The sequence below is a fragment of the Microbispora sp. H13382 genome (assembly GCF_014161445.1).
Taxonomy (GTDB): domain Bacteria; phylum Actinomycetota; class Actinomycetes; order Streptosporangiales; family Streptosporangiaceae; genus Microbispora.
In genome coordinates, this window is sequence record NZ_JABBXA010000001.1 from 173014 (window position 1) to 401224 (window position 228211).

The following is a 228211-nucleotide window of genomic DNA, read 5'->3' on the forward strand; positions in this document are numbered from 1 at the left end:
CCACGTCTCCCGGCCCAGCACGGTCGGGAAGCCGAGTCGCAGCCCGGCACGCGCCACGTCGGTGGTGGAGATGGGCGAGGGGCGTGGCGAGAACGGCCTCGGGCCGGGCGTGGGGGGCATGACCGCATCCTGCCGGACGAGCCCGCCCCCGGGGGTGGGAATGCGGCAAGGCGTCAGTCGAGGGACGGGGGAGCGGTGTAGCGGGTGGCGAGCGGGCCGAGCTGGTCGATGACCGTCCGTTTCCACGTGCCGTCCTCGAACATCCGGCGCAGCGCCTCCTCGACCTGGTCGCGCAGCGCGGGCGTCCCGGCGGCGATGCCGTACTCCTCGGTCGCCAGGGGTCTGCCGCTGAAGCGGAACCTGCCGGGATACTGCGCCGACAGCCCGGCGAGCACGGGGGCGTCGGCCACGATCGCGTCGGTCCGGCCGGAGGCCAGCAGCGGCGCGCAGGCCGCGGGCAGGTTCGCCTCGGCGAGGAAGAACTGCCGCCACCGGGTGCCGAACCTCTTCACGAGAGGCTCGGCCGATTCACGGGTGGCGCAGACGCGCTTGCGGGCGAGGTCGCGCGGGCGGCGGACGGACAGGTCGCCGGCCCGGACGAGGATGTCGGTGCTGGTCACCAGGTAGGGCCCGGCGACGTACCGGGAGCCCGCCGGGCCGGTGGCGCCGACGACGAGATCGGCCCGCGACGGGTCGATCGTGTAGACGACCTGGTCGTCGCGGTAGCCGAGCGCCCGCGCGACGTACTGTGCCACCTCGACGTCGAAGCCGCTGTAGCGGCCGTCGGGGAGCCGGGTGACCAGGCCCGGCTGCCCGGGGCGCACGCCGACCACCAGCGTGCCGTCGTTCCCGCATCCGCCGGCGAGGAACGCGGCCGCCAGGACGCCGACCACGGCACCGCCACGCCACACGCGCTCAATATCGAGGTCGGGCGCCTCCCGGTGCCAGCAGCGACACGGCAAAGATCCCTTTACCCGTGAGATGTGCTGGGTCAGCGCACGAGCGGGACCTCGCCGCCGGCCATCTCCGCGGCGGCCGGGTCGGCCGAGACCTTGCGGCTGCGCCTGCTGCGCCGTTCCAGCCAGGTGGCGAGGTAGCCCAGTGCCAGGTTGATCGCGATGTAGACCGCCGCGATCACGATGACCGAGGGGATCAGGTTGGCGTAGTTGGCCGGGACCACGCGGGCGCCCGCGTTCAGCAGGTCGGCGTACGCCACGACGAACCCGAGCGCGGTGTCCTTGAGCAGCACCACGAGCTGGCTGACGATCGCGGGCATCATCGCGGTGACCGCCTGCGGCAGCAGGATCAGCCGCATCACCTGGTTCTTGCGCAGGCCGATGGCGGATCCCGCCTCGGCCTGGCCGCGCGGCACGGCGAGGATGCCCGCGCGCACGATCTCGGCCAGGACCGACCCGTTGTAGACCGTCAGGCCGAAGACCACGGCCGCGAACTCGGTCACGACCAGCCCGGCCAGGCTCCCGCCGTACTGCGCGAAGAAGATGAGCATCAGCACCGGGACCGCGCGGAAGGCCTCGACGACCACCGCGGCCGGAACGCGCACCCAGCGGTGGTCCGAAAGGCGCGCGATGCCGAACACCGCCCCGAACAGCAGGGCGAGCACCGCGGCGACCGCGGCGGCGGTCAGCGTGTTGAGGAGCCCGGGCAGGATCAGCTCGGTCCAGGTGTCGGCCCGCAGGAACGGCTGCCACAGCTCGCCGTTCCACTGGCCCTTCTCGTCGAACTTCGTCCACACGAAGTACGCGACCAGCAGCAGGACGACGCCGAACGTCAGCGTCAGCGCGTTGTTGCGCAGCCGGGTCCGCGGGCCCGGGACGTCGTAGAGGACGGTGGCCCCGCGCTCCGTCATCGGACCACCGCCAGGCGCCGGGCCAGCCGGCCGGCCAGCAGGTTCATGGGAAGGGTCAGCACGACGAACCCGGCCGCGAAGCCGAGGAAGATGGGAATGATCGCGTCTCCGTGGGCGTCGAACAGGTTCTTCATCCGCAGCGCCGCCTCCATGACGCCGATCGCGGCCGCGACCGTCGTGTTCTTGACCAGCGCGTTCAGCAGGGTCCCGAGCGGGGCGATGACCGTGCGCACCGCCTGGGGGAGGATCACCAGGCGGAGCGTCTGCAGGAACGTCAGGCCGATCGCCCGCGCCGCCTCCGCCTGCCCGAGCGGCACGGTGTTGATCCCGGACCGCACGACCTCGCAGACGAAGGCGGACGTGTAGGCGGACAACCCGATGATCGACAGCCAGAAGCTGTTGAGCGACAGGTCGTCCCGGGAGAACTGAACGTTCATCACCGTGCCCAGGCCGAGGCCGCAGAACACGATGATCAACGTGAGGGGCGTGTTGCGCAGCACGCTGACGTACACCGCGCCCGCCCCTCGCAGCACCGGCAGCGGGCTGACGCGCATGGCCGCCAGCACGATCCCCCAGACCAGCGAGATGACCCCGCTGACCACCGTGAGCTTCACCGTCAGCCAGAACGCGCCGAGGATGACGGGAAGCTCGTCGACGACGGCCTCCACCGCCGGCCTCCTCTCAGTGCCGCTGCCGCGCCGTCCTAGTACCGCTCGACGGACGGCGGCGTGGTGAAGTACTTGCCGAACTCGCCGAGGTTGGCGTCGAGGGCCTTGCGCCAGCTGCCGTCGTTGAAGAACTTCTCGATGGCGTTGTTGATCGCGTCGCGGCCGGCCTTGTCGTCCATCTTGATGCCGATGCCGTACTTCTCCTCGCTGAACGGCTGGCCGATCAGCTTGAACTTGCCGGGGAACTGGGCGGCGAACCCGGCGAGGATCGTCGCGTCCGTGGAGATCGCGTCGACCTGCTTGTTCTCCAGCAACGGCAGGCAGGCGCCGTACCCCTGCTGCTGGGTGAGGTTCTTGGACTCCCACTCGGCCCCGAACTTCTCGGCGAGCCGCTTCGGCGACGACGAGCCCTGGGCGCCGCAGACCTTCTTGTCCTTGAGGGAGTCGACCCCGGTGATCGAGGTGTCGTCCGCGCGGACGAGGATGTCCTGCCCGGTGACCAGGTAGGGGCCGGCGAAGGAGATCTTCTTCTTGCGCTCGTCGGTGATGGAGTAGGTCGCGACGACCATGTCCACCTGGCCCTGCTGGATGAACGGCTCACGGTTGGCCGACTGGGCCTCCTTGAAGGTGATCCCGCTCTCCGGCACGCCGAGTTCCTTGGCGACGTACTTGGCCACGTCCACGTCGAACCCGCCGTAGCTGCCGTCGGGCTTCTTCAGCCCCCAGCCCGGCTGGTCGATCTTGATGCCGATGACGAGCTTCTTGTCGTTCTTCGCCTTGTCGGCGATCGAGTCCGCCCCGGAGTTGCCGCAGGCCGTCAGGCCGGTAGCCAGGGCGGCGAGCGCGAGCAGGCCGGCTCCGAATCGCATCCGTGTCACCTTTCGCTTTCGTGGAGCTTGTCGTGAGCGGGGATCAGTGGGTGAGGATCTTGGAAAGGAAGTCGCGGGCGCGCTCGGTGCTCGGCTGGGTGAAGAACTCCGAGGGCTCGCCCTCCTCGACGATCTGGCCGTCGGCCATGAAGACGACCCGGTTGGCCGCCCGGCGGGCGAAGCCCATCTCGTGGGTGACGACCATCATCGTCATGCCGTCGCGCGCCAGGCCGGTCATCACGTCGAGCACTTCCTGGACCATCTCCGGGTCGAGGGCCGAGGTGGGCTCGTCGAAAAGGATCATCTTGGGGTCCATCGCCAGCGCGCGGGCGATGGCCGCTCGCTGCTGCTGGCCTCCGGACAGCTGGGCGGGATACTTGTCGGCCTGCGAGGCGATGCCGACGCGTTCGAGCAGCTCCATGCCCCGCTGCTCGGCCTGCTGCCGGGAGACCTTCCGTACCCTGACCGGGCCGAGCGTGACGTTCTCCAGGATCGTCTTGTGGGAGAACAGATTGAAGGACTGGAACACCATTCCCACCTCGGACCGCAGGCGGGCGAGGGCCCGGCCCTCCGCGGGAAGCTCCTGACCGTCGAAGACGATGCTCCCGCCGTCGATGGTCTCCAGCCGGTTGATCACGCGGCACAAGGTCGACTTGCCGCTGCCGGACGGGCCGATGACGACGACCACCTCGCCCCGGCCCACGCTCAGGTCGATGTCCCTGAGCACGTGCAGCGGACCGAAATGCTTGTTGACTCCCTCCAGCCTGACAAGCGGGGCCCCACCACTGTTCTCCGTCATGGTCATCAAACGTACGGGTGTCAAGACGGCCAAGTCACTAACGCCCCGGTACCGAATCGGTCACATCCCGGCTGTTCAGGACCCCATCCCGACCGCCGGGTGCGGCCGGCCCATGCGGCCCGGGACGCGGTCCCGGTTGGCTCCTGCCGATCTTTCATCGCTTAGGAGCCCAGATGCTGAGAAATCCGGATCTGTTTCGTAAGACCGTCGCGGGAACCGCCATGCTGGCGTGGCCCGTCCTGCTGGGCCTGGCCTTCCTCACCTCGCCGCCGGGCACCGAGCACGATCCCGCCGTGTTCCGCGCGAGTCCCGTGCAGGTGCAGGCCAGCGCGCTGCTGTTCCAGTGGGCGACCGTCTGCCTGGTCCCGGTGATCCTCGGGCTCGCCCATCTGCTGCGCCGCCGGGCGCCGCGCACCGGCAACATCGGCGCGGCCGTCGGACTGACCGGCGCGGCCACCGCCACCTGCCTGTTCATGACCGACTTCTACGACCTGGCGCTGGCGCTCACCCTCCCGGACGACCAGGCCGCCCGGGTGACGGAGGTGGCCGGCGCGCTCGGCGGGTTCGTGTACGGCGTGCTCCTGCCCGGCTTCCTCCTCCACGTGGGCCTGCTGGTGCTGCTGACGGGCCTGGCGGCCGTGCGGCGGGCGCCGTGGTGGGTCCCGGTGGCGGCGCTCGCGGGCGTCTGCGGGCCGTTCCTCACGATGGGGCAGCCGCCGGCCGTCCAGGCCATCGGATCGCTGTTCCACCTCGCCGCGTTCGGCACGGTCGCCCTGAAGGTCCTGCGCATGCCCGTCGACGACTGGCGGGCCGCCTGAGCCGGGGAGTGTGCCTAGAGGCCCGACTCCCTGGCCAGCATGATCGCCTCGGCCCGGTCGGCCACGCGCAGCTTGGTGAAGATGCTGGACACGTGGTTGCGCACGGTCTTCTGGCTCAGCCCGAGCCGGGCCGCTATCTGGACGTTCGTCAGGTGGCCGGCGACCAGGGCCAGGATCTCCCGTTCACGCGGGGTGAGTTCGGGGAAGCTGGGCTCCGGCTTTCTGCCGAGGTCGGAGAAGTAGCCCATCAGCCGTCCGGCGAGGGCGGGGCCGAAGATCGCCTCGCCCTCGGCCACGGCCCGGATCGCCCGCACGAGTTCGGCCCGCCGCGCGCCCTTGAGCACGTACCCGCGCGCCCCCGCGCGCACCGCCGCGAAGACCGCGTCGTCGTCGTCCGCCATGCTGAGCACGAGGACCCGCACGTGCGGGTTGTCCCGGATGATCCGCTCGGTCGCCGCCACCCCGCCCATGCCCGGCATCGCGAGGTCCATCAGCACCACGTCGGGCTGCACGCGGGGGAGGAGCGCGAGGGCCTGCTCGCCGCTGGCCGCCTCGTCGGCGACCTCCACGTCCTCCACCGGCCGCAGGAGCGCGCGCAGCCCCGCCCGGAAGGCCGAGTGATCGTCAACCAGCAGCACGCGGATCGGCTCCATCGCCCGCCTCCCGTCGTCTCGTGTCCGGCGCCGCGTCCTGGGGTGCGCTCTGCAGGGGAAGGCGGGCCAGCACCCGCGTCCCGCCTCCGGGGCGCGGCCCGATCAGGCAGGTGCCGCCGAGTTCGGCCGCGCGTTCTCGCATCGACGCCGTGCCGACTCCGCTCCCACTGCCGTCCGTGAGCGGCTCGCCGCCCTCGTCGGCGACCTCCACTTCGAGCGCGCCGGGCGGGGCCCCGCCGGTCATGCCGAGCCGTACGCGCACCCGTCCGGCCCCGGCGTGGCGGCGCGCGTTCGCCAGCGCCTCGGCCGCGATCCGGTACGCCGCCACCTCCACCGCCGCGGGCAGCGCCGGGAGGGTCCCCTCGATCTCGACGTCGGCCTCGACGCCGGGCAGCCGGGCCGCGTGCGATCTGATCGCCCCGGCCAGGCCCAGCGTGTCGAGGGCCGGCGGCCGCAGCCCCTCCACCAGCGTCCGTACGTCGGCCATCGCCGTGTGCGCGTCCGTCATGATCTCTTCGAGCATCGCCAGGGCGTCCGGATCGCGCACCATGTCCTGCACGGCCTCCGCCCGCATGGTCAGCGCGGCCAGGGTCGGCCCGAGTCCGTCGTGCAGGTCGCGGCGCAGCCGCCGCCGCTCCTCCTCGCGCGCCGCCACCAGCCGTTCGCGCGAGCGCTGCAGGTCCGCCGACAGCCGTACGGCGTGCACGGCGATCCCCGTCTGGCGGGCGAGGTCGGCGAGAACGCGGCGGTCCCTCGCGCCGAGGCCGCTCTCGCCCGAACGCGGAGAAAGGACCAGGTCGCCCACCGGCTCGCCCCGGTGCACGAGCGGCAGCCGTACGGCGCCGGGGGAGGGCGCGCCGAAGGCGTGGGTCGGTCCGCCGGCGACCTCGACCGCGACGTGCGGCAGGCGCAGCGCCTCCGCCACCGACCGGGCCGCCGCCGCGAGTGCCGCGCCCGGCTCCGCCGCCTCTTCCAGGCGCCTGCCCAGCAGGGCCAGCGCCGCGTACGGATCGTCCCGCCTGCCGTACATCACGAGGTTGACGGCGCGTTGCAGCCGCTCGCGCAGCGGCGCGAAGACGAGGGCGACCACCCCGGCGGCGGCCACCGACACCGGCAGCCCGTCCGCCGCGCGGAACACGGCGCCGAGATAGGTGACCACGAGCATGTAGCCGCCGAACACGCACGCCGACGACAGGACGTAGACGAGCGTGCGGTTGATCACGAGGTCGATGTCGAACAGGCCGTGCCGCAGCACCGCGACCGCGGCGGCGGCCGGGAGCAGGCAGGCCGCGATCGTCCCCAGGACCTCCCAGAACGCGCTGGTGATGGGCCAGATGGAGCGCGGGTCGCCGTCGGTGAGCCCTGCGGCCACCCGCCCCGCGACGATCAGCCCGGCGAGCCCGGCGGCGTACGCGAGCCACTTGAGCTGGGCCCGTTCGTCGGCGCCTCCGCGCCGGGCCCGCCGTACGAGACCGGCCGCGCCCGCCACGAACAGGGCGCCCATGAGTCCGGTCATGAGCGGCTCGACGAACGGCGCGACGACGGCGAGCGCGGGCACCGCGAGGGGGTTGGGCAGCGGCGTGCCCCAGCCGAGCTGGTGGCTGGGGCCCGGCAGCAGGGCGCTCAGCGCGGCCGTCACGGCGGCGACCGCGGCGAGCCCCCACAGGACCGCGCGCCACCCGGGCGACGACGGCCGTCCCGACGGGAAGAACGCCGGAACGGCGGCGACGGAAAGGTTGGCCGGCACCCACAGCCACGTCTGCGGCCAGGCCATCGGGGTCGCGAACGGCAGCCCGGCCAGCGCGTAGTGCCCGGTCGCGTCCAGCGACGCGAAGCACAGGCCGCAGGCGGCCATCAGCCACCCGACGGCGTTGCCCGGACGTGCGGCGGTGATCAGGCCGCCGACCAGGGCGCAGACGACGACGTAGAGAAGGTGGCTCTGGGTGAACAGCCCGGCGCCGTTGCGGTGGCCGAGCACCAGGGCCGCGGCGACCAGGAGCAGGGTGAGCGCGCAGACCGCCCACGCAGTACGCCGCACCGCCCGCCTCCTTCACGCGCCTCCGGCGCGACCGCTGAGTCGGGCTCAGGCTAACGACCGAAATGCCCAGACGAACAGGACGATGTCCCAGGACGTCCGGTCCTCGCGGTACGTCACAATCTGGCGAGCGCCTCGGGATCGACGGTCACCTTGAACGGCTCGGCCACGGCGACCGCCTCGCCCGCCCCCACCCGGTGGGTCAGCTGGTACTGGCCCTCCTCGTCGAGCCGGTGGGTGAACATCACGGGGAGACGATCGGCGGCCTGCCCGCGGAAGGGGCGGGTCTCGACTCGCCAGAAACAGGGGATGCCTGCCTCGGCGTACTTGGCGGGCTTCACCACCCGATCGGTCATGGTGGTGGACCGCGAGACGATCTCCACGACCAGGCGCACCCACTCCGGCCGGACGACCGATGCGCCCTCGCGGATCGGCTGCCTGTCGACGACCATGACGTCCGGGATGACCCCCGGCCTGCCGTCGAGAAGCAACCCGGTGGCGGTGATCGCCACCAGATCCTCGGGGGCCGCATCCTGGAGGGCCGCGCGCAGGTTGTCGCCGATCCACTGGTGCATCGGGAGCGGTGCGGGGGACACGATGAGACTCCCGTCGATGAGCTCGTAGCGGCTGCCGTCGTCCGCCTGCGCGTTGAGCTCGAACCACTCCTCGACGCCGAGTTCGCCCGGGACGCGCCAGGGGCTCCTCGCCGCCCGCGCCTCGTGGGCCTGCATCGGCGCCTCCGTGGATCGTGCGGGCATCGCCATCGAGGCTCACCTCTCAGCAATTGGTCCGTTCTCAGTGTCGCATGCGTTCGTCGTCGTACCCTATCGTCACTCAGTGTGCTTGGTTGGATGCGTAATGCTTTCGGTGCGGGCGGGGGTGGGGAAGCGCCTACCCTTGTAGTGCGATGACTGCGACCACACAGACTGTGACGACACAGGGCGCCGAAGGCGCGACGACGACACAGGGCGCCGAGGGTGCGACCCGGACCTACGAGGTCCGGACCTACGGCTGCCAGATGAACGTGCACGACTCGGAGCGGCTGTCCGGGCTGCTGGAGGACGCGGGATACGTCCGCGCGGCCGACGGGGAGACGCCGGACGTCGTCGTGTTCAACACCTGCGCCGTGCGGGAGAACGCCGACAACCGGCTCTACGGCAACCTCGGGCATCTCAGGCCGATCAAGACGGCCCGCAAGGGCATGCAGATCGCGGTCGGCGGGTGCCTGGCGCAGAAGGACCAGGGCGAGATCGTCCGCCGGGCCCCCTGGGTGGACGTCGTCTTCGGCACCCACAACATCGGGTCGCTGCCGGTGCTGCTGGAGCGGGCCCGGATCGCCGAAGAGGCCCAGGTCGAGATCAAGGAATCCCTGGAGACCTTCCCCTCCACGCTGCCGAGCCGCCGCGAGTCGGCGTACGCCGCCTGGGTGGCGATCTCGGTCGGGTGCAACAACACCTGCACGTTCTGCATCGTGCCGTCGCTGCGCGGCAAGGAGAAGGACCGCCGCCCCGGCGACATCCTCAACGAGGTGCGCACGCTGGTCGACCAGGGCGTCCTGGAGGTCACCCTGTTGGGCCAGAACGTCAACACCTACGGCGTGGAGTTCGGCGACCGGCTGGCGTTCGGCAAGCTGCTGCGGGCCTGCGGCGACGTCGAGGGCCTGGAGCGGGTCCGCTTCACCTCGCCCCACCCGGCCGCCTTCACCGACGACGTGATCGCCGCCATGGCCGAGACGCCCAACGTGATGCACCAGCTGCACATGCCGCTGCAGTCCGGCTCCGACCGCGTCCTCAAGGCCATGCGCCGGTCGTACCGGTCCGAGCGCTACCTCGGGATCATCGAGCGCGTCCGCGCCGCCATGCCGGACGCCGCGATCTCCACCGACATCATCGTGGGCTTCCCCGGCGAGACCGAGGAGGACTTCCAGCAGACCCTCGACGTGGTGCGGCGGTCGCGCTTCGCCAACGCGTTCACGTTCCAGTACTCCATCCGCCCGGGCACCCCGGCCGCGACCATGGACGACCAGGTGCCCAAGGAAGTCGTCCAGGAGCGGTACGAGCGCCTGGTCGCCCTCCAGGAGGAGATCTCCTGGGAGGAGAACAAGAAGCAGGTCGGGCGCACCCTGGAGGTGCTGGTCGCCGAGGGCGAGGGCCGCAAGGACGACGCCACCCACCGTCTGTCCGGCCGCGCGGCCGACAACCGGCTCGTCCACCTCGCCGCCGCCGATGTCGCCGCCGGCGCCCGTCCCGGCGACATGGTCACCGTCGAGGTCACCTACGCCGCGCCGCACCACCTGGTGGCCGACAAGGTCCTGTCCGTACGGCGGACCCGCGCGGGGGACGCCTGGGAGGCCCGGCAGGCCGCCCCGCAGCGGGGCAACGCCGTCAGCCTGGGCATGCCCGGCATCGGCCGTCCCGCGCCGCTCCCCGCGGAGCCGCCCGCCTGCTCGGCCGTCTGAGCGCCGGCGAGGGCTCCGCCGGTCGTCAGGACAGGCGGCGCAGGACCTCGTAGCAGTAGTCGCGCCGCAGGTCGTCGAATCGCAGACAGGGATCATCGACCTGGGTCTGCGCGGCCCCGTCCGCCTCGGCGAAGGGCTGGGCCGTGTCATGCGCGCCAGCGTCCCGGGCCGCCGTGTCCTTGGGCACGGCGCCCTTGGCCGCCGTGTTCCCGGTGGCGGAGCCTCGTACGGCCGCTTTCGTGGCGTCCGGGGCGGCGATCCGGGCGGGTCGGGGCCGCTCCGCCTCCTTCGTCCCACCGCGGCCCGCCGTGCCCGCCGAGTCCGGCGACGGCGGCCGGGATCGGGACGAGGGGTCGGTCGCCCGGAGGTGGCGTCCGGGCGGACGCGGCCTCCGGCTCTCGTGCCCGGGCGGCGGCGCGTCGCGGTCACCCGCCGGCCGTTCCCGCTCCGGGACGTCTTCCGGCGTCTCCTCCCGGTGCTCCACCGCGCGTTCCGGTTCCGTCTCCGGCCGTCCGGACGGGGCGGCCGGTGGTGAGAAGAAGGGGCCGGCGGCGGGGAAGCCGGGCGCCGTACGAGCCGGCGTGACCGGGGAGCGCAGGCCGGCGGCCACCGGCCGGGCACCCGGGGGCGCGGGGTCCTGCCTGGACAGGACGGCCAGCACGACGCCGAGCCCGGCGATCGCGGTCACGCCGATCACGCCCGTCAGGGCGAGGACGGGATGACCGTCGCGCCGGTGCCGCGGAGTGGGGGAGTAATCCGGCAAGGTCGTGTTCTTCCGTGCGGCGGTCTGGAGTATCCGATTTCTCAGTCTGCCCGCCGCGTATGGATTCGCGTGGCGGTTCCGCCGATTTCCGGGGGTCCCAGATGCGCCACCTCGGCCATTGATTAGAGAAATGTCCGGCAGGAATCGGGCTCACATCACCCCAGGCAGCAGCGATTCGCGCGTGATGCCGGCCGTCCATGCGATGGTTTTCTCCGGGGGTTCCAATTATCGTATCGCTCGATTTTTCAGAATTTATCCGGAGTCGCGTCAGTGGGAATGGGATGGCAGACCGGATCGGGGTCGTCCGGTCACGGCGGCCCGTTTACCCCCGCCCGGGGACGGGTGAGGGCGGGGCCCGATCTTCGGGCACGATTTAGCATCGGCGGTGTGTCCGTTCGTGAACTGGTCGTCCTCGGCACTTCGAGCGCGGTGCCCACCCGTCATCGCAACCACAACGGCTACCTGCTGCGCTGGGACGGCGAGGGGTTCCTGTTCGATCCGGGGGAGGGCACGCAGCGGCAGATGCTGCACGCCGGCGTGAGCGCGCACGACGTCACCTGGATCTGCGTCACCCACTTCCACGGCGACCACTGCCTGGGGGTGCCCGGCGTGGTCCAGCGGATCGCCAGGGACAAGGTGAACCACGAGGTGCGGGCGGCCTACCCCGCGAGCGGCGAGGCGTACTGGCGCAGGCTGCGCAACGCGTCGGCCTTCGCCGACACCGACGTGATCACGCCCCGGCCGGTGTCCGGCGAGCTGGTCCGGTGGCCGTCGGGGCCCGTGACGCTGACCGCGCGGCCGCTGTCGCATCCCGTCCAGTCGTACGGCTACCGCGTGGACGAGCCGGGCGGGCGCCGCATGCTGCCCGGGGAACTGGCCAGGCGGGGCGTGCGCGGCCCGATGATCGGGGAGCTGCAGCGGCACGGCTCGCTGACGCTGCCGGACGGCTCGACGGTCACGCTGGACGAGTGCAGCGCCCCCAAGCCGGGACAGAGCGCCGCCTTCGTGATGGACACCCGGGTGTGCGACGGCGCGTTCGCCCTGGCCGACGGCGTCGACCTGCTGGTGATCGAGTCGACGTTCCTGTCGGACGAGAGCGCGATGGCCGCGCAGTACGGGCACCTGACGGCGGCCCAGGCGGGGCAGATCGCGGCGGCCTGCGGGGTGCGGCGGCTGGTGCTCACGCACTTCTCCGAGCGGTACACGACGGCGGACGAGCCGCGCTTCGTGGACGAGGTGCGCAAGTCCTACACGGGGGACGTCGTGACGGCGCGCGACCTCATGCGCGTCCCGGTGCCGAAACGAGCGGACTACCAGGTCCAGCGGGCCACGAAGTAGCCCACGCCGTACGGCGCGTCGTCGTACAGCAGCTCGGCGGCCGTCGGGGGCGCCTCCCGTGCCGCGCCGCCCAGCACCTGGAAGGCCGCCCGGCCCGCCGCCTGCAGCTCCCGTGCCAGGGCCGGGTCCAGCGCCAGCAGCCGTCCGGCGTCGCCGGACGCGAGCGCGCCGGCGAGCATCTCGTCGTAGGGCACGGCGCCGGGATGGATGTAACCCGGCGCCTTCTCGGTGCGCCTGGCCGAGCCGTCGCCCATGACCAGCAGCGCCACCCGCGGCGCCGATCCCGCGATCAGGCGGCCGGTGGCGGCGCACTCGTCCGGCGGCGCGTCGAAGCCGACCGCCTCGAACCGCAGGACGGGAAGCACGCGCGTCCCCTCCAGCAGCCAGCGGCCGATCGTGAGCGACAGGGGCAGGACGGCGTCCCCCGGCCCCACCCGCACGTCGGGGCCCCACGGGCGCAGCGTCCCGGCCGCATCCCCGGGGAAGGACGCGGTGACGTCCGCGCCGCCGGCCACGGCCAGCACGTCGGGGCGGGCGTCCAGGAGCGAGCCGACCGCCGCGGCGCAGGCCGCGCGCAGGGCGTCGAGCTCGGGTGCGGCGGCCCCGGCGACCTGCGGGACGAGCAGCGGAGGATGCGGGCAGACGGCAGCGGCGACCAGCACCCGCTCACCCTACCCCGGCCGATCACCCGCAGAATGGGACGCATGGACAGCAGCACGGTGGCGTTCGCGACCGTACCGACCAGGCTGGGCGACGTGCTCGCCGCCGTCACCGGGGACGGGGTCGCCGCGACGGACTTCCGGGACGGTCCCCTGATCAGGCAGCGCATCGCCGGCCGCCTCGGGATGACCCCCGCCGACGACCCCGCCCGTACGGCCGTCGTACGGGAGGAGCTGGCGGCGTACTTCCACGGCGAGCTGAAGGAGTTCCGCGTGCCGGTCGACTGGCGGCTCATGTCGCCGCTGCAGCGGCAGGTCCTCGGCACCTTGTTCGCCACCGTTCCGTACGGCGAGGTGGTGACGTACGGGGAGCTGGCGGCGCGCAGCGGCACGGGGGTCCCGGCGCGGGCCATCGGCTCGATCATGGGCGGCAACCCGATCCCGATCATCGTGCCGTGCCACCGGGTCGTCGCGAGCAACGGGCTCGGCGGCTTCAGCGGCGGCGACGGCGTGGAGTCCAAGCGGTGGCTGCTCACCCTCGAAGGTCACCTGCCGCCCACCCTCGACTGGGACATGTGACCTCCCCGCCGCTGGGACACTGGACGGTGTGGGGCAACTACCGGTGATCGCTGTCGTGGGCGCGACCGCGGCGGGCAAGTCCGACCTGGCCGTCGAGCTGGCGCTCCGGCTGGGCGGCGAAGTGATCAACACCGACTCCATGCAGCTCTACGAGGGCATGGACATCGGCACGGCCAAGCTCTCCGCAGGGGAGCGGCGCGGCGTCCCCCATCACCTGCTGGACATCTGGCCGGTGACGCGGACCGCCAGCGTGGCCGAGTATCAGCGGCTCGTCCGTCCCCTGATCGAGGACCTGCGCTCCCGCGGCCGGGTGCCCGTGCTGGCGGGCGGCTCCGGGCTCTACGTACGCGCCGCGATCGACGACCTGGAGTTCCCGGGGACCGATCCGGACGCGCGGGCCCGGCTGGAGAAGGAGCTCGCGGAGACCGGCCCGGCGCCTCTGTACGAACGGCTCAAGGGCCTCGACCCGGTGGCCGCGGAGAACATCCTGCCGAGCAACGGCCGCAGGATCGTCCGCGCGCTGGAGGTCATCGAGCTGTCCGGGCGGCCGTTCTCGGCCACGATGCCGTCGTACGACGCGGTCTACGACAGCGTGCAGATCGGCGTCGAGGTGCCGCGGCCGGTCCTGGACGAGCGGATCGAGCTGCGGGTCGGCCGCATGTGGGAGGCCGGGCTGGTGGACGAGGTGCGCGCGCTCGCCGCGCGGGGCCTCGCCGAGGGCAGGACCGCCAGCCGGGCCCTCGGGTACGCGCAGGTCCTGCGGTTCCTGAGCGGCGAGTGGACCGAGGAGCGGGCCCGGGAGGAGACGGTGCGCGCCACCCGCAGGTTCGCCAGGCGGCAGGAGTCGTGGTTCCGTCGCGACCCCCGGGTGGTGTGGCTGCCCTTCGACGCCCCCGACCTGGCCGACCGCGCGATCGGCGTGATCACGCGCGCCTCCTAGACTTCTCTCATGCGCTTTGTGAAGGGCCACGGCACCGAGAACGACTTCGTCATCCTGCCGGACGCCGACGCCACGCTGGACCTGTCCGCGCGGGACGTCGCGGTGCTGTGCGACCGGCGTGCGGGCATCGGCGCCGACGGGGTGCTGCGGGTCGTGCGGACCAAGCTCTGCCCGGAGGTGGCCGGGCAGGCCGGCGAGGCCGAGTGGTTCATGGACTACCGCAACGCGGACGGCGGCATTCCCGAGATGTGCGGCAACGGCGTCCGGGTCTTCGCCCGCTACCTCGTCGACGCGGGCCTGGCGGCGCCCGGCGAGTTCGCCGTCGCCACCCGCGGGGGCGTCAAGCGCGTACGGCTCGGCGCCTCGGGCGACGTGACCGTCGACATGGGCAGGCCGCTGGTGCTGGGGGACAGCCGCGCCGTCGTCGACGGGCGCGAGTGCCGCGGCGTGAACGTGAACATGGGCAACCCCCACCTGGCATGCGCGGTGGCGGAGCCGGTGGCCGGGTTCGACCTCGGCCGGGAGCCCGACTTCGACCGCGGGGTCTACCCGCAGGGCGTCAACGTCGAGATCTTCAACGCCGTGGGCGGCCACAAGGTGTCCATGCGGGTGCACGAGCGGGGCTCGGGGGAGACGCGCTCGTGCGGCACCGGCGCGGTCGCGACGGCCGTCGCCGCCGCCCACGCCGCCGGTGAGACCACCGGCACGTGGGAGGTCCGGATCCTCGGCGGCACGGTCACCGTCACGCTGGAGGAGGACACGAGCTACCTGTCCGGGCCCGCCGTCCTCGTCGCGTCGGGGGAGTGGCCCGCCGTCCTCTGATCGTTTCAGGGACTTGCAGAACCTTGTTCTGATCCGCCACCCTGAGTCTGGCTGCTGAACCTAGGAGGGCGCATGGATCCGCGTGACGCGGTGGTGGAGACGAAGGCGGCGATCGGGGCACTCGGCGGGGGCTTCATGATCTCGCGGGAGGTCAAGGCGCTGTGCGAAGGTCACGGCCTCGGCCCGCGGGAGATGTACTTCCGGGGCCGGTGCGGCGTCCTCGGCGAGGTGGACGCGGACGTCGTGCTCGCGGCCGTCGTCTTCTTCCAGGCCGCGCACGTCCGTGAGTCGTGGGAGGGCGGGCGCAAGCTCCCCGCCGAGGAGGCCGCCGCGCTTTACGCCGGGGCCTGTCACGACTGGGGGCGGCGCAGGCTCGCCGGGCTCGGCGACCCCGACCGGCTGGCGGAGCTGCTCGCCGCGGTCGCCGACGGCGTGGATCCGTTCTGCGCGCCGCTGTTCGCCGGATGGCGGGCCATGCCGCGGCCCGGCGGCGGGCCCGCCCTGGCCGCCCACCTGCTCCACGTCGTACGGGAACTGCGCGGCGGCCTGCACGCGACGGCCGTGGTCGCGCACGGTCTCGGCCCGCTGGAGGCCACCCTGGTCGGCGCGGACAACACCGGGACGCCACTCCCGTACGACAGGACCTCCGACGTCGCCCGCTTCCTCGCCTGGCCCGAGCCGTACCCGGAGCCGCCGGCGGAGGCGGCGGAGCGCAGGGCCGCGGCGGAGGAGCTGACCGACGACCTCGTCGCGCGCGCCTACGCGGCGCTCGGCCCGGCGGAGCTCACGGAGCTGTGCGCCCTGCTCCGGGAGGCCGCCCGGGTGGCTCTGGGGCGCTGACCGCGGGGCGACGGCCGCGTGCTGTTTGGGTCATGGTCGGCGACCTGGCAGACTGACTCCTCATGGACGTGGACATCTGGGCTTGGGTGGGTGGCACCCAGCGTGAACTGCACGAGGCGGGCAACACGGGACTGGCCATGGCGCTGGGTGACGTGCCCGCGCAGGCGCTGGAGGGCCGTTTCGCCCAGCTCGACGTCGTGGCGCCGGCGATCGCGCAGCACGCCGAGACGCTGGAGAAGCCGTGGCTGGAGTTCTTCGCGCGCTACTGGCACCTGATCGGGCGGGTGGGCGACCGGGCGATGGGCGCGGTCGCGCTCGACGACGCCGCCTCGCTGCTGGAGTTCGCCCAGCGTGACGACGTGCGCGAGTGCCCCGGCGCCCCCGGCGCCGTGGAGGTCCTGGCGATCGCGCAGGCCAACACCGACGGTCCCGGCTACGCCGAGGCCCGGCTGGCCGCCCTCGGCGCGGCCCTCGACGGCGTCGGCCCGGACTCTCTCGCCTTCTCCGGCCTGGCCACGCAGTACGTCGCGGCCCTGATCGACGCGGGCAAGGCGGCCGAGGGCGTCGCGTACGCCGAGGCGGCGGTCGAGCGCCTGCGCGGGGCCGGGCGCGAGGCGAGCTGGGAGCTGGGCGCCGCCTCCGCGCGGGCCCTGCTCGCCGCCGGGCGCCCGGACGACGCCCTGGCCGCGCTCGACGCCTCGACCGGCTTCAAGCCCGACGACCCGGTCGCGAAGGCCCGCCGCGAGGCCCTGCTCCGCTCGCAGGTGCTGGCCACCCTCGGCCGGATGCAGGAGGCCGTGGACGCGCTCCCCGACCTCGACGTGGTGGGCGACCACGCGCGCGAATGGGTGGAGTGGGCGCGCACCGTCCGCATGCTCTCCTCGGGCGGCTCGATCGCCAACACCTGGCAGCTCGGCCGCATCCTGCGGCAGTGGATGTCCTACTTCGAGAGCGTGGGCGGCCACCGGGCGCGGTTCGAGCTCGCGCTGACGGCCGGGCACCTGGCGGTCGCCCGGCAGGGCCTGTGGCAGGCCCGCCTGCTGGCCGACTACGCCGAGGCCGCGATCGCCACCCTCCGGGTCACCGAGGGACTGGCCGAGCGGGTGGCCGAGCTGCGCGTCGCCGCCGACGCCGCCAAGGAACTGCCGCCGCCCGGCCCCCGCGACGAGCTGGTGGCCTACTTCGACGCCGCCGACGGCCGCACGGCCGACCCCGAGCGGTGGGTGGGCTGGCTGTGGCCGCTGTCCGGCACCGACCTCGAGGCCACCCGGCGTCACACCACGACGCTCGGTTTCCTCGGCTACGCCCCGGTGGGCGCCGACACCTACTGGAAGACGATCGTCGAGGACGGCGACCCGGCCGCCGCGGGTGACGAGGACATCTCCTATCTCACCGGCCTGCTCATCGAGGCCGGGCAGGACGAGCGGGTGGAGACTCTGGCGGCCCGGCTGCCGGAGACCGGTTCGCACCTCGCGCTCGCCCGGCTGCACCGTGCGCGCGAGCGGTGGGAGCAGACGGCGGCCGAGGCCGAGCAGGCCGTCGCCCACGGCGGCGGGCTGGAGGCGCGCCGCCTGTGGTCGGGCGCGGTCCAGCAGCTCGGCGACAACGCCAAGGCGGCCGAGATCCTCAAGCCGCTGGTCGAGTCCGGCGAGGGCGAGGAGGAGGACGTCTGGCGGATCATCGTCCTGTCCACCGCCGTGGAGGACTGGGCGACCGTACGGGCGGCCGGCGCCAAGCTCGGCATGCCGATCGAGGCGGGCGAGGGCCCGATCGAGGAGGAGTGGCACCTGGTCCGGGTGATCCTCCCCGCCCCCGACGGCACCCAGCGGGAGGTGCTCGCCGTACGGACCGGCCCGGCCACCGCCCGCCTGGCGATCCCGCAGCCGCGCGGCATGGAGTACAACGCGGGCGACGTGGTCGTGATCGACCCCCGGCCGCTGGAGCCGATCCCGGAGGACGAGCAGGAGCGGGAGAGCTTCGTGATCCCGTTCGCCGGGGTGACGATGCTGCGACCGGGCGGCTACACGAGCTGGTTCTTCGACGGCGCGGCGCCGTCGGAGGACGAGTGGGCCGAGTTCAACGAGGTCCTCGCCGAGCGCGGCTGGCCGATGTGGGTCTACAGCGACGAGAACTACCGCGTCACCCACCCGGCCACCGGTGAGCAGCTCCCCGGCGTGTTCGGCTGGATCGCGATCCCGCCCACCGTGCGGCCGGCCGAGCTGGACGCCGTCCTCGACGACGTCACCGAGCAGTGGTCCCACCCGCTGGCGTGGCTCGACCTCGCCCGCGAGGTCGGCATCGAGGCCGAGCGGCACGAGCGGATCTCCAAGGAGTACGGCCTCTGACCGAGAGTTGAGGGGGCGGGCGTGATTCTGGACCGGTTCCGTCTTGACGGGAAAGTGGCCATCGTGACGGGGGCGTCGTCCGGGCTCGGCGTCGCCTTCGCCCGGGGCCTCGCCGAAGCGGGCGCCGACGTCGTGATCGGAGCCCGCCGCCCCGAAGGCCTGGAGCGGACCCGGCGGCTGGTCGAGGAGACCGGCCGCCGCTGCCTTGCGGTCCCGACCGACGTGTCGGTCCCCGAGGAGTGCCAGGCCCTCGTCGACGCGGCCATCGGCGAGTTCGGCCGCGTCGACGTGCTGGTCAACAACGCGGGCGTCGGCACGGCCGTGCCCGCCCTGCGGGAGACGCCCGGCGAGTTCCGCCGCGTGCTCGACGTCAACCTGAACGGCACCTACTGGATGGCCCAGGCCTGCGCCCGCGTCATGCCGCCGGGCTCGTCGATCGTCAACATCGGCAGCGTGCTCGGCGAGACCACGGCCGGGCTGCCGCAGGCGGCCTACAGCGCGTCGAAGGCCGCCGTCGCCGGGCTCACCCGCGACCTCGCCCAGCAGTGGACCTCGCGGCGGGGCATCCGGGTCAACTGCCTGGAACCGGGCTTCTTCGACTCCGAGATGACGGCGCAGTATCCCGACGGCTATCTCGACCGCATGCGGGAGCAGCGGGTCCTGATGAAGCGCTCGGGCGCCCCGGAGGAACTCGCCGCCGCCGTCGTCTTCCTCGCGTCCGACGCCGGTTCGTACGTCACCGGGGCGGTCGTTCCGGTGGACGGAGGAATCCTCGTCACCTGATCGCCGCCCGCCGAGCGGGTCGTCCTCACCCCGCGCCGCCGGGCCCTCACGGCCCGGTACGCCCATGGGGGAGAAAGATCACCGGACGATCACGATATGGAGATTAGGTGGCATTTTTCACCATAAGAAGGGCAGCAGGGCCCTAGCCTCAGACCTGTTGTCAAAAAACAGGATCCGTGTTGCGTCTTGCGCAACGCCTGTGCGTGTGCCCTGAGGAGTCGTTGGCCCCCCGCTCTTCATTCACGGCGTGCGAGCGGCAGCCCTCGCGCCGTGCTTTGGCGTTTCCGGGCGTCCACGCCGCCTCGCGGGCGAGCGCCAAGTGAGGGGAATCAGAGTGGGCACAGCCGCGATCGAGGTTCGCGGGCTCTGGAAGATCTTCGGTCCCAAGGCCGACCGGATCATCGGCAGCCCCGACGCCGACCTTGAACCCGCGGAGCTGCGGGCGAAGACGGGGTGCACCGCCGCCGTCAGGGACGTCGGCTTCGAGGTCCGGCCAGGCGAGGTCTTCGTCGTCATGGGCCTGTCCGGCAGCGGCAAGTCGACGCTGGTGCGCTGTCTCACCCGGCTCATCGAGCCGACGGCGGGCGAACTGCGCATCGACGGTCAGGACGTGCGCGCGATGTCGGCCAAGCAGCTGCGAGAGCTCCGCCGTCACCGGGTGAGCATGGTCTTCCAGCACTTCGGGCTGTTGCCGCACCGCAAGGTCGTGGACAACGTCGGTTACGGCCTGGAGATCCAGGGCGTCGGGAAGTCCGAGCGGCACGAGAAAGCCCGCCGCATCCTGTCGCTGGTGGGGCTGGAGGGCCATGAGGACTCCTATCCCGAGCAGTTGTCCGGCGGTATGCAGCAGCGGGTCGGGCTGGCCCGGGCGCTCGCCGTCGACCCCGAGGTGCTGCTGTTCGACGAGCCGTTCAGCGCGCTCGACCCGCTGATCCGCCGCGACATGCAGGCCGAGGTCATCCGGCTGCACCGCGAGGTCGGCAAGACCATGGTCTTCATCACCCACGACCTGTCCGAGGCGCTCAAGCTCGGGGAGCGCATCGCCATCATGCGGGCGGGCGCGATCGTGCAGGTGGGCACCCCCGAGGAGCTTGTCGGGGCGCCCGCCGACGACTACGTGGCCGACTTCGTGCGGGACGTCCCCAGGGCGCAGGTGCTGTCGCTGCGCTGGATCTGCCGCGCCCCCGGGCCGGACGAGCCGCTCGACGGTCCCGAACTCCCCGCCGACACCGTCATCCACGACGCGGTCCCGGCCGCGATGGCGTCCGACCGCCCCATCCGGGTCGTCGCCGACGGCGAACTGGTCGGCGTGGTGAGCCGGGTCGACATCCTCGGCGCGGTACGGCCCGCGAGCGAGCCCGTGGTGGTCGCCGCTCCCGCGAAGGCCCATGACGAGGAGCCCGACCCCGAGGAGCCGCCGGCGGAAGCCGGGGAGGCAGGGGAGGCGCAGGAGGCCGAGGAGGCGGACGCCGGCGAGCCCGTCGCTTCCGGCGAGCCCGTCGCTTCCGGCGGGCCCGCCGCCTCCGGCGAGGCGGCCGAGGCGGCCGAGGACGCCGCCGTCGAAGCCGTTCAGGAGGAGCAGCCGGCGCGGGGCGAGGGCGGCACGTCCGCCACCGCCGAGGCGAGGACGCGCGGGGGCGCGGCGGTCGCCCCCGCGGGCGCGCCCGGGGAGGCGTAGATGGTGAGCGCACCTGTGCAGGTGGCGCCGCCCGTGCAGGCCCCGGCGCCGGTCCGGCGCCGCCTGCCGCGATGGGTCGCGCCGGTCGCCGGAGTGGTCGCGGTGGTGGCCCTCTACGTGGCCTTCCGCGGCAAGGCCGTGCTGCCGCACGACGACGACGCCACGGTGTTCCACTGGCTCAACGACGCCCGTGACTGGGTCGACGCCAACCGCAACAGCAGCCCGATCTTCCTCTACGTCGTCAACTACCTGCGCCTGGGCGTGTCGGAGATCTACACGCTGATCCAGGGGGCCCTGGTCGCGCTGGGCTGGCCGGGGCTCATCGGCCTGGCCGCCGGTCTCGGCTGGCTCGCGGGCGGCTGGCGGATCGCGCTCGTGTCGCTCGCGGGCTTCGCCGGCGTCGGGGTGCTCGGATTCTGGGAGGCGAGCGTCGACACGCTCGCGCTGACGTTGTCCGCGGTGGTGCTGTCGCTGCTGTTCGGCATCCCCCTGGGGATCTGGACCGGCCGTTCGCCCCGCGTACGCCGGATCGTGACACCGGTGCTCGACGTCATGCAGATCATGCCGACGTTCTCGTACCTGTCGCCGATCGTGCTGCTGTTGCTCATCGGGCCGGCGTCCGCGACGTTCGCCACGATGATCTACGCGATGCCGCCGGCGATCCGGATCACGTCGCTGGCCATCCAGCGGGTCGCCGGCGTCACGGTGGAGGCGTCGGAGTCGCTCGGCGCGACCGGGTGGCAGACGCTGCGCAAGGTCCGCCTGCCCCTGGCGCTCAACACGATCATGCTGGGCGTCAACCAGACGATCGCCGCCGCGTTGTCGATGGTGCCGCTGGTCGCGCTGATCGCGGCCCCCGGACTCGGCGTGGACCTGCTCCGCGCCCTCGCCCGGGTCAACGTGGGCGCCGCGCTCATTCCGGGCGTCGCGATCGTGCTGCTCGCCATCGTGCTCGACCGGATGACGCGGGCGACCGCCCAGCGGCGCGACGGCGGCGGGCGGGCGCGGGTGGTCCGCTGGGCCGGCTTCGCCGTCCTGACCGCGGCCGGGCTGGTCCTGACCTCCGTGCTGGCGCAGGAGTTCCCCGAGCAGTGGCACGTGCAGCTCGTCCGGCCGATCAACGACGTGGTCGAGTGGATCGAGACGCACTGGTACACCTTCACCGGCTTCCTCAACGACTTCGTCGCGTACGGCCTGCTCAATCCGCTGCAGGACGTGCTGACCAGCGCGCCCTGGTGGCTGGTCACCGCGGCGGTGCTGGTGTTCGCCTGGCGGGTGAGCGGACCGGTGGCCGGTGTGATCGCCGCGGGCTGCCTCGCGGGCGTCGCCGCGCTGCAACTGTGGCAGCACGGCATGGAGACGCTGACCATCGTGCTGGTGGCCTCCGTCATCACGATCGCGGCGGGGCTCGCGCTCGGCGTGCTGGCCGCGCGGTCGCGGTGGTTCGCCGCCGGGCTGCGGCCGATCCTGGACGCGGCCCAGACGATGCCGTCGTTCTCCTACCTGCTGCCCGCCGTGGCCCTGTTCGGCAACGGCCGTTTCACCGCGATCATGGCCTCGTTCATCTACGCGGTGCCGGTGGTCGCGCGCCTGGTCGAGGACGGCCTGCGGGCGGTCCCCGCGACCGTCATGGAGGCGGCCAGGTCCGCCGGCTCCACCGATCGGCAGCTGCTGTGGAAGGTCCAGCTGCCGATGGCCCGCGGCTCGCTGCTGCTCGCGGCGAACCAGGGCATCGTCATGACGCTGGCGATGGTGGTGATCGGCGCGCTGGTAGGCGCTGGAGCTCTCGGATACGACGTCGTGGCCGGAATCGCGCAGCAGGAGGACTACGGCAAGGGCCTCGCGGCCGGCGTCGCCCTCGTCCTCCTGGGAGTCATGCTCGACCGGATCACGCAAGGCGCCAACGGGCGCCGCTCTCCCCACAAGAAGAGGAACGCATGAAGAAGTTACGCCTAATCGCAGGGGTTCTCGTTCTCGGCCTCAGTATGGCCGCCTGCGGAGGCGCCAAGGTCGAGGACGACTCGGCGGCGGCGCCGAGCGCGAGCGCCGCGGGCTCCGCGGGCGCGTCCGCGGCGGGCACGGTCAAGATCGCGATCAACGGCTGGGTCGGCTACGAGGCCAGCGCCGCCGTCGTGTCGCACCTGCTGGAGAAGGAGCTCGGCTACAAGGTCGAGAAGGTGACCCTCGCCGAGGAACCGTCCTGGCAGGGCATGGAGTCCGGTGACGTCGACGTCATCATCGAGAACTGGGGCCACCCGGACCTCAAGAAGAAGTACATCGAGGAGAAGCAGGTCGCCGTCGAGGCGGGCAGCACGGGCAACAAGGGCGTCATCGGCTGGTACGTGCCCGAGTGGATGGCGCAGAAGTACCCCGACATCACCGACTACAAGAACCTCAACAAGTACGCCGACCTGTTCAAGACGTCCGAGTCTGACGGCAAGGGCCAGATGCTCGACGGCGACCCGTCCTTCGTCACCAACGACGAGGCTCTGGTCAAGAACCTGAAGCTCGACTTCAAGGTCGTCTACGCCGGCAGCGAGGCCGCGCTGATCAAGGCCGCCAAGCAGGCGACCGAGCAGAAGAAGCCGCTGCTCATGTACTTCTACGAGCCGCAGTGGCTGTTCAACCAGGTCAAGCTGGTCAAGGTCAACCTCCCCGCGTACACGGAGGGCTGCGACAGCGACCCCAAGAAGGTCGACTGTGACTACCCGCCGTACGACCTCGACAAGATCGTGAGCAAGAAGTTCGCCGACACCGGCGGCAAGGCGTACGAGCTGATCAAGGCCTTCCAGTGGACGAACGACGACCAGAACGCGGTCGCCGACGACATCACCAACAACGGCATGTCCGCCGAGGACGCGGCCAAGAAGTGGGTGGAGGCCAACACCGCCAAGTGGCAGGCATGGATGCCCAAGTGATCTAGGTCGTGTCTGACAAATCATGGCCCTGCTGCGCGTGGCCCAGGCGGCGCCTCGCTGCGTTCTCGTCGTCGCCCATAGCTCCGCTATGGGCTCCTCCTCCGCCTTGCGATGCATCCACCTGGATCCCCGCTCGCGACGGGCAGCATCTGTCAGACACTCCCTAGTGCCGCGACCGTCGACGTTTGCCCGGAGCAAAGTTAGGCGGGAGGGGCACTGGGTCGTGTCCCGTGATCTTCACTGGCCTGCCGCGGCCGCCGCGGCGGGAGATCACGGGACACTCCCCGGGATCACTACCCCGCGCGCCCGGCCGGGCGCGAGCAGTCGTCGGCCGCGATCCCCGCGATCGCGGCCGATCACGCTTGTTGTGGAATACTCTGCCGGTGTCGCCGCGGCCCCGCCGCTCGCGTTCGCCGCCCGTACGACATCAGATGAGGCTAGATATGAGGATCCGTCTCCTTGCCGGCGTGCTGACGCTCGCGCTGGCCATGACCGCCTGCAGTGGCGGGAGTTCGGATGACGCCGCCGGAGCGGGCGCCGCCGGCGGCACGAAGACCGTGCGACTGGCGATCAACCCCTGGATCGGCTACGAGGCCAGCGCCGCTGTCGTCGCCTATCTCCTGGAGCAAGAGCTCGGGTACAAGGTCGAGAAGATCGAGAGCGGCGAGGCGGACTCCTGGAAGGGTTTCGAGAAGGGCACGGTCGACGTCGTCCTCGAGAACTGGAGCCACCCGGAGCTGAAGAAGGAGTTCATCGAGGACAAGAAGGTCGCGATCACCGCGGGGGAGAACGGCAACAAGGGCGTCATCGGCTGGTACGTCCCCGAGTGGATGGTCCAGAAATATCCGGACATCACGGACTGGCAGAACCTGACCAAGTACAAGGACCTGTTCAAGACCGACAAGAGCGACGGACTGGGCCAGTTCCTCGCCGGTGACAAGTCCTTCGTCACCAACGACGAGGCGCTCATCAGGAACCTGAAGCTGCCCTACAAGGTGGTCTACTCCGGCAGCGAGGACGCGCTGATCGCGGCGGCCCGCAAGGCCACCGAGAACGAGACGCCGCTGCTGATGTACTTCTACGAGCCCCAGTGGCTGTTCAACCAGCTCAAGCTCGTGAAGATCAGCCTTCCGCCGTACGCCATCGGGTGTGACAACAACGTCAAGACGGTCAAGTGCGACTATCCGCCGTACCTGCTCGACAAGATCGTCAGTGTGAAGTTCGCCAAGAGCGGCGGCAGCGCGTACGAGCTGATCAAGAACTTCGTCTGGACCAACGACGACCAGAACGCCGTGGCCTACGACATGGCGGTGAACAAGATGAGCGCGGAGAACGCCGCCCGCAAGTGGGTCGAGGCCAACAAGATCGTCTGGCAGGACTGGATCCCGGCCTGATCCGGGGACGCTGATCCACCGGGCCGGATCCCACCGGGCCGGATCCCACCGGGCCTGAGCGAGGGGCGTGGCGCGCACGGCGCGCCGCGCCCCTTGTCGTGGGGTTGAACTCTCGCGCCCGATGCCCTGGAGACCACCCGAAGTCGTAGCTGTGCCTTGTGCCGGGATCTATCGGGGAGATCACGAATCCCGCACTCCTGTGCGTGCCTCCTTTGCCACCTTTTTGCACTTTGCTATATCTGAGGGGAATATTTCATTACCTAGGGGTGGCAGTGGGCGGGCGTGGCATCCGGTTGATCGCCGGAATCTCCGTGGCGGTGGCCGTACTGGCAGGCTGTGGGCCGATGCCGGAACTCGACGACGCCCTCACGGGCCAGAGCGGCGGCGGGAAGAGCGACTCGGACACGGAGCAGCGAGGTGTCAACCCGCTCGACAACCCCGACGGCACCGGACCCGGCCTGAAGGCCATCACGTCGGACAAGGACCGGGCGGAGGCCCGCAAGCTGATCGACAAGGTGGCGACGAAGGGCCGGGGAGCGAAGACCGGATACGACCGCGACAAATTCGGCTACGCCTGGGCCGACAACGTGGACGACATCCCATGGGGCCGCAACGGCTGCGACACCCGCAACGACCTGCTGAAGCGGGACGGCCGGGACGTCAAGTATCGCAGCGGGTCGAACTGCGTCATCACCTCCATGACCCTGTACGACCCCTACACGGGCAAGACGATCGACTGGAGCAAGTCGAAGGCGGCGGAGGTCCAGATCGACCACGTCATGCCCCTGTCGTACGACTGGCAGATGGGCGCGTCGCGGTGGAGCGAGAGCAAGCGCAAGCAGATCGCCAACGACCCGCTCAACCTGATCCCCGTCGACGGCTCGACGAACGGCTCCAAGGGCGACTCGGGCCCGGCCACCTGGCTGCCGCCCCGCAGCGAGATCCGCTGCGCCTACGCCGTGCGCTTCGCCCAGGTCTCCCTCAAGTACGACCTGCCGGTGACCTCCGCCGACAAGGCGGCCATGTTGGAGCAGTGCAGGTGAGCCGGCCGGCTCACCGGTAGACGACCTTCCTGGCCGACCGGCCCGGGAAGACGACGACCAGGTGCTCCTCGGGGCCGGTGCCGTCCACCCCCCGGGCGTGGATCCGCACGCGGTACCGCCCGGGGCCCTTCACCGCCAGGTTGGGCAGGGGCCTGCCGGCCCCCTCACCGGCGCCCTCGGTCATCTGGGGCACCTCGAGGCGGCCGCCGCGGCTGACCACGCCGACCTCGGCCACCTGCTCCCAGCCCTTCAGCCGCAGCGGGGGAGCGGAGGCGAACGCCTTGACGGTCAGGCACATCGGCTGGTTCTCGCCGTAGGTCATCACGGCCATCGTGCCGCCTCCGGCGGCGACGAACCCGTCGTCGATCGCCGCGGAGAAGACGCCCTCGCCCTGCGCCGAGGTGTCCTCCGGGTCGTGGACGGCGTATCCACCGCCCTCGGACAGGAAGTACGCGGCCGTGCCCTGCCGCCCGGCCCGCAGCCGAGGCCAGGGATCCCGGCAGCGGGCGTTCTCCTCCGCGACGTAGCGGCCGGCGTCCGCGCGCACCTCGGACTCGGGGCGCAGAAAGTCGGGCTCGTCGGCGGCCACCGCCTCCGGGCAGAGGAACACCAGCACGTTCCTGTCGGCTCCCCACGAAGCGCGCTCGCTGCCGGCCTCCTCCAGGAGAGCGTGCTGCTCCGCCCCGTCCCCGGCCGCGCAGAGCCTTCTGCCGTAGGCCAGGACGTGCTGGTCGGAAAGGGTTTCGGGGAACATCGGCGGCAGCCCGTCCATCGTGCTGCGCGCATGGCAGAGGAACGCCTTCTCCCTGTCCTCCGGCCTGGTGTCGCCGTAACGGCGGTACGAGCCGGTCCATTCGAAGCAGTCCTCGCCCCAGCCCGTGAAGGTGAACCTCGGGGCGGCCTCGGGCCGTACCAGCACGAGCAGAGGCAGGATCACGGCCGCCGCCGGGATCGGCCTGGGCAGGCGAAGCGGGCGCGCCGCCCGTGGCGCGGCGAGTTCGTGGGCGGAGCGGGCGAGCCACACCGCGAGCATCACGTCGTCGCCCTCGTCCAGCAGCAGCGTCAGGGGCCAGGCGGCGGACGAGGCCACCCACTCGAGGCCCGCGCCCGCCAACGGGAGGGCCAGTGTCAACGCCAGGTTCAGCCAGCCGGCCGCGAGGGTCGCCCTGCTCCACCGGCCGTCGCGGTGCTGGCCGATGAGGATCGATGTCTGCCAGATCGGGGCGGCCGCGCTGAGCAGCATGATGCCGATCTTCAGCGACGGCGTGGCCGGGAACAGCCACGGCTCACCCGGGAACAGCGACGGTCCGTCCGACGACATGACGGCGATGGTGAGCGGCAGGAGCCAGTTCTCCGCCAGGGCCGCCGAGGCCGCCAGCGCGGCGGCGACGGCGCAGAGCCGGACCCACCGGCCGGAGAGGACCAGCGCGAACAGCACCTGCATCGGGCCCCACAGGGCCAGCTCGACGGAGTCCTCGAGGAACCCGGGGAGCAGGTCGGCCGGCAACCGGAGGACCACGGCGTGGGCGACGGCCAGGTAGAGCAGACGCCGCAGCCAGACCGCCCTCCGGTCGCCGTGCGGGCCCGCCTGCCGGGGCAGGGCGAGCACCTGACGCAGCATCCAGGTCTTGAGCGCGAGGATCGCGAGGAGAACCGGCACCGCGACCGCGACGGTGTGCCCGTCCACCAGGACGTCCGCGCGGAACTCGTCGAGCGGACACCACAGGACGGCCAGCCACAGGGGCCCGACGTCCCAGGTGACGAGGGCGGCCACGGCGGCGACGCCGGCGACTCCGAGATAAAGCCTCGGCACCCACAGCTCCGGACGAAGCCGCACCACGTCACGCCCTTCCCTGCGACAGGAAGGATGATCTTAGGGGACCGCGCCGACAGACCGCGCCGACCCACCGGCCCGACGTATCGGGCCGACGAAGGGGCCCGAGGTACCGGGCTGGCGTACCGGGCCGGCGTACCGGGCCGTCAGACCGGGCCGCCCGCTTCGGACGGCCCGGCGACCCGGCGTGACCGGCCGGGCACGGGCACCGGCCGGTGCCTCAGCCGCAGCCGGCGTGGGGGTCGTCCACCTCGGGCGCGGTGTCGTCGGCCGTGACCTCCAGCTGGGCGGTCGAGGCCACCAGGCTGCCGGCGGGCGCCTTCGCCTCCTTCTCGTCCACCACGATGCCGCGCTCCCCGAGGAGCTCGTACGTGGACGGGTCGAAGATGATCTCCTCCCGCACCCCGCCGGAGACCCGGCCGACGCCGATGCCGGACCGTCCCGCGGCGTCCTCGATGTTCTCGGCCACCGTGACCCCGGGGATCGTGGCGGCGGCCTTGAACAGCGCCGCGCGCTGCGCCGCCGGCACGTACGTCTCCCGCAGCAGGTCGCCGACGGCAGTCCACGCCCCCGTGTCGGGTGGATTGTCGCCGCGCGGCCGGTCGTACAGGTAGGCGCGCATCTTCTCCGGGTCGGCGGGCAGCTTCTTCAGGGTGGTGTAGGCGGTGTCCCGCACGCTGTCACAGGCGGGGAGCCGCATCCACTCGGTGCCCTTCTCCCTGTACGCCTCCGGCGGGATCGGCCAGCCGGGGTAGGCGCGGGGCTCCAGATAGTCGATCTTCAGCGCGCCGTCCCTCGTGCCGTCGGCCGACAGCCAGATAGTCCGCTTCGTCCGGTAGAGGTAGCGCGATTCCTTCTCGCCCTCGCCGACCACAGTGGACTCGTACATGGTCTGGGAACTCACCTTGACGAACTGGTCGTCGCGCGGCGACAGGTCGGTCACCGCGCGGGCCGCCCTGCCCAGCACCTCCTCGGCCGACATGGCCGACACCTTCGGCAGCCTCACGACCCCCGGGCTCACCGTCGCCGGCCGGGTCTCCGGTCCCGTCAGGACGATGGTGACGGCCGCGACCCCCGCCGCGGCGAGCAGCGCCGTCCCGCCCGCGAGGAGCACGTACGGACGCGGGCGCGGGCGGGCGGGACGTCCCCCGGGGTCGGCCAGTCGCCGCCGTACGGCCGCCTTGGCCGCCAGGGAGTAGGGCGCGACGTCGGGCCGTTCCCGCGCCACCAGGTCGATCTCGTCGGTCATGAGCCGTTCTCCTCGGGAAGGTCGAGATGGCGGCGCAGCTTCGCGCGCACCCGGTGCAGGCGCGAGCGGACCGTGCCGATGGGGATCTTCAGGGCCTCGGCCGCCTCCTCGTAGGAGAGGTCGGCCCAGGCGACCAGCAGGAGCAGGTCGCGCTCGGCGGCCGACAGCCTGGCCAGCGCGGCGGCGAGGGCGGGCCGCAGGGCGGCGGCGCTCGCCCGCTCCGCTCCGCGCTCCTCCTCGTGGAAGCCTCGCTCGCCGGCGTCGCGCGGCGCGCGGGCGAGCGCCCGCAGGCGCCGGACCTCCGAGCGGCGGTGCCCGGAGATGAGGTTGCCGGCGATGCCGTACAGCCAGGGACGGGCGTCCGGCCGGGACGTGTCGTACCGGTGCCGCTTGCGGAACGCCACGAGGAACGTCTCCGCCGTCACGTCGTCGGCGTGCTCGGGGCCGAGACGGCGGCCGGCGTAGGCGTGGATCTCGTCCGCGTGCCGGTCGAAGACGCCGGCGAACCGCTCGGGCGCGGTCAGCGACGCTTCGATCAGCCCGGCGTCGCTCGGCTCGGCGCCATCCGGCCCGGCGCCATCCGGCCCGGTGTCGTATGGCCCGGTGTCGTATGGCCCGGTGCCGTGCGGCCGGGTGCCGACGGCGCCGGCGCGGCCTGCGCCGGTGCGGGTCCCGAAGCCTGAGTCCGTGCCGTCGCGGGAGCCGCCGGGCTCGCGACCCGGGGCGACCGTGGGGAAGCGCGTGTCGCCGGAGACCGTCCTCACCACCCGATTTGTCCGTTCATAGGGGTTATCCTTCCGCGGGCGCCGTCGCGCCCTTCACCCCTACTCCGCCGGACGGCCCGGGCCGGTTCCGTGGTTCGCCGGAGCGACGTCAGCCGGAGGGCGTACCGCCGGGCCGCCTGGTCTGTCCGTCCGCCCGCCGCGCGACGAGCGCCCCCTCGACAGGGGACGCCACGGGGGACGCCGCGGAGACCGGCTGGTCGAAGATGTCGATGTCGACCTCCTCGCCGCCGACCGTCAGCGTCTCCCAGGCTCCGCTCACCAGCAGGGTACGCAGCGTCTCGCTCCGCAGTTCGTGCAGGTGCCGGAGGAGGGTCGCGTCGTCGGGCATGCCGGGGACGCGTGGTGACAGGCGGTCGCGGATCTGCCGCAGGCGCTCCAACAGGGCGTCGATGTCCGCGTCCCGGTCCGAACCGGCGCGGCCCTCCTCGATGCCCTGGACGATCGTGTCCTTGATCGCCCGGGTGACCCCCTGCTCGTCGGTGGTCACCATCGCGTTCCACGCGCGGCTCTTGTGTCGATACTGCAGCATCGACATCGCCGCCTCGTGCCGTACGAAGTCGGCGTCCCGCAGCGGCCTGCCGCGCCAGTTGCGGTTGAGTGACCGGGCCAGCGAGATGGCCGACGCCAGCCCGCTGTTGAGGCCCCGCCCAGGCCAGAAGTGGATCGCGTTGGCCGCGTCCCCCAGGAGGAACCCGTACGTTCCCGGGGTGGTCGAGGTGGGGGAGTACAACCGGGCGGTGAACCGCGGCCGCTGCACCATGTCCAGCCGGAAGGCGGTGACCGCGCTCACGTCGCCGTCGGCGACGCCGAAGAGCGCGAGCCCTTCCTTCGCCCGCCTCCACAGTGCCGAACCCCTGATCAGGGCGGGCAGGAACAGCGTGTGGTGGGTCGAGCAGTGGAAGTCCCCGTCCTCGGTGCGCTCCATCAGGCAGGGACTGGAGGCGACGCACTCCTCGAACACGTGCCGGACGGGGTCGATGCCGACGACCTCCGCGGCCTCGTCGTCGGTGAGCCGCATGTTCAGGAAGCCCTCGCCGCGCAGGGAGTTCAGGAGGAACCGGTTCTGCGCCACGGTCAGCAGCACGATCGCCGGGTCCGGCAGGCCGGACTTCACCCGCAGCCCCAGCACCACGTCCTGCAGGTGCCGGCCGTCGAGCGAGAAGATCGAGTCGTCGGCCCGGCCGAACCTGTCGGTGAAGTGCTCGCGGGTCCGCGAGCGCCCTCCCTCGCAGATGGCGAGCACGTGCTCCTTGGCCACGGCGTCCTGGCGCTCCGCGGGGTCGAATATCTCGGGCACCAGGCGGATGCGGGCGGACCTCTCGTTCGCCATCTCCAGCAGGGTGTCCTCGATGTGGGCGATCCGGATGTTCCGCGGGCGGTAGTCGCGGATCGAGTCCGGACCGGCCGGCCACATCTCGCTGTAGGACCCCTCGGCGAACAGCCGCGACTGGACGTCCTCCGGGAGGTTCAGATACTGGCGGCTCTGCACCGTCACGACCTGCTGCCGCCGGTTGTTGCCCTGCGTGGCGTTCTTCCACACGATCCGCGGCCCGTCCTCGGTCCAGCGGCCGTCGTAGATCGTGATGGCGACCCGGTGCCCCATGAGGTGTTCGAGGAGCAGGGCGAAGGCCAGCCCGACGGGCCCGCCGCCGGAGATGGTGACGTGCAGGACCTGCTCCGGTTCGACGTCCGGATACGACTCACGGAACCGTCGCATCAGGGAGGTGTCCATCACCGTCTCGGCGTCGTCGAACGCCTCGAAGCGGAACGTCTCCCCTCCGATGGCGATCGTGTCGCCGGGCCGGAGCACATGCGTGGTGACACGCCTGCCGTTGACCAGCGTCCCGTTGCTGCTGCCCCGGTCGAGCAGCACGTAGCCCTCGGCCTCGCGGCGCACCTCCGCGTGGAAGCGCGAGGCCCTCTCGCTGGTGATCACCACACTGTTGTCGCCTCTGCGGCCGAAGGTGATCGGCTTGTCGTCGATCGGGAAACGCTGACCGGCAAGGGGACCTTCATGCCCGACGATCGCAGGTGGCATCGGTCCGCCCCCTTTCCCTCGAAACCGCCAATGTGATCATTAATCGTGACACGCTTCCCGTCTGCTGCAAAGCGTCCCAGTCAGGACCGGCAATCACCCCTGCGCGGGCGAGGCGGGCGTCGTCGCGCCCTGCGCCCTACTCCGCCGGACCCGCCGGGCCGGTTCCACCCGATGTGCTCACCCGGTGATGAGGAATCCGTTGTGGTCGCGGGCCACCCCGCCGGCGCGGGCCGCGATCGCGAGGGCGGCCCGCCGGGCGGCGGCGGGGACCTCCGTGCCGTAGCCGCCGTCCGCGGACAGCTCGTAGGTCACGTCGTCGGCGTCCCACTCGTTGACGAAGACCTCGATCGGGCTCTCGGCGCTGGTCAGCAGCGTCGTGCCGCCGTCGGTCACCGTCGTGACGGCGAGGCCGGGCACGTCGTCCGCGAGCAGGCCGATCACCTCGTCCACCGGGATGAGCCGCCCGCCGGTGACCTCGGCCAGGTCCTCCGGAGGCTCCTGGCATTCCGGGTGCTCCCGGCCGCCGAGCCGCTCGGCCAGGCCCCGCACGAGCAGGCTCGGCCGCGCGAAGTCGCCGCCCGCCTCGCTGTCGATGTTGCGGGCGAAGAACGCGGCACCCCAGCCCGCAGGAAGCCCCGCCCTGGCCGCCAGCTCCGGGGTCAGCTCGATCGGCCCGCGCAGCTCGACGTTCTCGCCGATCTTGAACCCGCGCCAGTAGGGCCCGGCCTCCGGATCGTGCAGCCGCACGGTCTCCAGCACGGTCGTGAGGTCGGGAACGTACGGCAGCAGCAGCGTCGGCCCCTTGCGCAGCCGCCGGGCCAGGAAGAAATCGGAAATAACACCCATGCGGCCACTGTCCCGTCCGGCACTTGGGATCCGCTTGGACCGCGCTGCCCAAAACGTGCTGCTCAAACTGCCCTGCCCGGACTGCGCGTCTGGATCCGAGGTGCTACCGGGCGGCCGAGCCGCGCACCTGGAGGGACGCCAGCAGGGCCGTGCTGGCCTGCGTGATCTCCTCGACCGCGCGGTCGAACGCCTCGGCGTTGTGGGCCGCCGGGGCGCGGAAACCGGAGATCTTGCGGACGTACTGCAGGGCCGCCGCCCGGATGTCCTCCTCGGTCACCTCGTCGGTGAACGGCGGGCGCAGGGTCTTGATGCTTCGGCACATGTGCCCATACTGTCCCGTCCGCGCCGGGAACGGGGCTCAGGAACGGAAGACGGCGGCGCCGAAGTCCTCCGCCACCTTGCGCAGCATCGCGGCGAGCTCCTCGCGGTCGATCGCGTCGATGCGCTCGGCCGGTCCGGACACCGACATCGCCGCGAAGGTCCGCCCGCCGTCGTGGACGGGCACCGCCATGCAGTGCACGCCGTTCTCCTCCTCGCCCAGGTCGAGCGCGTACCCCCGGGCGCGCACCCGGTCGAGCTCCTCCAGCAGGTCCCCGACCTCGGTGATCGTCCGGTCCGTACGGCGGGGCAGCCCGGTGCGCCGGAACACCGCCGCCGCGTCGTCCCGGTCGGCCAGCAGGGCCTTGCCGACGGCCGTGCTGTGCGGCAGCACGCGACGGCCGACCTCGGCGAACATCCGCAGCCTGCGCGGCGAGGGCACCTGGGCCACGTAGACCACGAAGTCGCCCTCCAGCACGGCGAGGTTGGCCGTCTCGCCGGACAGCTCGACCATTCTCGCGAGGTACGGCTCGGCCCACACCGCGAGCATCCGCTCGGCGACGCCGCCGACGCGCACCAGCGCGCCGCCGAGCGCGTAGCGCCGATCGGACTCCTGCCGGACGTACCCGCGGGCCAGCAGCGTCTGTAACAGCCGGTGGATCGTCCCGTACGGCAGGCCGGTCCTGGCGGCGATCTCCGACAGGCCGGCCTGGCCGCCGTGCTCGGACAGTGCTTCGAGCACGTCCAGCGCCCGGTCGACGCTCTGCACGCTCACCGCGTCCTCCTCCTCCGCATCGGGGACCGTCCAAGGATGCCCGGTTCGAGGCCGCGCAGCGAGGCGTCGAGCACCTCGGCCGTGTGCGCGACCCGGATCTCCCCCTTGCCCGCCCTCCGTACGGCGGCCGCGATCTGCATGGTGCATCCCGGGTTGGCCGACACCAGCACGTCGGCGCCGGCGGCGAGCACCCGTTCGGCTTTGCGGTCGCCGAGCTGCCGGGCCGCCTCGGGCCGGAAGAGGTTGTAGGTGCCCGCGGACCCGCAGCAGATCGCGGACTCCTCGAGCTCCCTCAGCTCCAGCCCCGGGATCGCGCGCAGCAGTTCGCGCGGCTGGGCGCGCACGCCCTGGGCGTGTGCCAGGTGACAGGCGTCGTGGTAGGCGACCGTGACCGGCAGTGGGCGGCGCTCGGCGACGGGACCCAGCTCGGCCAGGAACTCCGCCAGGTCGCGGGTCCGCAGCGCCTCGGCGCGGGCCGCCCAGCCGGGCTCGTCCGCCAGCACCTCGGCGTAGTCCTTCATGCTCGACCCGCAGCCCGCCGCGTTCACCACCACCGCGTCCACGCCGGCCCGCTCGAAGGCGGCGATCGTGCGGCGGGCGAACCTCCGCGCCTCGGCCTCCCGGCCCGCGTGCAGCGACAGCGCCCCGCAGCAGCCCTGCCGGGGCGGGATCACCACGTCGCAGCCCTCCAGCGCGAGCACCCGGGCCGTCGCCGCGTTGACCTGCGGGAAGAACTCACCCTGCACGCAGCCGGTGAGCAGCCCGACCCTCGTCCTGCGCCGCCGCCTCGCCCGCACCAGCGGCGGTAGCCGTACGGGCCGGGGGACGCCGGGGGCCAGTTCGGCCATCGCGCCGAGCGAGGGGTTCACCCGCTCCAGGAGCGGCTGGAGACGCCTGCTCAGCCGCATCGGCAGCCGCATCGCCCGAAGCCTGCGCCGGTAGGGGAACAACGCGAACACCAGGGCCCGGATCGCGCGCTCGTCCGGGCGGCGCACGTGCTCGCGCTCGACGACCGCACGGGTCTGCTCGATCAGCCGGTCGTACCGCACGCCGGAGGGGCACGCGGTGACGCACGCCATACAGCCCAGGCAGGCGTCGAAGTGACCGGCCATCGCGTCGGTGACAGGGGTGCCCTCGACGTGCTGCCCCATCAGGTGGATGCGCCCGCGCGGGGAGTCCATCTCCTCGCCCCACAGCACGTACGTCGGGCAGGTGGGCAGGCAGAACCCGCAGTGCACGCAGTCTCTGATCAGCTCGGGGTCCACGTCAGATGCCTCCCACGAAGCGGCCGGGGGACAGCCGGCGACCGGGGTCGAACCGCTCCTTGACCCGGCGCATCAGCGACAGCGCGCCGACACGCCCCCACCGGTCGAGGCGGCGCGCGGCCTCCGGGGGCGCGGCGAGCACGACCACGCGCGCCTGTTCGCCGAGGCCGGCGCGGAGCTGGGAGGTGAACCCGGCGACCAGCGCCGGTTCAGTGTCCGGCGGCAGGGCGATGTGCAGCACCTGTGCGGCGAGCGAGCCTCGAAGTACCGCCCGGAAGCCCGTGACCTGGGCCGCCTGCAAGAAGCCGAGGAAAGTCTCGGCCAGCCGGGAGGAGGCGTTCCTGACCTCCAGCAGGATCTGTCCGGCGTGCGGGGCCGCGGGCTTCGCACCGGGCGGCTCGGCGGCCCGCCCCGGCGGCTCGGGCAGGCGTCCCCACCACGGCGGCGGCTCCTCTGTCACCTCCGCCGTCTCGCCCATCAGTTCGCCCATCAGCCCGCACAGTGCTTTGGCCCGCTCGGCCGCGGCGGCGCCCTCGACCAGGACCGCGACTGTGCAGGGCCCCTTCACGTCGGGCCAGTCGATCTCCACGGCGCTCGGCTCCAGCTGCGACTCGGTCACCGCGGGGACCGCCGCCGCCAGAGATGCGGCCAGGTCCGTGGTGAGGGTCTCGAAGGTGAGGCCGTCCTCGTTCGTCCAGGTCCCGTCCGTCTCGGTCACCGGACGCTCGACGGTCGCCGTCACCCAGGCGCGGGCGGCGGGCAGCGGATGGAGGCGGAACGTCGCGTCCGCGATGATCCCGAGCGTGCCGTACGAGCCGGTGAACAGCTTGCCGAGGTCGTATCCGGCGACGTTCTTGACGACCTTCCCGCCCGACCTGGCGATCGTGCCGTCGGCGAGCACGACCGTGACGCCGATGAGCAGGTCGCGGGCCGTGCCGTACCGGAACCTGCGCGGCCCGGCGATCCCGGTGGCGAGCAGCCCGCCGACCGTGGTGCCGGGCACGGGCACGTCGAGCGCGAGCTCCTGGTTCTCCCCGGCGAGGGCGTCGGCCAGCGCCTCCAGGGTCACCCCGGCCTGCGCCCGCACGACCAGGTCGCCCGCAGTGTGCTCCAGCACCCGGTTCATGCGGGACAGGTCCACGAGCACGTCGCAGCGTTCGGGCCGGGCGCCCCAGTGCAGCTTGGTCCGGCCGCCGGTCGCGACGGCGGCCAGGTCGTGCGCGGCGCACGCCCGCATGACGGCCGCGATCTCCTCGGCCGACCCGGGCAGCGCCACCAGGCGCGGGCGCACGCCCGCGACCTCGTCGCCCGCCGCGCGGATTTCCACGCCCGTCGCGGCCAGCGCGTTCTCGGCGACGTCCATCAGAACTGCTCCGCCAGGCCGGCCTCCACCAGCGGGTGCGCGCCCCTGCGCACTCCCGGCGCCTCCCCGCACAGGCGCGGGGTGGGGAAGACCTTGCCGGGGTTGGCCAGCCCCCGGGGATCGAACGCGCACCGCACGAGTTGCATGGTGTCGAGGTCGTCCTCGGTGAACATCCGGGGCATGTAGCGGGCCTTGTCCACGCCGACGCCGTGCTCCCCGGTGATCGACCCGCCGTGCTCGACGCACAGGTCGAGGATGCGTCCGCTGACGGCCTCGGCGCGCTCGGGCTCGCCGGGTACGGAGTCGTCGAACAGCACGAGGGGGTGGAGGTTGCCGTCGCCGGCGTGGAAGACGTTGGCCACCCGGATCCCGTACTCCTCCTGCAGCCGGTCGATCCCCGCGAGCACGCGCGGCAGCGCGGTCCGCGGCACCACGCCGTCCTGCACGATGTACGCCGGGCTGATCCGGCCCACGGCGGCGAACGCCGACTTGCGGCCCTTCCAGATGGCCGCCCGCTCCTCGGCGGAGGCGGCCACCCGGATCTCGAAGGCGCCGTTGTCACGGCAGAGCCGTTCCACGGCGGCGAACTGGTGCTCCACCTCCGCGCGCGGCCCGTCCAGCTCCACCACCAGCACGGCTCCCGCTCCGGCGGGATAGCGGCAGTGGACGGCGGCCTCGGCCGCCTCGATCGCCAGCGCGTCCATCATCTCGATCGCGGCAGGGACCACGCCCGCCGCGATGATCGCCGACACCGCGCGGCCGCCGGCCTCGATGCCCGTGAAGGCGGCGAGCAGGGTCGTGACCGCCTCGGGCGCCCGCGACAGCCGTACGGTGATCCTGGTGGCGATGCCGAGCGTGCCCTCCGAGCCGATGAACGCGCCGAGCAGGTCATAGCCGGGGTCGTCGGCGGACAGCTCCACGATCTCCCCGTCCGGTGTCACGATCTCGGCGGCCAGGACGTGGTTGACCGTGAAGCCGTACTTGAGGCAGTGCGCGCCGCCCGAGTTCTCCGCCACGTTGCCGCCGATCGAGCAGACCTGCTGGCTGGAGGGGTCGGGGGCGTAGTAGTACCCCCGGTCGCGGACCGCCTCGGTGATCGCCAGGTTCGTCACGCCCGGCTCCACCACGGCCCGGCGGTTCGGGATGTCGATCTCGACGATCCGCCGCATGCGGGAGGTGACGATCAGTACGCCATCCGTGCGGGGCAGGGCGCCGCCGGACAGGCCGGTGCCCGACCCCCGGGCGACGAAGGGCACGCCGTGCTCGCCGCACAGCCGCACCACCGCGGCGACCTGCTCGGCCGTCCCGGGCAGCACGACCACGCCGGGGGTCGCCCGGTGATGGGTCAGCCCGTCGCACTCGTAGGTGCGCAGCCGTACGGGGTCGGTGATGACGGCGTCCGGCGGGAGCACGGCGGCAAGGCGCTCCGTCAGCCGTTCGAGCTCGGGCATCGGCCTCCCTTCATCTGCTCACGGCATGCGCGCGTACGCGGGAAGCGTGAGGAACTCCGCGAAGTCGTCGTCAAGGGCGACCTCCTTGAACAGGGCCGTGGCCTGTGCGTAGAGCTTCTCGTCGTAGCCCGGCTCGGCGGCGATGCGGGCCAGCTCCTCCTCGATGATCCGCTCGACGAGCTCCCGTGTCACCACCGCGCCGGTGTCGGCCAGCGTGATGTCGTTGTGGATCCACTGCCAAACCTGGGAGCGGGAGATCTCGGCCGTCGCCGCGTCCTCCATCAGGTTGTGGATCGCCGCGGCGCCGTTGCCGCCCATCCAGGCCGCCAGGTAGCGCAGGCCGACGTCCACGTTGTTGCGCAGCCCGGCCTCGGTGATCTCGCCGGGGGTCTTGGACACCGCGAGCAGGTCCTCGGCCGTGACGCGGACGTCCTCGCGCAGCCGGTCGAGCTGGTTGGGCCGGTCGCCGAGCACGCCGTCGAAGACCTCGCGGCAGATCGGCACGAGGTCGGGGTGCGCCACCCAGGAGCCGTCGAAGCCGTCGCCGGACTCGCGGGTCTTGTCGGCCCGCACCTTCTCCAGCGCGACCTTGTTGACCTCGGGGTCGCGGCGGGAGGGGATGAAGGCCGCCATGCCGCCGATCGCGTGCGCGCCGCGCTTGTGGCAGGTGCGCACCAGCAGCTCGGTGTAGGCCCGCATGAACGGCGCGGTCATCGTCACCGCGTTGCGCTCGGGCAGCAGGAACTCCCGCCCCCGGGTGCGGAACTTCTTGATGACGCTGAACAGGTAGTCCCAGCGGCCGGCGTTGAGGCCCGCGGAGTGTTCCCGCAGCTCGTAGAGGATCTCCTCCATCTCGAACGCGGCGGGGTAGGTCTCGATCAGCACGGTCGCCCGGATCGTCCCGCGCGGGACGCCGAGCAGCTCCTGCGCGCGGACGAACACGTCGTTCCAGAGCCGCGCCTCCAGGTGCGACTCCATCTTCGGCAGGTAGTAGTACGGCCCGCGGCCCTTGTCGATCTGCCGCCGCGCGCAGTGGAAGAAGTAGAGCCCGAAGTCGAGCAGCGACCCGGACATCTCGGAGCCGTCCACCAGGATGTGCTTGTCCGGCAGGTGCCAGCCGCGCGGGCGGACCACGATCGTGGCCAGCTCCTCGTCCGGCCGCAGCGCGTACGTCTTGCCGCCGGACTCGAAGTCGATCGTACGGTCGAGGGCGTCACGCAGATTGAGCTGCCCGTTGACCGTGTTCTCCCAGGTCGGGGAGTTGGCGTCCTCGAAGTCCGCCAGCCAGACCTTGGCGCCGGAGTTGAGGGCGTTGATCGTCATCTTGCGGTCCACCGGACCGGTGATCTCGACTCTGCGGTCCTCCAGCCCCGGCGCGGGCGGGGCGACCCGCCACTCGGACTCGCGGACGTGAGCGGTCTCGGGGAGGAAGTCGAGCATGCCGCCCGCGGACAGCTCCTCCTGCCGCGCCCGCCGGGCGGCGAGCAGTTCCCTGCGCCTGGGGTCGAACTCGCGCTGCAAGGTGGCCACGAAGCCGAGGGCCTCGGGAGTGAGGATCTCGTCGAACCGGTCCAGCAGGGGGCCCTTGATCTCGACGCCTTCCGCCATTTTCCACCTTCCGGAAAAATAGTTCCTAATCGTGGAACTGACGCTACTTCAGAGGATGTCCGGGGGTCAACGCGGGGGCGGCTCGTCGGGGACGGCTCAGGGGATGCTGAGGGACTTCCCCGATGGGAGACGGCGTACGCATCCCCGAGGATCGAGGACATGAGATACAAGACGTTGGCGGTCGCGGGGGCCGTCCTGGGGATGAGCCTCGCCGTCGCCGCCTGCGACGTACGGCTCGACTTCGACGGGCAGCAGGCCGTGCAGTCCTACGACGTGACGGACAAGGTGACCGTCATCGACACCCGCACGGGGTCGGGCGACGTCGTGGTGAACGAGAGCGACAGGTCCGGCGTCCACGTCACCGAGACCCTGCACTGGCGTGGGGACAAGCCCGCGGACGGCCACGCCGTCGCCGGGGACACGCTCACGCTCGCCTACAAATGCCACAACTGCTCGGTGGACTACAAGGTGGAGGTGCCGCGCGGTCTCACCGTGAAGATCGACACCGGCTCGGGGGACATCACGCTGCGGAACCTGAGCGGGCAGGTCAACGCCTCCACCGGGTCGGGCGACGTCGACGCGCGCGGGCTCGCCGCCACCCAGGTGGGCACCCGCACGGGGTCGGGGGACATCACGCTCCGGTTCACCGTCGTACCCGACCAGGTGCAGGCGGTGACAGGGTCGGGCGACGGCCGGCTCTGGGTGCCGGACGGCGCCTACAACATCGACGCGTCGACCGGGAGCGGCGACCGCAGGATCGAGGTGGCGGACGACGACTCGGCGCCGCACGCGATCACGATCAGGACCGGATCGGGCGACGCCGAGGTGCACAAGCTGTGATTCCCGGGGCTACCGGGGTCGTCTTCGGTGGTCCGGCTCACGGGCGGGAGCGGCCCCGGGCCGGGGAGCGCCTCAGGCGAGCACGGGCTGGTTGGAACGGAAGACGCCGGCGGGGTCGCGGCGGCGCTTGATCTCGCGCAGCCGGGCCAGGGTGTCCGCGTCGAACGCGGAGGCGGCCTTCTCGTCCCCGTGCAGATAGGTGAAGGGCTTGCGGCCGGTCGTGTGCGGCGCCATCGCCCTGGCGATCTCCGCCAGTCTCGCGGCGACCGCCCGGCCGCCCTCCGGCGACATGACCGGCCCGATCATGCCCAGCAGGTACGGCTCCGCGACGGGTGCGGCCGCACCGCCGCCGGCGACGGGCCCGCTCAGCGCGCCGCCCAGATGGCGCACCTGCACCGTGGCCAGCGGAGCGATGCCGCCCACGGCCGCGAGCAGGTCGCCGGCCACGTCCTCGCCGAGCCCCGTCAGCAGCTCGCCGCGCCCCGCGCCGGGCACCGGCTGCGTCGGCTCGGCGCAGATGCCGCCCAGGGCGTCCGGCGCCATCGGGGCGCGGGTGTCGAGGATCACGCCGGGGGTGTCCCCGAACCGCCGCAGCAGGCCGCGTCCCTCCTCCTCGCCGCCCAGGAACGTCGAGTCCACCGCGACCGCGGCGAGACCGCGCAGCGGCTCGGGGACCTGGGGCACCGGGGGGAACTTCACCATCGTGAACCAGGCGGTCAGCTCCACGGGCGCGGCGCCGGTGACCTCCCGGAAGGCGGCGAGCACCTCGGGCGCCCGCTCCGCGGGCCACAGCATGCGCCCGCCGTACAGCAGGGGCGCCGGGTGCAGGTCCAGCTCCATCGCCGTCACCAGGGCGAAGTCGCCTCCGCCGCCGCGCAGCGCCCAGAACAGGTCCGGGTCGGAGTCCGCCGTCACCCGGGCCTCCACGCCGTCGGCGCCCACCACCTCGAAGGCCCGTACGGCGCCGGCCGCCCAGCCGTGCCTGCGGGCGAACCAGCCGAGCCCGCCGCCGAGCGTGTAGCCGGTGACGCTGACGACGGGGGAGCTGCCGGGCAGTCCGGTCAGCCCGTGCTTGCCGGCCGCGGTCAGCAGCTCGCCCCACTGCACGCCGGCCTCGACGCGGGCGGTCCGCCGCTCCGGCCGCACCTCGACGCCGCGAAGCCGCCCGGTGCGCACCAGGATCGTCCCGTCGAGGCGGGCCGACGCGCCGTGCCCGCTCGGCTGCGCGGCCACGGCGAGACCGGCGAGCCTCGCGTATCGGACCACGGCGGCCGCGTCCGCCGCGTCCTCGATCTCCACGACCGCCCGCACGCGCTGGTCCACCGCCCGGTTCCAGGGCAGCCGGGCCGCCTCGAAGGCGTCGTCGCCGGGCACGAGCACCCGTCCGCGCACCGTACGCCGCAGATCGGTTTCCAAGGTCGACACGATTTCCTCCCGCTTCACGCTCACTGATCGCTCCACATCCTGGTGCGGGCGGTTTGCGGTGGATTAGTAATCGACTAGGAGTCCGCTAGTCGTGCGGCCGACAAGCCGGGCAATACTCTCAAGCCGGGCAATACGCTACGGATCGAAATCCCCGCGTCCAGAGGAACCATGGAATTCCGCCTGTTCGGCCCGCTCGAGGTCATCGACCCGGCCGGTCGCGTCATAGATCTCGGCACGCCGAAGCAGCGAGCGGTGCTGGCCATGCTCGCCCTGGAGCCCGGACGGGTCGTCTCGCTCGACCGCCTCATCGACGAGCTGTGGTCGGGCGAGGCGCCCTCCAGCGCCACCGGCACCCTGCAGGCCTACATCTCCCAGCTCCGCCGGGCGCTGGAGCCGGGGAGGCCGCCGCGCACGCCGCCGAAGGTCCTGCTCACCCGCGAGCCGGGGTATCTGCTCGCCGTCGCCCCCGGCCAGGTGGACCTGGTCCGCTTCGCCGCGCTGGCCGAGGACGGCCGCCGGTCGCTCGCCCGCGGCGAGCCCGCCGCGGCGGCCGATCTGCTGCGCCGCGCCCTGGAGACATGGCGGGGCGAACCGCTCGCCGAGTTCGCCGCGTACGAGTTCGCGCAGCCGGTCGTGGCGCGGCTGACGGAGCTGCGGGCCTCGGCCACCGAGGACTGGTTCGAGGCCCGGCTGGCCACCGGCGAGGGCGGCTCGTGCGTACCCGGCCTGGAGAGCGCGGTGGCCGGGCAGCCGTACCGGGAACGGTCGTGGGCGCTGCTCGTCCGGGCGCTCTACCGCGCGGGACGGCAGGCCGACGCGCTGGCCGCGCTGCGCAGGGTGCGCACGCTGCTCGCCGACGAGCTGGGCCTGGAGCCCGGCCCCGAGCTGCGGCGGCTGGAGCAGGCGGTGCTCGGCCAGGCGCCGGGCCTGGAGACGCCGCCGGCCGCCGCGGAGCACGGCACGGACGGCGTCCCCGGCGCCCCGGTCGTCCCGGACGGCCGGACCGTGCCGGACGCCGCCGGGGATGCGCCTGCCGCGCCTGCGGAGGCCGGGCGGACGTTCCACGCCGGCGGCCTGATCGCCAGGCGCGAGCAGCTCCAGCGGGCCGCCGAGCGCCTCGCGTGGGCGCGGCGCGGGCGAGGTGGAGTGCTGCTCGTGTCCGGCGAGGCGGGCATCGGGAAGACCAGCCTCGCCGAGGCCGTCGCCGACGAGGCGTCCGCGCTGGGGATGGCGGTCGCCTGGGGCCGGTGCGCCGAGGACACGGGCGCGCCCGCCTTCTGGCCGTGGCTCCAGGTGCTGCGCGACCTCGCGCCGCCGGAGACCGGGCCGTACGGGACCGCGTCGTACGTAGGCGGGCCGGGCGGCGGACAGGACGTGGCCCGGGCGCTCGCGGCCCTGTCGGGGGTCGCGGAGCCGGAGACCGCGGACGCGGCACGTGGGCTTTCGGGACAGGGGCCTTCGGGACACGGGCTTTCGGGACACGGGCTTTCGGGACACGGGCTTTCGGGACACGGGCTTTCGGGACACAGCGCGGCGCTGTTCGCGCTGCACGAACGGGTGACGGGCGCGCTGGTCGCGGCCGGACCGGCGCTCGTCGTGCTGGACGACCTGCACTGGGCGGACGCCGCGTCGCTGCGGCTGCTGGCCTTCGCGGCCGGGGCGCTGCACCGCGCGCCGGTGCTGGTGCTGGCCACGATGCGGCCGGAGCCGGGAGGCGAGCCCGACCAGCTCCGCGAGACCTCGGCCGCGCTCGCCCGCGAACGCGGCGCGGAGCGCCTCACGCTGCCGCCGTTCACCCGGGAGGACGTGGCCGCCTACCTGGCCGGGCGCGACCTGCCGGACGCGCGGCTCGCCGCGGTGCTCTTCGAGCGGACCGGCGGCAACCCCTTCTATCTGGGCGAGCTCGTCAGGCTGCTGGACAGCGAACACCGTCTCGACGCGGCCTCCGCGGGGGTGCCCGAGGGCGTGCGCGAGGTGATCGGCCGCCGGGTGGCCCGCCTGCCCGAGGAGACCCGCGCGCTGCTCGGCGCGGCGGCCGTCCTCGGCCGCGAGGTGAGCCTCGACGTGCTGGAGGCCGCCTGCGGCACCCCGGCGGAGGAGGTCATGGCGCTGCTCGAACCGGCCGTGGCCACCGGGCTGCTGGCCGAGGTCCCGGACGGCTTCGACTATCGGTTCTCCCACGCCCTCGTCCGCGACGCCCTCTACACCGATCTCGGCCGGGTGCGCCGGGCCCGGCTGCACCTGCGCACCGGCGAGGCCCTGGAGACGCTCGCGGGCGTCGAGCCGTCGGTCCTCGCCCACCACTTCGGGATGGCGGCCAGGGCGGGCGGCGCGGCCAAGGCCGTGGAGTACGCGGTGCGCGCCGCCCGTCAGGCCGCCGCCCAGTGCGCGTACGACGAGGCGGTCGACTGGTGGGGCAGGGCCCTGACCGCGCTCGGCCCGGCCGACGCGGCCCGGCGCTGCGCCCTGCTCGTGGGCCACGGCGAGGCGCTGCGGACCGTGGGCGACGTCGACCGGGCCAGGTCGGTGCTGGAGGAGGCCATCGCCCTGGCCGCCCGGATCGGGGAGCGGGCCACGCTGATCGAGGCCTTCACCGTGTTCGGCGGGCTGTCGGTGTGGAACTGGCGCCACTACGGAGTGGTGGACGAGGAGATGGTCGCGCTGCTCGAAGGGCTGCTGGCCGAACCGGCCGGCGACGCGGAGCGGGCCACCCTGCTCGGCACCCTCGGGCTCGAGCTGTACTACTCGCCGCGCCGTGCGGAGGGGGAGCGGCTGGCGGCCGAGGGCGTGCGGCTGGCCCGCCGCGCCGGCGACCCCCGGCTGCTGGCCCGCTCCCTCAACAACTACCTCGTGGCCGCATGGGTGCCGGAGCGCGAGGAGGAACGCCGCCACGCCGTCGAGGAGATGCTCGCCCTCCCCCTGGATGCGTCCGCCGAGGCCGTCGCCCGGATCTTCCGCATGGCCAACCTGCTCAGGGCGGGCGAGCTGGACGAATGGGACCGTGACCTCGCCCGCTGCCGGCGCCTGGTGGAGCTGATCAGGCGCCCCGAGCTGACCGGCATGGCGGGCATCGCCGAGGCCGCCGGCCGTACGATCCGGGGCGACTGGGCCGAGGCCGAGCGGCTCGCCGCGGAGTTCACCGCGCTGATCGAGGACTTCAGCATGTGGGGGCTCGACTATCCCGGCCTGATCACCCTGTACACCTGCAGGCGGGGCCAGGGCCGGGTGGCGGAGCTGGCCGACCGGCTCGTGTCCCGCGCCCACGACGCCGACATGGTCCCGCTGCGGCCCGTCGCCGTGCTCGCCGCCCTCGACGTCGGCGACACGGCTCTCGCCCGCAGGCTCGTCGACCGGTGGGGCACCCGGGTCCCCCCGGACTGGACCGCCGAGTTCCTCACCGTCGTGTGGGGTTACGTCGCCGCCCGGCTCGGCACGCCCGATCCCGCCGCCCTGCTCCGGACGCTCACGCCGTATGCGGAGCGACTCGTGGTGAGCGGCATGGGCGGCGCCGGATGGGGGTCGACGCACCTGGTCCTGGCCGAGCTGGCAGCCGCGACCGGCGAGCGCGGCCTCGCCCTGCGCCACGCGCGCCGGGCCCACGAGACCCACCTGCGCCTGGGGCTGGACCACTGGGCGGGGGAGAGCGCGCGCCTCCTCGCCAAACCGGAGTGAGCCGGACCGGAGTGAGCCGGGCGGGACGGATGAGCCGCCGTCACCCGAGGACGGGGTAGTTTCCGAGGATCACGCCATGCGGGTCACGGCGGCGCTTGACCTCGCGCAGGCGGGCCAGGACCTCGGCCGGGAAGGCGGACGCCGCGGGCTCCCCGTGGCCGAGGAAGGTGAGGGGCTTGCGGCCGGTCGAGACCCCCGCCACCGCGTCCGCGACGGCCGACTGCCGCCGCCGGATCGCCTCCTCCATGCCGGGCGCCACGAGCACGCCGAGCGTGCTCAGCAGGTAGGGCTCCGCGATGTGCCCGCAGGCTCCGCCCTTCTCGTCGACCTGGGCGAGCGCCCCGCCGAGGTGGCGGATCTGCACGTAGGCGAGTGGCGCGATGGTGCCGGGCCCGGCGGCGGCCAGCATCGCCGCCGCGTCGGCGTCGCCGAGCCCGGTGATCAGCTCGGAACGCAGCAGTGCGGGCGTCGGGTCGGTCGGCTCCGCGCAGATGTCCGCCAGGTTCGCCACCGGCATCCGGCCGCGCGTGTCGAAGACAGGCTCGGGAATCCGGTCGAACCGGTGCAGCAGGGCCCGCGCCTCGTCCGGGTCGCCCAGGTAGGTGACGTCGATCGTCACGGCCGACAGGCCGCGCAGCGGCTCGGGCAGTTCGGGCAGCGGCGGGAACTGCAACAGGTGGAACCAGACCGTCAGCTCCTCGGGCGCCACGGCCGTGGTGGCGCGGAAGGCGGCCAGCACCTCCGCCGCACGCTCGGCCGGCCACAGGATCCGCCCGCCGTACAGCACCGGCGCCGGGTGCAGGTCGAACTCCATCGCGGTCACCACCGCGAAGTCGCCCCCGCCGCCGCGCAGCGCCCAGAACAACTCGGGGTCGCTGCCGGCCGTGACGGTCGTCTGCTCGCCTGAGGCGTCCACGACCTCGAACGCGCGCACGCTGTCGGCGGCGAAGCCGTACCTGCGCCCGAACCAGCTCAGGCCCCCGCCCAGCGTGAATCCGGTGGCGCTGACGACCCCCGTGCTGCCCGCCAGAGGCGCCAGCCCGTGCTCACCCGCCGCCGTGAGCACATCGCTCCACGGGACGCCGGCCTCCACCCGGGCCACCCGTTCCGCTGGCCGTACGGTCAGGCCGCGCATCGCACCCGTGCGCAGCAGGATCGCGTCGTCGAAGGCCGCCGGGGCGTGCCCGTTCGGCTGGGTGGCGACGCGCAGCCCGGCGAGGCCCGCGTAGCCGACCACGGCCGCGACGTCGTGCGCGTCCCGCGCCTCGACGACCGCCGCGACCCGCTGGTCGACGGCCATGTCCCAGGGGCGCCTGCTCTCGTCGAAGCCCTCGTCGCCGCGCACCAGTACCCGGCCGCGCACCACCCGGCGTAGATCGGCGCCGAGCGCCTTGATCGGGTCCATCTCTTCCCTCCACATCGTGGGTTCTCCTGCGCGACCACCGTGGAACACGGGGATCGGAGCGCGTATGAGCGCGGCTTGGAGACCGTTCAAGTCGCGCCCAAGTGGACCGTTCCGGTGGGGGTCGTCCCGGCTCTACGCTTGCCGCAGCGATAAGAGGGGTTTTGGTCATGAACACGCTGTCCTTCCGGCTGCTCGGCCCTTTCGAGGTCACCGGCGGCGACGGCCGCGTCATCGACCTCGGCCCGCGCAAGCAGCGCGCGGTGCTCGCCGTCCTCGCCCTGGCGCCCGGCAGGATCGTCTCCCTCGACCGGCTGATCGACGAGCTGTGGGCGGACGAGCCGCCCTCCAGCGCCACCGCGACGCTGCAGTCGTACGTCTCCAACCTCCGCAAGGCGCTTGAGCCCGGACGCCGGCCGCGCACGCCCCCCGCTGTCCTGCTCACGCGCGAGCCCGGCTACCTGCTGTCCGTCGCGCCCGGCCAGGTCGACCTCGTACGCTTCGTCTCCTGGGTGGAGGACGGCCGCAGGGCGCTCGCCCGGCGCGAGTACGCCGCGGCGCGCGGGTTGATCGACCGGGCGCTGGAGACGTGGCGGGGCGAGCCGCTCGCCGAGTTCGCGGCCTACGAGTTCGCCCAGCCCGTCATCGCCCGTCTGACCGAGCTGCGGGCGGTGGCGGTCGAGGACCGGTTCGAGGCCAGGCTCGCCACGGGTGACGGGCCCTCGTGCGTGGCCGACCTGGAGCGGCTGGTCGAGGCGTACCCGTACCGCGAACGGCTGTGGAGCCTGCTCGTCCTCTCCCTCTACCGGTCGGGCAGGCAGACCGACGCGCTCGGTGCGCTGCGCCGGGTGCGCGCCCTGCTCGCCGAGGAGATGGGCCTGCAGCCCGGCCCCGAACTGCGGCGGCTGGAGCAGGCCGTGCTGGAGCAGTCGCCGTCCCTGGACGCGCCCTTCGAAGCGCCTGTCGTCGCGCGGGAGGCCGTCGTCCCACCGGCGGAGGAGAGGTCCCTCCCGGCGCCCGAGCCGCCGCCGTCCGCGGCCCCCGTCGCGCGCAGGCACGAGCTCGCCCGCGTCGCCGAACGGCTCGGCGGCGTACGGCGGGGCCGCGGCGGCGTGCTGCTGGTGACCGGCGAGCCGGGGATCGGCAAGACCAGGCTGGCCCAGCTCGCCGCGGAGGAGGCGGAGGCGCGCGGCGTCGCCGTCGTCTGGGGCCGCTGCGTGGAGGCCGAGGCGGCGCCGCCGTTCTGGCCCTGGCTGCAGGCGCTGCGCGAGCTGGGGGAGCGGGGCCGGGCGGCGGCGCGGCTCCTCGCGGGCGAGGGCGGTGCCGCCGCCGATCCGGAGGCCGCGCTCTTCGAGCTGTACGAGGGCGTGCTGGCCGCGCTCGCCCGGTCAGGCACGCCGACTCTGGTGGTGCTGGACGACCTCCACGCGGCGGACGCCGCCTCGCTGCGGCTGCTCGCCTTCCTCGCGGCCGAGCTGCACCGCAGGCCCGTCCTGGTGCTGGCCACCGTACGGCCGGAGCCGGGCAGGGAGCCCGAGCGGCTGCGCGACACCCTCGCCGCCCTCACCCGTGAGCCCGGCACCGAGCGCCTCACCCTCGCGCCGTTCACCGCGGAGGAGGTCGGCGCGTTCCTGCGGCGGCACGACCTGACCGACCCGGCGCTCGCCGAGGTGCTCTATCGGCGCACCGGGGGAAACCCCTTCTACCTCGGCGAGCTGCTGCGGCTGCTGGGCAGCGAGCACCGGCTCGACGCCGCGTCGCTGGGTGTTCCCGAAGGTGTCATGGAGGTCATCGAGCGGAGGGTCGCGCGGCTGCCCGACCCCACGAGGGACCTGCTGCGCCGCGCCGCCGTCCTGGGCCGCGACGTCAGCCTCGACGTTCTGGAGGCGCTCACGGAGACCCATGCCGAGGAGGTGATGTCGCTGCTGGAACCCGCCGTCGCCGTCGGCGTCCTCGCCGAGGCGCCGGGAGGCTTCGACTACCGCTTCTCGCACGCGCTAGTGCGTGACGCGCTCTACGCCGGGCTCGGCCGCCTGGAGAAGGCAAGGCTCCACCTGGGCGTGGCGGAGGCCCTGGAGTCCCTGCCGACGGCGCCGCCCGGCGGCGACGGAGCGGCGCGCCTGCCCGTCCTCGCCCACCACTTCGCCATGGCAGCGCGGGTCGGGGGAGCGGACAAGGCCGTCGCCTACGCCGCCAGGGCGGCCAGGCAGGCGACCGCGCAGCGCGCGTACGACGAGGCGGTCGAGCTGTGGGACAAGGCGCTGCTCGCCCTCGGCAGGCGCGACCCGGCCAGGCGGTGCCGCCTGCTGATCGAACTGGGCCGGTCGCTGCGCGTCACCGGGGACGCCGTGCGGGCACAGGCGGCACTCGAGGAGGCCATCGCGCTGGCGGAGGACACGGGCGACCGGACGGCCCTGGTGGAGGCCCTGGCGGTGTTCGGCACTCTCAGCGTCTGGAACTGGCGGTCGTACGGAGTGGTCGACGACCACACGGTCGCCCTCATCGAGAACCTGCTGGCGGGCCCGCTGGACGACGCCCACCGGGCGGCACTGCTCGGCACTCTCGGCATCGAGCTCAACTACGGGCCTCGCCGGGCGGAAGGCGAGGCGATGGTGGTGGAGGCCGTGGAGATCGCCCGGAGGATAGGCGACCCCGCCCTGCTCCTCCAGGTGCTCAACAACTACATGATCGCGTCCTGGGTACCGGAGCGGGAGAACGAGCGCCGCCGCGCCGCCGAGGAGATGCTCGCGGTGCCCGAGCTTCCCGCCGCGGCTGAGATCGTGGGCCGGGTACGCCGGATGTCGTGCCTGTTCAGGGCGGGGGAGCTGGCCGAATGGGACCGGGATCTGGCCCGCGCGGAGCATCTGCTGCAGGAGGTCAGAAGCTCTGAGCTGACGGCCATGGTGCGCATCGCCCAGGCCGCGCGGCTGACCCTGGAGGGCCGCTGGGACGAGGTCGAAGACCTCGTCGGCGAGCTCGGCGAAATCTTCGGCGACAGCAGCATGTGGGGCCTGGGCGTCGTGCGGCCGACGATGCTCTACACCTGCCGGCGGGGACAGGGCAGGGTCGCCGAAATCCTCGAGGAGGTCATCACGACGGCGTCGCAGCCGCGGAACGACCCGCTACGTCCCATAGCCGTGCTCGCGGCGCTCGACGTGGGCGATCGCGAGCTGGCCGAAAGCCTGATCGCCCGATGGGGCACGACGATCCCCGACGACTGGTCGGGGGAGTTCGTCGCCGTCATCTGGTCGTACGTGGCGGCTCAGCTCGGCGTCCCCGATCCCTCGCGCCTGTACGACATGCTGGCGCCGTACGGGGACCGGCTGGCCCTGCACGGCCATGGCACGGCCGGCTGGGGCTCCATCCACCAGGCGCTGGCGATGCTGTCGGTGGCGATGGGCGACCGGGAACGGGCCCTCGACCACGCCCGCCGGGCCCACGAGATCCATCTCCGCCTGGGGCTGGACCACTGGGCGGGGCAGAGCGCGCGACTCCTGGCCGAACTGCGCGTATAAGGGGGTGCGTACGTCCCGGGGTCGTGTCACCATCGACGGAAGGCATCCGGAGGCCGGGAAGGCATCGGGGTGTCCGACTGTTCTGTCTAGTAGAGATGACATATATGCGAAACGAGCCCGAAGACCTTGCCATGGGCGATTACGAACTGGAAGAGCGCCAGGCGCTCCGCCGCGTAGCGGGTCTGTCGACAGAGCTCGAAGACATCACCGAAGTCGAATACCGGCAGCTCCGTCTGGAGCGTGTCGTCCTGGTGGGCGTCTGGGCGGGCGGCACCGCGCTGGACGCGGAGAACTCGCTGCAGGAGCTGAAGCTCCTGGCCGAGACCGCCGGTTCCCAGGTGCTGGAGGGTCTGATCCAGCGCCGTGACCGGCCCGACCCCGCCACCTACATCGGATCGGGCAAGGCGGTCGAGCTGCGCGACATCGTGGCCGCCAGCGGCGCCGACACCGTGATCTGCGACGGCGAGCTGACCCCCGGCCAGCTTCGCCAGCTCGAAGAGGTCGTGAAGGTCAAGGTCATCGACCGGACCGCGCTGATCCTCGACATCTTCGCGCAGCACGCCAAGAGCCGCGAGGGCAAGGCGCAGGTCGAGCTGGCGCAGCTGCAGTACCTGCTGCCGCGCCTGCGAGGCTGGGGTGGCAACCTGTCGCGCCAGGTCGGCGGTCGCGCCGCGGGCGGCGTCGGCATCGGCGGCCGCGGCCCCGGTGAGACCAAGATCGAGCTGGACCGGCGGCGGATCCGCGAGCGGATGGCCAAGCTGCGGCGGCAGATCAAGGAGATGTCGACCGCCCGGCAGACCATGCGCCACCGCCGGCAGGCCCGCGAGGTGCCCGCCGTGGCGATCGCCGGATACACCAACGCCGGCAAGTCGTCGCTGCTCAACCGGCTGACCGGCGCGGGGGTGCTCGTCGAGGACGCGTTGTTCGCGACCCTCGATCCCACCGTGCGCAGGGCGCGCACGCCCGAGGGCCGCCTGTTCACGCTGGCCGACACGGTCGGTTTCGTACGGCACCTGCCCCACCAGCTCGTCGAGGCGTTCCGCTCGACGCTGGAGGAGGTGGCCGACGCCGACCTGATCCTCCACGTGGTGGACGGGTCGCACCCCGACCCCGAGTCGCAGATCGCGGCCGTCCGCGAGGTGCTGGCCGAGATCGAGGGCGCGCGGGACATCCCGGAGATCGTGGTCGTCAACAAGGCCGACGCCGCCGACCCGGTGGTGCTGACCCGGCTGACGATGAAGGAACGGCACAGCATGGTCGTCTCCGCCCGCACCGGGGCCGGGATCGGCGAGCTGATGGCGATGATCGAGCGTGAACTTCCCCGCCTCGACCACGAGGTCAGGATGCTGGTGCCGTACGACAGGGGCGACCTGATCGCGCGGGCGCACAGCGAGGGCGAGGTCCTGTCGCTCGAGCACACCGGTGACGGCACGATCCTGCACGCCCGGGTCTTCGCCGGCCTGTACGCGGAGCTGGACCGGGTGGCGAAGCCCGTCGAGACCGTCTGAACCGTCTGACGCCTGCCAGCGGCGGGTCACCTTCCGCGTGTCGGTGGCCCGCCAAGGGTTGCCCTTGCTACGATAAGGAAAGCCTAATGGGACCTTATTGTGTGGGTAACAACATGACTCCAGGCAGTGCGGTCACCCTTTCCAAGGCGTTCGCGGCCATCGGATCGGCGTCGTCGATCCCGATCTCGCCGCAGCGTGTGAGACGACTGATGCGCGGCGATGCGCATGATACTGGCGCGCGTTTCTGTCGCTAACCCTGTACATCCGGCCCACCTGTGAAATAACGTAACTGAACTGAATCGCCCGGGTTCGAGATCCCGGCGGTAGGGTCATCGCACAACATCGGTGCGCGATGAGGCAGGAGACCCCCCAATGACGTCCGGACGCGCAGCGGACCCGGCGGGCCAGGCGCCCGCAGGCGGGGGCCGTTCGCCGTCCACGGATGTTTCGCAGGTGGTCGCATGACCGTTCGCCTTCTCACCAACATCGGCCGGCTCTGGACCGGGCACGATGTGTGCAGCAACGCCGCGATCCTGGTGCACAACGACCGCATCGCGTGGGTCGGCCGCGCCGCCGACCTCCCCCAGAGCGTTCCCGGGGTCGTGGACGACATCGTCGACGTCGACCATGTGGAGAACCTCGGCGGAGCGCTCGTCACGCCCGGCCTCATCGACGCGCACACCCATCCCGTGTACGCGGGCAACCGGTACGCCGAGATGGCGATGCGCTCCGGCGGCTCCAGTTCCTCGGCCATCGCGGCGGCGGGCGGCGGCATCGGCTCGACCGTCACCGTGACCCGCGGCACCGACCCCTGGACCCTGTGCAACGGTGTGCGGGAGCGGCTGCGCGAGTGGCTGCTCGGCGGCACGACGACCGTCGAGGCCAAGACCGGCTACCACCTGACCCGCGACGGCGAGCTGGCCGACGTGCGGCTGCTGCGCGAGCTCGAGAAAGAGCCGATGATGCCGCGGGTCCACGTCACGTTCCTGGCCGCCCACGTGGTGCCGCCGGAATACTTCGGCCGCCAGCGCGACTACGTCGAGGCCGTGGCCTCCTGGTGCGCGGACGCCGCCGGCGCCGGGGCCGACAGCGTGGACGTCTACTGCGACGACGGCCACTTCACCGCGGAGGAGGCCCGCTGGGTGCTGGCCTCCGGCCGCAACGTCGGCCTGCTGCCGCGCATCCACGCGGGCGCCTACAACCGGCGCGGCGCCGTGCAGCTCGCGGCCGAGATGGGCTGCGCCTCCGCCGACCTGCTCCACCACGCCTCGGACGAGGACATCGCGATGATGGCGAGGTACGGCGTGCCCGCCGTCGTCTGCCCCGGCGCCGCGCTCCAGGTGGGCCACCTCCCGCCGGTGCGCCGGATGCTGGCGCAGGGCGTCCCGGTCGCGCTCGGCAGCGACCACAACCCCGGCCACTGCGGCATCACCTCGATGTCCCTGGTCATCAGCCTGGCGGTGGCGGCGTTCGGCATGAGCGTCGGAGACGCCCTGCGGGCCGCGACTCTCGGCGGCGCCCAGGTCCTCGGCGCTCCCGACCGCGGCATCCTCGCGCCCGGCCGTCTCGCCGACATCGTCCAGTGGGACGCCGACCACGAGGGTGCGTTCGCCTGGTCGTTCGGCCTCAAGCCGCGTCGTGTGTGGCGGGGTGGAGTCCCCGTCCAGTGACGCCCCCGCTCGGCCCTCGCCGGGCCTTCCGGCCGCGGCGGTCGTAGATCCGCGCCGCGCGCCGTTTCCGCGAGGCCGCGGCACGCGGTTCATGCGACGTTTCGGCGCGTGCCAGGCGATGTCCGAGTTCACGAAGAGGTTGCCGGGCGATCAGTGCTGGGTAATCTCGCGGTATGTCACCATCTGTCGCTGTCGTCACCGATTCCACGGCGTACCTCGGTGCCGAGGCGACCGGCAGGTGGAACATCACCGTCGTACCGGTTCAGGTGCTCCTGGGGGATCGCGAGATCGACGACGTGACCCCGTTCGACGCCGGTCTTCTCACGCACGCGCTCAAGGACCGCTCGCCCATCGTCACCTCGCGCCCGGCCCCCGAGCGCTTCGCGGACGCCTATCGGCGGGCCGCGGCGAACGGCGCCTCCGCGATCGTGTCCGTACACCTGTCCGGCGCGCTGTCCGGCACCGCGGACTCCGCGCGTCTCGCCGCGGGTGAGTCCTCCGTTCCGGTCGAGGTCGTCGACAGCGGATCGGTGGCCATGGGGCTCGGCTTCGCCGTGCTGGCCGCCGCGCGGGCGGCCACGGCGGGAGCCCCGGCCGCCGAGGTGGCCGCCGTGGCCCGGCGGCGGGCCGCTGCCACCAGCACCTTCTTCTACGTCGAGACGCTCGACTACCTCCGTCGCGGCGGCCGCATCGGCCGGGTGACCAACCTCCTGGGGTCGGCGCTGTCGATCAAACCGCTGCTGCGCATGGCGGACGGCGAGATCGGCGTGCTGGAGAAGGTGCGCACCGCGAGCCGCGCCCTCGCCCGCCTGGAGGACCTGGCCGTCGAGGCAGCCGGGGACCGGCCGGTCGACGTGGCCGTGCAGCATCTGATGGCGGCCGAGCGGGCCGAGGCGCTCACGAAGGAGCTGACGGCGCGGCTGCCCAGGCTCGTACGGCTGTGGGTGGCCGAGATCGGACCGGTCCTCGGCGCCCACGTCGGCCCCGGCATGCTCGGGGTCACCGTCGCCCCCGTGGACTGAGCCCCTCGATACCGGCGGTGCGTCCGTACACCGGCTATGGACCTACGGCCGAGACGGGTGAGGGCGCATTGAGTTCGACGAACGTGTCGGGCACTGCTCGGCATGTCCGAGTCCTGGGATGCGCGGATAGGAGATTTCGAAGAAATCGAGGTGGCTACCCCGGTCACGAATGCCGCAACCCGTAAACCCGTTTGTCGCGCTATTGACGCATGCAGTATCAAAGATATTGCTGCCATGCCGCGGAAGGATGCACAGAATTTGCCCAGGGATGGGCGACTGAGGCGATACCCACAACTAGCGTCGGCAGTTGGCGGACGTATGGAGCTGTTCGGAAAGCGCTCTCGAGCCGAAACGTCAGGTCCGTACGCCGGAAAAAGTGGAGCGCAACCCGGAGGTGACTCCGATGTTCAGAAAGACTCTCGCGGCTTGCGCGTTAGCGGCTTCGGCTTGCATCCCAGCGACGGTACAAGCCGCGCCCGCCCACGCGTCCCTGGTCGTACAGCAGGGCGGCGACGGTCAGCAGCAACAGCAGCAGGACGACGGTCAGCAGCAACAGCAGCAGGGCGGCGACGGTCAGCAGCAACAGCAGCAACAGCAGCAACAGCAGCAGCAACAGCAGCAACAGCAGCAGCAACAGCAGCAGCAACAGCAGCAGCAGCAGCAACAGCAGCAACAGCAGCAGGGTGGCGGTCAGCAGCAACAACAGCAGGGGTGAGAACTGAACCATCTGCCTCACAAGAAAGGAACTCTTGTGGGGCATTTCCTTTGTGCCGGCAGTCCGGCCGTAGATTGAGATCTCGCTTCCAGGCAGGCGTAGAGACGCGTACGGCCACTGTTGTGCTGACGATTGAGAATCGAGCGGTGGCCGCGGACAAGCCCGGGCCCGGATCGGTCGTCACCGGCGGAATGTCGTTCACGAGCCGTGATCAGGATCTACGGCTGGGGTGTTGGCCGCACAGCCCGCACGGAATCCCCACGCCTCGCGGCAATAAGGGCTGATCCTGATCAATCCCGGCAAACCAGATATACCCGATGAGCCGCCCAGGCGCCCATGGCCGACCTGGCCTGACCTACCTCCATGCGCCTCACGCTGTTTCCACAGAATCCCGTTCGGGACCGGCCGGGGTCACGGTGTGTGCCTACCGTGCTTGACGTGCGAAGCAAGGAGTCTCGCGGTGCCGTACGCGGCGTCGTCGCCGGCGAGTCCCGCCTGCGCGGGCTGCTGCGTCCGTTCGACCCGGTTCCCCCGTCCGCCCGCCTGCGGTCGGCGCCGTCCCCGCCCGGGCCGCCGCCCTCGTTCGGCGCTCCCCACCCCGTCCGTACGGAGACCCGCGTGCCGGGCCGTCAGCCTGAGGAGGCTGAGGACGGCCTTGACCACGGGGAGCTTTCCGGCCTGGCCGAGGAGGTCGCGGATCGGTGGGAGGCACGCGCGGGCGGGCCGGAGACCTCCGCGCGCGACCTGCGAACGTTCGGACGGGAGGCTCTCGGCCGGGCCCTGCCACGGCTCGACCCGGGCATGCCCGGGCTACGGGTGCTGGTGGCCGCCGGGCTGCTCGCCGCGATCGTCACCGGGATCCTGGTCTGGCGGTCGAGGCCGGTGGCCGAGCCGATCGCCCCGCCGCTCCCGGCCGCCGCGGTTCAGGACCTCCGCCCCGCCGCCGACTCCGCGGGCGGCCCCGGGGCTGCGCCGGGTCCGGCGTCCCACGCGCCGGACCCCGCCAACGCTGCCGGGCCGGGCGCGAGGGCCTACGTTCCGGGATCCGGCGGCACCGCGGCCCCATCCGGCGCATCGGCTCAGGTCGTGGTGTACGTGACGGGCAAGGTCCGCGACCCGGGGGTGTACGTTCTCGCGTCCGGCTCGCGGGTCGCGGACGCGATCGAGGCCGCAGGAGGTCTCCGGAAGGGCGCGAAGCCCGGCGGAATCAACCTGGCCCGCCGCGTGGTGGACGGTGAACAGATCGTCGCCGGAAGCGCGGTGACGGCCGGGATGGATCCCGCCTCGGGTGCTCCGGGCACGGCGCCGGGGACACCGGGAGCCGGGGTGGTGAACCTCAACACCGCCACAGCCGAGCAGTTGGACGCGCTGCCCGGGATCGGCGGCGTGATCGCGCAGCGGATCGTCGACTACCGGGACGCCCACGGGGGTTTCCAGAGCGTCGACCAGTTGAAGGAGGTTCCCGGCATCGGAGACAGGAAGTTCGCCGAGATGCGCGACAAGGTCTCCGTGTGATCGCCGTCGACCGGCACGACGGCCATCACGAGAGCGGGCAGGTCGAGCCGGCCGCCGGAACCGGCCGGCTTCGACGGCGGCGCGCATGGGAACGCCCGGCTCCGATGCCGTTCCGGACAGAGCGAGTGCGGGGGACGGGATGAGGGCGGGGAGCCCAGGCCCCGCGGGTTACGACGGGCTGGGGCATGAGCCGGGGGGTGATGCGCCGGGGCGCGAGGAACAGTGGCGCGAGGAACAGCGGCGCGAGGAGCAGCGGCGCGGTAGGACGGGGCCCGGCCCGGCGGCGCTGGCCGCTCCAGCGGCGGCTGCGTGGCTCACCGCTCTCGTAGTGCTGGGCTGCCCCGCCGTCGCCGGGGCCGCCGTGGCGCTGGCCGCCGCCGTGGCGGGCGTCGTCACGTGGGCGACAGCGCGGCGGCCGCCGAATCCCGACGTCGAGAGGGGCCGTGGCGTCGAGCGGGGCACCGACGTCGAGCATGGCTGTGGTGCCGAGCGGGGTGGGGACGTCGAGCGGGGTGGGGAGGGGACCGGCGAGTCGGGCTCGCGTGCCGAAGGGGGACGTGCCGGCGAGTTCGCCGGCCCCGCGGGAGCGCCGGGGGCCGTCGCCAGGATCGCGATGGCGGTGCTCGCGGCCGTGGCCGTGACGGCCGCGGTCACGGCGTTCACGGTTCTCAAGGTGACGACCGGCCCCGTGCCGGACCTGGCCGGCCGGGGCGCCACGGTGACCGCCGAGGCGGAGATCAGCGACGACCCGCGCATCCGGCCGCACCAGGGCGGGGTGGCCCGGCGGGAGACGGCGGTCGTCCGGGCCCGGTTGCTGCTGGTGTCGGCCGCCCGGGAGCGATACGCCGTGGACGTGCCCGTCGTGCTGCTCGGTCCCGCAGAAGGATGGCGTTCACTGCTGCCCAGCCAGCGGGTCCGGGTGCGCGGGCGGTTGAGTCCGGCTGAGCAGGGTGAGCCGGTCGCGGCGGTGATGCTCGTCCGGGGGGCACCCGAGCCGATCAGCGCGCCCTCGGCCGTGCAGCGTGCCGCCGGAGCGCTGCGCGCGGGTCTGCGCGAGGCGGCCGGCGTGCTGCCGGACGACCAGCGCGGGCTGTTGCCCGGCCTGGTCGTCGGCGACGTGTCGCGCCTGGACGAGGAGGTGCGGCTCGACCTGGCGACGGCGGGGCTCGGCCATCTCACCGCCGTCTCCGGCACCAATCTGGCCATAGTGGCGGGCGCGGTGCTGGTGCTCGGCCGTTTCGCCGGCCTGCCCCTGGTCCTCCGGGCCGCCGTCGCGGTCGTCGCGATGGTCGCGTTCTCGGTCGTGGCGAGACCGTCGCCGAGCGTGCTGCGCGCTCTCGTCATGGGAACGGTCGCCGCCGTGGCCCTCGGCACGGGGCGCACCCGGGACGGCGTCGCCGCCCTGTCGGCGACCGTGCTCGGACTGGTGGTGTTCGATCCTGGGCTGGCCCGGCAGTGGGGCTTCGCGCTGTCGGTGTTCGCGACCGGCGGCATCCTGGTGCTCGCGCCCCGGTGGCGTGACCGCCTCGCGGCGCGCCGGGTGCCCCGCCTGCTCGCCGAGGCCCTGGCCGTGACCGCCGCGGCGCAGGCGGCGGTCACGCCCCTGCTGGTGCTGATGTCCGGGCGCCTCGACCTGGCCGCGATCCCGGCCAACCTGCTCGCGGAGCCCGCGGTGGCGCCCGCGACCGTGCTGGGGTTCGGGGCCGCCGTGATCGCCCCGGTGAGCATGGACCTGGCCTGGCTACTGGTGCGTCCCGCGGGGTGGGCCGTCGGCTGGATCATCGCGGTGGCACAGCGAGCCGCGGACCTTCCGTTCGCCTCGGCGGAGTGGTTCGGGGGAGCGGCGGGCCTCGCCGCGCTCGCGGCGGCGGCCGTCGCGGGCTGGCTCATCCTGCGGGGCCGTGCCCGCAGGCGCCTGGTGGCGGCGCTCGTGGCGGGAGCGTTGCTCGCCGCCCTCGTGGCGGTGCCGGTGGTGTCGCCCTGGCCACCGCCCGGGTGGCTACTGGTCGTCTGCGACGTCGGCCAGGGGGACGCCCTGGTGCTGGCGGCGGGCCCCGGCCGGGCGGTGGTGGTCGACGCCGGTCCGCAGCCGGGCCCCACCGACCGGTGTCTGCGTGCTCTCGGAGTGCGGCAGGTGCCGCTCGTCGTCCTCACTCACCCCCACCTCGACCACGTCGGCGGACTGCCGGGGGTGCTGCGCCGCCGCGCGGTCGGGGCGGTGGTCGTGAGCCCGGGTCGCGTGCCGGAGGGCGAGGCCGGCCGCGTCTCCGGGCGACTCAGGGCGGCCCACATCCCGGAATGGCAGGCCGTCCCGGGGATGCGGTGGCGGTTCGGGCCGAGCGAGATCACCGTCCTCGCTCCCGAGGCCGGTGCGCAGACGCCGGGCAGGGGCGAGGGGTCGACGGCCAACAACGCCAGCGTCGTGCTGCTGGTCCGCTGGTCCGGAGGGCCCGACGCGCAGGGAGCAGGCGGAGCACGGGAAGCACCCCTGGGCGCGGCCCTGCTCGCCGGAGACCTGGAGACGGAGGCGCAGGAGGCCCTGGTGCGGCGCGGCCTGCCACGGGTCGAGGTGCTGAAGGTTCCCCACCACGGGTCGCCCAGACAGGCGCCGGCCTTCCTCGCCGCCACGGGCGCGCGGGCCGCACTGATCAGCGTCGGCGCGGTCAACGACTACGGGCATCCCGCTCCGCTGACGCTGCGGCGCCTGCACTGGCTCGGCATGCGGCCCTACCGCACGGACCTGTCGGGGGACATAGCCGTCGTCGCCGCCCGCAACCGCCTCGCCGTGGTCGTACGGGGCAGATGAGCGCGGGCCGGGTGAGGGAGTGGGGCAGGCCTGCGAGCCGGCTCTCGGCCTGCGCCGCCGGCTCGCGACGGCGCCCGAACGTTGTGGGTCGCACTTGCGCGCGGGATTCGCCCAGTACGCAGGTGGCCGTCGCCGCGTGCCGGGCGGGCGGATGTGCCGTGGGCGGGTGAGCGTGGCATGCTGCGTGACATGGCGAACCCAGCACCCGTGACCCTGGTCGTCGGCGACGAGGAGTTCCTGGCCGATCGTGCCGTGGGCTCCATCGTGGCGGCGGTCCGCGCCGAGAACCCGGGGGCCGAGCTGCACGACCTTCAGGGAAGCAAAGTGCAGCCGGGAGACCTGGTCGGACTCGCCTCCCCCTCGTTGTTCGGTGACCGGTCGGTCATCGTGATCCGCGGGGCGCAGGACCTCACGAAGGACGTCATCACCGAGGTCGTCAAATACGCCGCCCACCCGGCCGACGACACCGTGCTCGTGCTGGCCCACCCAGGCGGCGTCAAGGGGAAGGCCCTGGTGGACGGGGTGAAGAAGGCGGGTGCCGACGTCGTCACGGTGGCCAAGCCGACCAAGGCGGGAGAGCGGCTCGACTTCATCAAGGCCGAGGTCCGCAGGGAGGGCCGCTCGATCTCGCCGGCCGCCGCCCAGGCGCTGCTCGACGCCGTGGGCAGCGATCTGCGCGAGCTGGCGGCCGCCTGCGGCCAGCTCGCCTTCGACACCGAGGGCAAGAACATCGACGAGGCGGCGGTCGCGAAGTACTACCGGGGACGCGCCGAGGTCAGCGGCTTCACGATCGCCGATCTGGCGATCGAAGGCCGGTTGGGTGAGGCGCTGGAACAGGTCCGGTGGGCCCTCGCCACGGGCGTGGCGCCGGTGCTGATCGTCAGTGCGCTGGCGGGGGGCCTGCGCTCGCTGGCCAAGGTGGGCGGGGCGCCCCGCAACCTGCGCGGCGGCCAGCTCGCGAGCCATGTGGGCATGCCGCCCTGGAAGATCGACCGGGTCAAGCGTCAGCTCGGCGGCTGGGGGCCGGAGGGAATCTCCGCCGCCCTGCAGGCCGTGGCCACCACCGACGAGCAGGTCAAGGGTGGCGGCACCGACCCGGCGTACGCGCTGGAGAAGGCGATCCACACGATCGTGGCCAGTCGCAACACCCGCTGAACCGCTCAGCGAGCGGTGGCGTGCGCGCCGGGGGGATTCGCCCAGGCCACCTCCGACGCGACCGTGCTGTTCAAGACCAACGTCACGTTCGACGAGTCAGCGGCCGGGGACCCGCGACACGTTCATCCCTGAGCGCGGCGTGAGCGCCGCACGGGGTGGTCTCTCCGGATCTGGCTCGGCTGTGGGCCGCGGCTCCCGCTGTACGGCTCGCTTCAGGGTCGGGCGGGGTGCTCCACGTGCAGCAGCATCCGCTTGAGCAGCGCTGCGAGGGCGTCCTGGTCGTCCGGCGGCAGCACGCCCACCATCTCGTCCTCGACCTCGCCGCGCAGGTCCATCGCCCTGAGCCAGAGCGCGCGGCCCTCGCTCGTCAACTCCACATCCACCCGGCGGCGGTCCTCCGCGCTGCGGATGCGCCGGACGAGCCCGGCCTTCTCAAGGGTGTCCAGGCGGCCCGTCATGCCGGCGGGGGAGACCCGCAACTCGGCGGCGAGCTCCGTCGGGGTGGCCCGGCCGCCTTCTCCCCGGGCACCGAGCCAGTGAAGGGTCTCGTACTCGAAGTCCTGCAGGCCCACCGCGGCCAGCGCGGTGTCCTTCGCCTGAGCCAGGTGCTTCACCAGGAACTGCATCCGGGTGACGATCGCCTCCACGCGTTCGTCGAAGGGCGCCTTCCCCCGCCAGCGCGCGATGTGCCGGTCCACCGAGTCGTCCATCAGGCAATCATACGCCGGAGAAAAATACGTTAACGAAAGCTTCGCTGGCGAAATACCTTCCCTCCCATGATTGCACGTCTGGTCGCGGGGCGGACGGTCGCGGCGCTCGCCACCGCCCTCATTCCCACCGGCCTCACCCTCGCCGTCATCAGGGTGACCGGCTCCGCCCTCGATCTCGGCGTCGTCCTCGCCGCCGAGATGCTGCCCATGCTCCTGCTGCTTCCCGTCGGCGGAGTCATGGCGGACCGCTTCGCGCCGAGGCGGGTGATCCTCGTGGCCGATCTGGTCCGCTGCGCCGCCCAGGTGGCGCTGGGGGCACTGCTCCTCCTCGGCCATCCGGGCGTCCCGGTGATGGCGGGTCTCGCGGCGCTCACCGGAGCCGCGGTGGCCTTCGGCGTTCCGGCCGTGTCACCGCTGGTCGCCGGGGTGGTTCCGGCCGAGCGCCGGCTGCGGGTCAACGCCCACATCGGAGTCGCGAGCGGCCTCGCCCAGATCACCGGCCCCGCGCTCGCCGGAGGTCTGACGCTGTGGCTCGGGCCGGGCTGGTCCTTCCTGCTCACCGGGGTCCTGTTCGCCGGGTCCGCGGTCACGCTGGGCGGCCTGGTCACGGCTCCGCGCCCGGTGACCCGTCGCGACCGCTTCCTGGGCGAGCTGAGGGAAGGATGGCGGGAGGCGCGGCGGCACCGCTGGTTCCTGGTCAGCGTGGCCGGGCACGGCGTCTGGCATCTCGGGGCGGGCGTGCTGCTGACCCTCGGCCCGGTGATCGCCGTACGCAGCCTGGGCGGTGAGGCCGTCTGGGTGGTCGTCGCGCAGGCGGGAACCGCGGCGACCCTGCTCGGCGTCTTCGTGGCGCCCAGGTTGCCGATCCGGCGGCCCCTCGCCGTGGCGGCGGTCGGGGCGGCGGTCTACGCGTGCCCGCTCGTCGCCTTCGCTCTCCCCGCGCCGACCCCGATCGTCATCGCCGCGTACGTCGTGGCGATGGCGGGGGTGGGGATGCTGACGCCTTTGTGGGAGACGGTGGTGCAGCAGCGGGTGGAGCCGCACGCGCTCGGCAGGGTGGACTCGTTCGACGTGCTCATCTCCTACGCGGCGCGGCCGCTCGGGCTCGCCGCCGCCGCGCCGCTCGCCGCCTGGGCCGGAGCCGCGGCTCCGCTGCTCGTGTCGGCTGCTCTGGTGGCCGCGGTCAACCTGGCGGTGCTCGCCCTGCCCGAGGTCAGGCGGCGTACGACGGAGGAGACCACGCCGGTGCCGGTCTGACCGGTGACGCGGCCACGACGACGGCGGGCCCGACGACGGCGGGCACGCGAAAACGCCGCATCTCCCGTGAAAGGAGATGCGGCGTACGCCAGGCGTGAGTTACTTGGCGGCCTGCAGGGTGGCGGCGCGCTTGGCGATCGCCGACTTCCGGTTGGCAGCCTGGTTCTTGTGAATGACGCCCTTGCTGACGGCCTTGTCGAGCTGCCGGGACGCGGCCTTGAGCGCGACGAGGGCGTCGTCGACGTTGCCCTGGTCGGCGGCCTCGCGGAACTTGCGGACCGCGGTCTTCAGGGACGACTTGACGGCCTTGTTACGCAGCCGGTGCTTCTCGTTCTGCCGGTTGCGCTTGATCTGGGACTTGATGTTCGCCACGAAGAAAGCCTCAGTGTTAAGTCTTGGTCGGATGGGGCGCGCGGGCTCGTGAGAGGGCGCGCCACACGCAGTTGGACAGGATACCAACAGCCCGGGCCGCCGCTCAAATTCACGACGACAGGACCGCCCCCGCTCATGCTATCGCGGCGCGGCCGCCGCGGTCCGCACATCGGCCTGCCCGCCCGACGACTCCACCGACCCACCGGGGCCGCCGCGCACCCACGCGCTCTCGTACTCCTTCCAGTCCTGCTCCGTGGCCGCGAAGTCGACGTACAGGGCCAGGCCGAACTCGGTGCGCGGACCGTGGTCGCTGAGCGCGAGCCGCGCGCCCTCGGCGGCGGCCTGGACGCTCTCGGCCCGGTCGCCGTACCAGACGCCGTGGTCGTGGTACGCCGGAGCCCCGATGAGCAGGGTCTTGTCCTCGGGCACCAGGTCGAGGGCGAGCGTGGTCTGCCGTGCGACGTAGCCGCCGTAGAGAGAGTTCAGCGGCGTCCACGAGTCGTACGTCATGATCGCCACCTGGTCGGTGAGGCCCACCACCTGGCGGAAGTAGTCCGGCGTCCAGTACTTGTCGTGGCCGATCGCCAGGGCGGTGGGGGCGCGCAGGCCGGGCAGCGGCTCGATCTGCTGCGTGGCGACCGACAGCGGCCGGGCGCCGATGGCCGCCCGCGTCTCCCGCAGCACGCTGAGGAACGGCCCGTCCCCGTCGTCGACCGGCTCGAAGTCGTAGTGGATCCCGTCGAACCCGACGGCGACCAGGTCCCGGGCGCCCGCCACGACCCTGGCCCGGGTCGCCGTGTCGGCCAGGCTCAGGTGGGGCTTGCCGTTGTCGTTGACCGTCTGGCCGAGCCAGGCCGACACCCGGACTCCGGGCACGTTCGCCCGCCACCATTTCAGGAAATTTCTGGCATTGGGGTAGCGAACGGGTGGCAAGGTCCCGTCGTACTCGTACGGCCCGCTGTGGACGTACACGTCCCTGATGCCGCTGGCGCGCAGCCGTACGGCGAGGGCCCGCACGTCGGCCTCGGTGCGGCGGCCGTCCACCCACGCGTGGCCCATCCACAGGGCGTCGTGGCCGGTCGTCCTGGCCCAGCCGGCGGGCGTTCCGGCGAACTGGAGGCGCAGCGCGGCGGCGCCGGCCAGCCCGAGCGCGAGCGGAACGGCCACGACGACGGCGGCTAATCGCAGAACTCGTCTGGTGGTCAAGGCAAGCATCCGGACATGCCACCATGGAGGGTGGCTGGTCCGCCAGCCTCGGGAGGGCCCGCCGCGCGTGACGAGGGCGGCCCGATCGACCAGCAGTCATCCAATTTGTCGAAACGGACCCCGGTGCGCATCCAGCCTGGCCAGACCGACCCCGCGTTGATCCGCAACTTCTGCATCATCGCGCACATCGACCATGGCAAGTCGACCCTCGCCGACCGCATGCTGCAGATCACCGGCGTGGTGGACGACAGGTCGATGCGTGCGCAGTATCTCGACCGCATGGACATCGAGCGGGAGCGGGGCATCACCATCAAGTCGCAGGCCGTGCGGCTTCCGTGGAACGGCCACGTCCTCAACATGATCGACACGCCGGGCCACGTGGACTTCACCTACGAGGTGTCCCGGTCCCTCGAGGCGTGCGAGGGCGCGATCCTGCTCGTGGACGCCGCCCAGGGCATCGAGGCGCAGACGCTGGCCAACCTCTACCTGGCCATGAACGCCGACCTCCACATCATCCCGGTCCTCAACAAGATCGACCTGCCCGCGGCGCAGCCGGACAAGTACGCCGAGGAGATCGCGGGCCTGATCGGCTGCGACCCCGGCGACGTGCTGCGCGTGTCCGGCAAGACCGGCGTCGGCGTCAAGGAGCTGCTCGACCACGTCGTGGAGCACATCCCGGCGCCCGTCGGCAACGCCGACGTCCCCGCCCGGGCGCTGATCTTCGACTCCGTGTACGACACCTACCGGGGCGTCGTGACGTACGTCAGGGTGGTGGACGGGCACCTGTCCAAGCGCGAGCGCGTGCTGATGATGTCCACGGGCGCCCAGCACGAACTGCTGGAGATCGGCGTCATCTCGCCGGAGCCCATGCCGTCCGACCGGGGGCTCGGCGTCGGCGAGGTGGGCTACCTGATCACCGGTGTGAAGGACGTGCGCCAGAGCCGGGTCGGTGACACGGTCACCAACGCGCTCAAGCCCGCCGCGGAGGCCCTGGGCGGATACGAGCACCCCAAGCCGATGGTCTACTCCGGGCTCTATCCGATCGACGGCGACGACTACCCCGAGCTGCGCGAGGCCCTCGACAAGCTCCGGCTGAACGACGCCGCCCTCGTGTACGAGCCGGAGACCTCGGCGGCCCTCGGCTTCGGCTTCCGCTGCGGCTTCCTCGGCCTGCTGCACATGGAGATCGTCCGTGAGCGGCTGGAGCGCGAGTTCAACCTTTCGCTGATCTCGACCTCGCCGAACGTCATCTACCAGGTGATCATGGAGGACGGCAGCGAGCACGTCGTCACCAACCCGTCGGAGTTCCCGGCCGGCAAGATCGGCCAGATCTTCGAGCCGATGGTGAAGGCCACGGTGCTCGCACCGTCCGAGTTCATCGGCGCGATCATGGAGCTGTGCCAGGGCCGCCGCGGGCAGCTCCAGGGCATGGACTACCTCTCGGAGGACCGGGTCGAGATCCGCTACACGCTCCCGCTCGGCGAGATCATCTTCGACTTCTTCGACCAGCTCAAGTCGAAGACCCGCGGGTACGCCTCGCTCGACTACGAGCCGTCCGGGGAGCAGGAGGCCGACCTGGTCAAGGTGGACATCCTGCTGCAGGGCGAGACCGTGGACGCGTTCAGCGCGATCGTCCACCGCGACAAGGCGTACGCCTACGGGGTGGAGATGGCCAAGAAGCTCAAGGAGCTCATCCCGAGGCAGCAGTTCGAGGTGCCCATCCAGGCCGCGATCGGCGCCCGTGTCATCGCTCGCGAGAACATCCGCGCCATCCGTAAGGACGTCCTCGCCAAGTGCTACGGCGGTGACATCAGCCGTAAGCGCAAGCTGCTGGAGAAGCAGAAGGAAGGCAAGAAGCGGATGAAGATGGTCGGCCGGGTGGAGGTCCCCCAGGAGGCCTTCGTCGCCGCCCTCTCCTCCGAGGCGCCGGACAAGAACAAGAAGTAGCTCTGTCCGAATTGACCACAACTTAATAGGATCGCAGGGAAACATGACCATCCGTTAACGTTTGGGCATGTACATCCTCTCTGTGAACGTGGGCCGGGCCGTCGACGCCGAGTGGGCCGGAGAACTTCGGCGCACCGCCATCGACAAGCGGAAGGCCGAGGGCCGCGTGGCCGTACGCGACAACGGCCTGGAGGGCGACGAGCGCGCCGACGTGGCCAACCACGGTCACCCCGACCAGGCGGTGTACGCGTACGCGCGGGAGGACTACGACTGGTGGGAGCCCCGTATGGGCCGGGACCTGCGTGACGGCCAGTTCGGGGAGAACCTCACGACGTCCGGGGCCGACGTGAGCGGCGCCGTCCTCGGCGAGCGGTGGCGGGTGGGCACGGCCGTCCTGGAGGTCACCTACCCCCGCATCCCGTGCGTGGTGTTCCGCAACTGGCTGGACGAGCGCGGCTGGGTGAAGCGCTTCACCGAGGCCGGCCGTCCCGGGGCGTACTTCCGGGTGGTCGAGCGGGGCGAGCTCGGCGCGGGCGACGAGATCGAGGTGCTCGACCGGCCCTCGGACGGGGTGACGATCGCCGAGGCGTTCCGGGCCTACCACGGCGGCAGAGACCTGATGCTGCGGATCCTCGCCGTTCCCGGCCGCAGCGACAAGTGGGACAGGGTCGCCGAGCGCGTCCTCGGCAGCCGCACCGGCGTGGTCGCGTCCTGATCACGGAGCGCCCGCACGGTAAGGGCGGTGGCCGAAAAGGTCTCTGATGATTGGTGGCCCTGCCGCCCCCTCCCGGAACGGCGCCGCCTGCCCGTGGGAACCGGTTTGGCCGGAAGCCGGGCCACGAGGATGATCGAGGAGTGTCGCGGGACTCCTTGGAACAGGCGCGTCGGCTGTGGGCGGCCCTGGCCCGTGTCACGGTCGCGTTTCCCCCGTCGGGCGGCGTGACCGTCGTCGTCTCGCCGGAGTCGTGGTTGTGTCCGCCCGGATGGGCGGGCGTGGTCGAATTGGACGGGGCCGTCCTGGCGACCGTGCCGGAAGCCGGGTTGGCCGGGCGGCTGCACGATGCCCTGCTCGGCGCGCTCGACACAGACATCGACCTGTCCCGGCTCCCCGGCCGCCTGAGCGTTCACGACGTCCTGGGCCCGGCGACGCTGGCGTACCTGGACGCCGCCGACTTCGCCCCGTCCCATCGCGACACCGTCGTCGAGCGGCTGCCGCCGGGACATCGGGATGTCCGCTCACTGGTGGCCTCGGTGGACGCCCGGGATGCCGACGAAAGCGGCATGGAGGAGGTCGCCTCGGCGGTTCGGGTGCTGCGGGAGGGCCGTGACGTGCTCGCCGCCGCCGGGTATCGCCCTTGGCTGGACACGGCGGCCCATCTGTCCGTCCTGGTCGCCGCGGCGCACCGTGGTCGTGGCCTGGCCCGCCTGGTGGCCTCGGCGGCGGTGGCGGACGCATTGGCCGAGGGGCTGCTGCCCCAGTGGAGAGCACGCCCCGAGCCGTCACGGCGAGTGGCCCGAGCGCTGGGCTTCCGGGAACTCGGCTCGCAGATCAGCCTCCTCCTGAAGCCCTGACAGCGGCCCAGGGCCCGGGATAGTCACGGCGCCGATTTCCCGCGAGGGTTCACGCTCCCCGCCTCCATTGGCACCACCGCGCCGCGCGAATGCGACCAGCCTGCGCACACACACTTGTGGTCGCTGTGAAGACGATTGGAATCAGCTGTCAGCGGAGGATGGAGTAGAGGCGGTGGTGAGGGAGGCTTTGGCGACGCCTGCCGCCAAAGGACCAGTAATGACGTGCACCGATCTTTCTCAGCTCCGGCCGTGGGCCTTCCCCAGGGGTATAAGGCGCACATCCCCGCAGGACTGTACGAGCGACGGCGAATGCCCGTCACTGAAGAAGAAGGTGCTACCAAGTTGTACCGCTACGCTGCACGGAATTCGCACCAGGCCGTGCTCCTGACGACCCGGCGGCTGGCCCTGACCACGCTTGTGATCACGGTGGCGGGGATTTCCGCCGCGCAGCCGTCGAACGCCCGCGTCGCCGCCCACCACGTGGTGCTCGAAGCATCTCACCACCCCGGCCCCGGCGGAGGCGGAGGTCAGGTGATCAGAGGGGGACGAGCCGGCGGCGGCCAGAACCGATCCGGCATGGGTAGGCACAACCAGAGCGTCACCGGCACTGTCGCTCCCACCTTCGTCCAGGGAGCGTCACAGCAGGCATTCACGAACGATGGTTCGTTCGACGTGCAGAACGGCGTCTGCTGGAGGCAACCAAACATCTGTGCCGTCGGGCAGAACATGCCAGTCCGCCATAGGTCATGACGGGGTGAACTCCCACCGCTCCCGCCCCGGTAGCCGAGCGTGTGCGAGTTCCACAGCACCGCTACGACGGGGGAGGGGAGCCGTATGGGGTCCCCTCCCGGGGGGTGGGGTGTCAGCGGAGGATGGAGTAGAGGGCGGTGGTGAGGGAGGCTTTGGCGTCGTCCTGGTCGATGGACCAGAGCATGGAGCCGCCGAGGCCCTTCAGCCGGATGTAGGCGGCCTTCTCCACCATGACGGCGGGGTCGTCGTAGGACCAGAACTCGTTGCCGTCGTAGAGCCACAGGGTGCCGGTGAGCAGGTCGCGGTAGCGCTTGCCGGGCTTGTTGACGAGGTTCTTGTAGTCCTCGTTGCCGGCGGCCCAGGTGCCGGGGGCGGGGCCGGCGGCGGTGGCGTACAGGCCGTTGCCGCGGGTGGTCACGCCGGTCCAGCCCTGGCCGTAGGCGGGGACGCCGATGACGATCTTGCGTGCGGGGGCGCCGCGGCCGATGTAGTCGCGTACGGTCTGGTCGACGCTGAACTTCACCTCGTTGGGGTCGCGGCGGTCGGTGAGCAGGTTGGCCTGGTGGCCGGTGCGGTTCTCCCAGGTCCCGTGCAGGTCGTAGCCCTGGACGGTGGCGAAGTCGAGCTGGTCGAACACCTTGCGGACCTCGAAGCCGGCGTCGATCTTGGCGGCGGCGGCGGGGAGGAAGGCGGTGAGCTCGGCCCGCCGGTCGTACGCCTTCATCTGGCGGCGCAGTTCGGTCAGGAACAGGGTGAAGTTCTGCTTGTCCTCGGGGCGGATGACGTTGCCGTCGTTGCCGGCCGAGCCGGGCCACTCCCAGTCGAGGTCGATGCCGTCGAAGACGCCGGCGGCGGCGCCGGCGGGCAGGCCGGGCAGGTCGCCCTTGAGCCACAGGCCGACGCAGGAGGCGGCGAGCTTGGCGCGGGCTTCGGGGGTGAGGACGGCGTCGGAGAAGTACTTCGAGCCGGTCCAGCCGCCGAGGGAGATGAGGACCTTGAGGCCGGGGTGGCGGGCCTTGAGCTTCTTGAGCTGGCCGAGGTTGCCCTTGAGCGGCTGGTCGTCGGTGTCGGCGACGCCGTCGACGCTCTGCTCGGCGGGCACGGGGCGCTGCCAGTCGGCCCAGGGGTCGGCGGAGTAGCAGGTGCCCTCCGGGCCGACGAACCCGAAGGCGTAGTTGAGGTGGGTCAGCTTCCCGGCGGCGCCACTGGCGTCCACGTCCTTCACGTGGAAGTTCCGCCCCTAGTACCGACCTTAGCGCAACATATTTCCGTAGGAATGTCGGCCTAGGGCTTAGCGATCACCATCCAGCTTGATTTCCCGCCTGACGTGCTCCGATGCCGTCACGCCGCCGTATCTCGCACCGTCAGCACTTACCGCCAAGCCCGAAGACAACGACGGACGACCATGTATCGGCGAGGACTTTCTCTACAAGGTCAAGGCGAGCCGCCTACGGCGGCCCGCAGTGCGCCGGGCGGCCAGCGGGCCGGGCATGCGGCTCTCCGGCCGGTCCCGGCCCGCGCCGCCCCCGCGCTCACCCCGATATCGCGGAAGCACCACAAATTAGACATAACGCACATATGGTGAGTGGCCTCGTAACGGCCGTCGCTTGACGCCGACAAGCACGCGGTTGGATTGTAGGCTTGTCCGATACGCATCGGGCGTGAGCAAGGACGGGATGTATCGATGACTGGCTTGAACAACGAAGAACTCATCGGGCTCGCGGAGTGGCTTGAGCAACTACGAACAGAGTTAGGAACTGCATCGGTCGCAGGGAAGGATCAAGACATTCGATTTGAGCTTGGACCGATAGATCTGGAAGTCGAGGTGACGGCGACTCAAGAGCGAGGAGGGAAGGGTGGAATAAAGCTGTGGGTCTTGAATGGCGATGCTTCAAAGAAGAGAACTTCCGGGACGACGCAACGGATAAAAATTTCCCTCACTCCACGGCAGGCGGACGGAGCGAGTCTGCAGGTGTCCGATAGAGTAACCGGCACAATGCCCGAGTAATGCAAAGTAGTCCAGGGTAAGCATGACGCAGCATCACTTGGGGAAAATCGAACTAGCCCAAGTTGCAGAAATAATAGTGGTCGGCGCTCGCGCTGACGCCGCCGCTAGTCGAGCGCCTTACGACTATGGTTCCGGTTATCGGATAAGCGAAAATCTGGTTATCACGGCGCGGCACGTCATTACAGGGGCACCTGCTGGTGCGTATGTAAAAGTACGATTTGGCTATTCCAGTAAGAGTCAGGAAATACTCGAAGCGCAAGTGGCTTGGGTGGCGCAAGCGCCAGAGGTTGATTTAGCAATCCTCAGAATCATCTGGCGCGATGCCCCAACGCCCTTCGTGCAGCCGATTTTTGGCCACATAGAGAGTGAGCCGGCACGAGTAGTTCCGTTTGAAGCTGCGGGGTTTCCCTCTACCCACACCATTGCTCGGTCTGAACGAACGATACGAGACGGCAAATACCTGACAGGATCTATTCGTACTCCAACCAACCCCAAAGCGGGCTATCTGGAGCTCAACCCGGACGGCGGCTCAATCGCGCATGGAGAGGCCTGGAGGGGGTTTTCTGGAGCTCCTGTTTTTGTTTTTGGTTCTCTTGCAGGGGTCGTGGTTGAAGCTGGCAACCAAGATACTACTCTGAGATGTATCCGGGTCGCGGCAGTCCTAGGCGAACATGTATCGTCCATAGGCGACTTTCGTGAATCAACCCCTAGCATCGCCGATTTACATGGACTCCTAGCGGGCGACAAGCTTCATCGAGGATTGATACCTGCACGCCGGCGGCCTATTTACGCTGACTATATAGACGATATCGCTACAGCAACGCCGTCTTTCCGTGACCGTGAAGCAGAGATACTCAGTCTCCAGCGGTTCATTAGGTCGGATCAGTTTTACCAATGGTGGATTGCAGGCCCGTGGACTGGAAAAACTACTTTGGCTGCCCACCTAGCCACACATCCGCCAAACGATACTGATATCGTCTCCTTTTTCGTGTCTCGGGTGCGGAGCCAGCAAACCCGGCAATACTTCGAGAGTGTATGCGATCAGTTATCGGCCCTCCTGGGAAGAGACGCTCCGCCCTCTTCTGGTCCCGCAGAATTCATAAGCCTTTGGAATGAGGCCGGTAGGCTGGCCGAGAAGTTGCAGCGGCATCTAGTGTTGCTGGTAGACGGATTAGACGAAAACGACGACCCTACGCCAATTGCCGCTCACCTTCCTAGCGTGCCTCTTCCGCGCTGTCATGTTGTTGTGTTCAGCAGAGAGGGGCCTCCTCTCTCTGAAAGAGTTCCCCTTTCTCATCCACTACGCGCCCTAAGTGCATCTGGTGACATAGCTATTCTAAGCCCGAGTCCATATGCAGAGCGCCTTCGTGATCTGGCACACCAAGAGATTCGTGACCTGCTCCTGACCAGCGACGAAACTTTCGTGCAACAGCTACTAGGGCTACTTGCGGCAGCTAGCCCTCTCACACTAGGTGAGATCCTGACGCTACTTGAGCTGGATGCAGGAGATGAGCGAAGGATAGGGCCTCCTATGTCCCCTATCTCAATCGAGCGAATAATTACAAGCAAAGCAGGGCGAGTACTCCGCCCTGTAATGACTGCCGCGGGAATGGCCTATGCATTCGCACACGCCGAGTTGCAACAAGTCACAATCGATAATCTCGGACAGCGAACGATCAATCACTACGTGAACCTCGTGCATGCTTGGGCGGACGAGTACGAACGCAGGGGATGGCCGATAGATACTCCTGTCTATCTGATCAATTTCTACCCGACTCTCCTCACTGCTCACCGGGACATCGAAAGACTGTCACGACTTGCAACGGAGTCTAGGTTGGAGCTCCTGAAGCAAAGAACGGGACATGACGGATTCGGTGTTCAGGAGCTGAACTATGCTTTCGAGCTGATGGTAGAACGATCCGACACGGACATCGAGAAAGCATGTACGTTAGCTATCCAGCGGCAACGGCTAATTGACCGTACGGCTCAGTATCCTCCTTCCGTCGTTATAGCGTCCGCTGTTTTGCAGCAATGGCCACGGGCTCTCCACTTCACGCGTACTATGCATGGAGCCTTGGAGAAGCTTCATACTCTGCGAGGCCTGTTTGAAGTCGCTAGCCGGCAGGGGAAGGATAGGGATTTCATTCAGAGTTTATATAATGACGTCTACAAAACATTCAGCCTACCTGATGACATGGAGGAAGTAGACGATTATTGGCTTGGACTAGCCGAGATAAGCGCAGAGGCGGGATATGTGGATCGGGCCCTAAGCAGCGCTCGGAAAATCGGGAATAGACGTGAGCAACTTATCCTCCTGTATGCCCTAGTGGGGGAATTTGCAAAATCAAATGAGCAAACTGCTGCCGAGGAAGCTTTTGCACAAGCGATGCGTTTGGATCAGGGCAGCGACCAAGGTGTAGCACGAGCTGATGCTCTAGTCGCACTCGCCAGCATGTACAGCAGGGCGGGCGACCGACTGCGATGCCTCGACGTACTAAAGCAATCGATTATTCTGGCGCTTGGGTTTGAAGACCACCTTAGGGACTGGGCATTGAATGGCATCGCTAGGAGGGCTTTGGATTGCCAGGCCCCTGAGGTGGCGGTAGATGCAGCGACAAAAATTAATAATGGTAATGCCCGGATGGAAGTGCTTCATCTACTAAACAGAACGAAGCACTTCGACCACGCATTGCGATTGGCGAGGACCTTTAAGGATGCAGCATCGCATGTTAAAGCCCTGTGCGACGTCGCTTTATCTTTGCTGCAAGCCGGCCAAGTTGAGCGAGGAGTTGAGCATTTTCGTACCGCAGAAGCCAGGTGCCGGAAAGTAAAAAATGCTAAAGACCGAGCGGTCCTCCTTGCATCGGTAGGCGCTGTTGCGGCAGAGGGGGGCGAGGAGGAGTTATCTGAACGGCTGCACTATGAGTCTTTGTCGATAGCTGACACCGAGACGAATAGGTCCAGAAGAAAGGAAAGCTACACACTGATAGCGCGTGAATTCGCCCTTAGTGGGCTGTATGACCTGGCCGAGAAAACAGCAAACAAACTCGGGGAGTCGCAAGATCTAGTTACTCTACTATGCTTCGTTGCCAAGTGTGCGTACGAAGATGGGAGAAACCTCATTGGACAGCGGCTTATCCAGAGAAGCTTAGGTGTGGCAAGAGAGCTGCAGGGTGAATATCTTTACCAATTCAGGGATTCTCCAGACATTGCAGCAGACATCGCAAAATTGAACATAGTAAAAACTTGCGTGCTTGCAGGAAGCATGCAAGAAGCAGAGCCAATCTTGGAAGAGATTTCTCATGTGGGGATAAAAGGAAACGCCTATCAGCTTCTGGCTTTTGTTGCTGAGCGACTCGGAGAAAGCGCGCGTGCCGAGAGGTTCGCTACTGAGGCCGATGACTTGTGGCTGGATCTTGATTCGGCATACGGCCTGTCTCTCTCGGATCTGACAGATGACACTTGGTGGACTTATCCTACGCTGGATGGTCTTCTAGACTTTAATCATGAAATCAGCGTGCTTGCTAGCAGTATCGCAGAAGGTGGTGATCCATGGGAAGCGGACCCCGAATATTTATACCATGTAAACCGAATGTTTGCACGTATCGCCAACGAGTATGGGAAAGCGCGAGCATTTGAGTTGGCCCGCGAAGCGCTAGGTCAGATAGATGATTGGTTCTGGTCTAGTGCAGTTGATGAGCTTTTTATCATCATGGCGAAGGCGGGCGAGTTTATCAAGGCTCTGCGTTTGCTTCGGGATGTTCGGACAGCTTTTGATTTGGAAGATAAGGCAGAAGGGTTGGCGGTTCTGGCTTGGGCGAGCGCAGAAAATAAGCTGCCGAAGGCGGCGCATGCCATACTTGAGCGCGCAGAGAGTAGCGTACTTGAAAGCTTTGGCAGGACTAGCAGGGGCCCCATTTTTTCGGATGAAGGTTCAGGCTGGATTGATTCGAACGAAGTCTTGGCTATCTTTGAGGAATGTTATATGTCGGGGCCTCGGCGTGTCGTCGTGGCTCGACCGCTCCATTCTGACCCACAGCGCTATGCCGAGCTTACCGAGCAAGCAGAATGGCTATCTTCAACGTTGTTGGGAGAAGGTGCTCTTGACGCTGCCTTGATGCGGATCGCAATTTTAGCAGCGGATCTAGGTGAACTCGACGCTGCTGAAGAGATTGCTTCGCAGATAGTTGATTCTGAAATTTTGGGTAACGTTCTTATTGATATCGCTTATGCGGCTGCATCGCAGCAAGACGACGAAAGAATCGAACGTATTTCGTCTTGGGTCAAGGAGTTTGATGATCGACCTCATGCTATCGTTCGTTTGATAGCGAGGGTTGCGGAGGGATTCCGCTTTGAACTTGCAGAGTCTCTAATCTCGTCTATTGAAGCGGCTGATATACAAGCCTGTGGACTGGCATGCATTGGCCTCGTGAAGAGCCGTGTAGGGCAGCTAGATGAGTCTGTAGAGCTTTTTAGGCGAGGAGAGTTGCTTGCGGAGAGTCTTGCCTCGACGAGCCGGCCTAGGCTTATACGCTTGCTGGTCCTCGGTGCGAGGTTTATAGGCGAGGACGTTGCGCGGGCAATTCTGGTGCGAGCACTTGCTCAAGGGTTGAGCATGACGTACATCGACTGTGCATTCGAGTTAGATTCGAGTATTGCCCTGTCTCTCGGGGAGAAATTTGGTGAGGGCCTAAGCTGGATTTCTGTTGACCCATCCGCCGCTTAGCTCCGCGGGCAAATACTTATTGCTTCCACTTGTGCCTCGCCCCCGCTGCTCGATTGTTCGTGGCCCTTGGTCGGTGTCAACGCCGTCTGTGCGGGTTGGGGGCGGGTTGCGGTGTACGTCGTTGGTGGACGGACACGCGAAGACGGCATTGACACCTCGGTCGGGCCACTGATGTCGGCAGCTATCGGGGGCGGGGGAGAAGTGGTGCGGGGCGTAGAAACAGGTGCGGCCCCGCCCGAGTGAGGGGGGCCGCGTGAGTGCTGGACCGTTTATCGCATCTCGCCGAGCAGCAGGGCATGCCACACCCTGCGGGCCTCCTCGACCGGCCAGCGGTGTGTTTCCTGGACCTTTGGTGTCGGTTCGGCCTGGGTGGTCTTGCGGATGAACGCCTGCCCGCCGGACTGGAGCAGTTCGTAGACGACGGCCCGGCAGCCGCAGGTCCAAGCGAGAGCTCGCACGCGCCCGACCCCCTCGAACGGCTTATGCCAGACGAGTTCTACGTGATCTTTCCGGCGCATCTCCCAGTGCGGGCTCAGGCACTCGTCCGGGTCCAGGAGGGTGGCCGCCATCACAGCCGCCGCCTTACTGTGCCCCGCCGTTGGCCCAGCCGACGATCCATCGGACGGCGGACTGTGGCTGGTCGACCGAGGGCAGCGGAACGACGGTCCCGGACTTCGGTAGCTTGATCAGGAAGCGGCGCGGCTTGTTCTCCTGGTCGATGGTGACCGTCGCAACCTGTCCGCCGAAGCCGTAGACGTCCAGCTCCGCGCCCGCCTTCTCCTGCACCGGGAACCCGGTCATCCGCAGGGTGATGTGGCTGATGAAGCGCGTCCGGACCCCTTGGGATCGGAGTAAGTCGCCGAGGGCGGCCAGGATGCCCGCCTGTTGGTTGGCGGTCCGGTTGCCGTTTGTGATCTGGCGCATGTCTCTCCCGTCTGTCTCGCTGACGGGTTGAGCGTACGCCAACCTTCCTACTGCTTCCTAGTCCCTCTTATAGGTACCTCTAGGTACCTGTGGTAACGACATGGAACGCTTTCGTTCCTACTCTTGAGCCCGTGATCGAGTTCCGGCCTGACCAGCTCAAATGGGAAGCCGTCCTCGAAGAGATACGACGGCGTATCCGGACGGGCGAATACCAGGTGGGCCACCCCATCCCTGGTGAACCTCGCATGGCCGAAGAGTTCGGCATCGCCAAGGGCACCGCACGCCGCGTCATCAACGAACTGCTCAAAGCCGGAGACGTCTACACCGTGCTCGGCAAGGGCACCTTCGTCGCCGACCCCGAGACCGGCGGCCCGCCCAGGAGAGACACCGAAGACGAGTGAAGGCCCCCGAACGAATCCGGGGGCCTTCTGCCTTCTATCGGTTGTCAGCGAGACGACGGAAGGCGCACCAAGCGTAGAGCCCACGGGCCGAGGGCAGTAGCTTTCCACCGTGGCGCCGCCGGCCCAACCGCTTCGCGGCCCTTCGGGTGCCTACGGCATTGCGCCGGCCGCACCACTCCCGCACCCACGCCCGGCAAGGTCACGCTGGCTCTCCCCGTTCGCGGGCGATTCGGCGGGCGGTGGCGATGCGTTGCCGGATCAGCTCGGCCCACAGGTGTTCGCCGTGCCGGTAGCCGCTTCCAGCGAAGCGCCACTGGCCGACCGTCACCGTCTCCCGCTCATCACGAGGAGGCAGGCCCCGCCGTTCCCGAGCCCGCTCGGCCTGGTGATCCGCGCGAATCTGACGCAGCGCGCCGAGCGTGGTCGAGTAATGGCGGCTCTTGGTGGAGAAGTGGCCCCGATAGCCGAGCATGTGCGCCCACTGCCTCAGCGGGATCAGCCGGTAGGCCGGATCGTTCGCCAGGGCGAAGCACGTGTAGATCATGCGCCGGGCATGCTCGGTGACCTCTAGGCGCGCGACGTCGGCCATCTCCCGGATCGGCCGGTCCACGGTCCCGGCTGACTCGGCCCCCTTCGTCGCGTACTTCGCGATGTAGGCCGCCACCCGCTGATCCGCGATGCCCTCAAGCGAGGCCGCGACGTAGATGGGGTCTACGTCGAGTTGCGTTCCCCACCGGCCGACGAACGACGGGGCATCGTCCGGCACGGGAACCGAGACCGCAGCCGCGGTTTCCCGAATGGCGGCCTGGAGCACGGGCACGGTCGCCCAGTCCGGCGGACGATCGGACGGCCCGTCCGGACCGTCGAGGCGGATCACCGCATGGAAGTGGACCAGGCCCCGCGCCTGATACTCGGCCACCTTGGCGTACGACAGCCGCAGCCGCCGTCGAAGCGCGGCCCGTGAGACGCCGAGGTGCCGGGCGAAGGCCGCCGGTAGCGCCTGAGTGAAGCGCCGCCACAGCTCCCCGGCATGGGCGTTCCACAGCACCGCGCCCCGGTAGTCGTAGCAGTCCACACAGATCGGCTGCCCGACCCGTGGGTCATCGTCGGCATGCCGGACCCCGCAGCCTTCCGGCCTGCCGTGCTCACACACCGGGTTGTCCCGCCGAGGACGGCACGGCAACACCTTGTCACCCTTCATCCGGCGCGCGTGGACCGCGCCGAACGAGGGGGCCGTGAACGTGGCGAACACGCGGGGATGCGCGCTCACGTCCTCGGGAACGCCCTTGCCGCCGCGCAGGCCGGACAGGATCAGGTGATAGGTGTCGTCCCGGTAGACCTCCGAGCAGGCCGGGCACCGCGACGCACGACGGTTGCCGCACGCGGTCAGCAGGTAGCCCGTCGGCTCGTCGGCCGTCCGGTAGACGTCCAGCACCTCCAACCCGGCATCGAAAGTGATCCGGCGTCCCTGAAGCCGGATCGGCTGGGCACAGCCGCCCGTCGCGCGCACCATCTCCTGCCACCGGGCGAAGTCCGGCATGGCGGCGCGTTGGGCGGCGGCCAGAACATCGGGGGAGAGGGGAGGGAGTTCGCTCACGCGGCATCCCTCCCGCTGTCGGAGGCGGTGTCGTGCGCGTCGCCGACGTACTCGGCACCCTGGATGGCGGCGAGCCGCCGCCACTTGTTGACGCCCCACCGGGGCGAGCGTTCGAGCTGCCGCTTGCACCACTCCTCAGCCAGCGCAGCCATTGGACCCAGTTCCTCGGGTACCAGCGGAGACCTCCTTTCCTCGTAGGAAGCCCCCTCGCGCGAACCCGGGAAAGACAAAGCACCAGCGCAGAGCAGACCGAAGGCAGGTCTGTAGTGCGGTGGTGCTTTCAGCGAGGCGATATGTGGAGTGTTTATGCGACGGTGAACCGGTGAGCACGTCCAGGGGGCCTACCGCTGGGCCGGGTCCCTCCAGCGGAACGGCTTGTGTGTTTTGTTGTTTGCCCGGTGGTTCCCCTGTGCTCGAATTTGTCGCGGCCGGTAGCTCGCTGTTGTGAATGTCTTTCCGCCCTGTCGCGGACGGAGCCCTTGCCCTTTCAGATGTACCACCCGGAGAACGTATTTAGCCAGGTCAGCGTTCCGCGCATGGCCCTTTTCGTGACCGGCCACCGTTGTTTGCTGGCGTTCACTGGCGTCCATTGGCGTTCGCTGACGTATGTCTGCGTAGGGAGCAGGGGAAGGCAGATGTCACGCCGAGGTAAGGGTGTCAGTCTTCCCGCCAGATGGGTTCGAGCGCGTTCGGGTCGAAGTTGCCCCACGACCCCATGCCCTTGCCCACGGGGTGAACGATCACCGCGTGGAACGCCTCCATGACCATCGCGCGCTTGGTGCCCATGGAGAGGCCGCCCTGGTCCTCGGGCAGATACCAGCGCCGCCGTATGTCGGCCCCGTCAACGATGCGCCGAGCCCGCTTGCGCTCCTTGGCCGCCGTGTACGCCTGGCCCTCCCGCCGCAACTCGTTGATCCGCTGCTCAAGCGACGGGACGAGCATGAAGAACAGCTCGTTGCTGATCGTGCGCGCGTTCCACTGCCGGGTGAGTTCGGCGAGCTGTTCCTTCTTGTCTTTCAGCTCTTGCTCACCGGCCCACGGGACGTCCTCCGTGTCCGCGTCGGGGGACTCGTCGAGCTTCGCCAGGACCAGCTCGGATATGAACACGTCCACCCTGTCACCGCGCCGCCCGACGCCCCCGCATCCGCCGTCGCTCGGGGCAGGACAGACGTAGAGGTGAACTCCTCCCCGTGCCGGCCGAACCCGTAGGGGCGCGTTGCAGATGCCGGTCCCATCAGCCTTGGGCTTGCCGCACCGGAGGATGCCCGACAGGAGATAGCGGTGCTCCCGCTGATCGAAGCGCATGCCCAGGGCCGCGTACTGATCGGCCTTCTCCCGTGAGGTGCGCTCGAAGGCGGCCCGCACGGCAAGCAATTCATCGGGTGTGATCAGGGCTTCCCACTTGCCCATCACCGGGTCGCCGTCCGCGTCGCGGACCAGCTCACCGTTGATCTCGCGCCACCCGCAGAGCCGGGGACTGGACAGGGTGGCCCGCAGGGAACGGCGTGACCACTCGTTCCCCCGCGTGGTACGCACCCCGAGCTGCTGCCACTTCATCACGATCGCGCGCAGGGAGCCCCCGGCGATGATGGCGTCTACCGCCTCGCGCAGCAGCGGCCCCTCTTCGGGATGAATGGTGACGCGATCGGCCAGCCAGCCGAACGGACGAGGGCCGCCCACCGGTACGCCCTGCTCGGCCCGCGCCCGGTGAGAGCGACGCATACGCCGCTGCATCTTCCGGACTTCCATCTTCGAGATCACGGCCCCGAACAGGCCCATGCTCTCGGTGTCCTCGCTGTAGAGGTCCTTCGGCCCGCGCGCGTCGGCGAAGACCCGCCCGTCTCGATAGGTGAAGGCTTCCACGAAGCGCTCGTAGTCGCCGGGACGGCGTGCCAGCCGGTCCTCAGCGACGATCACCACACCTTCTATAAGTGTCCCGTCCGCGAGGCGTCCGGCCCGGAGCGCCTTGACCATCGCCTCGAAGGCGTCGCGTACGACGTTGGCCTTGGCGGCGGACTTGTCGTTGTCGGTGAACTCGTGGACGATCGTCCAGCCGAGCCGCCCGGCCGTCTGTCGGTTGACCTTGTGCTGATCCTGTACGCCGTGCTCGTCTCCCCGTCCGTCCGACGAGATGCGCGCGTACGAGACGACAGGGACAACCTCTGGCATGGGGGCCTCCTCGAAGTTTGCACTCCAAGGAAGGTTCTAACCATAGATGCCCCACTGGATGAAGTAGGCCACCCGCTTGTAGCGGTCTCCGCCGCCGGTGGTGGCCTGGGCCGCTGACGGCGCGAGCCCGGCCGCCAGGGTGGCGGCGACCGCCGCGGCGAGGGTCCTTCTCATGAGCACGCCGGCCTCCGAGCGCTTTTTATAGGAAAGTTTCCTGTAAATTGTCGCGATCGTAGACCCCGGTGATCAGGGCGTCAATGGCAGCGCCCGGGTGACGGCGGAGGGGAGACCGGGCTGGAGGCCGGCGCCGCGCGGCGCGACCGCGCCGCCACGGCGGCATCCGCACCCCCGTCCGGGCGCTGCCGGGCGAGCGGTGACGGATCAAGGATGCATGAGAAGCAGCGGGTCGCAGGTGTCGGTTCCGACCAGATGGGGGTTGTTCGGGTCCATCAAAGCCTTCTCGCTGTTGATGATGTAAAAGCCTCCGGCGGCCCGGGGTATCACGATCAGCGTTTGATACTGCATGAGCGCCTGAGCCTTGGCGGTGGTTCCTCCATGTCCAAGAGCGTGCTTCAGCATGGTCCTGAGCATGGCGAAGAGATTGTCGTGGTGGAATCCCGGCCAGATGAGCACTCGGTAGGTGTGCGGGATGATCCCGAGATTCTGACTGAGACCCCGGATCGACACGCGCGAGTCCGCCCAGTGCGCCACGGTTCTGGCGGCCAGGTTGTCCTGGGCGGCGAGGTCGTGCTGGGACTCCAATCGCGCCCGTGCCATATGAATGTGCAGCTGGTTGAAACCTCTGGCCTGCTTCGAGTTGATGCCCAATCCCACCGGGGTGGGAACCACAGTGGGAGGCTTGGTGGCATAGTAGTTCGCGGCGCTCCAATAATTCGGTGCACTGCTGCCGCAGATCCAGGAACACTCGATGCCACTGATCCGCTGCGTGGGGACGAGAATGTAGTTGACGTACTTCTTCTTGCTCTTGGTGCCGCCCATCACCACGTAGTCGGCATGGTTCTGGCGGCAGGTGTTGTTGCTGTGACACTTCTGGCTGAGCCGCCAGAGGGAGTCGGAGTCCTTGGGGCTTCCGCACTCCTTGGGATTAGGCCCTTTGGCGAGTGCCGATGAAGGCGCGGCCAGCGCGTGCTCGGCACCGGAAAGAATGCCCACTGCCAGCATGCTGGTGCCCGCCAGGCCGGAGAACTGGATGAACCGGCGTCGCGTCAGCTCGCTCGCCTCGTCGTTCGCCCGGTCGCTGTCACGCATGATTACCCCCGATAACCCGCACCCTGAAGCCGCCTGTCGCGATCCGTGCTTGCACTGAGGCTCCGGTCGTCTGTGAGACCGGATTCAAAGATCGGCGCACTCGGCCGGGTTGATCCCCTTTCTGGCGGGCCGGTAAAAGCCGCTGGCGCAGCCTTGAATTTCTCCAGGAAAGATCGAAACATTGCCCCCGGGTGCTTCGGGAATCGCCGGATGTTCCGCTCCCGGGCGTGCACGGCGACTGACCTCGAGAAGGCGGTGATTTGTCATGGCGTTGCGCGGCGGCCGGGCGGACCCGCGTTAGAATAATCCGGCACGACAAATAATGCGATATTTGGGCGAGTGCGACAAAGGCGGATAGGGTGGCAATTCCCTGGTAGGGATCAGTCTGAGATCCGGGTGACCGGGGGCGTCGAGGGCAGGGCGCGAGTGGCGGCAGACTGGAGAGCGTGCCTTCTGTGCTTCCCGACGGCGATCCCGTCCCCGCGAGCGGCGAGCTGCCGTCCGGGGCCCTGGACGGGCTCGGCTCCCGTCCGTTCGGCTTCTACGTGCACGTGCCGTTCTGCGCGACGCGCTGCGGCTACTGCGACTTCAACACCTACACGGCGGCGGAGCTGGGCCCCGGCGCCGCGCAGCGCGACTACGCCGCCACCGCGGTCGAGGAGATACGGCTGGCCCGGCGTGTGCTGGGGGACGCCGCACCGGCCGTGGAGACCGTGTTCTTCGGCGGCGGCACGCCGACGCTGCTGCCCGCCGCCGATCTCGTCCGGATCCTCGACGCGATCGGTGCGGAGTTCGGCCTGCGGCCCGGCGCCGAGGTGACGACCGAGGCCAACCCCGAGTCCGTGGACCAGACCTACCTGAAGGAGCTGCGGGCGGGCGGGTTCACCCGGGTCAGCTTCGGCATGCAGAGCGCGGGTGAGCACGTCCTCGCCGTCCTCGACCGGCGGCACACCCCCGGGCGCCCCGCCGAGGCCGTGCGGGAGGCCCGGGAGGCGGGGTTCGAGCACGTCAACCTCGACCTGATCTACGGCACACCGGGGGAGAGCGACGACGACTGGCGGGCCTCGCTGGAGGCCGCGCTCGCCGCCGGGCCCGACCACGTCTCGGCGTACTCCCTGATCGTCGAGGACGGCACCCGGCTCGCCGCCCGGATCCGGCGCGGAGAGCTGCCGATGCCGGACGACGACGTGGCGGCCGACCGCTACCTGATCGCCGAGGAGATGCTGACGGCCGCCGGCCTGAGCTGGTACGAGGTCTCCAACTGGGCCACCGGCGACGAGGCCCGCTGCCGGCACAACCTGCTCTACTGGACCGGCGGGGACTGGTGGGGGGCCGGGCCGGGCGCGCACAGCCACGTCGGCGGCACCCGCTGGTGGAACGTCAAGCACCCCGTCGCGTACGCCGCACGCCTGGCGGAAGGGGCCTCGCCCGCGCACGCCCGCGAAGTGCTGTCGGCGGAGGACAGGGCCGTCGAACGGGTCATGCTGGAGCTGCGCCTCGCCACGGGCCTCGCGCTCGCGGACATCGCCCCCGAGGGGCGCACGGCGTGCGCGCGGGCCCTGGCGGACGGGCTGCTGGAGGTGGAGGCGTTCAAGGCGGGCCGGGCCGTGCTCACGCTGCGCGGCAGGCTGCTCGCCGACGCCGTCGTGCGGGACCTGACTCCCTAGTCGGCGGCCGTGACGAAGTCGATCAGTTCTTCCACGCGGCCGAGCAGCTCGGGCTCCAGGTCGGCGTAGGTCGTGACCCGGCCCAGGATGTGCCGCCATGCCTCCTGGGGGTCCATCCGCCAGCCGAGAGCCGCGATCACGCCCTCCTTCCACGGCACGCCGCGCGGCACGTCCGGCCACGCGGGGATGCCGAGCGCCCGCGGCTTGACCGCCTGCCAGATGTCCACGAACGGATGCCCGACGACGAGCACGTCGTCCCCGGACACCCGGGCGGCGATGCGGCTCTCCTTCGAGCCGGGCACCAGGTGGTCCACGAGCACGCCCAGCCGCCGGCCCGGCTCGGGGGCGAACTCCTCGACGATGGCGGGGAGGTCGTCGACGCCCTCCAGGTATTCGACGACGACGCCCTCCACCCGCAGGTCGTGCCCCCAGATCTTCTCGACCAGGGCGGCGTCGTGGACGCCTTCGACGTAGATGCGGCTCCCCCTGGCCACCTGCGCGCGCAGTCCCTCGACCGCGATCGACCCCGAGGCGCTCCGCAGCGGCCCCTTCGGGCCGGCCTGGGGGCGCACCAGCGTGACCGGTTCGCCGTCGAGGAGGAACCCCGCGGGGGTCAGCGGGAACACCCGTCGCCGGCCGAACCGGTCCTCCAGCGTCACCGCCTCCTTGTCGCAGGCCACCACGGCGCCGCAGAAGCGGCCCTCGGCGTCCTCGACCACGAGGTCGGGCTCGGCCGGGATCTCGGGGATCAGCCCCCGCCGTGGCCCTCGCCAGTCTCCGGAAAGCACGTCCCGCCCGTACATGCGGGGAACGCTAGCAAATCACGCCATGCGACGGCGGGCCCCGGAACGGCGCACCAGCACGACGATCGTCACGATCACCGCGGCCAGGAAGCCGACGGTGGGCAGCGCCAGCAGCGCGAGCGCACCGCCCACCAGCCTGCCGATGTCGCCGGTGAGCTGCTTGCCGACGCCGAACCTCACCCCGTCGCCGTCGCAGGCGACCTGGTAGGTGCCCGTCTGCGGGACGCCGGCCTCGAACAGCAGCTCCCAGGTGGTGCCGTTCAGCGTGACGGTCTGGGAGGCGGCCGGCCGGGTCAGCCGCACCCGCGGGTCGGTGCCGTCGCCGAGCCGGCAGCTGACGTCGGTGGGCTGGTCGACCGCCGCGTAGATCGCGGGCTTGTCCGCGGGGTCGAGCGCGACGCTCACCGACTGCCCGCCGGAGAAGGTCGTGGTGGGCGCGACGTCGCCGATCGTCGAGAACAGGCCGCCGGCGAACCCGCCGACCCCCGCCACCAGCAGGACGAGGAAGAGCGCCCAGGAGAGGAAGACCCACAGCAGGCGGGGCCGGATCGGCCGGGAGCCGCCGTACGGTGGGGGAACGGGGTGCGGCATCCACAGGGTCGCGCCGGGCGGCGCGGCGGGCGCGGGGCGGGGGACCCGCATGGTGACGTCGGCCGGAGCGGGGTTCTGATTCTCGTACATAAGGTGAAGAGTCGACCATGCCACTTGCCGTCGATTTGCAGCCCGCTTGTCCTGGTGCCCTCCGCGTTATCGCACCACGTGGGGTGGTAGCCGTACACTTGGCACTCGGGAACACAGAGTGCCAGAGTCGGTGTTTCCAGGCACAGGGAGGTGACACATTGCTCGACGACCGCAAGCTCGCCGTTCTGCGCGCCATCGTCGAGGACTACGTGTCCACCAACGAGCCGGTGGGGTCGAAGGCCCTGGCGGACAGGCACAACCTCGGCGTCTCCCCGGCGACGATCCGCAACGACATGGCGGCGCTGGAGGAGCAGGGATACATCACCCAGCCGCACACAAGCGCCGGCAGGGTGCCCACCGACAAGGGCTACCGCCTGTTCGTCGACCGGTTGTCCCAGATCAAGCCGCTGTCGGGGGCCGAGCGCAGGGCCATCGAGACCTTCCTCGCGGGGGCGGTGGACCTCGACGAGATCGTCATGCGCACGGTGCGGCTGCTCGCGCAGCTCACCCGGCAGGTCGCGGTGGTCCAGTACCCCTCGCTGACGAGGTCGTCGGTCCAGCATGTGGAGATCGTTCCGCTCGCCGAACGGCGGGTCATGCTGGTGCTGATCACCAACACGGGGCGGGTCGAGCAACGGGTGGTCGACCTGCCCGAGGCCATCGCCGACGACCGCATCGCCAACCTGCGCGCCGTGCTCAACGCGTGCCTGGACGGGTGCGGGCTGTCCCAGGTGCCGGAGACCGTGGCCGACGTGCCCGAGCGGCTGCCCCCGGAGGACAGGCCTGCGGCGGCCACGATCCTGTCCGTGCTGCTCGAGACGCTCGTGGAGCGGCACGAGGAGAAAATCGCTTTCGCCGGTACGGCCAACCTCGCCGCCGCGGATTTCAGCGTCGGTCTGCGCGGCGTGCTGGAGGCGCTGGAGGAACAGGTCGTCCTCATCCGCCTGCTGGGCGAGACCGGCGGGCTGTCTGACATCACCGTCCGAATCGGATCCGAGAACCCCTACAGCGGGCTGCGCGGCACCTCTATCGTGGCCGCCGGATACGGTTCGGGCGACAGGGAACTGGCCCGGCTCGGAGTGCTGGGCCCGACACGAATGGACTATCCGGTGACGATGGGTGCGGTACGCGCGGTGGCGCGGTACGTCGGCCAGATCCTGGCGGGGTCATAAGTGTCCAACGACTACTACGCGACCCTTGGCGTACGGCGGGACGCCAGCCAGGAAGAGATCAAGAAGGCGTACCGCCGCCTGGCCCGTGAGCTGCACCCGGACGTCAATCCCGATCCGGAGACCCAGGAGCGGTTCAAGGAGATCAACCAGGCGTACGAGGTGCTGTCCGACGCGGGCAAGCGCCGCATGTACGACATGGGCGCCGACCCGTTCGGCGGCGGCGCGGGGGCCGGGGCCGGCGGCTTCGGGGCGGGCTTCCCGTTCAGCGATATCATGGACGCCTTCTTCGGCTCGGCGGGCGCGGCGCGGGGTCCCCGCTCGCGTGCCCGGCGGGGCCGCAACGCCACGATCCGGGTCGAGCTCGACCTGTCGGAGGCGGCCTTCGGGACGACCCGCGAGATCATGGTCGACACGGCCGTGGTCTGCGACGTCTGCCAGGGCTCCGGGGCGGCGGCGGGCACCCACCCCGACACCTGCGACATGTGTCACGGGCGCGGCGAGGTCTCGCAGGTGACCCGCTCGTTCCTCGGCCAGGTCATGACCTCCCGCCCCTGCCCCCAGTGCGGCGGGTTCGGCAGCGTCATCCGGCATCCCTGCATGGAGTGCTCGGGCGAGGGCCGGGTCAGGACCCGGCGCACGATCAAGGTCAGGATCCCGGCCGGCGTCGAGGACGGCACGCACATCCAGCTCGCCGGCGAGGGCGAGGTCGGTCCCGGCGGCGGTCCTCCCGGCGACCTGTTCCTGGAGATCGTCGAGCGGCCGCACGAGATCTTCGAGCGGCGCGGCGACGACCTGCACTGCACGGTCCACATCCCGATGACCGCCGCCGCGCTCGGCACCTCGATCACGATCGAGACCCTCGACGGACCCGAGGAGATCGACGTGCGGCCGGGCACCCAGGCCGGCCAGGTCATCCCGCTGTACGGCAAGGGCGTCCAGCGGCTCAACGAGACCGGCAGGGGCGACCTGCTGATCCACGTGAACGTCGAGACGCCGACCAAGCTCGAACCGCAGCAGGAGGAACTGCTGCGCGAGCTGGCGAAGCTGCGCGGGGAGGAGCGGCCGCCCGGCAAGTTCTCCCCGGGTCAGCAGGGCTTCTTCTCCCGCCTGCGGGACGCCTTCAACGGCCGCTGAGCTGATCGCATGAGCGAGCGGAGCGAGCGAGTCGACCGGCACAGGGTGTTTCGCTCATGCGACTTCGAGCCGCCGGGCGAGGAGGCGGCATGAGTGTTCCTGTGTTCCTGTCGGACGCGGCCGGCCGGACGGCGGACACCATCGTCCTGGACGGACCGGAGGGCCGGCACGCCGCCGCCGTACGCCGCCTGCGCCCGGGGGAGCGGATCGACCTGACCGACGGCGCGGGGCGGGTGGCCGAGTGCACGGTCACGGCGGCGGGCAAGGACTCGCTGACCGCCGAGGTGCGGCGCCGGTTCGAGGTCCCGCCGCCCCGGCCGAGGCTGGTGGTCGTGCAGGGCCTGCCCAAGGGCGACCGGGGCGAGCTCGCGGTCGAGATGATGACCGAGGCCGGGGTCGACGTGATCGTCCCGTGGGCCGCCGCCCGCTGCGTCACCCAGTGGAAGGGCGACCGGGCCGCCAAGTCCCTCGCCCGCTGGCGCGCCACGGCTCGCGAGGCGGCCAAGCAGGCCCGTCGCTTCCACCTGCCCGAGGTCACCGAGCAGGCCACGACCGCGCAGGTCCGCTCGCTCGCCTCGGCGGCGGCGCTCGCGGTCGTGCTGCACGAGGAGGCCGCCGAGTCGCTGAGCCGCCTGCCGCTGCCGGAGCAGCCGGGCGACATCGTGATGATCGTCGGCCCGGAGGGCGGCGTCGCCGAGGAGGAGATCGCCGCGTTCCGGGAGGCGGGAGCCGTACCGGCCCTGCTGGGGCCCACGGTGCTGCGCACCTCGACGGCGGGTGTGGCGGCGGCGGCCGTCCTGCTGTCCCGCTGCGGCCGCTGGTGACGGCTGCCCGCGGCGGCGGGCCGGTCAGGGAGTGGGCGTCTCGCTCGCCGAGTCGAGCGTGGCCGTCTCCGTCGGCGCCGGGCTCGGAGCCGACGACGGGACGGACGTCATGGGCGGAGCCGTCGAGGGGCGGGCCGAGACCGTGGGCGCGACCGTGGGCGGCTGCGTCACCGGCGCCGGTGAGCACGACGGAGGCAGGGTCGCGTCGGGCTCGACGACGCCTTCCTGCGTCGTGGGCGTGACGCAGGGGTCGGACGGCGACGGCGACGGCCTGGTGGTCGCGCCCGTCTTGTGCGTCGGGGGCGGGCTCGGCCGCCCGTGCGACGGGCTCGGCGTGACGGGCACGATCACGAGCGGCTGTGAGGGCTCCGGGTTGGGCGGCCGGTTCACCGACGAGGTGTCCGTCCTGTCCTCGCGCTCGCCGCCGGCGGGGGAGATGCCCGTCGACTGCGCCACCTGGTCGCGCAGGCCTGGGACGACCGCCACGACCACGCCCGCCACGAGCACGGCCCCGGCGACGGCCGCTCCGACGCGCCACCACAGCATGTTCCGCAGGCCGCGCAGGCCGCGCTGGTCGATCCGCCCGCGGATGATCTCGAGTCCATCGGGAGACGGCACGACCGCGTCCGCCTCCGCGCGCAGGGCACGGCGGAGCAACTCGCCGTACTCGTCGTCGGGCGGGAAGGTCATGAGAACTGCTCCAGTGCCATCCGTAGTGCGGCCATGCCGCGGGCCGTGTGACTCTTCACCGCGCCCTTGCTGATCCCCATCGCGTGCGCGATCTCGGCCTCCGACAGGTCGCCGTAGTATCGCAGCACCAGCGCCTCGCGCTGGCGGGTCGGTAAGCCGCGCAGCGCCTCGATGACGGCCGAACGCTCGAGTTCACCGATCGCGCCGTTCTCCGCGCTCGGCGCGTCCGGCAGGCCCTTGGGCGCGTACTTCTCGACGACCGCGCGGTGCCGCAGCACGGAACGCGATCGGTTCACGACCGATTGGCGAAGGTAGGCCAGTGCCTTGTCGGTGTCCCTCAGCCTGCGCCAGGCGCCGTGGATGGCGACGAACGCGTCCTGAACGACCTCTTCCGCGCTGGACACATCACGCACCAGCAGCACGGCGAGACGCACCAATGACCGATAGTGAGCGCTGTAGAGCGCCGTCACGGCCATGTCGGCATCCCACCCGACGGGCACCGTCCCCAACGACCTGTCGGCCACGAGGGTCTCGGTGGTCACATCGATAGGACGCTCGTCATCCCCGGGGGGTTTACGTTCTTCCGAATCATGAGGGGGCATGGCCCAGCGGTGTCCTCGCCCGACACTAGGGGGGTTTTCTGGTGCAGTCTCGCACACTCACATTAGCTGGGGGGATCTTTGCGGTCGACAACTAACGCGACGGCTAGGCTTTCGCGCGTGAGTGACTGCCTCTTCTGCAAGATCGTGGCCAAGGAGGTCCCGGCGGACATCGTTCTGGAGGCCGGGCGGGCGCTGGCCTTCCGCGACATCAACCCGCAGGCTCCCACGCACGTCCTCGTCGTGCCCAAGGCCCATCACGAGAACGCCGCCGTGCTCGCGGCGGCCGATGACGGCCTGGCCGACGACCTGCTCAAGACCTGCCACGCGGTCGCCGTGCAGGAGGGCGTGGCCGAGGCCGGCTACCGCATCGTGTTCAACACGGGACCCGGCGCGGGGCAGACCGTCTTCCACGTCCACGCGCATGTAATCGGCGGCCGGAGCCTCACCTGGCCTCCCGGCTGAGCTCCGATCCTGTGAGGAATCCTCGCGGATGGGGCGACAACGTGGCGAGGTGCCACTCTGGGCGACGCGACGGGGCGAAGATTGGGGGGAGGGCACTAACATGGGAGGGAACTAGGGAGGCGATCAGGGCCGCAAGGGCCGCCCATGTCCGAGTCACAGCAAATCAGCAAGACCCAGGCCAAGGTAGTCATCCCCGAGGGGCAGCCGATGGTCAGCCTCCTCGGGTCGGGTGACGAGCTGCTGCGGGTCATCGAGGGCGCCTTCAGCGCCGACATCCACGTGCGGGGCAACGAGATCACGATCACCGGCAGTCCGGAGGAGAGCGGCGTCGTCGTGCGCCTCTTCGAGGAGCTGGTGGAGCTGGTCGGCTCGGGTGCCGAGCTGTCCCCCGACGCGGTCGAGCGCAGCATCCACATGCTGCGGCAGGCCACCGACCGTCCGGCCGAGGTCCTGTCCCTGGACATCCTGTCCGCGCGGGGCCGTACCATCCGCCCGAAGACGGTCAACCAGAAGCGGTACGTCGACGCGATCGACAGGCACACCATCGTCTTCGGCATCGGGCCCGCCGGCACCGGCAAGACGTACCTGGCGATGGCGAAGGCCGTGAAGGCCCTGCAGAACAAGCGGGTCAACCGGATCATCCTCACCCGCCCCGCCGTCGAGGCGGGGGAGCGGCTCGGCTTCCTGCCCGGCACGCTCTACGAGAAGATCGACCCGTACCTGCGGCCGCTGTACGACGCGCTGCACGACATGCTCGACCCCGACTCGATCCCCCGGCTGATGTCGGCCGGGACGATCGAGGTCGCGCCGCTCGCCTACATGCGGGGCCGGACCCTCAACGACGCCTTCATCATCCTGGACGAGGCGCAGAACACCTCGCCCGAGCAGATGAAGATGTTCCTGACCCGGCTCGGCTTCAATTCGAAGATCGTGGTCACCGGCGACGTCACGCAGATCGACCTGCCGGGCGGCCAGGACAGCGGCCTGAAGGTCGTCCAGCACATCCTCGAGGGCATCGAGGACATCCATTTCAGCAGGCTGACCAGCGCCGACGTCGTACGGCACAAGCTGGTGAGCGACATCGTCGACGCCTACGGCCGTTACGACGCCGCGATGGCCTCGGAGCCGCGCGCGATCAACAAGCGGCCGCGGAACAACCGGCGGTGAGCACCGGCATGACGGGTGAGGAGACCCCGTGAGCATCGAGGTGGCCAACGAGTCCGGCGTCGAGGTCGACGAGTCGGCTCTGGTCGAGCTGGCCGGGCACGTCCTGGGCCGGATGGGGATCAACCCGCTGGCCGAGCTGTCGATCCTGGTGATCGACGAGGCGGCGATGGCCGAGCTGCACGAGCAGTGGATGGGGGAGCCCGGCCCGACCGACGTGCTGGCCTTCCCCATGGACGAGCTGCGGCCCAACTCCGGCGGCAGGGACGAGGACGACGCCCCCGACCCGGCGCTGCTCGGAGACGTGGTGCTGTGCCCCCAGGTGGCGGCCAAGCAGGCCGCCGAGGCCGGGCACGGCGCGCAGGACGAGCTGGAGCTGTTGTGCACGCACGGCATCCTGCACCTGCTCGGCTACGACCACGCCGAGCCCGAGGAGCACGCCGAGATGTTCGGGCTGCAGGACGAGATACTCGGCGCCTGGCGGGAGGTGCGGCGTAAGCCGTGACCAACGGCTGGCTACTCTCCGCCGTCTTCCTGATCGTGGCCGGCGGCCTGCTGGCGAGCGCGGAGACGGCGCTGACCCGCATCTCCAGGGTGCGCGCGGAGGAGTTCGTCAAGGAGGGCCGGCGCGGCGGGGTGCGACTGCAGGCGATCGTCGCCGATCCGCCGCGCTACCTCAACCTGGTGCTCCTGCTACGCCTGAGCTGTGAGCTCGTCGCCACGGTCATCACGACGCTGCTGTTCATCGACTGGCTGGGCGACCGCGGACAGGCGTACGCCGGGGCGGCCGTGGTCATGATCCTGGTGAGCTACGTCATCGTCGGGGTCATGCCGCGTACGCTCGGCCGCCAGCACGCCGAGCCGGTCGCGCTGGCGAGTGCGCCCATCGTGTACGGGCTGACCCGGATCTTCGGCCCACTGCCCGAGCTGCTGATCCTGCTGGGCAACGCGCTCACTCCCGGCAAGGGCTTCCGCGAGGGCCCGTTCACCTCCGAGGCCGAGCTGCGCGACCTCGTCGACCTGGCCGAGCAGCGCAGGGTCATCGAGCCCGACGAGCGGGAGATGATCCACTCGGTCTTCGAGCTGGGCGACACGCTGGTGCGCGAGGTGATGGTGCCGCGCACCGACATGGTGTTCATCGAGCGCGGCAAGACGCTCAACCAGGCGCTCTCGCTCGCCCTGCGCAGCGGGTTCTCCCGCGTCCCGGTGGCCGGGGAGAACGAGGACGACGTGGTGGGCATCGCCTATCTCAAGGACATCGTCCGCCGCATCCAGGACACCGGCGACGGCGGCGTCCGCGTGGACGAGCTGATGCGTCCCGCGACGTACGTGCCGGAGAGCAAGCCGATCGACGAGCTGCTGCGCGAGATGCAGGCGCGGCAGATCCACCTCGCCATCGTCATCGACGAGTACGGCGGCACCGCCGGCCTCGTCACCATCGAGGACGTCATCGAGGAGATCGTCGGCGAGATCGCCGACGAGTACGACCAGGAGGCCCCGCGGGTCGAGTGGCTGGACGACGGGGCGGTGCGGGTGACCGCGCGGCTTCCGGTCGACGAGCTCGGCGAGCTGTTCGGCACCGAGATCGAGGTCGAGGACGTCGACACGGTCGGCGGCCTGCTGGCGCACGCCCTGGGCCGGGTGCCGATCGCGGGCTCGGAGGCGGTCGTCGGGGGCCTGCGCCTGACGGCCGAGAACCTGGCGGGACGCCGCAACCGGATCAGCACCGTCGTCGTGCGCCGCGAGGAGCCCGCGACGGGCGACGAGGTCGTGGCGGCCGACGCCGGCCACGAGTGACGACGCGCCGTCCGGCCTCTGCAAGCGTCCTTCAAGCGTGCTGCAAGTGCGCTGAGCCACTGTTGTCCCAGGCGCTCAGAAGGGGTTCGGGGCGCCTCATTGGGGAGTCCGGCGCGCCGGGAGGGGTTCGCGGCGCACCGGAGCCTCCCTTGGGGGATCCGTACATCGACGCGGGGCTTTCACCCGGCTCAGGGTGAGGGCCCCGTTTCGATTACGCAATGTGATTACCCGTACGCGGCAGGGGGAAGGAAACCTCCGGCAAAGCGGGGAGGCGGGTATGCGGATCGTCCACGCGGCCGTCGCGGGCTGCCTGGTCCTGGCCACCGGCGGCTGCGGCACGGGCGAGGTCACCTACGCCGCCGTCCGGCCCCCCGGAAAGACGGGCGACGCGAGCGGTGTGCGGGCCCTGCTCGGCAGGATGGACGCCCTTCCCGACACGTTCTTCAGCCACGCGCGGGCGCCGTGGCGCCCGCCGTTCCGACCCCGAGCCCGCGCCTGCCGTCTGCTGTTCGACGCGGCCGCGGGCAGGCTCCCGCGCGAGGGGCTCAGCGGCACGGCCGCCGCCACCTACCAGGGCGCGCACGCCGGCGAGCTCGCCGGGGTCGGCGTCGCCGTCTACGACGGCGACGAGGCGGCCGGGCATCTCGCCGCGCTCCGCGACGCCCTCGCCCACTGCGCGACGGCCGACGCCGGCACGCCGTACGACCGCCTGGCGGCCACGCGGACTCCGCCGGCCGGAATCGGCGGCGCGGACGCGGCCGCCCGTGCCCTCGCCGGCCGGGTCGGCGGCTACCCCTACCGCATGCACCTGGTCGTCGCCCGCTCCGGCCACACGCTGATCGCGCTCGTGCACGCGGGCCTGACCCCGCCCGACCCGGCCCGTACGGCCGAACTGACACGGCTGCTCGTCCGCGAGGTCGGTACGCTTGACGCGTGACAGAGACGCTGGGCCCCGAGGACAACAAGATCATTACGCTGGCCAGGTCGACGCGGGCGCGCGGCGGCGCTCCCGAGGGCGCCGCGGTGCGCGACGAGACCGGCCGGACGTACGCCGCGACCACGGTGGAGTTGCCCTCGCTCCGGCTATCGGCCCTGCAGGCGGCCGTGGCCATGGCCGTGTCCAGCGGGGCGAAGTCCCTGGAGGCGGCCGCGGTGGTCACCGAGGCCGACGACCCGGCGGAGCCGGACCTGGCCGTCATCGAGGACATGGGGAACGGCACGCTCTTCCTGGCCGCTCCGGACGGCTCGCTGAAGGGCCGGTACATCTGACGATGAACGCCGAACCGAGCGGTTTCCGGGCGGGCTTCGCCTGCTTCGTCGGCAGGCCCAACGTCGGCAAGTCGACGCTGATGAACGCCTTGGTCGGCACCAAGGTGGCGATCACCTCGTCCAAGCCGCAGACGACGCGCCGGGCCATCCGCGGCATCGTCCACCGGCCGGACGCCCAGTTGGTGATCGTGGACACCCCCGGCTTCCACCGTCCCCGCACGCTCCTGGGGGAGCGGCTCGACAGCCTGGTGCTGTCCACGCTCACCGAGGTCGACGTCATCGGGTTCTGCGTCCCGGCCAACGAGCCGATCGGCAAGGGCGACCGGTTCATCGTCGAAAAGCTCGCGGCCGTCAAGAAGACCCCGGTGGTGGCGGTCGTCACCAAGTGTGACCTGGCCACCCGCGAGCAGATCGCGCACCAGCTTCTGGCGGTGTCCGCGCTGGCCGAGTTCGCGGAGATCGTCCCGGTGTCCGCGCAGGGGGGCGAACAGCTCGAGGTCCTCGCCGACGTGCTCGTCAAGCGGCTGCCTGAATCGCCCCCGCTGTACGCCGGCGGGGAGCTGACCGACGAGCCGGAACAGGTGCTGGTCGCCGAGCTGATCCGGGAGGCCGCGCTTGAGGGTGTGCGGGACGAGCTGCCCCACTCGATCGCGGTGGTCGTGGAGGAGATGACTCCCCGGGAGGGCCGTGACGACCTCCTCGACGTGTACGCCCACATGTTCGTCGAGCGGCCCTCGCAGAAGGCGATCGTGATCGGCCCGGGCGGCGCGAGGCTCAAGGACGTGGGCACCCGCGCCCGGCAGCAGATCGAGGCGCTCCTCGGCACCCGGATCTACCTCGATCTGCGGGTGAAGGTCGCCAAGGAGTGGCAGCGCGACCCCAAGCAGCTGCGGCGGCTCGGCTTCTACGACTGACGGGTCACCGGCGGCGCAGCAGCGCGGCGGCGGCCAGGACGGCCAGCGCGACCGAGGCCAGCAGGCCGGCGAACCAGCCGTACTGGATCGTGGGGTGCACCCGCAGCAGCCCGGAGACCTGGAAGTCGAGCCGGCCCACGAGGTCGCGCGGGTCGGCGAGGAACATGGCCAGCGCGAAGGCGGCCACCGCGCCGGGCAGGATCGCCAGCCCGGTGAACAGCCAGTTTCGCGCCGCGCCGAGCACGCCGAGCAGCATGGCCGTGACCCCGGCGCCCAGCACGACCCAGCCGGAGCCCGCGTCCACGCCGCGCACGGCGTGCGTGAGCGACGCGTCGAGGATGCCGAACTCGGCGGTGAGGCCGGCCCACGGGAGCAGCGCGGTCACGGCCAGCGTGAACCCCGCGACGAACACGCCGGCGGCCCGCAGGACGCCGGCCACGCTGGTGCCTCGCCGCGGCCTGCCGGGGTGCTGCGTGGGTTCCGACACGATCACCAGGCTACGGCGCGGGGCGGCAGGTTTCAGCCCCGGCCACCGTCGGCCGGCGTGGTGAAGGGGCGCGCCGGCGGTCGGACGGGGTGTGCGGCGGCGAGTGGCCCGGCCGGTGGAACGGGGTGCGCGGCGGCGAATGCGCCGGACGCCGCGACGGTCTGGGCGGCGGCGGGTTGCCCGGGCGGTGAGGCAGCCCGTGCGGCGGCCCGTGCGGCGGCCGGCGGCCCGGGTGGCGGGGCGCCCGCGGCCTCCTCGCCGCGCCGCAGCCGTTTCCTCAGCTGGACGGCGTCCGCGCCGAGCGCGCAGACCTGCACGCCGGGGCCGGCCAGGGGCAGGGCCGCCCAGCCGTCCCCCAGGACGGCCCGCCGCTCCCGCTCGGCGTCCGGCTCGGCGTCCAGTTCGGCGGGCGGAGCCCAGGCGGGGCCCGCGAGGAGGGTCGAGCCGACACACCGGGCGTCCCCGTAGACGGCCGGGCTGCCGTCCACGGCATCCTCGCCGATCAGGAGATCCTGGCGGAGCAGAGGCCGCCCGGCCACGGTCGCGTCGAACCGCGCGTGGCCGCGTCCCGGCCGTTCGCCGTGCCGCCCGAACACGATCTCCTCCCGCCAGAAGACCGTGGCGTCCTCGGCGAGCGAGAGCCGTACGACGAGGTGGTGGGCGCATCCGGCGGCGAGGACGGTCGGCTCGGGGGAGAAACGCAGGGCGGCGCCCGCCCCGACCCGGGCCCGTACGACCATGACCGAGGGGGTGTCCGCGAGGCCGGGCAGCACCAGCGTGGCGGCCACCGAGCGGACCTCCAGCGAGGTGCCGGGGGCGACGTCCACGGCGAGGTCGAAGCGGTCCCCGCGCAGCGGGCCCGCGCCCGTCGAGACGAGGTGCACCCGCCGGGGCCCGGTCTGCCGCAGCGTCAGCGGCGGGTCGGAGCGGAGCGTCTCCAGCCGGGTCCTGCCTCCGCCCGCGGCCTCGGTGCGGATCACCGCTCGCGCGGTCACGGCGCCGGATGCCATGTCAGGGCGCCGTGGCCGGGTGGGGGCCAGCGTGGGAGCCGCCGTGGGAGCCACTGTGGGCGGTGTGGTGGTGCGGTTCCCCGTGCTCGCGTCGCCAGGCGTCGACCATGGTCACCACCCACTCCGCGACGGTGTGCGCGGACCTGTCCTCCCTGATCGAGGTGAACAACACCGGTTTGCCGTCCCGTACGGCCGCCGCGTCGCGGGACATCACGGTCAGATCGGCGCCGACCATCGGCGCGAGGTCGGTCTTGTTGACCACGAGCAGGTCGGCCGAGGTCACCCCCGGCCCGCCCTTGCGCGGCACCTTGTCGCCGCCCGACACGTCGAGCACGAAGATCTGCCGGTCGGCCAGGCCCCGGCTGAAGGTGGCGGTGAGGTTGTCGCCGCCGCTCTCGACGATGACGAGGTCGAGCGGCCCGAATCGCTCTTCCAGCGTCTCGACGGCGTCCAGGTTGGCCGCGATGTCGTCGCGGATGGCGGTGTGCGGGCAGCAGCCGGTCTGCACGGCGAGGATGCGGCCGGGGTCGACGACCCCCGCGCGGCGCAGGAAGTCGGCGTCCTCGGTGGTGTAGATGTCGTTGGTCACGACCCCGAGCCGCAGGGTCGGCCCGAGACTGCGGCACAACGCCGCCACCAGGGCGGTCTTGCCGCTGCCGACCGGCCCGCCGATGCCCAGGCGGAGCGCCCGCCCGTGCGGTTCGGCCGGGTCGTGGAGGTCGTCGTGGTGAGCGCCCATGGGGAACCTCGTCTTTCTCGTGCGATGCCGGGTGGGAGGTCAGGAGACGAAGAGCTTGGCCGGGTTGGTCAGGTGTCCCTCCGCCAGGAGGTCGAGCGCGGGCGCGCCGTGCCCGGGCAGCGCCCGCCACGCCGCCCGCCATCCCGCGTGCCGTCCCGTGCCGCGCTCGTCCGGCTCCTCGCCGGGCTCTTCGCCGGGCTCCTCGTACGGCTCCTCGTACGGCTCCTCGTCGAGCGGGACGGCGCCCGCGAGCGACGTACAGGCGGCGTGGGCCGTCTCGTCGAGCGCGGGCGCGAGGTCGGCGAGCAGGCGATGGACGGCGACCGGGTCGAGGCCGAGGAGCCGCACCGCGGCCGTGGCCGGGCCGGTGACCGTGGCGTAGGCGGCGGCCAGCGCGGCCTGGAGGGGCTCGCAGCCCGCGGAGGCCGCGACCGCGCCGAGCGCGACCGGATGGTGCGGGCCCTCAGGCACCGCTCGCGCGAGCATGTCCAACGCGGCCGCGGGCCACATCCGGCGGGCCGTGCGCAGCAGGAGCCGCCCCTGGGTGCGCGAGGCCTCCCGCTGGGCGGGTGAGGCGGTCCGGGCGTCGGCCTCGGCGTCCAACCGCCGCCACAGCGCAGCCGGCTCGCCCATGGCACCGGCACCGGTATCGGCACCGCCGCCGGCCGCGGCTCCGGGGGCCGATCGCGCGGCGGTCCCGGAGCCGGTCTCGGAGTCGGTTACCAGGACGACCTCGGAGACCGCCAGCTCGCACGCGGCGGCGGCGAGCGCGGCGGTGACGAGGCCGGAGGTGGCGAGCCTGCCGCGCAGGAACCGCGCCAGGTCGCCGGTGCCGGTGACGGCGCCCCGCCGTACGGCCTCCTCCACGCCGCCCGAGTGGGCGTGCCCGCCCGCCGGCAGCCGGGAGTCGGCCAGCAGCAGCAGCGCCGCGTCCCCCTTCACGGCGGACATCAGAAGAGGAAGTAGCGCTGCGCCATAGGCAGCGACTCGGCCGGGGCGGGTTCGATCAGCTCGCCGTCCACGCGTACGGCGAAGGTGTCGGGATCCACCCGGATGTCCGGCAGGGCGTCGTTGAGCGGCATCGCGTGCTTGCGCCGGGCGCGGACGTCGGCCACCGGGACCAGCCGCCTGCCGACGGCGAGACGGCCGGCCAGGCCGTCCTCCAGCGCGAGCGGCGCCACGAAGTGCAGCGAGGTCGCGGCGGCGGTGACCGGGGCCGCGCCGAACATGGGGCGGGGGAGCACGGGCTGCGGCGTCGGGATCGACGCGTTCGCGTCGCCCATCTGGGCGTACGCGATGACGCCGCCCTTGACGACGAGGTCGGGCTTGACCCCGAAGAAGGCCGGGCTCCACAGCACGAGGTCGGCGAGCTTGCCGGGCTCCACCGACCCGATCTCCGCGTCCAGCCCGTGGGCGATCGCCGGGTTGATCGTGTACTTCGCCACGTACCGGCGGGCGCGGAGGTTGTCGGCGGGGCCGTCGCCCGGCAGCGGCCCGCGGCGCCGCTTCATCACGTGCGCCGTCTGCCACGTACGAATGATCGTCTCACCGACCCGGCCCATGGCCTGGGAGTCCGAGCCGATCATCGAGATCGCGCCCATGTCGTGCAGGACGTCCTCGGCCGCCATCGTCGTCGGCCGGATCCGCGACTCGGCGAAGGCCAGGTCCTCCGGGATGGCGGGGTTGAGGTGGTGGCACACCATGAGCATGTCCAGGTGCTCGTGGTGCGTGTTGACCGTGTGCGGCCTGGTCGGGTTCGTGGACGAGGGCAGCACGTTGGCGTGGGAGGCCACGGTGATGATGTCCGGGGCGTGGCCGCCTCCGGCGCCCTCGGTGTGGTAGGCGTGGATGGCCCGCCCGCCGATGGCCCGTAGGGTCGACTCCACGAAGCCGGCCTCGTTGAGCGTGTCGGTGTGGATGGCGACCTGCACCCCGGTGGCGTCGCAGACCCGCAGGCAGGCGTCGATGACGGCGGGGGTGGCGCCCCAGTCCTCGTGCAGCTTGAAGCCCGACGCCCCGGCCCTCAGTTGTTCGAGCAGCCCCTCCTTGCTGACCGTGTTGCCCTTGCCGAGCAGGGCCACATTCAACGGGTAGGAGTCCAGGGACTCCAGCATCCGGCCGAGATACCAGGTCCCGGTCACGGTGGTGGCCTTCGTGCCCTCGGCGGGTCCTGTGCCGCCGCCGACGACCGTGGTCACGCCCGAGGCGAGCGCCTCGTCGAGGATCTGCGGGCAGATCAGGTGGACGTGGGTGTCGACCGCGCCCGCGGTGACGATCTTGCCGTTGGCCGCGAGGATCTCGGTGGACGGGCCGATGACGAGCTCCGGGTGGACGCCGTCCATCGTGTCGGGGTTGCCGGCCTTGCCGATCGCGGTGATCCGGCCGTCGCGGACGCCGATGTCGGCCTTGACGATCCCCCAGTGGTCGAGGATCACCGCGCCGGTGATGACCAGGTCGGCCGCGCCCTCCGCCCTCGTGGTGCGCGCCTGCCCCATCGACTCGCGGATGACCTTGCCGCCGCCGAACACCGCCTCGTCGCCCGCCCCGGCGGGTCCCATCGACAGGTCCTCGGTCACCTCGACGTACAGGTCGGTGTCGGCCAGGCGCACCCGGTCGCCCGCGGTGGGGCCGTACAGCGCGGCGTAGTGGGCCCGCTCGACGCTAGACATCGGTCCTCCCGTCGAGGGGACCGGCCCACTCGGGGCGCAGTCCGGGTACGACGCGGTTCCCCGCGAGCGGGACCAGCGTGACGTCGCGCTCCACCCCGGGCTCGAACCTGGTCGCGGTGCCCGCCGGGATGTCGAGGCGGGTGCCCCAGGCCGCCTCCCGGTCGAACTCCAGGCCGGGGTTGGCCGCGGCGAAGTGGTAGTGCGACCCGACCTGCACCGGCCGGTCGGCGGTGTTGACGACTCTCAGGGTGATCCGCTCCCTGCCGGGGTTCAGCGGCACGTCGCCGTCGCCGCACAGGATCTCGCCCGGCACGCCCTCGCCCGTCATGTGATCGGGTTGTGGACGGTGACGAGCTTGGTGCCGTCGGGGAAGGTCGCCTCGATCTGGACGGACTCCAGCATCTCGGGCACGCCCTCCATGACGTCCTCGCGCCGCAGGACCTTGCGGCCGGCGTCCATCAGGTCGGCGACGCTGCGGCCGTCGCGGGCGCCCTCCAGGAGGAAGGACGCGATGAGGGCCGTCGCCTCCGGATGGTTGAGGCGAAGGCCGCGCTCCCTGCGCTCGCGGGCCACGCCCGCGGCGACGTGGATGAGGAGCCGTTCCTGTTCGTGTGGAGTGAGCCGCATGGCGGGACGATAGGTACCCGCGGTTTCCCCCGCGTTACCCACTGATTTCGTATGCGTATCCGGACGGCGGTGAGCCTTCGCTAATGACTTGTTAACGCCCGGGATTTCGGCGGGAAATACCGCGCGCCCACCTTGACGGCAGACGGATCGGCGCGGGGGCCGTAGCGGCAAGGAGAGGCAATTGCGGAACTCATTATGGCGTGCCGGAGCGGTGTTCGCTCTCGCGGCCGCGACGCTCGCGGCGTGCGGCGGGCAGTCCTCAACAAGCGGTACATCTGCCTCATCTGGGGGTTCTGACACCATAAAAGTCGGCATCCTGCACTCCCTCAGCGGCACGATGGCCATCAGCGAGGTCACGGTCAGGGACGCCGAGCTGCTCGCGATCGAGGAGGTCAACGCGGCCGGCGGCGTGCTGGGCAAGAAGCTGGAGCCCGTCGTGGAGGACGGCGCCTCCGACTGGCCGACGTTCGCGGAGAAGGCCACCAAGCTCATCGCGCAGGACAAGGTCGCGACCGTCTTCGGCGGCTGGACGTCGGCGAGCCGCAAGGCGATGCTCCCGGTCTTCGAGAAGCGCAAGGCGCTGCTGTGGTATCCGGTCCAGTACGAGGGCCTGGAAAGCTCGCCGTACATCTTCTACACGGGCGCGACGACCAACCAGCAGATCGTCCCCGGGCTCGACTATCTGAAGGAGAAGGGCAAGAAAAAGCTCTTCCTCGTCGGCAGCGACTACGTCTTCCCGAGAACCGCGAACAAAATCATCAAGGCGTACGCCGCGGCGAACGGGATGGAGGTCCTCGGCGAGGAGTACACCCCGCTCGGGCACACCGAGTACAGCACGCTGGTCAACAAGATCGTCGAGGCGAAGCCGGACGCGGTCTTCAACACCCTGAACGGCGACAGCAACGTCGCGTTCTTCAAGCAGCTCAAGAGCACCGGGATCAGCGCCGACCAGATGCCGGTCATGTCGGTGTCCGTGGCCGAGGAGGAGGTCAGGGGCATCGGGGTCGACAACGTCGCCGGGCACCTCGTGGCCTGGAACTACTACCAGACGACCGACACCCCGGCGAACGAGAAGTTCGTCGCCGCGTTCAAGGCGAAGTACGGCGCCGACAAGGTGACCTCCGACCCGATGGAGGCCGGATACAACGCCGTCCACCTGTGGGCCGAGGCCGTCAAGAAGGCCGGGAGCACCGACGTGGAGGCCGTCAAGAAGGCCGCCGGCGGGGTGTCCCTGGACCGCCCAGAGGGCAAGGTCACCATCGACGGCGACAACCAGCACGTCTACAAGACCGCGCGCATCGGGGTCGTCCAGCCGGACGGCCAGATCAAGGAGGTCTGGAACTCCGGCGAGCCGATCAAGCCCGACCCCTACCTCAGGACGTACCCCTGGGCCGGCGGCCTGGTCTGACGGGCCGACATGGAGGGAATGGTCAACCAGCTGCCGATCGGGCTGTCGATCGGAGCGGTCCTGCTGCTCATCGCCCTCGGGCTGACGTTCACCTTCGGGCAGATGGGCGTGATCAACATGGCTCACGGCGAGTTCATCATGGCGGGGGCCTACACGGCCTACCTGCTCCAGGGCGTGGGCTTCCTGGTCGCCCTCCCGGCCGCCTTCGTGGTGGCCGGGGTCATGGGCCTGATCCTGGAGCGCACGCTGATCCGGCGCTTCTACGGCCGCCCACTGGACACGCTGCTGCTCACCTGGGGCGTCAGCCTCATGCTCCAGCAACTGGCCCGTGACCTGTTCGGGGCGCCCAACGTGCAGGTCGCCTCGCCCGCCTGGCTGCGCGGCGGCGCCGGGATCCTGCCGTACAACCGGCTGTTCATCCTGGCGCTCGCCGCGGCGTCGGTGCTCGCGATCTGGGCGTACATGAACCGGACCGGGCAGGGGCGGCGCATGCGGGCGGTGATGCAGAACAGGAGGCTCGCGGCCACGAGCGGTATCGACACCGGAAGGGTCGACCAGCGGACGTTCTTCATCGGCTCCGGCCTCGCCGGGGTCGCGGGGGTCGCGCTCACGCTGATCGGGCCGGTCGGCCCGGCGCTCGGGACGTACTACATCGTGGACGCGTTCCTCGTGGTCGTCGCGGGCGGCCTGGGACAGCTCCGCGGCGCGGTGCTGGCCGCGATCGGCCTCGGCCTGCTGAACTCCTACGCCGAGTTCTGGAGCGACGCCAGCCTCGCCAAGGTCGTGGTCCTCGTGGCGATCATCGGCTTCCTGCAGATCCGGCCGCAGGGGCTGTTCTTCGTCCGATCGCGGGCGCTCACATGACCGCCCTCACGGTCTCGCGCCGGGTCCTGACCGGCCGGTGGCAGGGCCCCGCTGCCTTCACGGCGGTGGCGGTGCTCGCCCTGGTGGTGGCGCCGCTGCTGCTGGAGCCGTTCCGCCTCGGCCTGCTGGCCAAGTATCTCTGCTACGCGATCGTGGCACTGGGCATCGGCCTCGCCTGGGGGCAGGGCGGCATGCTCACGCTCGGGCAGGGGGTGTTCTTCGGCCTCGGCGGCTACGCGATGGGCATGTATCTCAAGCTCAACGACGCCGCCGGGGACCTGCCCGACTTCATGGTCTGGAGCGGGGTGGAGAAGCTGCCGGCGCTGTGGAAGCCGTTCGGCAACCCGGTCTTCGCGCTGGCCATGGTCGTCGTGCTGCCGGTCGCGGTCGCGCTGCTGCTCGGCGCGCTGGTGTTCCGCCAGCGCGTACGAGGGGCGTACTTCGCGATCCTCACCCAGGCGCTGGCGGCGGCGCTGGTGATCCTGCTGGTCGGGCAGCAGGGGCTGACCGGCGGCACGAACGGCCTGACCAACTTCTTCGACTTCTTCGGCCGCGACGTGGCGGCCGACGAGACCCAGCGGGGCCTCTACCTGCTGGTGGCGGCCGTGCTCGGGGCGCTCTACCTGGGCGCCAGGCAACTCGTCCGCAGCCGGTTCGGACGGCTGCTGCTCGCGGTCAGGGACGGCGAGGACCGGGTGCGCTTCCTCGGGTACGACCCCGCCACGGTGAAGACGCTGACCTTCGCCGTCTCGGCCGGCATGGCCGGCATCGCGGGGGCGCTGTTCGTGCCCGTGGTCGGCATCATCTCGCCGGCCCTTCTCGGGGTCGTGCCCTCGCTCGAACTCGTCGTAGCGGTGGCCGTCGGCGGCCGGTTCGCGCTGGCCGGCGCGGTGCTCGGCGCGGTCGTTATGGGGTACGCGCGGACGTACTTCAGCGAGGAGCTCCCGGACGCCTGGCTGTATCTGCAGGGCGCCCTGTTCGTGCTCGTCATGACGCTGGCGCCCAAGGGCATCGCGGGCCTGGCCGCCGCTCTCGTACGGAGAAGGGAGGCGAGGGCGTGACCGAGCCCCTCTTGGACATCCGCGGGCTGCAAGTCGCCTTCGGAGGCTTCCGGGCACTCGACGGCGTGGACCTGACCGTCGGCCGGGGCGAGCTGCGCTTCCTGATCGGGCCGAACGGCGCGGGGAAGACCACCCTCATCGACGTGATCACGGGCCTGACGAAGCCGACCGCGGGCACCGTGCGGTTCGAGGGGCAGGACCTCGCGGGCCGCAGGGAACACGAGATCGTCCGGCTCGGCGTGGGCCGGACCTTCCAGACCTCGGTGGTCTTCGAGGAGCTCACCGTGCTGGAGAACCTGGATCTCGCCGCGTCGTTCCGCCGCCCCCTGTGGTCGCTGCTGCGCCGCAGGCGCGGGGTGTCGGAGGAGGTCGCGGCGGCGCTGGAGACGACCGGCCTGGCCGGGCTGGCGGACAGCAGGGCCGGGGTGCTGTCCCACGGGCAGCGGCAGTGGCTGGAGATCGGCATGCTGATCGTCCAGCGGCCCCGGCTGCTGCTGCTCGACGAGCCGGTCGCCGGCATGTCCTCCGGCGAGCGCGAGCGCACCGGCGAGCTGCTCACCGAGGTCGCCCGCGACCACACCGTGGTCGTGGTGGAGCACGACATGGACTTCCTGCGCCGTTACGCCTCCCAGGTCACCGTCCTGCACGAGGGCAGGGTGCTGACGGAGGGCTCGGTGGAGCAGGTGCGGGCCGACCCGCGCGTGCAGGAGATCTACTTGGGACGGGCGCGGGAGGGTGCCGAGGATGCTGTCCGTTGAGGGACTGGAATCGGGGTACGGCCGGGCCCGGGTGCTCTTCGGCGTCTCGCTGGAGGTGCCCGCCGGAAGCCTCGTCTGCGTGATGGGCCGCAACGGGGTCGGCAAGACGACCCTGCTCGACACCGTCATGGGCGTGCTCCCGGCGACCGGCGGGACGGTGACGTTCGAGGGCAGGGACGTCACCCGGCTGCGCCCCGACCAGCGCGTACGGCTCGGCATGGGCTACGTGCCGCAGGGGCACGAGACCTTTCCCCAGCTCACCGTGATGGACAACCTCCTGGTCACGCTGGAGGCGTCCGCGCACCGTGAGCACGCGGAGCTGGAGGAGGCCCTGGAGGTCTTCCCCCGGCTCAAGCCGCTGCTGAAACGGCCGGCGGGGTTCCTGTCCGGCGGCCAGCAGCAGCAGCTCGCGATCGCCCGCGCCCTGGTCACCCGGCCGAGGCTGCTGATCCTGGACGAGCCGACCGAGGGCATCCAGCCGTCGATCATCCTGGAGATCGAGGAGGCCGTCGAACGCCTGCACGCGACCGGTCTCGCGATCCTGCTGGTGGAGCAGTATCTGGACCTCGCGCTGCGGCTGGCCGACGGGTTCGTGATCCTCGACGCCGGACGGGTGGTCAGGTCCGGCCCCGCACGGGAGCTCCAGGACGAGGAGGTTCACCGCCTGTTGTCCGTCTGAGGGCCTGTCGCCGGTCCCGGTCCCGCGCTTACGCTGGAGGGGAGGAAGCGATCGCACGTGTGAACGCCTTCGGCCGCGCCGGAGGCTCCGCACCGCCCGTGCGGTGGGGGCCGGTCCGGACCCGGCATTGCGCACGGCCCGACCGCTTCCTCCACTGTCTCCGGCGTCGCCCCCCGAGCCGGGGCAGGATGGGCGGATGGGTGAGGAACGGATCGGCCGGACGGGGCAGTCCGGCGCCGAACTGCTGGCCGCGGCCCGTTCCGGCGACGGCGACGCCTTCGGGCGCCTGGTCGGGCCGTTGCGGGACGAGCTGCGCGCGTACTGCTACCGCATGCTGGGATCGGTTCACGACGCGGAGGACGTCGTCCAGGACACGCTGGACCGGGCCTGGCGCGCTCTGCCGCGGTTCGAGGACGACGAAGGGGACCGCGGATCCGTGCGGCCCTGGCTGTACGCGATCGCCACGAACAGGGCGCTGACGCTCATCGAGCGGCGTGGGCGGCGCGAGCTGCCCGCCGACCTGAGCCCGGGAGGCGTACCGCCGGTCGAGGCGGCGTGGGTCGAGCCGTTCCCGGACCGGCTGATGAGCTGGACGGCGGAGCTGGGCCCGGAGGCCCGCGTCGTGGCGCGGGAGAGCGTGGAGCTGGCCTTCGTCGCCGCGCTGCAGCACCTGCCGGCTCGGCAGCGGGCCGTGCTGCTGCTGCGCGACGTCCTCGGCTACGGCGCCGGCGAGGTCGCCGGCCTGCTGGAGACGACCGTCGCCGCGGTCAACAGCGCGCTGCAGCGGGCCCGCGGCACGCTCGGACGCCTGGTCCCGCCCACCACCCAGCAGCGGACTCTCGGCCTGCTCGGCGAACCGGCGTGGCGGGAGACGGCCCGGCGCTACGCCGCCGCCTGGGAGGCCGCGGATGTGGACGCCATCGTGGCGATGCTGACCGAGGACGCGAAGTACTCTATGCCGCCGCTGACGGCCTGGTATCAGGGGCACGACGCCATCCGCGGCTTCCTGCGGAAGACGGCGCGCGAATGGCGCTGGCGTCTCCTGCCGGCGCGGGTGAACGGGCAGGTCGCGTTCGGCACCTACCTGTGGGACGACGACCGCGGCGTCTACACCGCCGCCAGCCTGGACCTGCTCGCGCTGCGCGGACAGCGGATCGCCGAGGTGGTCTCGTTCCTGGAGGCCCACCTGCCGGCGTTCGGCCTGCCGGCGGAACTGACGCGGGCGGATGTGGCGGCTGACCGATGAGTTCGCCGGTCGCCGAGGGTTGTAGGCGGTGACAGCGGACGACCCGGAAGGACCGAGCGAGAATGACCGACGACCACGAGCGGATCCGCGACCTGATCGAGCGCTGGGCCGAGGCGGTCCACCGCGGCGACATCGAGGGGGTGGTCGCCGACCACGCCGGCGACATCGTGATGTTCGACGTGCCGCCGCCGTACGAGGGCGTACGCGGCCTGGACGCCTACCGCGAGACGTGGCCGCCCTTCTTCGCCTGGCAGGCGCATGGTGCCTGCTTCGAGATCGAGTCGCTGGACGTGACCGCGGGGCAGGACGTCGCGTTCGCCCACGCCCTGGTGCGCTGCGGCGGCCCGGAAGAGCTCGCGGCGAACCCGCGGACGCGCCTGCGGCTGACACTCGGCCTGCGCAGGCAGGACGGCCGATGGGTGGTCGCCCATGAGCACCACTCGTTCCCGTACGTCGACCCGGACGCCGGCTCCGGGGCGGCCGAGGAGTCCGGGGTGGCCGAGGAGTCCGGGGTGGCCGAGGAGTTCGGGGTGGCCGAGGAGGAGGTGCGCGAACTGCACCACCGGTGGTTCGCCTGCACCGCCGCCGGGGACCTGGAGGGCCTCATGGCCGGCATCGCCGCCGACGTCGTCTCCTACGAGCACGACGGGCCGCTGCGGCACCGCGGCGTCGAGGCGGTGCGCGAGGTCTGCGCGCGCGGCCTCGACGCCGCCGGGGACGGCGTGAGCTGGGATGTCCCCGATCTGAGGATCCTGGTCAGGCAGGACCTGGCCGTCGCGTGGGGGCTCAACCGCATCCGGGTCGAGCAGGCGGGCGGCGAGAGCGCCGAGACGTGGTCACGCGGAACCCGCGTGTTCGAGCGGAGAGACGGCACGTGGGCGATGATCCACCAGCATCTCTCCTCCCCGCACGATCCGGACACCGGCGAGGCCAGGACCGACCTGCGCCCGTAGTCAGATGTCGAGCTGCCACTGGTACCAGGTGTCGAAGACCTCGAAGCCCATCGCCTCGTTGATCGCCAGCATGTGCGGGTTCGCCACCGAATTCCAGGTGATCACACGCTCGACGGACGGCTCGCAGGCGCGGAACCAGGTGATGCCGGCGAGCTTCAGCACCAGGCCGAGCCGCCGGCCGCGGTGCGGGGCGAGGACCGTGGTCGCGCCCTGGCGGGCCCAGCCCTCCGGCCGCTCGGCGTCCACCACCAGCTGGGTGAACCCCGCGGGCTCCCCGCCGGCCGTGTGCCGGGCGATCACCGTGTAGGTCCGCAGGCCCGCCCGTGTGAGCATCTCCTCGCGTGCGCGCACGCGGTCGGCGGTCCACCGCTGGTCCTCCATCGCGAGGTCGCCCAGCGGCTCGTCGTTCATGCCCTCCGCCAGGCGGGCCATGTCGCCGAGCAGGTCGTCGGGGGTCGGCCCGGCCCACCGTTCGAGTGAGTAGCCGGTGGCGTGCCGTACGGCCCGCGCTCGGAGGAGTTCGAGGCCGGACCAGTCGGCCGTGCGCAGGTCGAGCACCAGCCGGGTCTCGGTGGAGGCCGGGGAGAACCCGCGGGCCTTGGCGAACGCCGTGCCCGGCCCGTCCGCCGGCGCCTCGGCGATCAGCACGCGTCTGCCCTCGTCGCGCGCCCGGCCGATCGCGTGGTCGAGCAGCATGCCGCCCACGCCCTCGCGCCGTCGCCGTGGATGCGTCATCAGCCGGAGCAGGGCGAGGTGGGTGTTGTCGTCCTGCGGGAGGTGGAGGATGTGGCCGCCGGCGACCCGGTCGCCGTCGCACGCCGCCCACGCCTCGGCACGCTCGCCGCCCGACCCGCTCCGGACGCTCGCCGCGAAGTGCCGCCACGACATCGCGGGACCCGGATCGTCGCAGGCCCGGGACACGGCGTACAGACCGGCCAGGGGGGAGTGGCCCGCGGGGCCGTCGGGGTCGTCTTCCTCCTGCGCCGCGGGGACGACGCGCATCATGTGCATGCCGACAAGAATTCCGCACACCCTGTCAGGGACGCGACTCGTTTTCACATCGTGGAACCGCGGTGGTGAGGGGTCTACTGCATGTAGTTCTCGACCTCGTCGGCCGGGCGGGGGGAGGCGTAGTCGGGGTCCTCGCCCACGTCGCGCCGGGCGCGGCGCTGGCGCAGGAGGTCCCAGCAGCGGTCGAGCTGCTCTTCCAGCGAGGAGATCCTGTCGTGCTCCTCCTCGGAGGTCAGCTCGCCCGCGACCAGCCGTTCACGCAGCGAGTGCTCCTCGTCGACCAGCTCGCTGATCTGCTTGAGGATGTCGTTGTCCTTCATGCGGCCTCCTTCGCATCACGGCTCACCCTAACCCGGTGCTCCGTCTCGGAATGTGATCGGGTGTCTCTTCCGCTGGAGGGCGTCTGCTAGTCTGCTTGGCATGCTGCGCGGTCTCCTTCTTATCCGCCGCGGCGAGGGCCTGTAAGAGGCCGGCTCCCTCGCCGCGGTGCGAGAGTCATGCGCGTCGGCCGCCCTGGTTTTTTCCAACGGCGCCCCTTTTCCGATGACGACGGCAACGTCGTGCCCGGGGCTCGCCGTGCGCCCGACGAGGAGCAATCATGAATGAGCAGCAGCCGAGCCCGATGCCGTTCCATCGCTACACGCCGTTCGAGCCCGTACGGCTGGCCGACCGCACCTGGCCCGACAAGGTCATCACCAAGGCGCCCCGCTGGTGCGCGGTGGACCTGCGCGACGGCAACCAGGCGCTGATCGACCCGATGGACTCCGACCGCAAGCTGAAGATGTTCGACCAGCTGGTCCGGATGGGCTACAAGGAGATCGAGGTCGGCTTCCCCGCCGCGTCGCAGACGGACTACGACTTCGTCCGCCAGATCATCGAAGAGGAGCGCATCCCCTCCGACGTGGTCATCCAGGTGCTGACGCAGGCCAGGCCCGAGCTGATCGAGCGGACCTTCGAGTCGCTGCGCGGCGCGCGCCAGGCGATCGTCCACCTGTACAACTCCACCTCCACCCTCCAGCGCCGGGTCGTCTTCGGCCAGGACACGGACGGCATCACCGCCATCGCCGTCGAGGGCGCCAAGCTGTGCAAGAAGCTGGCGGCCGAGATGGAGGGCACGGAGATCTACTTCCAGTACTCGCCCGAGTCCTTCACCGGCACCGAGCTGGAGTACGCCGTCGAGGTCTGCAACGCCGTCAACGACGTGTGGCAGCCCACCCCCGACCGCAAGGTGATCGTCAACCTGCCGGCGACGGTCGAGATGGCCACCCCCAACGTGTACGCCGACCAGATCGAGTGGATGCACCGCAACCTGGCGTACCGGGACTCGATCGTGCTGTCCCTGCACCCGCACAACGACCGGGGCACCGCCGTCGCCGCCGCCGAGCTGGGCTACATGGCCGGCGCCGACCGCATCGAGGGCTGCCTGTTCGGCAACGGCGAGCGGACCGGCAACGTCTGCCTGGTGACGCTGGGCATGAACCTGTTCTCCCAGGGCATCGACCCCGAGATCGACTTCTCGGACATGGACGAGATCCGGCGCGTGGTCGAGCACTGCAACCAGTTGCCCGTGCACCCCCGCCACCCGTGGGGCGGCGAGCTGGTCTACACGGCCTTCTCCGGCTCCCACCAGGACGCCATCAAGAAGGGCCTCGAGCACCTGGAGCGCGACGCGGCCGCCGCCGGCGTGCCGGTCGACGAGTTCACCTGGGCCGTGCCGTACCTGCCGATCGACCCCAAGGACATCGGCCGCACGTATGAGGCCGTGATCCGCGTCAACAGCCAGTCGGGCAAGGGCGGGGTCGCCTACATCATGAAGGCCGACCACCAGCTCGACCTGCCGCGCCGCCTGCAGATCGAGTTCTCCCGCGTCATCCAGGCCCGTACGGACGCCGAGGGCGGCGAGGTCACCGCGGCCGAGATCTGGGAGCGGTTCTCCGACGAGTACCTGCCCAACCCGGCGAGCCCCTGGGGGCGGCTGGGCCTGCTGGCCCATCGGCACACCTCCGCCGTGGACGACAAGGACGCGATCAGCGCCGACGTGCGGGTCGACGGCCAGATCCGGGAGATCGAGGGCGTCGGCAACGGCCCCATCTCGGCCTTCTGCGACGCGCTGGAGAACATCGGGGTGCCGGTGCGGGTCCTCGACTACACCGAGCACGCGATGAGCGCGGGCGCCGACGCCAAGGCCGCGTCGTACGTGGAGTGCGAGATCGGCGGGCCGGAGGGCACGCAGGTCCTGTGGGGCGTCGGCATCGACGCGAACACGACGACCGCCTCGCTCAAGGCCATCATCTCCGCCGTCAACCGCGCCACCGGCCACTGACGTCCCCCCGATTCTCGCGGTGACACGGCATGACCTGCGCCGTCACTGCTCATGACCTTGCCCAAAATCGCAAGCGTATGTCCTGACCGGCCCATAAGGCGGTCGTGATCACGCGAAAGGCGGCAACCGGGAGATCCCCGACTGCCGCCTTTCGCATGTCTCATGATCGACGGCGACGTCGAGATTCACAGTCGCGGGCACAATGGATCATGCAACGACACATGCCCCCTCCTTTATGGGTTAGGACGTCCTGCGCATGAGGCGATTGATTGCAGTTTTCGGCGCGACTGCTGTGACCTGCGCTCTACCGGCCCCCGCCCCGGCGGCTCCTGTCCGCCCAGTTCACCGTCAAGGTAGTCGAGTGGGGAGACGTCCAGCTGGGTTCGCGCTCGCGGCTGATCAACCACACGGCCAACACCTTTCAGTACGACTTCAAACGCGCGGGGTCGATCCAGCTCGGGCGCAAGGGAGTCGTCGCGTCCGACCTGAGCAGGCACCTGCGGTTCGAGCGTGACGACTCCGCGGCCCTCGTGAAGAAGGACGCCGCCGACGGTGATCCCGTGGCCAGGAGCCTCCTGATCCAGACCCGGCCGCACCGTTCCGTGAGCGTGAACGGCAAGCTCTACACCACCGGACCCCTGTACGCGCCCGCGTTGCCGAAGGGGAAGACCTGGGCCCTGCGCGGTGCGATCCCGAACGGCGGCGCCTTCACCGATCAGGTCGTCGACGTCTTCGAGCCCCAGACGCTGAAAAAGCTGCTGTCCGACACCTATTTCAGAAAGCGCTCCGGTTTCAAGGACAGCACCGGCCGGATCCACGAGAACACGATGCTCTACAAGGGGAAGATCACCTTCGCCGACCTGTACGCCGTCTCGCCTACCTTCCGGGCGCTTCTCGGGCGGAAGCCCGACGCCACCCTCGCTCCCGCCCTCGTGTGGTGGTGGCTTTGGACCGACAAGGACGGCACGCCCATGATGGTCGACTCCATCTGGGACACCTGGATCAAGGGCGGGGCTGGCCGGCCTCATGCCAGGGGAGCGGCGAGAACCGAGTACCTCGCCTGGCGACCCCACGTGACTGTCAAGCCGCCCAGGTCGTCCCTGGTGGCCAAGGTCGAGGGCCCGGCCGACGGGCTGCCCGAAATCGACGACGTGGGCGAGGCCATCCGGGACCGGCGGGATTAGTCGCGGAGGCTCCGGTCCGGCTCTCGTTCGTCACGAACCGGTTCGTCGCCGGGGAACCGCACAAGGCGGCCTTCCCGCCACCGCATCCGGCGCGAGCAGGGCCGGGCTCGCATAAGGCCGGATTTCGCGTCACGAGTTGCGGGATCAGGTCCATGCCAGCCTCAGCGGATCCCAAGCTCCCGAGGTGACTTCTCTGGACAGAACGGGATCGACCAGAGCCTTGGCCACGAGCAGCGCCTCGCCGAGCGATCGTTCGGCGATCCAGGGAAAATCGGCGACCACGGTGGCGTATCCGACCGCCCACATCGCTTCATCCGGCGCGTGGAGCTCGGCCCCGTGAAGCAGTTCGCGACGGTGTGCCTCCGAGGTGAAGGCTCTGCGGAGCGCCAAGGCCTGTAAAGATCGCGACCTCGCTATGAGAACCAGGTCGACAAGGTCGCGAAAGCGGGTGCTCGGTCTGCCGTCGCGGACTTCCAGCATTGCCATGACCTTGTCGGCGACGGTGTCGACCAGCGGATAAAGCCGGTACGGCGGCCGGACCAGTCCCGGGATGTCGAGCGAAAGAGCAGGCGGTGAAACTTCTGGGCGGCCCGTGATGAGGCCGCCGGTTACCAGATCTACCCCGAATCTCTCGAAGCGGCGCGGGCCCAGCCAGGCTTCCACACCCACTCGTATGCCCGCGACTCCCTGGATGAGGGATCGCGGCCGGTCGAAGCGGAAGGTGAAGTAATCGCCCAGGTCGGCTTCGGCGGTGGTGCACAGCGCCGCGAAACCCGCCTCAGGCGAACCGGCGCGGGCCACGACGTCGACGTCGGCAGAGTGCCGGGCTGAAGAGAGGCGGGCGAGCAGGGCCACGCCGCCCTTGAGGATCCAACAGTCCTCATCGCCGGCGAAGAGGCGGGCGAGTAAGCGGTCATACGCGAACTGACGGCGACGTTGGCTCGTCGAATACGGCGAATCGCCCGAGGTTTTCTTGAGGCGGTCCGTGATGGCGGCACCGAAAGCCTGGGGGGAGGTGTAGGGGAACGTGTCGCCGGTGGACTGCATGTGGCTACGGATGTCCTTATCGATGGGTCAGATGCTGCAGGAACTCCTGACCGGTCGCGTCGGGCAGTCCGTAGCCCGCGGCATAGGGCGCCAGAGCCGTGGCGAGGTCACTGGGCTGGGTCAGGTTCCGTTCCAGCATGTCCGCCACCACAAGGCCCAGATGACCTCCATCCAGACGGATGGCTGCCAGGTCTGTCGCCGTCCGTCGCGGTGTGGTCACGAGGAGTCCGTCGACCCATTCGACATCATCGACCGCGAGCCGCGCATGGCGAATGGCCACATCCTGTCGCCGGGTCCGAAAGCGACGCGGCGGGGGGACGATGAATTCCCACCGCAGGGGATTGAGATGTCCCACCTCGTATACAAGAGCTGCACTGGTGTGGGAGACGACTCCGTGAGGGAGTCCTCGCTGGTCCATCTGTAGTTCGGGGGCTAGCTGGAGCCATGCGGCCCGTAGTTCCTCCAGCCCGGGGCGCGGAGCGCCGGCCACCCGGTAGACGCCGTGAGCCACGTGTTCGAGAGCCCGGGCCTGGACCAAGCGGCTGAGGTCGCGGCGATGTGCGCCATGACGTGTGGCCTGCCGAGCGGTGACCAGACCATGCTGAGCCTCCGCGAGGGGCGAAAGGATGCTCATCGCACCGGCGAGACCCATGGCACGACTGTCTCATAACTGAGACGTTCGTGCCAAGGCTCCTAACGGCGACCGCAGGCGAACCCTGGTGGCCCGGTTCGATGAGCGCCCGGAGCTCTTGGCCATGGCAGTGAGTCATTCGCGAGCTGATATGTTTTACGAGTAAAACATATGTGAAAGAACGGGGGATCATGAGGCCGGCGATGCGAGGGCGGCTGCCGTTGCGGGGGGTGTTCAGAGTCGGCCGACTGGGGGACGTCTGGCACAAGCAGGCGCTCAGCGCGGTCGTCGCGCTCGCCGTGCCGGACGCGGTCCTCCTCCTGCTGGACCGTCTGGACCTGGCCGTGTACACCTCCGCCGGCGCCTTGTGCGCCCTCTACGCGCACGGCCTGCCGTACCGGGTCAGGGCGCGCACCCTGCTCGGCGTTGTGGCGGGCATGGTCGCAAGCGTGGGCGTCGCGCTCACCGCGGCCGGTCTCACCCGGTCGGCCCCCGTCCTGGTCGTCGTGGCGGCGCTGCTCGCCGCCGCGCACAAGGTGGCGTGCGACGCCGCCCGGATCGGCCCGCCGGGCAACCTGATCTTCACGTTCATCGGCGCGACCTGCACGTTCCTGCCGCAGCGGCTCGGGGACATCCCCTTCCACCTCGCGCTCGTCGCGGCGGCGGCGGCGCTCGCCTGGCTCGTCTGCATGGCTCCCGCGCTCGTCCGTCCCGAGGGGCCCCAGCGCACGGCCGTGGCCCGGGCGCTGGAGGCCGCCGTGCGGCTCGCCCACGCGGAGGGGCCGGCGGCCGCCCGCGCGCGGCACGACGCGGCGGCGGCGGTCAACGCGGCCTGGCACACGCTGCTTCCGTCGCCCGAGGGGCGGGGCAGGCGCGCGCTCGAACGTCTCCTGGCCCGGGTGGAGGCGTCCCTCCCGGCCGTGCCCCGCGACGAGGCGGGCCTGTTCACGGGCTGGGCCGCGGACCTGCGCCGCAACCGCCCGGTGCCGGAGGTGAGCCTCGGCGAGACGGGGGCCGCCGGGCTCGCCGGCATCGCGCTGGAACGGGCGGCGCCGGCCGGGCCGGGCCTGCTGCGCATGTTCCACCCCGGCTCCCCGCTGTTCCCGATCGGTGTGCGCGTCGCCGTCGGGTCCGCCCTCGCCGGGCTGGTCTCGCTGGCCGCAGGGGTCGGTCACCCCTACTGGGCGGTGGTCACGGCCGCGTCGGTCTTCCAGGCCAACGCCACGCTGTCCTGGCAGCGGGCCCTGCAGCGCGCCCTCGGAAACGTGGTCGGCCTGCTCGTCTTCACGGCGCTGCTGCCGGTCAGCCGTACGGGCGCGCTCGCCCTGGTCCTGCTCACGCTTGCCCTCCAGTTCTGCACGGAGGCGCTGATGACCCGCAACTACTGGCTGGGCACGGTGTGCGTGACGCCGATGGCCCTCCTGCTCACCGAACTGCCCGGATACCAGCCCGCGTGGCCGCTGGTCCGCGACCGCTGGCTGGACACGGCCGTGGGCGTCGCGGCGGGACTGCTCGGCTGTCTGCTGGTGACCAACCGCCGCAGCGCCGGGCGGATCGACGCGGCGCTGCGGCGTGTGGCCGCCGCCCAGGCGGCGGCCCGGCGCCTCCTCGCCCGTGGTCCGGGTGAGCCGGGGGAGACGGCGCGGGTGAGGGGCATGCTCGTCGACGCTCTGGTGGAGCTGCGCCGGGCCGCCGACGTCGCCGCCGGCGAGTGGTGGCAGCGCGCGTTGCCGGAGGAGCAGGTCGCCCGGGCCGAGCAGGAGGGGCACCGCCTGCTGGCGAGGCTGGCCGTACGGGATCGGGATAGAGTCGGCTGCGAACGGACCCAGGGCTGAGGAATCGGGGCGTGGAGGACATCGCCGGCGAGGCGCCCGAGAGCGTCGCAGAGGACGTCGTCGCGCAGGTGATGCGCCAGTGGCGGCGTGTCCACCCCGAGCTGGACACCGCCCCGATCGCCGTGATCGGCCGCCTCACCCGGTGTGTCCTGCTGCTGCAGCAGGCCGGCGACGCGCCCCTTCGGGAGTACGGACTCACCCGGCCGGAGTTCGACGTCCTCGCCGCGCTGCGGCGGCTGGACCGGGAGCTCACCCCGAGCCGGATCGCCAGGGAGACCTTCGCCTCGGGCGCGGCCGTCACCAAGCGGCTGCGGGCCCTGGAGGAGCGCGGCCTCGTGCGCCGCCGCCCCGACGACCGCGACCGGCGGGTCTCCCACCTCGCGCTCACCGACGAGGGCCGTGCGCTCACCGACCGGCTGCTGCCCCGGCAGCTCGGATACGAGAGCGATCTGCTGGCAGCGCTGGGCGCCGACCGGCAGCGGGAGCTCGGAGACCTCCTCGGCGAGCTGCTCCTCCTCCTGGAGGGACGCCTCGGCGCCCGTCAGTTCTGACTTCGCCGTGAGAAGATCTCCCCCTGCGCGTCGGCGTAACCTCCGACGCCGGCGAGCGTCCGGCTGCCGGGGGCCGCCTACTCGGGAAGGCCGAGCAACCGGCCGAGGCAGGTCACGTTGTGGTCGAACAGTTCGGCGCGGTGGGTGATGGTGTTGTTGAACTGGCCGAAGAGCTCGAAGCTGACCATTCCGAACAGGCCTGTCCACGCGGCGATCGCCCGCGTGACCACGTCGTCGGGCACGCCCGGCATCAGCGACCGTACGACCTCGGCGTCCTCCGCCAGGACCGCGGGCGGTGGCGGGCAGATCGGGGGAGGGACGAGCCTGCCCGCCCGGTGGGCGTCGGTGACGATCCGCCCGTACACGGCCGTGTCGCGTACCGCAGGCGCGACGGTGTCCTGCGGAGCGGCGTAGCCCGGCACGGGCGAGCCGTACAGAAGGGCGTACTCGTGGGGATGGGCCAGGGCCCACTCGCGTACGGCGCGGCAGACGGCGAGCCAGCGCCCGGTGAAGTCGCCGGCCGCGCAGGCGGCGTCGGCGCGCTCGACGGCCTCTCCGAGGGCGTTGTACCCGTCGATGATCAGCGCGGTGAGCAGGTCGTCACGGCTGGGGAAGTAGCGGTAGATCGCCGAGGAGACCATCCCCATCTCGCGAGCCACCGCCCGCAGGGACAGACCCGGGGCCCCAGCGGTCGCCAGATGGCGCCGGGCGATGTCCGTGATCTCCTTGATCAGTTCCGCTCTCACCCGCTCGCGCGCGGTACGGCTCGCGTTCATGCGACCAGGTTATCAGAGCACCTGTGTGATTAGAGAGCACCGCTCTTGACGTAAGCCACCCTATTGAGAGAGCATTGCTCTCGTAACGGAGCGACGAACGCTAGGGGTGTCCATGTCAGCCGGGATCAAGGGACTGATCGCCGCAACGATGTTCTTCCTGGAGCTGGGGGTGCTGATCTCGCTGGCCTACTGGGGGTTCACCCGCGAGGCGAACATCATGGTCAAGATCTTGTTGGGGCTCGGCACACCCGCCGTGTTCGCGACGCTCTGGGGGTTGTTCATGGCGGGCGGCAAGGCGCCGCACCAGTTGCACGGGCTCGCCCGGGCCGCCTTCGAGGTCGTGTGGTTCGGGGCGGGGGCGGCCGCGCTGGCGGCCTCCGGGCTCGTCACCGCCGGTGTCGTGTTCGCGGCCGTGTACGTCGTGGACGGCGTGCTGCGGCTGCTGACGGATCAAGTGTGAAGGAGAAGTGATGGGCAGGCATGTGATCGTCGGAGCGGGGCAGGTCGGCGGCGGGCTCGCCGAGACGCTGGCGGAGCGGGGGCACGAGGTGACCCTCGTCACCCGCTCGGGCTCGGGCCCGAAGCGTCCGGGAATCTCGCCGGTCGCGGCGGACGCGGCCGACGCCGACGCCATGCGGCGGCTCACCGAGGGGGCCGGCGCGCTCTACAACTGCGCCAACCCGCGCTATCACCGGTGGCCCCTGGACTGGCCGCCGATCGCGGCCGCGCTGCTGGCCGCCGCGGAGTCGTCCGGAGCCGTCCTGGTCACGCTGGGCAACCTGTACGGGTACGGGCCGGTGGACGGGCCGATGACCGAAGACCTGCCGCTCGCCGCGACGGGTACGAAGGGCAGGGTCCGGGCGCGGATGTGGGAGGAGATGCGGGCCGCCCACGAGGCGGGAAGGGTGCGGGTGACCGAGGTGCGAGGCTCGGACTACTACGGGCCGCGGTCGTCCGACCAGTCCTACCTGGGGCCGCGGCTCCTGGAGCCGCTGTTCGCGGGCAAGACCGCCACCGTCGTCAGCGACCCCGACATTCCGCACAGCTGGACGTACCTGCCGGACGTGGTGCGGTCGCTGGCGGCGGCCGCAGAGGAGGAGCGCGCCTGGGGCCGGCCCTGGCACATCCCGACCGCGCCGCCCTTCACCTTGCGGCATTTCGCCGAGACGGTGTGCGAGGCGGCCGGTCTCCCGGCGCCGCGCCTGCGGCGGCTGCCGGCGTGGATGCTGAAGGCGGGGGGTCTCGCGTCGCCGTTCCTGCGCGAGCTGGGGGAGACCCGTTACCAGTTCGACCGGCCGTACGTGCTCGACTCCTCCGCCTCCCAGGCGGTTCTCGGGTTCACGCCGACGCCGATCGAGGCCGGGGTGAAGGAGACGGTGGCGTGGTGGCGGGGGCGCTGAGAGGCGCCGGAGGGACGGCGATAGTCTCCCGGGCATGAGAGTCGGGATCATCGGCCTGGGAGACATCGCGGAGAAGGCGTACCTGCCGGTGCTGGCGGCGACGCCGGACATCGAGCCGCTGCTGTGCACCCGCGACCGCACGGCTCTCGACCGGCTCGGCGACGCGTACCGGATCGGCGCGCGCTTCACCTCCCCGGACGGCCTCGTCGAGGCCGGGATCGACGCGGCCTTCGTGCACGCCGCCACCACCGCGCACGTCCCGATCGTGACCACGCTGCTGGAGGCGGGCGTGCACGTCTACGTCGACAAGCCGCTCGCCTACGACGCCGCCGCCTCCGCCGGGCTCGTCCGGCTGGCCGCCGAGCGGAACAAATCGCTGATGGTCGGCTTCAACCGCAGGCACGCCCCCGCGTACGCGGCCCTGCGCGACCTGCCGCGCGACGTGGTCGTGATGCAGAAGAACCGGCGGGACCTGCCCGGCGACCCGCGCGCCGTGGTCTTCGACGACTTCATCCACGTGGCCGACACGCTGCGCTTCCTCGCCCCCGGGCCGATCACCGGCACCTCGGTCAGGACCAGGGTGCGGGAGGGCCTGCTCGAACACGTCGTGCTCACGCTCGGCGGCGACGGCTTCACCGCCGTCGGCGTGATGAGCCGCACCAGCGGCGCGGCCGAGGAGATCTGCGAGGTCATGGGCGACGGCGGGAAGCGGCGCGTGGTCAACCTCGGCGACGTGGTCGACTACGCCGGGGGCGAGACCGTCACGAGGCGGGGGGACTGGGTCCCGGCGACCCGGCAGCGCGGCATCGAGCAGATCTGCCGGGAGTTCCTCGCCGCGGTGCGGGAGGGGCGGATCCTCGCGGCGGACGACGCCCTGCTGACCCACCGGCTGTGTGAGGAGATCGTACGGGCCGCTGGGGACGCCTCCGGTGCGGACACCATTGTTACGGGCACCGCCGCTGAGGACACCGCCACCATGGACCCCGCCACGATGGACGCCGCCACGACGGCCTGACCGCCTCCCGGAAGCCGCATTTTCCCGGGAGGCGGTCGTCATCGCCGTCTTTCAGGGCCGTCAGGGGTAGAGGCCACGCATGCGGTGGGCCTCGGCCACCCGCCCCACGCCGATCGCGTGGGCGGCCTGGCGGAGCGTGAGGTCGCGCTCCACGGCCAGATCCGCGACCGCCCGGTAGGCGTTCTCCATCAGGTCGCGGAGCTTCACCTCGACCTCGCCCGCGCTCCAGGAGTACGCCTGGGTGTTCTGCACCCACTCCAGGTAGGACACGATGACCCCGCCGGCGTTGGCCAGGATGTCGGGGACCACCGTGACCCCGTTGCCCGCCATGATTAGGTCGGCCTCGGGCGTGGTGGGCCCGTTGGCGCCCTCCACGACCAGGCGGGCCCGTACGCGCGGGGCGTTGTCCGCCGTGATCACGCCTTCGAGCGCGGCGGGGACCAGCACGTCCACGTCGAGTTCGAGCAGGTCGCCGTGGGAGAGCGCGTCGGCGTCGCGGTAGCCGTGCACCGAGCCGGTCTCGGCCGCGTGGGCGCGCAACGCGGCGACGTCGAGCCCGGAGGGCCTGACGACCGCGCCGCCCGCGTCGGAGACGGCCACGACACGGCAGCCGGCGTCGGCGAGGTACTGCGCGGCGAGCGCGCCCACCTTCCCGAAGCCCTGCACCGCCACGGTCGCGCCCTCGGGGGAGCGCGCCCCACTCATCTCGGCCAGCGCCTGCAGCGCGGCGATCTGCACCCCGCGCGAGGTCGCGCCCGCACGGCCCAGCGAGCCGCCGAGAGCCGTGGGCTTGCCGGTCACCACGCCCGGGACCGAGTAGCCCGCGTTCGCGCTGTAGGTGTCCATGATCCAGGCCATGGTCTGCTCGTCGGTGCCCACGTCGGGCGCGGGGATGTCCTTCTCCGGGCCGATGAGCGGCAGGATCTCGTTGACGTAGCGCCGGGTGACGCGTTCGAGTTCGCGGGTGGTCAGCGTGGCCGGGTCCACCGCGACGCCGCCCTTCGCCCCGCCGTACGGTATGCCGACGAGCGCGCACTTCCACGTCATCCACATGGCGAGTGCGGTGACCTCGGCGAGGTCGGTGGCGGGGTGGAAACGGATGCCGCCCTTGGCCGGGCCGCGCGACAGGTTGTGCTGCACGCGGTGGCCCTGCACCACCTCCAGGCGGCCGTCCTCGCGCCGTACGGGCACGGAGACCGTCAGCGAGCGGCGGGGCGTGGCGAGCATGCGGTGCATGCCGTCGTCGAGGCCGAGGAAGCGGGACGCCTCGGCGAGCTGGAACCGGGCGGCGGCGAGGGCGTGATCGCCGGGGGTGGGCCGGGGGCCGGAAGACGCGGTCTGCGGATCGGGGATCGGGGACCGAACCCCCGACGCCGTTGTCGGGAAGTCCGTGATGGTCATTCTGTTGTTCTCCTGTCGGAAGAGAGGCCGTCCCCCCGGACCCCGGGGCCGTCGACGTTGACGACCGCGTACGACGGGCCTGGAGGAGCGACATCTGGATCAAACCGCGAGCCGTGGTGACCGCGATATAGGCCAATAAGGAGATCGACGGGCGAGATTTCGCCGTTCTGGTGAACTTGGGACCCGGTTTGCGCACCTTTTGCGATAGACGGGGTTTGCCAGTAGACAAGGTGGGTGCCGGAACTTGTGCTGGGCCCGCTGTTGCGTCACGTGGACGCGGCCGTCGCGACCGTCTGGGTGGAGACCTCGGAGCCGTGTACCGTCCGCGTGCGGGCCGGCGACGCCTGCTCGCAGGAGCGCACCTTCACGGTGCACGGTCACCACTACGCCCTGCTCGACGTCGGCATCGACGGGCCGGTGGCCTACGAGGTGGAGCTCGATGACCGGCGGGTGTGGCCGGAAGAGGGCCTGCCGCCGAGCGTGATCCGCCCGCTCACCCGCCTCGACCGGCTGATCTTCGGCTCCTGCCGCACGAGCGTCCCGCACGAGGAGCCGTACGTGCGCACGCACGGCCCGGACGTCCTGCGGGCGTACGGCCTGCGCGTGATGGAGTCGCCGGACGAGCGGCCCGACCTGATCCTGCTGCTGGGCGACCAGGTGTACGCCGACGAGCTCACCCCGGATATGAAGGAGTTCATCGCCGGGCGCAGGGACGACGGCCCGCAGGAGGTCGTCGACTTCGAGGAGTACGCCGAGCTGTACCGCCAGGCGTGGTCCGATCCTCCGGTCCGCTGGCTGATGGCCACGGTCCCCACCCTGATGATCTTCGACGACCACGACGTCAGGGACGACTGGAACACCTCGGCGGCATGGCGTGAGCAGATGGCCGAGGTGGCCTGGTGGGACCGGCGCATCGTCTCGGCGCTCGGCTCGTACTACGTCTACCAGCACCTGGGGAACCTGCCCCCGGACGAGCGGGCGGCCGATCCCGTGCTCGCCGCGCTCAAGGCCGGCGGCGGCGACGAGGCGCTCGACGCCTTCGCCCGGCGGGCCGACCGTGAGCCCGACTCGGTGCGCTGGAGCTACCACCGGGACCTGGGCGACGCCCGGCTGATCGTGCTGGACAGCCGCAGCGCCCGGGTGCTGGAGCCGGGACACCGGCGGATGCTCGACCCCGAGGAGTGGGACTGGTTCGACAAGCACGCCACGGGCGACTTCGGACACCTGCTCGTCGGGTCCTCGCTGCCGATCCTGCTGCCCGCGGGCATCCACCACGTCGAGAGCTGGAACGAGGCGGTCTGCGACGGCATCTGGGGCCGCCGGGCGGCGCGGTGGGGCGAGCGGCTGCGGCAGTTTCTCGACCTGGAGCACTGGGGGGCCTTCCGCCGGTCGTTCGAGGAACTCGCGCGGGTGGTGCTGGAGGTCGCCTCGGGCCGCCGGGGCAGGCCGCCCGCGAGCGTCCTGCTCCTGTCGGGCGACGTCCACTACTCCTACATGGCGTCCGTACGGCGCCGGGGCGGCGGGCGCGTCCATCAGATCGTCTGCTCGCCGATCCGCAACCCGCTGAGCCGCACGCTGCGCTTCGCCAACATCGTGGCGTCGTTCGGGCTGGCGGGCGTGCTCGGCGGGGTGCTGGCCAGGGCGGGCGGCCTTCCCCGGACGCCGGTGCGATGGCAGATCAGCAAGGGACCCTGGTTCCCCAACATGATGACCGCCGTCGACCTGGCGCCCGGAGAGGCCAGGGTGACGTGGTTCACCGACACCGGCGACCACGACACGGTGCTGATCAGGCCCGAGCCTCCCGCAGCACCGCGCTGAGCTGGTCCATCGCCCACTCCAGGTCCTCGCGGGAGACGACGAGCGGCGGCGCGAGGCGGATCGTCGAGCCGTGCGTGTCCTTGACGAGCACGCCGCGGCGCATGAGCGCCTCGCTGATCTGCCGGCCCGTGCCGAGCGAGGGGTCGATGTCGACGCCCGCCCACAGCCCGCGCCCACGCACCGCCACCACACCGGGGCCGAGATCGGCCAGCCGCGCGTGCAGGAACGCGCCCAGCTCGCGGGCCCTGGCCTGATACTCGCCGGTCTTCAGCAGCCCGATGACCGCGTCGCCGACGGCGCACGCCAGCGGGTTGCCGCCGAAGGTGGAGCCGTGCTGGCCGGGCCCGATCACGCCCAGGACGTCGGTGTTCGCGACGACCGCGGAGACCGGGACCACGCCGCCGCCGAGGGCCTTGCCCAGGACGTACAGGTCCGGGACGACCCGCTCGTGGTCGCAGGCGAACGTATCGCCGGTGCGGCCGAGGCCCGACTGGATCTCGTCGGCCACGAACAGCACGTTGTTGTCGGTGCAGATCTCCCGGACCGCGGCCAGGTAGCCGTCCGGCGGGACCAGCACGCCGGCCTCGCCCTGGATCGGTTCGAGCAGCACGGCCACGGTGTTCTCGTCGATCGCCTCCCTGACCGCCTCCACGGAGCCGTACTTGACGATCCGGAAGCCGGGGGAGAAGGGGCCGAACCCGTCGCGCGACTCGGGGTCGGTGGAGAAGCCCACGATCGTCGTCGTACGGCCGTGGAAGTTGTCCTCCATCACGACGATGTTGGCCTGACCGGGGGCGACGCCCTTGACCTCGTACCCCCACTTGCGGGCCACCTTGATCGCGGTCTCGACGGCCTCCGCGCCGGTGTTCATCGGCAGGACCATGTCCTTGCCGCACAGCTCGGAAAGGCCGGTCACGAACGCCGCGAACCGGTCGTGGTAGAACGCCCTGCTGGTCAGCGTCAGCCGGTCGAGCTGCTCGCGCGCCGCCGCGAGGATCTCGGGGTTGCCGTGGCCGAAGTTCAGCGAGGAGTAGCCGGCCAGGCAGTCGAGATACCGCTTGCCCTCGACGTCGGTGACCCAGGCGCCCTCGGCGGAGCTGATCACGACGGGCAGCGGGTGGTAGTTGTGCGCACTGTGGCTCTCGCTGAGCCTGATCAGCTCCTCGGTCTTCATCGGATCTCCCTGCTCGGCCGGATCTCGAGGGTGCAGCACTTGGGACCGCCGCCGGACTTGCGCAGCTCGCTGAGGTCGACCGGGACGACCTCGAAGCCGCGGCGCTTGAGTTCCAGGATCAACCCGGTCGCCTCGGCGTTGACGACGACGTTGCGGCCGTCGCTCACCGCGTTGAGGCCCAGCACCTCCGCGTCCGCGGACGTGGCGATGACGGCGTCGGGGAACAGCCGCCGCAGCACCTTTCTGCTGCCCTCGCTGAACGCCTCTGGATAGTACGCGACGTTGCGGCCGTCCAGCGAAAACAGGGCGGTGTCGAGGTGGTAGAACCTCGGGTCGACCAGGCGCAGCGTGACGACCGGCCGGCCGAGGAACTCCTGGGCCTCCATGTGCGCCGCCACGTCGGTGCGGAAGCCCGTCCCGGCCAGGATCATCTCGTCGAGCGTCAGGTAGTCGCCCTCGCCCTCGTTGGTGAAGGACGCCTCCAGTGTCTCGTATCCCCGCTCGCTGAACCACCGCAGGTAGGCGGGGCCCTCGGCCGCTCGCTGCGGGTGGGCGAACCTGGCGCCGTAGACCCGTCCGTCGACCACGAGCGCGCCGTTGGCGGCGAACACCATGTCCGGCAGGCCCTCGATCGGGTCGATCAGGCTGACGGTGTGGCCCAGGCTCTCGTACGCCTGCCGGAGGCTGTCCCACTGCCGCAGCGCCCGTGCGGTGTCGGTCTCCTTCTCCGGGCGCATCCATGGGTTGATGGAATACGAGACCGTGAAGAACTCGGGCCGGCACATCAGGAAATGCCGGACCGTACCCGTGTGACCACTGTCCGTGGCCTCGGTGGCTGGCGCGAGCGTCATCGTCGACTCCAAGCGGGAAACCGGTGAACGGGACTTCAGCGTAGGAATCCGGAGACGACAATCCAATGCGCCCGCGTTGCGGTCACATGTGGATCGGTTGCGTCCTTCACCCGTTTTGCGGCGATCCGTTAATCAGCCGGGACAGCACGATCGAGCTCTTGGTGCGCACCACGAACGGCTCGGCCGCCAGGCGTTCGATCACCCGCTCGACGTGCCGTACGTCGGTCGCGCGGATGTGCAGCAACGCGTCCGCCTCGCCGGTGACCGTGCAGGCCGAGACGACCTCCGGGTGCCGGGACACGGCCATGCCGATCTCCGTGGGGGAGGTCTTGCCCCGGCAGTACAGCTCGACGTACGCCTCGGTGGTCCAGCCGAGGGCCGACGGCTCCACCCGGGCGCTGAACCCGGTGATCGCGCCACTGGCGACGAGCCGGTCGACCCGCCTCTTCACGGCCGGAGCCGACAGCCCCACTTGAGTGCCTATCTCGGCGTACGTCGCTCGGGCGTCCTCGACGAGGGCCCGGATGATGGCGCGATCGAGCTCGTCCAACTTCACGTGGACCTGTATACAGCCGCCGCGTCCGGCATGCCCCCGCGCCCGGCGTGCCACCCCCGTCCGCGGCAGCGACGACATGCGCGAGGTGATCACAGGTACGGATTGTCGGTGGCGGTTGAGAGGATCGTCGCCATGACCGAACTCACCTCCGCGATCACCGGTTACTGGGACGCCGCCGCCGACGCGTTCGACGACGAGCCCGACCACGGCCTGCGGGCTGATCACACGCATGCCGCCTGGGAGCGCCTGCTGCGCGCGTGGGCGCCTTCCCGCCCGGCCGACATCCTGGACGTCGGCTGCGGCACCGGCTCGCTGTCGGCGTTGCTGGCCGCGGCCGGGCATCGCGTCACCGGTGTCGACCTGTCACCACGGATGGTGGAGCGGGCCCGGGCCAAGCTCGCGGACGCCGGGCTCACCGGGCGTTTCCTGGTCGGCGACGCCGCCGTCCCGCCCGTGGGCGGCGAACGGTTCGACATGCTGCTCTGCCGGCACCTGATCTGGACCCTGCCCGATCCCCATGCCGCGCTGCGCGGTTGGGTCGCCCGGCTTCGCCCGAACGGCCGGCTGGTGCTGATCGAGGGACGCTGGGGTGAGGCCGGGCAGGCCGGACAGCCCTATGTGACGGGAGCCGAATCGCTGCCCTGGGGCTTCGGCGTCACCGCCGCCGACCTGGCCGACGCGGTGCGGCCGCTCGTCGCCGACGTGCGTATCGAACCGCTCAGCGACGATCCCGACCTGTGGGGGCGCCCGGTGAGCGATGAACGCTACGCGCTCATCGCCCATCTCTAGCCGGCGGGCCGCCCGGGTCCGGCGGCGTTCTGTGCCTTGGGGCGGGCGCTTCGGTCAGGCGGCGGCGCGCTTGAGGATGTCCTCGTACACGCTCGGATCGTCGTAGGAGACGACGGGCCAGCCGATGCCGTACCCGCCGGCCCAGCCGACCTCGATTCCGGGGTTGGCGTGGTCGGTGCCGTCCGGCAGGAACAGGTGCGGGCTGCAGTTCACCCCGTCGGCCGCCGCGACGGCGGCCTGCCCGGACAGCGTCGCGCGTGCCCGGCCGTCGTCGAGCGCGGCCGCCAGCGCGGCCACGTCCACCACCCCGGTGGACGCGGCGGCGTCCAGGATGACCTTGCGGTGGCTGATGCACCGCGACTCGGCCCAAAAGGCCCTCCGCAGCGCCAGGTCGAGCTGCTCCGAGGCGGTGAGCCCCTGCTCCTTGGCCGCCTGGACGGCCTCCAGCGCGGGCAATGTGGTGGACGGGTACAGCCAGTCCTTCGCCTGCCACAGCTGCCACCCCGCGCCGGGCTCGAGCGAGGCCATCCGGGCCACCTCGCTGTCGGTACCCGGCCGGGGGCTGGGTGCCTCGTTGAGCAGTTCCAGAGGGAAGGCGTGATGGTCGAACCGGACCCGGCCGGTCAGCCCGAGCCGTTCCCGGGTCAGGTGGAGCCGGTGCACCGCGATGTGCGCGAAGGAGCACCAGATGTCGGAGAAGATGATGATGGTGCCGGGCTCCGGGGACGGTGTCGTCGTCATCGGCGTTCTCCTTGCGTCGTCTCTTGTCCCACGACGGTTCGTGCGAACCGAGGATGTGCCGGGGCGCCGGGCGGACCAGATCGTCCGGCGCGGTGTCGGATCTTGCCGGGGCGGCCAGGTCGGCCAGGTCGTCCGCGCGGTGACTTCGCTCAGGTGAGCTGGACGAGCACCGAGCCGGCGATGAGCAGGACGAGACCGGCCAGGCGCGGCGCGGTGAGCGGGCGGCGGGGCAGCCGCAGGAGGCCGTGGTTGTCGATCACGGCCGAGGCGGCCTGCTGCCCGGTCACGGTCAGGGCGACGGTGGTGGCGGCGCCGATCGCGGGGATGAGCGTGAAGGTCGCGGTGACATAGGCCGCGGCGCAGGCGCCGCCGAGCCAGCCCCACCAGGGCATCGTGCGCAGCCCGGCGAGTCGCGGCCGGGGGGTGCGGTGCGTCGCCAGCAGGACGATCAGCACCACGGCGATGGTGATCGTGGCCGCGACGAAGCTGATCATCGCGGTCGTCACCGGCTCGTGGATGTCCTTGCGCAGTGCGGCGTTGACCGCTCCCTGCACGGGCAGGACGGCGCCGGCGACGATGCCCAGCAGGATCCAGCCGCCCTGGCCGAGGCCGCCCGCCCGGCGCACGCCCGGGATGGCCGGGGCGGTGAGGGTCGTGGTCCCCGCCCCGCCGGCGGGGCCGCCCGGGGCCCCGGGCGCCGGTCCCGAGGCGGACGGCGCCGGGCGCTGCCCACGGATGATCACGGTGATGCCGGCCAGGACCGCGAGCGCGCCGAGTGCGATGCCGAGGCTCGGCGGCTTGCGGGCGACGCCGAGCAGGCCGAACAGGTCCAGCCCCAGCGACGCGAACATCTGGCCGGTCACGAACAGCCCGGCCGCCGCCAGAGCGCCGAGGCGGGGGAAGAGCAGGATCCCGCTGGTGATGTAGAGCGGGCTTGCGAGCCCGCCGAGCAGGTGCCAGACCGGCACATCGGGCACGAGGCGGATCGCCCCGATGGCGCCGGCCGCGACCGCGAGGAGCACCAGCAGGGCGGTCGCCACGCTCAACTGCAGGGTCGAGGCGCCGTACGGCGTGCCGACGGCCTTGTTGAGCTGGAGATTCACCGAGGCCTGCACGGCCAGCAGGCAGCCGGCCAGCAGCGCCGAGGCGAGGAACAGGGCATGCATGGCAGTCCCCCAGGAATAAGTGGACGTGCTGTCCGGATGAGACTAGGCGAGAACCGGACATGGTGTCCATATGGCTGGCGCGAGGGGCTAGCATGTCCTCATGGCCAACGGGTTGCCGGATTCCGGCGGGAACCGGGCGAACGGCCGCGCCCCGTCGGAGGGGGCAGTCCCGGTCGGCGCCGACCGGGAACTGCCCGTGCTGGACCTCGAACCGGGCCGGCCCGCTCCGGTGCGGGAACGGGCGGACGCCGCGCGCAACCGCATGCGCGTGCTGAAGGCGGCGGAGAAGCTTTTCGCGGAGACAGACGCCCGGCACGTCACGATGGACGAGATCGCCAAGGCGGCGGGCGTGGGCCGGGCCACGCTCTACCGGCGCTATCCGGACCCCGCGTCGATCGCGACGGCCCTGCTCGACGAGCACGAACGGCAGGTGCAGGAGCACATCCTGAGCGGTCCGCCGCCGCTCGGCCCGGGGGCCTCACCGGCCGACCGGCTCGCCGCCTTCCACGTCGCCATGACCGATCTGCTGGAGCGTCACCTGCACCTCGTCCTCGGAGCCGAGACCGGGAGCGCGCGGTTCGGCACCGGCGCCTACCGCTTCTGGCGCCTACATGTGCGGATGCTGCTGACCGAGGCGGGGGTGCCGGACCCCGACGCGATGACGGACGCCGTGCTGGCGCCGCTCGCGCCCGAGGTCTACCAGTTCCAGCGGCACACCCTGGGCCTGTCGCAGGCCCGTGTCACCGAGGCGCTGGTGTGGAGCGCCCGCCGCCTGGCGGGACACGACCCAGGTCGTGCCTGACGAATCAAGCCCTGCCGCGCGTGGCCCGGGCGCGGTCGGCCACCAGGCGTGACCAGCCGGGCGAGACCATCACGTCACTGATCCGATCCGGCCTGTCCGCGCGGATGGGCGACGGAAGGGCGGCGAGGCGGGAAGCGAGGCCGACGGCGACTCGTCTCACCGGGTGCAGTAGTCGCCGATCCCGTGCTCCAGCAGGTCGAAGGCGCGCTCGGCGTGGTTCCTGATGTCGGCCCTGATCAGCGCCGGGTCCTCCCCGGCCATCTGCCGCATCGCGAAGTGACGGGTCAGCGCGTGGACGACGGCGCAGATCTGCGCCGCCACCAGCCAGGGGGTCAGGTCGTCGGGCTCGGCGTCGGCGTCCTCCGCGAGCGTCCGGGCGAGCCGCTCCTCCCGGTTGACGTCCAGCATGCGCACGCGTGACTGCAGGGACACGCTCTCCCGCACCCGCTGCGTGAACAGGTCCAGGCCCTCGCTCATCCCGTAACGCCAGTCGCCCGCGTCGAGGGCCTCGAAGAAGTCGCGCCGCACCGCTTCGACCGCCGTCTCGCCCGCGCGGCGCTCGCGCACGGCGCGGGCCAGCAGGTCCTCGGTCTCCTCGCCACGGTCGAGGAACAGGTCCTCCTTCGTGCGGAAGTAGTTGAAGACGGTGTTGACCGACACGTCGGCGGCCCTGGCCACCTCGGCCACCGTGACGTTGTCGAAGCCCCGTTGCAGGAACAGCCCCATCGCGATGTCCGCGATGCGCTGCCGGGTCTCCCGCTTCTTCCGCTCCCGCAGGCCCTCTTCCATGCCTCGATTGTAAGGGCGGATGCAAACTTTAAGCGACACCAAATTTGGTGCTACTCTACCCGGCATGATTCATGCCAGAGGGCTCACCAAGACGTTCGGGCCGGTCGAGGCCGTCCGGGGGATCGATCTCGACGTCTCCGCGGGGGAGATCGTCGGTTTCCTCGGACCGAACGGCGCGGGCAAGACCACCACGCTGCGGATGCTGACCACGCTGCTGCGCCCGACGTCCGGCACCGCCACGGTCGCGGGCGCCGACCTGTTCGCCGACCCCGCGGGCGTGCGCCGCCGCATCGGCTACGTCGCCCAGGGCGGCGCGTTCGCCCCGTTCTCGCCGGTGGGGGAGGAGCTCGTGCTCCAGGCCCGCCTGTACGGCCTGACCAGGGAGGAGGCCCGCGAGCGGGTGACCGCCCTGCTCGCCGGGCTCGACCTGCCCGGGGTCGAGGAGCGTACGACGGTCACGATGTCGGGCGGCCAGAAGCGCCGGCTGGACATCGCGATGGGCCTGCTCCACCGGCCCGAGCTGCTCTTCCTCGACGAGCCCACGACGGGGCTCGACCCGCAGAGCCGCGCCAACCTGTGGGACCACGTGCGGCGGCTGCGCGAGCGGGACGGCCTGACGGTCTTCCTCACGACCCACTATCTGGAGGAGGCCGACGCGCTCTGCGACCGCGTTCTGATCATCGACCACGGCCGGATCGTCGCCGGGGGCACGCCGGACGAGCTGAAGTCCGAGCACGGCGCGCGGACCCTCGACGACGTCTTCCTCGCCGTCACCGGCCGCGAGCCGCGCGAGGGGGCCGCCGCGTGACCGCCCTCGCCGCCCTGACCGGGCACTACCTGCGCGCATCCTTCGGCAACAGGTTCAGCCTGGTCTTCGGGGCCATCCAGCCGTTCCTCTACCTCGTGTTGTTCGGCCCGCTGTTCGACCGCAGCGGCGTTGGCTCGTGGGCCGTCCTCGTGCCCGGCCTGCTGGTGCAGCTGGGGCTGACGAGCGCGGGCATGGCCGGCTTCACCATCGTCTTCGACCAACGGTTCGGCGTGCTCGAACGGCTGCGGGTCACCCCGGTGAGCCGGGTGACGCTCCTGCTCGGCCGGGTGCTCAGGGACAGCGTGGTGCTGCTGATCCAGGCCGTGCTGATCGTCGTGGCGGCCTGGGCGCTGGGGCTGCGGGCGCCGCTGGCGGGGGTGCTCGCCGCCCTGCTGCTGATCACCGTGCTGTCCGTCGGCATGGCGTCGCTGTCGTACGCGGCGGCGCTCACCATGCGGCAGGAGCTGTTCGCGCCCGTGATGTCCACCGTGGTCATCCCGCTGATGCTGCTGTCGGGCGCGCTGCTGCCGATGTCGCTCGCCCCGGCCTGGCTGGACGTGGTGTCGCGGCTCACGCCGTTCCGGTACGCGGTCGAGGGGCTGCGCGCGCTGTTCGCCGGTTCCTACGCGTCGTCCGCCCTGTTGTGGGGGGTCGTCGTGTCCCTGGTGTTCGCCATCGTGGGCGTCGCTTTGGGCACCAGTCGTTTTCAACGAGAAAACGCCTGATCAGGGCCAGGAAAAGGCATTCGAACTTCATACCGGTTTGCGGGCGCCGCCGGGCACTGAGACGGTCACAATGGGGGGCGTGGCGGACGTCAACTTCACCCTCGTCCAGCTGCGTTACTTCGTAACCGCGGCCGAGCTCGGCAGCATGACCGCGGCCAGCAGAGAACTCATGGTGGCGCAGTCGGCGATCTCGGCCGCCATCGCCCAGGTGGAGCGGGAGCTGGGGGTCCAGCTCCTGATCCGCCACCATGCCCGCGGCCTGTCACTGACCCGCGCCGGCGAGCGCTTCCTCGTCGAGGCCCGGGAGTTCCTGTCCCACGCCGCGGCGCTCGCCCAGTCGGCCCGCGGCCTGGCGGGGTCGCTGACCGGTGAGCTCGCCGTCGGCTGCCTGACCACGCTCGCGCCGTTCTACCTGTCCCGGTTGCTGCGCGAATTCGCCGGGCGGTATCCGGGAGTGCGGGTCAGCGTCGCGGAGGGCGAGATCTCCACCATGGAGTCGGCCCTGCTCGACGGGCGGTGCGAGGTCGCTCTCGTCTACGCCATCGACCTCGCCCTCGACCTCGACATCCGGACGCTCACCCGGGCCAGGCCGTACGCGCTGCTGCCGCCGGAGCACCCGCTGGCCCGGGCGGAGGCGGTGTCGCTGGCGGAGCTGGCGGCCGAGCCGATGATCCTGCTGGACCTGCCGCGCAGCCGCGACTACTTCCGGACCATCTATCCCACCGAGCCGCGCGTGCGGTTCCGCACGTCGAGTTACGAGACGGCGCGCTCGCTGGTGGCGGGCGGGCACGGCTACTCGATACTCAACCAGCGGGCAGAAAGCGACCAGACCTACGACGGCGGCCGGGTCGCGTGCGTCCCGATCAGCGACGACGTGCCCACGCTCGACGTCGTGCTCGCCTCGGTGCGCGGCGTGCGGCCCACCGCGCGGGCGGTCGCCTTCGCCGAGACCTGCCAGGCGTTCTTCTCCGGCGGGTAGGTCACCCGAGGTCGGCGAGCAGCCCCTCCAGGAACGCGCCGGTGTGCGTGGCCGGCCTGGCGTCCACGCACACCGCGTTCAGCACCTGCGTGTACGCCTCTGTGTCCTCGGCCTTGTCCAGGTAGAGGGCGCTGGTGAGCTGTTCCAGGTAGACGACGTCGGGCAGTTCGGGCGCGTCGAAGCGCAGGATCGTGAAAGGCCCCCCGCACGCGGCGTGCCCGCCGTGGTCGAACGGCACGATCTGCAGCGTGATGTTCGGCTGCCTCGTCACCTCGATGAGGTGCTCCAGCTGGGCCCGCATGACCTTCCGGCCGCCGATCGGACGGCGCAGCGCGCCCTCGTCCATCACGGCCCACAGGGTCGCCGCATCGGGGCCCGTCAGCCGCTCCTGCCGGCGCATCCGCAGGTCGACGTGCCGGTCGACGTCGTCGGCCGACCGCCCCATGGTGCCGCGCAGGACGAGGGCCCGCGCGTACTCGGGCGTCTGCAGCAGCCCGGGGACGTACTGCAGCTCGTAGCAGCGGATGACGGACGCCGCCTCCTCCAGTCCGACGTAGAACTCGAACCAGCCCGGCAGCACGTCGCTGTACTTGTGCCACCAGCCGGGGATGTTCGCCTGTCGCGCCAGGTCGAGCAGCACGGCCCGGTCGTCGGGGTCGGTCATGCCGTACAGGGTGAGCAGGTCGGCGACGTCCCGCTCCTTGAAGCCGACCCGGCCGAGCTCGAGCCTGCTGATCTTGGCGTGCGACGCGCGGATGGCGCGGGCCGCCTTCTCGGGGGTGATGCCGCTCTCCCGGCGCAGCCGCCTGAGCTGGGCCCCCAGCAGCAGCCGCAGGGCCGTCGGGCCGCCGCGGGCGATCCCGGCCGGTGCGGGGGCGATGCTGCCCGCCTGTCCGTTCACGTGGGCTCCATACGCTCCGGAAGAATTCCTGGTAAAGCAATCGGATTGATCATCCTACCGGAGCGGGGTGAGGTCGTCTTTTCTGGGAACTTCGACAGAAAGTCGGGGGCCTACGACATTTGCACGTGCATGCGTGCTTGCATCCGCAAGGCACAGGGCAAGATACACGACGGCAGGGAAATTCACATCATGTAGTGAGTGAGACCTGAGGGATCGGCGATGACTGCAGACCTGGCGGGCCCGGGAGCCGCGACGGCGCCTACGTGGTTGACCTCGACGTTCGAGCGAGACGACATCGCCGGCTTGTCCCTGCCTCCGTCGGCGGCGTGCACCTTCCACGGGCGCACCACGTCCGCCGCCGCCGCGCGGGACTTCACCGCCAGGACGCTGTGCGGGTGGGGAGTGCCCGATCTCGTGCCGGACGCGCAGATTGTGGTGTCGGAGTTGGTGACCAACGCGCTGCGGCACGCTCCCGGCGATCCCGCCGACGCCCCGCCGATCCGGCTGAGGCTGGTGAAGCACCGGTTTCATATCGGCTGCGGAGTGAGCGACGCCAGCGCCCGAGTGCCCGCGGTCTCGCCCTGGAACGACCTGTCGGAGTCGGGCCGCGGGCTGCACCTGGTCGAGGCGCTGACGGCGGCGTGGGGGTGGGTCCTCACCCGTGGCGGCGGCAAGGTGGTGTGGGCGCTGTTCGACGCCTCGCCGGCCTCCTGACCGATCGATCCGCCCCGGAAAGCGGTCGGGCCGCACCGGCACCGCATGCCGGCGCGGCCCGCCAATCGCGAGGGGACGCCCCCGTCTGGGGAGGGGACGCGGTGGTCAGCCCTGCTCGGCCTCGCCGGTGACCTGCTCGGCGGCCTCCTCGGGCGACTGCTCCAGGTCCTGGTCGGCCTGGGCCTGCGCGGAGGCCTTGTCCAGCCGGACCCAGCTCGTGACGCTCTCGACCGCGAACAGCACGAGCAGGTACGCCGTGAGGACGGCCGCCACGGGGGTCAGCCAGCCGGCGGCGGCGGCCACGCCCAGGATCAGCAGGCGGACCTCCCAGCCCAGTCCGGCCTGGTACAGCCAGGCGGGGGGCCAGATGCCCTGCCGGGTGCGGTAGACGGTGTCGTACGTGTGGTAGCCGACCACGTAGAGGAGCACGAACAGCAGCCACTTGGGCGTGCCCTCGGCCAGCCCGAGCAGGATGATCGTCGCGAACTCGGCCGCCCGCAGCAGCGGGGGAGTGAGCCAGTCGAAGCGGCCCAGGTGGTCGCGTCCCGCGGTGGGCAGGACCAGCACGAGCAGCACGGCGACGGGCGCGAGCAGGATCGGGCCGTCGGTGAGGGCGCCGGCGACGGCCAGCGCCACGATCGCGAGCAGCGCCACCACGGTCGCGGGCACGGGCGGCAGCAACCGGCCCAGGGCGCCCTTCAGCGCGGTGGCGAGCGGGCCGTCGTCGCGGTAGGCGAGCAGGCGCGCGGTCTGGACGCGGCGGCGCTCCTCGTCCGGGTCAGAGAGCGGCGTGGTGGCCTGCGGCTGAGTGATCATGCGAGCGACCTCAGGAGACGTCCGGTGAGGGTGTAGGTGGCCGCGACGCCGCCCCAGACGATCAGCGTGAGGAACGTCACCCGGGGGTCGAAGAACGCGGCGGTGATCGCGATCGCGGCGAAGCGCTCGCCGATGGGGAACACGATCATCTTGCGGGCCCAGTGGACCGGGCGGAACCTGCCGGCGTTGGTCCAGAGCTTCAACAGCCCGCGCACGCCGGTGTTCCGGCTCGCCCTGCGCTGCTCCAGCGCCTCGCGCAGCGGACGGTCGTCGGCGATCGTCAGGTCCAGCGTGGGCAGCGGCACGGGCGCCTTGCGCCGGTTGGCCGCGCCGAACGAGAAGTCCAGCAGGTGCTTGACCGACTGGAGGGCCAGCGCGACCAGCGCCAGCGTCCAGATGCCCTCGCCGTCGCCGAACTGCCCGGACACCGTCGCGCCGACCGCGAGGCCGACGAAGACGGCGTACTCCTTGAACCGGTCGAAGGTGGCGTCCAGCCAGGCGCCGAGCACGCCGAACTTGCGCGCGTAGCGGGCGACCTGGCCGTCCACGCAGTCGAAGACGAACGCGAAGTAGATGAGCACCGCCCCGGCCACCGCCCCCCAGCGGGTGCCGGTGGCGAACGCGCCGGCCGACAGCAGGCCGAGAGCGATCGAGATCAGCGTCACCTGGTTGGGCGTGAGTCCCCTGCGGGCCGCCCAGCGGGCGATGAAACGGGAGTAGGTGCTGACGAAGAACGTGGTGAAGAAGCCGTCGGCGCCCTTCACGGCGTTGTCCAGCCGGGCCCGGTCCTCGTCGAAGCCCGCCATCTCCGTCAGCGCCTCGTCGGCCTCGGCCTGGCTGCGGATGCGGCGGAAGAACAGGTCGCGCCGGCCGCGCCGGCCCACCGACACGCCGCGCCGGACGAGGCCGAGCACGAGGAGCTCGGTCACGTCGTCCTCGGGGCCGAACAGGTGAGCCATGTCCGCGAGCTCGCGGGCGACCTCGGCGAGGGTCTGCAGGTGCCGCTGGTGGAGGTGCAGTGGCCCGAGCAGCGCCGCGTTCGGCCGGGTCACCGCGTGGTAGGCGGTGCCGACCGAGATGATCCGGCTGCGGCCGATGCGGGTGCGCTGGGGCAGCCCCTCGAGGACGCCCTGGCCGATCTCGGGCTCCGCCTCCTCGATGGGCACGAGTTCGGGCTGCTCGTCGCCGTCCTGCTCGTCGCGCTGCTCGCGGAGGACCAGCGCGATGGCGCCGCGCTTGGCCTTGGTGAGCTGGTAGAGCAGCTCGTCGTGCACCAGCGAGCCGGCCGGCAGGATCAGCAGGTTCTCCTCGGCGCCCTCGACCGCGTCCGCCAGCGCGCGCAGGTCACCGGCGACATCCGGGCTCTCCACCACCCGGCCGTACGGCCTGCGGTAGGCGGCGGCGTCCCCCGGCCGGGCGATCGTCGTCGGCTCGGGGTCCATGACGGCGGTCTGTGCGAGCAGCCTGTCGTACGCGGAGGGGGCCCCGGGCAGCGATTTGAGCGTGATGTCCGCGGGCAGGGCGGGCTGACCGCCGGGCGGCGGGGGACTGATCGGGCCGGGCGGGGCGCCCAGCAGGACCACGCGGGTCATGGCAACCTTTCACGCATCGGGGGGAGATCAGGCCCTCAGGCTTGACCGGCGCGGGGAAGTCCGCCGGAAGCCAAAGCTTAGTGACCTTTCGGTTGAGCCGATGCATCCCAGGTTTACCGTACGGCCCACGGATGTACAGGTTGTGGAGGGTTCGTCCCCGAGCATCGTCGCCGGATCATTACCGAATTTTCACCATTCGTGCGCCCCGGAGGGCCGGATGTCCGTGCAGCGGGGCGGACGCCCGCGCGCGCCCATACGATGGCGGGGTGAGTCTCTACCGGGACGAGGGCGTCGTGCTGCGCACCCAGAAGCTGGGTGAGGCCGACCGCATCATCACCATCCTCACCCGGCGCACCGGCAAGGTCCGCGGCGTGGCCAAGGGCGTGCGCAGGACCATGTCGCGCTTCGGCGCGCGGCTGGAGCCGTTCTCCCACGTCGACCTGCAACTCCACAGCGGCAGGTCGCTCGACGTGATCACCCAGGTGGAGACCCTGCACCCGTACGGCGAGGCGATCGTGGCCGACTACACCCGGTACACCGCGGGGACCGCGATGCTGGAGACGGCCGACCGGCTGACGGTGGGGGAGAAGGAGCCGGCGCTGCGCCAGTTCCTGCTGCTGGTCGGCGGTCTGCGCACGCTCGCCGAGGGCGGCCACGAGGCCCGGCTGGTGCTCGACGCGTTCTTCCTGCGCTCGCTGGCCGTGGCGGGTTACGCCCCCGCGCTGTCGGAGTGCGCGCGGTGCGGCGCGGAGGCCGTGCGCGCCTTCGCGATCGTCGCCGGCGGCGTGGTGTGCGGCGCCTGCCGCCCGGCCGGCGCCGCGGTGCCCGCCGCGGAGACGATCGCGCTGATGATCGCCCTGCTGCGCGGCGACTGGGCCACCGCCGACGCCTCCGAGCCCCGGCACCGCACCGAGTGCAGCGGCCTGGTCGCCGCGTACCTGCAGTGGCACCTGGAGCACGGCATCCGCTCGCTGCGGCACGTCGAACGCGAGTGGCCGGGCCAGGCGGAACCTGCACCGGATCCACACGTCTTCCGCGTCTGAGGACGGGTCCGGACGCAATACCCTCGGAACATGGTCCGTCCTCCTACTCCGCACCCGTCCGGGGCCACCGCGCCCGCCATCCCGCGCGCCCTGCTGCCGCGACATGTGGCGATCGTCATGGACGGCAACGGCCGCTGGGCCAAGGCGCGCGGGCTGCCCAGGACCGAGGGACACAAGATGGGCGAGGCGTCGCTGTTCGACGTCATCGAGGGCGCCATCGAGCTCGGCGTCCCCTACCTGTCGGCGTACGCCTTCTCCACCGAGAACTGGAAGCGCTCGCCCGACGAGGTGCGCTTCCTCATGGGGTTCAACCGCGACGTGATCCGCAGGCGGCGCGACCAGCTGCACGCGATGGGCGTGCGGGTCCGCTGGGCCGGGCGTCCCGGGCGGCTGTGGAAGAGCGTGATCAAGGAGCTCGAGGACGCCGAGCGGATGACGGTCGGCAACAGCACGCTGACCCTGCAGTTCTGCGTGAACTACGGCGGCCGCGCGGAGATCGTGGACGCGGCGGTGAAGCTCGCCCGCGACATCGCCGCCGGCCGGGTCAAGGCCGACAAGGTCTCGGAGAAGACCTTCGCCCGCTACCTGGACGAGCCGGAGATCCCCGACGTGGACCTGTTCCTGCGCTCGTCCGGCGAGCAGCGCACCTCCAACTTCCTGCTCTGGCAGTCCGCGTACGCCGAGATGGTCTTCCTCAACCAGCTGTGGCCCGACTTCGACCGCCGGGACCTGTGGCAGGCGTGCGAGATCTACGCCAAGCGCGACCGCAGGTACGGCGGCGCGGTGCCCAACGCCGTCCCCGGCGAGGCGTCCTGACTCAGGAGGCGTCGCGGCGACGGGCGCGGTACGCCGCGACGTGCATGCGGTTCCCGCAGGTGCGGCTGTCGCAGTAGACCCGGGAGCGGTTCCGCGACTCGTCCACGAAGACGTGCGCGCAGTCGGGGGCGGCGCACGTGCGCAGGCGGTCCCGCTCGTTCTCCACGAGCACGTGGGCGAGCGCGACGCCGCAGTCGGCGGCCAGGTGCTCGGCGACCGACGCGTCCGGCGCGAAGTAGTGGACGTGGAGGGAATGACCGTCGTGCTCGGTGAGGCTCGGCGTGATGCTGGTGCGCCGCAGCAGCGTGTTGAGCAGGCCGACCGCCGTCGGCTGGTCCGGCGCGGTGAACACGGCGTGGAACTCCTCGCGCAGGTCCCGGACCTCGGCGAGGTCGCGCCGGGTCAGCGCCCCGACTCCGCTGACCTCCCGCCTGCGGACGAACTCCTCCAGGTCGCCGACCTCGGCCAGCCCGTCGCGTTCGCCGGTGCCGGTGTTGATGAGGTCCACCACCGTCGCCAGCGAATACACCATGTCATGGCTGAACGGCACGCCATCTCCCTCATGTCGCGGCGCAGGCAGCGTACCTCCCGGCGGGCCCGCGCGGGGCGGGGTCAGCCCTTTCGGGCCGCTTCTCCCGACGACTCCCCACAGGACTCCGCACACGAGGAGCAGGTGCCGAAGACCTCGACGGTGTGCGTGACGTCGATGAAACCGTGCTCGGCCCCGACGACCTCGGCCCAGCGTTCCACGTCCGGCCCGGCGACCTCGATCGTACGACCGCACGCCCGGCACACCAGGTGGTGGTGATGCGTGTCGGTCTGGCAGGCCCGGTAGACCGACTCGCCCTCGTCGGTGCGCAGCACGTCGACCCGGCCGGCGTCGGAGAGCGACTGGAGCGCCCGGTACACGGTCGTCAGGCCGATCTTCGAGCCGACCGCGCGCATCTCGGCGAACACGTCCTGCGCGCTGCGGAACCCCCGGCTCTGCCGGAGGATCTCGTGGACGGCGTCACGGCTCTTCGTCATCAGGACTCCTGTGTACGGCTTCGCCCTACGACCTATCAGGTTAGGCCGGTTCGCGTCAGATCAGTCCGAAACGGGTGGCGGCGAGGAGAATCAGGAACGTCCCGACCGCCACCCGCAGCAACCGGCCCACCGGGCGCAGCGACGGCCACGACAGGTAGGCCAGCCAGGCGATGAACGCGAGCACCGGCAGCACGGCCACGCCGCCCCGCCAGTCGGGCACCACCAGTCCGGCGATCAGCAGCGCCACCATCACCAGCGGGGCCAGCCATCGGGGCTGCTGGAACAGGAAGACCAACGGCGCGGCGCTCCTGCGCTCGACCGCCGCGCGCAGCCCGATCGCGCCGGGCGTGAAGAACTGCTCGCCCTGCGGCAGCGGCCGGCGCGGCCGGGGGGACGCCGCGTTCGCCCGGGCGGGGGGCTTCCTCGCCAGAGGATGCGCCGGCACCTGACGGCGCGGCGGTTCGGTTTCGCTTCCCACGCGTTCGAGCCTAGTGCCGATCCCTGCGGGCAGTGCCCCGTCGTGTCGTCCGCTGTGCCCTTTCCGCCCGCGTCGCCCCCTCCCGGCGGGGCGTACGGGAGGGGTGGCATGCTGGGCGGCATGCTCGCCGTGATCCGTTACTCGGTGCCGGGCGCCCGCGCCGACGAGTTCGCCGCCCAGGCGCGCGCCATCCTCGACCTGCTGGCCGCGCAGCCGGGATACCTGCGCGGGCAGATCGGCAGGTCGGTGGACGAGCCGGCTCTGTGGGCCGTGGTCACCGAGTGGGAGGGCGCGGGCTACTACCGGCGCGCCCTGTCGGCGGCACGAATGGTCATGTATCCGCTGATGACCCTTATGATCAACGAGCCCGGGGCCTTCGAAGGCGTCTACGCGCTCCCGGGCGAGGGGGCGAACGCGGGCACCCCGGGCAAGGCTTGAGCGCGGGGGCGCCGGATTCCCCTAAGCTTGTGCCCAGATCCGGGCAGGTGGCCGGACGTCCCGCCGCCGGCAGGCGGCCAGCAGGCCCGCCCGCCTCAGCGATCAGCGCACCGCTGACCCCGATCTCAACGCCGACACCCAGCCGGATGGAGTTCCACTGATGGCACGTCGCACCGACGTCTTGGAAACGATCGTCAGCCTCGCCAAACGCCGCGGGCTCGTCTTCCCGTCGAGCGAGATCTACGGAGGCCTGCGGGCGTCCTGGGATTACGGCCCCCTCGGTGTCGAGCTCAAGAACAACGTGAAGCGCGAGTGGTGGAAGGCCATGGTGCAGGGCCGCGACGACGTCGTCGGCCTCGACTCCTGCGTCATCCTCGCCCGCGAGGTCTGGCAGGCCAGCGGCCACGTCGACACCTTCAGCGACCCGCTCACCGAGTGCCAGTCGTGCCACAAGCGCTACCGCGCCGACCACCTGATCGAGGCCTACGAGGCCAAGCACGGCGGCGAGCCGGCGGGCGGCCTGGCCGACATCACCTGCCCCAACTGCGGCAACAAGGGCGCCTTCACCCAGCCGAAGCAGTTCAGCGGCCTGCTGAAGACCTTCCTCGGCCCGGTGGAGGACGAGTCCGGCCTCGCGTACCTGCGGCCGGAGACCGCCCAGGGCATCTTCATCAACTACCTGAACGTCCAGCAGTCGGCCCGCAGGAAGATCCCGTTCGGCATCGGCCAGATCGGCAAGTCGTTCCGCAACGAGATCACCCCGGGCAACTTCATCTTCCGCACCCGCGAGTTCGAGCAGATGGAGATGGAGTTCTTCGTCAAGCCGGGCACCGACGAGGAGTGGCACCAGTACTGGATCGACGAGCGCCTGCGCTGGTACGTCGACCTCGGCATCAACAAGGACAACCTCCGGCTCTACGAGCACCCGAAGGAGAAGCTGTCCCACTACTCGAAGCGGACCGTGGACATCGAGTACCGCTTCAACTTCGCCGGCGGCGAGTGGGGTGAGCTGGAGGGCATCGCCAACCGCACCGACTTCGACCTCACCGCGCACGGCAAGGCGTCCGGCACCGACCTGTCGTTCTTCGAGCAGGAGTCGGGCGAGCGCTACGTGCCGTACGTCATCGAGCCGGCGGCCGGTGTGGACCGCGCGACGCTGACCTTCCTCGTCGACGCCTACACCGTCGACCAGGCGCCCAATGCCAAGGGCGTGATGGAGGAGCGGACCGTGATGCGCCTCGACCACCGCCTGGCCCCGGTCAAGGTCGCGGTGCTGCCGCTGTCGCGCAACGCCGACCTGTCGCCGAAGGCCCGCGACCTCGCGGCGCGGCTGCGCCGCCGGTGGAACGTGGACTTCGACGACGCGGGCGCCATCGGCCGCCGCTACCGCCGCCAGGACGAGATCGGCACGCCGTTCGCGATCACGGTCGACTTCGACACCCTGGAGGACCAGGCCGTGACGATCCGCGAGCGGGACTCCATGGCCCAGCAGCGGGTCGCGCTCGACCAGGTCGAGTCGTACCTGCGCCAGCACCTCAACGACTAGGTCACCGCGACAAGGCGCCTGTCCGGAAATTTCCGGACAGGCGCCTTCCGGGTTCAGGAAGGCGCTCGGCCAGAAGAAGCCGAACGTCTGCCCACAGCACGGTCCTCGGCAGGATCGTGCTGTGGGCAGGCGTGGTCGATCAGCGGTGACGTGGGTGCTGCCGGCCCGGTACAGGGCGGCCGGTCAGCTCCGGTCGATGTATCAGTTACCGCAGTAGCTGCCGAGCGCGTTGCGCGCGCACGCGCGGACCGCGTAGTGCCGCTGCTGATCGGTGTTCCAGTTCATGACGAGGTTGCTGCTGCTGGAGTTGTAGAACGGTCCGCACTGCTTCCAGCCGCCGTTCGCCTGCACCTGCTCCGTGGTGGGGAACATGGGCAGGCTGCTGGGCATCCCCTGCAGGCTACGGTCGACCCAGACGGTGTACCCCGAATCGCTCGGCGAGATCTGGGCGTAGCTGTAGTTGAAGGCACCGCCGTTCATCAGCTTGACGAAGCGTGCGTTTCCCAGGTAGATGTCGGCGCCGCCGACCTCCGTGGTCACCGGTCCGGTACCGGGCCCGGCGCGATGAGAATGACGTGGCCATCGGGGGAATCAGTTGGGATCGACCCAGAAGGCGTCGCGGTCCAGCAGCCGATCGCGGGTGACGAGTGCTCCGAACTTCCCTCCCGCGCCCGAGTTGTCCGTGTCGAGGACCATGTCCGTGCTGTAGGCGCCGCCGCTCGTCCAGGCGCCCTCCCAGGTGCGCGCCACGGGGTATTCGTCGCATGTCAGCCCAGGTGGACGGGGCAGCGAGTCGGGGCAGGCCGTGTCCCGGTTCCTCCTGACCTTGGCCGGGTCGGCAAGCCGGTGATGGGGGGTGGTGTCGGGGGCTCCCGGAAGCCCACTGGCCTGCGCACGCTTGATGTGCGCCCTGACCGTCGGGTAGGCGGACAGCCCGTCGAGCGTGGGGATGAAACTCGGGATGACGCAGCCGGCGCCGCCGAGAATCCTGTCGCAGCGGATGTCCGGCGAAGGGTACGGACCCTTTTCCGGCGGAAAGACATTGATCATCTCCGTGTCCCCGCCCGGATGCGTCAGCTGCAGCTCGTACGTGGTGTTGACGGTGCGTATCCCGTCGAAGGGCACGTTCACGAGATGCGGGACGGACGGGGTCAGGTAGCGGGTGGAGTTCTCGGGCAGTGCGATCGGAGGGCCGAAGTCGCCGGCCGTACAGCCGTAGGAACAACTGACCGCCAGGCGGAAGCTGAGCGCGTCGTCCGGGACCAGTTCTCCCTCGGAGTAGAAGCGGACGATCGCGAAGACGTCGGTGAGTTCCAGGCTGTCGTTGAACATGCCGATGAAATGCAGGTAGTTGATCATGGTGCGGCCGAGCAGGGCCCTCGTGGTGGTGTCGTAGACGCTGACGGACGCATAGTTGATCAGGCAGGCGGCGAATCGCCTGGTCTTCCACGCGCTCTTCGACTGATCGTCCGGGGGGTCGATGCACCAGGAGGGCAGCGGGGTGGCGGGTCGTCGGCGGCGCTCGTCGAACTCAGGACCGATCTGCCCGGCGGTTGTGTCACCGGCGCGACGCACAGCACCTTCCTCTTGCCTTGACGGGCGAGTGAAGGGAGGCGATCACGGATGTGATCGCAGCCGTTCTCCGTGATCGCCCTGGTGGCGGCGTGCGCGACAGCGTCCCGTGCGGAGGCCGTCATCAGCGCACAAAACAATAGAAGCGGCACTGTCAGAAGCGTGATTTTTCGCATGCGAAGAGTGCTCACGGCGTCCCGTAAGGCAGGAGGGGGGTGGAGGGGAGCGAGGGTTCCGTGAGGAGGTGAATCCGATCCGGGAATAAGGGCAGGCGACAAAGCATCCGAGACGTGGGTATAGGCCATGTATACGCACTGGTAGAGCCACTAGGACGCGGTCATCCGGGCTCTGGTCGCAGTGGGGCGGGAGTACGGGCACGCGCTCGCCCACTGCCAGCAGGCTTCGACCTGGCTTCGGGAGGCCGGGGATCGCGACGGGAATCAGCCACCTGAGACAGCCTGGGCCACGTCCACCATCGGCTCGGAGGGACTACGACCAAGCCGAGACCTGCTGCCGGCGCGCTCAGTCGCAGCGCGTTCCCTTGGCCGGAACCTTCCCCTCCAGCAGGAACGCGTCGACCTTGTCGTCGATGCACCTGCTCTGGCCGTACGCGCCGTGGCCCTCGCCGTTCAGCGTCAGCAGCACGCCGGTGCGCAGCTGTTCGGCCAGCCGCGGCGCCCACTGGTACGGCGTGGCCGGGTCGTTCGTCACGCCGACGACGAGGATGGGGCCGGACCCGGTGGCGTCGACGTGCCTGGCGGCGTCGTCCCCGGGCACCGGCCATAGGCTGCACGACCCCGCGCTGATGGCGGTCGACGCGAAGATCGGGGTCTTCTTCTCCAGCCGCCGGGCCAGCTCCTCGGCCTGGGCGACCGAGGGCCGGTCGGTGCTGTCGACGCACAGCACCGACGGCAGCGAGAACTGCAGGGTGGAGTAAGTGCCGTCCGGCTGCCGCCCGGCGTACTGGTCGGCCAGCGCGAGCAGGCCGTCGAGCCTGCCCTTCCGGCCCTCGTCCAGGGCCTCGGTCAGCAGCGGCCAGGTGAGCTTGCTGTAGAGCGCCTGGGTGATGCCCGCCCGGGCCACGTCCTCGGTGACCGTGCGCGAGCCCACCTTCCCCGGCGTGCGGGACAGGGTGTCGAGGAGCTTCAGCACGGTGGCGTTCGCGGCGGCGGGGTCGGCGCCCAGCGGGCAGCTCGTCCGCGTCTTGGCGCAGTCGGCCAGATAGTCCTCGTACGCCTTCTGGAAGCCGAGGGCCTGTGTCTTGGCCATCTCGAGCATGCCGATCGAGGGGTCGACGGCGGAGTCGAGCACCATCCGCCCCACCTTCTTCGGGAACTGCGTGGCGTACACCGCGCCGAGGTGGGTGCCGTAGGAGAAGCCGAAGTAGTTGAGGCGCGGGTCGCCGAGGGCCGCCCGCAGCGTCTCCATGTCGCGTGCCGCGTTGACGGTGCCGACGTAGGGCAGGATCCAGCCCGCGTTGCGCTCGCACCCCTGCGCGAATCCGGTGACGAGCTTGGTCTCGGTCGAGGCGTTCTCGCTGGGCTCCCTGCTCACGTACTGGTCCATCTGCGGGCCGCTGAGACAGCGGATGCCGCTGCTGCGTTCCACGCCGCGCGGATCGAAGCTGACGAGGTCGTAGCGGCTGTTCAACGTGGAGAACGCGTGGGCCGCGTTCATGAGCGTCGTGACGCCCGAGCCGCCGGGACCCCCGAAATTGAAAACCAGGGAGCCGATCCGCCGGCCCTGGTCGGTGGCCCGCAGCCGGACCAGGGCGATACCGATCTTCTTGCCCTCGGGCTTGGCGTAGTCGAGCGGCACCTGGAGCGTGGCGCACTCGAAGCCGGAGGAGGAGGCGGTCTCCTCGCACGCCTTCCACGGCAGGGAGGGCGTGGCCGAGGCGTACTCCTCGGGCGTGACCCTCGCGCCCCCGCAGCCGGCGGTCGCCGCCATCGCACAGAGCCCGGCCACGGTCACCGCCATGACCCGCCAGATCCTTCGCGCCGACACCCCTCGCGACACTGAAACCCCTCGTCTTCGACTGCGTTCGGAGGGTGCCTCGTTTATATCGCAGACCGTCGCGCCCGTATGGCCGACGCACCGGAACTCACCGGAACTCACCGGAACGCCGCCTTACCGGACATTGGTCTAAACCATTTCCCCTCCGGTGGGGCGGGGCCTCCGCGGCGCACATGACGATGAATTGGTTTATACCAGTGTGCGCCCTCCGGAAAAATGGCCGATCTTTGATTGGATTAGACCTCTGCTAGCCCTTCTACCTGCTTAGACGTCATATGTGGTGGAGGGTGATGTTTGGTGCTGCTTTTCCTAGGTACAGTCCGGTTGCGGGCCGCGTCCGCGGTTTCTTTGAAGTCGGCGAAGGAGCGTCACATGCCCAAGTATGTTTACGACTTCACCGAGGGCAACAAGGACCTCAAAGACCTCCTCGGTGGTAAGGGCGCCAATCTGGCGGAAATGACCAACATCGGCCTCCCCGTGCCTCCCGGCTTCACGATCACCACCGAGGCGTGCCGCCACTACCTCCGGCACGGCGGCGTGCCCGACGGGCTGGAGGGGGAGATCGGCGAGCACCTCGCCGCGCTGGAGGCGCGCATGGGCAAGCGCCTCGGCCAGGCCGACGACCCGCTGCTGGTCAGCGTGAGGTCGGGGGCCAAGTTCTCGATGCCCGGCATGATGGAGACGGTCCTCAACATCGGCCTCAACGACGACTCGGTCCTCGGGCTGGCCAAGCAGTCGGGCAACGACCGCTTCGCGTGGGACTCCTACCGCCGGCTCATTCAGATGTTCGGCAAGACCGTCCTGGGCATCGACGACGAGCTGTTCGAGGACGCGATGGACGACCTCAAGGGCGAGCGGGAGGACACCGACCTCGACGCCGCCGACCTCCAGCGGCTGGTCGAGACCTTCAAGGGCATCGTCCGCGAGCGTACGGGCCGCGACTTCCCCGCCGACCCCCGTGAGCAGATGGACCTCGCCGTCGGGGCGGTCTTCGACTCCTGGAACGCCCCGCGCGCGATCCTCTACCGCCGCCAGGAGCGCATCCCCGCCGATCTCGGCACGGCCGTCAACGTCGTCGCCATGGTGTTCGGCAACATGGGCCCGGACTCCGGCACGGGGGTCGCCTTCACCCGTGACCCCGGCTCGGGACGCCAGGGCGTCTACGGCGACTACCTGCGCAACGCCCAGGGCGAGGACGTCGTCGCCGGCATCCGCAACACCGTCCCCCTACAGGAGCTGGAGACCGTCAACCCCGCGGCCTACCGCGAGCTCCTCGACATCATGGCGACGCTGGAGCGGCACTACCGCGACCTGTGCGACATCGAGTTCACGATCGAGCGCGGCAAGCTGTGGATGCTGCAGACCCGCGTCGGCAAGCGCACGGCCGAGGCCGCCTTCTGCATCGCCACCCAGCTCGTGGACGAGGGCCTCATCGACATGGACGAGGCGGTCATCCGGGTCACGGGCGACCAGCTCGCCCAGCTCATGTTCCCCCGCTTCGCCGCGACGGCGGGCAACCGCAGGCTGACCACCGGCATGAACGCCTCGCCCGGCGCCGCCGCGGGCAAGGCCGTCTTCAGCTCCGAGCGGGCCGTCGAGCTGGCCGGGCGGGGCGAGGCGGTCATCCTCGTGCGGCGGGAGACCAACCCCGACGACCTCGCCGGGATGATCGCGGCCCAGGGTGTGCTCACCTCAAGGGGCGGCAAGACCTCCCACGCCGCCGTGGTGGCCCGCGGCATGGGCAAGACCTGCGTGTGCGGGGCCGAGGAGCTGGACGTCGACACGCACGCCCGCCGCTTCACCGCGCCCGGCGGGATCGTCGTGAACGAGGGCGACGTGATCTCGATCGACGGCGGCACCGGCGCCGTCTACCTCGGCGAGGTCCCCGTCACCGCCTCGCCGGTCGCCGAGTACTTCGAGGGCGAGCCGGCCGGGGACGAGCTGGTCCGGGCCGTCGACCGGATCATGACCCACGCGGACTCCGTCCGCCGGCTCGCCGTACGGGCCAACGCCGACACCCCCGAGGACGCCGCCCGCGCCCGCCGCTACGGCGCCCAGGGCATCGGGCTGTGCCGTACGGAGCACATGTTCCTGGGGGAGCGGCGGCGGCTCGTGGAGGACCTGATCCTGGCCGCGACGCCCAAGGAGCGGCAGGTCGCGCTGGACGCGCTGGAACCGCTGCAGACCGGCGACTTCATCGGCATCCTCACGGCCATGCGCGGGCTGCCGGTGACGATCCGGCTGATCGACCCGCCGCTGCACGAGTTCCTGCCCGACCTCACCGACCTGGCCGTGAAGGTGGCCCTCAGGGGGGACGAGGCGGACGACCGGGACCGCAGGCTTCTCGAGGCGGTCAAGCGGTTGCACGAGCAGAACCCGATGCTGGGCCTGCGCGGTGTACGGCTCGGCCTGACGATCCCCGGCCTGTTCGCGATGCAGGTGCGGGCCATCGCCGCCGCGGCCCGGCAGGTCGAGGGCGCCCGGGCGGAGATCATGATCCCACTGGTCGGCGCGGTGCAGGAGCTGGAGATCGTACGGGAGGAGGCGGAGCGGATCCTCGCCGAGGCGGGCGTGGAGGCGGCGATCGGCACGATGATCGAGGTGCCGAGGGCGGCGCTGACGGCCGGCCAGATCGCCGAGGCCGCCGAGTTCTTCTCGTTCGGCACCAACGACCTCACCCAGATGACCTGGGGCTTCTCCCGCGACGACGTGGAGAGCGGGTTCTTCGCCAGATACCTCGACCTGGGCGTCTTCGGAGTCTCACCGTTCGAGTCGATCGACCGCGAGGGCGTCGGTCGCCTGATGCGGCTCGCGGCCGAGGAGGGCAGGCGGAGCCGGCCGGGCCTCAAGATCGGCATCTGCGGCGAGCACGGCGGCGACCCCGACTCGGTCCGCTTCTGCCACGAGATCGGCCTCGACTACGTCTCCTGCTCGCCATTCCGTATCCCGGTGGCGCGGCTCGAGGCGGGCCGCGCCGCGCTGACCTGCGCGGAGTCCGACACGCGATGAGTTGAAATTCCACAGAACATCCGGACTTGTTGTGGAATGACAAGGTCGGAGTGGGGGTGGTTCACCGGGTCGCGCGACACGGCCCGGTGACCGTTGAAGCCGCCCGCCTGAGTGATCACTCTACGTACCTACCGCAAGGAAGGACGTGGAGTGAGAAGACGTCGCCGTCCGCCGGCGCTCGCGATCGCCGCGGCGCTGCTGTGCACCCTCCCCACGCTGCTCGCAGCCGCCCCCGTGTCGTCGGCCGTCCCGCCCGCGGCCACGCTGACGGGCCCGCCGGCCGCCGCCGGGGAGGCCCCCGCGGGGCGGGCGGACCAGGAGCCGTCGACGTCGAGGCAGTACCAGGTGGACGGCCCGGCCACCGTCGCGCAGCGCAGCGCGGTGGCCCGCACGGGGGCCGCGATCGACGAGGTGCACGGCCGGAGCCTGGTCGTCACCGCGACGCTCCAGGAGGCCGACGCCATCCGGCGGCTCGGGTTCAGGCTCACCGAGCTGGAACCCCCGGCTGAGCCCGGCGGCCCGCAGACCTTCGACTTCCCCTCGGGGGACTCCGGCTACCACAACTACGCCGAGCTCAGCACGCTGGTGGACCAGGTCGTCGCCGCCCATCCCACGATCGCCCGCAGGTTCAGCTACGGCCGCTCCTACGAGGGCCGCGACCTGATGGGCATCAAGATCAGCGACAACGTGGCCGCCGACGAGAACGAGCCGGAGGTGCTGTTCACCGCCCACCAGCACGCGCGCGAGCATCTGACCGTCGAGATGGCGATCTACCTGCTGCGCCTGTTCACCGACGGCTACGGCGGCGACGCCCAGATCACCGACCTGGTGAACACGCGGGAGATCTGGATCCTGCCCGACCTCAACCCCGACGGCGGCGAGTACGACGTCGCCACCGGTTCCTACCGGTCCTGGCGCAAGAACCGCCAGCCCAACGCCGGCACCTCCAGCGTCGGCACCGACCTCAACCGCAACTGGGGCTACAGGTGGGGCTGCTGCGGCGGCTCCTCGGGCACCCCGTCGAGCGAGACCTACCGCGGAGCGGCCGCCGAGTCGGCCCCGGAGGTCAAGGCGGCGGCCGACTTCGTACGCGGCCGGGTGGTCGGCGGCGTCCAGCAGATCAAGGCCGCCATCGACTGGCACACCTACAGCGAACTCGTCCTGTGGCCGTACGGGTACACGACGGCCGACACCGGCCCGGGCATGACGCAGGACGACAGGGACGCGCACGCCGCCCTCGGCCGCAGCATGGCGGCCACCAACGGGTACACCGCCGAGCAGGCGAGCGACCTCTACATCACCGACGGCTCGATCGACGACTGGATGTGGGGCACCTACAAGATCTTCACGTACACGTTCGAGATGTATCCCAAGGGGAGCAACCCCGGCTTCTACCCGCCCGACGAGACGATCGACCGGGAGACCTCGCGCAACCGGGCGGCCGCGCTGCTGCTCGTCCAGAACGCCGACTGCGTCTACCGGGTCATCGGCAAGGAGTCCGCGTACTGCGGCACGGGCACGCCGCCCGCCGTCGTCTACTCCGACACCTTCGAGACCGCGACCGGCTGGACGGCGAACGCGGCGGGCACCGACACGGCCACCTCGGGCGCGTGGGAGCGCGCCGACCCCGCCGCGACCTCCTCCAGCGGGGCCAAGCAGCTCGGCACCACGGTCAGCGGGAGCTACGACCTGGTCACGGGCGCCGCCGCCGGGACGAGCGCGGGGGACGGCGACGTCGACGGGGGAGTGACCACGATCACGTCGCCGCCGATCACGCTGCCGGCCTCGGGGACGCTCACGCTGTCGCTGTCCTGGTACCTCGCCCACGGGTCCAACTCCTCCGCGGCCGACTACTTCCGGGTGAAGGTGATCGGCGGCACGACGAGCACGGTCTTCGAGCAGCTCGGCGCGGCCACCGACAGGGACGGCGCGTGGAGCGTCGCCACCGCGTCGCTGACCGGGTTCGCCGGTCAGACCGTGCGCATCCAGTTCGAGGCGGCCGACCTGGCGACCGCCAGCCTCGTGGAGGCCGGCGTCGACGACGTCCGGATCACCAAGAACTAGACCCACTCCCAGCGGATGCCGCGTACGCCGGGCCGGGCGCCGGTGTCCACCAGGTGGGCGGTTCCGAACGCGTCGACGCGCAGCTCGCCGGCGTCGCGGGGCGGCGCCGACGCGTCCGGCGACCAGGTGTGGAAACACCGCACAGGCAGCCGCCCGCCCGTGAACCGCACCTGCACCAGATGCTGCTCGACCGGGTCCCGCAGGCGCCGGTCGTACCGGTCGGCCGAGGCGATGGCGGTGACGTACTCCACGACGTGGGTCTCGCCGGGGGCGAGCGGGTGCGGGAAGATCAGCTCGGTCAGGAGCCCCGTGCCGTCGACGCCGCCGCGGCCGGGCCGGCACCACTCGGTGCGCAGCAGCCGGGTGCCCGGCGGATGGGCGACCACGTACCGGTCCACGCCCGGCGCGGCGGCCCGCAGCACGACGCGGGCGTTCACCCGGTGCCGCCGGCCGGTGCTCACCACCACCTGCTCGTGGTGGCTGAGCACGGTGAGCGTCTCCGGCCGCCGTCCTCGCGGGCGGGGCGGCCCGAGCAGGCCGATCAGGGCGTATTCGGGCAGGGACAAGATGACCTCGAGCTCCCGGACCGCCGCCAGGGAGGCGGCGCGTTCGGGCCGGGACCGGCCGCGCTGCCAATAGCTGAGGCTGGACAGGCTGACCTCGAATCCCCGCTCGCGCAGCCGTGAGTGCAGGCGGTCGAGGCTCAGGCCCCGCGCGCGGATGGCGGCCCGCAGGGCGCGCTCGAAGGGCCCGGACCGGAGGACCTCCGCGAGCTCGTCGTCCACCACCAGGGCTCCTCCCCGGAAGCGCCAGGGCGGGAAAAGCCGAGTATCACTCGCGACCGCTTACCCGGCAAGAGGGCAATCTCCCATCGGACTACCGGATCTGTCGTGAAACCCGACCTTCGCGGGTACGCTCCATTCCCCGCCGCCACGGGGCTTGCCACAGGGAAGGAGGACGCATGGCCCGCTATGACGAGCACGACCAGGCGCGGTGGGTGCCGGAGCCGCCGGGCAACCCCGAGCGGAGCGCGTTCGAGCGGGACCGGGCACGCGTGCTCCACAGCGCCTCGCTGCGCAGGCTCGCCGCCAAGACGCAGGTGGTGGCCCCCGCCGACTGCACCGGCCTGCACAGCCCCCGTACGCGGCTGACCCACTCGCTGGAATGCGCGCAGATCGGCCGGGAGATGGGCAAGGTCCTCGGCTGCGACCCCGACCTGGTGGAGACCGCCTGCCTCGCCCACGACCTCGGCCACCCCCCGTTCGGCCACAACGGGGAGGCCGCCCTCGACGAACTGGCGGCGCCGTGCGGCGGGTTCCAGGGCAACGCGCAGAACCTGCGCCTGCTGACCCGGCTGGAGGCCAAGGTCATCACCGAGGACGGCCGCAGCGCCGGGCTCAACCTCACCCGGGCGACGCTCGACTCGGTGTGCAAGTATCCCTGGGCCGGGTCGTCCTGCCGCGTTCCCGGCGTCCCGCTTGCCGGGGAGGGCCAGCCGTACTGCGTCTACCCCGACGACCTGGCGGTCTTCCGGTGGGTGCGGGAGGGCGCGCCCGACTACGCGGTCGGCTTCGAGGCGCAGGTCATGGACTGGGCCGACGACGTGGCGTACTCGGTGCACGACCTGGAGGACGCGCTGACGTGCGGCCACGTCACGATGGCGGCGCTGCGCGACCCGGAGGAGCGGCTGGATGTGTGCCGCCTGACGAGGCAGTGGTACGCGCCCGACGCCGGCCTGGAGGAGCTGGCGGAGACCTTCACGCGGCTGATCACCGAGCCGCTGTGGCCCGCCGCCTTCGACGCCGGGCTCGCCGACCTCGCCGCGCTCAAGCGGCTCACCAGCGCGCTCATCGGCCGGCTGTGCCGCTCCGCGCAGGACGCCACGCGCGAGGCGTACGGCTGCCGCCCGGCGCCCGCCGGCCGGAGCGCCCCGGGACGGTACGACGCGGACCTGGTGGTGCCGAGGACCACCCGGCTGGAGTGCGCGCTGCTCAAGGGCGTGACGGCTCACTACGTGATGTCGAGGGAGGACCACCACGCCGTCCAGGCCCGGCAGCGGGAGATCATCGCCGAGCTGGGCGACCTCATCCTCCGGGGCGCCCCGGCGACCCTGGAGCCCGCCCTGCGGCCGCAGTTCGAGCAGGCCGCCGACGACGCGGGACGGCTGCGCGCGGTGGTCGACCAGATCGCCTCGCTCACCGACGCCTCCGCCATGGGCTGGCACCGGCGCCTGTCCGCGGCCACGCGCCGCCGCCTCAAGGCCGGCTGACCGCGCCCGCGCGTCTCAGAGCGGGATGACCACCGTGTCGTTGTCGTTGTCGTTCTTCTTCTTGGGCGGCTTGGTCTCGTCCGGGGTGGGCGTCGTGGGCTGCTTCGACGAGTTGGACGAGTTGGACGAGCCGGAGCACAGTTGCGTGCAGGGCGGGGTGGGGCCCAGCCGCTTGCGCAGCGTCAGCATCGCCTTGCGCGGGGAGACCGTCCGGTTGCCGTCGTCCCAGGCGTCCAGGTACGGCCACGGCGGCACCACGCCCCGGCGGACCCACCAGTACTGCGGCTCGACCGGCCAGGAGATGGCGAAGTAGAGGTTGCTCGCGGTGTCGCGGGCGTTGCCCGTGTTGCCCACGCGGCCGAGCAGTTGCCCGGCCTTGACCTTGGTGCCCGGTGTGACGTCCTCCTCGACGGAGTCGAGGTGGCCTCCGAGGTACAGCACGCCGTCCTCGCCCTTGACCGTGACGAACCGGCCCTCCCGGTCGGTGCCGCGGTCGGTGGAGGGCGTCCAGAGGTTCCTGACGTTGACCTCCTGGACCACTCCGTCGACCGGCGACACGAACGCGCAGCCCTTCTTCGCCCAGATGGTGGTCTTGGGCAGCACGAGCAGCTTGCGGGAGTACGACACCTTGCAGCCCTTGATGGGGAAGGCGTACGTGTAGGGGGACATCTTCGGCGGCGGGACCCGCACCGGCTCGTCCCCGGGCGGGGGCACGACGTGACCGGGCTGGGAGTCGTCGGTGGCGGCCGTGATGCCGTTTCCGGGCGGCGGCGTGGGCGGCAGTGTGCTCACTCCCGCGACCCCGGCGGGCGCGCCGCAGGACGCCGCGACGAACGCGGCGCCGGCGAGGGCGGCCAGTCTCCCCGATCGCATGATCTCCACCTGGTCGACGTTATCGAACCTTTCCTTTGTAACGGACCAAGCCGTACATCACGACCTGTTCCGGAAAGTCGTGACATGTCCTCGATGTCGGCGGCGGGGCGTCCGGGCTGTCGGGGGCAGGCTCTAGACTCGCCAGCGTGGCAGGGCGAAGCGGTCGGATCAGTGACGAGGACATCGCGCTCGTGCGGGAGCGCTCGCCGATCGCCGACGTCGTCGGCGAGCACATCCAGCTCCGCAACGCGGGCGGGGGCAACCTGAAGGGGCTGTGCCCGTTCCACGACGAGAAGTCGCCCTCCTTCAACGTCACCCCGGCCCGGGGCTACTACTACTGCTTCGGCTGCGCCGAGGGCGGCGACGTCATCACGTTCGTCCGCAAGATCGAGAACCTGACGTTCACCGAGGCGGTCGAGCGGCTCGCCCAGCGCGCCGGCATCCAGCTCCGCTACGAGCAGGGCGGCTACGTGCCGGGGCGCGAGCAGGGCGAGCGGCTGCGGCTGATCGAGGCGCACCGCGCCGCCGCCGAGTTCTACGCCGAGCGGCTGTCCGGCCCCGAGGCGGCGCCCGGGCGGCGCTTCCTGTCCGAGCGCGGCTTCGAGCGGGCCGACGCCGAGCACTTCGGGGTCGGCTACGCGCCCAACGAGTGGGAGGCGCTGTCGCGGCACCTGATGGCCCGCGGGTTCACCTCCCAGGAACTGATCAAGGGCGGCCTGGCCCGCGAGGGCAGGCGCGGCCCCGTCGACCGGTTCCGCGGCCGGCTCGTCTGGCCGATCCGCGACATCACCGGAGACGTCATCGGGTTCGGCGCGCGCAAGCTGCTCGACTCCGACGACGGCCCCAAGTACCTGAACACCCCCGAGAGCCCGATCTACCACAAGAGCTCGGTGCTGTACGGCGTGGACCTCGCCAAGCGGGAGATCGCCAAGCGGTCCCAGGCCGTCATCGTGGAGGGCTACACCGACGTCATGGCCTGCCATCTGGCCGGCGTGCCGACCGCGGTGGCCACCTGCGGCACCTCCTTCGGCGAAGACCACATCAAGGTCCTGCGCCGGCTGCTGCTCGACCAGGCCGAGTTCCGGGGCGAGGTGATCTTCACCTTCGACGGCGACTCGGCGGGGCAGAAGGCCGCCCTGCGCGCGTTCCAGGACGAGCAGAAGTTCGTCACGCAGACCTTCGTCGCCGTGCAGCCCGACGGCCTCGACCCCTGCGATCTGCGGGTCAAGCAGGGCGACGCCGCCGTGCGCGACCTGATCGCCAGCCGCGAGCCGCTGTTCGCCTTCGCGATCCGCAGCACCCTGTCCCGCTACGACCTCAACACCAACGAGGGCCGCCTGGCCGCGCTCGACGCCGCCGCGCCCGTCGTGGCCTCGATCAAGGACCCGGGGCTGCGCAAGACCTACGTGGTGGACCTCGACCGCTGGATCGGCTTCATGGACGAGGGCTTCGTCATCCAGCGCGTCCAGCAGGTCGTGGGGCGGACGCAGGACGGCGCGCACGCTCCCGGGCGCAGGCAGGCCGGCCGTACGGCGGCGCCGGAACGGCCCGCGCCCGTGCGGCAGGAGCCCCTGGACCCCGCCGTCCGTCTGGAGGCGGAGGCGCTCAAGCTCGCCGTGCAGCGGCCCGCGCTGCTCGGGCCGGAGTTCGACGCGCTCGGCGCGGCGACGTTCACCCTGCCCGAGCACGTCGCCCTGTACGAGGTCGTCACGGCGGCGGGGGGCACCGTCGCCGGAGGACCGGGTGGGCGCGAGTGGGTCGACCGGCTGCTGGAGCAGGCCGACGCCGCGGCGCCGGGTGCGACCGGCCTCGACCTGAGGTCGCTCGTCACCCGGTTCGCGGTCGAGGCCGTGCGCGCCGACGTCAACGTCGAGGAGCGGTACGGCGCGGCCGTCCTGGCGAAGATTCAGGAGGTCGCGGTGGGCCGGGCGGTCGCCCAGGTGAAGTCGCGGCTGCAGCGGCTCAACCCGGTCGAGGAGCAGCAGGAGTACAACCGGCTGTTCGGCGAACTCGTGGCGCTGGAACAGCAGCGACGGGTGTTGCGAGAACGCGCGAGTGGGGCCTGAATAAACGTCCCTTTCCAGTTCTCACAGCAGTCAAACATATATTTTGATCTCGATTCGGTATTGACTTCCGCCTTACCTTGGGTGACAAAAATAGGCCTGCCATTTAGTGGTGCCTTTCCTGCACACTGTGTTGCGTGGGTGCATCGGTGCTGCCAAGCAGGCCGCCATCGGTAGACCAGGTGGCGGACCTCGTCGCGAAGGGAAGGGAACGCGGGAGCGTCACGGTTGAAGACGTGGCCGCCGCGCTCGACCGATCCGAGTTGCCCGCCGACGCGCTGGAGCGCGTCGTGCGGATGCTCGCCGAGAACGGAGTTGAGGTCCTCGAGCCGCAAGGCGACGAGGAACCCGGCAAGCCGGACGAGGAGGATATCGGCAAACGCGCTCCGACCAGCGACCTGGTCAGGATCTACCTCCGGGAGATCGGCAGGGTTCCGCTGCTCACCGCCGAAGAGGAGGTGGAGCTGGCCAAGGCCATCGAAGCGGGCCTGTTCGCGGAGGACAAGCTCTGCGAGAGCCCCGCCGCCAGGTTCGCCCAGCCGGAGCTGGAGGACCTGGTCTGGGAGGGCGTCCGCGCCAAGCAGCGGCTCATCGAGGCCAATCTCAGGCTCGTGGTCTCCATCGCCAAGCGCTATGTGGGCCGCGGAATGCTGTTCCTGGATCTCATTCAGGAGGGCAATCTCGGTCTCATCCGTGCGGTCGAGAAATTCGACTACACCAAGGGATACAAGTTCTCGACCTACGCCACGTGGTGGATTCGCCAGGCGATCACCCGGGCGATCGCCGACCAGGCGAGAACGATCCGGATTCCCGTGCACATGGTCGAGACGATCAATAAATTGGTCCGGGTGCAGCGGCAGCTCCACCAGGATCTCGGCAGGGAGCCCGCGCCCGAGGAGATCGCCGCCGAGATGGACCTGCCCATCGACCGCGTGGTGGAGATCCAGCGCATCGCGCAGGAGCCGGTCTCGCTCCAGGCGCCGATCGGCGAGGAGGACTCCGACCTCGGCGACTTCATCGAGGACGCCGACGCGGTGGTGCCGATGGAGGCCGCGGCCTTCATCATGCTGCAGGACCAGCTCGACGACATCCTGGCCACGCTGTCGGAGCGCGAGCAGCGGATCATCCAGCTCCGGTTCGGCCTCTCCGACGGCCACCCCCGCACATTGGAGGAGGTCGGCCGGGAGTTCGGCGTGACGCGTGAGCGCATCCGCCAGATCGAGTCCAAGACGCTGGCCAAGCTGCGCCACCCCACCCGGGCCCAGACGCTACGGGACTACCTGGACTGACGCTCCCCGATCGGCGCGGACGAGCGCCTCCCGGCTCACGGGAGGCGCTCGTCCGCGTCCTGGGCCGACGGCGCGACGCGGGGTCCATGGAGCGACGCGGGGTCATGGAGCGATCCATGTGCGAGCCGCGCCGAGGGGTGCCACCATCGCCGGGCGATCGGAAAGGTGGATGACATGAGTGAGCCCGCGGTCCGGCCGAACGAGACGACGGTGCCGTTGATGCCGTGCGCGTCGCCGGAGGAGACCCTGGCGTTCTACGAGGCGCTGGGGTTCGAGGCGACCTACAAACAAAGCAGGCCCTATGTCTATCTGGCGCTGCGGTGGAGCGGATTCGATCTGCACTTCGGCCCGGCGCCCAAGGGCCTGGACCCGGCCCGGGAGGAGTCCGGAGGCTGCCTGGTCATGGTCGACGCCGTGGCGCCGTACCACGCGGAGTTCGTCGCGGCGATGCGCCGGGTCTACGGGAAGGTGCTGAGCTCCGGCCTGCCGCGGATCACCCGCTACCGGCCCGGCGCGTCCCGGTTCACGCTGATGGATCCGTCCGGGAACTCGATCATATTCATCCAGCGCGACGAGCCGGCCGAGGTGGAGTACGGCGGCTCGAAGAAGCTGACGGGCCTGGCCAGGGCGCTCGACAACGCCCGGATACTGCGCGAGTTCAAGAACGACGACCTGCAGGCCTTCCGTGCGCTCAAGTCCGCGGTGCGCAGGCACGGCGCGGACGCCTCGCCGGTCGAGCGGGCCATCGCCCTGTGTCACCTCGTCGACCTGGCCACGGTCCTCGGTGAGCCTGCCGATCCCTGGCTCACCGATCTGCGTGGTCTGGAGCTCACCGCCGACGACAGGCGGCGAATCGAGTCGGAACTCGGGCATCTCGCCGGACTTCAGGACTGGCTCCCCTGAGCGCGACGCGGCTCCCCGCCCGGGTTCCGCGGCTCCCGCGCTCGGAGCCCGTACGACAGGAGGGACGGGGCCGCCGGATAGCCTCGGGGGTGTTAACGGTCGTCGTACGCTGGCGGTGCCTCTTGACTCCTCCCAAGCCCTCGCTGTCCCGCCTGTTCGGCTCCCGGCTCCCCCGTGAGGTCCGTACGGCTCTCGCGCTGGAGAGCGGCGAGCACCCGATCAGCCACGCGCGTACGCCGGAGGGCGGCCACGTCGTCGCCACCACCCGGGCGCTGCACCTGCCGGACGGGCCGCGCCTGCCGTGGCACCTCATGGACAAGGCCGTGTGGGACGAGGAGGGAGTGACGGTCACGATGACGGACGGATCCGTCCACCGGACCCTCCTGCCCGAGCCGGGCAGGCTGCCGGAGACGATCCGCGAGCGGGTGACCTCGACGATCGTCGCGAGCCGCCATGTGACCATCGACGGCCGCGGGGGAGTGCGCCTCGTCGCCCGCCGGATCCCGGGCTACGACACCCCGCGCTGGGAGTTCATCTTCGACCCCGGCCTCGACGCGAAGGACCCGGGCCTGCGTGCGCACGCCGAGCAGGCGCTCGAAGAGGTACGGCGCAGCCTCGGCGTGTGAAGCCGGCGAGCCCGGGCAGGGGACTCGGCGGGGACGTCCGGCTCTGCTCCGGTGGCCTGGACGGGACACCGGAGCAGAGCGGAGCCGGCGACGACCGGAAGAGGATCTTTACGCCGCGCTGTCCTCGATCGCCCCCGTCCGGGCCGGACGGCCGCGCACGGAGCCTGCCGCGTCGCCGAGCAGGGGCGTGCGTCACGTGCGATTGAGTTCCCCGACGCGCAGGGCGCCGCCGTCCAGCCGGCGGCCCTGGCACAGGAACAGATAGACGACCCCCGCCGCGACGGCCGCGGCGCCGGCCAGCAGCGCGGTGACGCCCCACACGGTGTGGAACAGCTCGGGCGGCGCCTGCTGGAGCAGCACGAATCCGCCCATGACGAGGACGAACCAGCCGAAGCCCCTGCGCAGGCGGTCGGCGTGGACGCGCCCGGCCAGCCAGCCCCCGGCGAGACCGCCGGCGACCGCCATCGCCGTGACGGGCAGGGCGATCGACCAGTCGACGGGGACGGTCTGCAGGTAGCCGGCCAGCCCGGCGAACGACTTCATCGCGATGACCACCAGGGAGGTGGCGACGGCTGTGCTCATCGGCATGCCGCCGAGCAGCACCAGCGCGGGGACGACGAGGAAGCCTCCGCCGGCCCCGACCAGGCCGGTGACCAGGCCGACGACGACGCCTTCGACGAGGACGTGGAGGATCGGCAGATCCTTGTGGGCCCCCGCGGCCTGGGACGTCCCGCGGCGGCAGATCATGGCGACGGCGGTGGCCGCCATCATCAGCGCGAACCCCGCCAGCAGCGCCGCCGTGGGCAGGCGCGGCCCGATGAGGCCGCCGCCGTACGCTCCGGCCATCCCGGCCAGGCCGAAGACCAGCCCGGTCCGCCACCGGATGCGGCCGGCGCGGGCGTGGCCGACGGCGCTGACCACGCTGGTCACGCCGACGACGAACAGGGACATGGCGATCGCGGACTTGGCCGGGACACCCGCGACGTAGACGAGCAGAGGAACGGTCAGGATCGATCCGCCGCCGCCGAACAGGCCCAGGGTCAGGCCGACGACGACGGCGCCGGCCAGAGTGAGAGCGGTCATGTCGTCGTCTCGATCCGTCAGGCCGCGCTGCGGCCGGGGCGGCGGATACAGGCGAGAGCGGCGTCCACGTCGGCGCCCGCGCCGCGGTTGTACGGCAGGCGGGAGAGCAGCATGCCCATGGCGCAGGTGTCGGTCAGCCCGGCGAAGACCAGGCCCGCGCCGACGAAGGCGCCGGCGAAGCGCGCCCCCGGCAGCCACAGGTCGGCCACGATCGAGGCGAGCACGATGCCGCCCGCGACCACGCGGACCTGGCGTTCCAGGCTCCACCGCTGTCTGCCGCGCACCACGGGGGCGCCGGAGGCGATCCAGGCGTTCATCCCGCCGGTGAGCACGACCGTGTCGGGCAGTCCCGCCTCGCAGAGCTTCTTGTGCGCCTGGGTGGCCCGGCCGCCGGACTGGCAGATGAGCAGCATCCGCCCGCCGGCGTCGGCGACGATCCGCCGCAGGTGGGCGTCGACCTGGTCGAGCGGCAGGTTGATCGCGCCGCCGATGTGCGCGGTCTCGAACTCGGCGGGGGTCCGCACGTCCACGACCAGCACGTCGGGGTTGGCGGCGATCAGCGCACGGGCGGTCGCGGTGTCGATGTTCGGGGATTCGGTGTTCACGGCTTCCTTCTCGTTCTCGTATGTGGGGTCTGGGGTCAGGCAGCGCGGCGGGTCCGCAGCGTGGCGACCACGTCGGGCACGCCGGCGCCGTCGAGCACGACCGGCGTGTATCCCGCAGCCGCGAGCAGCGTGGCGGCGATGGCCGCGCGCCGGCCCGATCCGCAGGCCACGAGCACCGGGCGCTCGCGGTCCAGCTCGGCGGGGACGCCCTCGGTCACCAGGTCGGGGAGGAAGCGCTCGACGGCTCCCTCCAGGCGCACGGCCTGGCGTTCGTTCGGCATGCGCACGTCCAGCACCTGGGCGCCGGGCTGGGCCGTCCGTGCCGTGAAGGCCGCCAGGTCCAGCCGTTCGAACGTCGCGGTCGCGGCCGGGCCGAGGTCGCGCACGACGCCGCGCACGGTGTCGATGCCGATCTGCGCCAGCTGGGTCACCGCCTCGCCCGCGTCCTGGCCGGGCTCGGCCACGAGCACGATCGGCGACCGGTACGGCAGCAGCCACCCGGCCCAGCTGCCGAAGTCCGCCCCCAGCTCGATGCCGACAGAGCCGGGCAGGAAGCCGTCCGCCTGCCTCTCGCGCGGGCGGATGTCGACCACGCGCGCGTCCTGGGGCAGGTCGGCGACGGCCAGTTCGGGCACGCCGACGGAGGGCATCGGCGGCACGCCGAGCGTGTTGGCGGGGCCCATGTGCCGGTAGAAGGCCGGGATCGGCATGGGTGCGGCGAGCAGTTCGTCGGCCAGTTGTTCGGCGTCCTCGATGGCGAGCAGCGGGTTGGACCTCATCTCCTCGCCGATCGTCGAGGTGTAGCGGCCGGCCCCGCTCGCGCTGCAGAACGACCCCTCGCCGTGCGTCGGGAACAGCCCGACCTCGGGCGGCAGCGCCGCCAGCCGGCGCAGGGAGCCGTGCTGCAGCCGGGCCAGGGTCCGGGCCCGGGCCATGCCGAGCAGGTCGGGCCGGCCCGCCGAGGCCACCAGGAGGCTGCCGCCGGAGAACACCGCGACCGGCTCACCCTCGATGAGCACCAGGTAGCTGGTGTGCTCGGGGGTGTGCCCCGGGGTGTGGACCGGTCGCAGGGACAGGCCGTCCCCTCCCTCGATGTCCTCCAGGTGGAACGCCGGGGTGTGAGGGTAGGCGGGCGCGGCGGCGGCGGGCAGGACCAGCTCGGCTCCGGTGCGCAGAGCCGCCTGCTCGCCGCCCGACACGTAGTCGTTGTGCAGGTGGGTCTCCAGCACGAAGCGCAGCTCCACGTCGCGCTCGGCCGCCGCCCGCAGGAACCTGTCGATGTCGCGCTGCGGGTCGACGAGCACTCCCTTGCCTTCGTGGGTCAGCAGGTAGGTCTGGTCACCGAGACCCGGAGTGCGGAAGGACACGATCTCCATAAGGGAACACCTCATTTCTATATACCCCGGGGGGTATGTGACGGGCCTGAAAAACCGTTGACCGCGCCTGCTGTCGAGTACACCGGCGCGAAGATGGCCGCCTGAGATACCCGGGGGGGTATCCGGCGGATGTGCGAAGGCCGGCCTTCCTCCGGGGGAGTCCACGGCGAAGGCCTGCCTGTGCGCGTGGCAGGGCTTTGTCGGTTGGGGCAGAGGACCTAGGTCGTGTCTGACAAATTCATGGCCTGCTGTGCGTGGCCCAGGCGGCGCCTCGCTGCGTTCTCGCCCCACCCGCGAAAATTCCTCGCAAGCTCGGAATTTCCGCGGGGCCCGGGGAGAATCCGCCCATAGCTCCGCTATGGGCTCCTCCTCGGCCTTGCGATGCATCCACCTGGATCCCCGCTCGCGACGGGCAGCATTTGCCAGACACTCCCTAGGCGAGGGCCAGGAACAGCTTCTCCAGCTCGGCCACGCTCATCGGAGCCTCCTCGCCCCGCTCCTGTGCGGCGTGACAGTGCCGCAGACCGCTGGCGACGAGCTTGAATCCGGCCCGGTCGATCGCCTTCGAGACCGCGGCCAGCTGGGTCAGCACCTTGGTGCAGTCCTCGCCCGCCTCGATCATCGCGATCACTCCGGCGAGCTGGCCGTGCGCCCGGCGCAAACGCGTCACCGCGTCGCCGACCATTGCCTCGTTCATCTGCATGTCTCATTTATACCCCCGGGGGTACCTGGGGGCAAATGGGCTTCACCCGTGGCCCCCGGCACCGTGCCGGGGGCCCGCCGCCTGCTCTCCGGGGACGTGGGCTGCTCCGGCGGTCGAGGGCGTAATCGGCCGGGGGCGGCTCAGGGGATCTGGTCGGCGCCGCCCGGCCAGCCGGTGGCCGTGCCGACCCGGTCGGTCCTGTCGGACTCCCAGGACTCCGTCTTCCTGAGGAACGGCACCTTGTCGCCCGCGAGGTCCTTGGCCTTGCCCGCCACCTTCGAGGCCTGGGCGCCGACCAGCCCCGCCGCCTCCTGCACCGTGGGGCTGTCCGCGAGCCGCTGCGCGAAGCGCTTGATCTGCTCGTAGCGCTCACGCCCGGCCCGCGTGCCGAGGACGTAGCCGACGGCCAGCCCGGTGGCGAACATCGCCTTGTATCGCATCTTCCACCTCCGCGCTCGTGTTCCCCGCCCCCCTACCCCGAGGGCATGTCTCTATCCAACAGCAGCCGCTCCGGCCCCGCCCGGGCGGCTCCCGAGGCCCTCCGGGCGCTCTTTGCCGTACGCCGATCAAGACCCGACGACTCGCGGACGGAATCGATGTGACAGACACCCCCCGGAGTGCGCTAATCTAGTTCCGCGCCGCAAGGAAAGCCGAAAGGCCGGAACGAGCGGAGCAGGCAGTAACAGCAGTAACAGCAGTACAGAGCACGATCCCGTGTAGCTCAATCGGCAGAGCAGCCGGCTGTTAACCGGCAGGTTATAGGTTCGAGTCCTATCGCGGGAGCTCATCACTCCGAAGGCCGGTGATCCCAGATCACCGGCCTCGGTCGCTTTCCAGGCCCGCACGGTACGGCCACGGTCTGACCCCGGTATGACCACAGTGCGGCCGGTGCCCCCGGAACACCGGGGGCAGGGCTCATCGGAACGTCACCCGCTCGCTCGGAATCTCGCGGCGCCGTTCCCCGGGATCACCCGGGTCGGCGCCCGCCGTACGGACCGGCGGAGACCTCGCGGGCAGGGAGTTACGGCAGCAGCTCGGGCTCGTGCGCCTCGACCAGGTCCTTCGGCGCGGTCAGCAGCCACGCCTCGGTGACGAGTTCGAAGAGCTCGTCCTCTTCGATCTTGTCGAGCTTCACCACGACCCAGCCGAAGCGTCCCGCGGTGAACTGCACCTCGAAGACGTCGGGACGCTCGGACACCAGCGCGATCTGCTCCTCGATCGGCTGTTTGAGCCCGACGGTCCGGGTCTTCTCCCACAGATATCCGAAGCCCTTGCCGTCCACCTTCAGCGAGACCCACTCGCCGCCGTAGCCCTGCTCGACTTCGGGCAACCTGGTCAGCAAGGCCAGGAACTCATCCACGCTCACGCCCATGCTCACCTTCTACCAGCCGCCTCCGACATTCGCGCCGCCGGTTCTCCCGCAGCCCCCCGTGAGAAGTTCGTTACGCGTCACGGGTGATGGGTGAGCAAGAGAACGACATCGTTGCCGGCCGTCCAACAGTCTCCGGATGGCGTCGTTGCCGCGAAGAACCTTCTCCGTGGGGCGCACGCCCGTCGGCTCGCCGACACGAAGGTCATCGTGAACGCCTGCTGCCCGGGCTACATGGCGACCGACTTCACCGGTTTCAACGCGCCACGGACGCCCGAGCAGGGCGCCGCGACCGCGATCCGGCTCGCCACCCTGCCGGACGACGGACCGTGCGGCGGCTTCTTCGACGACGAGGGCGTCGTCCCCTGGTGACCCCCGGAGGCTATTTCCCTTCGGGCACCTGGTCCTTGACCTCGTCGTAGCCGACCTTGGCAGGTGCCGCGGTCGGCGAGTAGATGACGCGGATCACGCCCGTCGCAAACGCCTCCGTCGCAGTCACCTTCAGGTGGTACGGCGCGTCGCCGTCGTCGAAGAGCCTGCGGCCCTTACGCGCCGCCACCGGATGCACCAGTAGGCGCAGCTCGTCGACCAGGCCTGCAGCGAGCAGTTGCTGCACGACGGAGATCGACCCGGGGATGAGGATGCCTCTGATGCCGGCATCGGCCTTGAGCGAGGCGGCGGCGTCGAGGAGATCGCCCTTGATCAGCTCAGAGTTGCGCCAGGAGAACTCCAGCGGCTGGCGCGAGACGACCACCTTGCGCATGTCCCCGAGTTGCTTGGCGAACGGCGCGTCGTCCCCGCCCGCGGCCTCGCGACCGGGCCAGGCGCCGGCGAAGCTGTCATAGGTCTCGCGGCCGATGAGCAGCACGTCAGCGGTGTCGTAGTCCTCGCCGACGGCGCGGCCCATGTTCTCGTCGAAGTATGGGAAGTGCCAATCGGGGTCGATCTCGGCCACGCCGTCGGCCGAGATGAACAGCGTGGAGATGATCTTCGCCATCGTGACGATCCCTTCAAGTCAGGTGGCGTCGGTAGGCAGACCGGCGCAGCCTCCCAAACTTATCGGCAGACCACAGATCCGTGCCGACGGAGCGGTTCAGGTCCGGGTCCACACGTTCCGGCTGATTACCGATCACCAGTCCTTTGTGCCGTGGAGCGAAGTCAGGCAGCCGCCCGCCTGCCGCGCATCGACTACACCGAGCTCCGCAGCGAGCTCGACGCCGCGATCGATCGGAACACTCTGCTTGGGGGCGTCGGGGACGCGCGGTGAGCGACCGGCGACCGCGAGGCCGGCTATCCCGGTCTCCCGGAAAGAAGTCCCCTGGACCTCTTGTCACCGACCGCTATTACTACAAGCCACGGAATCGCGGCCGTCAAGCGCTTTTGCACTATGGGAGGTTAGATCACCTCGGCGGAAAGTCGGTCGACGTAGGTTCCGCCTCGGTGGGAGGAAGGGAACGGCCTATGCCGCCTGGTATCACTTGCCTAACGGTGTGAACCCGACGTGCTGCGCGCCGCCGTTCAGCGCTCACCGACTACGTGCTCGTGCACGAGCTGGCTCATCTGTTCCGGCATGACCACAGCGCGGAGTTCTGGCGGCTCGTGGAGCGGGTGCTGCCCGGCTACGAGGACTGCCGAGAGCGCCTGCGCCGACTCGGCCCCGACCTGTGGCTGCCTGAGGAAGAACGCTGACGAGGCGGAGCACGGCCGTGGGATGAACCCAGGCGACAGGGACCACCGCCGCGGAAAACCGCTTGAGCCCTTCTTTCGCGCTCCCGTAGGGTGCCTGCGGCCCCCGTCGCCGTGAGGACAGAGGACAAAAGCGCGTGACCCCGCCTGCTCTTTAACCTGACACCTTCTTCCGCTCACCTTCAAGCCGACCGTCCCGTCGGCTCCGCCGGGCTGCCCGTGTGCGCCCGGTCATGCAGCGTCTGAGGCCGCGCGCGATCGGCCTCGTGTCAGGTCTAGAGAGATCATGTCTTCACAACCTCATACTGTGCTGCCCTGGGTCGTCCGCCGGACCAGGCTGCCTCTGCTGTCGTCGCGGTGCCCGGACTGCCGGTCGGAGTCGGCCACCACGGGCGAGGGCAGGTTCCGGGTCAACGCCAACGGCAAGCTGCTGGACGTGTGGCTGCTGGTCCGCTGCGTGTCCTGCGGCCGGACGAGCAAGCTCACCGTGCACGAGCGGGCGCCGGTCAGATCCGTCGATCCGGCTGAGCTCGACGGCTACCACACCAACGATCCGGAGTTGGTGGCGTCCACGCTGCTGGATCCGCTGTTCGCCCGGCGCAACCGCTTCGCTCTGGACTGGGAGGGGGCCTGGCGGCTGGACACCCCGTCGGCATGGCTCGACGAGGCGTGGCCGGTCCAGGTGGAGGTCGTCTTCGAGGACCCTGTGCCGGTGCGCCCGGAGCGGCTCATCGCCCAGGGGCTCGGCCTCAGCAGGAACGAGGTGCTCCGCCGGATCAAGTGCGACATTCCGCTGCGCCGTACGACGAGCACCGGGTTCACCTTCACCGTCATGGCCGGGGACTGACGGGAGAGTAGCCGCAACGCGATCCCCGCAGGCATCCGTGCCGAACACGCCTCGCCCCAGGGGCGGCTCCGGCCGTCCGGAGTCGCCCCTGGCGAGCCACGCACGGTGTGCAGGCCGTCCTGGCCGGCCGGCGCATGCCGCCGCCCATTGTCACTTTCGCTTTCGCCGACTCGCTCGCGGACTGTCCGGCGGCACCAAGGCGAGTGACGCGACCCACTCGCGGACTCTGTGTCCGCCGAGCAGAAGAGCCCCGGTGCTCGACAAGGTTCCGAGCAGCCCGGCGACGAGGGGATGTCGTGTGGTTCCCGGCATCACCAGAACCATGAAGGACACCGCTCCGAACAGCCATCCGAAGAATCGCACGAACCTTATGGAGATATGTCCCCCACGCCATGTCCGATACAGCAGGACCGAGAAGGGAAGGCCGAGAAAGATCAGCAGGGTAGTGGTCTTCTCGCTCGACAGATCGAAGCCGTCTGTCCCGGCGGACAGAAGCACCAGGGCGAGCGCGCAGAGCACCAGCGCGACGGGAACCTGCCACGGGCGAGTGTGCCGCGTGGCGGGAAGTCCGGGTATGGCGAGTCCGGCCCGCTGATAAACCGGCCGGATGGCAAGGGGGAAAGCCGTTCTGACCCACGCGGAAGGCTCGATCAACCTGTGGACGCGGACTTCTGGATCGGCCGCCCCCAGGGCGGTCGCGTGTGGCGTCCAGTCGCCGTCGAACCAGACGACGGCGCGGATGTGGACATGGTCAGGCCCCTTGACGACGACGTTCTCGAAGTCAGGAGCCCGAGGCAGGCCTTTGGGGAAAAGGTCGTGCATCTCGGCTCTGAATGATTCGTACTGGTCAGCGTCACGGGCGACGACGAGCACCAGCCGCTCGGGCCGGTTGAAGGCCACGATTCGCTCCGTCTCCCATCGCAGGCCGCGTCCGGGCCCACAGGCCAGGATGACGAGGCGGGCGCGATCCAGAGCCGCGAGCACCTGCGCCTGCCACTCGTGGTCCGCGGCGTAGTAACGTCCGGCACCGGCCTGCGGGAGCGCGTCGCCGGGCTTGCCAAGGGCGATCATCTGGCCGAACAGCGCGGTCGCCTGTGCCAGTTGCTGTTCCTCGGTGTCGGTCGTCGCCGCCCAGGGGCCGTGCGGATGGCCCCGGGGAACATTGGCGAAGCCCTCGTCGTCGGCGAACGCGCGCAGGAACAGCACGATCTCCTGGTCGTGCGGGAGCGCGTCGACGGGTCGCAGTGTCTTGGCCCGGTGCCGGTGGCTTTGACGTATCGCCCAGCGACCGCCTCCCAGCAGCGCGGTCATGAGCGCGAACTCGGCGGCCGTCGCCGGCCAGCCCTGCGGGGCCGTCCCACGGCGCACGGCCGAGTAGGCCGCGGCGCCGCTGATCGTGCCCGCGGTCACAGCCGCCCATCCCAAGGCGTACAGCGCCCATCCCCAGGCTGGTCGTTGCCGGAGCCGTGCAGGTGGTCGCGGTCGCCGCGCCTGGGCCGGTGAAGGTTCTGGTTCTTCGGTCACCACGTTCCTCTCATCCCGGTGAAACGAGGCCGTACGTATAGGGAACGGGGAAAGCGGTGGCCGGGGCCAGATGAACGGGGCCGAAAGGCCGGACCGAGACAGCGCGTGTGTGGATTTGGCGGACAAATCCTGGGACTTCGCGGAAAATGTGGAGCGCTGCGGCCGTACCGGTCGCGGCTGCCGCGGACCACGGACGGCGCAGTGGGGTGAGGGCCACTGCGGGAGGGTGTCGCCGCCGGCCCGGAACCGGCGCGGGGCGCCCGTGAGCGCGAAGTGTGTGGCGGTCGTGCTGACTTGGCGTAAAACGAGGAAGACCCCCGCGCCCGTACGGGAACGCGGGGAGGAGGTCGACAGACGGGAGGCGGAGGACTTCATCCGGCTCCACCACGCGGAGAACCCGGTGGCGGGCCCGGTGGAGCAGCGGCTCCGGGAGGTCTTCGCGGAGATCGAGCAGACGGGGACGTACACGCACACCACGGGCGAGCTGACCTTCGGCGCGCGGGTGGCGTGGCGCAACAGCAACAGATGCATCGGGCGCCTCTACTGGCGGTCGCTGCAGGTCCGTGACCGGCGGCACGTGGACACCGCGGACGGCGTGGCCGAGGAGTGCGTCGAGCATCTCAGGGCGGCCACCGGGAAGGGCAGGATCCGCCCCACCATCACGGTGTGCGCCCCCGACCGGCCGGGGGAGCGGGCGCCGCGGATCCTCAACGACCAGCTCATCCGGTACGCCGGGTACGTCCGCGAGGACGGCTCGGTCCTCGGCGATCCGGCCAACGCGCGGATCACCACGCGGGCCCTGCGCATGGGCTGGCGGGGGGACGGGACGAGGTTCGACGTCCTGCCGCTGGTCGTGGAGGCCAAGGGCGCCCTGGTCCTGCGGGAGGTGCCGCGCGACGCGGTCCTGGAGGTGCCGCTCCGGCACCCGGCCTTCCCGTGGTTCGCCGATCTGGGACTCAGGTGGCACGCCGTGCCGGCGATCGCGAACATGTCGCTGGAGATCGGCGGCGTCTCCTACCCGTGCGCGCCGTTCAACGGCTGGTACATGGGCACCGAGATCGGCGCGCGTAACCTGGCCGACCGGGACCGCTACGACCAGCTCCCGGTGGTCGCCGAGCAGCTCGGCCTCGACACCTCCCACGACCGGACGCTCTGGCGCGACCAGGCCCTGGTGGAGCTCAACGTCGCCGTGCTGCACTCCTTCGCGGAGGACGGTGTGACGATCACCGACCACCACACGGAGGCGCGGCGGTTCATGACCCATCTGGAACGGGAGGAGCGCAGCGGGCGCGTCTGCCCCGCGGACTGGTCCTGGATCGTGCCGCCCCTGTCCGGCGCCGCGACGCCGGTCTTCCACCGCTACTACGACGACGTACGGCTCACGCCGGCCTACGTCCACCGCCCTCCGCTGGTGTAGAACCGTGTAGAACTATGTTCGGGCGAAGGAGGGGTGTGGCGATGGTGGTGCTGTCCGAGGACGACGGCGGTGTGCGGATCCTGACGTTCAACCGGCCCGAACGGCTGAACGCCTGGACCGCCGAGATGGGACGGCGCTACTTCGACCTGCTGGAGGAGGCCGACCGCGACCCGTCCGTACGGGCGGTCGTGGTGACCGGCGCGGGGAAGGGTTTCTGCGCCGGGGCCGACTTCGCCGACCTGACGGCCCTGCAGGCGGGAACCTACGCCGACGAGCAGGACCCCCGGCCCAACACCTTCCCCACCACCCTGCGGACGCCCGTCGTCGCCGCGGTCAACGGCGCGTGCGCCGGGCTGGGGATGGTCCACGCGCTCGTGTGCGACGTGGTCCTGACCGCCGACGACGCCAAGTGGACGACCGCGTTCTCGCGGCGAGGCCTCGTCGCCGAGTACGGCCTCGGCTGGATCCTGCCCCGGCTGGCCGGCCAGGCGCGGGCGATGGACCTGCTGCTGTCCGGCCGGGTCTTCACCGGCGCGCAGGCGTGCGCCATGGGCCTCGCCGTACGCGCCGTGCCGGGGGAGCGGCTGCTCGCCGAGGCCGTCGCGTACGCGAAGGATCTGGCCACCCAGTGCTCGCCCGCGTCGATGGCCGTGATCAAGCGGCAGATCTGGGGCGGCTGGCAGGCGGGGCTCGACGAGGCCAGGGACGAGGCCGTACGGCTGATGATGGAGTCGTTCCGGCGGCCGGACTTCGCCGAGGGAGTGGCGAGCTTCCTCGAACGCCGGCCGTCGGACTTCCCGCCTCTGACGTAGGGCTCAGCGCAGACGGCGGGCGCCGGCCGCCGGAGTGGCCGGCAGGAACGTCGGCGCGGCCCAGCCGCGCTCGGCGTAGGCCTGCTCCACGGTGGTGCGGACCCGGTCCACCCGGTCGTCGGCGACGAGCGCGATGGCCGAGCCGCCGAAGCCGCCGCCGGTCATCCGCGCCCCGCGCGCGCCGCCCTTGACCGCGGCCTCGACGGCCACGTCCAGCTCCGGGCAGGAGACCTGGTACTGGTCCCGGAGGGACAGGTGCGAGGCGTTCAGCAGGGCGCCGATCTCCTGTACGGCTTTGGCCCGCAGCAGCCCGATGACGGCCTCCACCCGATGGTTCTCGGTGACGACGTGCTGGGTGCGGGCCCGCTCGTCGCCGCTCAGCCTCGACAGGGCCGCGGCGAGGTCGGTGACGTCCCGCAGCGACGGGACGCCGAGGCGCTTGGCCGCGTTCTCGCAGTCCTGGCGCCGCCTGGCGTACTGCCCGTCGGCCAGCTCGTGGTGCACGCCGGTGTTGACGATGAGGATCTGCAATCCGTACGCCGACAGGTCGAACGGGACGGCGCGACTGGCCAGCGAGCGGCAGTCGAGGAACAGGGCGTGCCCCTCTCGGCTCAGCGCCGAGGCCGCCTGGTCCATGATCCCGCAGGGCATGCCGACGAACTCGTTCTCGGCCTTCTGGCACAGCCTGGCCAGCTCCATCGGCTCCAGGCCGAGGCCGTACAGGTCGTTCAGGGCGAGCCCGACCGAGACCTCCAGCGCGGCGCTGGAGGACAGCCCGGCGCCCTTGGGCACGTCGCCGTCGACCGCGATGTCGGCGCCGCGCACCGGGAGTCCGGCGCCGCGCATCACCGCGACGACCCCGGTGGGGTAGCGGGCCCAGCCCGCGGCCCGGTCGAGGTCCTCCAGCACCTGCTCCTCGCCGGGCGCCTGGAGGGAGGCGATCCGCACCGTGAGGTCGTCGCGGGGGCTGACCGCGGCCGTCACGCCCCACGGCACCGCGAACGGCAGGACGAAGCCGTCGTTGTAGTCGGTGTGCTCGCCGATCAGGTTGACCCTGCCGGGCGCGTGCCAGACCCCGGCGGGTTCGCCGCCGTACGCCTGCCGGAAAGCATCAACAACGCGCATAGTCGCACACTCCTCAACATCGCAGCCTCCCCGTAGGGTAGCGGCCCCGCGACGCGGACGTGCCGGGGCCCGGCCCGGGTAGCCCGGGCCGGGCCCTGGTCCGATCATGCCGGGCTCACATCGCGGGTACCGTGGCCCGCTCGTCCGGGACGCAGTGCGTCATCGTGAGGCCCGATACGTCGCGCGGGCCGTTCTTGCCGAGGTTGGCCAGGCGCTGCGTGTCCTCCTCCGTCAGGTCCTGGCTCGCCAGCGGCTCCAGGTGCTTGACGTCGTCGGGTGTGATGCCTAGCCCCTCGCCGACGCGCAGGCCGAGGTCGTCCTCGACCAGCAGCAGGTGCCAGACCATGCGCTCCTGGATGGGCCGGTCGCACTGCGACAGCATGGTGGTCATGTTCTCCACCAGGTCGTCACGCTCCCACTGCTCCATGAGCAGGTAGCGCTGGCCCGCCTGCTTGTAGTCGTTGGTCCGCGGGATGCGCTTGCGGGTGAGCCTGCCGACGATCTCCGGGCCCTGCTCGTCGTGCGTCGGGAACTGTCCCTCCCGCAGCCCGCCGTTGATAGACGGCTCGTAGTTGATGTGCGGGTTCTCGCCTCCCTGGTCCTGGTGGTAGGTCATGAGGCCGTCGCGCTGGTTGGTGCGCACCTCGGCGTTCTTGGCCTGGTTCACGGGCAGCTGCAGGTAGTTCGGCCCGACGCGGTAGCGCTGGGTGTCGCTGTAGGAGAACGTCCTGCCCACCAGCATCTTGTCGTCGGAGAAGTCCAGCCCGTCGACGAGGACGCCGGTGCCGAAGGAGATCTGCTCGTTTTCCGCGAAGTTGTTGCTGACGGTCCGGTCGAGGACCATCCGCCCGACCGGCTTGGCCGGGAAGAGCTCCTCGGGCCAGACCTTGGTGTCGTCCAGCGGGTCGAAGTCCAGCTCGGGGTGTTCGTCGTCGCTCATCATCTGGACGAGCAGCTCCCATTCCGGATAGTCGCCCCGCTCGATCGCGTCACGGAGGTCCTTGGTCGCGTGCCCGAGCTCGTGGGCCTGGATGCGGGCGGCGTCCTCGGCCGTCATGCTCCTGACCCCCTGCTTGGGCATCCAGTGGTACTTCACGAGCACGGTGTCGCCCTGCGCGTTGACCCACTTGTAGGTGTTGACCCCGAAGCCCTGCATGTGCCGGTAGCCCGCCGGGATGCCGCGCGGGCTGAACAGGTTGACGAGCATGTGCATGCTCTCGGGCGACTGCGACATGAAGTCGAAGATCCGGTTCGGCTCCTGCCGGAACGTCACCGGGTCCGGCTTGAGCGCGTGGATCACGTCAGGGAACTTGATGGCGTCGCGGATGAAGAACACCGCGAGGTTGTTGCCGACGAGGTCCCAGTTGCCGTCCTCGGTGTAGAACTTCACGGCGAAGCCGCGCGGGTCGCGGGCGCACTCGGACGAGTCGCGCCCCCCGATCACGGTAGAGAACCGGATGGCGAGATCGGTGCGCTTGCCGGCCTCCTGGAAGAGCTTCGCCCTGGTGAACCGGGCGATCGGCTCGTCACCCCATTTGCCGTACGCCTCGAAGAAGCCGTAGGCGACCGTGCCGCGAGCGTGGACCACCCGCTCGGGAATGCGCTCCCGGTCGAAGTGACTGATCTTCTCCAGGAACTGGTAGTTCTCGAGAGTGGCCGGGCCGCGCGCGCCGACCGTCCGCTGGTTCTGGTTGTCGTAGACCGGGTGCCCTTGACGGTTGGTCAGCACCGGACGCTCGTCCCCGGGCTCCGGCCCCCTGCTCGACACGTCCGTCATGGGACGGCTCCTCTCGCTGTTTGATCGCGTTTGAACTGTTAGTCCACTTCAAGACACCCCTATCCGGTTTTGGGCGGGGTATTCGTCCCGGCGCCCTCAGGTGAGGAGATCCTGGAACGCCCGGAGCACGCGGGGGAGGGACCACAGGGCGCCGTGCACGTGGCCGACGGCCCCGGCGTCGACCAGGCGCACGTTCGCCCCGCTCGCCGCCAGGTCGTCGCGGCACACCCGGGCGTTGGCGATCGCCACGTCGCGGTCGCCACGGGCCGCGTACAGCGTGACCGGGACCCGGGGCCGCCAGCCGGTGCAGGTGGTGTCGTTGACGCGCAGCGCTTCGAGGAACGCGCCCGAGGGCTGCCTGACCTGGGCCATGAACTCCTCGGTCAGCAACTCGGCCGGGCTCGCCGGGAGCGCGGCGGCGATCTGCTCCTCGGTGTGCCGCCCGTCGAAGAGCCCCTCCACCGTCCGGTCGTACGGTGCGCGGAACGCCTGGCCGGGCGTGTCGTACAGATGGTGGAGCCGGTTCATCGACGTGATCCAGTACGCGAGGTAGAACGTCGCGGAGCGCGGCTCGACGTCCCCGGACAGGACGGCGGGCAGCTCGGCCCGCTCGACGGCGTACGGCCCGCTGATCGGGGCGAGCGCGGCGAGCCGGAGTCCGGGCACGACGCCCCGCTGGAGCGCGCGGCCCAGCGCCATGGCGGCGTGCCCGCCCTGGGAGAAGCCGGTGACCATCACCCGGCCGTCGAGGCCGCGGCCGTGCCGGGCGGCGAGATCGCGGGCGGCGCGCAGCAGGTCGGCGGAGGCGGTCACCTCCGACGCCGCGTCCATGTACGGATGCCGGCCCGGCCCGAGCCCGAGACCGAGGTAGTCGGGCGCCACCCCCGCGAAGCCCGCGGCGGCGAACATGACCGGCACCAGCCGGCCGTCGCTGCCCGGAGCGACGGAGGGCGCGTAGCGCTTGGTGGGAAGCGTCCCGTGCTCGTAGACCGCGAACGACAGGCGCCCGTCCCCGGAGCGGGGCAGGGTCACGACGCCGCTGGCGGTCGTGGGCTGTCCGCCGGTGCCGGTGGTCCGGTAGACGACCCGGTAGACGTCGACGCCGAGCGGGTGCTCCGGCACGGGGAAGCCGGCGGCGCGCAGGGTGGCGGAGACCCGGGCGGGCGACAGCCGGTCGATCCGGGTCGCCGACACGATCGAGCCGTGCGGGGCCCCGGCGGTGACGGCGGCGGCCGTGGGGGCGGAGGGCTGGGTGATCGCGGCGGAGGCGGTCGCGGGAACGGAGAGCACCAGCGCGGCACAGGCCGCGGCGGCCAGAAGACGCTTGGGGAGGGAGTTCGTCATGGCCGTAAACGTAGGTTCCGGCGGTGGTCGCGGCCCATCCCGCACACCGCCGGAACCACGGTGGGGAATTCCCTACCTCACCCTGTGGGGGCCGCCTTCCGCGGCTCGCCGCGGTAGGTGCCGAACGACCAGAGATTGCCCTCCGGATCGCGGACGACGAACTCGCGGGAGCCGTAGTCGGTGTCGTACGGCTCCTGGACGACCCGCGCCCCCGCGGCGGTCGCCCGGGCGAACAGCGCGTCCGGGTCGTCGGTCACCGCATAGGCGCCGAAGGAACCGGGGGTGAGGCTCCACTTGTCGTCCGGTGTGTCGCGGACGCTGCCCAGCATGATCCCGCCGCCTGCCGGCCAGGAGAGCTGGGCATGGTCGACGCGGTCGCCCTCGCCGTACACGGCGGTCTCCTCGAAGCCGAACGCGTCGACGAGGAAGGCGATCAGGGTGCGTGCGTCCCCGGCCCGCAGCGTGGGCCATACCTGAGGTGCTGGTGTGGTGTCGTTCATGCCATCGAGTCTGGCGAGCCGTCCTCAGCCCCGGCTTGGACGTTTCGGAACAGCTCGCCTCCGTGGCCGCCCTCCTCGGCCAGCCACTGGCTTGGTGGGCACCCGGCGAGGGCGCCGAACTCGCGGGCGAGATGCGCCTGGTCGTAGAACCCGCACTCGGCCGCCGCGTCGGCCAGCGTGAGCCGCCGCCCTGACACCGCCGCGTGCTGCAGCAGGCGGCGGGCCCGGTCGAACCGCACGACCCGCGCCGCCTCCTTGGGGGACAGGCCGATCTCCTCCCGGAAACGGCCGTTGAGGTGCCTCGTGCTCCAGCCCACCTCGCGGGCGAGGCCGGACACGGTGACCCGCCCGCCGGCGGTCAGCGTCCGCCGCCACGCCCGCGCCACCTCGGCCGGCTGCGCCCGCGTGGGGCGAGCGCGCCGGGACAGGACCGCGTCGAGGACCGCGAAGCGCTCGTCCCAGCCGGGCGCCTCCAGGAGGCGTTCGCGGAGCTCGGCCGCCAGTTGGCCGAGCACCTCGGCGCCGTCCAGGTCGAGCCCGGACAGCTCCCCGGCGGGCAGCCCGAGCAGGGCCCGCGCGCCGAGCGGCGTCAGCGCGAGCTGCACGCCCGACTGCCGGCCGTCGTGCGTGATCAGCGCGGGGGTGGTGTGCAGCCCGCCGACCAGCGTGTCGTACGACCCGGGCGGGGTGCGCGGGTCGGGGTGCGCCGCGACGACGAGCGGATCGTCGAGCGTGACGATCATCGTCAGGTACGGCGAGGGCAGGCCGCGATGCGTGGCCGGAGCGACTCCGGCCTCGCGGTAGGCGCTGTACCACGCGACCAGCTGACGCAGCGTCGGAGCGGGCCGCCGATGGAAGAACGTGTTCTCCTCGTGCTCGCCGGTTTCCGCCGCCCGCCGATCCCGAGCCGCCATCGCCTGCTCCTCCCTCCCGCGTCCCAGTCTCCATCACGCGGAGCGCGGCCGTCATCGTGATGGTCGACGACGGCCGCGGGAGCGCGGCGAGGCCGGGCTGAGCGTGCAGGTGCGGCGGGCGCGGGCCGGGGGACGCGCCCGCAGGGCGGTCCGGATGCCCTCAGCCGCCGGTCAGGCGGCTCCCTCGGCTCCTTCCGCGTCGAGGTCGCGGGACAGCAGGTCCGCGAGGGTGGTCAGGGCCTCCTCCGCCCCCGGCCCGTCGGCCTCCAGGGTGACCTCGGCGCCGTGCCCGGCCCCGAGGGTCAGCACGCCCAGCATGCTGTTGGCGGGGACGGCCTTGCCGTCGCCCACGCGGATGCGCACGGGCACGGCCTGCCGCGCCGCCGCCTCGACGAAGATCTTGGCGGGGCGGGCGTGCAGGCCGGAGCGCGAGGCGACCGCCACTGTCCTTTCCGGCATCGCTACCTCTCAGACGTCAGGGCTCGATGGTGACCTTGATGGCGGCGCCGCGGGCGACGACGTCGACGGCGTCCATGACCTCGTCCAGGCCGAGGCGGTGGGTGATCAGGTCGGCGACCGGCACCGCTCCCTCGGCGATGAGCCGCAGGGCGCGGGCGTTGTGGGCCGGGCTCGACCCGTTGGCGCCGACGATGGTCAGCTCCCGGTAGTGCACGAGGTTGGAGTCGCAGGCGATGATCGGGTCGTCCTTCGGCAACCCGCCGAAGAAGCTGATCCGGCCCTGCCGCGCGGCCATCTGCAACGCCTGCTGCTGCGCCGCCCCGGAGGCCGCCGCCGTGATCACCACGTCGGCGCCCCGGCCTCCGGTCAGCTTGAGCACCTCGTCCACGAGGTCGGTCTCGCCCGAGCAGATCGCCGCGTCCGGCCGTACGAGGTCGGCGGCCATGGTGAGGCGCTCGGCGTTCAGGTCGGCGAGGAACACCCGGGCCGCGCCGCGCGAACGGGCCAGCCGCACGTGCAGGCAGCCGATCGGGCCCGAGCCGACGACGACCACGTCGTCGCCCTCGCCCACACGGGCCAGCTCCTGCCCGTTGAGCACGCAGGCGAGCGGCTCGGCGAGGGACGCCTCGGCGAACCCGACCCCGTCGGGAATCCGGTTGAGGCCGTCCACGGCGAGCACCTTCGCCGGCACGACCATGTACTGCGCGAAGCCGCCGTCGTAGTGGTAGCCCATCGACTCCTGATTGGGGCAGACCGTGAGGTGGCCCCGCCGGCACTCCTCGCACTCGCCGCAGGGGATCGCGGCGATCACCTGCACCCGGTCGCCCGGGCTCCAGCCGGTGACGCCCTCGCCGGCCTCCACGACCTCCCCGGCGATCTCGTGGCCCATCACCCGGGGCGGCCTGATGTGGTGGTGCCCGAACCGGTAGATCTTCACGTCCGTGCCGCACGTCGAGCAGTTGCGTACGCGGATCTTGACCTCGCCGGGGCGGGCGACGGGCTCGGGCACCTCCTCCAGGCGGATGTCCCCGGGAGCGTGGAAACGGGCGACTTTCACTCGGAGTCTTCCTCTCCGTCCGGCTGCAGCAGGTGGATGACCTCGTCGACCTCGGCGGCGGCCCGCAGGGCCGCGGCGCGGTCCGGGTCGAGCAGGATCTGGGCGAGCCGCGACAGCAACCGCATGTGGCCGTCGCCGCGCGCCGCGATGCCGACGCACACCGTCACCCGCTCACCGTGCCAGTCGACGCCCTCGGGGAAGCGCAGCACGCAGATGGCGTCGTGACGGACCGCCTCCTTCGACGTCAGCGTGCCGTGCGGGATGGCCACGCCCTCTCCGACGTACGTGGAGATCGACCGTTCGCGTTCGAGCATGGCCTCGGCGTAGGTCCCGTCCACCGCGCCGACCTCCTGGAGGACCGCGCCGCACTGCCGGACGGCGTCCTCGAGGTCCGCGGCGGTCGCGGCCGTCCGTACGGCGCGGGGGTCGAGGGGGAGCGGGGCCGTGCCGGCCCGGTCAGCCATCGATCGTGCCCCCGTTCTTGATGGCGGCGACGACCCGGGTCACGGCCGGGTCGCCGATGAAGACCTGGAACGGCACGAGCACGACGCCGGGGGCGCTCGCCCTGGCGCGGTCGGCCAGCCCGGTGTGGCAGACGATCACGTCGGCGTCCGCGGGGATCGAGTTGACCGGGGTGTGCTCCACGCTGACCGCAGTGCCCTTGAGTTGCTTGCGCAGCGTGCTCGCCAGCATGACGCTGCTGCCCATGCCCGCGTCGCAGGCCACGATGAGCTTGCGGACGTCCTTGCCCTCGATGCTGGACACGGTTCTACGCCTCCTTGGTGGCGGGCACGCTCTCGGCCGCCGTCTCGTTGTCGCGCTTGTCGTCATGGGTGTCGTTCGTGCCGGTGGTGTCGCCCGGGACGCCGTCCTGTGCCGGTTCCTCCGGCTGGTCGCCGTTGGCGCGGCCGAAGCCCAGCAGCGCCGCGGCGACGGCGAAGGACACGGCCGTGGCGATCACGATCCCGGCGATCACCCCGAACCAGCCGCCCTTCGGGGTCACCGCCATGTAGGCGAAGATGCTGCCCGGCGACGGCGTCGCGACCAGGCCCGCCCCGGTGACCAGGAAGGTGAGCACGCCCGATGCGCCGCCGGCGATCACCGCGAGGATCAGGCGCGGCTTCATCAGCACGTACGGGAAGTAGATCTCGTGGATGCCGCCGAAGAAGTGGATGATCATAGCGGCGGGGGTGCTGGGGCGCAGGGACCTCGGGCCGAACAGCAGGTAGGCGATCAGCAGGCCGAGGCCCGGGCCGGGGTTGGACTCCAGCATGAACAGGATCGACTTGCCGTGCTTGACCGACTCGGCGACGCCCAGCGGCCCGAGCACCCCGTGGTTGATCGCGTTGTTGAGGAACAGCACCTTGGCGGGCTCGATGATGACCGACGCGATCGGCAGGAGCGAGTGGGAGACGAGCCAGGCGACGCCGTCGCCCGCGACCTCCGTGACCTTCTCCACGACCGGGCCGATGGCGAGGACGCCGGCGATCGCCGTCGCCGCGCCGACGATGCCGGCGGTGAAGTTGTCGACCAGCATCTCGAAGCCGGCCCTGGTCCGCTCGGCGGTGAACCGGTCGACGTACTTGAGGATCAGCGCGGCCAGCGGACCGATGATCATCGCGCCGAGGAACATCGGGACGTCGGCTCCGACGACCACGCCCATCGTGGCGACGGCGCCGACCACCGCGCCGCGCTGGGCGTGGACCATCCGGCCGCCGGTGTAGCCGATGAGCACCGGGAGCAGGACATTGATGATCGGGCCGACCAGTTCGGCGAGTGTCTTGTTCGGCACCCACCCGGTCGGGATGAACAGGGCCGTGATGAGGCCCCAGGCGATGAAGGCGCCGATGTTGGGCATGATCATCCCGGCGAGATGGCCGCCGAAGCGCTGGATCGTGGCCCGCACACCGGTGCCGTGCACGGTGGGGGTGTAGGGCGTGGCCATTGGGGTGCTCCTTCCGGGGCGACCGGCCTGGCTGGCCGGCTGGGGGGTTCTCGGGTCGCTGCCATCCCCCGGGCATGAGCAAGCGAAGCGAGTGAATCAGGGGGTGCGAAGCGGGCGAAGCGAGTGAGGCAGGGGGTGTGAAGCGGTTGAAGCGAGTGAGGCAGGGGGTGTGAAGCGGGTGAAGCGAGTGGATCGGGGGTGTGAAGCGGGCGAAGCGGCTGAGTCGGCAGGGGCGGGGGGCTCGACGAGGGTGGTGGGTCGTGCTCACGCCCCCCCGGGCGCCGGGCGAGGGGGTGGGGTGAGCGGCCGGGCCGGGTCGGGGGGACCGATCCGGACGTGTGTGCGGTCGATGTCGGCGGGGCAGGGCATCCGGCTGCCGGGCAGCCGTACGGCCGCGCCGGCCCAGGCCAGGCCCTCGGCGAGGGCGGTCCCGCCACGGGCTCCGGCGGCGAGGAAGCCCGCCAGCAGGGCGTCGCCCGCACCCACGCTGCTGCGCGGCTCCTCGACCGCGCATTCGCCGTACCAGACCTGTCCGTCGTCTTCGGCCAGCAGCGCGCCGTCGGCGCCGAGGCTGGTCAGGACCGACCGCGCGCCCATGGCGCGCAGCTTGCCGACCGCGTCGAGCGCGTCGCCGACACAGGCGATCGAGGTGCCGGTGGCCTCGGCGAGTTCGTCGCGGTTGGGTTTGATCAGGGCGGGGCCGGCGTTCACGGCGGACACGAGGGCGGGGCCGCTCGTGTCGACGGCGAGGTTGATGCCGGCGTCGGCGAAGCGGCGGCACAACCCGGCGTAGACGTCCACCGGGACGCCGGGCGGAAGGCTGCCCGAGGCGACCACCCAGTCGGCCGACCGGGCGGCGTCGAGCACGGCGCCCGCCAGTGTGTCCAGCTCGGCGGGGGTCAGCGCGGTGCCCGGCTCGTTCACCTTGGTGACCGTTCCGTCCGGCTCGGCGATCGCGACGTTCGACCTGGTCGGACCGTTGACCGGCACGGGGATCATGTCGATGCCCTCCGCCGAGAGCAGGTCGAGGAGCCGGCGTCCCTCGCTGCCGCCGTACGGGATGACGGCGCACGACCTGACGTCGTTGGCCAGCAGGGCGCGTGAGACGTTGACGCCCTTGCCGCCGGGGTCGAGGTGCGTGGCGGCCGCCCGGATGACGGCGCCGCGGGTGAGCGCGCCGACCTCGATGGTGCGGTCGAGGCTGGGATTGAGGGTCAGCGTGAGGATCATGCGCGGACCACCTCCGGTCCCGCGGCGGCCAGCACGGCCGCCTGGTCGGCGTCGAGCCCGGTGTCGGTGATCACGACGTCGATCTCGCCGAGCGTCGCGAAGCGCGCCAGATAGGTGCCGGAGAACTTCGTGTGGTCGGCCAGCAGGACGGCGCGGTCGGCGCAGGCGATCATCGCCCGCTTGATCGCCGCCTCGGCCGGGTCGGGGGTCGTCAGGCCCTTGGCCACCGAGCAGCCGTTGGTGGCCATGAAGGCGACGTCCACGTTGAGCTGCGACAGCTGCTGGATGGCCCAGTCCTCCACGGTCGCCAGCGTCCGGCCGCGCACCCGGCCGCCCAGCATGAGCACGGTCAGGTTGGGGCGGGTCGCCAGCGTCGTGGCCAGCGGCGGCGAGTTCACGACGACGGTGAGCTCGCGGTCCGGCGGCAGTGCCTGCACGAGCCGGCTCGTCGTGGAGCCCGCGTCGATGACCACGGCGCCGTCCTGCGGGAGCTCGGCCAGGGCGGCTTTGGCGATGCGCTCCTTCTCGGCCGTCATCACCTCGTCCCTGGCGGCCAGGGCGGGTTCGAACCCCAGGCGCTCGACCGGGATGGCGCCGCCGTGCACGCGCCGCAGGACGCCCGCCCGCTCCAGGGCGGTGAGGTCGCGGCGGATGGTCTCCGTGGTGACGCCGAACCGCTCGGCGAGCCTCACCACGTCGACCCGTCCGGCGTCGCGGGCCATCCGCAGGATCTCCTGCTGCCGCTCCTCGGCGTACATCGTGTTGGTTCACCGCCGTTTCGATGTTGTTTCGTATGTGTTTATACCCGTCCCTGTTGCAGGGTCAAGAGCGGCGGACATCACGAAACGGAAGCCGGGGGATTCTTCCTGCCTATCCGGCCTCAGACGCCCGGGAAGGGAAGGCGCCGCGGCCCGGACGCCGTGCTCACCGCCGCCGACGGGACGTCGGGGAGGCCGAGCCGGACCCCTGCCAGGCGGGCGGGATCACCGATGACGTCGATGGACGTGACGCGGTCGCCGGTGACGGCGATTTCGAGGACGAACAGCAGGCGTCCGCGCGGGGCGACCACCGCTCCCACGGAGCCGTTGACGAGAGCGATCCGGGCGAAGCGGGCCATGCGGATGTTGGCGCGTGTCTCCTCCGCGACGGCCCGCGCGCCGCGCACCTGCGCCGGAGCCGCGGCCTGCCCGCGCAGCGCGAAGGGATCGGCCCGGCGTACGACGTCGGGAGCGAGCACCGCCAGCAGGCCGTCGAGGTCGCCGGTCCGGGAGGCGGCCAGGAAGGCGTCCACCACCGCACGCTGCCTGGCCAGGCCGGAGGAGGGGACGCCGGCTCCGCCGCGCACCCGGCTCCGCGCGCGGCTCGCCAGCTTCTTCGCGGCCGCGGGCGAGCGTCGCACGATCACGGCGATCTCGTCGAACGGCACGGCGAACAGGTCGTGCAGCACGAAGGCGGCGCGTTCGGCGGGCCCGAGCGTGTCGAGGACCACGAGCAGCGCGAGACCGACGGAGTCGGCGAGCACCGCCTCCTCCGCCGGGTCTGAGGTCTCCCCGTGAGGGGCCGGCATGTCGAGTTCGGTCAGGTCGGTCACGTCCTCACGCCGCCGGCCGCGTGAGCGCAGCATGTCGAGACAGACCCGTCCGGTGATCGTCGTCAGCCAGGCGGCCGGGTTCTCGACGGAACCGGAGTCGGCGCGGCAGGCGCGCAACCAGGTCTCCTGCACCGCGTCGTCCGCCTCGTCCGCGCTGCCCAGCATGCGGAACGCGACCCCTCGCAGATGCCCGCGGGATCGGGCGAAGTGCTCGGCCAATCGAGCCTGGTCGTTCATCGGTCACCTCTCACCGGCGCGGTTCGTCCCGTGACGGGAGAGGAACAACGCACGTTCGGGAAGGAGACGCCGGCGGCCCCCGGTGATTATCGTCACCGGGGTGTCCGGCCCGCCGGCTCGCCGGCCAGATCGGACACGGCGGTCCGCGCCGCGGCCAGGGAGTCCGCCGCCAAGGGCGTGAAGCGGGCCAGGGCGGGCACGTCCGCGGCCCGGGTCATCTCGGCGTGGACGAAGTGCAGGTTCCCCGGAGCCACGCCGAGATCGGTGAAGTACGCCCGGAGGTAGGGCGTCTGGAAGTCGAAGTCCTCGCGGGGCGTGCCCGGCGCGTAGCAGCCGCCGCGGGCGGTGACCACCACCACCTTCGTCCGCCGGAGCAGGCGGTCTCCGGTGCCGTCGTCGAGGAACGCCCCGGGGAAGGTCACGCGGTCGATCCACGCCTTGAGGGACGCGGGCACGGAGAAGTTGTACATCGGGACACCCATCAGCACCGTTCCCGCGGCGCGCAGCTCCGTGATCAGTGGCAGGGTCAGCGCCCACTCGTGCTCCTCGGCGGGCCCCTCGGCCAACTCCGCCACCTTCGGCAGCGGGACCGTGCCGTGCCTCTCCACCCGTATGCCGAGGGAGACGAAGGCCGGGGACACCAGCGGGACCGGTTGGGCGGCGAGATCGCGGTAGCGGTACCCGGCGGGCCCGTGGAGACCCCGCCAGATGTCGGCGTAGCGCGCTGTCAACCGCCTGGTGACCGAGTCGTCGCGGCCGCTGGCGCTGGCGTCCAGGTGCAGCAGCGACGTCCCCTGTCGATGCGAGTGCATCGTGAGCTCCTCTCCGGATGCTTCCGTCACCGGATATGACGTCGCGCGGCCGCCGGAGGTGACCGAGCGGCCCTCCGCTCCGCGCGGGGCCGTCGTGCCGGCCTCCGAGAGTAGGGTGCTGAGCCCGTGACATCGCATTCGAGGGCGCGCGGGCGTCCGACGGGACCCGAATGGACCGAGGTGCGCGATCGCCTGAACGGGAACAGGCACGAGCTGGCGCGCGTCGCCGGCGAGCTCTACCCCGGGGTGGCGAGGGCCGGATCGACCCGCCTGCTCGTCCGGGACGACTGGATCCCGGTCACGCCCCTCGACCTGCGCGAGGTGCGGCTCGGCTGGGTGGAGGAGGCTCCCGCCCCGGCCGTCACGGGCCGCGAGCCGGAGGCGGCGGCCCTGCTGCCGGAAGGCGCCGGCGCCTACCCCGACGCGCTGGGGAGCCTCGCCCGGCCCCGGCTCTTCGAGGACCGCGTCTGCTACCGGCTGCTGGAGGTCGCCTGGCCGGAGCTGACCTTCACCCGGGCGCGCTACTTCGACGGCGTGAGCGTGGGCGAGGGGGCCGCCCATGAGCTCGCCGCTCACGAGTTCACGGGCCGAGAGCTCGCCGCTCACGAGTTCACGGGCCGAGAGCTCGCCGCGCGCGCGTTCGCCGGATGCGAGGGCGGGCGGCCGCTGCCGTTTCGCGCGCTCGTGGGCGACCCCACCGACCTGCGCAGGCGGCCCGCGCTCTGCGCGGTCTCGACCCTGACGCTGCGCCACGACCGCCGTACGGGGGAGACGTCGTTCGTCCTGCACTGGCGCGACCCGGCCCGGGTGGCGCACGGCGGCGGGCTCTTCCAGGTCATGCCGGTCGGCGTGTTCCAGCCCGCGCAGGAGTCCGCAACCGCGGAGAGGGCCGACCTCGACCTGTGGAAGTGCGTGGTCCGCGAGTACGCCGAGGAGTTCCTCGGGCGGAGGGAGGAGTACGGCGATGGCTTCGACTACGAGAGCTGGCCGCTCTACCGGTCGCTGACCGACGCCCGCGAGGACGGGCGGGTGCGCTCCCTGGTGCTGGGCGTGGGGGTCGACCCGCTGACCTTCGCGACCGACTTCCTCACGGTGACCGTGCTGGAGGCGGAGACGTTCGACGCCGTCTTCGGCGAGGTCGCCGCGTCCAACAGCGAGGGCCAGGTCGTCGGCCGCGTCCCGTTCGACGCGGAGACGGTGCGGCGGTACGTCCGCGACGAGCCGATGCAGGCGGCGGGCGCGGCCGTGCTGGAGCTCGCCTGGCGGCACCGCGAGGCTCTGCTGTAGTCACACGCAGGCCGTCCCCGCCGGCCGATCAGGCCGAGGGGGACGGCGTGTCGCGAGGAGGACGGTCAGCTCGCGGGGGTGAGCGCGCCGGCGCCGCCCACGATCGGCAGCGTCACCGTGCTCTTCGTCGTGTCGAGGTGCAGCCGCGCGCCGGGGGCGGGCCGGATGGTGTACTCGTAGTCGCTCGACAGCAGCACGATCCCGATCCGGTGCCCGGCGGTGAAGACGTAGTCGTGCGGCTGCAGGTCGAAGTCGAGGCGGTAGGGCGTGCCCGGCTTGACCGGCTCGGTCCGCGAGATCGACTTGCGGTTCTGCGGGTCCGTCCAGCCCCGGGTGATGATCTTCGCCTTGCCGTTCTGGTCGTAGTCGACGAGCAGCGCCGTGACGTTCGCGGCCGGCTGGCCGAAGGACATCCGCAGCGACACCCGGGGGGTGCCGCTGAGCCTGGCGGACGCGGTCAGCGACTCCGACACGTACGCCAGGCGGCTGGGCGAGGTGGCGGCGTCGGCGAGGGTCTGCGCCCGCTTGGTGGCGTCGTCGACGATCGTCTCGGTCACCGGATTGCCCACCCGGGTCCTGTCGAGGGTGAGCGCGCCGGCCGCGCCGCCGGCGCCGGGGGCCAGGTTGAGCTCGGTGTCCGCGGCGCCCGGGTCGGGCCACTCGGCGTACTGCACCAGCGTCCTGTCCTCGCGCTGGACCAGGGCGCGGGGGTCGCTCTCCACGCCGTTCTCGTAGCCCCACAGGTAGCGGGTGAACCAGCGGTTGAGCACATCGACGCTGGGGGAGCCGCCGTGCCCGCCCTGGTGCAGGTAGATCTTGTGCGGCACCCCGCGCACCCTGAGCGCCTCGTACCACTGCGCGGCGTGCTTGGTCTTGACGTTCCAGTCGTTGAGGCCGTGCGCGACCAGCACCGCCGCGTGGACGTTGCCGACGTCGTTCATGTAGTTGCGCTCGTCCCAGAAGGCGTTGTAGTCGCCGGTGACGCGGTCCTGCGCCTTCGCGAGCTCCTCGATGACGCTCCGGCAGACCTGCTTGTCCGCGCGCGTGTAGACGTACTCCGCGAGCACGTCGGTGTCCTCGCCCTGGTAGCCGCCGGGGGCCACGACGGCGCCGTTCGCGCGGTAGTAGTCGTACCAGCTGGAGATAGCCGAGATCGGCACGATGGCCTCCAGGCCCTCGACGCCGGTGCTCGCGACCGCGTTGGGCAGGGTGCCGTTGTACGAGGTGCCGATCATGCCGACCTTGCCGGTCGTCCACGTCGCCCTGACCTCCCGCCCGGAGGCGTCGTACGCCTTCGCGCGGCCGTTCAGCCAGTCGACGACCGACCTGGCGCCGATGGTCTCGTTGCGCCCGCCGGTGGTCGGGCAGCCGTCCGACTTGCCGCTGCCCAGCGACTCGGCGTGGACCACCGCGAAGCCGCGCGGCAGCCAGTTGGACTCGTGGCTGGTGCTGATGGCCGGCTGCGGGCCGGTCTGCGCGTCCGCGACGGCCGCGTCCGCGCCGCCGGCATCGCCGGCGGCCGCCGCGGCCAGGCGCTCGTCGGCCGCCGGGTCGAGCAGCCTGCCGCCGCGGTTCTGCCAGCCCTTGCCCGGGCGCAGCGCCTCGTGGAGCTCGTGGTCCACATCGTGGTTGGTGATGGGGTTGCCGCCGGCGTAGTAGGGGCTGACCTCGTAGACCACGGGCGACTTCAGGCCGGCCGTCTCGGTCTCCCGCAGACGGGTGACCTCGGCGTGCACCCGGTCGCCCCGTCCGTCGCCGTCGCTGTCGACCGGGGTCTCGACCCACACTTCCTCGCGGATCCAGTCATTGCGGTTCGACGAGAACACCGGCTGAGCCATGCCGTTCTGAAACACCGGTTCGGCGGGGACGGCCGCGCCCGCGGAGGCCGTGTTAACGGCGACCCCCGTGACGGTCGTGGCGACGGCGAGGCCCAGCGCCGCCGCGCCCCGGCGTGCGGCTCCCGTACGGCGTGACGTGGCGGGCGGGACGAGACCAGGCGTCACCCGGCGCGATGAGGACATCAGCGAACTCTCCAAACGATCGGGGGGAACTCGGGCCGGGGGGGAATCGGCCCGCAGGCGGCGATGCTAGGGGCAGGTCGTGTGGAATGTCTTCGGACGTCCGTTCTGTCTTGATCGCGACTCTTTTCGACAGATGTCGAAGTCCGGCCGGCCGGATGCGTGCGTCAGTAGCCGTAGCGGCTCTTCAGATGCCGCCAGACGTCGCGCAGCATCCACGCGTCGAACTCGGTGATCGAGGTGGCCGAGCCCGCCTTCATGAGGAAGCAGCACTGGCCGGACGGGGTCCAGTCGTAGAAGTCGTTGAGACCGAAACTGTGTCCGATCTCGTGCAGGAGGATGTGGATGTCGTCGCTGCCGAGGTTGCCGACCAGGTATTCGCTGCCGACGCGCTGCCCCCAGTCGCCTCCCATGCCGCCCTGCATGCCCTCGGTGAGCCACAGCGACATGTCGTAGTGGCGGGAGGCGCCGCCGGGGCAGTCGGGGTAGCCGCCCGACTGGTTGAACAGGCGGGCGCACGGCTCGGCGCACTGCGGCGCGTCCTCGCGCATGTCGCCGACGTACACGTCCACCGAGTCGTCGCTCCACTGCAGGAGGGCGCGGTCGCGTACGGCCCAGCCGACCACCTTCACGGGCACCTCGGCGTACGGCCAGCCGTTGTGGCCGGCCATTATGTCCATCCACTTCTTGAACGAACGGGCCAGCGCTGCGTGGATCCCGTCGCGCAGCTCCGCCGACACCGGGGCGGTGGAGTCCCAGCGGACGCAGTAATTGACGCTGCCTCCGTTGGCCATGATCTGGTCCCAGCCGTAGTTGCGGAAGTCGTACGGGCCGGTGCCCGTGGACTCGACGTGCCGCCAGACCTCGTCGAGCGGCGCGACCAGGGCGGCGGGCGGGCTCCAGCCGCTCTGCCGGCCGGCGGTGTCGGCGAGCGCCCTGATCTCCAGCAGTCCGACCGAGGCCTGGCCGCTGCGCAGAACGACGCGCAGGCGGGTGGTGGTGACGGCGGGGAACGTGACGGTGTTGTAGGTGTCGGCCATCGTGGGATAGGTGGCGGGGATGTCCACGTAGGCGCCGCCGTCCCAGCGCTGGAGCTGCCACGAGGCCGGCAGCCGTACGCCGCCTCCGTCGTCGAAGAAGTAGACCTGCACCGAGGAGATCGTCTGGGCGGACGGCCAGGTCAGCAGGGCCCACTGTTCCCCGGCGTGGGGCCAGGTGCCCCAGCGGCGGTTCCGCGTGTCGCCGGACCGATCCGGGGCGATGCCGTCGTTGATCGCGGCCACACTTTCCCAGGGAGAGGTGTAGGAGGCGGAGGCGGTGGCCGAGGGGGCCACGTTCGCGACGGCGGCGTCGGCACCCGCGGGCACCAGCAGGAAGCCCGCGACCAGCGCGAAAACGGCGAACAGTCGCCTCATTCTGTCTCCTTCGCGGCGCGTGAGCGCTCACGCGCCGCAGTCCGGGGGGTGTCGTGCTGTGAAGCGAGTTTTTTCCGGTGACAAAAGGGGTGTCAAGCCCCCATTTAGGACGATGTGCCGAATGAGACGCCGACGTGGGACGAGCCGTGGCTTCTGGGGCGACCCGGCGCAGGTGGAATGACCGGATCATCCTAGGATGACCCGGTGGTTGTGAGGATGAAGTCGCAGGGCCGCACCCGGTCCACCACGTGGACCCACCGTCTGGCGCTCGCCGCCCTGGTGCTGGCCGCGCTCAACCTCCGGCCCGCCGTCACCAGTCTCGGACCCGTACTCGAAGAGGCCCGCGCGGCCCTCGGGATGAGCGCCACCCTCGCCGGACTGCTCACGTCCGTGCCGGCCGTGTGCTTCGCGCTGGTCGGCTCGGCCGCCCCCCGCCTGGCCCGCCGGCACGGACCGGACGGCGTCGTCCTCGCCGGGATGGCGGCGGTCACGGCCGGGCTCGCGCTGCGCCCGTTCGTCGCGAACACACCTTTCTTCCTCACGCTGAGCGGTCTCGCGCTGGCCGGGATCGCGGTCGCCAACGTGCTGCTGCCGGTCGTGGTGAAGCAGCGCTTCCCGGACAGGGTCGGCATGATGACCGGCCTGTATTCCATGGCGCTCAACCTCGGCGCCTCGACCGCCGCGGCCGTCACCGTCCCGCTCGCCGGCGCGTTCGGCGGTGACTGGCGTGCCGGTCTCGGCGTCTGGGCCGTCCTCGCCGCCGTCGCCGTGCCGCCCTGGCTCGCACTCACCCGTGACGGCCGGCGGCCGGTTGCGCAGGAGCGCGTGCAGCCGGCCACGCAGGAGCCCGTGCAGCAGCTCGGGCGGCCGGTCGCGCAGCCGGGGAGTGGGGACGCCGCCGCGAGGGGCGGGACGCACATACGGGTCGCGCGCAATCCCACGGCCTGGGCGCTCGCCGTGTATTTCGGCCTGCAGGCCACCTCCGCCTACGTCATCATGGGCTGGCTGCCCCAGATCTTCCGCGACTCAGGACTGTCCGCGGAGACCGCCGGCCTGCTGTTCGCCCTCACCTCGGTGCTCGGGGTGCCGCTGTCGTTCGTCCTGGCCGCCCTCGCCGGACGGCTGCGGAACCAGAGCGGCATCGCCGTCCTGCTCGGCGCGTTCGGACTCGTCGGGTACGCCGGACTGTGGGCGGCTCCCGCCGCCGCGCCCTGGTTGTGGGCGGTGCTGCTCGGCGTGGCCAACTGCTCCTTCCCGCTGGCTCTCACGATGATCGCGATGCGTGGCCGGGACGGCGCGACGGTGATCCGGTTGTCCGCCTTCGCGCAGAGCGCCGGCTACCTGCTGTCGATTCCCGGGCCCATCCTGGTCGGAGCGCTCTACCAGCACACCGGCGGCTGGCGGGCGCCGCTGGCCTTCGTGGTGTGCCTCATGCTGCCGCAGATCGTCGCCGGGTTCTTCGCGGGCCGCGACCGGCAGATCTCCTGACGCTCCGGTCGCCGGCCCCCTCCGGGGTGTTCCTCCCGGACCTCCCGTCGGGCGCCCGCTGCGTGCCCCGCGCGGCGGGCGCCCGGAACCGGATTCAGCGGACGCGTCTCACCGGGGCTTCCAGGCGGGGTCGCGGCCGGTGAGCCCGAGTAGCCGCTCCAGCGGCGAAGCGTCGGCGGGCACCGGCACCGGCGGTCCGAACAGGCCGGGGCTCCCCTGCGGGTGCTCGGCGACGACGGCGCCGACCCACTGGTGCACCCGGTGCACGGCCTCGTCGAGGGCGGGGTCGTCGGCGGGGTAGGCGGCGCCGGTGGCGACGGCGAGGTCCCAGCCGTGCACGATGATCTCGTCGAGTGCGGACGTCCCGGCGACCTCGGCCGGCAGCACGCCGCCGCCTATCTCGGCCGTGCCGGTCCACGCGGACGGGTCCCGCCACGCCTCGGCCAGCTCGGCGAGGCGGGCCGGGATGCGGTCGCGCCAGTCCTCGCCCAGCCTGGACGCGTCCGGCACCGGGGGCCGGCCGCCGCCTTCCAGCGGGATCTTCCGCGCGGCCGCGGCGAACGCGACGGAAAGGCCGTCGATGTGATCGAGCAGCTCGCCGACCGTGATGCCCTCGCACGGTGTCGGCCCGGTGAGCCGGTCGTCGGACACGTCACGGATGATCGCCGCGAGCCTGTCCGCCGCGGGCCTCAGGTCGGCCGTCACCGCGTCACCTCCACGGTGAGCCCGTCGAGCCGATCGCGGTGGACGGTATCCGGGGGTGCGGCCGGCGTCCGCTCGCGCCGTACGGCGGGGCAGGTCGCGGACTCAGCGATCATGACGCCTCCTCGATGGGTGGGGGTGGACGGTCGAGGACCTGCCGCGGCGCGCCCAGGCGGTCATCCCGGAACCGCTCGTGCGAGCGCAGCCATCCGCCGGCGCTCGCGAGAAGGCCCGGCCGCTGCCGGCACACGTGCCGGCGTCCCACGACCGTGCGTTGCACCGGTCCGGCGTTCTCAAGCACCTTCACGTGCTTGGACGCCGCCACCGGCGACATCCGCAGCGGTTCGGCGAGCTTCCCGACGGTCAGCACGCCGGTGGCGAGCCGGGGCAGCATGATGCGCCGCGCGTCGTGAGCCAGGGCGTGGAACACCTCGTCCTACGCCGGACGATCTTCGACCACATGGCTGACGTTAATGGCCGCCATCGCGGACGCACAACCAGACGATCGAACCTTCCGTGCCGGAAAACCCTTGGACACGCCCGTACGCCGGTGGCGATCGTTAGGGGCATGCGACAGCAGGAGATCTGGGACGCCGCCACCGCTCGGCGCTATGACACGCCGGGCACCGGGATGTTCGCGCCCGAGGTCCTCGGGCCGGCCGTCGATCGCCTCGCCGAACTCGCGGGCGACGGGCGGGCGCTGGAGTTCGCCATCGGAACCGGTCGCGTGGCCGTACCGCTCGCCGAACGTGGAGTGCCCGTCACCGGCATCGAGCTGTCACGTCCGATGATCGATCAGTTGCGTACGAAGGTGGACGACGCGACGATCCCGGTCGTCGTCGGGGACATGGCGACCGCCGTCGCTCCGGGGGAGTACACGCTCGTCTACCTCGTCTACAACACGATCTCCAATCTGCTCACCCAGGCCGAGCAGGTGGCGTGCTTTCGCAACGCCGCCCGGCACCTGACACCCGGGGGCCGCTTCGTGATCGAGCTCTGGGTGCCCGAGCTGCGCAAGCTTCCGCCGGGACAGCAGGCCGTGGTGTGGCATGGCGAAGCCGGCTACATCGGTCTCGACACCTACGACGTGCTGCGGCAACACATCGTGTCGCACCACTTTCACTTCGACGAGAGCGAGCAGGCCCGGCTGTTCCGCAGCCCTCATCGTTACATCTGGCCGGCCGAACTCGACCTCATGGGCCAACTGGCCGGGTTCGAGCTGGAGTCCAGGCATGCGGACTGGACGGGAACCGAATTCACCGCCGAGTCGCGTTCGCATGTGTCCGTCTACCGCAGGACGTCATCGCCGGTGATTGAGGCGCAGCCGTAAAAGCCACCGCGAAATCGCGGACGAGCAGGCCGCGCCGGCTTCAGCGGAAAAGGGGGAGCCCCGCGAGGCTGCTACCTCGTGGGGCAGGCGGGTCCGGCAGGTTCAATGTACGGTTAGGTCCTTGCTGCTCTTGCTGCCTCACTCTCCCCGCTTGCTGATGCCGCTGCCACGGTCAGCGTCCGCGTTCGCGTGCGCGTTCTTCCATGCGTCCGCGTTCGCGTGCACGCTCTTCGATTCGTCCGCGTTCACGTCCGCGTTCGCGTGCGCGTTCTTCCATGCGTCCGCGTTCACGTGCACGCTCTTCGATTCGTCCGCGTTCACGGCCGCGTTCGCGTGCGCGTTCTTCCATGCGTCCGCGTTCGCGTCCGCGCTCTTCGATTCGTCCGCGTTCACGTTCGCGTTGAGGGCCATACTGGCCGTACTGCCGGTGGCGCTCCCTGCCCCGGCATTTACCTCCAGGGCAGGGCTGTGTCGGACTCTGCGTGATTTGCGTGGTGTTGCCGGCGGCATTGACCGGCTGCGTCTGCATCGTCGCCGGGACGATGAGGGCCGACGCTGTGATTACGCCAGCAGCCAGTGCTTCCTTGAGCATGAGTATCACTCCGTCGACTCCGTGACTGTCATCGGGAATCCCGATACACGGAGCGCGAATCGATCCATCGAACCTTGGATCCAGACCCTGATTCTCACGCTAGAGGTAACAAAAGACACAGTCACCCAGCAATGCGCAAACAACCGCTTTCCCCAACAGAAAACACACCTAACTCAAAGGGCTTGTCGGGCCATTTCCCTGCGACGACCATCCCTTTACGCCGGCCGGCGAATGCCTTCCACATCATTGAGGCGAATTGGTTGCGGACGCGCGTGCTCGGCCGGAGCTGGTCCCCGGCCCCGTCCGGCGTATTACGGTGAACTGCTGACGGAAATCGCGCGCGTTCTCGAGGTTGCCGTGACCGCCGTCGAGGCAGCGAGGGCGGTTGTCAGCCGGGTCGCGACAGCCGCCGATGGTGACACGACCTTGTAGGTACGTGTCCGAGGGCGGGACGTGAATCAGCGAGACATGGACTGCGAGGGCAACGGTGGCGGATGTTCGGGTGGAACGCGGCGTCGTCTACGGACCGAGCGGCAAGGGTCTCGACGTCTACCGATGTGACGGTTCCGCGCTTCGGCCGGTCGTGTTGCTCTGGCATGGCAGAGGACCCGACGAGCGGGACGTGCTCGAACCGCTGGCACGCGCGGTCGCGGAGCGGGGCGTCGCGGTGTTCGTCCCCGACTGGCGATCCGACGCGCCGGACGGTGGGCGAGCCCACCTGTGGGAGTCGATCGTCTTCGTTCGGCACAACGCCGGTGTTTTCGGCGGTGACGCCGCCCGCATCGTCCTGGCCGGGTGGTCCCTCGGAGGGAAGGCCGCCGCGGGCGTCGGCGTCGACGGTGCCGGCCTCGGGCGCTGGAGGCCTTCTGGAGTGGTCGCGATCGCCTCCGGGTTCGATGCTCCCGCGCCTTCGACGGGCCGCGTCCCCCTCGACGACGTGGCGGTGACGCAGATCGAGCCCATTCCGTTCTGGCTGGTGCACGGGACCCGGGACGCCATCGTGGACGTGGAGAAGTCCCGCAGGTTCGCGAACGCCCTGCGAGAGCGCGGCTGGCGGGCGACTCTGATCGAAGCGGAGACGGATCACGCCGGCATCGTGATGACCGAGTACGACCCCGAGCGGGGGCGCTGCACGCCTGCCCGCGTGCGGCACGCCATCGAAGCCGGCCGCCGCACCGCTCACGTCCTCGCCGACGCTGCACTGGCCTTCTAGCCGCCCTCGAGGCAGGGGCTCGCCCGACCCGTGCTCACCGGAAGGAACCAAGCGCGCTCCTTGCGATCAAGAGAACGGGCGGCTATGTGAACGGAGTTCTGTCGGTGCCGTAGGGCATGCTGCCTCCGGTTATCGCGACGACCGGAAGGACACCAGTGGCCCGCATGATCCGGCATCTCGACGAGGAGCTCTACGTGCAGTACGGCGGGCTCTGTGTCTACGGCGGCACCGAATGCCCGGAGTTCCGCGACGACGAGTTGGAGGCCCTTCACTACACCGCCACCCTCCAGTTGGAGGCATGGAACGCCGAACCACCCGACGCGGGGCCCTCGTGGAGGCCGATCGAGCAGCTGACCTTCACTGCCGACACCGGAGTGATCCAGATGGGCGTGATGGACGACAGCGGTCGTGACTTCCTGATCGGCCCTCCTCTTTTCGAGTACGGCCTGACCGCGCACGTGGACGTGGACGACACCAGGTGGTTGTTCCGGTTCTGGCCGATCCGCGATGTCTTCGACCCACTCGTCCACATAAAACCGAGGGCACCGATCGGATCCGCGCCACCGCAGGAGCCATGCCGGGTGCCCGTCCCCGTCACGACGGCCGGACAGTGGGCGGCGATGCGGCCGGAGAAGTTCCGACTCCCTGGTAGCACGCAGTTGGTGGCCATGCTGCTTCCGGGACTGGTCAACGGGGATCCAATCTCCTGCGCTTTGAACCCCGATGATGCGCCCACCTTTCGGATTCCCCATGAGGAGCATGACCTCCGGGACAAGGCCACGGGTGGCACCTACCGGATGTGGCGCTGGGAGAGGGAGACCCCCGACGGCGATCCGGAGGACGGCAACCTTCTGGCCGGCAGGATCGTGCACCTGCGTGACCCCCATGGTCGCCGTGTCCTAGCCTCGGGCATCGTGACCCTGCTCGGCAGGGATGACGGGTGTTACCTCGTCCGCGACGCCGAACCCCACGAGGCCGCTCGGGTGCTCTGCTCCGAGGAGACCTGGCCGGACTGACCGCATTGCTCCGCCAAGGCCTTCCGCTGCGTGCGGAGCGAAAGCCCTGACGTGGACAACCTGTGCGGGGCAAGGGCGATCGGCCCGGCCCGGCACGCTCAGCAGGATGTGGCGGGATGTCTCGACGAAACCCCTGGGAGTGCGACTAGATCGGGAAGTGGCCGCTGCGCCAGCGCCAGTGGCGGCCGGCCTTCAGGTGGTCGACGACCGCGCGCTGGAGCACGGTGCGGCGCGGCAGCTGGTCGAGCGGAGTGGTCAGGGTGCGGAACACGAACCGCAGCACCTCGACGTCGGCGTCGATTCCTTCCGGCTCCTCGTAGGGCTCCAGCTCGAACCTCCGCTGGAAGCGGGCGATGTTGGAGTCCTCGGGCAGGTACTCCAGCAGCTGCGGGTCGAGCAGCCATGAGCCGCAGGAGAACGCCGTGTAGCGCTCGTCGGGGAAGTGGCGCGGGAAGAACGCGCGGGCCTCGTCGAGCGACGCATCGATCGCCTCCGGGGTCAGCGGCCCCGTCTCGGGGATGTGCAGGCCGATGGCGGTGTCGCCGCGCTGGTGCTGTAACCGGCCCAGCTCGTAGACGCCGCCGCGCGCGTGCAGCGTCAGCCAGCTCTGCATGACCGGCCAGCCCTCGCCGCGCATCCGCCGATCGATCGCGAGGTTGCGGCCCAGATCCGCGAGGGTCGCCCACGACACGGCATCGGCGATGCCGTGGTCGCGGTGGTACCCCCCTACGACGTCGACCAGGGCCAGGTACGCGTACACGTAGAGATGCCGCCAGGCCGGGCCCCGTTCGCGCGGCAGCTCCGGACCGGGCGGGAGCCAGCCATGGCCCCCGAGATCGGCACGGACCAGGGCGATCGAGCGGTCGAGCAGCCAGCGCAGCTCCGGAGTCCAGAGTGGAGAGCCGGGGTCGGGCCAGCCCTCCATGATCTCGGCGGCGTCGTCCGGCCGCACCGCGAGCCGGGCGAGGATCGCGGGCGCGTCGGCCTTCGCGGGCAGCGAAGCCGACGGCCGGTCGCCGGCGAGCCGGTGCACGCGGTCGACGTCCTCGACGGGCACCCCGAGCCGGGCGGCGATGTCGTCAAGATCCACGCGGATGACCCTACCGGCCGGTGGGCGCCTTCCACAGCCCCTACCGCTCGGGCGAATCCCGCCACGACGACCCGGTCCTCTGCACCCGGCAGAACGCATCGACCACCTGCCGACGATCACGCCGTCGGCGTGCCGGCCACTGTGCCCGGCCCGGGGGACGGTGCTCCTCGTGGTGAGCGTGGCCTTGCTTGGTGATCTTCATGAGTTGGAAGATGTCTATCCCGTGACGAAACCAGCTTGGATGGTGCCGTGGAGATTGTCACTCCCGCAGGCGACGAGTCGTTTCCTCGCAAGAAGCGGTCGTTGAAAGCGTGTGGGTGCGGCTGTCTCGCGGCGGTGCTCCTGCTGCCGGTGATCGCGCTGCTCCTGGCTGTCGTGATCCCCATATGGGTTCACAACGGGAAGTTGAACGACTTCACCCAGCGCTTCTATGACTACCCGCTTCCTCCTATGACGAGGGTCGAGGACAGCGCGCAAGGTTCGGTGGCACTTCGAGGGAACGGAAATCACTGCGACTACCTCGTCAGGTTCGCGCTCAGCACCGAACTCTCGGAGGAGGAGATCGCGCGCTATTACGAGCAGGCGAACATCCCTGGCGTCGACGGGGGCCACGCCTACGTGAGGATCTACTTCCCCAAGCGCCTGAGCAGGTTCGATGGCGGCTGGCCTGTCGATTTCATCATCGAGATCCTCGACAGCACCGGTCCCGGATGGGACATCCGTTGCCACTGATCGCCGCCCACCGGACGGCAAGCCACCCATCGCCCCTCGCGGCCCGGCCGTACGACCCGCGCCACGCGGCCGTGTCCCTCTGGCTCAACGGGGACCCTTCGGCGTTTCCGGGGTCGGTCTCATCCCGCATATGGCCTACGGCTGCATGCCAGGCAGGCATGATCCATGAACAAGCCACAGCTCAGGCAGCGTTTCGCTGATCAACGTGGTAGGGCGGGTGGGACTTGAACCCACGACCCACGGATTATGAGTGAAGGATCTTTTCCCCGTGTTCATGGTCGCTGACCTGCGAACTTGTGAGGCTGATCGCTCGTTACCGGGGAGATCATCCCGTGCATATCCCGCGTGACGTACAGTGACACCTTCTGTTTACAAGGTCCCCAAACAATCTCCAAGGTCGTTCGGAGCCGTTCGCATCGCTGCTCGTAGGGACTCCGGCCGTTCAGGTTCGTCCGGCTCTGTTCATGATCGTCCGTCCGGGTGGCTCCCAAAACCGGATCCATACCGCTCCCTCCATCGGCCCATGCTCCGTGGAGTTGGTCCGTGGGGGTCTTTCGGCAATAGCTCGGGACACCGGCGCGGCGACGGTGCCTTGAAGCCCGGCGGGCCGCTCAGCGAGACGGACAGTTACCCGGGTTCCGGTGGGCCGGGCCGAGGAACGAGGCATGGACCGTCGATCGCCCCCAGCCTGTACGGCGATCAGTCACAGCAAGGCGATCGTAAGGGCTGCTGGGAAAGCGCACGCTATCAGCTTGGCATTCTGCTCGGCTTGTCCCCGGTCGGTAGCGGGCGGGGTGATCGGGCCCCCTACCTCAGCCATCTGGGGCCCGGCCACGATGAGCAGGCTCTTGGTGATCACCTGGAGCCGGAGCGCCCCTAACGGAGGTGTCAACTTGTTCGCGAAACTACATGACAAGTTGGGGCGATTCGAGAGAATGTCCCCATGACTACTGAGATGCCGTTCACCTCTGACTGGGAACTCGGGGAACTGTCGAATGTAGAACGACGGATGTGTGAGGCCTTTGTCCGGGGTGAAGTCACCGACCTACGGACAGGCGATCCGGAGAAGGATGATCCCCATCGGGGTGGCGGGTGGGATCACGAGCGGCAGGTGCGAGCCGAGGTCATCGCAGCTTTGTTGCTGACAGATGTGCAGCCACTTCCCGGGCGAGTGACGGCACTGTGCTTGGGAGGCGTCCGAGTGACCGGTGCGTTGTCACTCGGTCATGCGCAAGTGCGGGCACCTTTGCTGCTGAAGGACTGCTGGTTCGATGAGCCCATATGGCTGGACGAGGCAGTTCTCCGCACTATGTCCTTGATTGGGTGTGTCATGCCGAGCCTAGATGCGAGCGACACTAAAATCGAAGGGCATCTCCGCCTGAATGAATGCATTATCCAAAGCATCACACTGACCAATGCTAATATTACGGGTCAACTCAGCTTCAGTGGGGCGCAGATTCGCAATCCCGATGGGGATGCCCTTGTCGCCGACGGCGTGAGTGTTCAGGGGGATATGTACTGCGGAGAGGGCTTCCTGGCAGAGGGAGTAGTCCGTCTTAGTGGGGCTCGGATCGCGGGCGATCTCAGCTTTATCGGCGCACATATGAGTGACCCTAACGGAGTAGCTCTCCTCGCCGATGGACTCGATGTCGGTGGCAATCTATTTTGCCGAGGGGACTTCCAGGCGGAAGGAGAAGTGCGTTTCCATAGTGCTCGCATCGCAGGCCAAGCTGATTTTGCAGGAGTGCGGCTTCTCAATGCTAATGGAAATGCCCTTGTCGCTGATGGCCTGATCGTTAATGGTGATATGCGTTGCGACGGCTTGAAGATAGAAGGAGAGCTCCGCCTCTCTGGTGCCCATGTCGTCGGTCAACTTATCCTCGATGACGCACACATTACTAACCCTAATGGGATAGCTCTCAATGGTGGCCGTCTACATGTTGAGAGTGACATGTCGTGTGGAGAGGGCTTCCGGGCAGAAGGACAAGTTTTCCTCGTCGGCGCTCACGTTGCAGGTCAACTTAGCTTTGAAAGAGCCCGACTGATCAACCCCCAAAAAGTGGCTCTCGCCGCCGAGGGGATCGCCGTTGACGGCGCCATGTCATGCGGAAATGGGTTCCACGCAGAAGGAGAAGTTCGCCTTATCAGTGCTCGTATAGGCAGCCAACTCGGCTTTAATGGCGCCTATTTCAGTAACCCGGACGGGACGGCTCTCATTGCCGATGGTGTTACTGTTGATGGACTCATGTTATGCAGCGAGGGCTTCCGGGCGGAAGGCGAAGTTCGTCTCCTCGGCGCGCATATCGCCGGTCAGCTCGACTTCGAGGGCGCGCACCTGACTAACGCTGCCGGGGCGGCGCTTACCGCTGATCGGTTGGTCGTCGGAGTGGATCTGTTTTTGGGGGACGGCTTCCGGGCAGAAGGAGAGGTGCGGCTTCTCGGCGTCCGGGTAGGGAGCCACCTCAACCTCAATGGTGCGCACCTCAGTAACCCCAGTGGAGTAGCTCTCGCTGCCGATGGTATTACCGTTGAAGGGCTGATGTCGTGCAAGGCAAGCTTCTGGGCGGAAGGAAGCGTGCGTCTTGTCGGCGCTTGCATTACCGGTCAACTTACTTTCGATGGTGCGCATTTCAGTAACGCCGATGGAGTAGCTCTCGCTGCCGATGGTATTACCGTTGAGGGGCTGATGTCGTGCGGCGAGGGCTTCCGGGCGGAAGGCGAAGTTCGTCTCCTCGGCGCGCATATCGCCGGTCAGCTCGACTTCGAGGGCGCGCACCTGACTAACGCTGCGGGGGCGGCGCTTACCGCTGATCGGTTGGTCGTTGGAGTGGATCTGTTTTTGGGGGACGGCTTCCGGGCAGAAGGACAGGTCCGCCTAACCGGCGCTCGAATCGGCAGCCAACTTAGCTTTAATGGCGCACATCTTAGTAATCCCCAAGGGGTGGCCTTGCAATGTTCAGGCGTTGAGGCGGCGTTGTTATCCATAGGTGATAAGTTTCTCGCCGAGGGGACGGTTAGTTTCAATGGTGCCCGGGTGAGCAGACTGTTTGATGACCCTGACTGCTGGCCAACTGACCTCGACTTGAACGAGCTGGTCTACAACGATCTGGAGCCCGATCTGGCGGCGTATCGCCGCCTTCGCTGGCTTCGACGAGGCATGAAGGAATACTCTGCTCAGCCGTATGAGCAACTAGCTGCCTATTACCGCCGTCATGGGCATGATGAGGAGGCTAGGCGAGTACTGCTGGCTAAGCAACGCCACTATCGTTCTACTCGTCCATGGTATGCGAAGCTTATGGGTTACTTCCTCGATGGCATGGTTGGGTATGGCTATAGGCCTGGGCGTGCGGCCCTATGGATCGCGGCGCTAATGGCCAGCGGTAGCTTGTTCTTCACCCACCATCGCCCCATACCGATTAAGACGGGTGAACATCCCGACTACAACCCCGTGCTGTACACGGCTGACATGCTGCTACCGATAATTAGCCTCGGTCAGGAAAGTGCCTTCAAACAACAAGGGCTAGCGCAATGGGTCGCATCTATGATAGTCCTATTCGGCTGGCTACTCGCCACCGCTGTCGTTGCAGGCGTCACCCGTCTCCTCGCGCGCAATTGATCTAATCACAGATGGGTCTCGGCTGTTGGGAAGTGAGTTAGTAAACTGGGTTTACTTTCCTAGACTAGGCGAAGGAGCGGCCTGAATCCCAGGTGCGATCGGCCCAGAGCTGCCGGCGGCCGGGACCGGCCCTCAGGCCGCATGCCCGGCCGCCGAGCGGGCGCAGGGCCGCGAGGCGGCGCGAAGCGCCGCCGCTTGATGGCAAGGCCGCGGCGGCGTCCACCTTCCGGCGTAAGCGGGCGGTGTTCCATCACGCCCTGGAGTACGCGGTGGAGCTGGAAGAGCTTTCGGCAAATCCGCTCGACCGGGTGAAACTGCGCCGCCCCAAGACGAGCGGCGAGGTAGACCGGCGGTCCGTCGTCAACCCGGCCCAGGGGCGGGAGCTCCTCGTCGCGCTCACTTACTGCGGCCGGACGCGCGGGCCGATGCTGGCCGCGATGTTCGCCTGCATGTACTTCGGCGGCTTGCGCCCCGCCGAGGCGGCCGGGCTACGTGAGAAGGATTGTCACCTGCCCTCGTCCGGCTGGGGTCTGCTGACCCTGGAGAAGACCCGGCCGCAGAGCGGCAAGCGGTTCACCGACTCAGGGGAGGGGTTCGACGAACGGGGCCTCAAGCACCGTGCGGAGGGCACGACGCGGATCGTCCCCATCCCGCCGGAGCTGGTCACGATCCTGCGCACGCACCTGGAGACGTACGGCACGGCCAAGGACGGCCGGCTCTTCCGCACGCGGACTGGCGGCGTCATCTCGGCCTCGGCCTACGCGAAGATCTGGAAGGAGGCTCGAACGTACGCGCTGACGCCCGAGCAGGTCGCCTCGCCCCTCGCGGCCCGGCCGTACGACCTGCGTCACGCGGCCGTGTCCCTCTGGCTCAACGCAGGGGTCCACGCCCCGGAAGCGGCGGAGCGAGCCGGTCACGGCATTGACGTCATGCTTCGGGTCTACGCCAAGTGCATCGACGGACAGCGTGAGATCGCCAATCAGCGGATACAGGCGGCCCTCGTCGGGTGAACGCCTACAGCATCGTCTCAGGGTCTCGGGTCACCCCGGGACCCTTCGGCGTTTCCAGGGGGTCGGTCTCATCCCACAAAGGCGTCGGAAACCGCATCGCGACCTGGGGAAACGCGACCAAGGTCATCCCGCGTATATCCCGCGACTGGCGACAAACGGCGGCTCTCGGCGGCCTACGGCTGCATGCCAGGCAGGCATGATCCATGAACAAACCACAGCTCAGGCAGCGTTTCGCTGATCAACGTGGTAGGGCGGGTGGGACTTGAACCCACGACCCACGGATTATGAGTCCGATGCTCTGACCGGCTGAGCTACCGCCCCGCAATGGTGGAGTCTCTCACAACTTAGCGGCTGAGGGGATCGGCGAGCGGCGGCCTTCGGCCCTGGGCGTAATCTCCGCCGATCAGCGTGCCGGTGATCGTCCCCCCTGGGCCAGGGGCTGACCTTTTGGGAGTTATGCGGCGTATGTCGGGGTATGTGACTCCTGAGGCGACACCGCTCCACAAGACGGCTCTGCGAAACGTGGCTCCGCAACGAATCGGGGGTGCCCCGTGGGGAGACGACTGGCGGGCGTCTGCGTGCTGCTCCTGATGTCCCTTCCCGCCTGCGGCCCGGACGGGCAGGAACGGGGAACGGAGCTCGGAGCGGTCGGCGATGTGCGGGATGGCTTCACCGTCGGACTGCTGCTCCCCGCCGAAGGACCGGACAGGTCTCTGTTCACCCGGGCTCTGGCGTCCCTCTGCCCGCGCTGCGACGTCCGGTACGCGAATGCCGCGGGCGACCGTACCAGGCAGGCGCGGCAGGTCGGCCGGATGCTGGCCGACGGCGTGCGGGTGCTGGTCCTCGGCGCGGTGGACCCCGGGGCCGCCGCTCCCTGGGTGGCCAGGGCCAAGCTGTCCGGGGCGAAGGTGATCGCCTACGACCGGCTGGCCAACGGACCGGTGGACGCCTACGTGGCGACGGACCCGGCGCGCGTCGGGCGGGAGCAGGCGCTGGCCCTGCTCCGCGCCATGAGGGTGGCGGGGCCGGTGCTGCTCCTCAACGGGCCCGCCTCGGATCCGTACGCCGCGGCGGTGAAACGGGGCCTGCACGCCGTGCTCGACGGCCGGGTGGCGATCGGCTGGGAGCGGGACCTGACGGCGCCCGGCGAGGCGGGGCGCGAGGTGGCCGCGGCAGTCGCCGCGCTCGGCGGGGCGGCGAAGGTGGCGGGCGTGTGCTGCGCGAGCGAAGCGGCGGCGGAGGCCGTTGCGGCCGAGATGGCGAAGTCGGGATTGGCCGGGGTGCCGTTGATCCGATATGACGGCCGGCCGGGCACCGGCACGCGGACGGCGACCGTGCGCACCGACGTCGCGGCTCAGGCGGCGGCCGCCGCCAGGCTGGCGGTCGAGGTCGCGGGCGGCAGGACCGTGTACGGCACGGCCGTCGTGTCCAACGGGACGACGGTCTCGATCCCGGCGGTGCTGGTCCCGCCCGCCGTGGTCACGAAAGCCGGGGATCCCAAAGCCCCCGATCGCCGGACCGCCCGCAAACAGGGCGCGCCCCCGCGCTGATACGTCCGTGCTCAGAAGGCATGTACCAGACACGCGTCCGCACGGTATCCGCTCAGTTGCACGCCACTTCGTTCGCCGCTCGTGAACGGCGCCCTGGGAGTGATCGGCCCTGCTCGCGAATGGTGGCCAGCCCCGGGTTCCGGTCCTTGCGCCTGCCGGTGGGAGTGATCAGGTCAGGGCGGACGTGTTCGGCGGTGTGGGGCGCATGCCTTCGAGCAGGGTGGCGAGGTAACGGCGGGCGGTGTCGACCCGGTCGGTGGGGGTGCCGCCGTGGACGGTCACGGCGTGGGCGACACCGCACATGAGCGGGACGAGGTCGGCGGCGGCGAGGTCGGAGCGGATGGCTCTGGCATCGCGGGCCCGCTCGAGCAGTGTGGTGCAGGCGGACGCCAGTGACTTCTTGAGTTCCGTGGTGCGCGGCAGGGCGTCCGTGGTCGCCGCGGCGACCGGGGGCAGGGCGGCGTCGGTGACCTGTGCTTCGACGATGCGGTACAGGAAGCCCTCCAGCGCACGCCGGGGGTCGGTGTCGGCCAAAGCCTGCTCGCCGTGCGCGGCCAGGGCTTCCAGGCAGGGAGCGGCGACGGTCTCCAGCAGTGCCTCGGGGGTGGCGAAGTGCCGGTAGACCGTGGCGACGCCGAGGCCTGCCCGGCGTGCGATGTCGTTGAGCTGCAATGCCGTGCCCTGGTCGACCAGGTCTCGGGCGACGGCGACGATCCGCTCCCAGTTGCGGGCGGCGTCTTTGCGCAGCTGTGTGCTCGTCATGTGGGGAGAATCCGGGTTGCTCGTCTTGGTTCACGGGCTCGTCGTCCGATCCTACGCGGGCGTTTCCCGGGGGACCTGGCTGTAGAGCGGGGAGCGGCGGGAGTGCGACGTGTTTTGCGGGAGAGCGACGAGAGCGGGCCGGTGCTGATCATGTGACCGGCGGGCGCCCGGCGACGCACCTGCGGGTGGTCATACGTCCGCTCTGGCCGCCACAGGTGCGTGGGTTTCGCTGAGCAGGCGTACGGCCTCGGCGATGCGGCGGTCGGTCGCCGCACGGAACGGGGCGACGGGGCGTGCCTGGGGCCCGATGACGAGACCGGTCCGGCCGGTCAGCGCGTGGTCGGTGGCGGCGGTGATCGAGGACCTGGCCGCCGCGGACGCCGGACCGGAGGTGGAGCGTTCGAACTTGCGGCGTACCAGCGGCCACAGCAGGCGCAGGGCAGGAGAGACAATCTTCGGGTCGGTCAGGGTGCCGTGGGTCATGTCGGTCGCGGCGCCTCCGGGATCGGCGGCGAAGACTGACACGCCCGTGCCGTCCAGCCGCCTCGCCAGGTCGAGCGTGTAGGCGAGGTTGGCGAGCTTGGCGCGGCCGTACCAGTGGAAGCCGTAGTAGCCGCCCGGCGGCTCGACGGCGTCGAACACCCGCTTGGCGGCGCCGACCGAGCCCGAGGTCACGTTCACGATCCTGCTCGGCGCCCCGGCGGTGAGCGTGGGCAGCAGCAGTTCGGTCAGCAGGTACGGCGAGAGGTGGTTGACGACGAACGACGCCTCGATGCCGCCCAGGTCCGCGCGCTCGGCGAACATCGCCCCAACGTTGTTGACCAGCACCGTCAGGGGTTCCCCCGACGCGGCGTGCTCGGCGGCGATGCGGGCGGCCAGCGCGCGGACCTGGTCGAGTGAGGCGAGGTCCGCGGACAGGAACCGGCCGGGGTGCGCGGGTCGTGTCGCGTTGATCCGCTCAACCGCCCTGGCTCCCCGTTCGGCGTCGCGCCCGACCACAGTGACCGCGAGCCCGGCGGCCGCCAGCCCCAGCGCGGTCTCCAAGCCGATGCCCCCCGTGCCGGCCGTGACCACAGCTGTCTTCATCATGAGCCCCTTCATCCAGATAACCGGATAGTTCATCCGGTAGGCTGGACGGTAGCACAATCGGATGAACTATCCGGATCAAAGAGCCGCGGTCACATCGGCGATGTGACCGCGGCGGGGAAAGGGTCATTCCTCTTCGTCGGAGGGGGCGGGGGCGTCGGTCGGGCGCAGGCGCTCCCAGAGCAGGAACGCGGCGCCGACGACGAGCATCGCGATGCCCGTCGAGAGGTTGATGCGGATGCCCTCCGCCTTCTGCACCTCCTGGGCGCTGTCGAACAGCCCGGTGACGGTGAGGATCACTCCGTACACCAGGAACAGACCACCGATCACGCGGCGGTCCTGTGGAACGCTCACGCGGGCGAGCTTTGGCGGCGCTTCACCCAGGCGCTACCGGCGACCTTCGCCCGGCACCTCGGCATCTCACGGGCTGAGCTGAGGCGGCGGCTTCGGCTGTCGTACGCCAAGGTGGCGGAGTACCAGGCGCGGGGCCTGGTCCACTTCCACGCGGTGATCCGCCTCGACGGACCGGACGGGCCTTCGGCTCCACCTCCGGACTGGGCGACCGTTCCGGTACTCGCGGCGGCCGTACGGGAAGCGGCGGCGGGGGTGGTCGTTCCCGTTCCGAAGGAGGAACCGTCGTTCGTCGTCGGCCGGTGGGGCACGCAACTCGACGTGGAACCCATCTACGTCGCGACCTCGCTTGAGGGGATCGCCGATCAGCGGGTGGCGGCCTACATCGCCAAGTACGCCACCAAGGGGGCCGAGTCAGCCGGGACCGTGGATCGGCCCATTCGGCAGATGAGCGACGTTGCCTATCTCGACGTGACCGAGCGTGCCCGCCGCATGATCTACACGTGCTTCGTCCTGGGGGATCGTCCGGAGTATCGGCTGGTCCCACTGCGGCAGTGGGCACACATGCTCGGCTACCGGGGCCACTTCTCGACCAAGAGCCGCCACTACTCCACCACCCTGGGGGCGCTGCGCCAGGTGCGGGCCGATCATCAGGCCGAGCGGGCTCGGGAACGGCGGGGCCTGCCTGATCCTGGCGAGGGGGAGACGGTCACGGTCGGGCAGTGGCGCTTTGCGGGGAGCGGCTACCAGAACGGCGAGCATCTTTGGGCCGAGCTGATCCGGCAACGCATCGCCACTGCGCGCCGGATCGCTCGTGAGCGGGAGCGGCAGGAATCCGCCTGACGCAGCGAGACAGATGGGAGAGTCATGCGTCAGATCACGATCAGCGCCGGAAGCGTCAACCAGCAGGCGGGCATCCTGGCCGCCCTCGGCGACCTGCTCCGGTCCCAAGGGGTCCGCGTCCGGTTCATCAGCCACATCACCCTGCGGATGACCGGGTTTCCCGTGCAGAAGGCGGGCTCGGAGCTGGACGTCTACGGCTTCGGCGGGCAGGTCGCCACGGTCACCATCGATCAGGAGAACAAGCCGCGCCGTTTCCTGATCAAGCTGCCGAAGTCCGGGACCGTCGTTCCGTTGCCCTCGGTCGACCAACCGCAGTCCGCCGTCCGGTGGATCGTCGGCTGGGCCAACGGTGGGGCACGGTGAGGCGGCGATTCTGATGGCGGCCTCCGCCCTGGACCCGGACGAATGCCTGAGTCCGCACTGGGAGATACGCCAAAAGGATCACGTGAAACTCGTCTGGCATAAGCCGTTCGAGGGGGTCGGGCGCGTGCGGGCGCTCGCCTGGACCTGCGACTGCCGGGCCGTCGTCTACGAACTGCTCCAGTCCGGCGGGCAGGCGTTCATCCGCAAGACCACCCAGGCCGAACCGACGCCAGAGGTCGAGGAATCACACCGCTGGCCCATCGAGGAGGCTCGCAGGGTCTGGCATGCCCTGCTGCTCGGCGAGATGCGATAGACGGTCCAGCGCTCACGCGGCCCCGCTCACTCGGCGGGGCCGCACCTGTGTCTATGACCCGCGCCATTTCTCCCCCCGCCCCCGATAGCTGCCGACATCAGTGGCCCGACCGAGGTGTCAATGCCGTCTTCGCGAGTCCGTCCACCAACGACGTACACCGCAGCCTCGCACCCAACCCGCACAGACGGCGTTGACGCCGACCAAGGGCCACGAACAATCGAGCAGCGGGGGCAGGGAAGCAAGCTAGTGAGGCAGCGGGCTGTAGGGCATCATCCAGGCGATCAACGAAAACAGTGTCTACACTCTCCGCCAGGGGCTTCAGCCCGTATGGCCCGCCCGTCGATCATTAGTCTAGGGCTGAGCCGACCTTAGTTGACGCCACTTTTCGTGGGCCTCGGAAAGAATTGCTTGATACTCATCAGCATACGCGTGGACTCGTTCTAGCTCTAGAGATTCCCCGTAGACTGCTTTATCATAACTTATTTTGTATTCAAGTGCTTTCAACTTGTTCAGTGCATCATTAGCAAAGATCCATGAATCTTTGTAGCCATACCATCCGGTCCACGCGCTTCCTATGGTCGTAAGGCCGGCAGCCGCCAGAGAAGGTATTGCAATCCACGGCGTGTCGAATATTTGGTTAACTGCGACAAGAAATGTGGTTAGCGCCCCAAGGGCTGTGGTAGTTATCGCCTGCCTGCGTGACCCACCGCGAAAAAAGTTTCGCGAGTCTCGGAAATCCTTGATTCGATTGTTTAACTTACTCTCTACAAATTCAAGTGCTTGACTTGATCCCATGGGTGCGCCTCCGCACATCACACGAGAGAGGATTGGGGCATTGCCGTGAATACAAGCGATCGAGGCATCATAGTATGCCTGTTCATGAGAAAAGTCAGCCGAATGGCCACGTTTCCGCCCTATAGCGGTCCTCGCTGCCTAGCTAGCGAGAGATCTAGCACGGCGAAGCTATCAGTGCGCGGGCGGCGCGGGCCGGGACCGGCCGGAGAGCCGCACGCCCGGCCCGCTGGCCGCCCAGCGCGCTGCGAGCCGCCGCAGGCGGGTCGCCTTGACCTTGTAGTGAAAGTCCTCGCCGAATCGGCTCTTGGCGGCCTGGACGATCAGATGCCCGACGTCCATTGCGGTGTGCCTCACCGGGTGATTGCCCTGATAGATGCCCGTTCTCGGCTGGTCGGCCTTGAGCGCTGGCGCTCCTGGCAAGCTCACGCGAAAGAAGAGTTGCGTGGAGCGATGTTCTTAAGGTAGTTCATGATGTTGCTGAACCCGGCCGCGATGAACGCCGCGCCGATCCCCCCGATGACGCCGCCGATGGTCGCGATCCGGCCGAGCCGCACGTACCACTCGTCCGGGTGGTCGCCGTTGATGTGCGACTTCCAGATGTCGTAGGTGAAGACCGTGTTGAAACCGCTGATGTTGGCGGCCATGCCGGCCATGAACGAGGCGAGCAGGCCGGTCACCGCGATGCCGAGCACGCCGTACGGCAGGAACTCGTCCATCAGCAGCGGGATCGCCTCGTTGTACGTCGGCCCGCCGTCCTTGCCGAGGTCGCCGAACAGCACCAGCGCGACGAGGCCGGGGATCACGGTCACGATCGGGATCACGAGCTTCGGGTAGGCCGCGACGATGGGGGTCAGCCGGGCGGCGTTGGTGTTGCGGGCCGACAGCGCGCGCTGGACCTCGGCGAAGTTCGTGGTCCAGTAGCCGAAGGACAGCACGAAGCCGAGTCCGAGGACCAGGCCGATCCAGTTGGCCTGGAGCGGGTTGTCGGTGCCGGCGGTGTGCGCCCAGGTGTGCAGGCCCCCCTCGCCGAGCACGCTCTGCTTGACCTTCTCCCCGAGCCCGGAGAACCCGCCGACGCGGGTCAGGCCGATGATTACGATCGGCACGAGCCCGGCGACGATCACGAAGAACTGCATGACCTCGTTGTAGATCGCCGAGGACAGGCCGCCAAGCGTGATGTACGCGAGCACGATCGCGGCCGACACGAGGATGGACAGCCACAGCGGCCAGCCGAGCAGCGCGTCCATGACGAGCGCCAGCGCGTACAGGTTGATCCCGGAGATGAGGATCTGCGCGAGGGCGAACGTCGAGGCGTTGAACAGCTGGGTCGCGCCGTTGAACCGGCGGCGCATGAACTCCGGGACGCTGTGCACCTTCGACCGGTAGTAGAAGGGCATCATCACGATGCCGAGGAACACCATGGCGGGGACCGCGCCGAGCCAGTAGTAGTGCACGGTCATCACGCCGTACTGCGCGCCGTTGGCGGCCATGCCGAGGATCTCGGTGGCGCCGAGGTTGGCGGACATGAAGGCCAGGCCGGTGATCCAGGCGGGGAGTGCGCGGCCCGAGAGGAAGAAGTCCAGACTCGTCCGTACGGCCCGCTTGGCGGCGAAGCCGATTCCCAGCACCACGAGGAAGTACAGGGCGAGGATCACGTAGTCCAGGACGTTGACGTCGAGCCGCAGATCCTGTGCGGCCAGCAATTGGGCATCAGGCACGCAACGCCAGCTACCCGTACGTCTCGTCCTTTCACAAACGCGACCCCCGTATATGCAGTCGTCACAAAATTCCAGGTGAGGGCTTCGTAGAGGCCGCTGTGTGAGGCGCGCGGCGAAGTCCGGAGGTCCCACGCCGGGATCCGCTCGGCCGCGACCCCCTCCCGCCGCTCGGCAGGTCCTGCGCAGACGACTGAGGGCCCGGATCAATCCGATCCGGGCCCTCAGTCGTTCGGTGTCGCGGGTCAGCCGGTGACCGGGATGTTGGTCTTCACCGGCGTCGGAGTGGGCGCGGGCTTGGGCTTGGGCTCGCCCTGCGTCTGCGTGACGTCCTCGTCCCACTCGATCCACACGTCGATCGGCGGGTTGCCCGGCGTCGGCTTCGAGGTGGGCGTCCGCGTGGGAGTGGGCGTCCGCGTGGGAGTGGGCGTCGCAGTCGGAGTCGGACTGACCGTCGGCGTCTGGGACGTGGTGGGGCTCTGGGACGCGGTGGGGCTCTGGGAGGGCGTCTGCGACGGTGAGGGCGTCTGGGAGGACGTCACCGTCGGGGTGGGCGTGGGGCTGGGCGTGGACTCACACTCGACCCAGAACACCTTCTGCTTGGGCGCGCCCTTCTTCCCCGCGAAGGTCCAGAACAGCTTGTAGTGCCCGTTCGGCAGGGTCATGTCGACCGTACGGCCATGCCCGCCCTGGTCGAGCACGAGGGTCCCGCTCTTCACCGTGGTCTTGTCGCCCGTGGGGGGCCAGGACTTGATCTCCCAGCTCACCTGCTCGACCGCGTCGAAGTTGAACCCGACCAGATAGAACACGCAGACGTGCGGCTCGTCGCGCTGGTCGTCCTCTGGCGTCGTCCACTTGTGGATCTTGACGTCGCCGTTGTCGCCGGGCGCCGTCTTCTGGACCGCTCCCGCCGAGGCCGTATTGGAGATGGCGAGCGCCCCGAGGGCCGCCACTGCGAGCATCAATGCCGCTGTGATCCAGCGACGGGCTGAAGAGAGTCTGGGGGCTGTCACGAACGCACCTCTAGATGTATGAGAGCTTGAGCCTCTCTGGGCTCATCTATGTAAAAATGTCACACCCGCTGGCCAAGAGTATTCAAACGGTCCAAAAAGACATGGATCGAGGCCAGGTGGTTACGTGCTCGTGTCGTAGTGGTCGTATATCTCAGGAGCCGATCGTGCCGCTCGATGTCCCCCGCCGACTCATCGGCGCCGCGCTCGTCGCCATGAGCTTCGTCGCCGCGACCCCCACCGGTGCCGCCGCGTCGCCCGCCGCGCTCGCAGCCGGCGCGTCGGTGACGGCGACGGCGCTCCCCGCGGCCACCACGTTCACGGAGTTGAGCGGTCTCCCACAGGACACCGACATGTACGGCAAGCTGAGCGGCATCGTGGTCCACCCCGCGCGCACCGTGGCCGTCTTCGCCCAGCCCGGCGGAAAGCCCGCGGCCACCCTCCCGGCGAAACAGCTCGGCAGTCCCACCTGGGTGCCGGTGGTGGAGACACGCAAGGGCTGGTACCGCGTGCTCCTGCCCAGCAAGCCCAACCACGTGACCGGCTGGATCAAGGCCAAGGGCCTGAAAAAGGCGCGCAGCCGCTACCGCGCCATCGTGACGCTGGGCACCAGGCGCCTGACCGTGATGAACGCGAGCAAGAAGCTCGGCACCTGGACGGTGGCCGTAGGCGGCCCCGAGACGCCCACCCCGGTGGGCAGGACCTTCATGCTGGCCTTGATGTCGCCGAAGAAGAAGACCTACAGCCCGCTGATCCTGCCGCTCGGCACGCACTCGGCGACGCTCGACACTTTCGGCGGCGGTCCCGGCACGGTCGCCTTCCACGGATGGCCGGACCGGAAGGTGTTCGGCAAGGCGGTCACCCACGGCTGCGTCAGGGTGCCTGCTCGCGCGCTCAAGGTGCTGGCAGGGCTGCCCCTGGGGACTCCGGTTCTGATCGCCCCCTGAGGAACCGCCCCCTGAGGATGAGGGCGTCCGACGGCGAGTGCCTGCTTCCAGGCGCTCCCGCGGCCCCAGTCGTATGCCGGAAGCGCGACTCGCTGCTTGGGATGGCGGACTCGCCGAGGAATAACCGGGTAGGCGAGGGAGAGCAGGAGAAACGCCGACGGAAGGGAGGAGCGTCATGGCCGACGCACCGAACCCGATCCAGCTGCAGAAGCACCTGAAGGGCGTCGACTACCCGGCCGGCAAGTCGGACCTGATCCGCACGGCCCGCGACCACGGCGCGGACGACAACGTCATCGACGCGCTGGAACGCATCCCGGACCGGCAGTACGACGGCCCCAACGCGGTCAGCAAGGCGGTTTCCGACGCCGGGTAGACCGGACCCCAACCTGGGGACGTGCTCCCGGAGCACATGATCCTGGCACATGACGCGACGTCGGGCGGCCGGCGCGAGGAGTTCCCGCGCCGGCCGCCCGCTGATGTCCGCGTGGTCAGGACCAGACGGTGGCGACCGGCTCGGCGAGGGTGGCGGCCTGGTCGAGCCCCGCCCTGAAGGCCGGTCCCCACAGGCCGGGGTCGAGGACGTTCTCGCCGAACACCGCGACCGAGGCCGTGTCGGGGTGGACGACGTACGAGGCGGCCGCGCCGGCCTTCGCCATCTCGGCGTCGAGGACGGCCCGGGGGGTCAGGTTGCCGAGCGGTTCGAGCACCACAAGGGCGCGGGCGCCGGCCGCGAGGTCGGCGTTGGTCGCCGAGCGGACCCCGCCGTCCACGTACCTGCGGCCGTTGATCTCCACGGGCGGGAAGACCATCGGCACGGCGCAGCTCGACGCGACGGCGAGCACCAGCGGCGCGCCCGAGGACCGGTCCCACACGACGAACTCGCCGGTGGTCGCGTCGACGCTCGTGATGAGCAGTTCGCGCTCGGGCCACTCCTTCACGGCGAGCCGCTCCGCCGCGTGGTCCACCTTCGCCGCCAGGGCCATCTGGCCGACCCTGCGCCGAGCCTCCCGCCGGTCGAGGTTCGGGTCGAACATGACGGCGAACGCCTGCATGACCTCGTTCATGTCGACGGCCGGGGGCGGGCCGGTGTCCACCTTCGCCTGGTGGGCGACGGCCTCCTCCAGGTCGGCGCCCGTGGCCACGAGCGTGCCGACGACCGAGCCTGCCGAGGTGCCGACGATCCGGTCCGCCGTCCCCAGGTCCACGCCGAGGCGGCGCAGGCCGGTGACGACCCCCGCCTCCCAGGCGATGCCGGCGACTCCTCCGCCGCCGAGCACGAGAGCTGTAGTCATGTCCAGAATTATGTTCCACGAATCGGGATGCTCCGCCCCGGATGAAACCGGTTGAGATTTGTCTGGACGCCAAACTATTGACGGCGCTTCCGCCGGTGTGTGAATCTTCCTTGCAGATTTTCCATGCACGTGGGAGAAGGACGGTCAGGGTCCCCGCCTGGTCGTGCATGGCCGGTTGTCCGTGCTCGGAGGGAAACCGTCCATGCGAAGATTCGCATCCATGCTCGTGGTCGCCGCCGTGGCCCTGGTCACGGCCGTGATCAGAATGTCCCCGGTGTCGGCCGTCGCCGCCGACCCGTACACGTTCAAGAACGTGCAGATCGCCGGGGGCGGCTTCGTCCCCGGCATCGTGTTCAGCCAGGCCCAGAAGGACCTGATCTACGCCCGTACCGACATCGGCGGCGCGTACCGGTGGAACCAGTCGTCCCAGACCTGGACGCCGCTGCTCGACTGGGCCGGTTGGTCCAACTGGGGCTACAACGGCGTCGCCAGCATCGCCGCCGACCCGGTGGACGCCAACAAGGTGTACGCCGCCGTCGGCATGTACACCAACAGCTGGGACCCCAACAACGGCGCGATCCTGCGCTCGTCGAACAAGGGCGACACCTGGCAGGTGACCCCGCTGCCGTTCAAGCTGGGCGGCAACATGCCGGGCCGCGGCATGGGCGAGCGCCTCGCCGTGGACCCGAACAAGAACAGCGTCCTGTACTTCGGCGCGCCCAGCGGCAACGGCCTGTGGCGGAGCACCGACTCCGGCGCCACCTGGTCGAAGGTGACCAACTTCCCCAACGTCGGCAACTACGTCGCCAGCCCCGGGGACGCCTACAACGGTGACAACCAGGGCGTCGTCTGGGTGACCTTCGACAAGCGCACCGGCACGTCGGGCAACGCCACCCAGACCATCTACGTGGGCGTGGCCGACAAGAGCAACACCGTCTACCGCACCACCAACGGCGGCACCTCGTGGGAGCGGGTCGCCGGGCAGCCCACCGGCTACATCGCCCACAAGGGCGTGCTCGACACGGCCAACGGCTACCTCTACATCGCCACCAGCGACACCGGCGGCCCGTACGACGGCGGCAAGGGCGACGTGTGGCGCTACGCCACCGCCACCGGCACCTGGACCCAGATCAGCCCGATCCCGTCCAGCAGCGGCGACGACTACTTCGGCTACAGCGGCCTGACCATCGACCGGCAGAACCCGAAGACCGTCATGGTCGCCACCCAGGTCTCCTGGTGGCCCGACGCGATCTTCTTCAGGAGCACCGACAGCGGCGCGACCTGGACCCGCATCTGGGACTGGACGTCCTACCCGGACCGCAGCTTCCGCTACAAGATGGACATCTCCGCCGCGCCGTGGCTGACCTTCGGGACCAACCCCCAGCCGCCGGAGGTCACGCCCAAGCTGGGCTGGATGAACGAGTCGGTGGAGATCGACCCGTTCAACTCCGACCGGATGATGTACGGCACCGGCGCGACGATCTACGGCACCACCGACCTCACCAAGTGGGACTCGGGCGGCCAGTTCACGATCAAGCCGATGGTGAAGGGCCTGGAGGAGACCGCCGTCCTCGATCTGATCAGCCCGCCGAGCGGCGCCCCGCTGGTCAGCGCGCTCGGTGACATCGGCGGCTTCCGGCACACCAACCTCGACGCCGTGCCGTCCATGATGTTCACCCAGCCTGTCTTCACCTCCACGACCTCGCTCGACTACGCCGAGACCAACCCGAGCGTGATGGTGCGGGCCGGCAACTTCACCGACTCCGACCGGCCGAACGACAGCCACGTGGCGTTCTCGACCGACGGCGGGGCCAACTGGTTCCAGGGCAGCGAACCGGGCGGGATCAACAGCGGCGGCACGGTCGCCGCGGCGGCCGACGGCAGCCGTTTCGTGTGGGCGCCGGGCGACCCCGGCATCCAGGTCGTCTACTCCGTCGGCTACGGCAACAGCTGGACCGCCTCCAGCGGCGTTCCGGCCGGCGCGATCGTCGAGTCCGACCGGGTGAACGCGCAGAAGTTCTACGCCTTCTCCGGCGGCAAGTTCTACGTGAGCACCAACGGCGGCGCGAGCTTCAGCGCCACCGCCGCGACCGGGCTGCCGACGACCGGTGTGCACTTCAAGGCGCTGCCCGGCAAGGAGGGCGAAGTCTGGCTGGCCGGCGAGGGCGGCCTGTGGCACTCCACCAACTCGGGCGCCTCGTTCACCAAGCTGTCGAACGTCAGCAGCTCGATCAACATCGGTTTCGGCAAGGCGGCGCCCGGCAAGACGTACCAGGCCCTCTACCTCATGGGCACCGTGGACGGCGTGCAGGGCCTGTTCCGGTCCGACGACACCGGCGCGAGCTGGGTGCGCATCAACGACGACCAGCACCAGTACGGCAACGCGGGCGAGGCCCTGACCGGCGACCCGCGGATCTACGGCCGGGTCTACCTCGGCACCAACGGCCGGGGCATCATCTACGGCGACCGCAACGGCGGAACCTCGCCGTCCCCCTCGCCGTCGGCGTCCCCGTCCACGTCGCCTTCGGCCAGCCCGTCCGCGTCCCCGTCGGCTTCTCCGTCGGCGTCGCCGTCCGCCTCGCCCTCGGCCAGCCCGTCCGCCTCGCCTTCGGCGAGCCCGTCGGGTGGCGGCGGCAAGGCGTGCTCGGCGACCTACAAGGTGGCCAACCAGTGGCCGGGCGGCTTCCAGGGCGAGGTCACGGTGAAGAACACCGGCAGCGTCCCGATCAGCGGCTGGAGCGTCAAGTGGGCCTTCGCCAACGGCCAGTCGATCAGCCAGCTCTGGAACGGCACGGTCAGCCAGTCCGGGGCGAACGTCACGGTGACGAACGTGAGCTACAACGGCTCGGTCGGCTCCGGGGCGTCCACCACGTTCGGGTTCCAGGCGAGCTGGAACGGCACCAATGCCGTCCCGTCGCCGGTGACCTGCACCGCCTCGTGAGATAGCACGACAACGACCGTACGGATGTGCCGCGCGGGCGGCACATCCGTACGGCCCGTCCCACTGCCACGCCACGGCACTCAGGGAAAATCGCGTGCGCCCTGAGCGCGGCCGGGTGTTGCATGAGTCGGATGATCGACGAACCGCTGGAACGACTGCGCGCCGCCGCCCGGCGCACGCGTGAACTCGCCCTCAACCGGGCGGGCACCGGCCTGGGCCACGAGGACGCCGACGACGACGTCGGCACGATCGGCACGGACGGCGCCCTCGGTTTCGATCCGTTTCCTCTGCTCGAAGCCCTCCACCGCCATGGCGTCCGAGCCGCGGTGATCGGGCAGGTCGCCGGCATCATGCACGGATCCACCGAACTCACCGGCGATCTGGATCTGCTCTGGGATGGCGCACCGGCCCACGCCCCGGCCCTGGCGGCCGCCTTCATGTCCGTCGACGCCCAGCTCGCCGACGAAACGGGCACCCCCATGGCGACTCATCCGGATGCCTTGCTCCGCCCCAAGGTGCAGTTCACCGCACCCGGAGTCGGCGGCGACTGCTGCACTCCCGCGCTTGCCTGGGGCGATCTCCGAGTCCGGGAGATCCTCGACAGGGCGATCACCGCGGCCGGTCCGGGCGGCCTGGAGGTTCACTACGTCTCCCGGGAAGACCTCATCCGGATGCGTCGCGCCATAGGCCGCCCCAAGGACCTCCGGCGAGCGGACGAACTCGACTCGTTGGCCTCGGACCGCCGGAGTTGACGGCCCGCCTCACCTCCAAGGCGCTTGCCCGGCAGGCGGGGGACCGCGGGGTTCTCACCGCGGGATCGCGGCGGACTTCCCGCCGGGCCTGTGAGAGCACACGACTGGAGGGAAAAGGCCCTACGGACGGGACGTTCGACTGGTATCTCCGCGGGGTCCTTCGCGTAGCCTTTTCCGGGGCGGGCCGTCGGGCCGCGCCTGGACAGGGGTGACTGCGCGATGGCGATCGGAGTTTACGTCGCGGCCGGCGACGCGAGGAGCAACAAGGGCACGATCGCCCTGGGCATGATCGAGCTGCTGACCCGCCAGGTGGGCACGGTGGGCGTGTTCCGGCCGGTCGTCCGGGCCGGCCGCGAGGACAGCCTCGTCAACGCCGCGCGCAGCCGTTTCGCGATCGGCCTGCCCTACGGGATGTGCACGGGCGTCACCTACGAGGAGGTGCACGCCGACGAGGAGCGTGCGGCCGGGGAGATCCTGGCCCGCTACCGGGCGCTCGCCGGGCGGTGCGACGCGGTCGTGGTGATCGGCACCGACTACACCGACGTGGGCGCGCCGACCGAGTTCGTGTTCAACGCCGAGCTCGCCGCCAATCTGGGCACGCCGGTGATGAACGTGGTGACCGGGCTCGACCGCACCTCCGACGAGATCGCCGCGGCGGTCGAGATGTCGCGCAAGGAGCTGGCCGAGCGGCACGCCACCGAGCTGGCCACGGTCGTCACGCGGGTCGCTCCCGACCTGGTCGACGAGGTCGCGACCCGCGTCCCCGCGTACGTCCTGCCGGAGGTGCGGCGGCTGTCCGCGCCGACGGTCAGCGACCTGATGGCCGCCTGCGACGGCGAGCTGTTCATGGGCGACGCCGACCAGCTCGGCCGGGAGACGGGCGGGCTGATGATCGGCGCGATGTCGCTGCCGAACATCCTGGAGCGCCTCACCGAGGGCCTGGCGGTCGTCGTCCCCGCCGACCGGGCCGCGGCGCTGGTGCCGGGGCTGCTGGCCGCGCACAAGGCCCCCACGTTCCCGGCCCTGTCGGCGATCATCCTCAACGGCGGGCTGGAACTGCCCGACGCGGTCGTCCGCCTGCTGAAGGGCATGGACATCCGGCTGCCGATCGTCACGACCGGCGGCGGCACGTTCGAGACCGCGACCAAGCTGTCGAGGGCCGAGGGCCGGTTCAGCCCGGATGCCAAGGGCAAGATCGACACCGCGCTCGGGGTCTTCGCCGAGCACGTCGACGCCGGGGCGCTGCTGCGCAGCCTGCGGGTCACCAAGGCCGCCGCGATCACGCCGCTCATGTTCGAGTACGACCTGCTGGACCGCGCCCGCGCCGACCGCAGGCACATCGTGCTGCCGGAGGGCGCCGAGCCGCGGATCCTGCGCGCGGCCGACAGCCTGCTGCGCCGGGGCGTCGCCGAGCTGACCCTGCTGGGCGACGAGCGGGAGATCCGGCTGGCGGCGGCCACGATGGGCCTGGCCGTCGACGGCGCCCGCGTGGTCAGCCCGTTCGACCCGGAGCTGCGCGAGCTGTTCGCCGAGGAGTACGCCCGGTTGCGCGCGCACAAGGGCGTGACCGCCGGGCAGGCCCGCGACATCGTCACCGACGTCTCCTACTTCGGCACGATGATGGTCCATCTCGGGCTGGCGGACGGCATGGTCTCCGGCGCGGCCCACACCACCGCCCACACGATCAGGCCGTCGTTCGAGGTCATCAAGACCTCGCCGGGCGTCGGCGTCGTGTCCAGCGTCTTCTTCATGTGCCTGGCCGACCGCGTCCTCGTCTACGGCGACTGCGCCGTCGTGCCCGACCCCACGGCCAGCCAGCTCGCCGACATCGCGATCTCGTCGGCCGCCACGGCCGCCAGGTTCGGGGTCGAGCCGCGCGTGGCCATGCTGTCGTACTCGACCGGCGAGTCCGGCGCGGGGCCCGAGGTGGACAAGGTGCGCGAGGCCACCGCGCGGGTCCGCGAGCTGCGGCCGGACCTGCCGGTCGAGGGCCCCATCCAGTACGACGCGGCGGCCGAGCCGAGCGTGGCGCGGACCAAGATGCCCGGCAGCGCGGTGGCCGGGCGGGCCACGGTGTTCGTGGTGCCCGACCTCAACACGGGCAACAACCTCTACAAGGCTGTGCAGCGCAGCGCGGGCGCGGTCGCGATCGGGCCGGTCCTGCAGGGCCTGCGCAAGCCGGTCAACGACCTGTCCCGCGGCGCGACCGTGGGCGACATCGTCAACACCGTCGCGATCACGGCCATCCAGGCGCAGGCGCACGGGGAGACACAGTGAGCGCTGATCGCGCAGGCGCGATGAAGAGCACAGTGAGCGCGCAGGCGCGGGAGGAGACAGGGTGAGCGCGCAGGCGCGGGAGGAGACAGGGTGAGCGCGCAGGCGCGGGAGGAGACGCAGTGAGCGGGCAGGTCCTCGTCCTGAACACGGGGTCGTCGTCCATCAAGTACCGCCTCATCGACATGGGGACGCGCCGGGCGGTGGCCGGCGGGCTGATCGAGCGCATCGGCGAGGACGAGAGCGTGCTCACCCATGACGGCGTACGGAGTGAGCGCCGGGTGGCCGACCACGAGGAGGGGCTGAAGGCGGTGCTGGCGGCCTTCGCCGAGCACGGGCCGCCGCTGGACGGCGTGACCGCTGTGGGCCACCGGGTCGTCCACGGCGGCAGCCGGTTCGTGACGCCCGTGCTGATCGACGACGCGGTCGAGCGGGCCATCGAGGAGATGGCGCCCCTGGCGCCGCTGCACAACCCGGCCAACCTGGAGGGCATCCGGGTGGCCCGGCGGGCCTTCCCCGCCCTGCCGCACGTCGCCGTCTTCGACACCGCCTTCCACGGCACGATCCCGCCGCACGCGCACACCTACGCCGTCCCCCGCGAGTGGACCCGCAAGCTCGGTGTGCGCCGCTACGGCTTCCACGGCACCTCCACGGCGTACGTCTCCCGCCGGGCGGCCGCTCTGCTGGGCCGGCCGTACGACGAGGTGAACTCGATCGTGCTGCACCTCGGCAACGGCGCGAGCGCGACGGCGGTGCGGGCCGGGCGCAGCGTGGACACCTCGATGGGCATCACACCGCTCGCCGGGCTGGTGATGGGCACCCGTTCCGGGGACGTCGACCCGGCTCTGGGCGCCTACCTCGGCCGGGTCGCGGGCATGGACCTCGCCGGCGTCGACGCCGCGCTGAACAAGGAGAGCGGCCTGCTCGGCATGTGCGGGGCCAACGACATGCGCGAGGTCTGGCGGCTGGCCGACGCGGGGGACGAGGACGCCCGGCTCGCCCTCGACGTGTACGGCTATCGCGTGCGCACCTACATCGGCGCCTACTACGCGGCGCTCGGCCACGTGGACGCCCTCGTCTTCACCGGCGGCGTGGGGCAGAACAGTCCTCGTGTCCGCGCGCTGGCGGCGACCGGGCTCGCCCGGCTCGGCATCGAGATCGACCCGGGGCGCAACGACGCCGAGTCGGCGCAGGCCCGGGTGATCTCCCCGGAGGGCGCCGAGGTGACGGTGCTGGTGGTGCCCACCGACGAGGAACTGGAGATCGCCGAGCAGACGGCCGCCTGCCTCGGCGACGCGTGAACGCTCCGATCGTCGCCGCGGTCCGCCGCTGGCTATTGTGGGCAGCGAATGGGGGTGAGCCGTGTGGCGACGGCTGAGGACAGTCGTACGGGCGATGAACGGGAGGCTTCCGATCCGCCGGGCCCGCTCGACCGGATCCGCGCGACTCCGGCGGGCCGGCTGACGCTGCGGATCGTCATCGGGGTGATCGGCGCCGCCCTCGTCGTCACCGGCCTGATCATGGTGCCCTTCCCGGGGCCGGGCTGGCTGGTGGTCTTCGCCGGGCTCGCCGTGCTGGCCACGGAGTTCGCCTGGGCGTCCCGGCTCCTGGAGTTCGCCAAGGACAGGGTCAGGGGGGCGACGGACTGGCTCAAGCGGCAGAACTGGTTCGTCCGCATCGTCGCGAGCGCGCTCACCCTGCTCTGCGCCGGGGCCATCGTCTGGGTGTCGGTCCGGCTGACCCTCGGCGTCGACCTGATCCAGGAGGCCCGCGACCTGCTGGGCTGACCGTCAGACGCGGGCCAGCCTGCGGATGGCCAGCTCGCTCAGCAGCGCCGCGCCGTCGGACAGGATGGCGTCGTCGAACTCCGCCTCCGCCGAGTGGTTGGCCGGGGCCGTGGCGAGATCCCGGCCGGGCGGGCAGGCGCCGACCACGAGGAAGGCCCCCGGCACCTGCTCCAGCACGTACGAGAAGTCCTCCGAGCCGGTCGCCGGGGTGGGCAGCGGGAAGTAGCGGTCCTCGCCGAGGGCCTCGCGCACGGTCCGGGCGGCGAACTCCGCCTCGGCGTCGTCATTGACCGTCACGGGATAGCCGATGCCGAAGGAGCAGTCGACGGACAGGCCGTGCGCCTCGCCGATGCCCTGGGCGAGCCGGACCAGGCCCTCCCTGACGCGGTCGCGGGATCCGGCCGAGAACGTGCGGACGGTGGCCGCGAACGTGGCCTCGTCGGGGATCACGTTGTCGGTGGTGCCGGCGTGGAAGCTGCCCACGGTGACCACGACCGGGTCGAACACGTCGTACCCGCGGGTGACGTGGGTCTGCAGGGCCGTCACGATCTCGCAGGCCGCGGGGATCGGGTCGAGCGCGCGGTGCGGGGAGGACCCGTGGCCGCCTCTGCCGCGCACGGTCACGGTCAGCGTGTCGGCCGCGGCCAGCACGGGCCCGCCCTTGGTCAGGAACAGCCCGCGCGGGATCGTCGTGGAGAAGACGTGCATCCCGTAGGCGGCGACGGGCCTGGCCCCCGCCGCGTCGAGCACGCCTTCCTCGATCATCAGGCGGGCGCCCTCCTGGCCCTCCTCGCCGGGCTGGAACATCAGCACCACGTCACCGGCGAGGTCGGCGCGCCGCTCGCTGAGCAGACGGGCGGCTCCCACCAGCATGGCGGTGTGCAGGTCGTGGCCGCAGGCGTGCATGCGGCCGTCGAAGCGCGACCGGTAGGGCAGGCCGGTCTTCTCCTGCACGGGCAGCGCGTCCATGTCGGCGCGCAGCAGCACGGCGGGACCGGGGCGGCCGCCGCGCAGAACGGCCGTCACCGACGACAGGCGCTCACCGGTGGCGATCTCCAGGGGCAGGCCGTCGAGCGCCGCGAGCACCTTCTCCTGCGTGCGGGGCAGGTCGAGACCGATCTCGGGCTCCCGGTGCAGCGCGCGGCGCAGCTCGACGAGGTCGTCCTGGAGGGTCATGGTCCACCTTCGCCGCGAGGTCGGGAGGTCAGAGGTAGAGGCCGGTGCCGTGGTCGGTCTGCTGCGTCGCCACCGCGTGGAGGTCGCGCTCGCGCAGCACGAGGTAGAGCTGGCCCTGGACCTCCACCTCGTACTGGTCCTCGGGGTTGAACAGGACCTTGTCGCCGGTCTTGACCGACCTGACGTTGGCGCCGGCGCCGCTGACCTCGCCCCAGACGAGCCGGTTGGCCATCTTGACCGTGGCCGGGATGACGATGCCCGCGCTGCTGCGCCGTTCCTCAAGCTCCCGCTCGACCTTGACCATCACGCGGTCATGGAGCATCTGGATCTCGAACTTCGGGTCAGCCACGCTCGAAGTGTACGCGGAGCGGCCCCGGGCACCGTCATCGGAGTTCACCGGCGGCGGCGTCTCACCGGCGGCCCATGGCCAGGTCGTAGCCCGTCCCGGAGCGGCGGTAGACGCCGCCCTTGCCCCACTCCAGCACCTGGAACCGTACGTGGACGGTGTTGGAGGCGACGCCCGTCAGGTCGGCCATCATCTTCTCGGACAGGTCGACGATCGCCGGGATGTCGTGCTGGGCCACGGCCCACTCGGCCGGGCCGAAGTCCTCGACGACGCCGACCGCGCTCTTCCCCTTGTAGGTGATCCGCACCTTGGTGCCGAGGGGCCAGTAGGGGCTGGCGAGCGTCCTGTACCGCATCGGCTTGCCGGACGCGGTCTGGGCGTCCCAGAAGGACGTGGCGGTGGAGACGCCGGAGGGCAGGGAGGCGGCCTTCTTCATGTCCTTGTACGCCGTGCGGAGGGCCGCGTTGAACGCCTCGACCAGGGACGGCAGGTCCAGGGAGGCGGCCTCGGCCGGGGCCGGGCGGTCGGCGGCCGCCGGGGAGAGCGGCGCGGAGGAGGGAGCCTGCGGGATCACCGAGGCCTGCGCGGCGGTGGCCGCGCCCGCGACGAGCGTGGTCGCGGTCATCGCCATGGTGATCGCCTGACGGGCTCGCTTCTGCATGAGCTTCCTTTCGTCTCGCTCGCGAAGGGCGGCCCTCGGGGAAGGGCCTGGCGTCGTCGAGGAGTCCCGGCTCGGCGGGCTCCGTGCGCACCCGGGCATGGGCGGAGCGGCCCTCGAAAAGGGAAGGCTCCGGATGCGGGCCACGCGGTCCCCTGGGGCAGGGGATGCGACGCTTGTGCGAGTTATGGGATTTATGGGGCAAAAGGTGATGTGAGGCACGAGTATAGGGAAAGAGGGAGTAAAGCGGACAAATCGATCTAAAGAAAGAGTAGATCGTCCTTGACGAAGCGCTGTGGAAACCGCTCTCATGGCAAGATCGGTCAAAGCGAGGGCAAGGGGGCGGCATGGCGTTCGAGGGCTTCACGTGGATCAACGAGCCCGCCGAGTGGTCCCGGACCGAAGAGGGACTGCGTGCCGTCGCCGGCGCCCAGACCGACCTGTGGCAGACGACGCACTACGGCTACTCGTACGACACGGCGCACATGTTCGGCCGCCAGGTCGCCGGGGACGCCCGGCTGACCGTGACGTTCGAGGCCGGCTACGCCGAGCAGTACGACCAGGCCGGAGCAGTGCTGCGGATCGACGAGGAGAACTGGATCAAGGCGGGGGTCGAGTTCGTCGACGGCGGCCACCAGCTCAGCGTCGTCGTCACCCGCGGCTTCTCCGACTGGTCCGTCACCCCCGCGCCCGCCGGCCTCGTCTCCGCGACGTTCGACTTCGAACGGGCCGGCGACGCCGTGACCGTCCGGTACGGCGTGAACGGCGCGGAGCCGGAGCACATGCTGCGCCTGGCCTATTTCCCGCCGCAGGCGCCGGCCCTCGCGGGCGTCATGTGCGCCGCACCGGTGGGCAAGGGCTTCGAGACCCGCTTCACCCGCGTGTCGCTGGCGTAGCACCGGGCCGCCGGCCACCACTGCCGCGAGCGGCCATGGTGCGCCGCGCGGCGGGACGTCACCTGCGCACGGTCCGGTACAGGGCCGCGATCAGGAGCACGGCCCCGATAGTTCCGATGACCAGGTCCGCCCAGCCCGGGACGCCGGCCGCGCGGTGGGGCATCGTGCCGCCGTGCCCGCCTGCGAGACGCTGGCGCGCCGGGCCGACGCCTTGCTCAAGTGACCACCCGACCAAACCGGCGGCTTCGAGGGATCAAGCGCCGGTGCGGCGCCGCTCCCGCCCGCGTGCCGCGAACCGGTCCTGGGCGTCGAGCACGGCGTCCCCGTAGGACGCGGCCCACATGCCCATCGCGCGCATGGGGGCGAGCAGCGCGGTGCCTGCCTCCGTCAGCGCGTAGTCGACGCGCGGCGGCGCCTCGGCGTACGCCCGGCGTTCGACCAGGCCGTTGTACTCCAGGCGCCGCAGCGCCTCGTTGAGGACCTTGGGGCCGATCCCGCCGATCCTGGCCAGCAGCCGCCGAGGCCGCAGCGGACCGGCCTCGCCGAGCGTGTAGACCACGACGCTGTCCCAGCGGTTCGCGAGCACCTCGAACGCCAGGCGCGCCCGGCAGTCGGAGGTGTACGCCGTCTCGTCGGGGAGCGTGTCCATGGCCTCATCCTGCCGCTTCCGAAGGACACCGAGTGGTGTGTGTCGGTTCGCCTAGCGTCGCGGACCGGCACCTGGTTCACCTCGGAAACGGAGACCCTTCATGCGTATCGGCATCCTCGGCACCGGCGCGATGGCCACGGCACTGGGCGGCGCGTGGGCACGTGCGGGGCACGACGTGCTCGTGGGCGGACGCGACCGCGCCGCCGCGGCCCGGGCCGCGGCGCGCATCGGCGCCGCCAAGGACGGAACGCTCGCGGACGCGGCGGCATACGGCGACCTCGTCCTCACGGCGGTGCCCGCGGACGTCGCGCCCGAGGTGACGGGGGAGCTCGCCGCCGTCCTCGCCGGACGGACCGTCGTCGACTGCACCAATCCCCTCGCGCCCGATCCCGGCGGGCCGACACTGACGACGGGCGGCACCACCTCGGTCGCCCGGCTGATGGCGGACGCCGCGCCCGGCGCCCATGTGGTCAAGGCGTTCAACCTGTGCCACGAGAGCATCTGGACGCTGCCGCGGCCGGTGTTCGGCGGAGCTCCGCTGGCCGTGCCGTTCTGCGGCGACGACGAGGGGAGCCTCGACCGGACCGCCGCGCTGATCACGTCGATGGGATGCGCGCCGATGCCCTGCGGGGGGCTGTCCCGAGCGGTCCACCTCGAGGCGACCGCGGCGTTCGCGATCGGCGTGTGGTGGTCCGGAGCTGAGCCGCGGTTCGCCTTCCCGGCGCAGGAACGGGCGCCGCGATCCTGATCAGGTGCCCGTCGCGGGCAGGACCAGCTCGGCGAAGATCGCCCGGTGGTCGGTCACCGGCAGCCCGTGGACGCCGAAAGCCCGCACGGCGACGCGCGGGTCCACCAGGACGTGGTCGATCGTGACGGGCGGCACGGGCAGGCCCCGGAAATCCGACGACCTCCGGTACGGCCAGGTGCCGGCCAGGCCGTTGCCGGTCGCGTCGGCCGCGTCCCGATAGCCCGCGTCGAGCAGGCGCCGGACCCTGGCGTGGTCGAGCGTCGCGTTGAAGTCCCCGGACAGGATCCGTACGGGCCCGCCGGGATCGGGCAGCGCGGCGAGCGACCTCGACCAGCACCTGAACCGGAACGCGTAGCGGGGCGCGCACGGGTGCACGGACACGACGGCGACGGGCCCGGCGCCGGGCACCTCGACGATGCCCGCCGCCTGCCGGCGGCCGTCGAAGGCCGAGAGATCCTCCGGCCGGAGGGGGAACCGCGTGAAGAGCCCGGAGCCGCCCGAGCCCTCCTGGGCCCGGTCGTCCGCGTACGGCAGGAGCGTGGTCAGGCCCGCCGCACGCAGGCCCGCCGAGGCCTGGGGGGTCAGCTCCTGCAGTGTCAGGACGTCGGGGCGCAGCCGCCGCACCAGATCCACCAGCGCGGCGGGCGGGACGGAGCCGTAGAGCAGGTTGGCCGACAGGACCCGCAGGACGGGGCCGGTGGCGCCGGCCGCACGCACGCCCGCGGCGGCCGGGTCGTGCGGGAACGGGTCGGACAGCGCGCGGGGCAGCACGCAGGCCGCCAGCGTCGCGGTGACCGCCAGTCCCGCGACCAGCGCCGCCCGGCGCCGCACGAGCAGCGCGACCAGCGGTGCGACGACCGAGGCGAGGGCGACGTACGGCGTGAAGGCGACCAGTTGCACCCACCGGAAGTGGACGTCGCCGGGCACCAGCCGCAGCAGGGCCCACAGCGCGAACGGTGCGATCGCGAGCCACGCGAGCAGACCGCGCCATCTTCCCGGGCGACCCACCCAGCCGGCTGTCAGTCTCGCCATCCTCGGACTCCTTCGTGAAAGATCCACTGTACGACGCGTCTGCACGTGCATTCGGGGCTCCACGCCGGTCCGGGGAACTGTCGTACAGTCTGCGGCATGGATGTCGAAGCGAGAGTCCTGGACGCCGTCGACGAGGCGGAGACCGTGAACCTGCTGGCCGACCTGGTCCGGGTGCCGAGCGTCACCGGCACCGACGCCGAGTCGGACCTGCAGGACCGGTGCGCCCGCATGCTCACCGAATGGGACCTCGACGTCGACATGTGGAAGCTCGACCTCGACGACCTGCGCTCCCGCGAGGGGTTTCCCGGCATGGAGGCGGAGCGCGCCGAGGGATACGGCGTCGTCGGCGTCACCGAGGGCGAGGGCACGCCCGCACTGATCCTGCAGGGGCACGCCGACGTCGTGCCGATCGGCGATCCGGGCAAGTGGGAGGGGCAGGACCCGTTCGGCGCCCGCCTCACCGCGACCACCCTGCACGGCCGGGGCGCCTGCGACATGAAGGCCGGTCTCGCCGCCAACCTCGCCGTCGTGCGGGCGCTGCGCGTGGCCGGCGTACGGCTGGCGCGTCCCCTGGCGGTGCACTGCGTGGTCAGCGAGGAGGACGGCGGCCTCGGCGCGTTCGCCACCCTGGCCAGGGGCCACACGGGGGAGGCGGCCGTGATCACCGAGCCGACGAGCGGGAAGCTGATCACCGCCAACGCCGGCGCGCTGACCTTCCGCCTGGAGGTCGCCGGCCGGGCCGCGCACGGCGCCACCCGCTACGAGGGGGTCAACGCCGTCGAGGCGTTCGTGCCCGTGCTCCAGGCCGTCCGGCGGCTCGAACGCGAGCGCAACGCCGCCCCCGGCCCTCTCTTCGAGGGCAACCCGATGCCGTACCCGATCGAGATCGGCACCGTGCGCGCGGGCGACTGGGCGAGCACGGTGCCCGACCTGCTCGTGGCCGAGGGGCGGCTAGGCGTCCGGCTCGACGAGGACCCGGCCGACGCCCGCGCCGCGCTGGAGAACGCGCTCGCCGAACTACACGACCCCTGGCTGCGGGACAACCCCGTACGCGTCACCTGGCCGGGAGGGCAGTTCGCCAGCGGCCGCCTGCCCGAGGGGCACCCGCTGGCGGAGGAGGCGGCCCGGGCGGTGGCCGACGTGACCGGGACGCCGCCGGGCCGCACCGCGGCGCCGTACGGGAGCGACCTGCGCCTGTACGCGGCGGCGGGCGTGCCGACCCTGCACTACGGGCCGGGCGACGTCCGCTTCGCCCATGCCCCGCGGGAGCAGGTCGACCTGCGGGAGGTCCGCGACGTCACCCGCGCCCTGACCCTGCTCGTCCTGCGCCGCTGCGGCGTGCGATAGAGATGCGTCAGCAGTCGGCGGTGACCGCGGCGATCTCGTTCAGCGGGAACTCCAGGTAGTCGCCGGCTTCCTCGCACCACGCGTCGAGCACGCCGCTGCGCAGTTCGCCGTGGCTGACCGTGGCGGTGACCCCGTCGGCCAGTGTGATCATCGCGCGGACGTCGCGGTCCACCACGAAGCCCAGCAGCGACTGCTGTGCCGCGGGAAGCCTGGTCGCCATGCGCCCGATGACGGCCCACGTCTGGCGGGGCTGCGCCGCGGCGGCCACCGGCCCGCCGCTGACCAGCAGCCGCCGGGCGTGCTCGCGCGGGTCCGGCGGGGGCTCCAGCAGGGGGCCGGGGGGCTCGAGCTCGGCGACCCGCCCGCCGGGCAGGAGGATCAGCCGCCCGCCCTGCGGCTCGCGCCGGATGGTGATCTCCCCGGTGTCGTCCACCGGCACCGGCGCGTAGCCCGCCTCCCGGAGCGCGGCCAGCGTCGTCTCGGCGGGCGCCGCGCCGGCGAGCACGGTCGGCGCCAGCAGCCGCAGGCCCAGCTTGGCCAGTTTCCGGTGCGCGGCGATCTCGGCGAGCAGCGCGGTGTCCGAGCCCTGCACGATGCAGCCGACCGACGACACCGTGACCTCGCCGTGCCGCCGTGCCACGTCTTTGATCAGGTAGGTCAGTGGCTGGGGGAGCGTGCCGGCCTCCGACAGGTCGGCGATGAGCGTGTCGGCCGTGTCCCCGCCGTCAAGGGCCCGCCGTACGCTCGCGGGGCTGAACCGCCACACCGAGGCCGTGCCCTGCGACTCGCGGTCGGCGGCGCGGTCCAGGAGCGCGGCGAGCTCGACCGACGGCGGGCCGGTCACCACCGCGGTGAGGTCGGCGCCGAACAGAGCCGTGCGCCGCGCGCTCGCCATGGCGTGTGTGGCGGCCTTCGCCAGCGCGGGGTCGTGCTCGACCTCGGGCACGCACTCGCGGCTCTCGTCCCCGGCCACGCCGGCCAGCGGGGCGAGCGCCCGGCCGAGGCCGGTGAGCGCGTCGCAGGCCACGAGCCCGAGCAGGCGCGCCTCCTCCAGCACGGCCGCCGCGCAGCCGTCCAGCAGTTCCCGGTCGAGCAGCGGGGCGCGCCAGTGCACCCGCTGCACCAGCTCGCGCAGCGTCGCGAAGCTCCTGTCTCCGGGGATCTCGGCGAGCGCCGCGAACAGCGCCCACCGGATCCTGGCGATCGTCTCGCCGGCCGGGTCGTCGCCGAGCGCGGCCGGGTGGCGGCCCTCCACCCGGCGCAGGGACGAGCGCTCCATGCGCCACCAGGCGGCGAGCAGGACGCGCAGCCGAACGGGCGCCTCCTCCAGCCGCCAGGCGTCGTACCGGCGGGCCGGGGTCAGCCCGCCCGCCTCCTCGTCGATCGCGATCAGCCGGGCGACCGCGCAGATCTCCAGCAGCAGCCGGGTCTCGTCCTCCATGCAGCCGGTCTCCCTGGCCAGCCGCTTGATCTCCCGCACCCCGACCCCGCCGTTCTTGAGCAGCGGCAGCGGCGTCTTGTCGACGTTCTCCAGCAGCGCCGTGGCCCGGTCGAGCACGTGCGGCGCGGCCAGGCACATCGCGTGCTCGGCGGCGTCGGGGTCCCCCGCCGTCGTGGCCAGGTCCGGCGGGTAGGGCGTGAACGGCCCGCGGTAGTCGGGGCCGCGCAGCGCCAGCGCGACCTCGCGGGGCATCTCGGCCAGGTCCCACTGGGCGCGGAAGAGCAGGCCGCGGTCGAGGGCCCACTTCTCCGGCGTCCCCGGGGTGATGAACCGGTTGCCGTTCACGCTGCGGACCGGCCCGTCCCACGCGAAGTCGTCGAGCATGCCGAGCGTGCCGTCGGGGGCGTCGTCGAGAAGCGTCCCCAGACGCTCGCAGTCGCCGAGCAGCGCGGTGATCCGGGCGACCACCTGCCGCCTGCCGCCGTGGGAAGGCAGGTCGAGCGCGTGGCACATCCGGCGCAGCGCGTCGGTGCTGAGCTTCCAGGAGTCGAGGTACGCGCCGAGCGGCTCGCCCAGGCCGCAGGGCGCGGTCCACCAGCGGGCGACGGCCTCGGCCACCGTGATCCTGCCGTCGCGGCCGGGCCAGGCGACGGCGTGCTCGTAGAGGTGGTCGAGCCAGGGGATCACCGCGGAGGTGCTCACTCCGAGGAAGCGGGCCAGCTCGTCCTCCGTCGGACGGCCACCGATGACCAGGCACGCCTGAAGGAGCTCCAACGGGGGGAGGGGGAGGCCGCGCATGACCTCCATGACGGCGAAGGTGTCGGTCAGCCGCTGCGCGAGGGCGTCCAGGCGCCGGGGCCACGGCGCGGCGATCGCGTCCGGCCGGTTGGCCAGCACACGGGCCAGCCTGTCTTCGTCAAGACCGGTCAGCCAGCCGATTAGGTGATCGTCCATCGTAGGTCTCTCGGGAGTCCAAGGAAGCCACCGTAGTGCAGATCGGGGTCTCGGCGGAGTCCGTGGGCGGCCGAAGAGCGCAAAGTCACGGATCCCGAGATCACGATATTTCTCCGCCGATCGATGGGGAACGAGCACACCGCCGGGCCGTCACGGCCCGATCTCAGCACATCATCGCCTGTCCCGCCCGGATTCGGGGCG

At 70.9% G+C, this 228211-nt stretch carries 208 protein-coding genes, 2 tRNA genes and 5 pseudogenes (1 of these 215 cut by a window edge); 101 read left to right on the plus strand and 114 right to left on the minus strand.

The window, feature by feature from the left end; all coding sequences use genetic code 11:
• The 6 genes from HHX41_RS00685 to HHX41_RS00710 all read right to left on the minus strand — a co-directional run.
• Positions 1–120 carry the start of a prolyl oligopeptidase family serine peptidase gene (locus HHX41_RS00685; RefSeq protein WP_182904402.1) on the minus strand. 1803 nt of this gene lie to the left of the window's left edge, so 120 of the gene's 1923 nt are visible here — the first part of the coding sequence; it begins with the start codon at positions 118–120; its stop codon lies beyond the left edge, outside the window.
• Positions 121–173: 53 nt separating this feature from the next.
• A complete protein-coding gene (locus HHX41_RS00690; protein WP_182904403.1) occupies positions 174–911 on the minus strand; it encodes a transporter substrate-binding domain-containing protein in 738 nt (245 codons plus the stop codon).
• A gap of 80 nt (positions 912–991) precedes the next feature.
• Complete coding sequence (locus HHX41_RS00695) at positions 992–1867, minus strand: amino acid ABC transporter permease (RefSeq protein WP_169979284.1); 876 nt, start codon at positions 1865–1867, stop codon at positions 992–994.
• Complete coding sequence (locus HHX41_RS00700) at positions 1864–2535, minus strand: amino acid ABC transporter permease (protein WP_169979282.1); 672 nt, start codon at positions 2533–2535, stop codon at positions 1864–1866. Before HHX41_RS00700 ends, HHX41_RS00695 begins: the two co-directional genes overlap by 4 nt.
• Positions 2536–2570: 35 nt before the next feature.
• Positions 2571–3404 (minus strand): glutamate ABC transporter substrate-binding protein, encoded by an 834-nt coding sequence (locus tag HHX41_RS00705; protein ID WP_169979280.1) that lies wholly within the window; start codon positions 3402–3404, stop codon positions 2571–2573.
• 43 nt (positions 3405–3447) lie between these two features.
• Complete coding sequence (locus tag HHX41_RS00710) at positions 3448–4203, minus strand: amino acid ABC transporter ATP-binding protein (RefSeq protein WP_169979278.1); 756 nt, start codon at positions 4201–4203, stop codon at positions 3448–3450.
• A 173-nt stretch (positions 4204–4376) separates the two neighbouring features.
• Between HHX41_RS00710 and HHX41_RS00715 the strand changes: the two genes are divergently transcribed.
• Positions 4377–5021: a hypothetical protein gene (locus HHX41_RS00715; RefSeq protein ID WP_169979276.1), complete on the plus strand. Its 645-nt coding sequence runs from the start codon at positions 4377–4379 to the stop codon at positions 5019–5021.
• Positions 5022–5035: 14 nt separating this feature from the next.
• Here the strand turns inward: HHX41_RS00715 and HHX41_RS00720 are convergent, their stop codons facing one another.
• The 3 genes from HHX41_RS00720 to HHX41_RS00730 all read right to left on the minus strand — a co-directional run bounded on the left by HHX41_RS00720 (position 5036) and on the right by HHX41_RS00730 (position 8467).
• Positions 5036–5674 (minus strand): response regulator transcription factor, encoded by a 639-nt coding sequence (locus HHX41_RS00720; protein ID WP_169979275.1) that lies wholly within the window; start codon positions 5672–5674, stop codon positions 5036–5038.
• A complete protein-coding gene (locus HHX41_RS41550; protein ID WP_182904404.1) occupies positions 5646–7712 on the minus strand; it encodes a sensor histidine kinase in 2067 nt (688 codons plus the stop codon). The genes HHX41_RS00720 and HHX41_RS41550 overlap by 29 nt, the downstream gene beginning before the upstream one ends.
• A 113-nt stretch (positions 7713–7825) precedes the next feature.
• Positions 7826–8467, minus strand: a complete 642-nt coding sequence (locus HHX41_RS00730; protein WP_249349536.1) for a Uma2 family endonuclease — start codon at positions 8465–8467, stop codon at positions 7826–7828.
• Between the two features lie 149 nt (positions 8468–8616).
• Here HHX41_RS00730 and miaB point away from each other — a divergent pair, with 149 nt between their 5' ends.
• Positions 8617–10167 (plus strand): tRNA (N6-isopentenyl adenosine(37)-C2)-methylthiotransferase MiaB, encoded by a 1551-nt coding sequence (miaB, locus tag HHX41_RS00735; protein ID WP_220503615.1) that lies wholly within the window; start codon positions 8617–8619, stop codon positions 10165–10167.
• A 25-nt stretch (positions 10168–10192) separates the two neighbouring features.
• Here the strand turns inward: miaB and HHX41_RS00740 are convergent, their stop codons facing one another.
• Positions 10193–10930 (minus strand): hypothetical protein, encoded by a 738-nt coding sequence (locus HHX41_RS00740; protein ID WP_182904405.1) that lies wholly within the window; start codon positions 10928–10930, stop codon positions 10193–10195.
• A 387-nt stretch (positions 10931–11317) separates the two neighbouring features.
• On the opposite strand from HHX41_RS00740, the gene HHX41_RS00745 reads away from it, so the two are divergent.
• Positions 11318–12268 carry a ribonuclease Z gene (locus HHX41_RS00745; protein WP_182904406.1) on the plus strand — a complete coding sequence of 317 codons (951 nt, stop codon included), beginning with the start codon at positions 11318–11320 and terminating at the stop codon, positions 12266–12268.
• Here the strand turns inward: HHX41_RS00745 and HHX41_RS00750 are convergent.
• Complete coding sequence (locus HHX41_RS00750; RefSeq protein WP_182904407.1) at positions 12241–12930, minus strand: class III extradiol dioxygenase subunit B-like domain-containing protein; 690 nt, start codon at positions 12928–12930, stop codon at positions 12241–12243. The two genes, HHX41_RS00745 and HHX41_RS00750, sit on opposite strands and share 28 nt — an antisense overlap.
• A 42-nt stretch (positions 12931–12972) precedes the next feature.
• Between HHX41_RS00750 and HHX41_RS00755 the strand changes: the two genes are divergently transcribed.
• The 11 genes and pseudogenes from HHX41_RS00755 to HHX41_RS00805 all read left to right on the plus strand — a co-directional run bounded on the left by HHX41_RS00755 (position 12973) and on the right by HHX41_RS00805 (position 26269).
• Positions 12973–13506 carry a methylated-DNA--[protein]-cysteine S-methyltransferase gene (locus tag HHX41_RS00755; RefSeq protein ID WP_211591456.1) on the plus strand — a complete coding sequence of 178 codons (534 nt, stop codon included), beginning with the start codon at positions 12973–12975 and terminating at the stop codon, positions 13504–13506.
• A 28-nt stretch (positions 13507–13534) separates the two neighbouring features.
• Complete coding sequence (gene miaA, locus HHX41_RS00760; protein WP_182904408.1) at positions 13535–14446, plus strand: tRNA (adenosine(37)-N6)-dimethylallyltransferase MiaA; 912 nt, start codon at positions 13535–13537, stop codon at positions 14444–14446.
• 9 nt (positions 14447–14455) lie between these two features.
• Positions 14456–15268, plus strand: coding sequence for a diaminopimelate epimerase (gene dapF, locus HHX41_RS00765; RefSeq protein ID WP_182904409.1), 813 nt, complete (start codon positions 14456–14458; stop codon positions 15266–15268).
• Positions 15269–15340: 72 nt separating this feature from the next.
• Positions 15341–16108, plus strand: a complete 768-nt coding sequence (locus HHX41_RS00770; protein ID WP_182904410.1) for an SCO6745 family protein — start codon at positions 15341–15343, stop codon at positions 16106–16108.
• 62 nt (positions 16109–16170) lie between these two features.
• Positions 16171–18453 carry a tetratricopeptide repeat protein gene (locus HHX41_RS00775; RefSeq protein ID WP_182904411.1) on the plus strand — a complete coding sequence of 761 codons (2283 nt, stop codon included), beginning with the start codon at positions 16171–16173 and terminating at the stop codon, positions 18451–18453.
• Between the two features lie 21 nt (positions 18454–18474).
• The gene (locus tag HHX41_RS00780; protein ID WP_310741693.1) at positions 18475–19236 is read left to right on the plus strand and encodes a glucose 1-dehydrogenase; all 762 of its coding nucleotides are present in this window, start codon (positions 18475–18477) and stop codon (positions 19234–19236) included.
• Positions 19237–19555: 319 nt separating this feature from the next.
• Positions 19556–20578 (plus strand): annotated as a pseudogene (locus HHX41_RS00785) (glycine betaine/L-proline ABC transporter ATP-binding protein); the annotation flags it as partial.
• A 336-nt stretch (positions 20579–20914) separates the two neighbouring features.
• Complete coding sequence (locus HHX41_RS00790; RefSeq protein WP_182904412.1) at positions 20915–22855, plus strand: proline/glycine betaine ABC transporter permease; 1941 nt, start codon at positions 20915–20917, stop codon at positions 22853–22855.
• The gene (locus HHX41_RS00795; protein ID WP_169979251.1) at positions 22852–23832 is read left to right on the plus strand and encodes an ABC transporter substrate-binding protein; all 981 of its coding nucleotides are present in this window, start codon (positions 22852–22854) and stop codon (positions 23830–23832) included. Before HHX41_RS00790 ends, HHX41_RS00795 begins: the two co-directional genes overlap by 4 nt.
• Before the next feature lie 443 nt (positions 23833–24275).
• Complete coding sequence (locus HHX41_RS00800) at positions 24276–25226, plus strand: ABC transporter substrate-binding protein (RefSeq protein WP_169979249.1); 951 nt, start codon at positions 24276–24278, stop codon at positions 25224–25226.
• Between the two features lie 344 nt (positions 25227–25570).
• On the plus strand, positions 25571–26269 hold the full coding sequence (locus HHX41_RS00805) for an HNH endonuclease family protein (RefSeq protein ID WP_182904413.1): 699 nt from the start codon (positions 25571–25573) through the stop codon (positions 26267–26269).
• Positions 26270–26279: 10 nt separating this feature from the next.
• On the opposite strand, the gene HHX41_RS00810 is transcribed toward HHX41_RS00805, so the two are convergent.
• The 11 genes from HHX41_RS00810 to aceB all read right to left on the minus strand — a co-directional run bounded on the left by HHX41_RS00810 (position 26280) and on the right by aceB (position 39801).
• Positions 26280–28109 carry a hypothetical protein gene (locus HHX41_RS00810; RefSeq protein WP_182904414.1) on the minus strand — a complete coding sequence of 610 codons (1830 nt, stop codon included), beginning with the start codon at positions 28107–28109 and terminating at the stop codon, positions 26280–26282.
• A gap of 214 nt (positions 28110–28323) precedes the next feature.
• A complete protein-coding gene (locus HHX41_RS00815; RefSeq protein ID WP_182904415.1) occupies positions 28324–29352 on the minus strand; it encodes a CU044_5270 family protein in 1029 nt (342 codons plus the stop codon).
• The gene (locus tag HHX41_RS00820; protein WP_310741694.1) at positions 29349–30116 is read right to left on the minus strand and encodes an RNA polymerase sigma factor; all 768 of its coding nucleotides are present in this window, start codon (positions 30114–30116) and stop codon (positions 29349–29351) included. Before HHX41_RS00820 ends, HHX41_RS00815 begins: the two co-directional genes overlap by 4 nt.
• 109 nt (positions 30117–30225) lie before the next feature.
• Positions 30226–32175, minus strand: a complete 1950-nt coding sequence (locus HHX41_RS00825; protein WP_182904416.1) for an FHA domain-containing protein — start codon at positions 32173–32175, stop codon at positions 30226–30228.
• A gap of 177 nt (positions 32176–32352) precedes the next feature.
• The gene (locus HHX41_RS00830) at positions 32353–33021 is read right to left on the minus strand and encodes a hypothetical protein (RefSeq protein ID WP_169979240.1); all 669 of its coding nucleotides are present in this window, start codon (positions 33019–33021) and stop codon (positions 32353–32355) included.
• A gap of 103 nt (positions 33022–33124) precedes the next feature.
• Positions 33125–33343 (minus strand): DUF2277 domain-containing protein, encoded by a 219-nt coding sequence (locus HHX41_RS00835; protein WP_139576177.1) that lies wholly within the window; start codon positions 33341–33343, stop codon positions 33125–33127.
• Positions 33344–33379: 36 nt separating this feature from the next.
• Positions 33380–34108 carry an IclR family transcriptional regulator gene (locus HHX41_RS41555; protein ID WP_396703281.1) on the minus strand — a complete coding sequence of 243 codons (729 nt, stop codon included), beginning with the start codon at positions 34106–34108 and terminating at the stop codon, positions 33380–33382.
• Between the two features lie 2 nt (positions 34109–34110).
• Positions 34111–35379, minus strand: a complete 1269-nt coding sequence (locus tag HHX41_RS00845; RefSeq protein WP_182904417.1) for a (Fe-S)-binding protein — start codon at positions 35377–35379, stop codon at positions 34111–34113.
• A gap of 1 nt (position 35380) precedes the next feature.
• Positions 35381–36742: an FAD-binding oxidoreductase gene (locus HHX41_RS00850; RefSeq protein ID WP_182904418.1), complete on the minus strand. Its 1362-nt coding sequence runs from the start codon at positions 36740–36742 to the stop codon at positions 35381–35383.
• The gene (locus tag HHX41_RS00855) at positions 36742–38193 is read right to left on the minus strand and encodes an FAD-linked oxidase C-terminal domain-containing protein (protein ID WP_182904419.1); all 1452 of its coding nucleotides are present in this window, start codon (positions 38191–38193) and stop codon (positions 36742–36744) included. Before HHX41_RS00855 ends, HHX41_RS00850 begins: the two co-directional genes overlap by 1 nt.
• Before the next feature lie 18 nt (positions 38194–38211).
• The gene (gene aceB / locus HHX41_RS00860; RefSeq protein ID WP_182904420.1) at positions 38212–39801 is read right to left on the minus strand and encodes a malate synthase A; all 1590 of its coding nucleotides are present in this window, start codon (positions 39799–39801) and stop codon (positions 38212–38214) included.
• 159 nt (positions 39802–39960) lie between these two features.
• Between aceB and HHX41_RS00865 the strand changes: the two genes are divergently transcribed.
• The gene (locus tag HHX41_RS00865; protein ID WP_182904421.1) at positions 39961–40641 is read left to right on the plus strand and encodes a DUF4097 family beta strand repeat-containing protein; all 681 of its coding nucleotides are present in this window, start codon (positions 39961–39963) and stop codon (positions 40639–40641) included.
• A 72-nt stretch (positions 40642–40713) separates the two neighbouring features.
• Here HHX41_RS00865 and HHX41_RS00870 read toward each other — a convergent pair whose 3' ends face one another.
• Entirely contained in the window at positions 40714–42066 is a 1353-nt protein-coding gene (locus HHX41_RS00870; RefSeq protein ID WP_182904422.1) for an FAD-binding protein, read from the minus strand.
• Positions 42067–42234: 168 nt separating this feature from the next.
• Between HHX41_RS00870 and HHX41_RS00875 the strand changes: the two genes are divergently transcribed.
• Positions 42235–45738, plus strand: a complete 3504-nt coding sequence (locus HHX41_RS00875; RefSeq protein WP_182904423.1) for a BTAD domain-containing putative transcriptional regulator — start codon at positions 42235–42237, stop codon at positions 45736–45738.
• 40 nt (positions 45739–45778) lie between these two features.
• On the opposite strand, the gene HHX41_RS00880 is transcribed toward HHX41_RS00875, so the two are convergent.
• Positions 45779–47143 (minus strand): FAD-binding oxidoreductase, encoded by a 1365-nt coding sequence (locus HHX41_RS00880; RefSeq protein ID WP_182904424.1) that lies wholly within the window; start codon positions 47141–47143, stop codon positions 45779–45781.
• Positions 47144–47310: 167 nt separating this feature from the next.
• Here HHX41_RS00880 and HHX41_RS00885 point away from each other — a divergent pair, with 167 nt between their 5' ends.
• The 4 genes from HHX41_RS00885 to HHX41_RS00900 all read left to right on the plus strand — a co-directional run bounded on the left by HHX41_RS00885 (position 47311) and on the right by HHX41_RS00900 (position 54855).
• The gene (locus HHX41_RS00885; RefSeq protein ID WP_182904425.1) at positions 47311–50655 is read left to right on the plus strand and encodes a BTAD domain-containing putative transcriptional regulator; all 3345 of its coding nucleotides are present in this window, start codon (positions 47311–47313) and stop codon (positions 50653–50655) included.
• 131 nt (positions 50656–50786) lie between these two features.
• Positions 50787–52163: a GTPase HflX gene (gene hflX, locus HHX41_RS00890; RefSeq protein WP_259400546.1), complete on the plus strand. Its 1377-nt coding sequence runs from the start codon at positions 50787–50789 to the stop codon at positions 52161–52163.
• 461 nt (positions 52164–52624) lie between these two features.
• Positions 52625–53833 carry an imidazolonepropionase gene (hutI, locus tag HHX41_RS00895; protein ID WP_169979216.1) on the plus strand — a complete coding sequence of 403 codons (1209 nt, stop codon included), beginning with the start codon at positions 52625–52627 and terminating at the stop codon, positions 53831–53833.
• Positions 53834–54006: 173 nt separating this feature from the next.
• Complete coding sequence (locus tag HHX41_RS00900) at positions 54007–54855, plus strand: DegV family protein (protein WP_182904427.1); 849 nt, start codon at positions 54007–54009, stop codon at positions 54853–54855.
• Between the two features lie 433 nt (positions 54856–55288).
• Here HHX41_RS00900 and HHX41_RS00905 read toward each other — a convergent pair whose 3' ends face one another.
• Positions 55289–55582, minus strand: a complete 294-nt coding sequence (locus HHX41_RS00905; protein WP_182904428.1) for a hypothetical protein — start codon at positions 55580–55582, stop codon at positions 55289–55291.
• Positions 55583–56008: 426 nt separating this feature from the next.
• On the opposite strand from HHX41_RS00905, the gene HHX41_RS39560 reads away from it, so the two are divergent.
• From HHX41_RS39560 to holA, 3 genes are all read left to right on the plus strand, one after another.
• Entirely contained in the window at positions 56009–57085 is a 1077-nt protein-coding gene (locus HHX41_RS39560) for a ComEA family DNA-binding protein (RefSeq protein WP_220503617.1), read from the plus strand.
• A gap of 328 nt (positions 57086–57413) precedes the next feature.
• Positions 57414–59891 (plus strand): ComEC/Rec2 family competence protein, encoded by a 2478-nt coding sequence (locus HHX41_RS00915; protein WP_310741695.1) that lies wholly within the window; start codon positions 57414–57416, stop codon positions 59889–59891.
• Between the two features lie 189 nt (positions 59892–60080).
• Positions 60081–61046, plus strand: a complete 966-nt coding sequence (holA, locus tag HHX41_RS00920; protein ID WP_220503618.1) for a DNA polymerase III subunit delta — start codon at positions 60081–60083, stop codon at positions 61044–61046.
• A gap of 212 nt (positions 61047–61258) precedes the next feature.
• Here the strand turns inward: holA and HHX41_RS00925 are convergent, their stop codons facing one another.
• Complete coding sequence (locus tag HHX41_RS00925; RefSeq protein ID WP_182904431.1) at positions 61259–61756, minus strand: MarR family winged helix-turn-helix transcriptional regulator; 498 nt, start codon at positions 61754–61756, stop codon at positions 61259–61261.
• Between the two features lie 66 nt (positions 61757–61822).
• Here HHX41_RS00925 and HHX41_RS00930 point away from each other — a divergent pair, with 66 nt between their 5' ends.
• The gene (locus HHX41_RS00930; protein WP_182904432.1) at positions 61823–63013 is read left to right on the plus strand and encodes an MFS transporter; all 1191 of its coding nucleotides are present in this window, start codon (positions 61823–61825) and stop codon (positions 63011–63013) included.
• A 99-nt stretch (positions 63014–63112) separates the two neighbouring features.
• Here HHX41_RS00930 and rpsT read toward each other — a convergent pair whose 3' ends face one another.
• The gene (gene rpsT / locus HHX41_RS00935) at positions 63113–63385 is read right to left on the minus strand and encodes a 30S ribosomal protein S20 (RefSeq protein WP_169979202.1); all 273 of its coding nucleotides are present in this window, start codon (positions 63383–63385) and stop codon (positions 63113–63115) included.
• 138 nt (positions 63386–63523) lie between these two features.
• On the minus strand, positions 63524–64600 hold the full coding sequence (locus HHX41_RS00940; RefSeq protein ID WP_182904433.1) for a hypothetical protein: 1077 nt from the start codon (positions 64598–64600) through the stop codon (positions 63524–63526).
• A gap of 114 nt (positions 64601–64714) precedes the next feature.
• Between HHX41_RS00940 and lepA the strand changes: the two genes are divergently transcribed.
• From lepA to HHX41_RS00955, 3 genes are all read left to right on the plus strand, one after another.
• Entirely contained in the window at positions 64715–66538 is a 1824-nt protein-coding gene (gene lepA, locus HHX41_RS00945) for a translation elongation factor 4 (protein ID WP_310741696.1), read from the plus strand.
• Positions 66539–66605: 67 nt separating this feature from the next.
• Positions 66606–67253 (plus strand): MOSC domain-containing protein, encoded by a 648-nt coding sequence (locus HHX41_RS00950; protein WP_182904434.1) that lies wholly within the window; start codon positions 66606–66608, stop codon positions 67251–67253.
• Between the two features lie 155 nt (positions 67254–67408).
• Positions 67409–68110 (plus strand): GNAT family N-acetyltransferase, encoded by a 702-nt coding sequence (locus HHX41_RS00955; protein ID WP_220503619.1) that lies wholly within the window; start codon positions 67409–67411, stop codon positions 68108–68110.
• An 862-nt stretch (positions 68111–68972) separates the two neighbouring features.
• On the opposite strand, the gene HHX41_RS00960 is transcribed toward HHX41_RS00955, so the two are convergent.
• On the minus strand, positions 68973–70085 hold the full coding sequence (locus tag HHX41_RS00960; RefSeq protein ID WP_310741697.1) for a glycoside hydrolase family 18 protein: 1113 nt from the start codon (positions 70083–70085) through the stop codon (positions 68973–68975).
• A gap of 459 nt (positions 70086–70544) precedes the next feature.
• Here HHX41_RS00960 and HHX41_RS42155 point away from each other — a divergent pair, with 459 nt between their 5' ends.
• Positions 70545–70868: a trypco2 family protein gene (locus tag HHX41_RS42155; RefSeq protein ID WP_220503620.1), complete on the plus strand. Its 324-nt coding sequence runs from the start codon at positions 70545–70547 to the stop codon at positions 70866–70868.
• Between the two features lie 22 nt (positions 70869–70890).
• Positions 70891–75594, plus strand: coding sequence for a trypsin-like peptidase domain-containing protein (locus tag HHX41_RS00965; RefSeq protein WP_182904436.1), 4704 nt, complete (start codon positions 70891–70893; stop codon positions 75592–75594).
• A gap of 269 nt (positions 75595–75863) precedes the next feature.
• Here HHX41_RS00965 and HHX41_RS00970 read toward each other — a convergent pair whose 3' ends face one another.
• Both HHX41_RS00970 and HHX41_RS00975 read right to left on the minus strand, forming a co-directional pair.
• Positions 75864–76052: a hypothetical protein gene (locus tag HHX41_RS00970; RefSeq protein ID WP_182904437.1), complete on the minus strand. Its 189-nt coding sequence runs from the start codon at positions 76050–76052 to the stop codon at positions 75864–75866.
• Between the two features lie 124 nt (positions 76053–76176).
• The gene (locus HHX41_RS00975) at positions 76177–76518 is read right to left on the minus strand and encodes a hypothetical protein (protein WP_182904438.1); all 342 of its coding nucleotides are present in this window, start codon (positions 76516–76518) and stop codon (positions 76177–76179) included.
• A gap of 131 nt (positions 76519–76649) precedes the next feature.
• Here HHX41_RS00975 and HHX41_RS00980 point away from each other — a divergent pair, with 131 nt between their 5' ends.
• Positions 76650–76919, plus strand: coding sequence for a GntR family transcriptional regulator (locus HHX41_RS00980; RefSeq protein WP_076437814.1), 270 nt, complete (start codon positions 76650–76652; stop codon positions 76917–76919).
• A gap of 199 nt (positions 76920–77118) precedes the next feature.
• Here the strand turns inward: HHX41_RS00980 and HHX41_RS00985 are convergent, their stop codons facing one another.
• The 5 genes from HHX41_RS00985 to HHX41_RS01005 all read right to left on the minus strand — a co-directional run bounded on the left by HHX41_RS00985 (position 77119) and on the right by HHX41_RS01005 (position 81954).
• Positions 77119–78516 (minus strand): replication initiator, encoded by a 1398-nt coding sequence (locus HHX41_RS00985; protein WP_182904439.1) that lies wholly within the window; start codon positions 78514–78516, stop codon positions 77119–77121.
• Complete coding sequence (locus HHX41_RS00990; RefSeq protein WP_182904440.1) at positions 78513–78668, minus strand: hypothetical protein; 156 nt, start codon at positions 78666–78668, stop codon at positions 78513–78515. The genes HHX41_RS00985 and HHX41_RS00990 overlap by 4 nt, the downstream gene beginning before the upstream one ends.
• A 505-nt stretch (positions 78669–79173) precedes the next feature.
• Positions 79174–80685, minus strand: coding sequence for a recombinase family protein (locus tag HHX41_RS00995; RefSeq protein WP_182904441.1), 1512 nt, complete (start codon positions 80683–80685; stop codon positions 79174–79176).
• 36 nt (positions 80686–80721) lie between these two features.
• Positions 80722–80859 carry a hypothetical protein gene (locus HHX41_RS01000; protein WP_168066240.1) on the minus strand — a complete coding sequence of 46 codons (138 nt, stop codon included), beginning with the start codon at positions 80857–80859 and terminating at the stop codon, positions 80722–80724.
• Positions 80860–81066: 207 nt separating this feature from the next.
• Positions 81067–81954, minus strand: a complete 888-nt coding sequence (locus HHX41_RS01005; protein WP_182904442.1) for a CDP-diacylglycerol diphosphatase — start codon at positions 81952–81954, stop codon at positions 81067–81069.
• A gap of 446 nt (positions 81955–82400) precedes the next feature.
• Here HHX41_RS01005 and hemW point away from each other — a divergent pair, with 446 nt between their 5' ends.
• Positions 82401–83621 carry a radical SAM family heme chaperone HemW gene (gene hemW, locus HHX41_RS01010; protein WP_182904443.1) on the plus strand — a complete coding sequence of 407 codons (1221 nt, stop codon included), beginning with the start codon at positions 82401–82403 and terminating at the stop codon, positions 83619–83621.
• On the opposite strand, the gene HHX41_RS01015 is transcribed toward hemW, so the two are convergent.
• Positions 83618–84424, minus strand: coding sequence for a DUF3097 domain-containing protein (locus tag HHX41_RS01015; RefSeq protein WP_182904444.1), 807 nt, complete (start codon positions 84422–84424; stop codon positions 83618–83620). The genes hemW and HHX41_RS01015 overlap by 4 nt on opposite strands.
• 18 nt (positions 84425–84442) lie before the next feature.
• The gene (locus HHX41_RS01020; protein WP_182904445.1) at positions 84443–85105 is read right to left on the minus strand and encodes a hypothetical protein; all 663 of its coding nucleotides are present in this window, start codon (positions 85103–85105) and stop codon (positions 84443–84445) included.
• 158 nt (positions 85106–85263) lie between these two features.
• On the opposite strand from HHX41_RS01020, the gene hrcA reads away from it, so the two are divergent.
• The 3 genes from hrcA (at position 85264) to HHX41_RS01035 (ending at position 88235) form a co-directional block, all read left to right on the plus strand.
• Positions 85264–86277 (plus strand): heat-inducible transcriptional repressor HrcA, encoded by a 1014-nt coding sequence (gene hrcA / locus HHX41_RS01025; RefSeq protein ID WP_182904446.1) that lies wholly within the window; start codon positions 85264–85266, stop codon positions 86275–86277.
• A complete protein-coding gene (gene dnaJ / locus HHX41_RS01030; protein ID WP_169979184.1) occupies positions 86278–87411 on the plus strand; it encodes a molecular chaperone DnaJ in 1134 nt (377 codons plus the stop codon).
• Between the two features lie 89 nt (positions 87412–87500).
• On the plus strand, positions 87501–88235 hold the full coding sequence (locus HHX41_RS01035; RefSeq protein ID WP_182904447.1) for a 16S rRNA (uracil(1498)-N(3))-methyltransferase: 735 nt from the start codon (positions 87501–87503) through the stop codon (positions 88233–88235).
• A 24-nt stretch (positions 88236–88259) separates the two neighbouring features.
• Here the strand turns inward: HHX41_RS01035 and HHX41_RS01040 are convergent, their stop codons facing one another.
• Both HHX41_RS01040 and HHX41_RS01045 read right to left on the minus strand, forming a co-directional pair.
• Positions 88260–88925, minus strand: a complete 666-nt coding sequence (locus tag HHX41_RS01040) for a hypothetical protein (RefSeq protein ID WP_169979180.1) — start codon at positions 88923–88925, stop codon at positions 88260–88262.
• On the minus strand, positions 88922–89401 hold the full coding sequence (locus tag HHX41_RS01045; protein WP_169979796.1) for a SigE family RNA polymerase sigma factor: 480 nt from the start codon (positions 89399–89401) through the stop codon (positions 88922–88924). Before HHX41_RS01045 ends, HHX41_RS01040 begins: the two co-directional genes overlap by 4 nt.
• 243 nt (positions 89402–89644) lie before the next feature.
• Here HHX41_RS01045 and HHX41_RS01050 point away from each other — a divergent pair, with 243 nt between their 5' ends.
• The 7 genes from HHX41_RS01050 to era all read left to right on the plus strand — a co-directional run bounded on the left by HHX41_RS01050 (position 89645) and on the right by era (position 95133).
• Positions 89645–89989: a histidine triad nucleotide-binding protein gene (locus HHX41_RS01050; RefSeq protein ID WP_182904448.1), complete on the plus strand. Its 345-nt coding sequence runs from the start codon at positions 89645–89647 to the stop codon at positions 89987–89989.
• Between the two features lie 144 nt (positions 89990–90133).
• Positions 90134–91156 (plus strand): PhoH family protein, encoded by a 1023-nt coding sequence (locus HHX41_RS01055; protein WP_169979176.1) that lies wholly within the window; start codon positions 90134–90136, stop codon positions 91154–91156.
• Between the two features lie 28 nt (positions 91157–91184).
• Positions 91185–91658 (plus strand): rRNA maturation RNase YbeY, encoded by a 474-nt coding sequence (ybeY, locus tag HHX41_RS01060; protein WP_169979174.1) that lies wholly within the window; start codon positions 91185–91187, stop codon positions 91656–91658.
• Positions 91655–92950, plus strand: coding sequence for a hemolysin family protein (locus tag HHX41_RS01065; protein WP_182904449.1), 1296 nt, complete (start codon positions 91655–91657; stop codon positions 92948–92950). The genes ybeY and HHX41_RS01065 overlap by 4 nt, the downstream gene beginning before the upstream one ends.
• A gap of 277 nt (positions 92951–93227) precedes the next feature.
• Positions 93228–93887: a hypothetical protein gene (locus tag HHX41_RS01070; RefSeq protein ID WP_182904450.1), complete on the plus strand. Its 660-nt coding sequence runs from the start codon at positions 93228–93230 to the stop codon at positions 93885–93887.
• On the plus strand, positions 93884–94219 hold the full coding sequence (locus HHX41_RS01075; protein ID WP_182904451.1) for a cytidine deaminase: 336 nt from the start codon (positions 93884–93886) through the stop codon (positions 94217–94219). Before HHX41_RS01070 ends, HHX41_RS01075 begins: the two co-directional genes overlap by 4 nt.
• A gap of 2 nt (positions 94220–94221) precedes the next feature.
• Positions 94222–95133 (plus strand): GTPase Era, encoded by a 912-nt coding sequence (gene era / locus HHX41_RS01080; protein ID WP_169979166.1) that lies wholly within the window; start codon positions 94222–94224, stop codon positions 95131–95133.
• Between the two features lie 4 nt (positions 95134–95137).
• Here the strand turns inward: era and HHX41_RS01085 are convergent, their stop codons facing one another.
• The 7 genes from HHX41_RS01085 to HHX41_RS01115 are packed head-to-tail and all read right to left on the minus strand — an operon-like array spanning position 95138 to position 100665.
• Positions 95138–95620, minus strand: a complete 483-nt coding sequence (locus tag HHX41_RS01085; protein WP_182904452.1) for a hypothetical protein — start codon at positions 95618–95620, stop codon at positions 95138–95140.
• Positions 95621–95652: 32 nt separating this feature from the next.
• On the minus strand, positions 95653–96615 hold the full coding sequence (locus tag HHX41_RS01090; RefSeq protein ID WP_310741699.1) for an urease accessory protein UreD: 963 nt from the start codon (positions 96613–96615) through the stop codon (positions 95653–95655).
• Between the two features lie 16 nt (positions 96616–96631).
• Positions 96632–97369: an urease accessory protein UreG gene (gene ureG / locus HHX41_RS01095; RefSeq protein ID WP_169979162.1), complete on the minus strand. Its 738-nt coding sequence runs from the start codon at positions 97367–97369 to the stop codon at positions 96632–96634.
• Between the two features lie 39 nt (positions 97370–97408).
• Positions 97409–98320 (minus strand): urease accessory protein UreF, encoded by a 912-nt coding sequence (locus tag HHX41_RS01100; protein WP_182904454.1) that lies wholly within the window; start codon positions 98318–98320, stop codon positions 97409–97411.
• The gene (locus HHX41_RS01105; RefSeq protein WP_182904455.1) at positions 98320–100038 is read right to left on the minus strand and encodes an urease subunit alpha; all 1719 of its coding nucleotides are present in this window, start codon (positions 100036–100038) and stop codon (positions 98320–98322) included. Before HHX41_RS01105 ends, HHX41_RS01100 begins: the two co-directional genes overlap by 1 nt.
• Positions 100031–100366, minus strand: a complete 336-nt coding sequence (locus HHX41_RS01110) for an urease subunit beta (protein WP_169979155.1) — start codon at positions 100364–100366, stop codon at positions 100031–100033. The genes HHX41_RS01105 and HHX41_RS01110 overlap by 8 nt, the downstream gene beginning before the upstream one ends.
• Complete coding sequence (locus tag HHX41_RS01115; RefSeq protein ID WP_182904456.1) at positions 100363–100665, minus strand: urease subunit gamma; 303 nt, start codon at positions 100663–100665, stop codon at positions 100363–100365. Before HHX41_RS01115 ends, HHX41_RS01110 begins: the two co-directional genes overlap by 4 nt.
• 211 nt (positions 100666–100876) lie before the next feature.
• Between HHX41_RS01115 and urtA the strand changes: the two genes are divergently transcribed.
• The 7 genes from urtA to HHX41_RS01150 all read left to right on the plus strand — a co-directional run bounded on the left by urtA (position 100877) and on the right by HHX41_RS01150 (position 107634).
• Positions 100877–102073 (plus strand): urea ABC transporter substrate-binding protein, encoded by a 1197-nt coding sequence (urtA, locus tag HHX41_RS01120; protein ID WP_310741753.1) that lies wholly within the window; start codon positions 100877–100879, stop codon positions 102071–102073.
• Positions 102074–102082: 9 nt separating this feature from the next.
• Positions 102083–102937, plus strand: coding sequence for an urea ABC transporter permease subunit UrtB (gene urtB / locus HHX41_RS01125; RefSeq protein ID WP_169979146.1), 855 nt, complete (start codon positions 102083–102085; stop codon positions 102935–102937).
• On the plus strand, positions 102934–103998 hold the full coding sequence (urtC, locus tag HHX41_RS01130; RefSeq protein WP_169979144.1) for an urea ABC transporter permease subunit UrtC: 1065 nt from the start codon (positions 102934–102936) through the stop codon (positions 103996–103998). The genes urtB and urtC overlap by 4 nt, the downstream gene beginning before the upstream one ends.
• Positions 103995–104756 (plus strand): urea ABC transporter ATP-binding protein UrtD, encoded by a 762-nt coding sequence (gene urtD / locus HHX41_RS01135; protein ID WP_182904458.1) that lies wholly within the window; start codon positions 103995–103997, stop codon positions 104754–104756. Before urtC ends, urtD begins: the two co-directional genes overlap by 4 nt.
• Positions 104743–105435, plus strand: a complete 693-nt coding sequence (urtE, locus tag HHX41_RS01140) for an urea ABC transporter ATP-binding subunit UrtE (protein ID WP_182904459.1) — start codon at positions 104743–104745, stop codon at positions 105433–105435. The genes urtD and urtE overlap by 14 nt, the downstream gene beginning before the upstream one ends.
• A gap of 196 nt (positions 105436–105631) precedes the next feature.
• On the plus strand, positions 105632–106681 hold the full coding sequence (locus HHX41_RS01145) for a sigma-70 family RNA polymerase sigma factor (RefSeq protein WP_182904460.1): 1050 nt from the start codon (positions 105632–105634) through the stop codon (positions 106679–106681).
• 62 nt (positions 106682–106743) lie between these two features.
• Positions 106744–107634: an SgcJ/EcaC family oxidoreductase gene (locus tag HHX41_RS01150; protein WP_182904461.1), complete on the plus strand. Its 891-nt coding sequence runs from the start codon at positions 106744–106746 to the stop codon at positions 107632–107634.
• Here HHX41_RS01150 and HHX41_RS01155 read toward each other — a convergent pair whose 3' ends face one another.
• Both HHX41_RS01155 and HHX41_RS01160 read right to left on the minus strand, forming a co-directional pair.
• The gene (locus HHX41_RS01155) at positions 107635–108645 is read right to left on the minus strand and encodes a GNAT family N-acetyltransferase (protein ID WP_182904462.1); all 1011 of its coding nucleotides are present in this window, start codon (positions 108643–108645) and stop codon (positions 107635–107637) included.
• Between the two features lie 74 nt (positions 108646–108719).
• The gene (locus HHX41_RS01160; RefSeq protein WP_169979124.1) at positions 108720–108965 is read right to left on the minus strand and encodes a DUF2630 family protein; all 246 of its coding nucleotides are present in this window, start codon (positions 108963–108965) and stop codon (positions 108720–108722) included.
• Positions 108966–109243: 278 nt separating this feature from the next.
• Here HHX41_RS01160 and leuA point away from each other — a divergent pair, with 278 nt between their 5' ends.
• Together leuA and HHX41_RS01170 are read left to right on the plus strand one after the other, a co-directional pair.
• Entirely contained in the window at positions 109244–110968 is a 1725-nt protein-coding gene (gene leuA, locus HHX41_RS01165; RefSeq protein WP_182904463.1) for a 2-isopropylmalate synthase, read from the plus strand.
• Positions 110969–111528: 560 nt separating this feature from the next.
• Positions 111529–112152, plus strand: coding sequence for a hypothetical protein (locus HHX41_RS01170; protein WP_182904464.1), 624 nt, complete (start codon positions 111529–111531; stop codon positions 112150–112152).
• Positions 112153–112296: 144 nt separating this feature from the next.
• On the opposite strand, the gene HHX41_RS01175 is transcribed toward HHX41_RS01170, so the two are convergent.
• The 3 genes and pseudogenes from HHX41_RS01175 to HHX41_RS42160 all read right to left on the minus strand — a co-directional run.
• Complete coding sequence (locus HHX41_RS01175; RefSeq protein WP_182904465.1) at positions 112297–113199, minus strand: nucleotidyl transferase AbiEii/AbiGii toxin family protein; 903 nt, start codon at positions 113197–113199, stop codon at positions 112297–112299.
• A gap of 16 nt (positions 113200–113215) precedes the next feature.
• Complete coding sequence (locus HHX41_RS40085; RefSeq protein ID WP_259400548.1) at positions 113216–113554, minus strand: hypothetical protein; 339 nt, start codon at positions 113552–113554, stop codon at positions 113216–113218.
• Between the two features lie 141 nt (positions 113555–113695).
• Positions 113696–113851, minus strand: a pseudogene (locus HHX41_RS42160) (type IV toxin-antitoxin system AbiEi family antitoxin domain-containing protein); the annotation flags it as partial.
• A gap of 170 nt (positions 113852–114021) precedes the next feature.
• On the opposite strand from HHX41_RS42160, the gene HHX41_RS01185 reads away from it, so the two are divergent.
• A complete protein-coding gene (locus HHX41_RS01185; protein WP_220503622.1) occupies positions 114022–115665 on the plus strand; it encodes an FUSC family protein in 1644 nt (547 codons plus the stop codon).
• 11 nt (positions 115666–115676) lie between these two features.
• A complete protein-coding gene (locus HHX41_RS01190) occupies positions 115677–116216 on the plus strand; it encodes a MarR family transcriptional regulator (protein WP_310741700.1) in 540 nt (179 codons plus the stop codon).
• Between the two features lie 77 nt (positions 116217–116293).
• On the opposite strand, the gene HHX41_RS01195 is transcribed toward HHX41_RS01190, so the two are convergent.
• Positions 116294–116992 (minus strand): TetR/AcrR family transcriptional regulator, encoded by a 699-nt coding sequence (locus tag HHX41_RS01195; RefSeq protein WP_182904467.1) that lies wholly within the window; start codon positions 116990–116992, stop codon positions 116294–116296.
• A 112-nt stretch (positions 116993–117104) separates the two neighbouring features.
• Here HHX41_RS01195 and HHX41_RS01200 point away from each other — a divergent pair, with 112 nt between their 5' ends.
• From HHX41_RS01200 to HHX41_RS01210, 3 genes are read left to right on the plus strand one after another with little or no spacing between them, the layout of a single operon-like run.
• Positions 117105–117452, plus strand: a complete 348-nt coding sequence (locus HHX41_RS01200) for a YrdB family protein (protein WP_169979114.1) — start codon at positions 117105–117107, stop codon at positions 117450–117452.
• A gap of 10 nt (positions 117453–117462) precedes the next feature.
• A complete protein-coding gene (locus HHX41_RS01205; RefSeq protein ID WP_182904468.1) occupies positions 117463–118392 on the plus strand; it encodes an NAD-dependent epimerase/dehydratase family protein in 930 nt (309 codons plus the stop codon).
• A gap of 34 nt (positions 118393–118426) precedes the next feature.
• Entirely contained in the window at positions 118427–119407 is a 981-nt protein-coding gene (locus HHX41_RS01210) for a Gfo/Idh/MocA family protein (RefSeq protein WP_182904469.1), read from the plus strand.
• Positions 119408–119467: 60 nt separating this feature from the next.
• Here the strand turns inward: HHX41_RS01210 and HHX41_RS01215 are convergent, their stop codons facing one another.
• A complete protein-coding gene (locus HHX41_RS01215; RefSeq protein ID WP_182904470.1) occupies positions 119468–120808 on the minus strand; it encodes a Glu/Leu/Phe/Val dehydrogenase in 1341 nt (446 codons plus the stop codon).
• 234 nt (positions 120809–121042) lie between these two features.
• Between HHX41_RS01215 and HHX41_RS01220 the strand changes: the two genes are divergently transcribed.
• Complete coding sequence (locus HHX41_RS01220) at positions 121043–122626, plus strand: alkaline phosphatase D family protein (RefSeq protein WP_182904471.1); 1584 nt, start codon at positions 121043–121045, stop codon at positions 122624–122626.
• On the opposite strand, the gene rocD is transcribed toward HHX41_RS01220, so the two are convergent.
• The 3 genes from rocD to HHX41_RS01235 all read right to left on the minus strand — a co-directional run bounded on the left by rocD (position 122595) and on the right by HHX41_RS01235 (position 125207).
• On the minus strand, positions 122595–123800 hold the full coding sequence (rocD, locus tag HHX41_RS01225; RefSeq protein ID WP_182904472.1) for an ornithine--oxo-acid transaminase: 1206 nt from the start codon (positions 123798–123800) through the stop codon (positions 122595–122597). The genes HHX41_RS01220 and rocD overlap by 32 nt on opposite strands.
• The gene (gene ddaH / locus HHX41_RS01230) at positions 123797–124651 is read right to left on the minus strand and encodes a dimethylargininase (protein ID WP_259400549.1); all 855 of its coding nucleotides are present in this window, start codon (positions 124649–124651) and stop codon (positions 123797–123799) included. The genes rocD and ddaH overlap by 4 nt, the downstream gene beginning before the upstream one ends.
• Positions 124652–124757: 106 nt before the next feature.
• Entirely contained in the window at positions 124758–125207 is a 450-nt protein-coding gene (locus HHX41_RS01235; RefSeq protein WP_182904473.1) for an Lrp/AsnC family transcriptional regulator, read from the minus strand.
• Positions 125208–125339: 132 nt separating this feature from the next.
• Here HHX41_RS01235 and HHX41_RS01240 point away from each other — a divergent pair, with 132 nt between their 5' ends.
• Positions 125340–125996 (plus strand): class I SAM-dependent methyltransferase, encoded by a 657-nt coding sequence (locus HHX41_RS01240; RefSeq protein ID WP_182904474.1) that lies wholly within the window; start codon positions 125340–125342, stop codon positions 125994–125996.
• A 54-nt stretch (positions 125997–126050) separates the two neighbouring features.
• Here HHX41_RS01240 and HHX41_RS01245 read toward each other — a convergent pair whose 3' ends face one another.
• Complete coding sequence (locus HHX41_RS01245; protein WP_182904475.1) at positions 126051–126737, minus strand: DsbA family protein; 687 nt, start codon at positions 126735–126737, stop codon at positions 126051–126053.
• 149 nt (positions 126738–126886) lie between these two features.
• The gene (locus HHX41_RS01250) at positions 126887–127903 is read right to left on the minus strand and encodes a DMT family transporter (protein WP_182904476.1); all 1017 of its coding nucleotides are present in this window, start codon (positions 127901–127903) and stop codon (positions 126887–126889) included.
• Between the two features lie 100 nt (positions 127904–128003).
• Here HHX41_RS01250 and HHX41_RS01255 point away from each other — a divergent pair, with 100 nt between their 5' ends.
• Positions 128004–128705 carry a TetR/AcrR family transcriptional regulator gene (locus tag HHX41_RS01255; RefSeq protein WP_182904477.1) on the plus strand — a complete coding sequence of 234 codons (702 nt, stop codon included), beginning with the start codon at positions 128004–128006 and terminating at the stop codon, positions 128703–128705.
• A gap of 156 nt (positions 128706–128861) precedes the next feature.
• On the opposite strand, the gene HHX41_RS01260 is transcribed toward HHX41_RS01255, so the two are convergent.
• Complete coding sequence (locus tag HHX41_RS01260) at positions 128862–129494, minus strand: TetR/AcrR family transcriptional regulator (protein WP_182904478.1); 633 nt, start codon at positions 129492–129494, stop codon at positions 128862–128864.
• 64 nt (positions 129495–129558) lie between these two features.
• Here HHX41_RS01260 and HHX41_RS01265 point away from each other — a divergent pair.
• From HHX41_RS01265 to HHX41_RS01275, 3 genes and pseudogenes are all read left to right on the plus strand, one after another.
• Positions 129559–130227: pseudogene (locus HHX41_RS01265) on the plus strand (ABC transporter ATP-binding protein); the annotation flags it as partial.
• Between the two features lie 71 nt (positions 130228–130298).
• On the plus strand, positions 130299–131027 hold the full coding sequence (locus tag HHX41_RS01270; RefSeq protein ID WP_182904479.1) for an ABC transporter permease: 729 nt from the start codon (positions 130299–130301) through the stop codon (positions 131025–131027).
• 70 nt (positions 131028–131097) lie between these two features.
• Positions 131098–132006, plus strand: coding sequence for a LysR substrate-binding domain-containing protein (locus tag HHX41_RS01275; protein ID WP_169979079.1), 909 nt, complete (start codon positions 131098–131100; stop codon positions 132004–132006).
• Position 132007: 1 nt separating this feature from the next.
• Here HHX41_RS01275 and HHX41_RS01280 read toward each other — a convergent pair whose 3' ends face one another.
• The gene (locus tag HHX41_RS01280; RefSeq protein ID WP_310741703.1) at positions 132008–132907 is read right to left on the minus strand and encodes a helix-turn-helix transcriptional regulator; all 900 of its coding nucleotides are present in this window, start codon (positions 132905–132907) and stop codon (positions 132008–132010) included.
• 219 nt (positions 132908–133126) lie between these two features.
• On the opposite strand from HHX41_RS01280, the gene HHX41_RS01285 reads away from it, so the two are divergent.
• On the plus strand, positions 133127–133621 hold the full coding sequence (locus tag HHX41_RS01285) for an ATP-binding protein (protein ID WP_169979077.1): 495 nt from the start codon (positions 133127–133129) through the stop codon (positions 133619–133621).
• 105 nt (positions 133622–133726) lie between these two features.
• Here HHX41_RS01285 and HHX41_RS01290 read toward each other — a convergent pair whose 3' ends face one another.
• Positions 133727–134437, minus strand: coding sequence for a DUF5941 domain-containing protein (locus tag HHX41_RS01290; RefSeq protein WP_182904480.1), 711 nt, complete (start codon positions 134435–134437; stop codon positions 133727–133729).
• A complete protein-coding gene (locus HHX41_RS01295) occupies positions 134434–136029 on the minus strand; it encodes a CDP-alcohol phosphatidyltransferase family protein (protein ID WP_182904481.1) in 1596 nt (531 codons plus the stop codon). Before HHX41_RS01295 ends, HHX41_RS01290 begins: the two co-directional genes overlap by 4 nt.
• 266 nt (positions 136030–136295) lie before the next feature.
• Here HHX41_RS01295 and recO point away from each other — a divergent pair, with 266 nt between their 5' ends.
• Together recO and HHX41_RS01305 are read left to right on the plus strand one after the other, a co-directional pair.
• A complete protein-coding gene (gene recO / locus HHX41_RS01300) occupies positions 136296–137072 on the plus strand; it encodes a DNA repair protein RecO (RefSeq protein ID WP_169979071.1) in 777 nt (258 codons plus the stop codon).
• 30 nt (positions 137073–137102) lie between these two features.
• Positions 137103–137888, plus strand: coding sequence for an isoprenyl transferase (locus HHX41_RS01305; protein WP_182904482.1), 786 nt, complete (start codon positions 137103–137105; stop codon positions 137886–137888).
• Position 137889: 1 nt separating this feature from the next.
• On the opposite strand, the gene HHX41_RS01310 is transcribed toward HHX41_RS01305, so the two are convergent.
• The 3 genes from HHX41_RS01310 to HHX41_RS01320 all read right to left on the minus strand — a co-directional run bounded on the left by HHX41_RS01310 (position 137890) and on the right by HHX41_RS01320 (position 139392).
• Positions 137890–138438, minus strand: a complete 549-nt coding sequence (locus HHX41_RS01310) for a CGNR zinc finger domain-containing protein (RefSeq protein ID WP_310741704.1) — start codon at positions 138436–138438, stop codon at positions 137890–137892.
• Positions 138439–138500: 62 nt separating this feature from the next.
• A complete protein-coding gene (locus tag HHX41_RS01315) occupies positions 138501–138914 on the minus strand; it encodes a Fur family transcriptional regulator (protein ID WP_169979068.1) in 414 nt (137 codons plus the stop codon).
• A 55-nt stretch (positions 138915–138969) separates the two neighbouring features.
• Positions 138970–139392 carry a DUF6703 family protein gene (locus tag HHX41_RS01320; RefSeq protein ID WP_310741705.1) on the minus strand — a complete coding sequence of 141 codons (423 nt, stop codon included), beginning with the start codon at positions 139390–139392 and terminating at the stop codon, positions 138970–138972.
• A 120-nt stretch (positions 139393–139512) separates the two neighbouring features.
• Here HHX41_RS01320 and HHX41_RS01325 point away from each other — a divergent pair, with 120 nt between their 5' ends.
• Positions 139513–139830, plus strand: coding sequence for an antibiotic biosynthesis monooxygenase (locus HHX41_RS01325; protein ID WP_182904483.1), 318 nt, complete (start codon positions 139513–139515; stop codon positions 139828–139830).
• Positions 139831–139990: 160 nt separating this feature from the next.
• Positions 139991–141376 carry a glycine--tRNA ligase gene (locus HHX41_RS01330; RefSeq protein ID WP_169979064.1) on the plus strand — a complete coding sequence of 462 codons (1386 nt, stop codon included), beginning with the start codon at positions 139991–139993 and terminating at the stop codon, positions 141374–141376.
• 201 nt (positions 141377–141577) lie between these two features.
• On the opposite strand, the gene HHX41_RS01335 is transcribed toward HHX41_RS01330, so the two are convergent.
• The 3 genes from HHX41_RS01335 to HHX41_RS01345 form a co-directional block, all read right to left on the minus strand.
• The gene (locus tag HHX41_RS01335) at positions 141578–141916 is read right to left on the minus strand and encodes a hypothetical protein (RefSeq protein WP_182904484.1); all 339 of its coding nucleotides are present in this window, start codon (positions 141914–141916) and stop codon (positions 141578–141580) included.
• 51 nt (positions 141917–141967) lie between these two features.
• Positions 141968–142951: a hypothetical protein gene (locus HHX41_RS01340; protein ID WP_182904485.1), complete on the minus strand. Its 984-nt coding sequence runs from the start codon at positions 142949–142951 to the stop codon at positions 141968–141970.
• Between the two features lie 519 nt (positions 142952–143470).
• Complete coding sequence (locus tag HHX41_RS01345; RefSeq protein ID WP_182904486.1) at positions 143471–144928, minus strand: alpha/beta hydrolase; 1458 nt, start codon at positions 144926–144928, stop codon at positions 143471–143473.
• 408 nt (positions 144929–145336) lie between these two features.
• Between HHX41_RS01345 and ppdK the strand changes: the two genes are divergently transcribed.
• Together ppdK and HHX41_RS01355 are read left to right on the plus strand one after the other, a co-directional pair.
• The gene (gene ppdK, locus HHX41_RS01350) at positions 145337–147973 is read left to right on the plus strand and encodes a pyruvate, phosphate dikinase (protein ID WP_182904487.1); all 2637 of its coding nucleotides are present in this window, start codon (positions 145337–145339) and stop codon (positions 147971–147973) included.
• A 150-nt stretch (positions 147974–148123) separates the two neighbouring features.
• A complete protein-coding gene (locus tag HHX41_RS01355) occupies positions 148124–150037 on the plus strand; it encodes a M14 family zinc carboxypeptidase (RefSeq protein ID WP_310741706.1) in 1914 nt (637 codons plus the stop codon).
• Here HHX41_RS01355 and HHX41_RS01360 read toward each other — a convergent pair.
• Positions 150034–150825: a hypothetical protein gene (locus HHX41_RS01360; protein WP_310741707.1), complete on the minus strand. Its 792-nt coding sequence runs from the start codon at positions 150823–150825 to the stop codon at positions 150034–150036. The two genes, HHX41_RS01355 and HHX41_RS01360, sit on opposite strands and share 4 nt — an antisense overlap.
• A 173-nt stretch (positions 150826–150998) precedes the next feature.
• Between HHX41_RS01360 and HHX41_RS01365 the strand changes: the two genes are divergently transcribed.
• The gene (locus HHX41_RS01365; protein WP_169979052.1) at positions 150999–152306 is read left to right on the plus strand and encodes a deoxyguanosinetriphosphate triphosphohydrolase; all 1308 of its coding nucleotides are present in this window, start codon (positions 150999–151001) and stop codon (positions 152304–152306) included.
• Between the two features lie 15 nt (positions 152307–152321).
• Here the strand turns inward: HHX41_RS01365 and HHX41_RS01370 are convergent, their stop codons facing one another.
• Positions 152322–153179 carry a M23 family metallopeptidase gene (locus HHX41_RS01370; RefSeq protein WP_169979777.1) on the minus strand — a complete coding sequence of 286 codons (858 nt, stop codon included), beginning with the start codon at positions 153177–153179 and terminating at the stop codon, positions 152322–152324.
• Positions 153180–153325: 146 nt separating this feature from the next.
• Between HHX41_RS01370 and dnaG the strand changes: the two genes are divergently transcribed.
• From dnaG to HHX41_RS01390, 4 genes are all read left to right on the plus strand, one after another.
• Positions 153326–155245, plus strand: a complete 1920-nt coding sequence (gene dnaG, locus HHX41_RS01375; RefSeq protein ID WP_182904488.1) for a DNA primase — start codon at positions 153326–153328, stop codon at positions 155243–155245.
• A gap of 146 nt (positions 155246–155391) precedes the next feature.
• Complete coding sequence (gene rpoD / locus HHX41_RS01380) at positions 155392–156531, plus strand: RNA polymerase sigma factor RpoD (RefSeq protein ID WP_310741755.1); 1140 nt, start codon at positions 155392–155394, stop codon at positions 156529–156531.
• A 174-nt stretch (positions 156532–156705) separates the two neighbouring features.
• The gene (locus HHX41_RS01385; RefSeq protein ID WP_169979046.1) at positions 156706–157434 is read left to right on the plus strand and encodes a glyoxalase; all 729 of its coding nucleotides are present in this window, start codon (positions 156706–156708) and stop codon (positions 157432–157434) included.
• Positions 157435–157556: 122 nt separating this feature from the next.
• Complete coding sequence (locus HHX41_RS01390) at positions 157557–158060, plus strand: hypothetical protein (RefSeq protein ID WP_249349528.1); 504 nt, start codon at positions 157557–157559, stop codon at positions 158058–158060.
• Positions 158061–158252: 192 nt separating this feature from the next.
• Here HHX41_RS01390 and HHX41_RS01395 read toward each other — a convergent pair whose 3' ends face one another.
• The 5 genes from HHX41_RS01395 to HHX41_RS40090 all read right to left on the minus strand — a co-directional run bounded on the left by HHX41_RS01395 (position 158253) and on the right by HHX41_RS40090 (position 162267).
• Positions 158253–159143, minus strand: coding sequence for a sulfite exporter TauE/SafE family protein (locus tag HHX41_RS01395; protein WP_169979044.1), 891 nt, complete (start codon positions 159141–159143; stop codon positions 158253–158255).
• A 17-nt stretch (positions 159144–159160) separates the two neighbouring features.
• Positions 159161–159748: a rhodanese-like domain-containing protein gene (locus tag HHX41_RS01400; RefSeq protein ID WP_244313006.1), complete on the minus strand. Its 588-nt coding sequence runs from the start codon at positions 159746–159748 to the stop codon at positions 159161–159163.
• A 35-nt stretch (positions 159749–159783) separates the two neighbouring features.
• On the minus strand, positions 159784–161124 hold the full coding sequence (locus HHX41_RS01405) for a rhodanese-like domain-containing protein (protein ID WP_182904489.1): 1341 nt from the start codon (positions 161122–161124) through the stop codon (positions 159784–159786).
• A gap of 433 nt (positions 161125–161557) precedes the next feature.
• Positions 161558–161827, minus strand: a complete 270-nt coding sequence (locus HHX41_RS01410) for a metal-sensitive transcriptional regulator (protein WP_169944372.1) — start codon at positions 161825–161827, stop codon at positions 161558–161560.
• Positions 161828–161967: 140 nt separating this feature from the next.
• Positions 161968–162267, minus strand: coding sequence for a YtxH domain-containing protein (locus HHX41_RS40090; protein ID WP_249349527.1), 300 nt, complete (start codon positions 162265–162267; stop codon positions 161968–161970).
• 270 nt (positions 162268–162537) lie between these two features.
• Between HHX41_RS40090 and HHX41_RS01420 the strand changes: the two genes are divergently transcribed.
• Positions 162538–162610 (plus strand) — tRNA-Asn (locus HHX41_RS01420).
• A 238-nt stretch (positions 162611–162848) separates the two neighbouring features.
• Here the strand turns inward: HHX41_RS01420 and HHX41_RS01425 are convergent.
• The gene (locus tag HHX41_RS01425) at positions 162849–163199 is read right to left on the minus strand and encodes an MmcQ/YjbR family DNA-binding protein (RefSeq protein WP_169979040.1); all 351 of its coding nucleotides are present in this window, start codon (positions 163197–163199) and stop codon (positions 162849–162851) included.
• Positions 163200–163406: 207 nt separating this feature from the next.
• Between HHX41_RS01425 and HHX41_RS01430 the strand changes: the two genes are divergently transcribed.
• Positions 163407–163568, plus strand: coding sequence for a hypothetical protein (locus HHX41_RS01430; protein WP_259400550.1), 162 nt, complete (start codon positions 163407–163409; stop codon positions 163566–163568).
• 10 nt (positions 163569–163578) lie between these two features.
• On the opposite strand, the gene HHX41_RS01435 is transcribed toward HHX41_RS01430, so the two are convergent.
• On the minus strand, positions 163579–164193 hold the full coding sequence (locus HHX41_RS01435) for a dihydrofolate reductase family protein (RefSeq protein WP_169979038.1): 615 nt from the start codon (positions 164191–164193) through the stop codon (positions 163579–163581).
• 533 nt (positions 164194–164726) lie between these two features.
• Here HHX41_RS01435 and HHX41_RS01440 point away from each other — a divergent pair.
• Together HHX41_RS01440 and HHX41_RS01445 are read left to right on the plus strand one after the other, a co-directional pair.
• Positions 164727–164885, plus strand: a pseudogene (locus HHX41_RS01440) (M48 family metallopeptidase); the annotation flags it as partial.
• Positions 164886–165189: 304 nt separating this feature from the next.
• Positions 165190–165729, plus strand: coding sequence for a DUF1062 domain-containing protein (locus HHX41_RS01445; protein ID WP_310741709.1), 540 nt, complete (start codon positions 165190–165192; stop codon positions 165727–165729).
• 150 nt (positions 165730–165879) lie between these two features.
• Here the strand turns inward: HHX41_RS01445 and HHX41_RS01450 are convergent, their stop codons facing one another.
• Complete coding sequence (locus HHX41_RS01450) at positions 165880–167139, minus strand: hypothetical protein (protein ID WP_182904492.1); 1260 nt, start codon at positions 167137–167139, stop codon at positions 165880–165882.
• Between the two features lie 376 nt (positions 167140–167515).
• Here HHX41_RS01450 and HHX41_RS01455 point away from each other — a divergent pair, with 376 nt between their 5' ends.
• Positions 167516–168670 (plus strand): nitric oxide synthase oxygenase, encoded by a 1155-nt coding sequence (locus HHX41_RS01455; protein WP_310741710.1) that lies wholly within the window; start codon positions 167516–167518, stop codon positions 168668–168670.
• A 41-nt stretch (positions 168671–168711) separates the two neighbouring features.
• Positions 168712–169482: an enoyl-CoA hydratase-related protein gene (locus HHX41_RS01460; RefSeq protein WP_259400597.1), complete on the plus strand. Its 771-nt coding sequence runs from the start codon at positions 168712–168714 to the stop codon at positions 169480–169482.
• A gap of 3 nt (positions 169483–169485) precedes the next feature.
• Here the strand turns inward: HHX41_RS01460 and galK are convergent, their stop codons facing one another.
• From galK to HHX41_RS01530, 14 genes are all read right to left on the minus strand, one after another.
• Positions 169486–170607: a galactokinase gene (gene galK / locus HHX41_RS01465; protein WP_182904495.1), complete on the minus strand. Its 1122-nt coding sequence runs from the start codon at positions 170605–170607 to the stop codon at positions 169486–169488.
• 115 nt (positions 170608–170722) lie between these two features.
• On the minus strand, positions 170723–172384 hold the full coding sequence (locus HHX41_RS01470) for a catalase (protein ID WP_182904496.1): 1662 nt from the start codon (positions 172382–172384) through the stop codon (positions 170723–170725).
• Between the two features lie 96 nt (positions 172385–172480).
• Complete coding sequence (locus HHX41_RS01475) at positions 172481–173728, minus strand: hypothetical protein (protein WP_182904497.1); 1248 nt, start codon at positions 173726–173728, stop codon at positions 172481–172483.
• 77 nt (positions 173729–173805) lie between these two features.
• Positions 173806–174228, minus strand: a complete 423-nt coding sequence (locus tag HHX41_RS01480) for a VOC family protein (RefSeq protein ID WP_182904498.1) — start codon at positions 174226–174228, stop codon at positions 173806–173808.
• Positions 174225–175142, minus strand: a complete 918-nt coding sequence (locus HHX41_RS01485; RefSeq protein WP_182904499.1) for an AraC family transcriptional regulator — start codon at positions 175140–175142, stop codon at positions 174225–174227. Before HHX41_RS01485 ends, HHX41_RS01480 begins: the two co-directional genes overlap by 4 nt.
• A 171-nt stretch (positions 175143–175313) precedes the next feature.
• Positions 175314–175601, minus strand: a complete 288-nt coding sequence (locus HHX41_RS01490; protein ID WP_182904500.1) for an HPr family phosphocarrier protein — start codon at positions 175599–175601, stop codon at positions 175314–175316.
• A gap of 16 nt (positions 175602–175617) precedes the next feature.
• Positions 175618–176658, minus strand: a complete 1041-nt coding sequence (locus tag HHX41_RS01495) for a zinc-dependent dehydrogenase (protein WP_169979015.1) — start codon at positions 176656–176658, stop codon at positions 175618–175620.
• Positions 176655–177122: a PTS sugar transporter subunit IIA gene (locus HHX41_RS01500; RefSeq protein WP_182904501.1), complete on the minus strand. Its 468-nt coding sequence runs from the start codon at positions 177120–177122 to the stop codon at positions 176655–176657. Before HHX41_RS01500 ends, HHX41_RS01495 begins: the two co-directional genes overlap by 4 nt.
• Positions 177115–177423, minus strand: a complete 309-nt coding sequence (locus HHX41_RS01505; RefSeq protein ID WP_169979011.1) for a PTS lactose transporter subunit IIB — start codon at positions 177421–177423, stop codon at positions 177115–177117. The genes HHX41_RS01500 and HHX41_RS01505 overlap by 8 nt, the downstream gene beginning before the upstream one ends.
• Before the next feature lie 4 nt (positions 177424–177427).
• The gene (gene mtlA, locus HHX41_RS01510; protein ID WP_182904502.1) at positions 177428–178603 is read right to left on the minus strand and encodes a PTS mannitol transporter subunit IICB; all 1176 of its coding nucleotides are present in this window, start codon (positions 178601–178603) and stop codon (positions 177428–177430) included.
• A gap of 264 nt (positions 178604–178867) precedes the next feature.
• Positions 178868–179833, minus strand: a complete 966-nt coding sequence (locus HHX41_RS01515) for a 1-phosphofructokinase family hexose kinase (RefSeq protein WP_169979007.1) — start codon at positions 179831–179833, stop codon at positions 178868–178870.
• Positions 179830–180591 carry a DeoR/GlpR family DNA-binding transcription regulator gene (locus HHX41_RS01520; protein ID WP_169979005.1) on the minus strand — a complete coding sequence of 254 codons (762 nt, stop codon included), beginning with the start codon at positions 180589–180591 and terminating at the stop codon, positions 179830–179832. The genes HHX41_RS01515 and HHX41_RS01520 overlap by 4 nt, the downstream gene beginning before the upstream one ends.
• Positions 180592–180713: 122 nt before the next feature.
• Entirely contained in the window at positions 180714–181661 is a 948-nt protein-coding gene (locus tag HHX41_RS01525) for a sigma-70 family RNA polymerase sigma factor (RefSeq protein WP_182904503.1), read from the minus strand.
• A gap of 92 nt (positions 181662–181753) precedes the next feature.
• A complete protein-coding gene (locus HHX41_RS01530) occupies positions 181754–182473 on the minus strand; it encodes an FMN-dependent NADH-azoreductase (protein ID WP_182904504.1) in 720 nt (239 codons plus the stop codon).
• A 180-nt stretch (positions 182474–182653) separates the two neighbouring features.
• Between HHX41_RS01530 and HHX41_RS01535 the strand changes: the two genes are divergently transcribed.
• Positions 182654–183760: a transcriptional regulator gene (locus tag HHX41_RS01535; protein ID WP_182904505.1), complete on the plus strand. Its 1107-nt coding sequence runs from the start codon at positions 182654–182656 to the stop codon at positions 183758–183760.
• 65 nt (positions 183761–183825) lie between these two features.
• Here HHX41_RS01535 and HHX41_RS01540 read toward each other — a convergent pair whose 3' ends face one another.
• Together HHX41_RS01540 and HHX41_RS39570 are read right to left on the minus strand one after the other, a co-directional pair.
• Entirely contained in the window at positions 183826–185781 is a 1956-nt protein-coding gene (locus HHX41_RS01540; protein ID WP_182904506.1) for a Xaa-Pro dipeptidyl-peptidase, read from the minus strand.
• A gap of 164 nt (positions 185782–185945) precedes the next feature.
• Entirely contained in the window at positions 185946–187193 is a 1248-nt protein-coding gene (locus HHX41_RS39570) for a zinc-dependent metalloprotease (RefSeq protein ID WP_220503624.1), read from the minus strand.
• 204 nt (positions 187194–187397) lie between these two features.
• On the opposite strand from HHX41_RS39570, the gene HHX41_RS01550 reads away from it, so the two are divergent.
• Positions 187398–188681 carry an MFS transporter gene (locus HHX41_RS01550; RefSeq protein WP_220503625.1) on the plus strand — a complete coding sequence of 428 codons (1284 nt, stop codon included), beginning with the start codon at positions 187398–187400 and terminating at the stop codon, positions 188679–188681.
• A 108-nt stretch (positions 188682–188789) separates the two neighbouring features.
• Here the strand turns inward: HHX41_RS01550 and HHX41_RS01555 are convergent, their stop codons facing one another.
• Positions 188790–189386: a TIGR03086 family metal-binding protein gene (locus HHX41_RS01555; protein WP_182904507.1), complete on the minus strand. Its 597-nt coding sequence runs from the start codon at positions 189384–189386 to the stop codon at positions 188790–188792.
• A 109-nt stretch (positions 189387–189495) separates the two neighbouring features.
• Positions 189496–189813, minus strand: a complete 318-nt coding sequence (locus tag HHX41_RS01560) for an ArsR family transcriptional regulator (protein WP_220503626.1) — start codon at positions 189811–189813, stop codon at positions 189496–189498.
• Positions 189814–189951: 138 nt separating this feature from the next.
• Here HHX41_RS01560 and HHX41_RS01565 point away from each other — a divergent pair, with 138 nt between their 5' ends.
• Positions 189952–190713, plus strand: coding sequence for a class I SAM-dependent methyltransferase (locus tag HHX41_RS01565; RefSeq protein ID WP_182904508.1), 762 nt, complete (start codon positions 189952–189954; stop codon positions 190711–190713).
• A 138-nt stretch (positions 190714–190851) separates the two neighbouring features.
• Here the strand turns inward: HHX41_RS01565 and HHX41_RS01570 are convergent, their stop codons facing one another.
• Entirely contained in the window at positions 190852–191124 is a 273-nt protein-coding gene (locus tag HHX41_RS01570; RefSeq protein ID WP_182904509.1) for a hypothetical protein, read from the minus strand.
• Positions 191125–191792: 668 nt separating this feature from the next.
• Between HHX41_RS01570 and HHX41_RS01575 the strand changes: the two genes are divergently transcribed.
• A complete protein-coding gene (locus HHX41_RS01575; protein ID WP_182904510.1) occupies positions 191793–192518 on the plus strand; it encodes an alpha/beta hydrolase in 726 nt (241 codons plus the stop codon).
• Positions 192519–192673: 155 nt separating this feature from the next.
• Positions 192674–193534 (plus strand): hypothetical protein, encoded by an 861-nt coding sequence (locus tag HHX41_RS01580; protein WP_182904511.1) that lies wholly within the window; start codon positions 192674–192676, stop codon positions 193532–193534.
• 145 nt (positions 193535–193679) lie between these two features.
• On the opposite strand, the gene HHX41_RS01585 is transcribed toward HHX41_RS01580, so the two are convergent.
• Positions 193680–194624 carry an acyltransferase domain-containing protein gene (locus HHX41_RS01585; RefSeq protein ID WP_182904512.1) on the minus strand — a complete coding sequence of 315 codons (945 nt, stop codon included), beginning with the start codon at positions 194622–194624 and terminating at the stop codon, positions 193680–193682.
• Between the two features lie 249 nt (positions 194625–194873).
• Between HHX41_RS01585 and HHX41_RS01590 the strand changes: the two genes are divergently transcribed.
• From HHX41_RS01590 to HHX41_RS01600, 3 genes are all read left to right on the plus strand, one after another.
• Positions 194874–195356 (plus strand): hypothetical protein, encoded by a 483-nt coding sequence (locus tag HHX41_RS01590; protein ID WP_182904513.1) that lies wholly within the window; start codon positions 194874–194876, stop codon positions 195354–195356.
• Between the two features lie 1201 nt (positions 195357–196557).
• The gene (locus HHX41_RS01595) at positions 196558–198972 is read left to right on the plus strand and encodes a hypothetical protein (protein WP_182904514.1); all 2415 of its coding nucleotides are present in this window, start codon (positions 196558–196560) and stop codon (positions 198970–198972) included.
• Between the two features lie 242 nt (positions 198973–199214).
• Positions 199215–199982: a tyrosine-type recombinase/integrase gene (locus HHX41_RS01600; protein WP_310741715.1), complete on the plus strand. Its 768-nt coding sequence runs from the start codon at positions 199215–199217 to the stop codon at positions 199980–199982.
• 244 nt (positions 199983–200226) lie between these two features.
• Here HHX41_RS01600 and HHX41_RS01605 read toward each other — a convergent pair.
• Positions 200227–200303 (minus strand) — tRNA-Ile (locus HHX41_RS01605).
• A 230-nt stretch (positions 200304–200533) separates the two neighbouring features.
• Between HHX41_RS01605 and HHX41_RS01610 the strand changes: the two genes are divergently transcribed.
• On the plus strand, positions 200534–201532 hold the full coding sequence (locus HHX41_RS01610; protein ID WP_182904515.1) for a substrate-binding domain-containing protein: 999 nt from the start codon (positions 200534–200536) through the stop codon (positions 201530–201532).
• Positions 201533–201700: 168 nt separating this feature from the next.
• Here HHX41_RS01610 and HHX41_RS01615 read toward each other — a convergent pair whose 3' ends face one another.
• From HHX41_RS01615 to HHX41_RS01625, 3 genes are all read right to left on the minus strand, one after another.
• Positions 201701–202294: a TetR/AcrR family transcriptional regulator gene (locus tag HHX41_RS01615; protein ID WP_182904516.1), complete on the minus strand. Its 594-nt coding sequence runs from the start codon at positions 202292–202294 to the stop codon at positions 201701–201703.
• Between the two features lie 189 nt (positions 202295–202483).
• Positions 202484–203383, minus strand: a complete 900-nt coding sequence (locus HHX41_RS01620; protein ID WP_182904517.1) for an SDR family NAD(P)-dependent oxidoreductase — start codon at positions 203381–203383, stop codon at positions 202484–202486.
• A 123-nt stretch (positions 203384–203506) separates the two neighbouring features.
• The gene (locus HHX41_RS01625) at positions 203507–203734 is read right to left on the minus strand and encodes a hypothetical protein (RefSeq protein WP_182904518.1); all 228 of its coding nucleotides are present in this window, start codon (positions 203732–203734) and stop codon (positions 203507–203509) included.
• On the opposite strand from HHX41_RS01625, the gene HHX41_RS01630 reads away from it, so the two are divergent.
• From HHX41_RS01630 to HHX41_RS01640, 3 genes are all read left to right on the plus strand, one after another.
• Positions 203720–204574: a replication initiator gene (locus HHX41_RS01630; RefSeq protein ID WP_396793964.1), complete on the plus strand. Its 855-nt coding sequence runs from the start codon at positions 203720–203722 to the stop codon at positions 204572–204574. The genes HHX41_RS01625 and HHX41_RS01630 overlap by 15 nt on opposite strands.
• A gap of 24 nt (positions 204575–204598) precedes the next feature.
• Positions 204599–204937, plus strand: coding sequence for a hypothetical protein (locus tag HHX41_RS01635; RefSeq protein WP_182904520.1), 339 nt, complete (start codon positions 204599–204601; stop codon positions 204935–204937).
• An 82-nt stretch (positions 204938–205019) separates the two neighbouring features.
• Positions 205020–205250, plus strand: coding sequence for a hypothetical protein (locus HHX41_RS01640; protein WP_182904521.1), 231 nt, complete (start codon positions 205020–205022; stop codon positions 205248–205250).
• A gap of 351 nt (positions 205251–205601) precedes the next feature.
• Here HHX41_RS01640 and HHX41_RS42165 read toward each other — a convergent pair whose 3' ends face one another.
• From HHX41_RS42165 to HHX41_RS41560, 4 genes are all read right to left on the minus strand, one after another.
• Positions 205602–206063 (minus strand): SLATT domain-containing protein, encoded by a 462-nt coding sequence (locus HHX41_RS42165; protein WP_396793966.1) that lies wholly within the window; start codon positions 206061–206063, stop codon positions 205602–205604.
• A 153-nt stretch (positions 206064–206216) separates the two neighbouring features.
• A complete protein-coding gene (locus HHX41_RS01650) occupies positions 206217–206399 on the minus strand; it encodes a hypothetical protein (RefSeq protein WP_182904523.1) in 183 nt (60 codons plus the stop codon).
• 68 nt (positions 206400–206467) lie between these two features.
• Positions 206468–207763, minus strand: a complete 1296-nt coding sequence (locus HHX41_RS01655; RefSeq protein WP_310741716.1) for a sodium:solute symporter family protein — start codon at positions 207761–207763, stop codon at positions 206468–206470.
• Between the two features lie 242 nt (positions 207764–208005).
• Complete coding sequence (locus HHX41_RS41560; RefSeq protein ID WP_182904524.1) at positions 208006–208722, minus strand: hypothetical protein; 717 nt, start codon at positions 208720–208722, stop codon at positions 208006–208008.
• Between the two features lie 215 nt (positions 208723–208937).
• Here HHX41_RS41560 and HHX41_RS01665 point away from each other — a divergent pair, with 215 nt between their 5' ends.
• Positions 208938–209717 (plus strand): L,D-transpeptidase, encoded by a 780-nt coding sequence (locus tag HHX41_RS01665; RefSeq protein WP_310741718.1) that lies wholly within the window; start codon positions 208938–208940, stop codon positions 209715–209717.
• A 175-nt stretch (positions 209718–209892) separates the two neighbouring features.
• The gene (locus HHX41_RS01670) at positions 209893–210090 is read left to right on the plus strand and encodes a DUF2795 domain-containing protein (protein ID WP_169978969.1); all 198 of its coding nucleotides are present in this window, start codon (positions 209893–209895) and stop codon (positions 210088–210090) included.
• Positions 210091–210205: 115 nt separating this feature from the next.
• Here HHX41_RS01670 and HHX41_RS01675 read toward each other — a convergent pair whose 3' ends face one another.
• Positions 210206–211009 (minus strand): patatin-like phospholipase family protein, encoded by an 804-nt coding sequence (locus tag HHX41_RS01675; RefSeq protein ID WP_182904525.1) that lies wholly within the window; start codon positions 211007–211009, stop codon positions 210206–210208.
• Between the two features lie 202 nt (positions 211010–211211).
• Here HHX41_RS01675 and HHX41_RS01680 point away from each other — a divergent pair, with 202 nt between their 5' ends.
• The 5 genes from HHX41_RS01680 (at position 211212) to HHX41_RS01700 (ending at position 218763) form a co-directional block, all read left to right on the plus strand.
• A complete protein-coding gene (locus HHX41_RS01680) occupies positions 211212–213950 on the plus strand; it encodes a cellulose-binding domain-containing protein (protein ID WP_182904526.1) in 2739 nt (912 codons plus the stop codon).
• 131 nt (positions 213951–214081) lie between these two features.
• Positions 214082–214702: a hypothetical protein gene (locus HHX41_RS01685; RefSeq protein ID WP_259400552.1), complete on the plus strand. Its 621-nt coding sequence runs from the start codon at positions 214082–214084 to the stop codon at positions 214700–214702.
• Positions 214703–214921: 219 nt separating this feature from the next.
• Positions 214922–216979, plus strand: a complete 2058-nt coding sequence (gene pta / locus HHX41_RS01690) for a phosphate acetyltransferase (protein WP_182904528.1) — start codon at positions 214922–214924, stop codon at positions 216977–216979.
• A 119-nt stretch (positions 216980–217098) separates the two neighbouring features.
• The gene (locus HHX41_RS01695; protein ID WP_169978959.1) at positions 217099–218277 is read left to right on the plus strand and encodes an acetate/propionate family kinase; all 1179 of its coding nucleotides are present in this window, start codon (positions 217099–217101) and stop codon (positions 218275–218277) included.
• A gap of 63 nt (positions 218278–218340) precedes the next feature.
• Positions 218341–218763, plus strand: a complete 423-nt coding sequence (locus HHX41_RS01700; RefSeq protein ID WP_310741719.1) for a TIGR02611 family protein — start codon at positions 218341–218343, stop codon at positions 218761–218763.
• Positions 218764–218766: 3 nt separating this feature from the next.
• On the opposite strand, the gene HHX41_RS01705 is transcribed toward HHX41_RS01700, so the two are convergent.
• The 3 genes from HHX41_RS01705 to HHX41_RS01715 all read right to left on the minus strand — a co-directional run bounded on the left by HHX41_RS01705 (position 218767) and on the right by HHX41_RS01715 (position 220946).
• Positions 218767–219939: a M20 family metallopeptidase gene (locus HHX41_RS01705; protein ID WP_169978955.1), complete on the minus strand. Its 1173-nt coding sequence runs from the start codon at positions 219937–219939 to the stop codon at positions 218767–218769.
• Positions 219940–219967: 28 nt separating this feature from the next.
• Positions 219968–220288, minus strand: a complete 321-nt coding sequence (locus HHX41_RS01710) for a co-chaperone GroES (RefSeq protein ID WP_142556424.1) — start codon at positions 220286–220288, stop codon at positions 219968–219970.
• Positions 220289–220349: 61 nt separating this feature from the next.
• Positions 220350–220946 (minus strand): hypothetical protein, encoded by a 597-nt coding sequence (locus HHX41_RS01715; protein ID WP_182904530.1) that lies wholly within the window; start codon positions 220944–220946, stop codon positions 220350–220352.
• A 344-nt stretch (positions 220947–221290) separates the two neighbouring features.
• On the opposite strand from HHX41_RS01715, the gene HHX41_RS01720 reads away from it, so the two are divergent.
• Positions 221291–221839: a DUF1349 domain-containing protein gene (locus HHX41_RS01720; RefSeq protein ID WP_169978952.1), complete on the plus strand. Its 549-nt coding sequence runs from the start codon at positions 221291–221293 to the stop codon at positions 221837–221839.
• A gap of 253 nt (positions 221840–222092) precedes the next feature.
• Here the strand turns inward: HHX41_RS01720 and HHX41_RS01725 are convergent, their stop codons facing one another.
• The gene (locus HHX41_RS01725) at positions 222093–222488 is read right to left on the minus strand and encodes a helix-turn-helix domain-containing protein (RefSeq protein ID WP_182904531.1); all 396 of its coding nucleotides are present in this window, start codon (positions 222486–222488) and stop codon (positions 222093–222095) included.
• A 97-nt stretch (positions 222489–222585) separates the two neighbouring features.
• On the opposite strand from HHX41_RS01725, the pseudogene HHX41_RS01730 reads away from it, so the two are divergent.
• Positions 222586–223236 (plus strand): annotated as a pseudogene (locus HHX41_RS01730) (NADPH-dependent F420 reductase); the annotation flags it as partial.
• Here the strand turns inward: HHX41_RS01730 and HHX41_RS01735 are convergent.
• Positions 223237–224268 (minus strand): endonuclease/exonuclease/phosphatase family protein, encoded by a 1032-nt coding sequence (locus HHX41_RS01735; protein ID WP_182904533.1) that lies wholly within the window; start codon positions 224266–224268, stop codon positions 223237–223239.
• Positions 224269–224364: 96 nt separating this feature from the next.
• On the opposite strand from HHX41_RS01735, the gene HHX41_RS01740 reads away from it, so the two are divergent.
• Positions 224365–225615: an ArgE/DapE family deacylase gene (locus HHX41_RS01740; RefSeq protein ID WP_182904534.1), complete on the plus strand. Its 1251-nt coding sequence runs from the start codon at positions 224365–224367 to the stop codon at positions 225613–225615.
• A gap of 7 nt (positions 225616–225622) precedes the next feature.
• Here the strand turns inward: HHX41_RS01740 and HHX41_RS01745 are convergent, their stop codons facing one another.
• Entirely contained in the window at positions 225623–228010 is a 2388-nt protein-coding gene (locus HHX41_RS01745; RefSeq protein WP_182904535.1) for a helicase-associated domain-containing protein, read from the minus strand.
• Positions 228011–228211: the final 201 nt, after the last annotated feature.

Bases quoted from the DNA above. Each gene is read 5' to 3' on its own strand.
- HHX41_RS00695 (WP_169979284.1), bottom strand. From the start codon at position 1,867: ATGACGGAGCGCGGGGCCACCGTCCTCTACGACGTCCCGGGCCCGCGG.
- HHX41_RS00705 (WP_169979280.1), bottom strand. From the start codon at position 3,404: ATGCGATTCGGAGCCGGCCTGCTCGCGCTCGCCGCCCTGGCTACCGGC.
- HHX41_RS00710 (WP_169979278.1), bottom strand. From the start codon at position 4,203: ATGACGGAGAACAGTGGTGGGGCCCCGCTTGTCAGGCTGGAGGGAGTC.
- HHX41_RS00715 (WP_169979276.1), top strand. From the start codon at position 4,377: ATGCTGAGAAATCCGGATCTGTTTCGTAAGACCGTCGCGGGAACCGCC.
- HHX41_RS00720 (WP_169979275.1), bottom strand. From the start codon at position 5,674: ATGGAGCCGATCCGCGTGCTGCTGGTTGACGATCACTCGGCCTTCCGG.
- HHX41_RS00730 (WP_249349536.1), bottom strand. From the start codon at position 8,467: ATGCCCGCACGATCCACGGAGGCGCCGATGCAGGCCCACGAGGCGCGG.
- miaB (WP_220503615.1), top strand. From the start codon at position 8,617: ATGACTGCGACCACACAGACTGTGACGACACAGGGCGCCGAAGGCGCG.
- HHX41_RS00755 (WP_211591456.1), top strand. From the start codon at position 12,973: ATGGACAGCAGCACGGTGGCGTTCGCGACCGTACCGACCAGGCTGGGC.
- dapF (WP_182904409.1), top strand. From the start codon at position 14,456: ATGCGCTTTGTGAAGGGCCACGGCACCGAGAACGACTTCGTCATCCTG.
- HHX41_RS00770 (WP_182904410.1), top strand. From the start codon at position 15,341: ATGGATCCGCGTGACGCGGTGGTGGAGACGAAGGCGGCGATCGGGGCA.
- HHX41_RS00775 (WP_182904411.1), top strand. From the start codon at position 16,171: ATGGACGTGGACATCTGGGCTTGGGTGGGTGGCACCCAGCGTGAACTG.
- HHX41_RS00790 (WP_182904412.1), top strand. From the start codon at position 20,915: ATGGTGAGCGCACCTGTGCAGGTGGCGCCGCCCGTGCAGGCCCCGGCG.
- HHX41_RS00795 (WP_169979251.1), top strand. From the start codon at position 22,852: ATGAAGAAGTTACGCCTAATCGCAGGGGTTCTCGTTCTCGGCCTCAGT.
- HHX41_RS00800 (WP_169979249.1), top strand. From the start codon at position 24,276: ATGAGGATCCGTCTCCTTGCCGGCGTGCTGACGCTCGCGCTGGCCATG.
- HHX41_RS00805 (WP_182904413.1), top strand. From the start codon at position 25,571: ATGCCGGAACTCGACGACGCCCTCACGGGCCAGAGCGGCGGCGGGAAG.
- HHX41_RS00815 (WP_182904415.1), bottom strand. From the start codon at position 29,352: ATGACCGACGAGATCGACCTGGTGGCGCGGGAACGGCCCGACGTCGCG.
- HHX41_RS00825 (WP_182904416.1), bottom strand. From the start codon at position 32,175: ATGCCACCTGCGATCGTCGGGCATGAAGGTCCCCTTGCCGGTCAGCGT.
- HHX41_RS00830 (WP_169979240.1), bottom strand. From the start codon at position 33,021: ATGGGTGTTATTTCCGATTTCTTCCTGGCCCGGCGGCTGCGCAAGGGG.
- HHX41_RS00835 (WP_139576177.1), bottom strand. From the start codon at position 33,343: ATGTGCCGAAGCATCAAGACCCTGCGCCCGCCGTTCACCGACGAGGTG.
- HHX41_RS00850 (WP_182904418.1), bottom strand. From the start codon at position 36,742: ATGGACGTCGCCGAGAACGCGCTGGCCGCGACGGGCGTGGAAATCCGC.
- HHX41_RS00855 (WP_182904419.1), bottom strand. From the start codon at position 38,193: ATGCCCGAGCTCGAACGGCTGACGGAGCGCCTTGCCGCCGTGCTCCCG.
- aceB (WP_182904420.1), bottom strand. From the start codon at position 39,801: ATGGCGGAAGGCGTCGAGATCAAGGGCCCCCTGCTGGACCGGTTCGAC.
- HHX41_RS00865 (WP_182904421.1), top strand. From the start codon at position 39,961: ATGAGATACAAGACGTTGGCGGTCGCGGGGGCCGTCCTGGGGATGAGC.
- HHX41_RS00875 (WP_182904423.1), top strand. From the start codon at position 42,235: ATGGAATTCCGCCTGTTCGGCCCGCTCGAGGTCATCGACCCGGCCGGT.
- HHX41_RS00880 (WP_182904424.1), bottom strand. From the start codon at position 47,143: ATGGACCCGATCAAGGCGCTCGGCGCCGATCTACGCCGGGTGGTGCGC.
- HHX41_RS00885 (WP_182904425.1), top strand. From the start codon at position 47,311: ATGAACACGCTGTCCTTCCGGCTGCTCGGCCCTTTCGAGGTCACCGGC.
- hflX (WP_259400546.1), top strand. From the start codon at position 50,787: ATGGGCGATTACGAACTGGAAGAGCGCCAGGCGCTCCGCCGCGTAGCG.
- hutI (WP_169979216.1), top strand. From the start codon at position 52,625: ATGACCGTTCGCCTTCTCACCAACATCGGCCGGCTCTGGACCGGGCAC.
- HHX41_RS00900 (WP_182904427.1), top strand. From the start codon at position 54,007: ATGTCACCATCTGTCGCTGTCGTCACCGATTCCACGGCGTACCTCGGT.
- HHX41_RS00905 (WP_182904428.1), bottom strand. From the start codon at position 55,582: ATGGTTCAGTTCTCACCCCTGCTGTTGTTGCTGCTGACCGCCACCCTG.
- holA (WP_220503618.1), top strand. From the start codon at position 60,081: ATGGCGAACCCAGCACCCGTGACCCTGGTCGTCGGCGACGAGGAGTTC.
- HHX41_RS00925 (WP_182904431.1), bottom strand. From the start codon at position 61,756: ATGGACGACTCGGTGGACCGGCACATCGCGCGCTGGCGGGGGAAGGCG.
- HHX41_RS00930 (WP_182904432.1), top strand. From the start codon at position 61,823: ATGATTGCACGTCTGGTCGCGGGGCGGACGGTCGCGGCGCTCGCCACC.
- HHX41_RS00940 (WP_182904433.1), bottom strand. From the start codon at position 64,600: ATGCTTGCCTTGACCACCAGACGAGTTCTGCGATTAGCCGCCGTCGTC.
- HHX41_RS00950 (WP_182904434.1), top strand. From the start codon at position 66,606: ATGTACATCCTCTCTGTGAACGTGGGCCGGGCCGTCGACGCCGAGTGG.
- HHX41_RS42155 (WP_220503620.1), top strand. From the start codon at position 70,545: ATGACTGGCTTGAACAACGAAGAACTCATCGGGCTCGCGGAGTGGCTT.
- HHX41_RS00965 (WP_182904436.1), top strand. From the start codon at position 70,891: ATGACGCAGCATCACTTGGGGAAAATCGAACTAGCCCAAGTTGCAGAA.
- HHX41_RS00975 (WP_182904438.1), bottom strand. From the start codon at position 76,518: ATGCGCCAGATCACAAACGGCAACCGGACCGCCAACCAACAGGCGGGC.
- HHX41_RS00990 (WP_182904440.1), bottom strand. From the start codon at position 78,668: ATGGCTGCGCTGGCTGAGGAGTGGTGCAAGCGGCAGCTCGAACGCTCG.
- HHX41_RS00995 (WP_182904441.1), bottom strand. From the start codon at position 80,685: ATGCCAGAGGTTGTCCCTGTCGTCTCGTACGCGCGCATCTCGTCGGAC.
- HHX41_RS01000 (WP_168066240.1), bottom strand. From the start codon at position 80,859: ATGAGAAGGACCCTCGCCGCGGCGGTCGCCGCCACCCTGGCGGCCGGG.
- HHX41_RS01005 (WP_182904442.1), bottom strand. From the start codon at position 81,954: ATGCGTGACAGCGACCGGGCGAACGACGAGGCGAGCGAGCTGACGCGA.
- HHX41_RS01015 (WP_182904444.1), bottom strand. From the start codon at position 84,424: ATGTACGGGCGGGACGTGCTTTCCGGAGACTGGCGAGGGCCACGGCGG.
- HHX41_RS01020 (WP_182904445.1), bottom strand. From the start codon at position 85,105: ATGTACGAGAATCAGAACCCCGCTCCGGCCGACGTCACCATGCGGGTC.
- HHX41_RS01035 (WP_182904447.1), top strand. From the start codon at position 87,501: ATGAGTGTTCCTGTGTTCCTGTCGGACGCGGCCGGCCGGACGGCGGAC.
- HHX41_RS01040 (WP_169979180.1), bottom strand. From the start codon at position 88,925: ATGACCTTCCCGCCCGACGACGAGTACGGCGAGTTGCTCCGCCGTGCC.
- HHX41_RS01045 (WP_169979796.1), bottom strand. From the start codon at position 89,401: ATGGCCGTGACGGCGCTCTACAGCGCTCACTATCGGTCATTGGTGCGT.
- HHX41_RS01055 (WP_169979176.1), top strand. From the start codon at position 90,134: ATGTCCGAGTCACAGCAAATCAGCAAGACCCAGGCCAAGGTAGTCATC.
- HHX41_RS01070 (WP_182904450.1), top strand. From the start codon at position 93,228: ATGCGGATCGTCCACGCGGCCGTCGCGGGCTGCCTGGTCCTGGCCACC.
- era (WP_169979166.1), top strand. From the start codon at position 94,222: ATGAACGCCGAACCGAGCGGTTTCCGGGCGGGCTTCGCCTGCTTCGTC.
- ureG (WP_169979162.1), bottom strand. From the start codon at position 97,369: ATGGGCGCTCACCACGACGACCTCCACGACCCGGCCGAACCGCACGGG.
- HHX41_RS01100 (WP_182904454.1), bottom strand. From the start codon at position 98,320: ATGTCCGCCGTGAAGGGGGACGCGGCGCTGCTGCTGCTGGCCGACTCC.
- HHX41_RS01105 (WP_182904455.1), bottom strand. From the start codon at position 100,038: ATGTCTAGCGTCGAGCGGGCCCACTACGCCGCGCTGTACGGCCCCACC.
- HHX41_RS01110 (WP_169979155.1), bottom strand. From the start codon at position 100,366: ATGACGGGCGAGGGCGTGCCGGGCGAGATCCTGTGCGGCGACGGCGAC.
- HHX41_RS01115 (WP_182904456.1), bottom strand. From the start codon at position 100,665: ATGCGGCTCACTCCACACGAACAGGAACGGCTCCTCATCCACGTCGCC.
- urtB (WP_169979146.1), top strand. From the start codon at position 102,083: ATGGAGGGAATGGTCAACCAGCTGCCGATCGGGCTGTCGATCGGAGCG.
- urtC (WP_169979144.1), top strand. From the start codon at position 102,934: ATGACCGCCCTCACGGTCTCGCGCCGGGTCCTGACCGGCCGGTGGCAG.
- urtE (WP_182904459.1), top strand. From the start codon at position 104,743: ATGCTGTCCGTTGAGGGACTGGAATCGGGGTACGGCCGGGCCCGGGTG.
- HHX41_RS01145 (WP_182904460.1), top strand. From the start codon at position 105,632: ATGGGTGAGGAACGGATCGGCCGGACGGGGCAGTCCGGCGCCGAACTG.
- HHX41_RS01150 (WP_182904461.1), top strand. From the start codon at position 106,744: ATGACCGACGACCACGAGCGGATCCGCGACCTGATCGAGCGCTGGGCC.
- HHX41_RS01155 (WP_182904462.1), bottom strand. From the start codon at position 108,645: ATGCACATGATGCGCGTCGTCCCCGCGGCGCAGGAGGAAGACGACCCC.
- HHX41_RS01160 (WP_169979124.1), bottom strand. From the start codon at position 108,965: ATGAAGGACAACGACATCCTCAAGCAGATCAGCGAGCTGGTCGACGAG.
- leuA (WP_182904463.1), top strand. From the start codon at position 109,244: ATGAATGAGCAGCAGCCGAGCCCGATGCCGTTCCATCGCTACACGCCG.
- HHX41_RS01175 (WP_182904465.1), bottom strand. From the start codon at position 113,199: ATGCAGTCCACCGGCGACACGTTCCCCTACACCTCCCCCCAGGCTTTC.
- HHX41_RS01185 (WP_220503622.1), top strand. From the start codon at position 114,022: ATGAGGCCGGCGATGCGAGGGCGGCTGCCGTTGCGGGGGGTGTTCAGA.
- HHX41_RS01195 (WP_182904467.1), bottom strand. From the start codon at position 116,992: ATGAACGCGAGCCGTACCGCGCGCGAGCGGGTGAGAGCGGAACTGATC.
- HHX41_RS01200 (WP_169979114.1), top strand. From the start codon at position 117,105: ATGTCAGCCGGGATCAAGGGACTGATCGCCGCAACGATGTTCTTCCTG.
- HHX41_RS01205 (WP_182904468.1), top strand. From the start codon at position 117,463: ATGGGCAGGCATGTGATCGTCGGAGCGGGGCAGGTCGGCGGCGGGCTC.
- HHX41_RS01210 (WP_182904469.1), top strand. From the start codon at position 118,427: ATGAGAGTCGGGATCATCGGCCTGGGAGACATCGCGGAGAAGGCGTAC.
- HHX41_RS01215 (WP_182904470.1), bottom strand. From the start codon at position 120,808: ATGACCATCACGGACTTCCCGACAACGGCGTCGGGGGTTCGGTCCCCG.
- rocD (WP_182904472.1), bottom strand. From the start codon at position 123,800: ATGAAGACCGAGGAGCTGATCAGGCTCAGCGAGAGCCACAGTGCGCAC.
- ddaH (WP_259400549.1), bottom strand. From the start codon at position 124,651: ATGACGCTCGCGCCAGCCACCGAGGCCACGGACAGTGGTCACACGGGT.
- HHX41_RS01240 (WP_182904474.1), top strand. From the start codon at position 125,340: ATGACCGAACTCACCTCCGCGATCACCGGTTACTGGGACGCCGCCGCC.
- HHX41_RS01245 (WP_182904475.1), bottom strand. From the start codon at position 126,737: ATGACGACGACACCGTCCCCGGAGCCCGGCACCATCATCATCTTCTCC.
- HHX41_RS01250 (WP_182904476.1), bottom strand. From the start codon at position 127,903: ATGCATGCCCTGTTCCTCGCCTCGGCGCTGCTGGCCGGCTGCCTGCTG.
- HHX41_RS01255 (WP_182904477.1), top strand. From the start codon at position 128,004: ATGGCCAACGGGTTGCCGGATTCCGGCGGGAACCGGGCGAACGGCCGC.
- HHX41_RS01260 (WP_182904478.1), bottom strand. From the start codon at position 129,494: ATGGAAGAGGGCCTGCGGGAGCGGAAGAAGCGGGAGACCCGGCAGCGC.
- HHX41_RS01275 (WP_169979079.1), top strand. From the start codon at position 131,098: ATGGGGGGCGTGGCGGACGTCAACTTCACCCTCGTCCAGCTGCGTTAC.
- HHX41_RS01285 (WP_169979077.1), top strand. From the start codon at position 133,127: ATGACTGCAGACCTGGCGGGCCCGGGAGCCGCGACGGCGCCTACGTGG.
- HHX41_RS01290 (WP_182904480.1), bottom strand. From the start codon at position 134,437: ATGATCACTCAGCCGCAGGCCACCACGCCGCTCTCTGACCCGGACGAG.
- HHX41_RS01295 (WP_182904481.1), bottom strand. From the start codon at position 136,029: ATGACCCGCGTGGTCCTGCTGGGCGCCCCGCCCGGCCCGATCAGTCCC.
- HHX41_RS01305 (WP_182904482.1), top strand. From the start codon at position 137,103: ATGGTCCGTCCTCCTACTCCGCACCCGTCCGGGGCCACCGCGCCCGCC.
- HHX41_RS01315 (WP_169979068.1), bottom strand. From the start codon at position 138,914: ATGACGAAGAGCCGTGACGCCGTCCACGAGATCCTCCGGCAGAGCCGG.
- HHX41_RS01325 (WP_182904483.1), top strand. From the start codon at position 139,513: ATGCTCGCCGTGATCCGTTACTCGGTGCCGGGCGCCCGCGCCGACGAG.
- HHX41_RS01330 (WP_169979064.1), top strand. From the start codon at position 139,991: ATGGCACGTCGCACCGACGTCTTGGAAACGATCGTCAGCCTCGCCAAA.
- HHX41_RS01345 (WP_182904486.1), bottom strand. From the start codon at position 144,928: ATGGCGGTGACCGTGGCCGGGCTCTGTGCGATGGCGGCGACCGCCGGC.
- ppdK (WP_182904487.1), top strand. From the start codon at position 145,337: ATGCCCAAGTATGTTTACGACTTCACCGAGGGCAACAAGGACCTCAAA.
- HHX41_RS01365 (WP_169979052.1), top strand. From the start codon at position 150,999: ATGGCCCGCTATGACGAGCACGACCAGGCGCGGTGGGTGCCGGAGCCG.
- HHX41_RS01370 (WP_169979777.1), bottom strand. From the start codon at position 153,179: ATGCGATCGGGGAGACTGGCCGCCCTCGCCGGCGCCGCGTTCGTCGCG.
- HHX41_RS01385 (WP_169979046.1), top strand. From the start codon at position 156,706: ATGAGTGAGCCCGCGGTCCGGCCGAACGAGACGACGGTGCCGTTGATG.
- HHX41_RS01395 (WP_169979044.1), bottom strand. From the start codon at position 159,143: ATGACCGCTCTCACTCTGGCCGGCGCCGTCGTCGTCGGCCTGACCCTG.
- HHX41_RS01405 (WP_182904489.1), bottom strand. From the start codon at position 161,124: ATGGAGATCGTGTCCTTCCGCACTCCGGGTCTCGGTGACCAGACCTAC.
- HHX41_RS01410 (WP_169944372.1), bottom strand. From the start codon at position 161,827: ATGCAGATGAACGAGGCAATGGTCGGCGACGCGGTGACGCGTTTGCGC.
- HHX41_RS40090 (WP_249349527.1), bottom strand. From the start codon at position 162,267: ATGCGATACAAGGCGATGTTCGCCACCGGGCTGGCCGTCGGCTACGTC.
- HHX41_RS01425 (WP_169979040.1), bottom strand. From the start codon at position 163,199: ATGGGCGTGAGCGTGGATGAGTTCCTGGCCTTGCTGACCAGGTTGCCC.
- HHX41_RS01435 (WP_169979038.1), bottom strand. From the start codon at position 164,193: ATGGCGAAGATCATCTCCACGCTGTTCATCTCGGCCGACGGCGTGGCC.
- HHX41_RS01460 (WP_259400597.1), top strand. From the start codon at position 168,712: ATGGTGGTGCTGTCCGAGGACGACGGCGGTGTGCGGATCCTGACGTTC.
- galK (WP_182904495.1), bottom strand. From the start codon at position 170,607: ATGCGCGTTGTTGATGCTTTCCGGCAGGCGTACGGCGGCGAACCCGCC.
- HHX41_RS01470 (WP_182904496.1), bottom strand. From the start codon at position 172,384: ATGACGGACGTGTCGAGCAGGGGGCCGGAGCCCGGGGACGAGCGTCCG.
- HHX41_RS01475 (WP_182904497.1), bottom strand. From the start codon at position 173,728: ATGACGAACTCCCTCCCCAAGCGTCTTCTGGCCGCCGCGGCCTGTGCC.
- HHX41_RS01480 (WP_182904498.1), bottom strand. From the start codon at position 174,228: ATGAACGACACCACACCAGCACCTCAGGTATGGCCCACGCTGCGGGCC.
- HHX41_RS01485 (WP_182904499.1), bottom strand. From the start codon at position 175,142: ATGGCGGCTCGGGATCGGCGGGCGGCGGAAACCGGCGAGCACGAGGAG.
- HHX41_RS01490 (WP_182904500.1), bottom strand. From the start codon at position 175,601: ATGCCGGAAAGGACAGTGGCGGTCGCCTCGCGCTCCGGCCTGCACGCC.
- HHX41_RS01500 (WP_182904501.1), bottom strand. From the start codon at position 177,122: ATGGCTGACCGGGCCGGCACGGCCCCGCTCCCCCTCGACCCCCGCGCC.
- mtlA (WP_182904502.1), bottom strand. From the start codon at position 178,603: ATGGCCACGCCCTACACCCCCACCGTGCACGGCACCGGTGTGCGGGCC.
- HHX41_RS01515 (WP_169979007.1), bottom strand. From the start codon at position 179,833: ATGATCCTCACGCTGACCCTCAATCCCAGCCTCGACCGCACCATCGAG.
- HHX41_RS01520 (WP_169979005.1), bottom strand. From the start codon at position 180,591: ATGTACGCCGAGGAGCGGCAGCAGGAGATCCTGCGGATGGCCCGCGAC.
- HHX41_RS01525 (WP_182904503.1), bottom strand. From the start codon at position 181,661: ATGAACGACCAGGCTCGATTGGCCGAGCACTTCGCCCGATCCCGCGGG.
- HHX41_RS01530 (WP_182904504.1), bottom strand. From the start codon at position 182,473: ATGCACTCGCATCGACAGGGGACGTCGCTGCTGCACCTGGACGCCAGC.
- HHX41_RS01540 (WP_182904506.1), bottom strand. From the start codon at position 185,781: ATGTCCTCATCGCGCCGGGTGACGCCTGGTCTCGTCCCGCCCGCCACG.
- HHX41_RS39570 (WP_220503624.1), bottom strand. From the start codon at position 187,193: ATGAGGCGACTGTTCGCCGTTTTCGCGCTGGTCGCGGGCTTCCTGCTG.
- HHX41_RS01565 (WP_182904508.1), top strand. From the start codon at position 189,952: ATGCGACAGCAGGAGATCTGGGACGCCGCCACCGCTCGGCGCTATGAC.
- HHX41_RS01570 (WP_182904509.1), bottom strand. From the start codon at position 191,124: ATGGCCCTCAACGCGAACGTGAACGCGGACGAATCGAAGAGCGCGGAC.
- HHX41_RS01615 (WP_182904516.1), bottom strand. From the start codon at position 202,294: ATGACGAGCACACAGCTGCGCAAAGACGCCGCCCGCAACTGGGAGCGG.
- HHX41_RS01620 (WP_182904517.1), bottom strand. From the start codon at position 203,383: ATGATGAAGACAGCTGTGGTCACGGCCGGCACGGGGGGCATCGGCTTG.
- HHX41_RS01635 (WP_182904520.1), top strand. From the start codon at position 204,599: ATGCGTCAGATCACGATCAGCGCCGGAAGCGTCAACCAGCAGGCGGGC.
- HHX41_RS42165 (WP_396793966.1), bottom strand. From the start codon at position 206,063: ATGTGCGGAGGCGCACCCATGGGATCAAGTCAAGCACTTGAATTTGTA.
- HHX41_RS41560 (WP_182904524.1), bottom strand. From the start codon at position 208,722: ATGCTCGCAGTGGCGGCCCTCGGGGCGCTCGCCATCTCCAATACGGCC.
- HHX41_RS01670 (WP_169978969.1), top strand. From the start codon at position 209,893: ATGGCCGACGCACCGAACCCGATCCAGCTGCAGAAGCACCTGAAGGGC.
- HHX41_RS01675 (WP_182904525.1), bottom strand. From the start codon at position 211,009: ATGACTACAGCTCTCGTGCTCGGCGGCGGAGGAGTCGCCGGCATCGCC.
- HHX41_RS01680 (WP_182904526.1), top strand. From the start codon at position 211,212: ATGCGAAGATTCGCATCCATGCTCGTGGTCGCCGCCGTGGCCCTGGTC.
- HHX41_RS01685 (WP_259400552.1), top strand. From the start codon at position 214,082: ATGATCGACGAACCGCTGGAACGACTGCGCGCCGCCGCCCGGCGCACG.
- pta (WP_182904528.1), top strand. From the start codon at position 214,922: ATGGCGATCGGAGTTTACGTCGCGGCCGGCGACGCGAGGAGCAACAAG.
- HHX41_RS01705 (WP_169978955.1), bottom strand. From the start codon at position 219,939: ATGACCCTCCAGGACGACCTCGTCGAGCTGCGCCGCGCGCTGCACCGG.
- HHX41_RS01715 (WP_182904530.1), bottom strand. From the start codon at position 220,946: ATGCAGAAGCGAGCCCGTCAGGCGATCACCATGGCGATGACCGCGACC.
- HHX41_RS01720 (WP_169978952.1), top strand. From the start codon at position 221,291: ATGGCGTTCGAGGGCTTCACGTGGATCAACGAGCCCGCCGAGTGGTCC.
- HHX41_RS01725 (WP_182904531.1), bottom strand. From the start codon at position 222,488: ATGGACACGCTCCCCGACGAGACGGCGTACACCTCCGACTGCCGGGCG.
- HHX41_RS01735 (WP_182904533.1), bottom strand. From the start codon at position 224,268: ATGGCGAGACTGACAGCCGGCTGGGTGGGTCGCCCGGGAAGATGGCGC.
- HHX41_RS01740 (WP_182904534.1), top strand. From the start codon at position 224,365: ATGGATGTCGAAGCGAGAGTCCTGGACGCCGTCGACGAGGCGGAGACC.
- HHX41_RS01745 (WP_182904535.1), bottom strand. From the start codon at position 228,010: ATGGACGATCACCTAATCGGCTGGCTGACCGGTCTTGACGAAGACAGG.